Below are 230,686 nucleotides of genomic sequence, written 5' to 3'. Positions count from 1 at the left end.
GGAAAAATAGATCAAAGCACTTTAAATCTTTTAAATGAATTAGTCTTTTATTCTGAAAAACCACCAAAATCTTTAGGCTTAGAGTGGGTGAAATCTCAAATATTCCCAATATTGGAAAGATCTAAACTTTCCGAAGAAAATATTTTAAGGACCTTTATCGAGCACTGTGCCATTCAAATTGCAAACGCTATCCGTTTGGAGGCGAAGGTTTTATTTACAGGAGGAGGAACCTATAATGAATTTTTGCTGGATCGTATTAAGGCACAAAAGAAATTTAATTTAATTGTACCTCAAAATGACATCATAGAATTTAAGGAAGCGCTTATTTTCGGTCTATTAGGTGTGCTTAAATTGAGAGGAGAAGTCAACTGTTTGGCAAGTGTGACAGGAGCAGATTTTGACCATTCCTCAGGAGAAATATATTATCCATAAAAATATCGTAAATTTAATATATACCCGTTTTTTGTTTTTTATATTTGTTACATTAATCAACTAAATTTTTTACAAATGAATCAACTTTAGCTTCGCTCTAAATACTCCCAAAGATTTTTTTAAAAACAAGTTATGAATGATTCAAAGTATATAAATGAAAGATTTACTACAAAAATACGAAGATAAAGAGCCCGAAATAATCTTTAACTGGAAAGACCCAGAAACCGAAGCCGAAGGATGGACAGTCATCAACTCCTTAAGAGGAGGTGCAGCAGGTGGTGGAACCAGAATGCGTAAAGGCCTCGATATGAACGAGGTTTTATCACTTGCCAAAACAATGGAGGTGAAATTTACAGTTTCAGGACCAGCCATTGGAGGCGCAAAATCTGGAATTAATTTTGACCCTAAAGATCCAAGAAAAAAAGGGGTTTTAGAACGTTGGTACAAAGCAGTATCACCATTATTAAAAAGTTATTATGGTACAGGTGGAGATCTTAATGTAGATGAAATTCACGAGGTTATCCCAATTACTGAAGAAAGCGGAGTTTGGCATCCTCAAGAAGGTGTTTTTGAAGGTCACTTTAAGCCTACCCAAGCAGACAAGATCAACCGCATTGGGCAATTGAGACACGGTGTAATTAAGGTGATTGAAAACCCAAAATATTCACCAAGTGTCGCAAGAAAATACACTGTTGCAGATATGATTACAGGTTTTGGTGTGGCAGAAGCAGCAAAACATTTTTATGATATTCAAGGAGACTCTATTATTGGTAAGCGAGCAATCGTTCAAGGTTTTGGTAATGTTGGTGCAGCAGCAGCTTTTTATTTGGCTCAAATGGGAGCGAAAGTTGTAGGTATCATTGATATTGTTGGAGGTTTAATTAAAGAAGAAGGGTTTTCTTTTGAAGAGATTACAAATCTCTATTTAGCAAAGTCGGGAAACACGTTGGTTAATGATCATCTCATTCCTTTTTCAGAAATAAATGAAAAAATATGGTCACTGCAAACAGAGATATTTGCGCCTTGTGCAGCATCAAGATTGGTTACCCAAGGTCAAATTGATCAAATGATCGATACAGGTCTAGAAGTGATTTCGTGCGGTGCTAATGTACCATTTGCAGATAAAGAGATTTTCTTCGGAAGCATTATGGAGCACACAGATAATAAAGTGAGCCTCATACCAGATTTTATCTCAAACTGTGGTATGGCAAGAGTTTTTGCATATTTTATGGAGCGTAAAGTGCAAATGACCGATGAGGCAATTTTTAGCGATACTTCAGAAATTATAAAAAAAGCATTACAAAAAGTTTACGATAAGAATCAAACAAAAACAGGCATAAGTGCAACAGCATTTGAAATTGCCTTAACGCAATTAATATAATCCACCCCTATGGAAACAATTATCATTATAGTATTTATTTTAGGCTACTTAGCCATAACTATTGAGCACACTATTAAAATTGATAAATTAATCCCAGCATTAGTTATGATGGCTATAAGTTGGGCATTAATATCTCTTGGTATTGACTCTTTTTCAGAATGGTTTGATTCTTCAAGTCATGGTTTAGTTGATGGTTTTGCCAGTTTAGGGCACGAAGATAAAATGCATTGGATGGAAGAAACCCTTCTTCATCATCTTGGTAAAACTGCCGAAATTCTTGTATTCCTTTTGGGAGCAATGACCATCGTGGAGATCATTGATTATTTTGATGGTTTCTCAACCATAAAAAGCTTTATAAAAACAAAAAGTAAAAAGAGAATTCTTTGGATTTTCGGGTTTTTAGCGTTTTTCTTATCAGCTATTATTGATAACTTAACAGCAACAATTGTATTGATTTCTATTTTACAAAAATTAGTGTACGATAGAGATGTTCGAATTTGGTATGCAGGTTTAATCATTATAGCAGCAAATGCAGGTGGAGCATGGTCACCAATTGGTGATGTAACAACCACAATGTTATGGATTGGGAAAAAAGTAACCACAGGTCATTTATTTGTATACCTATTTTTACCTTCTCTTATTTGTATGCTTGTACCATTTTTTATTGCTTCGTTTATGCCAGCATTTAAAGGTAAATTAGATCAAAGTACAGATGACCGAGCAGATCAGCCTAAAAGCAAATTTAGCTCTACGATGTTATATCTTGGATTAGGTGGTATTGTTTCAGTGCCTATTTTTAAGACAGTAACACATTTACCTCCATATGTAGGTATGATGTTAGCTTTAGGTATCGTCGCTATCTTTGCGGAAATATATAGTAACTCTAAATTTAGTATGACAGAGGTAGATGATGCCGAAAGTCAAGCTCATGCTCACCATAGTCCTGTTCACCACTCATTATCTAAAATTGAGTTGCCAAGTATCTTATTTTTCCTCGGAATATTAATGGCTGTAGCAGCACTTGAGTCTTTAGGAATACTATTTGGTTTCGCGGGAACTTTACAAGACACCATGCCAATGCTAGGTACAGAATTACATCATGGAGGTGTTTCAGATTTAGTGGTTCTCTTATTAGGTGTAGGATCTGCGGTAATTGATAATGTACCACTGGTAGCAGCTAGTTTAGGGATGTTTTCAGAACCAATTGATAATGAACTTTGGCATTTTATAGCCTATTCTGCAGGAACAGGTGGTAGTATGTTAATTATAGGGTCCGCAGCTGGTGTAGTTGCTATGGGAATGGAAAAAATTGACTTTTTCTGGTACCTTAAAAAAATCTCATGGTTAGCACTCGTAGGCTTTTTGGCTGGAGCAGTCGTATTTATGTTTACAAGAACAATATTTTAACAAACATACTTTAGTCAAAAAACAATCGTTATTACTATAGTAAAAATTAATTTTCAATTTCTATAATATGATATTACAAAGTAATATTCAAGATGGAGCAGAACTTGCTACTGATCCAGAAACAACTGAGAAAACACTTTCAATAATTGAATTAATTAGTAGTGGTGGTACAGCGGGTCAAATCATTATTGCAATGTTATTTGTACTTTTAATTGCTGCCATTTATATTTATTTTGAGCGACTTTTTGCAATAAAGGCTGCGTCACAAATAGATGCAAATTTCATGAATCAAATCAAGGATCACGTTACTAACGGGAAGATTGATTCTGCACAAGTATTATGTGCTCAACAAAATTCTCCAGTATCAAGATTGATCAATAAAGGGATTACAAGAATAGGCAAACCTTTAGATGATATCAATACAGCCATAGAGAATGCTGGGAGATTAGAAATCTATAGTTTGGAAAAAAACGTTAGCATTCTTGCAACCATTTCAGGTGTAGCTCCAATGATTGGATTTTTGGGTACAGTAATTGGGATGATACTTTCCATTTTTGAAATTGCAAATTCAGGTGGGCAAATTGATATCAAACAATTATCCGATGGTTTATATACAGCTATGACAACAACCGTTGCAGGACTTATTGTTGGTATTGTTGCTTATATGGCATATAATCATTTGGTCGTAAAAACCGATAAAGTGGTTTACCAAATGGAAGCCAACTCATTAGAGTTTTTAGATCACTTAAACGAGCCTATTTAATGAATTTAAGAGGACGAAATAAAGTAACACCAGAGTTCAATATGTCGTCAATGACAGATATTGTATTCTTGTTATTGATCTTTTTTATGCTAGCATCTACTTTGGTCACTACCAATGCAATTGACATTTTATTGCCAACCGCCAGTGGAAAAACCGAAAACAAACAATCTGTAGCAGTGAGTATCAAAAAAGATTTAACTTATTATATAGATGAAAAGCGCGTTGGTGAAAGTGTTTTAGAAAGCGAATTAATTTCAATACTATCAAACCAAGACCAGCCAACGGTTGTATTGAGAGCAGAAAAATCGGTACCAGTAGAAAATGTGGTTACCGTAATGGACATCGCTAACCGAAATAAATTCAAGGTTATTTTAGCAGTAAAACCAAATAATTAAAATTTTTTCTTCGGAATGAATCTTGCATACCATAAAAAAATAAGAATATAAAACGACACTATTGAAATATTTAGAGACCAAACACGAACAAAATTCAGCAAAAATTACCGCTTTAATAGTGGTTATTTTGGTATTGCTACTGTTTGTTGTAGGGCCTCCGTATATGGATCCTCCAGAAGAGTACGGTGTTGCTGTTAACTTCGGAAATTCTGAAGTCGGCACAGGTAACATTCAACCTACCGAGCCAATAAAATCGCAGCCTACCGAAGAAGTGGTTAAAGAAGAAAAACAAGCACAGCCTACCGAAACGTCTGCATCCAATACAAAATCAGAAGACGTTTTAACTAACGAGTCTCCAGAAGCTATAGCCATTAAAAAAGCAAAAGCTGCAGAAGCAAAGGCAAAAGCAGAGGCAGATCGTAAAGAGGCCATAAAAAAAGCAGCAGAAGCAAAAAAAGCTAGAGAAGAAAAAGAGGCGAAAGATAAATTAGACGCACTCATTGGTGGTGTCAAAAACAGTGAAGGTACAAAAACAGGTGGCGAAGGACCAGGTGATGGACCAGGAGATAAAGGTCAATTAGATGGAGACCCTTATGCACCTAGTTATTTTGGAGGCTCTGGACCCGGAAAAGGTGGTGTTGGTTCTGGCTTAGGTGGTAGAGGACAAGCTTCAAAACAGATTTTTAAGCAAGATTGCAATGAATATGGTTTGGTAGTTGTAAAAATTATTGTAAACCAACAAGGGAAAGTTATTGAAGCAGAGCCTGGCATAAAAGGTTCAACAAATACTAACCCTTGTCTCTTAGCTCCAGCAAAAAAAATCGCTTTATCCCACAAATGGCCAGCAGATCCTAAAGCGCCATCAAAACAAGTAGGTTTTGTAAGTATCAATTTTGATGTAAGCCAGTAAATGAATTACCAAGATACAGTCAACTGGATGTTTAAGCAGTTACCCATGTATCAAAACCAAGGTAAGTCTGCCTTTAAAAAAGACCTATCCAATACCATACTTTTAGCAAATCATCTTGAAAATCCAGAACATAAATTTAAAAGTATCCATGTTGCTGGTACAAATGGTAAAGGTTCTACAAGCCACATGTTAGCTTCCGTTTTGCAAGAAGCAGGCTATAAGGTTGGATTATATACTTCTCCACATTTAAAAGATTTTAGAGAACGTATAAAGATTAATGGCAAAGAAGTCTCCAAGCAATTTGTTATTGGTTTTATAAAGCGCAATACCTCATTTTTAGAGAACCAGCAACTATCCTTTTTCGAGATGACCGTTGGAATGGCTTTCGATTATTTTGCAAAACAAAAGGTCGATATTGCTGTGATTGAAGTTGGGCTTGGTGGTAGATTGGATTCTACTAATATTATTACTCCAGAAGTTTCGGTAATTACCAATATCGGTTTTGACCATACCCAATTCTTAGGTAATACTTACGAAGCAATCGCTAAAGAAAAAGCAGGAATTATTAAGCCAAAAATCCCAATCGTGATTGGCGAAACTCAAGAAGAAACCAAAACCGTTTTTGAAGAAACAGCAAAAAATAACAACTCCAAAATATATTTTGCAGATCAATTGATAAATGACAATTATTCGAGCGATCTAAAAGGAAGTTACCAAAAGCACAATAAAAAAGCAGTGGTGCAAACTTTAAGGGTTCTACGTGATTTGGATTTTAATATTTCCGAAGAAAATATAATTACTGGATTGCAAAATGTGGTAAAAAATACAGGTTTAAAAGGGCGTTGGCAACTTTTACAAAAAGAGCCTAAAGTAATTTGTGACACAGCGCATAATAAAGAAGGACTTAAGTATGTGTTTGAGCAATTACAAAGAGAGAACTATAGTGCGTTGCATATCGTTTTTGGTGTTGTGAATGATAAGGATGTGAGTACTATATTACCATTGATGCCAAAAGATGCTGCGTATTATTTTTGCAAACCAAATGTACCCAGAGGTCTTGATACTGACATTTTAAAACAACAATTTTTGGACTTTGGTATTAAGGGAGAGTCCTATTCATCGGTAAATATGGCTCTAAATTCAGCAAAAAGTAATGCCTCAAGTGATGATTTGATTTACGTTGGCGGAAGTACATTTGTAGTAGCCGAAATCGTATAGCTTATAAATAGTTGTATATTTAATTTTCAAACAAATTTAGAAATGACAGAAATAATCAATCAGGTTTTTGCGCTCGATTTAAGATTGAAAAAGGATAATAACGACAGTGTTTCCAGATATGTTGACCGTATTTATCACGAATTTGAAAATTTAGGTTTTCAAATTGTGAATCCATTAGGTCAAACCTATAGAAATGAAATGACAGATATCGATGCCAATATTGCTGGAGATTTAAATAAAAACTCAAAAATTACTAAGGTTTTAAAGCCAGTGATTTACCAAGTAAAAAATAATGAGACGCAATTGCTTCAAAAAGGAATTGTAATCGTAGAATAGTCCCAAATGAAAACAATAAACTACGCCATAGATTTAGGAACAACTAATAGCTTAATTGCAAAATATGACGACGGAAATATTAAAATTTACAACAATCCGTTAGGCTTAAAACAAACGTTGCCATCGTGTATCGCTTTTCGTGGAAAGAGAATCGTAATTGGAGATAAAGCACTGGATTACTTGGAAAAAGATGCAGAAAACATTTGTATGCTCTTTAAACGAAAAATGGGAACTCAAGACACTTATTTCGTTCCAGCAATCGACAAAGAAATGTCGCCAATTGAGTTGTCGTCACTAATTTTGAAAGAGCTCAAAAACTTTGTAAACGATGAGGATAGTTTAAATTCTGTAGTGATCACCATCCCAGCATCTTTTGATACGATCCAATCCAATGCTACAAAAAAAGCGGGTTATTTGGCTGGGTTTAAGGAAGTGGTTTTGTTGCAAGAGCCTATTGCTGCTTGTTTGGCTTTTGCAAATACTTCTAATATTGAAGTTGCAGAAAAACAAAATTGGATTGTTTATGATTTTGGAGGTGGAACATTTGACGTTGCTTTAGTAGAGGTTAATGACAGGGAATTAAAGGTTACAGATAATCTTGGTGATAATTATTTGGGAGGAGCAGATTTTGATAATCTTATTGTAGAATTTATCATAGTTCCTTTTTTAGAAGAAAAGCTGAAAATCTCAAACCTATGGAAAGATTTAAAATCAAAAACTACAGCCTTTAAAGGACTTTACTTTGAATTGCTCAAAATAGCTGAAGAGGCAAAAAAAGAATTGTCTCATTACGAAGAAACAGAATTAGAGCTGGATCTCGAAATTAAAGGCGAAGATGTTTTTGAAACGTTCATGATAAAAAGAGAGCAATTTGAGGATTTGATTTCTCCAAAAGTGGAGCAAACAATCGAGTTTATTCAAGATGTAATAAAAAATAATCAATTGCTAAATGCTCAAATTGATCGCGTTATTTTAATTGGAGGTAGTACTTATGTGCCTTTGATTAAAAGACGAATTGCCGAAGCTGTTGGTGTAGAAGTTAATTCTAGCATTGATCCAACATCGGCAGTTGCTGTTGGAGCTGCCTACTATGCAGGATCCAAACCTGCAACAGTTTCCGAAGAAATGGTTGAGGAAGCAAATATTGTTACGGAAACCGAAAGTATTGATTTCAAACTCTTTTACGAGCAAAATACTCGAGATCTGGAAGAATTAATCACGGGAAAAATAAACGGAGATTTGGTGAGTAATTTTAGGATCATGCGAAAGGATGGCGGTTATGACTCTGGAGTTAAAACTTTAGATGACGGGAGTTTTTCTGAGTTTGTGCCATTATTGGAAGGTCGTTTGAATGCTTTTAAAATACAGTTATTAAATACAGATTTTGATGTTTTAAAAGTAATTGACACCGTTGCCATAAACCAAGGGAGTTATAATGTTCAAGGCCAACCTTTGCCCAATGACATTTGTATGGAAGTTGACGATTTGGATGCTTCTGCTACGAGACTCGAGCTGGTTTTTGCGAAAGGGAGTATCCTTCCGTTGAAAAAGAAAATTTACAAAACAGCTTCAAAAACGATTTTAAAACAATCTAAATCCAATTTGATCATCAATATTATTGAAGGTAAATCTAAAGGATTGCCAAGTTCTGGTTTGAGCATTGGTTTTATTGAAATCTTCGGAAAAGATCTTGAGGAAGATCTTATTAAGGGAACAGATATCGAGATTGAAATAGAGGTGACCGAATCGCGAGATTTAAAGACCAATGTGTTTTTGCAATCGTGTGACCAAGAGTTTAAAAATGTGTTTAGCGAGTCTGAAAGGGCTATAAGCATCAACAAGATCAATATGGAACTTAATACGGTTCTTGGAGATGTTGAAGCGTTGATAAGAGCTAATATTTCCGAAGAAAACTTTGAATACTCCCAACAATTGGAAAATATTAGAGTAGGGCTGATTGAAACCCAAATTGCTGCATCATTGATTAATGATGATGATGTATCTGATTCTAAATTTCAGTTAGATGATAAAAAACGAAAGCTCATTCAAACTTTTGATGATTTAACTCGTAATAAGTTGATTGCTCATGAAATTGAGGAATATAATGAAAGCAAGTCTAGTTTGGAATTTCATTTAAATAAGGAAGAAAATGAACGTTTTCAAGAAAAATATGCCCGAATAATTAAAAATGAGAGAGAGGTTATAAATTCTGGAAATAAATATTTAATCCGTTCAAAAATCAAGGAACTTGATGAGTTGTATGATTCCATAATTCAATCTAGTGACGAGAATTTTATCACTTATTTTTTACATATGAAGTTCGTTACAGATTTTTCTAACCAAAGAAAGGCAGATAAGTTAATAAAGCAAGGCGACGAGGCGTTAGACAAACAAGATTATAAATCTTTGAGACATATCGTGTATGGATTGTCTGCCCTTTTGCCAGATTATGAAAAGGAAAAGCAGAAAAAATTCAAGGATGATAGTAGAACTGGTTTAGGTTAATGCGTAAACTTTTTATTGTACCAGGCTGTGTATATTTTATCAATGCTTAGCTGTTGTAATTTGATTTTATCTGTTTTTATGACTTCAGCTCTTACGGTATCTACCAACATTTTGTTTGAAGAACTGCTCTTGACTTTAGAGATTATATTTTCAAAAGGATAAATGGATATTTGCTTTTCTACGGAAGTATCAAAATTTGTGATTTTATACATGTTTGATAAATCGGTGTCGTTTTTAAAATGGGAAAAACGGGTGGAGATAAAATCGGTGCCTGTATAAAAAGTCAGCGAATCATTATTTACAACTTTTATATCAATACTCTCATCTTTTGGAATGTAAATAGATTGATCAATTCCTGAAGTAAATCTAAACACAATCATGTCCTTTTTGCTCTTGTTGTTTATTTTTAAATAAGTATTATCATTTTCTTCTTCAAGATAGGGTAGATCATTAAATGTAGTTTGATAGGGGTTTGTGAATGGCTCTAAAGCAATTGGACTATCACTAGTTTTGGTTTTACGTTCTACATTACGCTTTAAAGTATAAATAAACCTAACATGGTTTTCAAGTTTGTATTTGTCTGTTGATGGTGATGCGTTGTAAGATCTTTCATTAAAAGCGTCTTCAGTAAGATCTTCATCAATGTTAAATGTTCCATTATTTGATTTTGAGCGTTGAATGCTATCAATTAACTTCCGGAATTCATCAGACTGTCCAAAGCTATTATCTCCAGCTCGGATATAATCATAATCTGAACTACTATTACTCTTCCCCACCCAAAAAATAATTCTAATAACGATCATAACAACAACAAAAATACTCCAGCCACCAAAACCAGAACCGGTTTTTTTGGTTGATCTAGAATTGTAGGCATACTCTTTGGCAATTTCTGCATTAGAGACTAATGTTTCCTTTAAAAACACGTTAGAAGTATCTAAAATAGAAAAAGCAACCATTGCTTTAGAACTAAATCTAAACTCTTCATTTCTCGTATTGCGACGGTTTGTGTTGTAGATATCAATGACCTCAGAGTTGAGCTCCTGCATATCTTCATTAAAACAATCTGGATATTCGTTAAGGCAATTGATAAATACTTTATTTGTTATAAAACCAACAGGGAATTCTTTCTGTTTTAATCGACCTTCCCTTAAATATACGGTTGCGTAATTCAATCTCGCTTTAAAGAAGTTGATTATAAGTTGGTTGTTTTCTTCGGAAAAAAGATAATTGTGAGTCAATACTTTAAGCAGTAAGACATATTTGCCTTTAGTTAAAGTTTCAGATAAAAAAACTTTTAGATTCTCTTTTAAAAAAGGCGCAAGAAAATACTTAAGATCTTCAAGATTGTTTATTGAGGTATCATCAACCTTAACTTCACTTTGCTTAATATTTTCATGTTCTCCTGAAATAAGCTGTTTAAGCCAACGATGTTTTTCTACGAAAATATGATGCTGTATTATAGATTCATCTTTAAGTTTCTCAATAAGGTTAGATACTTCCCCAAGATTATTGGCATCACCTAACATGGCTTTAGCTTTTAATTGCTTTTGAAGCTTGATAATACCAGTTGCATCAATCTTTGATAGCTCTTGAATATCAATGCCTAATTGATCTATAAATGAGATGTATTTCAAAGTGTAGATTTATATTGCTTAAAAATATTAAAATAAATATTAAGGTTAATAAATGTTATGCTTTTTTGGCAGTTTTATGATTAATTAAAATAATTTATAATTTTTGTAAAAAAGCTTTTGGTAATTAAAAATCTAGACTATATTTGCAATCCAATATTTAGGGCAATTAGCTCAGTTGGTTCAGAGCACCTCGTTTACACCGAGGGGGTCGGGGGTTCGAATCCCTCATTGCCCACAAAAGTCCACATAATTGTGGACTTTTTTGTTTTATAGATGTAATTAAGGGTCATTAACTCAGTTGGTTCAGAGTGTCACGTCGACAACGTGGAAGTCACTGGTTCGAATCCAGTATGACCCACAAAAAAATCTACAATTTATGTAGATTTTTTTTTGCTTTCAATTTAGATTGATTTGTAGTTATAAAAAATCTAAAACTCTCTCTAAAGCCATACCTCTTGAGCCTTTGATCAAAATCATATGGTTGTTGAATTTGAAATTTCCGAAGTTATTTTTAAAATCCTCAAAGCTTTTAAAATAAGATATTGTATCGTATTTTATGGTAGTGCTGTAAAAGTTTTCACCTATAAGGATTTTACATTCTAAATCTATATTGGATATAAAATCTGCAATTTGCTGATGTTCTATTTTTGCATCTTTGCCAAGTTCAAACATATCACCTAAAATAATTACTTTATTTGAATTTATGAGCTGATCAAAATTTTTCAATGCAGCCATCATACTACTTGGATTGGCATTATAGGCATCTAAAATAATTTGATTTCCGCTTTTTTCAACTATTTGTGAACGATTGTTATTTGGGACATAATTCTCTATGGCATCAATTATGTCTTGTGTTGGGATTTTAAAATATTCTCCAATTGCAATCGCGACAGCTACATTATTGTAATTATATGTTCCTGTGAGATGTGTTTGGAGCTTTTGGTTTTTATAACTTAATGATATGTAAGGTTGTGTTTCTTGGAGCTCAGTTTGTGTTCCAAATAGTATTACATGATTATAATCTCCAACTTGTTTTCTTTGTGTTTCATCATTTTCATTAACGAAAACCACTTTACTATTTGACCTTAGGTGATCATATAATTCTGACTTCCCTTTAATCACTCCCTCTACGCTCCCAAAACCTTCAAGATGTGCTTTTCCGAAATTTGTAATTAATCCATAGTCTGGAAGTGCGATATTACAAAGCATCTCTATTTCTTTTTGATGGTTGGCACCCATTTCTACAATACCAATTTCAGTTTCTTTACTCATTTCTAACAGAGTAATTGGTACACCAATATGGTTGTTTAAATTCCCCTTTGTTGCGGTTGTTTTGTGTTTTTTTGAGAGAACAGCATTGATTAATTCCTTTGTTGTGGTTTTACCATTACTACCAGTAAGAGATATAATTGGTAGATTTAATTGTTTACGATGATAGGTCGCCAGATCCTGCAGTGTTTCTAGTACATTTTCAACGAAAATAAACCTATTATTGATTTTATAGGATTCTTCGTCAATAACAACATATAAAGCTCCTTTTTTTAGGGCTTCTTCTGCAAATTTGTTACCGTTAAAATTATCTCCTTTTAATGCAAAAAACATACAGTTTTTTGATATTTTCCTAGTGTCTGTGCATATCCCTTCAGAATTAAGAAAATGCTTATATAAGTTTTCTGTAGTCATAAAATAAATGTAATAAAAAAGTCCTAATCAAATGATTAGGACCTTTGCATATTTAAAAGAAATATTCTAGTTTCTTTTCTTTTTATCTTGCGATTTAGAGCCAACTCTTGACATTGCGCATCTAAACCCAATGTAATCTGTTGCCATATCTTGTGGGAAGTATCTACGCTGTGCTGGATCAATCCAATAAGCTCTATCTCTCCATGAACCTCCTTTGTACACTCTAACTTCATCATTAATTAGAGATGTTCTTTGGTTAGAAGTATCATATTTCTTAATTAAATTTCCTAAAGAATCTCTCTCAACGTTATGTTTTGGTGAGTTATACATTTTACGTGTCTCGTTGTTGCTATCTCCATCATCTTCATCTTCAAAATTATCTGCATACATACGTGAGGATCTAGCGTCACCATCTCTAAAGTTTCTATTGTCGCTTTTATCAAAGTTAGTCCTTAAGTATGTTTCGTTTTCGTCAACACCAACTTGTAAAATTTCTCCTGGTAAATTTCTTGCTACGATTCTACCGTTACTTAAAGTATCATAAACAATTTCATCTGGAGTAATTACTTTAACAGTACCATCTTCGTTTATTGAGTTTTTATAGTATACGTTTCCTCTTACATAGTTGAAATCATTGAACTCATCATCGACTATTGGTCTATAAACATCATAAACCCATTCTGCAACATTACCAGCCATATCATAAATTCCATAATCGTTAGGCTCGTATGACATAACCTCTGCAGTAATATCTGCTCCGTCGTCAGACCATCCAGCGATACCGCCATAATCTCCTTTACCTTGCTTGAAGTTTGCTAATTGATCACCTCTAGTCTTTCTTTTTCCAGAACGTGTGTATTGCCCGTCCCATGGGTATTTTTTACGACCTCTATATACGTTAAAGCTTCTCAATTCACTCATACCTAAAGCTGCATATTCCCATTCTGCTTCGGTAGGAAGTCTATAATCTGGAGAAATTAAACCAGATTCTCTTTTTGCATATTGGTTGATTGTATCACCTGCTGCTGTAGTTTGTACTCTACGTCTCGATTTGTCTGGATTAATGATTGAGTCATTTCCTCCATAAGTAAGTGTAGGAGCGTTGATATATGTATCTGTATTAAAGTTGCTCTCTGCAGACGCAGATAGTTTTGCATCTCTCTCAATATATCCAGCACCTTCTAAGTTTAATTCATTGTAGCGATCTGTTCTCCAGCTAGCAAATTCAACTGCTTGAATCCAACTAACACCGACAACAGGATATTCACCATAACCTGGATGACGTAAATAATTTTCGGTCATCATCTCTGCATAGCCTAAACGGTTTCTCCATACTAAGGTGTCAGGTAATGCTCCTTCATAAATTAGTCTAAAGTTTTCTTCTTCTGGCGGATAAACGCTTTTTAACCAATCTAAATATTGTAAGTACATAAGATTGGTTACTTCGCTTTCATCAATATAAAATGATTGAATGTGTTGTTGGTTAGGCGAGTTGTTCCAATCATGCATAACATCATCCTGTACTTTACCCATTGTAAAAGTTCCTCCTTCTACAAATACTAACCCTGGAGCAGTTTCTTGCTCTTGGAATTTATCATTATATTGAAAACCACCATTCTTATCGTTGATTTTCCATCCTGTAGCTCTTGATGTGTTTTTAGAAGAGTTTCTACTACAGCTAACAATTGTTAAAGATATCACTAGGGCTAATAGTATCCTTAGATTTAAGACGTTTTTCATATCCATACTTTTAAGTAAGCTAAATTAATTTTAGAGACGCAATATAGTAATTAAAGGTAAACTTACAATACTTTTTAATAAAATCATTCAAAAAAAACTGCATTTCATCCCTTTTTTTATACACCATAACGGACTTTTAGTCGTTTAATCGATGTATTTCGTCTTTAATAACGAATGAATAAATTAATTATTGTTGTAATTTTGAATAAAAAAATTAGACTAAGTAATATCATGACTCATTAGACGTTATTTAACTATGAAAAAATACATACTATTACCATTTTTATTTATTTCATTACTTGTTTATAGTCAACAAAGGCAATTCACCATCAACTGGAATGGCTACACAGTTTTAGAAACAGCTAACTCAACAATTGAAGTACCTAGTTTTGATAAAAGCCATTTTGGTTATAGTTCTAAAAAAGGAATTACTTTTTTTTCACAATGGGAAGTGTCTTCACAAATAGATGAGAATTCAATAGAATTACTACAAGTATCATACGAGACTGTAAGTGTTTCAGAATTAAAAGATTTATCCGTTACAACAATTCCTAATTCACCTCAAATCAAACTAAAGAACGCGATTGAAAGAGAAAATATATCTGCCTATCTAGAGATTACTCCAATAATAAACGATAGGGGAGTTTATAAAAAAATCACTGCATTTACTGTGAATTACCAACTTGGAGGAAACTTCAATAGGTCAGCTCAAGATACTCAAGACATAGTTAACTCTGTTCTGAGTTCTGGGCAATGGCATAAATTTTATGTTGAAAAATCTGGAGTATTCATATTAAATAAAAGTTTTTTGAACTCTTTGGGTGTCAATACAAATGTAGATCCAAGAACTATTAAAGTTTATGGTAATGGAGGCGCAATGCTTCCTTTGTCAAATAGCGAGCCCGCTCCAATAGATTTGCAGCAAAATGCAATAAGGTTTGTGGGAGAAGAAGATGGCGTGTTCAATGATAATGATTATATATTGTTTTATGCTGAAGGACCTACTGAATACAACCAAGAAAGTGACACTAATATAAATTTATACTCTAATAAGTCGTATTACTATATCACTACTCAGGGTAATTTCGGTAAACGCATACAGTTATTAAACCAACCAGAAGACGAACCTAATTTATCAATTGATACATTTCAGGATTATCAATTTCATGAAGTGGATGAAAATAATTTAGGCAAAATTGGGAGACGTTGGTTTGGTGAACGCTTTGATGTAGAAAATGAACAAACTTTTAATTTCAGCTTTCCAAATATAATATCTACAGTGCCTGCTAAGGTAAGAGTACTTGCAGCAGGAGTAAGTGAAACAACATCAAGTAATATGCAAGTTGTTGTTAATGGTAATCTAGAGGGAACAATGAATTTCTCACCAGTTGACGATCCCACTTTAGCATTTGGAAGTTCAGTAGTTAATGACGTCACAATTTCTTCTTCAGAAGTAGCAGTTAAGTTAATTTATAATAATAATGGCAACCCTTCTACTCAAGGTTATTTAGATTACATTTCAATAGAGGCAACAAGACAATTAATATTTGAAGGAAATCAATTTGTATTTAAAAATAAGGATGTCGCGTTAAGTTCAGGCGTTGTTGAATACTCACTTAATAATACATCGAATGTTCAAGAGGTTTGGGATATTACAGATAAGTACAATGTCAAAGCAGTTTTAAATAGCGATCAAAATTCTACAATTAATTACAAAGATATTGCAGGAATAGCAAAAAAGTACGTCACCGTAACTAATCTCGATTTATTTCAACCCTCAAGAGACTCCAATTCAAGTGTTAGTAATCAAAATATAAAGGGAACTATATTTTTAAATGAACAAGGAGAATTCCAGGATCTAGATTACATTATAATAGCAAATAATAATTATGTCAACCAAGCACAAAGATTAGCTCAAATTAATAGGGATCAATATAATCTAAATATAAAAATTGTTACGCTTAATGAAATTTATACAGAGTTTAGTTCTGGTAAACAGGATGTCGCTGCCATAAGAAATATGGTTCAGTATGTATATCGTAATGCAAGTGAGCCTAGTAAGCGTTTAAAGTATTTATGTCTATTTGGTGATGCATCTTATGATTATAAGGACAGGGTTCCAAATAACACCAATATTGTTCCAACATGGAATTCCGCAGAAAGTTTCAGTCTTGTAAATTCATTTATTTCAGATGATTTCTACGGAATGATGGATGAAAATGAAGGAGAAATGGAAGAAGAAGAGCGTCTGGATATTGCAGTTGGTAGAATATTAGCAGGATCTCCACAACAAGCTAAAGAACTAGTTGATAAAATAGAAGGTTATTATGGTGAAGAAGCATTTGGGAGTTGGAGAAATAACGTAGTTATGATTTCTGATGATGTAAATTTAGATTGGGAAATAATCTTAGAATCCACTACCGATGAAATAGCTGATGAGTTAACCCAAGAAAAACCTTTTATTAATGTTACTAAGATTCATTCAGATTCTTATCAACAACAGTCAACTGCGAGTGGTGAGCGATATCCTGCGGTAAATGATGCAATAAAAAATGCAATTGAAGTAGGAGCACTTGTAGTAAATTATTTTGGTCATGGAGGTGAAGATGGGTTGGCAGGAGAACGAATTTTCACCAAAGTAGATGCCCAAGAAATTAGAAACATTTGTAAGTTTAACCTCTTTATTACAGTAACCTGTGAGTTTACAAAGTTTGACAACCCACAGCGCATTACAGCAGGAGAATTCACCTATTGGAATACTGAAGGAGGAGCCATAGCTTTGATAACAACTACAAGACAGATTTTTGTTACCGTTGGTGTGTCTTTTAATAAAAAATTGGATACCTACTTATTTAATTTTGGTTCAAATGATTATCCTTCAATGGCAGAAGCCTTAAGGCTAACAAAAAATGATCCTTCTATTGTTGGGATCAATCAAAAATCTCTAGTATTTTTTATTGGTGATCCAGCAATGAAACTTTCAATCGCAAAACCAGAAGTAAGATTAACCGCAATTAACGATGTGGCATTAGCAGATCAAACTGAGCCACTCAAAGCTTTAGATCGTGTAAAAATGTCTGGAGAAGTTTATGATACCTCAGGAAACTTTCTGTCTAACTATAATGGGATCGTTACCGCAACAGTATTTGATAAAAAAATTGATAGAGAAACGTTGGGCAATGATGGTACAACTAGTAGTGGGGAACTTATATTAATGGATTTTACAACACAAGGAGAAACAATTTTCAAAGGTCAAGCTACAGCAACTAATGGAAAATTCGATTTTCAGTTTGTTGTGCCTCGAGATATTGGTATTCCTGTGGGTGAGGGTAAAGTTGGTTTTTATTCTAAACAAGATAATATTTTAGACGACAAATCGGGTTACAGTTTTAATATTCAAGTAGGAGGAATAAATGAAAATGCAGAAGAAGACAATATTGGACCTGTCATCAATTTATTTTTTAATGACGAAAACTTTGTTTCTGGCGGTATAACAAATGAGCAACCTACACTAATTGCAAACCTTCAAGATGATAATGGAATCAATACCGCAAGCGGAATTGGTCATGATATCACAGCAATCATCGATGGTGATGAAACCAATCCATTTATCTTAAATGATTATTATCAAGCCAATGTTGACGATTTTACTAATGGTAAATTAAGCTTCCCGTTTAGAGATCTTGAACCAGGATTACATACTTTAACTCTAAAAGCTTGGGATGTTTATAATAATGCTTCAACATCTCAAATAGAATTTAATGTAAGGGATAAAGATGAAGAATTAGTGATTACAAACGTTTTAAACTATCCCAATCCATTTATTGATTATACTGAATTTTGGTTCAATCACAATAGTTCAGATGTTTTAGACGTTTCAGTACAAATCTTTACAGTATCAGGTAAATTGGTTCGCACGCTAAATGGTCAAACCAATGGAGGTGGTAAAGTGACAAGTTCCCTGTCGAAAGATATAGTTTGGGATGGAAGAGATGATTTTGGTGATAAAATTGGAAAAGGAGTGTACGTATATAAACTAAAAGTACGATCTAACCGTTTAAATAAACAAGTCGAAAAAATCGAAAAACTTGTCATACTATAATAATAAATTATATTTGCTACATATATTATTAGTAGCAATACCTTAATATGAACTTAAATTCACATATGAAAAATTACATTTTAGCCATAGTTTTTCTTGTTGCAATTCATTATACATACGCGCAAGAAGGAGAAGTAATAACATTTCCTAATCAATCTACAGTTATAACTACAGGAGTTCCGTTTATGCTAATTGCGCCAGATGCTAGGTCTGCAGCAATGGGAGATATGGGAGTTGCTACATCGGTAGATGCCTATTCACAACAATGGAATGCAGCTAAATACACGTTTTCTGAAGCAAAATCAGGTATCGCGGTAAGTTACACACCTTATCTCAGTAAATTGGTAAACGATATTTCAATCGCATATTTAACTTATTTCAATAGAATTGATGATAGAAGTGCGTTTGGGGTGAGTTTCAAATACTTTGGTTTAGGTGAAATTGAAATTCGTCCAGATGAATTTTCAGAACCTTTAATTGAAAAACCTAATGAATTTACCGTAGATGCATCTTATTCACTTCGTTTGGCAGATCAATTTTCTATGGCTGTTGCTTTACGTTACTTACGTTCAGATTTAAGAATTCAGGCAGTAGATGCAAATGCAACTGCAGCAGGATCTTTTGGAGTAGATATTTCTGGTTTTTATCAAAGTGAAGAAGAAGCTTATGATAGCTTTAATGGTAGAACTCGTTTAGGGTTTGCTATTCAAAATCTTGGTCCAAAAATTAAGTACGATGATGGAGGTAGAGAAAACTTTCTTCCAACAAATTTAAGATTAGGTGGTGGTTTTGATTTCATTTTTGATGAATATAATAAACTATCAGTTACTGCAGAGGTGACTAAACTTTTAGTGCCAACACCTCCATTATTCGGTTTTGTTGACACCAATGGAGATGGAGAGCAAACTTCAGATGATGCTTCAACTACAAGTATTGATGAGAGCGAACCAACAATTATCACTGCAGGCCAAGATAATAATGTAGATTTCTTATCTGGAGTGTTCCAATCTTTTGGAGATGCACCGGGAGGATTTAGTGAAGAACTTAAAGAGTTTACTTGGGCATTGGGAGCAGAGTACTTATATCAAGACTCATTTGCCTTTAGAGCAGGATATTTTAATGAAAGTGACGATAAGGGTGCGCGTAAGTTTTTTGCACTTGGAGCTGGTTTTAAATACACAACAATAAATATTGATTTATCATACTTGTTTTCAGCATCTAAAATTCAAAGTCCGTTAGAAAACACATTGCGTTTTTCTCTAACATTTAACTTTGGGGATGGAGAATACGATGAGTATTAGTAAATAAAATATTTCAACTTAAAAAAAAACTATTGTTAAAAAAACAATAGTTTTTTTGTCTAAATACGTTTTTGATGAAAGACATAAAAATAGAATCCTCCTTTACTGTTTATGAAGATTTAAATGAACTTCCTAAAGATGTCGCCAATTTAATGAAAGAGGCTTCAAAAATAAGACTAAAAGCTTATGCTCCATACTCAAAATTCTTGGTTGGAGCTGCAATTTTATTAGATAATGGTGAAGTCATAACCGGTAATAATCAAGAAAACGCATCTTATCCTTCAGGACTTTGTGCAGAACGAACAGCTATCTATTATGCAGGCGCGCAATTTCCAGATGCTAAAATTTTAAAAATGGCATTAACAGCAGGTTCACAATCTCAATCTACTACAACGCCAATTCCACCATGTGGAGCGTGTAGACAATCTATAGCAGAGTATGAGTTCAAACAAGAATCCTCTATAGAGATTTATTTTATGGGCACCTTTGGTAAAGTTATAAAATCAAATTCTCTCGCTAATTTATTACCTTTAGGATTCGATAAAAGTTTTCTATAACGATTTCGTAATAAATTAACGATTTTGGGTTTTTTCATTACTAACTAAAGTGTTACTTTTGTTATTCGTCTGTTTCGATTTTTTCTTCGGAACATGAACTAGTTGCTCACAAACTATGAGGCGAGAAAATTATTTTAGATATAAATAATAGATCAAATGCAAAAAATCACTAAAGAAGTTTACCTTAAATGGTATGAGGACATGTTATTCTGGAGAAAATTTGAAGACAAATTAGCTGCAGTATATATCCAACAAAAGGTAAGAGGATTTCTTCACTTATATAATGGTCAAGAAGCTGTTTTAGCTGGTGCACTCCATGCTATGGACTTGACCAAAGATAAAATGATTACTGCTTATAGAAATCACGTACAGCCCATAGGCATGGGAGTTGATCCCAAACGCGTTATGGCAGAGTTGTACGGTAAAGCAACAGGTACTTCACAAGGTCTTGGTGGTTCCATGCACATTTTCTCTAAAGAACATCGTTTTTATGGAGGTCATGGTATTGTAGGTGGTCAAATCCCGTTAGGAGCAGGAATTGCATTTGGTGATAAATACCACGACAAAGATGCGGTAACAATATGTTGTTTTGGAGATGGAGCAGCACGTCAAGGATCTTTACACGAAACTTTCAACTTAGCTATGCTATGGAATTTACCTGTAGTTTTCGTTTGTGAGAACAATGGTTATGCGATGGGAACGTCTGTAGAACGTACAGCAAATCACACAGATATCTGGAAATTAGGATTGGGTTATGAAATGCCATGCGGACCAGTAGATGGAATGAACCCAGTAAAAGTTGCCGAAGCTTTTGATGAAGCAATCTCAAGAGCAAGACGAGGAGATGGACCAACATTTTTAGAACTTAAAACGTATCGTTATAGAGGCCACTCAATGAGTGATGCTCAACATTACAGAACCAAGGATGAGGTTAAGGAATACAAGAAAATAGATCCTATTACTCAAGTAAGAGATATAATTCTTGAAGAGAAATATGCTACAGAAGATGAGTTAAAAGACATTGATAAGCGTGTTAAAAAACTGGTAAGCGAATGTGAGAAATTTGCAGATGAATCGCCATATCCAGAAAAAAGCGTCATGTACGATGCGGTTTACGAACAAGAAGATTACCCATTTATTCAACACAAAATATAAGCAATGGCAGAGATAATTAATATGCCTCGTTTGAGCGACACCATGGAAGAAGGAACCGTCGCAACGTGGTTGAAAAAAGTAGGAGATAAAATAGAGGAAGGCGACATTCTCGCAGAGATTGAAACCGATAAGGCAACGATGGAGTTTGAGTCCTTTAATGAAGGTACACTGCTTCATATTGGCATCCAGGAAGGAGAAACCGCAAAGGTAGATACACTTTTGGCGATCATTGGTGAAGAAGGAGAGGATATTTCAGAGCATCTTAACGGTAATGCTTCGGAAGCTAAAGCACAAGATGATGATGAGTCATCAGATGATGATAGTGATGAAGAGGACATAGAAGAAACTAAAGATAGCGACGACAGTAAAAAAGAATCTTCTTCCGAAGAAAATAAGAAAGACAAAGAAGATAAAAAAGAAAATAAAAAAGACGATAGAGTAGAAAAGTCTCAAGATTTACCAGATGGTGTAATCGTTGTAACCATGCCACGTTTAAGCGACACTATGGAAGAAGGAACGGTTGCAACATGGTTGAAAAAAGTAGGTGATGAGGTTGAAGAAGGTGATATTCTCGCAGAAATCGAAACCGATAAAGCAACTATGGAGTTTGAATCATTTCAATCTGGAACGCTTTTACATATTGGTTTAGATGAAGGAGAGTCTGCAAAAGTAGATGCACTTTTGGCTATCATTGGCCCAGAAGGAACTGATGTTTCAGGTGTGGCTAATAACTTTAAGGCTGGAGGCTCATCTTCCGAAGAAAAGTCTTCATCAAAGCCTGAAACTAAAGAAACATCGAAAGATTCATCTTCCGAAGAAAAAGAATTAAAAACCAAAGAGAGCGAGGAAAGTTCAAAAACGGAGACTAAAAAAGATACGCCTAAGCAAGAAACTAAAGCTTCAAGTTCAAGTTCAGATTCTGGTAGAATATTCGTGTCGCCTTTAGCCAAAAAAATGGCAGAGGAGAAAGGCATTAAATTATCCCAATTAAAAGGTAGTGGAGAAAATGGACGTATCGTAAAACGCGATATTGAGAATTTCACACCTGGTTCCCAGGCTGCATCTGTTGGTAAGTTTGTACCAACTGGTCAAGAAGATTTTGATGAGATTCCAAATTCAAATATGCGTAAGGCAATTGCTAAAAACTTAGCAAAATCTAAATTTACTGCACCACATTACTATTTAAATGTGGAGTTTGATATGGACAATGCAATGGCTTTTAGAGTACAATATAACTCGCTGCCAGATACAAAAATATCTTTTAACGATATGATCGTTAAGGCTTGTGCGTTGGCTTTAAAGCAGCATCCACAAGTTAACTCGCAGTGGTTTGACGATAGAATGAAATTGAACAACCATGTTCATATTGGAGTTGCAGTTGCGGTTCCTGACGGGTTATTAGTACCTGTTGTGAAATTTGCAAATGAGCAAAGCTTACCACAAATTGGTGCAGCAGTTAAGGAATTTGCTGGTAAGGCAAGAAATAAAAAATTAGCATTGGATGAAATGGAAGGTAGTACATTTACCATTTCTAACTTAGGGATGTTTGGTATTGAAAGTTTCACATCAATTATTAATCAGCCTAATTCTGCAATACTTTCTGTGGGAGCAATAGTTTCTAAGCCAGTGGTTAAAAACGGACAAATAGTACCAGGAAATACAATGAAATTAACTTTGGCTTGTGACCATAGAACTGTAGATGGCGCAACTGGAGCTCAATTTTTACAAACCTTAAAAGGATATATCGAAAATCCTGTAACGATGTTGGTTTAACAAACGACATTATATTCGCTAAGCCTGTAAAGGCGAAGTTTATTCATAACTTATAATTATCCCAATTCAATGTTTTTGAATTGGGATTTTTTTATCTTTAAATTCTAAAATATAAATATGAGACAATTATTTTCATTACTGTTTATCGCAACGATGTGGAGCTGCTCCTCTGGCAAAAAAGGTACAAATTCCAATCCCATTTCTTCGGAAAAAGTTACGATTGAACAATCATCAATTCAAAAAAGTATGGAGTTTCTGGCTTCAGATGATTTAAACGGTAGAGAAACTGGTACACCAGGCATTGAAAAAGCAGCAGTTTTTATAGAGAGCTACTTAAAGGAAAATAATATAACACCTTATTTTGAAACGTATCGGGATGATTTTGAATTTGAAAATTCGAGAGCAGCAAAACCTGGAGAAAAAGCACCGGTCATTAAGGGATTTAATATAGTAGGTGTCATTGAAGGTAATGACCCAAAATTAAAAAACGAGTTTATAATTCTTGGAGGACATTATGACCATATTGGAGAAGGTAAAGAAGTTGATGGCGATATTATTGCCAATGGTGCAAACGATGATGCATCTGGCACTATTGCAGCAATGGAGTTTGGTCGTTATTTTGCAAAAACCAAGACGAATAAAAGAAGTATTTTGATTACTTTATATTCCGCAGAAGAAATGGGACTTAAAGGATCTGCTCATTTAGCTGAAAGATTAAAACAAGAAGGGATTAACGCTTATACTATGATTAATTTTGAAATGATAGGTGTACCAAGAGCCGAAGGGAAGCCAATAGCATACATGAGCGGATATAATCGTTCTAATTTTGCACCAACTTTAAACCGTTATGCAGGTGAGGAAGTCGTCGGTTTTTTTGATAAAGCTCAAGAAATGAACCTTTTCTTTAGGTCAGATAATTATCCGTTTTTTAAGGAATTAAACATACCTGCTCATGCAATTTCAACGTTTGATTTTACAAACTTTGATTACTATCATCATGTAGATGACGAGGCAGATAAAATGGATTATCAACATATGGCTAGTTTTATGAATAAAATGATTCCTGCATTAGAGGGAATGATGAATGCACCAACTAAAGAAGTTCTTTTAAATGAAGAGTAAAAATATTATTATCACAGGAACGAGTAGGGGAATTGGTTTTGAATTGGTGCATTTGTTTGCAAATCAAGGACACAACGTATTGGCCTTATCTAGAAATGCAAAACCGGTAAGTAATCTTAATTTTGATAATATTTCATCATTTGCTTTTGATTTGTGTGAGGTAAACGACTATGAAAAAGTAGAACAGTTTATCAAAGATGAATTTAAACACGTTGATATTTTAATTAATAATGCAGGAATGTTGGTTAATAAACCGTTTGGTGAAACGACTTTTAAGGACTTCGCAAAAATATATGAAACTAATGTTTTTGGTGTAGCTGAAATGACAAGAATTGTACTTCCTTTTATGCAAAAAGATGGACACGTCATCACGATAAGTTCGATGGGAGGAATTCAAGGCAGTATGAAATTTCCTGGACTGGCAGCTTACAGCTCGAGTAAGGGAGCAGTGATCACGCTTACTGAACTTCTTGCAGAGGAGTATAAAGAAACTGGGCCTCAATTTAATGTTTTGGCATTAGGTGCAGTTCAAACTGAAATGCTTAAAGAAGCATTCCCAGATTATCAAGCACCAACAACTGCATTGGAAATGGCAAAGTATATACAGGATTTTGCTCTAAATGGTAATAAGTATTACAACGGGAAGGTGTTACAGGTTTCTAATTCTACGCCTTAATTTGAAATTTATTTTAGAATGGTTTCACTAATTGCTTTTGCGATATTTTTATTCTGACTTGTAATAGTTCCCAAACTCTTTACTTCTAATACGACTTCCGTAATAGTCGTTTTTTCTACATTATTTTTAAAAGTGACGTAAAGATTATAAATTTGATTTCTTTCATCTATATTATTAATAGCCGAAGATTTTATTTCTGAAACAAGGAGATAAATCTCACAAACGATATCAAATTCTATAGGGTCATATTTTTTTGAAGGAACTTTCTTTAGATCATCTCCATAAGACTTTTCAGAACTAAGTTCAAAGTTAAATTCTAAATTATGTTTTTTGGACTTTTTTCTAAAGGTTCTTTTTATATGTTTTTCTAAGTCTAAAAAGTTATTTATGAGATGTGTGTTTCCTTTAAAAATAATTAAAGTAGATGAGTATGGTTTAAACTCATAGGATTTATCAATATTTAAAATTGTTACTCCAAATTCTTTATTTTCATTGTTTTGTGAAAAACCTGGGATTTGAATTCCGAAGATTATAATTAATACAATAATTAATTTATTCATAAACTTTTAAATTTTGAAGTCTTCAAATCTACGCAATCGATTTTTTGCTGTATTCAGCTCCAACTGCAAAGTTTCAATCTTGTTAAGCAAGTTAAACACAGTATCTATACCCTCATAATTCAAATTGAGATCTTTATGTAAACGTACCATTTTTTCAACATTAGCAATGTGATTTTCATGAATGTAATAGGTTTTTTTTATGGTAGTGACTTCAAGTAAACCGTGGTTTTGCAAATCTTGAAAAAAAGTGATTTCCAATTGATAATGTGAGCACAAGTCTTGAAGTGGGATATAATTTTTGTCTTCCATAGCTTTTATAATTTTGCAAGTTCTTCAAAAAGTTCTTTTTCCTTATCGCTGAGTTTGGTTGGGAGCTTTACATTATAAGTTATAAATAAATCTCCAAATGCTCTATCTTTTTTATAAATAGGGAAACCTTTTCCTTTTAATTTAACTTGAGATCCACTTTGGGTAAGTGGTTTGATATTCAATTTTACTTTGCCATCAAAAGTATTAACGGTAAGGTCTCCTCCCAATACTGCTTTATATAGATCTAAATCAATGGTCTTATATAAATGCTCACCATCACGTCTAAATTCTGTATCATTGATGATATCAAACTGAATTAGTAAATCACCATTTGGTCCACCATTGATACCTTCACCACCTTTTCCTTTTATTTTTATAATTTGACCATTGGTTACACCAGCGGGAATGGTTAGTCTAATGTTATTTCCGTTTACGGTTAACACCTGTTTTTGGGAAGTAAAGACATCCTTTAAATTCAATTGTAAAGTGGCATTGAAATCTTGTCCGCGAAATTGTGTTGAAGATCGTCTGTTTGAAAATCCTCCGCCAAACATAGATTCAAAAAAATCTGAATAATCACCATCTCCAAACCCATCAAATTGTGAAGATTGTGAATGTTGTCGTTGTCGAGATGCTCTCTGGTGCTGGGATTGTTGCTCATAAGCTTCACCATGTTTCCAGTTTTCACCGTAAGCATCGTATTTTTTACGATTTTCGGCATTGCTCAAAACTTCGTTAGCCTCATTGATTTGCTTAAACTTCACCTCTGCTTCTTTGTCATTAGGATTTAAATCTGGGTGGTATTTTCGAGCAAGTTTGCGGTAAGCTTTTTTGATATCTGCATTGGAAGCACTTTTATCAATATCTAAAATTTTATAATAGTCAATAAATGCCATAATTTTTTAGAGAAATATCTATTAAGATGTGAATGTTTAACTATAACAATTTAAGGGTTATTTGGGGAATAATCAAAGTGAAGTTGTAAGAATGGCATAAAGTTTAATTTAAAAAATAGCTAAACGGTGTGGAAGTTTTAAAATTTCCGAAGAAAATAAAAGGATTAAACATAAACCCAAGCCCAATATATTAATCCAAACTGTAATGGGATGCGTAATATCAAAATCCATTTTGGGATGCCTGCAGATGCTTTTTTTCCAGTGAGCATATAAAAATGTACCAATAAAAATATCAAGAGCATGGCAATGATACCATACACTGCAAAGGTTCTCAATGATGGTATTAGTAGTGCTAGGCCTAAAACAACTTCCGCAATGCCACTTAAATAGACCAATGCTTTGTGATTTGGTAAATATTTTGGCATGATGCGCATGTACATTTTTGGTTTTACAAAATGTATTAAACCTGCAAAAACGTAAACTGCAGCCATAAGATATAAATGCCAGGCGCTATTCATCTCGATACTCATTATAATTTAGACCAACACCATAATTATAGAGATCAGTTTTTAAAAGACTGGATTCTATTCCATTTCCTTTTTTAAACTGAACCCAATTGTTACCACTAATAAATACACGTTTAATATAGGTATTATGGCTATCTATTTCATTTGTAAAAGGGAGTAATGGTCTAAAGTTAGTTGGTATTTTAACGGTTCCTGACCTGCCTTTAATTTCTTTATACTTTTTGTTAGGTAGTAACTTCCCTTTGTCATCTGTGTAGCCCAAAACTTGTAGCGAGACGAAAAACCCATTATCTGGAATGAACAAATCGTGCTCAGAAACATCGAGTTCAAATTCGTCACCATTTTTTTCGGTAACCCTAAAAACGATATTCGTGTAGGTCATGACTTCTCCAGGTAAGCCATCATTGTTTTTATAAAACTTAACTTTGAATAATGTTGAGAATTTCCGCTTATCTGCATTGGCACGATTACGTTTGTCCCAATCACGGGATTCTAGGGCAAATGGAAATAAAACAGAAGTAACTTTTTTAAGTTTTTCATTTCCGTTAGGAAAAAAGACAGCAATCTCACTTTCAATAGTTGGAAGCCAACATTTATAATAGTCGTCGTCTAAATAAGGCTTAATGGTTTCTTCTTTAAACTTTCTATCAATTTTTGCGGTCACGACAACCTCATCTAATTTATCGTGCTCAATCTGCATTTCAATAATCTTTGGTAAATTAACTGTAGCCAATGCGAGGTCTTTGTAGCCCAAAGAAGATATAAAAATAGAATCTACATCTTTATATAGTTTTTTTGTGAAAATAAACATACCATCATCATCTGCAAAGAGCCCTTGGCCATCACCAAATGAGATGGTTGCGTAAGATACAGGATATGCGGTTTCACTATCAATAATCTTAGTTTGTGAGAAACCAAAATTTATAAACAGAAGTACAGATAAGTAGGAAAAGGTAAATTTCATGTTTAGAATTGAGTTCATTATCGCTAAATATAATCACTTTTATAAAATTATTTAGCACAATTATGAAACCCTTAATATTTTCTGTCGTTATTGTTATTGAAAGCTAACCAAAACTAAATGTCAAAAGACCACAACATTTTAATCGAGCGTTGTAAGAAAGGGGATGAAAAGGCCATGATGCAAATTTATGATTTGTACAGCGGAGCAATGTTTCAAATATCGTGCAGATATTTAAGAACTGAAGAAGCCAAAGATGCCATGCAAGAAAGTTTTATAAAAGCATTTTCTAAAATTGAAAATTACCAACCAGATTTTACTTTTGGCGCATGGTTAAAGCGTATCGTGATCAACCAATGTATTGACGAATTAAAGAAAAAACGATTTGAGTTTATAGAAACAGATGTGGCGAATCTACACATTGAAAATGACGATGACGATTGGATGTTTTCTTCGGAAATTTCCAAGCAACAAATCCTCGACGCTGTAGAAACTTTAGATAAAAAATATCAAATCGTCGTCAAGTTATATCTTATTGAAGGTTACGATCATAAAGAGATTTCAAACATATTGAATATCCCGGTAAAAACATCAAGAACACATTTAAGAAGAGGTAAATTAAAGCTTCAAGAGCTTTTGAAAAAGCATTACAATGAAAAGAGATATTAGAGAATTATTCAAAGAAACTGATCAATTTCCAACTTCTCGAGCGCAATTGCCAGACCATCACAGACAAGAGTTTTACGATAAGCTCAAAGCTTCAAGGCCACGTCGAACATCTATAATAAGTACAGGTTACTTAGTTAAAACTGCAGCGATCATCACGTTGTTTTTAGCATTAACCTTCACATTGTTTAAAACAATTGAGACCACTTCAAGTACAATCGTAGAATCGTCAATGGAAACTCAAATTGAAGCCATAGAAAAAAAGTATTTGGCAAGTATAGATCAAGAGTGGAAGCAGTTTGTAAGGGTTGCTAATGATGAAAAATTGGTAAAACGATACAGAGATAAGTTAGATGATTTAGACAGAGATTATAAAGACATCTCTAAGCAGTTTAAAACAGATAACAACAATATTATGGTCATAGAATCTCTTGTTGAGAACCTTCAAACTAGACTAAAATTATTAAAGGACATTCAAGAGCACATCACTATTTTAAATCAAAAAACCGAACCGCATGAAACCATTAACATTTAAAATAAGTGCATTGATGCTCATCACATCAATCACTGTTTTTGCACAGAAAAAAACGGTGTATTCCGAGAATTTTTCCGCAGATAAAAATACAACTGTCATTTTTAATCTAGAAAACACGACCGTTGGCATCGAAACCTCTACAGATGACAAAATCCATTTTAATTATTCCTTAGAGTTTGATGGCTATTCAAAAAAAGAAATTGAAAAGAAATTGGAAAGCATTAAAGTGTTAGCTACTAAATATGACAACCATATCACGTTAATGGCAAATAGTGTCACCCAGATTTCTAATGTGACGTATGCTTATGATGCTCCCAACGCACTCGTTATAGATTATGACAATTCAAGAAACGCCAATGATACTATCGTAAGAAAATCCAAAGATTCTATTGTTAGGGAAATTCGTAATAATAACTTCGGAAAACTAATGGCTCCCTTTGCCTATTTTAATGATAAGTTCAAAACTAAAGACGACAACGGAAACCTAAAAAGCATTAGAAAAGCAAACGTAAAAATATTGCGAAGTCAATTTGTAATTAAAATTCCGCCATATATAAAGCTTAAAATCAATGGTAAAGATTCTCAAATTACTATGTTAGATGATAGCATGAATGAGTTGTCTGTTGTTTTAAAACGTGGGTTCTTTTATGCAAAACAGTTATTCAATAATTATAACGAGTTCAAAATTGAGAATGCAAATTTTAGGGCAGAAGCTGTCATTGGAGGTAATTATAATTTTAATAATATCTCTAAAGGTTTGATTGGTAGCTTGCAGGATGTTAAACTAATTTCGGAATTTTCTAAACTTGAATTAGGCCAAATAAATCAAAATGTGTCCATAACCGACTTCAATAGTACCTATTTCTTTTACAATTGGGATTCAGATTTTAAACGCTTTGATCTGTTTTCAGAATATTCTAAAATCCATTTATTCTATCCAAAGGACAATGACTATAGCCTAAAAGTCGTTGGTAACAACACCAAAAGTTTTTACGGTAACAAATATGAGGTGAATATGCAGCCAACAAGTAAAGGTGAAAAGTATAATATGATGGAACGAAAAGCGAAGGGAGAAGGCCATTTTTCCGGAGCTATAAATTTTGACATCATCCACGGGATCATCTATAACCATAACGATACATTTACATCTTCTAAAAACTAAAACAATGAAAACTCTAATCTCAATCGCTGTTGCATTCATGTGCTTCAGCACACTAAACGCGCAAACAAACGACGTCGGTTTTAATTCGACTTCAAACCTAAAAATGGAAACAGATTATGGGTCTGATAATTCAGAAATAAGTGATATTCTCAGTTTTGAAGGTATGGATTATATGAAAATCAACTTTACTGGAAAAGGATTAAAAGGGAAAAGTTACCATTTAACCGTGAAGGAAATTTGGAACGGGAAAGTGGTTTTAGATACAACGGTGCTCAATAGTAAAACCTTGGGCATTAAGCAATTTGAAACCTTAACAGACTCTATGCTTAAAATGAGGGTTATTTCTAAAAAAACATCTGATAATAAATTAAAATTGACCTTTAAGTTCCCGAGATTTAGTGTAACTAAAACGTATGATGCAACAGCATCTAACGATTACAGCTTACGCAATCTTGCAGATGAAAGTAAATTAGAGATTAATTACAACGAAAAATTTTATTTTCTAGCCTACATTTTACCTTACGAAAGAGAAGATGGGTCTAAATCTTGGTGCGAAGTTGGGACATCAGGCGATTCCGTAGAAAAATGGGGAGAAAAATTTGGGATAGAACATTATCTAATTTTTGAAATGAAGTTTGAATGAACCATAAAAAAACCATTAGTTAATAATAGTTTTTTTAGTCTAAAAGTCTAAAAGTCTAATAATCTAGACATCAATACCAGCGTTTCTTTTTCTTTTTAGAACCTTCACCTTTGCGACCTTTTTTATATTTGCTACCCTGTTTTTTGTGAACAATAGGTTTTGCTTTTGGATCTAACGGATAAGGATGACCATCCTCAACCGGAATTTGAACATTTATAAGCTGCTGTATGGTTTTTACATATGGTTTCTCATCTGCAGAGCAAAACGAATACGAGTTACCAAATTCCCCAGCACGACCAGTTCTACCAATACGGTGTACGTAGGTTTCTGGTACGTTTGGCAAGTCAAAATTGATCACAGCATCTAATTCTGCAATATCAATTCCACGTGCAGCAACATCTGTAGCGATGAGAATATTTACTTTGCCACGTTTAAAATCTGCAAGTGCATTTTGTCGCTCAACCTGAGTTCGGTCACCATGTAAGCGTTCTATTTTATAACCATTATTTGTGAGTGTCTGTTCTAATTTGTCAACTCCAAATTTAGTACGTCTAAAAATGAGAATACTCCCTTTCACAGTATTTCTAAGCAAATGTAAGCAGAGCTCTATTTTATTTTTCTTCGGAACATAATACAGCACTTGACTCACATTTTGTGCTGCGGAAGATGTAGGTGTCACCTCAATTCGTATCGGGTTTGTTAAGATGCTGCTCGCCAATTGTTCAACCTTATAAGGCATCGTTGCCGAAAACAATAGTGTTTGTTTGGTTTCTGGGCAAAGACGTTCAATTTTTTTAACATCATCAATAAATCCCATATCCAGCATTAAATCTGCTTCGTCCAAAACAAAAACTTCAATGTAATCTAAATTTAATAGGTCCTGTTTGTGTAAGTCCAAAAGTCGTCCAGGCGTAGCGACCAAAATATCAATTCCTTTTTCTAAAATGTCCTTTTGTGGTTCAATAGACGTGCCTCCATAAACAACAGATGATCTTAAATTTGTATGCTTGGCATACGTTTTAAAATTTTTGCCGATTTGGATCGCCAATTCTCGTGTAGGACTCACAATTAAAGCCCTAATTTTCTTACCTTTTTTTGGAGCATCCTGTTTGTCATACAGTAATTGCAAAATAGGAAGCGCAAAAGCAGCAGTTTTTCCTGTGCCTGTTTGCGCTGAGGTAATCACATCCCTTTTTTCTAAAACAGAAGGGATGGTTTTTTCCTGAACCAAAGTTGGGTTATCATAACCAGCTTCAGCAATAGCTCTTAAAATAGGTTTATTGAGTTTTAAGTCTTTAAATGACATGTGTAAAAATTTTGATACAAAGGTAGTTTAATTCACTATAGATTTAGAGCTAAAGTAGAAGTACATTAGTATTCCAATCGTAAGTAAAAGAACTACTATGATTATATTTTTTTTGTTAGTAGAATTAGACTCAATAATATGACTTCCTTTTCTGGATTGTCTCTGTCTGTTTTCAATAGCAGAATCCTCGAATTCTCTTTTGGTAGTTGTAAGCATGCTGTCATCTATTTCAGTTTCTGGATCTATTTCCAGCTTTTCTACAATATCCTTAGCTTCCTTCAATCCAATTTGTGCCTGTTCTCTAACCAATTTTATAGCGAGTAACTTTTTGTCAGCATTTATAAATTTTAAGACCTTCGTTTTGTCGATTGCATTTCCGTTGATGATCAATGTAGATGAATTCATAGGTTTATAAATAAGCTTTTAATTGATCTCTTTTTTTCTGCGGAAGCGCTTCGTTATCTAAAATAGCTTTAATCTGTTCTATGTTTTTTTCTTCGGAAAACAGCAGTTTAAAAAAATCCCAAACTGAAATACGTTCTTCGGCTTTTTCAACAAGTTCAAACGTATCGCCATTTGAAACCTCGCCTTCCTCTAAAACTTTGACATAAGTGCCAGGGAAACCGTGATCAATAAATTGTTTTAAAACCCGGTTAGAATCAAATTTAACAGCAAATTTATAACAAGGCTCTCTCGGTATCGTAATTTGCACGAGAGCCTTACCAACTTTAAAGATGTCACCAATAAAAAGTTCCTTTTCGTTTAAGCCTTTTATGGTGAGGTTTTCACCGAGCATACCGTAAGTCCAATCTAAGTTTGGGTACAGGTTTTGCCAATAGGGATAATGGTCTGCCGAAAATAAATAACACGCCTTAAATTCTCCTCCATGGTGCTTTCTATCTGAAACTTCATCTCCTTTTACGGTTTCATTTCCGAGGAAAATAGGAGCGTCAACTGGTTTTTTGTAAATACCAGTGGTTTCTTTTTTACCGTTCCAGATAAAGGTTGTTGGTTTGGCTATGTTGGTTGATATAATTTGCATATTGTGAAATTACTTAAAAATTTTATTTAGAAAAAAGGGTTTAATGTCACTTGTGAATTTCATATTTTATATTCCTTTTATAGATCAGGTTCTAGCAACAAAAACGTTGTTGCATAAATATAGTTTTTATATGGCATTCCTGAAAGTTCTTATAAGATGCGTTAATTCTGTTGTTTTCCATAGAACTTGACCAATACCTTCCCGAAAATAAAATAGAGTATGAGTACTGTAAGACTGCCAATTAAGAAACCGTTATTAAACAACGCTTTGTAACCATAACTGTAAAAGAATAGACCAAGACAGATGACAAGCTGTAATAATGCATAACTAATATTTCCTTTTGGGCTATATCCAAATAGACCAAGAAAATGAGTTTTGGTGAGTCCAAAAATAAGATGTGGCATTGCATTGACGAGTAATGCACCAATTATAAAGTCTATAAAATTCATTTATAATTTTTTTTAGGCAATTTAGGTGCTATGCAAACACAAATCAATATTAATTTTAAATGTTTTCAAAAGTAGTTGTGACTATAGTTTTCCGAAGTGAAAATATAAATAAAAAAAGCGCAAGTGTTTACTACCTGCGCTTAATTAGCTATTAATTCTAGGGATAACCATAATCTCTTATAGTTACACGCAAAACTAATATTATTAATACTATAAAAACTTGATATATGTTAATAAACACTAGATTTTGAAATTTCTTTTCTAATTCTACTTAGACTTTCTGTCGTGATGCCCAAATACGAGGCAATGTGATAGTTTTTGACCTCTTTTTCAAAATTGGGATGCATCTCTATAAAGTATAGATACCTTTTTTTTGCAGATAATGATAAGTTAGATAGGGTACGTAATTGCAGATCTGAATATGCGTTTTCCAATTTCTCTCTGGTATAAGTGTGAATTTGAGGAATACTATTAATTAAATGTAATCTATTTTTATGGGTTAGTTTAACAACTGTAGCATTTTGAATAACTTCTAAGTTCATAAGTGCTTTTTTAGCTTTAAAGAAAGCTGTAAAGTCTGTAATCCATAAATCTTTTATTGCAAATTGAAACGTATGCTCTTTACCATGGTCATCTATATAAAAGGTTCGTAAACAACCTGAAATTATAAAATACATATGAGGAACCAAATCTCCAGACTTTATGATAAGTGAACCTTTTTTGTAGTGTTCAATTTCTAGTTTTTGTTTTAATAGAGAAATTTCCTCATCTGTAAATTGAAGTCCATCAAAAACGGTCATAATATGTTCTTTTTCTACGGACATTTCTATGATTTTATATATAAAATACAAAAATATAACGACTTAAAAGTGTCTTAATCGTCATATTTTCAATTAATTAGTTAATGGGTCTGTTTTAACAAGAAAAAACCACTTTGAATTTTCAAAGTGGTTTAGTTGTTCGATTTCCGAAGAAATTACCATGTATTTATAAAGATTGAGCTTGTAGAAACTACTTGATCATCTCATAACTTCGTTTGATAAAATTAGTGAGTTCTTCACCTTTTAAAAGACCTTGAGACAATCGCGCCAAGTCTAGACTTTGACTAATCAAACGCTCTTGTTTTTTCTTGGTTTTTGTACTAAGGATCTCACCAACCAGCTCAGAGTTTGTGTTTACAATAAGATTGTACATTTCTGGCATGTTGCCAAACATGTTCATTCCGCCACCACCGGTTTGCTGCATCTCTTTCATACGACGCATAAACTCTGGTTGTGTAATAATAAATGGTGACGCATCACTATCCATAGACTCTAATTGTACCGAGAATTTTTCCTGCGGAATCACCTCTTTCAACAACGTATCTAAAGCTGTTTTTTCCTCTTCACTAAGTTTAGAGATAGATGTATCTTCTTTTTTGATTAAATTATCAATATGATCACCATCTACACGAGCGAAAGAAATGTTTTCTTTAGTCGTTTCTAATTTTTGTATCAAATGCGAAACTATTGGAGAATCCAATAATAACACCTCGTAACCTTTGGCCTTAGCAGACTGTATGTAAGAATGTTGAGCATCTTTGTTAGACGCATATAAAATCACAAGCTTGTCATCCTTATCGGTTTGCTTCGCTTTAATTTTATTGAACAGCTCGTCATAAGTATAATACTCTCCATCAACTGTTGGGTACAATGCAAATGCATCTGCCTTTTCAAAGAATTTTTCTTCGGAAAGCATTCCGTACTCTATCACAATTTTGATATCGTCCCATTTCTTTTCGAAATCCTCACGATTAGAATTAAAAAGTGATTTTAATTTGTCTGCTACCTTACGTGTGATGTAAGAAGAGATTTTCTTCACAGCACCATCAGCCTGCAAGTACGAACGGGATACATTCAACGGAATGTCTGGAGAATCAATCACACCTCTTAACATGGTTAAGAATTCTGGTACAATACCTTCAACATTATCGGTTACATATACTTGATTCTGGTATAATTGAATTTTATCCTTTTGTATGTTGATATCGTTGGTCATCTTCGGGAAGTAAAGAATTCCGGTAAGATTAAAAGGATAATCTACATTTAAGTGAATGTTAAATAATGGCTCTTCAAACTGCATTGGATACAGTTCTCTATAAAAACTCTTATAATCTTCATCCTCTAATTCTGTTGGCTGTTTAGTCCAAGCAGGATCAGGATTATTGATAATATTATCTACTGTGATTTGTTTGTGTGGCTCAGTAGTTTCTTTGCCATCTTTATCCTTGGTTGTTTTTGGAGTAAATTCTGGATCGTTTATTTCCTTGGTTCCAAATTTAATTGGAATAGGCATAAACTTGTTATATTTCAATAACAACTCTCTAATGCGAGCTTCCTCTAAAAACTCGGTAGAATCTTCAGCAATATGAAGAATGATTTCTGTACCTCTGGTTTCTTTATTTGCTTCCTCTAACGTAAACTCAGGTGACCCATCACATACCCAATGTGCAGCTGGTGCACCAGTGTGTGATTTTGTAAGGATCTCAACTTTCTCTGCAACCATAAACGCAGAATAAAACCCAAGACCAAAATGACCGATAATTCCAGAATCTTTTGCCGAATCCTTATATTTATCCAAGAACTCCTCAGCTCCAGAAAAAGCAACTTGGTTGATGTATTTCTCAACTTCTTCCGCAGTCATACCTAAACCTTGGTCAATAATATGGAGTTTTTTACCTTCCTTATCAATTTTAACCTCGATGATAGGATTGCCATATTCACTTTTAGATTCGCCAATACTTGTTAAATGTTTTAACTTAAGTGTCGCATCGGTTGCATTACTAATGAGCTCACGTAAAAATATTTCGTGGTCACTGTACAAGAATTTTTTAATGAGCGGAAAAATATTCTCTACCGATACATTAATGTTTCCTTTTGTCATGTTTTATAGTTTTTGTCATTCCTGCCTGAGCAAGAACCTAATTAATTATTATTTTAATTCCATTTTATTAGTAGTCAAATAAAATACCAATATGAATAAGGTGACAAACTGACACTTTTTTTCTTCGGAAATAGAAGAACTCCAAAATTAATCTGCATAAGTCAAGAACTTTTAAATAATTCCAATTTCCGAAGAAAATAGATTGCTATGCATGCATAACGAATACGTTTGCGTTTGAAAAATCGTACTTCTTAAATCATTAAATTGCACTACTTATTTGACGAATAATGAGTTTTCCATTTTCGTTATAAACAAAAACAAGTTTTTTATGTACAATTCCAAGATAATAGGATTGGGACATTATGTTCCAGACAATGTGGTGACCAATGATAATTTATCCAAAATGATGGATACGAGTGATGAGTGGATCCAAGAACGAACAGGTATAAAAGAACGTCGTTGGGCAATTGAAGGCTCTGAGGACACAACATCTGGAATGGGAGTGAAGGCTGCAAAAATTGCCATCGAACGTGCAGGAATTGATAAAGATGATATTGATTTTATCGTGTTTGCAACCTTAAGCCCAGACATGTATTTTCCTGGTCCTGGTGTGCAGGTACAACATGCGCTGGATATTAAAACGGTTGGTGCTTTGGATGTGCGTAATCAATGTTCTGGTTTTGTATATGCGCTTTCTGTTGCCGATAATTTTATCAAAACCGGTATGTATAAAAATGTACTTGTTATTGGTAGTGAGCTGCATTCCCACGGTTTGGATAAAACCACTCGAGGGAGAGGAGTTACCGTAATTTTTGGTGATGGTGCAGGCGCTGCGGTATTGACGAGAGAAGAAGATACGAGTAAAGGTATTTTATCAACACACCTACATTCTCAAGGTGAACACGCAGAGGAGTTGGTGCTTGTTGCACCAGGTATGGGAAAACGTTGGGTAAATGATATCCTTGCAGATAATGACCCGAATGATGAAAGTTATTTCCCTCACATGAACGGACAGTTTGTATTTAAAAATGCTGTGGTTCGTTTTAGTGAAGTCATTATGGAAGGTTTGCAAAAAAACAAGCTGCAATTTGATGATATTGATATGTTGATTCCGCATCAAGCGAATTTGCGTATCGCGCAGTTTATTCAAAAGAAATTTAAGTTAGAGGACGACCAAGTGTTCAATAACATTCAAAAATACGGTAATACAACTGCTGCATCTATTCCAATTGCATTGACCGAAGCTTGGGAAGAAGGAAAAATTAAAGATGGTGATACGGTGGTATTGGCTGCTTTTGGTAGTGGATTTACTTGGGGAAGTGTGATTATGAAGTGGTAAAGAAATTCCTGCGAATGCAGGAATCTCCTATTAAATAAGCAATTTCATACCATTTGAAAGAAAATCCTGCAAGTTGATTTTTCTTAATTGGTGTGAAACGCCAATTAAGAAAAACGCAAAACCTCATGATAATAATCAATTGAAATTATTTCTTAAAATATTCTTCATACTCCTCATTTTTGAATTCTTATTAGGTTTATGTAATGCCTATTTTTCTTCGGAAAATATTACCTTTTTAGGTGTTAGGCTGGGTTTTGTAACGAGTACACTTATTCAAATTTTTAGTATGCCAATTAGTATTTTTGGAAGAGACTTACCGTTTTATCATCATGAAACCTGGGTAGCTATTGTTTTAACAATTCTTAATATTGCGATACAATCTTTTATAATTATGCAACTTTTAAAAACTTTTAAAGGTTCTAAACCAAAAACTACTTTAGAGTAAATGTCAATTTAGACGCAACCTTTTTTAAATTTTTGTATCTTACTAATAAATCAACAAATTATTTAATTATGAAAATTTTAAATTACATGTTTGTATTCCTATTGTTATTTATATCATGTAGCGAAGAGTCGAATGAAGAACCAAATGAAGTTGCTAATCCCGCATCTGTAGAATTTACTGAGATTTATAAAACCCGTATTGGATCATTAGCTGAAAGCACAGGGAAACAAAATGTAATTATTACAAATGAAACTGAATGGAATCTCATAAAAGAAACTATTGATGTTTACAATCCAAACTCAGATTACTTTTTAGTGGATGATGTTGATTTTTCAACTCATACCGTTTTAGTGTCTATTGATCAATTACAATCAAATACTGGTTATTTCTTGAATATTACTGATGTTATAAATGACCGTACAAAAATCACTGTTAATGTTGAATATAGTATTACTGAAGACGATCTTGTTGGTTATGCTATGACACAGCCTATTCACATCATTATGATTGAAAATACTGACTTGCCTATTGAGTTTAATGAGATTTATCTATATTGAGATTTATAACAACGCTTAAAGCTGTTAAACAAAAAATCCCAAAACTCTCGTTTTGGGATTTTTCTGCTATTAACCAATTTAATTTAACACTAAAACTATAACCATTAAATTTTTGATGAATTAAACTGATTAGCTTTAAAACTTATCACAACCTTAAGACGCTCAATTTTGCTTTTTATTTTATTCGTTAACATTTTTAACTATCAATTAACACATTTAGGATTTTTCAATTTCCGAAGAATAAAAAAAATCCGCAGTTTAAAACTACGGATTTTTCAATTTTCCTTCCTTAAAGGCTTACTCTTAAAAACTAAATATTATGTTGTTGGTTTTGTCGTGATTAAAATCATAACATTACAAGTGATATATCATTTAACACTTGTAAACACGAAAACCCAAAACGTAATGTTCTGGGTTTTCTTATTTAATAACCTAATAGTAACACTAACCATCAACTGTTATTATGGCTATTAAATATTACAAAATGTCTATATTGAACAGTCTAAAATATAGACGATTGTATTTTTTGATTGTTACAGTTTGAATTACGATTAACAAGCATTTAACACTCGTTAGCTAATATTAAAAAAACCGAATGCTATTTTTGTAATAAATAGTCATAATTATGAATAAGAAAACTTTAGTTATTGGAGCATCTTTAAAAACGCAGCGATATTCAAATATCGCAATTAAGAGACTTTTAAGTTATAACCACGACGTTCTAGCTTTTGGATTGCGTGAAGGTGAGGTCAACGGTGTGAGCATAGACACAAATCTAATGCCTTATAAGGATGTCCATACGGTGACATTATATCTTAATCCACAACGTCAAAAGGAATATTATGATTATATAATCGGTTTAAAACCGCAGCGAATCATATTTAACCCTGGGACTGAAAACAGCGAATTTCAGAATAAATTAAAACAAGAGAATATCTTTTTTGAAGAGGCTTGCACGTTAGTCATGTTGTCGACGAATCAATATTAATCCTAAAAAGGTTAGAAATCCGTTTAAAATTAGAATAAAGAAACCAAATTCAAAGCCAAGCCATTTTAAACTGTTCACACTTATCACATAGGATAGAATGGGAGATAATATGGCGATAACAGGAACTAATTTATCCTTGACATTCCATTTGGTGAATAAGCCAAAAGCGTAAAGCCCTAAGAGCGGTCCATAGGTGTAACCCGCAAAAACAAAGAGTTTCTGGATGACACTTTCATCTTGGATAATATATTTAAATGCCACAATGACTAAAATGAGTACAAATGAAATGGCAATATGAATGCGTTTTCTAATGGTTACTTGTTTTTCTTCGGAATATTTTTTCTCAATATCCAAAATGTCAATGCTAAAAGATGTGGTTAGTGACGTCAAAGCACTGTCTGCACTGCTGTAAGCAGCTGCGATTAATCCCAATAAGAAAAACACAAAGACGGTAGTCCCCAAATGATTTTTTGCCAAAATCGGGAATAGTTCATCTTTATGTGCGTCAATTCCGTTTTGTTGTGCATACACAGTTAGCAGCAGACCCAAGCTTAAAAACACAAAATTGACTACTGTGAGTACAATTGTAAACCAAAACATGTTTTTTTGGGCATCTTTAAGTGAACGACAAGTCAGGTTTTTTTGCATCATATCTTGATCCAGTCCTGTCATCACAATCGCAATAAAGGCACCAGAAATAAACTGTTTCCAAAAATAATTGGCAGATTTATAGTCTTCAAAAAAGAAGACTTTTGACAAGTCACTATCCAAAACGAAGTTTAAAACGTTTCCTCCTTCAATATTTAGCGAATCACTTACAAAATAAATGGCAACTCCAACAGCTATAAGCATAAAGAGCGTTTGTAAAGTATCTGTCCAAACAATTGTTTTAATTCCAGATTTAAAAGTGTAGAGCCAAATCAATAAAACGGTTATAGTTACTGTTTGCCAAAAGCTCACGCCTAAATCATCAAATAAAATAATTTGTAATACGTTTGCAACCAAGTACAATCTAAAACTCGCTCCAACCACTCTTGAAATCAAGAAAAAAGATGCACCGGTTTTATAGGCATAATTTCCAAATCTCGTTTCTAAATATGTGTAAATAGAGGTGAGATTAAGTCTGTAATATAACGGTAGGAGAATGGTTCCGATTACCAAATAACCCACAATATAGCCAAGAACAACCTGCATATAGCTAAACTGTGAAGCCTCAATCCATCCAGGAACAGAAATAAATGTCACGCCAGAGAGTGAAGCGCCTATCATCCCAAATGCGACAACATACCATGGCGATTGTTTGTTTGCTTTAAAAAACGCAGCATTTCCTGAAGTTTTCCCAGTAAGAAACGAGATTAGAATCAATACTCCAAAATAAGCTAGAATAAGTAAAATTATGACGTTCGTCGACATATAGGTTGTTTTAACAGATTTTTATTTTAAATGTATTATTTTCGAAAAAAAATTGTAAACAATATTAAGTAATTTATACTGAATTATTCAATTTTCTAATAAACAGAATTATTGATAATTTATCTTATAAATAGCTTTACGATCTAAATTATACTGAAAATGAAAAATTACTACCTACTACTTGTTTTTTTGTTGTCTGTTACGTTATTATCTGCTCAAGATTATAAGCAGATGATTTCCGAGGGCACTCACACCGTTCAAGACATACAGTCTGTTGCCGAAGCACATTTTGCTCAAGTGGGAACCGAGCGTGGAAAAGGATACAAACCTTATAAACGTTGGGAGTACCAAGCTTTAAGACAAATGGATGAAAACGGGATGCTGCCATCACCAGAATTCTATTTCAACGAATTGGAAAATTATAATAATTATTTAAATGAAAACTTTGCTTCTGCTAGAACAACCGTGGGCTCATGGGAGCAGTTAGGTCCTACATCCTGGAATGCAACAAGTGGCTGGAATCCTGGTGTTGGTCGCATAACGTCAATAGCAGTAGAACCCGCAAATCCTAGCCATATTATTGCAGGTGCAGATACAGGAGGGGTTTGGAGATCTATTGATGGTGGTTTAAGTTGGACGGTTTTGACAGATAACCTATCTAATTTAAATGTCTCGGCATTGACAATTCATCCAACAATAAATACAACTTATTTTTGGGGTTCTAATAGTGGAACTATTTTTATCTCAACAGATAGTGGATCGACATGGAATTTTTTAGCTGATATTGGAAATGGAAATGTAAACAAAATTCTTATTGACCCATCAAATACTAATAAAATGTATTGTTCTGTTCAAGGTGGTGGGATTTTTAAATCTATAAATGGAGGTTTAAATTGGACTTTAATTAATCCTGCAGCAACAATAGGATTTGATGTTGAGTTTAAACCAGATGGAACATACAGTACAATTTACGCAACTGGAAATGAGGTCTTTGTTTCAACTAATTCTGGTAATAGCTGGACAAGTATTCCGGGATTTAATAACGGACCAAAAATGATAGGTGTTTCAGCAGAAAATCCAGAAGTAGTTTATGTTTTAGAAGCAAATAATGGTGCCTTCGGAAAATTATATAAGTCGATTAATTCTTTCGTTACATTCTCAACATTGAACCATATTGGGAAAAATTATTTTGGGTATAGTTCAGATCCAGAAGATCCAGATGACGCAAATTTTGGTCAAGCACCAAGGGATATGGATATTGCAGTAAACCCATTAGATGCTAATGATGTGCATATTGCTGGAATTAATTCTTGGAGATCTACAAATGGCGGTACTAATTTTTCAATTACTTCGCAATGGACACCAAATAACGCATCTGGTCAAAATATTGGCTATTGCCATGCAGATATTGATATTTTAAAATTTGTTGGTAATCCAACAGACGGTTATAAATTGTACGTTGGAAGTGATGGAGGAATTTATGTTGCAGATAATCCAACAGTAATAAACAGTTCTTATTACAGGGATCTAACAGCGGGAATGGGAATTCGTCAATTTTACAAAATTGGGATAAGCCAAACAGATCCTGTAATCGTAACTGGAGGTTCTCAAGATAATGGGACTTCTCTAATGGATGCAAATGGTGATTGGACAGATTGGTTGGGAGCTGATGGTATGGAAGGTTTTGTTGATAAAAACAATTCTAGCATTGTTTATGGAACGTCTCAAAATGGAGGTCTTTATAAATCGTTTAATGGTGGATTAAACATAACATATTTAAGTAGTCCAGAAAATAAATCAGGTAATTGGATTACTCCATTTGAGCAGGATCCAATCACACCAAATGTTATTTACACAGGATATGACGAGGTTTACAAATCTACAAATGGAGGTAGTACTTGGGCGAGTATATCTCAGAATTTTGGGGGTAATCTAAATCATCTTAAAATAGCACCATCAAATAGTAATTATCAATATGCAGCAAGAGGTAATAACTTATATAAAAATACTTTTGTTGGAATTGTGAATTCATGGTCTTCATTAAATGGTTTTTCGGGTTCAATAAATTCTATTGCAATACATCCAACAGATCCAAGTCGAGTTGCAATTGCTACCACAGGAAGTCAAAGGGTTTATGTGTCCACAAATGGTGGGAATTCTTGGACGTCTTACAAACTGAATTTACCAAACTTCAGCGCACAAGCATTGGTGTGGCATGATAATGGAGAAAATGGACTTTACTTGGGTATGGATTATGGTATTTACTATATTGATGACACTTATACAGAGTGGCAACCATTTAGCAATGGCCTACCTAATGTGATCATTAGCGAACTTGAAATTAACACAACCAACAATAAGATTTATGCAGGAACTTATGGTCGAGGTTTGTGGGCGTCAGATGTTTTTGATGCTACTTTAAGCCTAGATAATTTTGCATTGGAAACTTTTAATGTGTATCCAAATCCTGCAAAAAATAATGTAACAATTAATTGGAATAAAAGTGATTTAGTATCCGTAAGAATTTTTGATGCTTCAGGTAAACTCACATATTTCACAAAAAATGTAAATATTTACGAACCTAAAACAATTGATGTTTCAAATTATTCAACCGGTTTGTACTTTGTAAAAATTAATAACCTAGAAGGATCTGTTACAAAAAAATTGATGATTCAATAGAAAACGTTTTAAAAATGTAAACCACTATTAAGTTCAATAGTGGTTTTTTTATGTAATGACATTTTTAATTGATTTACATATTGTAATTTCGCATCTATGGAATTTTCTTCAAAATTATTGGAAAATGCAGTGAATGAAATGTCACAATTACCAGGTATTGGTAAACGTACAGCATTACGTTTGGTCTTACATTTACTGCGCCAACCCAAAGAACAAACTTTAAATTTTGCAAATGCATTGAGTACCATGCGTAATGATATAAAATTTTGCAAAAGCTGCCATAATATAAGTGATACAGATTTGTGCGAAATATGCTCGAACCCTAATAGAATTGAAAATATTGTATGTGTAGTTGAAGATATTAGAGACGTTATGGCAATAGAGAATACAAGTTCGTTTAAAGGTTTATATCACGTTTTGGGCGGAAAAATCTCACCAATGGATGGTATAGGTCCAAATGAATTGAATATTCAGTCTTTAGTTGAAAAAGTAAAACAAAATAAAATAACCGAACTCATTTTTGCGTTAGGGTCTACAATGGAAGGTGATACAACAAATTTCTACATATATAAACAAATTCAAGATTACGAGGTGCAAACATCTACTATAGCGCGAGGTATTTCCGTTGGAAATGAGCTCGAATACACAGATGAGGTCACCCTTGGCAGAAGTATTATTAATAGAATTCCTTTTGAAGCTTCTCTAAAATCTTAAATACTATTTGAAACTTTCTATCATTATATTAAATTACAATGTGCGCTATTTTTTGGAGCTCTGCATCAAAAGTGTCGAGGCTGCATTAATACACATTGATGCTGAAATCATCGTCATCGATAATTTGTCTAAAGATGACAGCTGCGAAATGGTGAGAAAAAAATTTCCGAAAGTAAAATTAATAGAGAACACTAAAAATTACGGATTTACAAAAGGAAATAATATCGCGGTAGCAGAAGCAAAAGGCGAATATATTTGTATTCTTAACCCAGATACCGTAGTTGCAGAAGATACGTTTGAGACGCTTTTGAAATTTTCCGAAGAAAAAAATAATATCGGTATTGTTGGTTGTAGACTATTAGATGGTCAAGGTCGTTTTTTGCCAGAGAGCAAGCGTTATTTGCCAACCCCTATGGTAGCAATAAAGAAGATGTTGGGTTTAACAGATTCTTATTACGTTAAAGAACTTAATGAGGTTGAGGTTGGTGAAATTCCAGTTTTGGTTGGCGCGTTTATGTTTTTGAAAAAATCACTCTATAATAAAGTAGGTGGTTTTGATGAAGATTATTTTATGTATGGTGAAGATGTTGACCTGTCATATAAAGTAAGTAGTTCGGGATATCAAAATTGGTACAACGGTTTGACGACAATTTTACATTATAAAGGGGAAAGTACATTAAAAGATAAAGTTTACGCCAAGCGGTTTTATGGGGCAATGCAATTGTTCTATAAAAAACATTTTAAAAAAAATGTTTTATTTAATATTATGGTTTGGTTTGGAGTGCGATTTGCAACTCTTGTCCAAAAAGATTCTCCAGCACTTAAAAGTAGTCCAAAACAATTTGTTTTTATTTCCGAAGAAAAAAATAATGATTTAGAAAGGACTTTAAATAAGCCCTTAGAGATCAAAATGGAGTTTGATGGTTATCAAGATGGGATAGAATATATTTTTGATAATAACTACCTCAATTTTAAGTCAATCATCGAGATCATGTCCAATACACCTAAAAATTGTACCGCTACCTATAAGATTCTACCAAAAAATTCTAACTTTATCATTGGAAGTAACAGTTCCACAAAACGAGGAGAAGTTATTATCTTTGAAAAGAATTAATTGAAATAATCGCAACAATTATATTGTTTTTTAATTAATTTTGCAATCAACTAACAATATATAGTCACTAGATTACAGATATGGCAAAATTTGAACTAAAACTTCCTAAAATGGGAGAGAGTGTTGCAGAGGCAACAATAACATCTTGGTTGAAGAATGTTGGTGATACCATTGAAGCAGACGAGGCAGTTTTTGAAATTGCTACAGATAAAGTAGATAGCGAAGTCCCAAGTGAGGTTGATGGTGTATTGGTAGAAAAACTATTTGATGTTGACGATGTGGTACAAGTAGGTCAAACCATCGCTGTTATTGAGACAGATGGTGATGAGAGCGAACCTGTAAAAACTGAAACTCCTGAGCCAGTTAATGAGGATGCGCAAGAGCCAATATCGGTTGCAGAAGTGTCTAAAACGGTTGCAGTTGCTCAAGACACCGTTGCTCCAATCACAAATTCTGGAGATCGTTTTTATTCTCCTTTGGTTAGAAACATAGCAAAACAAGAAGGTATCTCTCAAACAGAACTAGACCATATATCTGGTTCAGGAAAAGATGGGCGAGTAACCAAAAATGATATCCTATCATATATAGAAAATAGAAGTTCACAACCAGCGACTAAAACAGAGGCGGTAAAAGAAACTCCAAAGACTGTAACTGCTCAAGACAAAAAACCTGAGGTTAAAAAAGAAAAGGCTGCTGTTGTGGCTAGTGGTGAAGATGAAATTATAGAAATGACAAGAATGGGCAAATTAATTGCTCATCACATGGTAGAATCTGTACAAACTGCTGCTCACGTACAAAGTTTTATAGAAGCAGATGTTACTAAAATTTGGAACTGGAGAAAGAAAGTAAAAGACGGATTCTTTAAGAGAGAAGGAGAGAACTTAACATTTACACCAATATTTATGGAAGCTGTCGCAAAAGCATTGCGAGATTTCCCGATGATGAATATTTCATTGCAAGGCGATACTGTTGTCAAGAAAAAACATATCAATTTAGGAATGGCTGCAGCGTTGCCAGATGGTAATTTGATTGTACCGGTAATTAAAGATGCAGATCAACTAAATTTAGTTGGGATGACCAAAAAAGTAAATGATTTGGCTGGTCGTGCCAGAGACAATAAACTAAAACCAGATGATATTTCTGGTGGAACCTATACCGTTACAAATGTGGGCACCTTCGGAAGTATCATGGGAACGCCAATTATAAATCAACCGCAAGTTGGAATTTTAGCATTGGGTGCCATTAGAAAAGTACCTGCAGTTGTTGAAACTCCAGAAGGTGATTTTATTGGGATTAGATATAGAATGTTCTTATCGCACTCTTACGATCATCGTGTGGTCAATGGAGCACTTGGTGGGCAATTTGTAAAAGCTGTAAAAGATTATTTAGAGGCTTGGGATTCTAATAGAGAGATTTAATAAATTCCTGCGCATGCAGGAATCTCATATATAAATGCAAAAAGTACAGTTCTTAAACTGTACTTTTTTTATATGTCTAATTTTTTCTTCGGAAATTTGCTCACTCAAAATGTCGTTTCAGAACATCAATAAATCCTTGTCGAGTTTTAATAGTAGTATAAATCGAATCTTCAATTTTTAAAACAGGAAAATCAATCTCATCTTTAGATTTTGAACTGCCAATTTCAGACTTAAAAATTTTTAGGGATTCAGCATCTGTTTCAATATCATAAACATGATAATTAAAGGCATTCTCCTTAAGAATCGATAATCCTTCAACACATAAATCGCAATCAGGATTTGTAAAGTACAACACCTTTTTTTCTAATTTAGCACCAATAATGTCAGCATCAAAATCCTTGCTTTTTCTTATAGCCAAATTAGTTGTCACTTCATTGACAATAAATGTTGGCTCATAATCTCCAGGTTTGCCTTCCAATAAAATAAGTGTTTTTAAGAGTAACTTTGAATTAGCAGGTACTTCCTTTAAAATGGGACGTTTACTTGTTCTTCTGTAATCTTCAGTAGTAATTCTTAAAAAAACAATATAAGGGATAGAATCTGTGTTTACAGCAAAAAGTTGTAATCGTTTACCTTCTTTTTTCTCTACCAATTTCACATAAGGATTCGCGCTCACTTGAGAAAAAGATGAAAGAGGGAGGATTAAGAAAAATAGTACTAAAATAAAACGCATAATCTTGAGCAATTCTACCCCAAAATTAATAAAATTTAAGGGTATATTTGTAAAACATCAATTTTAAATAATGCAACTCAAACTTACAAAACCTATCTGTTTTTTCGATCTTGAAACGACAGGAATCAATATCACTAGCGACAGAATTGTAGAAATCTCTATCCTAAAAGTTCATCCAGATGGAAAAGAAGAAACCTACACAAAACGCGTCAATCCAACAATCCCAATTCCACCGCAAGTCACATTGGTTCATGGCATATCTGATGCAGATATAGCAGATGCTCCGACATTTAAGGATATTTCAAAAGAAGTGTATCAAATCATAAAAGACTGTGATTTGGGAGGATTCAACTCTAATCGCTTTGATATCCCTGTTTTAGCTGAAGAAATGCTACGTGCAGAAATAGATTTTGATATGAAAAACACACAATCTATTGATGTTCAAACAATTTTTCATAAAATGGAACAACGCACTTTAAGTGCTGCCTACAAATTTTATTGCGATAAAAATCTCGATAATGCACACAGTGCAGAGGCAGATACGTTGGCAACTTACGAGGTTTTAAAAGCACAATTAGATAGATACGACGAGTTGGAAAATGACTCTAAATTTTTGGCAGAATTCAGTTCGCGTAAGAAATTTGCAGATTTCGCAGGATTTATAACCTTCAATAAAGAAGGCGTTGAATGTTTTTCCTTCGGAAAGCATAAAGGCAAACTTGTTACAGAAGTCTTGGATAATGAACCTGGGTACTTTGGTTGGTTGCTTAATGCAGATTTTCCTCTGTACACAAAAAAGGTTTTAACAGCCATTAAATTAAGAGCTTTCAACAATAAGCTGAGCTAATTTCAAAAAGCCAACACCAAAAAGCTAACGCATGAAACTAATCTGCATAGGTCGAAATTATACAGACCACATTAAAGAATTAGAAAACGAGAAACCAACAGATCCCGTTGTGTTTTTAAAACCAGATACTTCTATACTATTAAAGAAGCAACCGTTTTTTATTCCAGATTTTTCTAATGATGTCCACCATGAAGTCGAGATTCTTGTAAAAATCAATAAAGTAGGCAAGCACATTGCCAAGAAATTTGCCCATAAGTATTATGACGACATAGGATTGGGAATAGATTTTACAGCAAGAGATTTACAATCGCAACTAAAAACAAAGGGATTGCCATGGGAAAAAGCAAAAGGGTTTGATGGAGCAGCAGTCATTGGAGATTGGCTTCCGAAGAAAAATTTTGAAGATTTAAACAATCTCAACTTTAGTTTGGAAAAAAATGGATCTATCGTTCAAAACGGAAATACAAGCCTTATGCTCTGGAAAATCGATGAAATTATAGAATATGTCTCAAAATATTTTACTTTAAAGATAGGAGATATTATCTTTACGGGAACTCCATCAGGAGTTGGTAGAGTAATTGCCAACGATAAGTTAAATGGATTCATAGAAGACAGGCAATTGTTTTCAATTACAGTTAAATAAATGGAACAACATTATAAATTAGATAGAGTAAAAGAATTGGCAGACAACGATATGGACTTCGTGAAATCACTTGCAGAAGCGTTTTTGGAAGAAGTACCAGAAGATGCTGATCGACTTAAAAAAGCAGTGGCAGAAAATGATTTCTATAACACTTATCAAGCTGCCCATAAAATGAAGCCTACCATAGATTTGTTTGAACTTGGCGTACTGCCAGACCTTATTGTGGTTCAAGATTGGGGAAAATTCGAAAAAGTAGGAGAAGACTGCTCGAGTGAGCTTAAAAAAGTGTTAGTCGCAGTAGATCAGGCTACAGCAGAACTTAAAGAAGACTTCAACCTATAATGCTAGCAGAAATTATTACCATTGGTGATGAAATTCTAATTGGTCAAATTGTTGATTCAAATTCAGCATTTATTGCAAAACAACTTAATAAAATTGGGGTTTCGGTGTATCAAATCACCTCTGTTCAAGATGATCAAACCCATATTTTAAAAGCACTGGCAGAAGCTGAAGCCAATGCAGATCTTGTTATCATCACTGGTGGTTTAGGACCAACAAAAGATGATATTACCAAAAAAACCATTGCCCATTATTTTGAAGATACCTTAAAGGAAGATATTTCCGTTAGAAAAAATATTGAGCATTTATGGGAGGTTTATGTCAAAAAGCCAGTCATGCAAGTTAATTTAGACCAAGCCTTAGTACCAACAAAGTCAACTATTTTGATGAATAAATACGGTAGTGCTCCAGGGATGTGGCTGGAAAAAAATAATACCGTTTTTATATCATTGCCAGGTGTTCCTTACGAAATGAAGGCGCTTATTGACGATGAGGTGGTCCCAAAATTAAGATCCCGTTTTAAATTTCCATACATACAGCATAAAACATTTTTGACCTATGGTATGGGCGAAAGCACATTGGCAGAACGTATTGAAAAATTTGAAAACGAATTGCCAACCTATATAAAACTTGCCTATTTGCCAAGTTTAGGTCGCGTGAGATTGAGACTTTCTGCAAAAGGAGCTGATAAGGATCTAATTACTGCGGAAATGGATAAGCAAACACAGCTTTTGCTCCCACAAATCAATGACATCTTTGCAGGATATGAAGAAGACTTATCCATAGAAGCCATTATTGGAAAATATCTAACCGAACAACAAAAAACGGTTGCAACTGCCGAAAGTTGTACTGGCGGATTAATTGCGGAGCGCTTCACCGCAAACCCAGGAGCATCAAAATATTTTAAGGGAAGCATTGTAAGCTATACAAGAGAAGCAAAGGTTAAGGTGCTTAAAATTTCCGAAGGTATCATTGATACATATTCCGTAGTTAGTGCAGAGGTGGCAGAAGCCATGGCTAAAAATGTGTTAGAATTATTTGATACCGACTTTGCAATAGCAACTACAGGTAATGCTGGCCCAACCACAGATGATACCGCAGAAGATTTGGGTATTGTTTATATTGCGATAGCTACAAAAAGCGGAGTATATTCTGAAAAATTCAGTTTTGGCAACCATCGTGTCAAAGTCATTAATAAAGCAGCAAATAAAGCCTTTGAAATGTTACAAAAAGAAATTTTAAAAAAGTAACACTTTTAGTTTGCCTGTATTACAAAGATTTATTAAATTTGCACCCTGTTTGAAAAATATCCACGAGTGATATTGAAAGGCAGACAGTATAACATCATATAAAGTTAGAAAGAAATGTCAAGAGTTTGTGAACTTACTGGAAAGAAAGCGATGGTTGGAAACAACGTGTCTCACGCAATGAACAAAACAAAGCGTAAATTCAATGCTAATTTAATTAAGAAGCGTTTCTATATTCCAGAACAAGAAGAGTGGGTAACTTTAAAAGTATCAACTTCAGCATTAAAAACAATTAATAAAATTGGTATTTCTGCTGCAATTAAAGAAGCAAAGTCCAAAGGATTTTTAAAATAATAGCATCACGCGTTAAATTCACGTACAATGGCAAAAAAAGGAAATAGAATACAGGTTATATTAGAATGTACAGAGCACAAAGAGTCTGGGCAACCAGGAACGTCTCGTTACATTACTACCAAAAATAAAAAGAACACGCCAGATAGAATGGAGATTAAGAAATTTAATCCAATCTTAAAGCGTATGACAGTTCACAAAGAAATTAAATAATTAAGAACAATTAGATTTCCACACTTGTGGAAATGATAAATCATTTATCATGGCAAAGAAATCAGTAGCATCATTACAAACAGGATCTAAAAGACTTACAAAAGCGATCAAAATGGTAAAATCACCAAAAACTGGAGCTTATATGTTTGTGGAGTCAGTAATGGCGCCAGAGTTTGTTGATGAATTTTTGAACAAAAAATAAATTAAGCATTTTATGTTTAATGACGAACTGCTTTCATATTTGAAAGCAGTTTTTTTATGTCTATATTTGAGCTATAAGTGACAAAATAGCAGTAAAATTTTTCGGCTCGACATTTGACTAGAACTTGTAAATATGTATGACTAATGAGTTTTTTTAAAAAAATATTTTCTTCGGAAAAAAAAGAGACCCTAGACAAAGGGTTAGAGAAATCAAAAACATCGTTTTTCTCAAAATTAAATAAAGCGGTTGCAGGAAAATCTAAAGTAGATGATGACGTTTTAGATAATCTTGAGGAAATTTTAGTGTCTAGTGATGTTGGAGTCAATACCACTTTAAAGATAATTGAGCGTATTGAAGAGCGTGTTGCGAAAGATAAATATTTAGGAACTTCAGAATTAAATCAAATTTTACGAGAGGAGATTGCAGGCTTATTATCTGAAACCAATTCTGGTGAAGAAACCGAATATGTCATTCCTGATTTGCCAAAACAAGCCGATGGTTCAAAAACACCTTATGTGTTGATGGTCGTTGGCGTTAATGGTGTTGGGAAAACAACAACGATTGGGAAACTGGCCTATCAATTTAAAAAGAAAGGTCTTAAAGTAGTCCTTGGAGCTGCAGATACCTTTAGAGCAGCAGCAATTGATCAACTTCAGGTTTGGGCAGATCGTGTTGATGTGCCTATGATACGTCAGGAAATGGGATCTGATCCAGCAAGTGTTGCTTTTGATGCTTTGCAAAGTGGCGTGAACCAAAACGCAGATGTGATTATTATAGATACTGCGGGACGTTTGCATAATAAGGTCAATTTAATGAATGAGCTCACCAAAGTAAAACGTGTGATGCAAAAAGTGGTTGGAGACGCGCCTCATGATGTATTGTTGGTTTTAGATGGCTCAACGGGCCAAAACGCTTTTGAGCAAGCCAAACAATTTACCGCAGCTACAGAAGTGACTACTTTGGCAGTTACAAAATTGGATGGAACCGCAAAAGGAGGTGTGGTGATTGGTATTAGCGATCAATTTAAGATTCCTGTGAAGTATATTGGAGTGGGAGAAGGGATTGAAGATTTACAAGTCTTTAATAAATATGAGTTTGTAGATAGTTTTTTTAAATAGCAAATTCCTTTGAAAAAAGGAATCTTATAGAAGTGAAAAACATCTCTAAATCCAATCAAGACAGAATATCGAGAAATTTTACTATTGTCAATATAATTATATCATCACTGGTTATCATAGGTAATTTATCTAATATTTGGTCTAATGCATTGTCAGTTTTTGAAAGTCCACTTATTCCTAAAACATTATTTTACTATGCGTCATTCGTACCTTTTATAGTGCTTGTTTTTTTTACAATAATAAATATATATTCTCTCCGATTTTTGAGAAGAAAGCAATATAAACTTCAAAAAGTAACGCTATTATTTGGTTTGATTATACTTTTTTTCCTCTTCACTAGCGATATTCATGATGTTTTGATGTATGTAAATCCGTTTCAGCATTAATTGATTTCGTATTTTTAATAAAAATTTATTATGCGCTATATCCTTTTAAGTTGTTTTGCTTTATTTTTGGTAAGTTGCAAATCTTCCGAAGAAAAACAAACAAATACAGATACTAATCAAAATAGTCAGGCAGAAGATAGAAACGCAGACGATCTTAGCGCCATTTCAACCAAAGACTTCAGGGAATTTAAAGTACTTGATTCTAAATACATCGATAACTCAGAGTTATGGCAACCCTTCAATGACGATTTAAAGGAGTTTACTGAGGCAATGTATAACGATCTCAAACCACTTATATTAGATCAAGACATACCAACTATCCAAGAACGTATCAATAAACGTCGGTTTTCTTACGAGCAGCTCACTAAGTTTTATTTATATCGCATAAGACAATTTGATAGAGAGAATGAATTATCCTTAAATTCAGTAATTGCACTAAACCCAAATGTGATTGCAGAGGCTAAGCAAAAAGACAGGGAATTATTAAACAGAATGGCTAAACAGGCCATTTTTGGGATGCCTATACTTTTAAAAGATAATGTCAATACATCGAGCATGGCAACAACTGCTGGAGCAGTGGCATTACAAAATAATACAACTGAAGACGCTTTTATTGTTGAGCAATTAAAAAATAGTGGTGCTTTAATTTTAGGTAAAGCTAACCTTAGTGAATGGGCTTATTTTTTCTGTGGCGATTGTCCAAGTGGTTATTCTGCGATTGGTGGACAAACCCTAAACCCATACGGTCGTAAAACAATAGATACAGGAGGTTCGAGTTCAGGAAGTGCAGTTGCAGTCGCAGCCAATTTTTGCGCTGCTGCTGTTGGCAGTGAAACCTCAGGTTCTATACTGTCTCCTGCAAGCCAGAATTCTGTAGTAGGTCTAAAACCAACCATAGGTTTGGTGAGTCGTGGTGGGATTGTGCCTATTTCCTCTACCTTGGATACTGCTGGCCCAATAACAAAAAATGTCACAGATAACGCGATTTTATTAGCTGCAATATACGGTTATGATGACACCGATTTTAAATCAAAAAATCCTAAATGGGACAATAGTTACTATTTAAATGCTATCGAAAATAGCACTGTTAAGTCAAAACGTTTTGGTGCAATAAAAAGTTTGATGGAAAATCAATTATACGCCAATGCCATCAACGTTTTAAAAGAAAAAGGTGCAGAGATTATCGAGATTGAAGCTGCAAATATACCACTTCCCGATTTTTTAAGACTTCTCAATCTGGATATGAAAACCGATTTGGTAACCTATCTTAATACCTACGGAAATAAGAATCTCGTTTACACATCTATTGAAGATATTATGGCTTTTAATAAGAAAGATAGTGTCAACGTGATGCCTTATGGTCAAGCGTTATTTCAGGGCATAGCAGATGACTCAGCAACTACAAAAGAGTTTGATAAAATTAAACTGATTTTAAAAACCAACGGATTACGATTCTTCGAAGAACCTATGACAGAACATGATCTCGATGGGATTTTATCCATAAATAATTACCATGCTGGTTTTGCAGCAGTCGCAGAATATCCTGCCATCACAGTACCAATGGGTTATACTGAAAAAGGAGAGCCACAAGGTTTGACATTTATAGCAAAACCATTAAATGAAAAACAACTCTTAGAATGGGCTTACGTGTATGAGCAAGCCTCAAAAAAGCGAGTTGCTCCTAAAAATTATAACTAATTTATAAGCAGGTTTATCTGTTCCCAAAGCTCATTGTCAAAATTGGAGAGTGCAAAGTTTTCATCTTCTGCAGATTCACCCATTCTAATGATTACGAGTTTTTTGCTTGGTACAATGTAGATTTTTTGATCATCGCGACCCAAAGCGCAATACATATCACTTGGTGCATTTGGGATGAGCTCACCTGGAAACTCAAATTGCGATTGAGGTAAATGGTAGCTCGATTTTCCGTTTAGCCACCATAAATACCCGTAAGCTTGATTGATATTTTGTGAGGTGTTGGTTGCCTCAATAATAAAATTTTGTGATACGATTTGGTTGTCCTCCCACATTCCGTTTGCTGAGGTTAGCAGTCCAAAACGAGCCATACTTCTGGTTGTGCTCCAATACACATTCAAGTCTCCAATAGGAATCCACGCACCTGTCATCCCAATTTTATCTTTTAATTTCGTATTAAAATAGGAATTCCAGGTTTGGTTACTTGCGCTTGACACCACATCCTGAAGTTTTAAGAAAACGCCATGATATGCCCAACGATCTCCAGCATCTGCAATATACTGTAAGTTTTCTGCGGAAATATCTTCACCAGTAGTATCGTCTAAACCAGATGTCATTGATAACAAATTTTTATTCGTAATCAAATTTTCTTTTTCCAACGGAATGCTCGTCCATCCAGTCCCAATATAATCGGAAACTTTATCGTTAATATCTAATAATCCTTCGTCTTGCGCAATGCCAGTAACTGCTGTAGTCAACGTTTTGCCTGCACTAGCCCAATACCAAGGTGTTGTTGATGTGTGCTCGTTCATATAAAATTCAATAACTATTTTTCCGTTGTGCAGGATCATGAAACCTTTGGTGTTCTTTTCTTCCAGATAAGTTAAGAGTGGTTGTAAATTAGACTCGTTCCATCCTAATTCAGACAAAGTTTTGGTGTCCCACATTTCCGAAGATATAGGAGGGAAATACATACTTTCCTCTGGAGTTGGATCTTCAATTTGAGGTGAATCATCGTTTGAGGAACAATCGAAAAACAGAATAAATATAAAAAGCAGAACTGATAAACTTGAAAATTTCATGATATTGGTTTTGTAGTAAGACCTTCAAAGTTAAAAAAGGTTTAACGTTTTATCACAAATCATTATGTATCTTTGCATTCTCAAAATCGGGATGTATCCATCTTTGTTTTGAAAAAAGATATTAATAAAAAAGATTCCCGTTTTCACGGGAAATGCTATGAGAACTAAATCACTTAAGAAAAACAAAATCAACGTTATAACATTAGGGTGCAGCAAAAATGTGTACGATAGTGAAGTGTTGATGGGACAATTAAAAGCCAGCGGAAAGGACGTCGTCCACGAAGAGGAAGGTAATGTTGTGGTGATTAATACCTGTGGTTTTATCAATAATGCCAAAGAAGAAAGCGTGAATACCATTTTGGAATACATGCAGAAAAAAGAAGCAGGCGAAGTTGATAAAATTTTTGTAACAGGTTGTTTAAGTGAGCGTTACAAGCCAGATTTACAAAAGGAAATCCCTAATGTTGATCAATATTTTGGAACGACCGAGTTGCCTCAATTATTAAAGGCATTGGGTGCAGATTATAAGCACGAACTTATTGGTGAGCGTTTAACAACAACACCAAAAAATTATGCCTATTTAAAGATTGCTGAAGGCTGCGATAGACCCTGTAGTTTTTGTGCCATCCCGTTGATGCGTGGAAAACATAAAAGTACACCTATCGAAAATCTTGTGACCGAAGCTGAAAAACTAGCAGCTAACGGAGTTAAGGAACTCATTTTAATCGCTCAGGATTTAACCTATTACGGACTCGATTTATACAAAAAACGTAATCTTGCAGAATTACTCGAACACCTCGTAAAGGTTGAAGGGATCGAATGGATTAGATTGCATTATGCATTTCCAACGGGTTTCCCAATGGATGTGCTGGATGTGATGAATCGTGAGCCTAAGGTTTGTAACTATCTGGATATTCCGTTACAGCATATTAGTGATTCTATCTTAAAAAGTATGCGTCGTGGGACCACTCAAGAGAAAACCACTAAATTGCTTAAGGAGTTTAGAGCAACAGTACCAGATATGACCATTAGAACGACGCTAATTGTGGGTTATCCTGGAGAAACCGAAGAAGACTTTCAAACCCTTAAGCAATGGGTCAAAGACATGCGTTTTGAGCGTATGGGTTGTTTTACGTATTCGCACGAGGAAAATACACATGCCTATAATTTAGAGGATGATGTGCCAGAAGAGGTGAAAATCGATAGAGCCAACCAGATTATGGAAATCCAATCCCAGATTTCTTGGGAGTTGAACCAGCAAAAAATCGGACAAACATTCAAAGTCGTCATCGATAGAAAAGAAGGTAATTACTTTATTGGTCGTACCGAATATGATTCGCCAGATGTGGATAACGAAGTGTTGATTGATGCTACGGAAACGTATTTAAAGACTGGAGAGTTTACTACGATTAAAGTTATTGAGGCTGAGGATTTTGATTTGTATGGTGAGGTGGTATTATCCTAATTGCAAATAAAGAGTTGAATTGTATGGCTCTTGAATTTAGGGAGTTCGTTTAACGCATTTGTATGATTTCGTTGCGTGTTTAAATAATAAAGTTAGCAAGTAATCACTGATAGAAATTCCAGTGGAATTTTCGTAATTAAGCTCTAACTAGCAATGAATTATACACATTTGTGTGCTTTCGTTATTTTTTTAAGTTGAGTTGTATATCAATTTTTCGGATAAGCTCATTTGCCCATTTTTCCTCACTTTCAAGTCCTTTTATTCCTATTTTTAACCTAATGGACAGTTGATTTAAATAATTCTCGAGACTTATGTCATCTCTAATATCTTGTGGTTGTAAGATAGGTCGTTTATCATTGTCGTATATACTAAGATGTTCGTCAAGAGCCACTACATTTTTAGAAAACATGTTATAATTATTTATAAGATTATTTTCATTGTATGCGTTGATAAATCTTTTAGTTTCAGTAACATGTTGTTCAAGTCCAATGTTATTGAAATAATTTGATAAATCTTTGGTCAAACTATCATTTGTAATATTATTTAAATAGCCCGTACTTGTAGCTATATCAAATGAAGTTCTGTTAGAACTTGGTACTATAAAATAAACTATTAATTGAAAGTCATTTATGAATTGTAGAGTGTCTTCAAGGGGCTTTGAAGTATCAATTATATACTCCAGAAGCCTTAGTCCAGACTTGTTTTGAGAAATTTTAAATTCTTTTACGTGTCTAAATTCTTGAATATCACTCTCTAAATCTCTTTTTATATTTTTTAAAAGAGTTTTTTCTATTTTACGGTCTTTTTTTTCTATTTGCCAAGTATTAAATTGAAGTGCAATCAAAATTCCGACGACTACTAGTATTATTTCTCCAATTGCATAAATAAGATATTTGCTGAATTTGTTTTCAGAGAGTAATTTTTGTCGGATTTTACGAAAAAATTTTATCATTGGTTATTGTTTGGTCATAATGAAGCACAATGACTTGGATTTCAACTTTTTTTTAATTGTTAATTTCCGCAGTTAAACGAATTTAATTTTTTTAATATTCAAAATCAAATATATAACAGTAAGAATTTCAATATTTTATCATTTAATGTTAACAAAACTTTGACTAATTTCAAATTTACCTTGGTACAATTTATGCACTAAACCTACCATGACTTCAAAGTACATATTAATTCTTTTCCTCCTTCTATTACTAGCTTCCTGCAAACAAGTGCAAAAAGTATCTGATGTGATTACAAAGCCTTCAGCAAGAGAGGTCTTGGAGCGTGATTTTAAGGATAATGACAGTATTTATAACAGTTATTCGGAGAGTTATGAGCAATCAAAGTCAAATATTCTAAAATTAGAATTACCAACAGTCATCACTTCACAAACAGATACTTTGGCGTTTTCCATTCTCGCCTATACCATTGATTTAAAACGAGGCGAGCGTTTTAAAATGCTGTCACCAATAGCTCCAGATAGTTTGCAATTGGCGATAGATGTGTTTGCTTTTGAGAATGATTCCGTAGTCGCTCAAAAACCTATGGTTTCAAACGAACCCAATAGTAACACTTTAGAATTTGATGTGACTAAAAGCGGGTCGTATAAATTGGTGGTTATGCCAAATCGTAAAACTACCACTACCTTTTCTATGCAATTATATACAGAGCCAACGTTTGAATTTCCGGTAAGCGGAAAATCCAACTCGGCGATTCAAAGTTTTTGGGGAGCATCAAGAGGTGGAGGCTCGCGTTCACACAAAGGCATTGACATTTTCGCAAAACGTGGTACACCTGTAGTGGCTGCAGTTGATGGTTATATTTCAAATACGGGTAATCGTGGTTTAGGCGGAAAGCAGGTGTGGTTGCGTGATGGTGTTTTCGGGCAATCGTTGTATTACGCACATTTAGATAGTATTGCGGTGTCTGGAAGTGATCGTGTAAAAGTGGGAGATACGTTGGGCTTTGTTGGCAATACAGGTAATGCGAGAACGACGAGTCCGCATTTGCACTTCGGAATTTACACCAGAAACGGAGCAGTAGATCCACTACCTTTTGTAAAACAAACCGAACCTATGGAAATCAAAGAAACTGCATTGTTCACCAATGCAAAAACACGTTTAAAAACCAACGAGCTTAGAGTTGGAGCAGGTGTAAAGAATGAAAAAATTCTGGATTTGGAACAAGATATTCCCCTAAAAATATTGGGTAAAACCGAACGTTGGTTTCATCTAAGGGTTAATGATAGCATTGAAGGATTTATGCATGACTCACTTTTAAAAGAAGAAAATTAGAATAAATTCAATCCACAAACTCATAATCAATTCCCAACTTGCGTAAAGCTCGTAAGGCAGAGGCAGAATTTTTATCGTCCACTTCAATTTCTACAGGGTCGCCTTCTAAGAGAATCTCGGTAAACTCATTGGCTAGCGCTTGATTACCATTTACCATAATTTCCATAATGCAATTGGCTATAGCTCTTTTATCTGGTCTTTGCTCATCACACGATAATAAATTGATTTTCATAATATTTTGTTTTGATTGCGTATTTTTTATTCGGTTTGGGAACTAGTTTTTTCTTCGGAAGCACTATTCCGAAGTAAAAAAAAGTCAGCCTTTTTTGCTTGTTCAATTAAGTTGTTCAATAACAAACCATAACAAGATATGAAACTCTCCAATGCAATGGGAAAATAATTCTCTAAATATCAAACCCTATTTTATAACGGATCTTGCATAGAATAGATTATGTTTTTAAAAACATATCAATTTATGTGATTTTTTTTAATTAAATTTAAACTTAACTTATTTTAAACAAAGCTATTATGAAAAAACTCTACTCTTTAATCTTTTCTTTATTATGTGTTTCTTTTCTGTTTTCACAAGAACGGATTGCTGTTGCGCAAAGTACCAGAGACGTCGTTATACTTTTAGATCCAACAGATGGATCTGTTATAAACAATGATTTTATAGATTTGACAACCTTAGGGGCATCAACACCAAAAGATATTTTACAAGTTGGTGATGAGCTTTGGATCACAGATCAAATACAAGATAGGATAGATAGATTTGATCTAACGGGAACTTACGTTAGCACTATTGAAAGCACTGTAGGTCTTGATAATTTAAGAGGTTTAGCCTTGGTTAATGGAGAAGTTTGGGTCTGTAATGCAGGATCAAACAATGGTGCACCTGGTAACGCTATAGTAAGATTTGATACAGATGGAAATTTGTTGGGTAATTATCCTACAGCAAATAGTCCATTTGATGTGATTGACACAGGTACTGAAGCGATAATTAGTTTTATTAATGGAGACTCTATAGAGCGTTTTGATTACAGTGGCAATAGTTTGAGTGTGATTACTACAAGTGTAGATTTTCCGCAGCAACTTCAATACGATAGTACGAGTGGATCTCTTTTGGTAGCTGGCTTTAGTCCGCCAAGCGGAATTTATCAGTTTAATGTGTCAACCGGAGCTCAGGAGTATTATCTAGATTTAGGCTCAGGTTTAAGAGGCGTAATAGAATTAGATAATGGCACTTTGTTAGCGTCTTCTAGTTCAGGCCTTTTTACAGTAGATACCACCACTAACACGTTTAATAATTATAATACAGAAAATTCTCAATATTTTAGTAAAGTTGATTTAACACCGTTAAGTGTTGACGACAATACATTTTCAAGTTTTATTATGTATCCAAATCCCGCGACTAATTATTTAGAAATTTCTGCTAGAAATAAGTTTACAACTATAAATGTTTCTAATATTTTGGGACAAAAAGTATTAGAACTTAATACCGATTCTAATACAGAACGTTTAGATGTGTCTGGCTTACAATCTGGTGTGTACTTGATAGTAGTTAGTAATGGTAATGAGAGTGTTGTGAAAAAATTCATCAAGAAATAATTACTTTTTTGCAAACGTTATAATTCATAAGCATTGTTGTTTACAAAGAAAATGGAATTCACAAAAAACAGTTTTCCGTTTTCCCAAAAGCTCCTGAACATCACATTGTCAACCATATAGATTACACTTCCGCTTCCCAGAGGTTGCTCACCAAAAATGAGCGAATTGTGTAATTGTTTTAGCGCATCTTGTCCTGCATATCCCGAAACATTTTTTGGGTTGTCTCCAAGATAAGCGACGTTGTACCCATTTTCTAAAAGGCTGTACGAAGAACTGCCCAATTTTAAGGTAAAATAGTGATTGTCATAACCAAAAGCCATTGGGTGCGTATTATCAACATCGGTTTTAAAAATTGCACCTGTGATTAGGTTTTTGGTGTAATCACGTTCGCGATCTGCATATTTGATGGTAAGATTTTTTTCTTCGGAAGTTGAATCAGCCACATTACGCTTTAATCCAAATCCATCTTTATCAGCAAAACTGTTTAAAGCACCATCGATGGCGATGAGCTTTCCACCAGACTGAACCCAATTTTTAATTTTCTCAGTCAGTTTTTCATCGAGTAAACCTCCATAATACCCATTTGGCATAACCAGCACATTAAATTTTGATAAGTTGCTGCGAGATAAATCATCAGTATTTATAGATGTTAAGGGATATTGTAATTGTTGCTCAAAAAAATGCCACAGCTCACCGTAACTTAAAGAGGACGTATACTCTCCAGAGAGCATTGCAATTTTTGGCGGATTCACTAATTTAATATCTGGCGATCCAAAATCTGGTCCTGAGGAAGAAAACCCGCTTTTTAATGCTGTCAGAGTTCTTTTATGGTCGTGAGCTGTTGCATTTACTTTATCATCAAAATCCTTTATTTTTTTATTATCACCTCTAACAATAATTAATGAACCTCGATCATAAGTTTTGCCTTCCGCAGAAAAAGGTTTTTCTGTAAAGCGAACTTTAATATTTTGTTTTAAAAGCTCTGCTAGAAATTGAGCGTCCATGATGTTGTCCCATTCTAAAGCATATCCAGTTGCAGTAGGGTCTGCAATTGTCATTGGATAACCACTAACAAGTTTATTATTAGTGTCTATTAAAGATTTGCTGGCTAATGCATCCAAACCATATGCATAAGGAACACTCCATGCAGTAATATCATAAGTCAAAGAGTCACTCAATTTGGTATTGGGTTCAAACAACACTTTTACCATTTTTCCTTTTGGCTGATTGGTGCTCACTACTAAATCTTTATTAGACGTATTTAACTGTCCTTGTTTAGAGGACGAATAGTTGTACCCTTTTACATTTCCGCCTTGAGCGAAGCCATAAGTGATTTCATGTTTATCTAATAATTGTTTTAAACGTTCAATTTTATCTGGATGTCCCTGTAAAACATAACTCTTATAGGTGAGCTTAGAATTATCAAAATACTTTTCAAATTCAGTATTTAACTTTTGTGCATTTTTTGATGCAATCTCAATAGTTGATAGACCTGTAGTTGTATGATGCGTCAATCGATCTACCAAAGTTAGCTCATCACCTTCGTCGTTTAAAATTCCCAATCCTGCGCGTCCATGTCCACCTTGCTCGTAAGTCATCCCAATGGCTCCCATATATGTTGGATACGTATCGCCATAACTGGGATACAACAAATCAAAACGCTCACGAGTGAAGTACAACCAACCTTCAGCATCAAAATATTTAGCGTGGTTTTTACCAATTTGCGTTTGGAAATCGCGCTGCCAATCGCTAATGATCTCATGAAAAGGCTCTGCAGCCGGGGCAAAATAATAAGGCTCATTGATACCTTGCTCATGAAAATCGACATGAATATGAGGCATCCATTTATTATACACTTTTAATCGTGCTTGAGACTCTACCTGTGTTGCCCAAGCCCAGTCTCGATTGAGGTCAAAAAGATAATGATTTGGTCGTCCTCCAGGCCAAGGCTCGCTATGTTCACTCGCTTGTTGGTCAATATCGTATGGCACACTCGCAGTTTCGTTGTACCAATTCACATAACGATCACGACCATCGGGATTGATACAAGGGTCAATAATCACAACCGTATTTTTTAGATACTCTTGTTTTTCAGTTAGTAATTTATAAATAGTAAGCATTGACGCCTCAGTACTTGACGCCTCATTGCCATGCACATTATAACTCAACCAAACGATCGCAACATCTTTTGTATTTGACGTGCCATCTAAAATCCCAGCATTTTTGAGGTTACTCTCTCTTATTTGCTCTAAGTTTTTCATGTTTTCTTCGGAAGAAATATAGGCTAGCACCAGCGGTCGTCTTTCATTCGTTTCTCCATATTGCTCCAATTTTACATACTGCGAAAATTGGCGCTCCACATGCTCAAAATAATCAACAACTTGGTGATGTCTTGAAAATTTAGTGCCAATCTCATACCCTAAAAAACTAGAGGGCGACTTAAGATCTTGAGCTAAAACCGAAAAAGAAATAAGCAACGTAAAAATGAGAGAAATTGATTTTTGCATGAAACTTGTATAAAAAGTGAGTTAAGAAGTAAAGATAGGAACTGGTATTGAATTAACTAAAATTTAGGACTCAAAAAAAGCGAAGAATAGTATCTTTATCCCTCAATTGAAGTGAAACTATGCCAACCAAATACATTCCGTTTAAAGAGACCCATTATTTTTCATCGCTTATTTGCGATTATCTTGATGAAAAAGACCATTTAAAATCATTTTATCATCGTTTTCCTTCAATAGAAAATTTTGAAGCGCAAATTCATGAAAAGCAGATTGCTTATCATCCAGATAAAAGAAAGATTTTGGTAAATGCTTTAATGCGACAGTATGGAGGTTTACAAATATCTTCATTGACACTTACCAATCTTGATTTATTAAAAGAAGAAACTACATTTACAATTACTACAGGTCACCAACTCAATATCTTTACAGGCCCATTTTATTTTTTTTATAAGATTATATCCACAATAAATTTATGTAAAGAGCTTAAAGAAAAGTATCCAAACCAAAATTTTGTACCTGTGTATTGGATGGCTACTGAAGATCACGATTTTGAGGAAATCAACTTCTTTAATTTTAAAGGTCAAAAAGTACAATGGAATCGGGAAGCATTTGGTGCGGTTGGCGAATTAGACCTCGACGGATTAGATCAGGTTTATGAAGCTTTTGCCAGCCAATTAAATAAAACGACCAATGCAGAGGAGTTGAAACAATTATTCCGAAGTGCGTATTTAGAGCACGGTAATTTAACCAAAGCCATGCGTTATTTGGTCAATGAACTTTTTGGAGCTCATGGTTTGGTCATCGTAGATGGAAATGATGCCGATTTAAAACGTCCGTTTATTCCTTATATGGAAGACGAGCTGGTTAATCAAACGTCTATTGAAAAGGTTTCCGAAGCGAACAAACATCTAAATGATCTCGACGGAAATTATAAAATCCAAGTGAATCCCAGAGAAATCAATTTGTTTTATATTACTCAAAATGTAAGAGAACGCATCGTTGAAACCGATGGAAACTATCAAGTTCTCAACACAGATATGAATTGGAGCAAGAGTGAGATGCTAAAAGAACTTTCAGAACATCCAGAAAGATTTTCGCCAAATGTAATCATGCGACCATTGTTTCAAGAAGTGATTTTACCAAACCTCTGTTATATTGGAGGAGGAGGAGAATTAGCCTATTGGTTGCAGCTCAAATCTAATTTTGATGCACAAAAAGTTGTCTTCCCGATGTTATTACTTCGGAATTCTGTACTCATCATAACCGATAAGCAAAAAGAAAAACTTGACAAACTGGATGTTGAGGTGAACGATTTATTTTTAAATACTTCAGAGTTACGAACAAAAATCACAAAGCAGGTTTCTAAAATTGATATTGATTTCTCAAAGCAGAAAGATCACCTTAAGCAGCAATTCAAAGATTTGTATAAACTCGCTGAGCAAACCGATAAGTCCTTTGTTGGTGCAGTGTCTGCCCAGGAAACGAAACAAATCAACGGATTGGAAAACTTGGAGCAACGTTTATTAAAAGCCCAAAAACGAAAAATGAGCGATTATTTAGAGCGTGTGACCGAACTTCAAAAAGCGTTGTTCCCAAATGAAAGCTTACAGGAAAGACAAATGAACTTTTCGGAGTTTTATTTAGAAAATGGCGACGCAATCCTTCCGAAGTTATTAGAACATTTAGAACCTCTAAAAGGTGAGTTTCTAGTGTTAACAATTTAGAATAAAATTTACGGTTTACGTGTTTAGTTTTTAGGCGCAATTATTACTTTTGTGCATGCAACACAACAAAGTCCTAATTTTAGATTTCGGTTCGCAATACACACAGCTTATTGCGCGTCGCGTTAGAGAGTTAAATATCTATTGCGAAATTCACCCATTCAACAAAATTCCTGTAGATTCTGAGAGTTTTAAAGCAGTCATTCTTTCTGGTAGCCCAAATTCGGTGCGAGGAGAAGACGTTTTACATCCAGATTTAGAACAAATTCGCGGAAAAAAACCATTGCTCGCAGTCTGTTATGGTGCGCAGTATTTAGCGCATTTCTCGGGAGGTGAAGTGGCAGAATCCAATAGTCGCGAATATGGTAGGGCCAACCTGAGTTTTATTAAGGATCGTGAAGATTTTTTTACGGGAATTACAAAAGGAAGTCAAGTGTGGATGAGCCACAGCGATACCATAAAAAAATTACCTACAAATGGAGTTTTATTAGCCAGTACGCACGATGTTGAAAATGCAGCGTTTAAAATAGAAGGCGAAAAAACATATGCCATCCAGTTTCATCCAGAAGTATATCACTCTACAGATGGTAGGCAACTACTCCAAAACTTTTTGGTTCATATTGCCCAAGTGGAGCAGGACTGGACACCACAATCCTTTGTAGAAGAAACCGTAGAAGCACTCCAAACACAATTAGGTGACGATAAAGTCGTTTTAGGATTATCTGGAGGTGTAGATTCGTCTGTCGCTGCCATATTATTGCATAAGGCCATCGGCAAAAACCTGTACTGTATTTTTGTAAATAACGGTTTACTTCGGAAAGATGAATACACAAGCGTTCTAGAGCAATATGAAGGCATGGGGCTTAATGTAAAAGGTGTGGATGCTTCGGCACGCTTTTTGGATGCTTTAAAAGATGTAAGCGATCCAGAATTGAAACGTAAAGCAATAGGTCGCGTGTTTATTGAGGTTTTTGATGATGAAGCAAATGCCATCAAGGATGTAAAATGGTTGGCTCAAGGGACGATTTATCCAGATGTGATAGAAAGTGTTTCGGCAACCGGAGGACCAAGCGCAACAATTAAAAGTCATCATAATGTTGGCGGATTGCCAGATTTTATGAAACTGAAAGTGGTTGAACCGCTTAAGGCATTGTTTAAGGATGAAGTAAGACGCGTAGGGAAATCAATGGGTATGGATCCAAATATTTTGGGTCGCCATCCATTTCCTGGTCCAGGATTGGCGATTAGAATTTTAGGAGATATCACTCCCGAAAAAGTACGTATATTACAAGAGGTTGATGCTGTTTTTATTAACAACCTGAAATCTTGGAATTTATACGATAAGGTCTGGCAAGCTGGAGCTATTTTGTTACCGGTGAACAGTGTTGGCGTGATGGGAGATGAAAGAACCTATGAAAAATGTGTCGCCTTGAGAGCTGTAGAAAGTACAGATGGAATGACTGCCGATTGGGTGAATCTTCCGTATGAGTTTTTACAAAAAACCTCAAATGAGATTATAAATAAAGTAAAGGGTGTAAATAGAGTAGTTTACGATATTAGTTCAAAACCACCTGCAACTATTGAGTGGGAATAACATTCTTGCGAAAGCGGGAATCTCTTACTAAAGAAAAGAGAATTCTCTGCGTAAGCAAAACCACTTCAACTTAGTTTTGAAGACTTGAGGTGATCTTCCTTTTTTTTAAAGGAAGAGAATTAAAAAATTAAAAGCTTAGTAGTTGATGTTATTCAAAATCCCTGTAATCAAATAAAATTTCCGAAGAAAAAAGAACAAGGAAATACGATATAAATTTTTATAAATGAAAAAACTCTTTTTAATATTAGCAATCTTATTTTGCAGCATATCTATGTCTGCGCAAGATTATAAAACTCATAAAGTAAAACAGGGTGAAACTATTGAAAGTATTGCAAAGCAGTACATGGTGACACCTTTTGATATTTATGCATTAAATCCTGATGCAAAAAAATCTATAAAGCCAAATACAGTTCTCATTATACCTACAGCTGGTATTAAAAATGAAGCTACTCAAGCATCTTTAAAAGAATTGGTTGGTTTTAAAAAGCATAAAGTTAAGCGTAAGGAAACGTTGTATAGTATCTCTAAGGAATATGGTGTAGAAATTGAAGATATTAAGAAAAACAATAAGAGGTTATATTCTGAAAATTTGAGAAAAGGGGATAAAATCCAAATCCCAAAATATAAAACGATAGTCAACAAGGTATCGTTAAACAATACCATTAAAAAATATAAAGTCCAACCTAAGGAAGGTAAATGGCGTGTGGCATATAAATTTGGAATTACCGTGCCACAATTAGAAGCATTAAATCCTAATATGGGTGAGGTGTTACAGCCTGGACAAGAAGTAAATGTGCCAAATATTAGCGGTAACGAAGAGAAAACCGTAGAAGAAAATTATGGCTATTACACCGTTTTAAAAAGCGAAGGTTTTATGGCGCTTAATAGAAAATTAGGTGTAACTCAAGAAGAGTTAGAAGCTTTAAATCCAGAGTTAAAGGAAAGCGGTCTCACATTAGGCATGGTCTTAAAAGTCCCTGCAGATGTTAAGATATCTAACACCGTTAAAGATTTAGAAAACACAAACTTATCGGGTAATCTTAAAAATCTTAGTAAGAAAAGGATTGCTTTGATGTTACCATATCGTACACATAGAATTGATGTAGATTCTATTAATGCAGCAAAAAAGGCGATAAGAAAAGACGCGATGCTATCTATTTCTTTAGATTTTCATGCAGGAGCTCTAATGGCGATTGATTCTGCAAAAAAAATGGGTATTTCAACTTATTTGAAAGTGTTTGATACCAAAAATCAATCTGCAGAAATATCTAAAATTTTAAGCTCCAATGATTTTTCAGATTATGACGCGATTATTGGTCCTTTGGTCCCATCACATTTAGATCGTGTAGCATCTGATGTTAAGGGAGATAATGTGCCAGTGATTTCTCCGTTTTCTATGCCAAATACACTTTATGACAATGTGTTTCAAAGTGTGCCATCAAGTGAATTGTTGGAAGATGCGATTATAAAATTTGTAAAATCAGATTCGTTACCAAAGCATTATGTAATAATTTCAGACTCAAAACATAAGCGTGTAAGCGATAAGCTTAAAGGAGAATTTCCTGGAGCTAAACAGGTCTTTTCAAGAAAAGACAAAAAAGGTGCGGAAGCATATTTTGTCTATCAAACAGATTTATCTAATGTATTCAAAAACGGAAAAAATATTGTATTTCTAGAAACCGATAACGAAGGTTTTGCCTCTAATGTTATAAGCATGATCAATGGACAAATGTCAACAGGTAAGGATATTATTTTGATGACTACAGATAAAAACAGAGCTTTTGAAGGACGAGAGATTTCAAACTATCACCTTTCTAATCTTAAATTTCATTATCCTTCGGTTAATAAAACAGCAGATATTTCTTCGTCTACAAATTCATTTATAAGAGATTATAGAAGAGTTTATAACGTTAGTCCAAATAAATACGCAGTTAGAGGATTTGATTTGACCTTAGATTTATTATTACGATTGTCAAGCGAAGATGACTTGTATAAAGCATCTCCCAGCGATATAGAGACAGAGTACGTTGAAAATAAATTCCGTTATACCAAAAAACAATTTGGAGGCTACTTTAACGAAGCGGTTTATGTAGTAAAATATGATAATCTAATTATAGTAGAGGCAGAATAATGACATCTAAAGTAACGTATTTAGGAGGTTTGAGAACAGAGAATGTTCATATTAAATCCAATAATTCATTTTTAACAGATGCACCATTAGACAATAATGGCAAAGGAGAAGCGTTTTCACCTACAGATACTGTTGCAACAGGATTAGCAAGTTGTATGATTACCGTTATGGGTATCAAAGCGCAGGATATGGGTGTTGATATGACTGGGACAACCGCAGAAGTCACTAAGACAATGGCGAGTGATCCTCGACGGATTTCTAAAATTAAGGTAGTTCTAAACTTCCCTTTTGAAAGCGATGCAAAAACAAGGACAATTTTAGAGCGAACCGCAAATACCTGCCCTGTGCATTACAGTTTACATCCAGATATCGAAAAAGATATTACGTTTAACTGGAAATAATTAAAAAATGTTAGCTCGAGTATTATTTGTTGTTTTATTTTTTCTGAAAGTTGCCCCAAACGATGAGGTTACCATTTCATGGAACGACAGTAAAAAACTCACATGGCAGGATTTTAGGGGACCAGTTGAGAAATATTCAGATGCAGTGGCGGTCACAGCCTCTGGTATTACCTTTTCCTTTTCGGTACAAGAATCCAACAGTAAAATTGTGTCTTTTAATGCAAAAGCACATGCGCATTTCTATCCAGAAAAATCATGGTATCTAAAAGATAAAGGTGATGACCATATTTTAGCCCACGAGCAACTCCATTTTGACATAACAGAACTCCACGTTAGGAAGTTGCGCTACGAAATTTCAAAATTGAAAATTTCACAAAATATCAAAATCAAACTTCGAAACTTACACGAGCAGGCAAATGTAGATTTAGCGAAAATGCAGAATGTTTACGACACACAGAGCAACAATTCAATCAATAAAGAGAAACAACTGGTGTGGTCACAATTTGTAAATGCAGAACTTGATAAATACAAAGCCTTCCGCTCAAAGTAAAAATGATTCAGCCCGATAAAAATTTTCTAATCAAACTCGCGCATACAAAAATGCCTTTCGGTAAATATGAAGGTCGATACTTAATCGATCTCCCAGAATATTATGTAGTGTGGTACCATAATAAAGGGTTTCCGAAGGGAAAATTGGGAGACATGCTTACGCAAGTGTATGAATTGAAATTGAATGGTTTAGAATATTTAATTAGAGATATTAAACAGCGTTATCCTAAATAGAGTCTTCAATTTCCAATTGGATTAACTTACAATTGGATAAAACACCTTTCTTTAAATAAAAAATAAGATTTTCGTGATTATAGATATTTTACAAATCCCTAAAGATCATATCATGAAAACTAAAATTGCTTATACCGTTGGCTCAGAGACCTTGCAAACAATATTAATTGAAAGTTTGAAAAAAGTTTTTGTTTATAAGCAGTTGATTAATAATACTGAAAATCCATACATCCTGGATTGGATTTCAAATAAGGTAAGTGATACCGATAATTTTATATTGGAAGTCCAGGTACAACTTGAGGCTATGGGATTAAAGCCTAACGGGATGTCTAAAATTCATGTATTAATCAATAAGATTGCTTTTGAATGTAATATGATCTTTGCCACTCGAGACGATGAGTTTGTAATAAGTGAGTGTTTAAAAACAGATTTAAATTATCTTAATAGCTTATCGCAAGTAAGAAAATCTTCGTTAATTACAGATGAGCTGTATCAAATTTATTCTCAACAAATAGCATCTATTAAAAGAAAACCTTCTCCAAACTTAAATAGACAAAATATCTTAATTAGTTAATATTACCACATTGTTATTATGGTGTATATGCTTTAAATACTCATTATCAATCCCATAGTTTAAATTATAAACAGTATGTTTAAAGACATATGAGTTAATCTGTTGTTTGATAAAGAACAAATTGAATCGATAATCTGCATAATTTTGTAGTATTAATCCAAATCTCTCATTATGTTCGAAATTTCAATTGGCATTGCTTTAGGCTTAATATGCTTTCAAATAATCAAGCCTGTATTTAAAGATTCTTTAAAATTAGATACACATCATTCAAAATACCTGACTAGCAGTAAATTTGTAAATAAATTTATTAAGAAATAACTATTGTAAGCATTGTAAGCATTGTAAGTATTAATTGCAAATATTGGTCTTTTCAATCCATGGGTTTACAAAATCCTGTTCTTCGCCTAGAATATTTTTTTTATAGGGCTTAGGAAATACCAAATAATAATTGCCTTCTTTTTTTAGGAACCTAAATTTTAATTTTGTGCAATAAGTTCCCTTTCCATGGTTTACGAGCATGGTAATAGTATCTTTTTCTATTTCAATGTTTTTCACAGATTCTACTAAAATAAAATTTTCTTCAATTGTTGGAGAAATTGGCTTGTCACTGTAACGATCCAAATCATTCATTTCTATCATATCATTCACAAAGGATTGAATCCAATTGTCAAGATTAGGTTCTTGATTTGTTTTGATAATAAAGAGAAGTAGAATTATTGTTATTAGTGGTTTCACTTTTGCTTTTTCGGTTAATGTGTATATCTAAGAATAGTGCGGTTTTGTTTGCGAGGATCTTCCGAAGGAAAAAAAATCAGACGTAACAAAAATGCAAGGACTATTGATTAAGCGCTAAACTAAGTATTATTTTTATACGGTGTATTACACCGCTATTTTTTATATAATTTCTCAATCAATGAGTAGTTTCCGTTTACAAAATGCTCCAAATATTTCAAGGATTTCTCGAAACTAATAGACCAAATATCGTCAACAACCATTTTTTCTTTTTCTCCAAATAATCCAAATAGAACTTTTACTCTTTTAGATCTTTTATACCATAAAGAGAATTCTAGGTTTTTGTTGTTATCATAATTAGCAGTCAAGCAGAAACTTTTTCCGTTTTTGATGCAAGTGAAATCTAAAGAAGGATTGTAATGAATGTCTTCTTGTTTTAAAGAATCTAAAAATTTTAGTTTTTCAATCCAAGGGTAATTTTTAGCTATTTCCAAAACTTCATTTGCAGATATTGAATTATTTAGATACTCAATATTTTCTTTTTGGGGATGGCAAATAGAATATTTATATGTCATTTGGTTTAATGGTGTAAAAAGTATCTCAGTTAAAAAATCGTTTCAATGTGTTTTATCAGTCGCTAGACGAAGTTCGACTATTTTTTTTACAAAGTCAAGTCAAAATAGCTAGGCTAAAATCGAGCACATTTCAGTATTAAAAACAAACCTAAAAACAATGCATCAATAACTATTTAAATTTTGTAAATTTGCCTGCGTTTAACAGCGCAACATGACAACTAACACAAAATACATCTTTGTAACAGGAGGTGTTACTTCTTCCCTAGGAAAAGGTATCATCGCAGCATCTTTGGCCAAACTCTTACAGGCTCAAGGTTACAGAACGACCATTCAAAAATTAGACCCTTATATTAATGTTGATCCAGGTACTTTAAACCCGTATGAACATGGTGAATGTTACGTCACAGATGATGGTGCAGAAACCGATTTAGACCTTGGTCATTACGAGCGTTTTTTAAATGTGCCAACAAGCCAGTCTAATAACGTAACAACAGGTCGTATTTATCAAAGTGTCATTGATAAAGAACGTCGTGGCGAGTTTTTGGGTAAGACCGTGCAGGTGATTCCTCATATTACAGACGAGATTAAAAACCGAGTTCAAATTTTGGGCAATTCTGGTGATTATGATATTGTTATTACAGAAATTGGAGGAACTGTTGGTGATATAGAATCCTTGCCTTATGTGGAAGCAGTAAGACAGTTAAAATGGGATTTGGGAGAGCACAACGCCATCGTAATTCATTTAACGCTAATTCCTTATTTATCTGCAGCAGGAGAATTAAAAACCAAACCAACCCAGCACAGTATAAAAACCCTGATGGAAAGTGGCGTCATGGCAGATGTTCTCGTTTGCAGGACAGAGCATGAGCTCCCAGAAGAAATAAGAGATAAGCTAGCAAAATTCTGTAACGTACGTCCAGAGGCAGTCATTCAATCTATTGATGCATCAACAATTTATGATGTACCAAATTTAATGCTCCAGCAAGGCTTGGATACGGTTGTTCTAAAAAAACTGGACTTGAAAAGCAAAGCGCCAGATTTAACACAATGGAATCAGTTTTTGTTACGCCATAAAAATCCAAAAGGTGAAGTCACTATTGGTTTAATTGGTAAGTATGTTGAGCTTCAAGATTCTTACAAATCTATACTTGAGGCATTCATTCACGCAGGTGCAGAGAACGAGGTCAAGGTCAACGTGCAATCCATACATTCTGAATATTTAACTAAAAATAATGCTTCGGAAAAATTAAAACATTTGCATGGTGTCTTGGTGGCTCCAGGTTTTGGCGAACGTGGTATTGAAGGAAAAATCGAAGCAGTACGCTATGTTCGCGAACAGAATATTCCGTTTTTAGGCATTTGTCTAGGCATGCAAATGGCAGTCATTGAATACTCTAGAAACGTATTGGGATTGGAGAAGGCAAACTCTACCGAAATGGATGAACACACCGCATATCCAGTCATCAACCTCATGGAATCCCAAAAATCAATTATAGATAAAGGAGGCACAATGCGATTGGGTGCTTGGGATTGTCAATTGTTAGAGGGCAGTCTAGCAAAACAGATCTACAATAAGGTCGATATTAAAGAAAGACACAGGCATCGTTATGAATTTAATAACGATTACAGGGAGCAAATTGAAGAAGCTGGCATGAAAGCTACAGGTTTAAATCCTGAAACAGGCTTGGTAGAAATCATAGAAATCCCAGCACATAACTGGTTTGTTGGTGTACAGTACCATCCAGAATATAAGAGTACCGTTGCAAACCCACATCCTCTTTTTGTATCGTTTGTAAAAGCAGCTCTAGATTATAAAATAAATACCAAAAGTGTCACTTTGGCACAGAAATAATAATGGATAGCTTTTTGATATCGAGTGAGCATCCTCTCTAACTAACCAGAGAAATTTTTTATAGATAATATGGAAGAAAAAAAATTCGACGTAAAATCGATTATAGGTTTTGTACTTATCTTCGGAATATTACTCTTCATGATGTGGAAAAATCAACCTACACCAGAAGAATTAGCTGAAAAAGAAAAGCAAGAGCAACTTGAAGCTAATAAAAAAGCTGAAGCTCAACAAACCAAGCAAGACACTAAAGTCACTACTGCAGAAGATTTTACAGCACCAAATCCAGGAGACTCGACTAAGCTTGAAGCATTGAAAAGTAAGTTGGGAGCATTTGCGTTTTCATCAACCTTACCATCTGCGACAGATGATTTTACAACAGTTCAAACCGATGTTCTAGATCTTAAGTTTAGTAATAAGGGTGGATTTCTTTCTGAAGTTATTCTGAAAAAATTTGTGGATTATGATTCTGTCCCGATCGCTTTAATCCAAGACGGTAATGAGAGTTTCAATATTACTCTCCCAACAACAGATAATAGAATTCTAGATACCCAAGATAAATATTTTGAGCCTACAGTTACCAAAAATGGTGATAACACTGTGGTCTCTATGAAATTTAAGGCGTCTGCATCTCAATATTTAGAATATAGGTATGAGATCAAGCCAAATGATTACATGATTGATTTTTCAATTGTATCAAAAGGCTTGAGTCAGGTTGTCAATAGTTCGCAACAAATAGATTTAGATTGGAAATTAAAGACCTATCGTCACGATCAAAGTATCACTTATGAGAATCGTTACACGCGATTAACATATATGTACGATGAAGGGAAAATTGATAAATTGGCACAGAATGGCGACGATGAAGAGGTGATTGAAGATTTACGCTGGTTATCATTCAGACAGCATTTTTTTAGTACCATCTTGGTTGCAGACCAACCTTTTAAAAATGCATCGATTTCTTCAAATGATTTAGTTGAGGATGAAGAGGTAGATACTTTGTTCACAAAACAATATAGCTCAAAATTACCTTTGACCTTTACAAATGGAGAGGCTAGCAATAACTATAAATTATATTTTGGTCCAACAGATAGTAAGATTTTAAAGGAATATGATTACCAGTTAGAAGAAAGTATCCCATTTGGTTGGGGAATTTTTGGATGGATCAACAAAGCGTTGTTTATTCCATTGTTTAGTTTTTTAAGTGGCTTTTTACCTTATGGTATCGCAATTATTGTTATGACGATATTGATTAAGCTATTAATGTCATTCGTACAGTACAAGCAGTTTTTGTCTCAAGCAAAAATGAAGGTTTTAAAACCAGAACTAGATGCTATAAGAGAAAAGCATAAAGATAATAAAATGAAGGCGCAGCAGGAAACGATGGCACTTCAAAATAAGGCTGGCGCAAGCCCATTAGCTGGTTGTTTGCCTGGTTTAATACAGTTGCCAGTATTTTATGCACTGTTTATGTTTTTTCCAACAGCCTTTGCACTACGTCAAAAAAGTTTCCTATGGGCAGACGATTTATCATCATATGATGTTATTGCTTATTTACCGTTTAATATTCCATTTTATGGTAGTCACGTGAGTTTGTTCCCAATTTTGGCAGCCATAGCGATTTTCTTTTATATGAAAATGACCACAGGTCAACAAATGGCATCGCAGCCAACGCAAGAAGGTATGCCAGATATGAGTAAAATCATGAAGTATATGATTTATTTTTCTCCTATTTTAATGCTTATTTTCTTCAATAAGTATGCATCTGGATTAAGTTTGTATTATTTTATTTCTAACTTAATTAGTATTGGTATCATGTTGGTGATCAAAAACTATATTTTGGATGAAGATAAAATTCATGCGCAGATACAAGTGAATAAAACAAAGCCTAAAAAACAGAATAAATTTCAGAAGAAAATGGCTGAAATGATGGAACAGGCAGAGCAGCAAAAGCAAACTCAAAATAAGAGAAAGAAATAATAATTTGCTTAATAAATAGTAAAGTGCCTTTAGATTTTTCTAAGGGCTCTTTTTTTGTTTATTAAAGATGGAATAAATGTATCATTACTTCGGAAATATCAACTCATTAAACAGCTTTATACTGGTATATTAAATGATTCTATTTTAAGGGATTGTATGGTTTTTTTAGAAACAGTAATTAACTAAATAGTTGGAATGTTTTAGAGGTATTCTATTTCTATGATGAACTATTCATTTGAGTTCCATTTCCAAAGATACATCCCAATTGATAGCGAGAGATAAGGTCATAGAAAAAGCCTCTAAACAGATTGTTTAAAGGCTTTCAATAATAAGTTCGGTCTAATTTATTTTGCTATTAATCAAATATGAACTTATATTTTTATTAATCTACGGATGGTAACATCACTTTGTTTAATGCGTGGATTACACCATTTGTAGCTTGTACATCGACCACTACAACTCCAATATCTGTATTTCCAGCAGCATCGGTTACATCTGCAATGTTAGATCCGGTTCCCGGAAGATTGATGGTAATATTCTGTCCGTTTAGCATCGTTGGTGAAGCACCGTCTGTTAAATCTCCAGAAGTTATAATCGAACCAGCAATGACGTGATGTGTTAAAACGTTATTTAATAATGCATCGTCAATGTCTGCAGGAGTGTTCCAGTCATCGTTACTGTCTAATAAAGCTGTAAAAGCAGAATCTAAAGGAGCAAATACCGTAAAACTTCCAGCTCCCGATAATGTAGGTATCAACATTGGATTAGCGTCAGAATTATCTGCTTCTGCTAAAGAAGCAACCAATGCACTAAAATTTGGATTTGCAGTTGCAAATGTTGTGATTGTTGGTAATCCTATAACAGCGTCAACAATATGTACTGTCCCGTTTGAGGTTTCAATATCTGCACCTCCAGCTGTTACACTTGATACGTTATTAAATCTCACATCACCATTAGCGGTATTAAAGTAGATGCTCATTTTAAGATTACTAGGGCTATCTGCATTTGTTCTAGTATATCCATCACCTAAGTTGGTTAAATCTGTTGAAGATAAATCTGCAGAAATAACATGGTTAAGTAATACTTGTTCTAAAACATCTGTTGGTACATCTTCTAAAGTATCAAATCCATTCGCATTTAAAAATTGAGTAAATGCTGCATTTGTTGGAGCAAGAACTGTAAATGGACCATTACCACTTAAAAGGTCTACTAGATTTCCATCTGCTGCTTGAAGTGCAGCGACCAAACTAGATAGGTTTGAAGTTGCGCTCGCAGTTTCTACAATATTTAATTGGGTTGGAGTGGTTATTGTATTGTCATCATCGTTACTGCATGATGTTATGACAAGAGCCAGTAAAATTAAAGGCAAGAATTTGAGTTTTTTTGAAATAATTTTCATTTTTTTGAGTTTTTGTTTGTGAATATTCTATTAATAAAAAATTAGTCTGTTCAACAAATTTATTAAAAGAATAAACAAATCTAGATGAAGTACTATTTATTTATATATATTTTAACAATTTTCGTTGTAAATTCTTATTCTCAAGAAGCTATTAATCAATTAGATAGTGCTGGTAAACGCCACGGAGTTTGGAAAAAGTACTTTGATAAAACCAAGCAATTGCGATATCAAGGGCAATTTGATCACGGTAAGGAAATTGATACATTTAATTTTTATAGACTTAATAAAGGCGTTAGTGTCTTAAGTGCAACCAAAGTTTTTAATGACAATAATGATAAAGCTCAAGTTAAATTTTTATCATCCACGGGCAAATTGATTAGCGAAGGTGAAATGGATGGTAAAAATTATATTGGTAAATGGACATATTACCATAATAAAAATAATGCTATAATGTCTACAGAATTTTACAATGATAATGGAAAACTAGAAGGAGAAAAACTAGTATTTTATCCTGACGGAACTACTGCAGAGCAAGCAAACTACAAAGATGGTAAGTTAAACGGTAAATCAATATGGTATTCAAAAGAGGGAAAAATCTTAAAAGAATTCATGTACGAAAACGATGAATTAAATGGAATTTCAAAATACTATAATGTTGATGGAAACATTGAGGCAGAAGGTACTTATAGAAAAGATCTAAAACATGGTTACTGGAAATACTATGAAAACGGAAAACTTGTTAAAACTACAGATCATACCAAACGAAGTAAAAACCCAATTAAACAATAGCTAAAACTAATATAGATTATAGTTAATTATAATAGCAACATCACTCATGTTGCTATTTTTATTTATTAATTTTGCAAAATGGAAAGAGTAATTGTCGGACTTTCGGGAGGTGTAGATTCTAGTGTTGCAGCTTATTTATTAAAAGAGCAAGGCTATGAAGTCATTGGCTTGTTTATGAAAAACTGGCATGATGACTCAGTCACTATTTCAGATGAGTGTCCTTGGTTAGATGATAGTAATGACGCCATGTTAGTGGCAGAGAAATTAGGCATTCCATTTCAAACAGTTGATCTAAGCGAGCAATATAAAGAGCGTATTGTCGACTATATGTTTGATGAATATCAAAAAGGAAGAACTCCAAATCCAGACGTACTTTGCAATAGGGAAATCAAATTTGATGTCTTTATGAAAATTGCGCTAGACCTGGGAGCAGATTATGTTGCAACAGGCCATTATTGCAGAAAAGATGTCTCTTCGGAAATAAATTTGGTAGATGGTACTTCAAAACACACTTACCATTTATTAGGAGGAATTGACAACAATAAAGATCAATCCTACTTTTTATGTCAGTTATCTCAAAAACAACTTGAAAAATCATTGTTTCCAATAGGTGAACTAACAAAACCAGAAGTTAGAGACATAGCAAAAAAACTTGATTTGGTAACTGCAGATAAAAAAGATTCACAAGGACTCTGTTTTATAGGCAAAGTAAGATTACCAGAATTTTTGCAACAAAAGCTTAAACCTAAAGAAGGCGTTATCGTAGAAATTCCTGCTGAACATCATTTTTATGATGCTGAAAGTTTTAAATTTGAAACTAAAGCTGAAGAACTTCAACAGTTAACCAAAAAAATCAAATATTCCATTTCCGACGGAAAAATAGTGGGCAAACACCAAGGTGCACATTATTTTACAAAAGGCCAAAGAAAAGGACTCGCAGTTGGTGGTACGGTAGAACCACTCTTTGTAATTGATACAGATGTTGACGAAAATGTAATTTATACTGGTCAGGGAAAAAACCATCCTGGATTATATAAAAGAGCACTTTTTGTCACTAATGAAGAATTGCATTGGGTGCGTGAAGATTTAGAACTCAAGGTTGGAGCAACAATGCAGGTTAAAGCAAGAATCCGTTATAGACAAGCACTTGAAAACGCAACGCTTCACAAGGTGGAAGATGGACTTTTTGTTGAATTTGAAAATCTACAATCTGCAATAACCGAAGGACAGTTCGTCGCTTGGTATCTTGATGACGAATTAGTAGGTTCGGGAGTAATTTCATAAATTGCAGTAAAGAAATCTTAATCATTATTGCCTGCTCGTCGTAATGATAAAAAACAATTGTTATGAAAAAAATCCTATTCATTGGTATCGTATGCTTTCAATTCGCTGCTTTTGCCCAGCAAGATGCATGGGTTTATTTTAATCAAAAAGAGAATATTGAAGCCTCGATTGCAAACCCCATTTCAATTCTTACACAACAAGCTATCGATCGAAAAACCGCTAATGGTATCGCTATAGACGAACGCGATGTTCCTGTAAATGAAAGTTATATTACAATGCTTAAATCTCCAGAAACGGGTGTTACAGTTTTCGCGAAATCCAAATGGTTCAATTCGGTTTATGTTCGTGGTAGTGAAGAAGATATCAATGCTTTGGTTGATGATTTTGATTTTGTGGATTCTGTAGAATTTGCAGATGAAAGCCTAAATATGTCGAGAGTTGATGTTTCCGAAGATAAATTTGCTATAGAAAATAATGAAGTTGTTTTTAACTACGGAAATACGCTCAACCAGGTAGAGATGATAAATGCAGATGCGTTGCATCTTCAAGATTATACGGGTGAAGGCGTTATTGTTGCAGTATTGGATTCTGGATTTCCAAATGTAGATACAATGGGAGCATTTCAGCGTTTGCGGGATAATGGTGATTTATTGGATGGTTATGATTTTGTGCGTCGTGATGATAATGTCTATGCGTTTTCTGCTAATGATCATGGTACAAAAGTACTCAGTGATATGGCTGGTTTTATACAAGATCAATTTGTTGGTACTGCACCAGACGCATCATATTACTTATTTTTAACTGAGGATGTTGCCAGTGAAACTCCAGTTGAGGAAGCCTATTGGGTGGAGGCTGCAGAACGGAGTGATAGTTTGGGAGTTCACATTATTAATACCTCTTTAGGATATAAAACCTATCAAAACCCTGCATACACGCATACAAATGAAGATTTGGATGGCAATACAACATTTATAACAAGAGGCGCAAATATTGCTAACGAAAAAGGGATTTTGGTGGTGACTTCAGCAGGAAACTCTGGATCAAGTGGAGTTGGAGCTCCAGCAGATGGGACTGGTGTTCTCAGCATTGCAGCAGTAGATGCAAATGGTAATTATGCAGGATTTAGTTCACAAGGGAGCAACTTTCAAGCGACACAGAAACCTGATGTTGCAGCACAAGGTCTAGCGTCTTTTGTGGTTGATAATACTAATACCATCATAAATAATAATGGAACATCCTTTAGTTCTCCAATAATGGCAGGAGGTATTGCCTCACTATGGCAAGCTCTACCAGATGCTACCAATGAAGAGATTAAAGATTATGTGAGAATGTCTGCATCCCAATATACAACACCAGATTTTCTTATAGGCTATGGGATCCCAGATCTTCAATTAGCTTTGGATATTGGATTGTCATTACAAGAAGAAGATTTTTTTGAATTTAAGGTGTATCCTAATCCAGCGGTTGATATTCTAAATATCCAAATCCCGTCAGCAAATGATATTACAACTTTGAAAATCTATGATGTTTTAGGCAAATCTGTTTTAGAATTAAATATTACAGATATGTCTTCCCAATTGGATGTATCATCAATGGCATCTGGAATTTACGTGATGACGTTTCAATCTGGAAATGCTTCAAAAACATTTAAACTTATAAAATCATAAATGAGTAATTCAATTACTAATCTTTTTAAAATCAAATATCCAATCATACAGGCAGGTATGATCTGGAACAGTGGTTGGAAGTTAGCCTCAGCAGCAAGCAATGCAGGTGCTTTAGGACTTATTGGCGCAGGATCTATGTATCCAGATGTGTTGCGAGAACATATTAAGAAATGTAAAAAAGCAACGAGCAAACCTTTTGGAGTGAATGTGCCTATGCTGTATCCCAACATTGAGGAGATCATGAACATCATTGTAGAAGAAGAGGTAAAAATTGTTTTTACTTCCGCAGGAAACCCTAAAACCTGGACTTCTTGGTTAAAGGAAAGAGGGATTACCGTTGTTCATGTGGTGAGTAGCGTAAAATTTGCTTTAAAAGCTCAAGAGGCTGGCGTTGATGCGGTAGTTGCCGAAGGTTTTGAAGCAGGAGGACATAATGGTAGAGAGGAAACGACGACACTAACTCTAATCCCAATGGTGCGCGAACAATTAGAAATCCCATTAATTGCAGCTGGTGGCATTGCAACAGGACAAGCCATCTTGGCTGTAATGATTTTAGGTGCAGATGCAGTTCAAGTTGGAAGTCGGTTTGTAGCCAGTGAAGAATCTTCTGCTCATGAAGCATTCAAAAATGTAGTAGTAGATGCTAAAGAAGGCGATACGCAGTTAACCTTAAAAGAATTGGCTCCAGTGAGATTAGTGAAAAATAAGTTTTTCGACGAGCTTCAAGAATTGTATAAAAAATCTCCAAGTGTCGACGATTTAAAATTACTGTTGGGAAGAGCACGAGCAAAACGAGGCATGTTTGAAGGCGATTTAGAAGATGGCGAATTGGAAATTGGTCAAATTGCAGGTTTAATTCACGATATCAAACCTGCTGCCCAAATTGTTGAGGATCTTATTTCAGAATTTAATTACGCCAAAAAACAATCTCAAAACATTACATTGTAAAAACAGTATATTTGGCTGGTATTAATGTTGACTCTCAGTAATTCATGACTTTAAAGCGTAATGTTTTAATCCCAGATGGCGATAGTACTTGGGCATTATCAGTCATACATTGTTTATCTCAAATTGAGAATTATAATTTATTTGTATTATCCAATACAAAACGAACAGCCTCCAAATATTCAAGATACACATCGTATTATAAATTTCACGAGAGACCAGCAGATGACAGTTGGGTAGAGATTATCAATGCTGAAATTGAATTAAACAAAATTGATGTCATCTTACCAATTGCTGAAAAGGAAATCACTTTTTTTATTAAGCATAAGCAAGATATTTATAAAAACACAAAAATAATTCCTTGGCCAAAATTAAGGGATTATGAGATTGCCATAGATAAATATAGACTGAGCAATTTCGCAAAAGAGCATGAGATCCCACACCCAAGATCTTATTTTATTTCTTCGGAAATTGATCTGGAGAATAAAATTTCAGGAATTAATTTTCCACTCCTTATCAAACCACTTCATCAAAAAGGTGGTGAGGGAATAATAAAGGTAAATTCCGAAGAAAGCCTTATCCAACATTTAAAACGTGCACATAACGGTTTGTTTATCCAAGATTATATTAAGGGTTATGATATTGACTGTAGTGTATTGTGTCAAGATGGTGAGGTGTTGGTATATACCATTCAAAAGGGAAACCTTCAAGGAGATACAACTTTTGCGCCTCAATTAGCTTTTGATTTTTTGCAAAATGAACACCTTCTTGCAACCGTAAAATTGATAATGAACAAGCTCAATTGGTCTGGAATTGCACATCTGGATATGCGTTATGATGAAAAAGCAAATAATTACAAATTAATTGAAATTAATGCTCGATTTTGGGGTAGTATAGAGGCCTCTAAATTTGCAGGAGTGAATTTTCCGCATTTAGTAATTTCTTTAGCAATGGGAGAAGAATTGCCAAAAATTGATTACAAATCTTTTCATTATATGCGATTAAAAGGAGTTATTAAAACAGTTAGGCGAAACCCTTTATTTGTATTTAAAAGAAGCTATTTGTTAAATAATACAGAGACAAAAACATTTATTAAAGATCCTTTGCCAACGTTTCATAGATTTAGAGACTGGTTGGTAAGACGTTTTTAGTAATGAGTATAAAAAGCAAAAAGAGGACAAAGCCTCTTTTTGCAAGAAACGTTTTTTAACAATAATATTTTTAAATCCCTCTAAAATAATAGCTAAAAAAGTTTCTACCCCAAATACCAAACCTACTACAATAAGGTATTTATAACCGTAAAATTAATCGTTTTGTCGGATTACTGTAAGGAAATTTCTTTCAACTTATCAACAATTTAAGTTTATAACTTTTTAGTTTTCAAACAATTGTGTTTTTGTTAATGTAAAATCGCATATAGTTAATCAATGTAATATTCTATTACTATAAATTTGCATTTTTAAAATCCATATCATTGATATTATCACAATACACCAAAGAATTTAATTACAATTTCAAATTAGCAGCTCCAGTTATTTTAGGGATGCTTGGTCATACGTTTGTTAGTTTTGTTGATAATGTAATGGTTGGTCAATTGGGAACTGCAGAATTAGCAGCAGTTTCACTTGGCAATAGCTTTATGTTTATAGCGATGTCTATAGGTATTGGTTTTTCGACAGCGATCACGCCTTTAGTAGCAGAAGCAGATGCTGCGAATAATTTTTCAGAAGGAAAATCCTTTTTTAAACATGGTCTTTTTCTTTGCACCATTTTGGGGATTCTTTTATTTCTCACGGTATTTTTGGCAGAGCCACTACTTTACATGATGAAACAGCCAGTTGAGGTGGTTGATTTGGCAATCCCTTATTTACATTTGGTTGCTTTTTCTTTAATTCCTTTAATTGTTTTTCAGGCTTTTAAACAATTTAGTGATGGGTTGTCCTTAACTAGATATCCCATGTATGCCACCCTTTTGGCTAATATTGTGAATGTGGTTCTCAATTACATTTTAATTTTTGGGAAATTTGGTTCTCCGGAATTTGGCATCGTTGGAGCAGCCTACGGGACATTGATCTCACGTTTTGTGATGGTAGCACACCTTTGGTGGCTTTTAAAAATGAAAGAGAAGTCTAAGGCTTATGTGACAAACATTAAGATTTTTGTTTTAGATTCATTTAAGATGAAAAAATTGATTGGTCTTGGTACTCCAAGCGCTATGCAAATGTTCTTTGAAGTTGCGATTTTTACAGCAGCGATTTGGTTGAGTGGTTTGCTGGGTAAAAACCCACAAGCAGCAAATCAAATCGCACTTAACTTATCATCAATGACCTTTATGGTCGCTATGGGATTAAGCGTTGCATCGATGATTAGGGTTGGTAACCAAAAAGGTTTGAACCAATTTAAAGAGCTTAGAAGAATTGCATTTTCTATATTTTTATTGGCGGTGATATTATCCGTTTTTTTTGGTGGATTCTTTTTTATATTTCATAATGAGTTGCCAAAACTCTATGTAGATTATGATGATACCAAAAACTTGATTGATAATACAGAAGTGGTTTCAATAGCTGCAAAATTGATGATTGCAGCAGCGATTTTTCAAATTAGTGATGGCATTCAAGTTGTGGTTTTAGGTGCCTTGAGAGGATTGCAGGACGTTAAGATTCCTACGATTATTACTTTTTTCTCCTATTGGGTAATCGGTTTTCCTGTAAGTTTTTACTTCGGAAAAGAAGAAGCCTATGGCAGTTTTGGCATTTGGATGGGTTTATTGGCTGGTTTAACCACAGCTGCAATACTATTGTTTATCAGATTTAATTATTTGACCAAACGATTGATACGAGAGTCATAAGATTTTATAACTTTACCGCTTTAAACTAAGATATTTGTAAAACTAACATGGAACTACCTAAATTCATTCTCGGCGATAACACAGATCATCCCAACGCAATCTATGTGATTCATACAGATTTCCCACGATTTATAATCAACCTTGAAGACGATGAGGTAGAATGGTTTGAGGAGTTTGATGAACATGATCAAAAAGAAATTGAAAGCGAAGCTGAAAATTTAATCCAAGCAGCGACCGATTTTTATGACAGGGAAATTTCAAGATACGACGACTAATGATTGAGCAACTTATAGAATACGACCAAGAATTATTTATTTATTTAAATGGAATGGGAAACGTGTTTTGGGACGCTTTTTGGCTGACCTATACAGCTAAACTGCATTGGATCCCATTCTATGCATTATTGGGGTATTTAATGTATAAAAAGCTGGATTCAAAAATGTTTGTACTTACGTTGGTAACAATAGCATTAATGATCACATTTACAGATCAGGTCACAAATTTATTTAAAGATGGTTTTATGAGATTGAGACCATGCTATGAAGATGGTGTGGCAGAGGTAATGCGTCTTGTTAGGAAAACCTGTGGTGGACGATATGGTTATTTCTCTGGTCATGCAAGTAACTCAATGGGACTTGCCTTTTTTGTTGGTTTAATGCTAAGAAGTAAATATAAATACATGCTTCCTATTTTGATAGTATGGGCAGCTTTAATGGGATATAGCAGGATTTACGTAGGGGCTCATTATCCTTTAGACGTATTGAGTGGTATGTTATTTGGAGGTGTATCTGGATTTATGTTTTATAAATTAGATAAGTATATCCAGTCGAGATTTCAGACTAAAAAATTATAAACTACTTTTTTTAATCTTGTAATTTATTGTTCTTTTTTTGATCCATAGATAGGCAAAACAATCTATAAATGGTGTTACTAAACGTTTTCTTAAACCAAATTTTGATTTTCCAGCAACTCTAGGAAAATGACGAACAGAAATTTGTTTTACCGTGCCCTCTTGTAAAAGAATCATCGCAGGAAGAAAACGATGCAAACCTTTAAACATGGGAATGGCTTTAGCATAATTGGTATGCATTACTTTTAATGGACAACCAGTGTCTTGAATGCCATCTTTGGTAAATAACCTGCGAATGTAATTTGCAATTTTGGAGGAGACATTTTTTATTAATCTGTCTTTTCGGTTTGAGCGAATTCCAGTAACCATTGCATGATCGTCAATATGAGCTAAAAGCAGTTCAAAATCTTCGGGAGTGGTTTGTAAATCTGCATCCATATAGCCAACAAGTGGAGTAGTGATATGATCAAACCCAGCTTTAAGAGCAGCACTTAGACCGTAATTTTCAGATAAAAGAATACAATCAAAGTTTGGGTTTCTTCCGCAGATATCCTCAATTATGGTTTGGCTGGAATCTTTAGAGCCATCATTAATAAATAAGACTTTGGTTAGAATAGAAGCGTTTTTTAAATAATTGGTAAGTGCTTTTTCAACAGGAATTAGATTAGCCTCTTCATTATAAACGGGAATAAGAATGGTGAATTTAAAATCCATTTAAATTGGTGGTTCCAAGAATATCTTAATTGATAATTTATTGCAATGTCAACAAATACTCCGCAGCAACAAAAGGTGTTGTTTTTCCTTCCTCAATTAATTGCAATTGTGTTTGGAGCGCTTCTTTAATTTTAGGTTGATTGAAAAAATCAGATTTTAATCGGTCTTCAATAGTCTGTAAAAGCCAGAATTTATTCTGTTCAGTACGATGAGTTTCAAAATAGTTATTGGCTTTTGTGAAATCCATATATTCTGAAATGTGCTGCCATAAATCACTGATTCCTTCTCGATGCAAAGCACTACATAACGTAACTTTCGGCTGCCATTCTGATGCTTTTTGCGGATACAGATGTAATGCTCTATTAAATTCTACCTTAGCCAACTTAGCAGCTTTTAAGTTGTCTCCATCGGCTTTATTGATGGCTATGGCATCTGCCATTTCTATGATCCCTCTTTTAATACCCTGAAGTTCGTCGCCCGCTCCTGCTATTTTAAGCAGTAAAAAGAAATCCACCATACTGTGAACTGCGGTTTCACTTTGGCCCACACCAACGGTTTCAATAATAATTGTATCAAAACCTGCAGCTTCACACAAGATGATGCTTTCACGGGTTTTACGAGCTACTCCACCAAGTGAGGTTCCCGAAGGAGAAGGTCTAATAAAGGCATTATCATTTTTTACCAAATCTTCCATTCTGGTTTTGTCACCCAAAATACTGCCTTTGCTCAAGCTACTACTAGGGTCAACTGCTAAAACAGCAACTTTTTTACCAAGATCAGTGAGGTAGAGTCCCAAGGCTTCAATAAACGTGCTCTTTCCAACGCCAGGAACTCCGGTAATACCTATTCTAATAGATGCATTTGCATTTGGTAAACATGCTTTAATAACCTCATTGGCTTGTGTTAAATGGCTTGGATTAGAACTTTCAACAAGCGTGATGGCTCTGCTTAAAGCGGTAATGCTGCCATTTAAAATTTCGGCAACTAAAGTTTCCGTATCAAGTTTGGCTTTTCTTTTATTTTGAATTTTTTTAATAGAAGATAGATTGGTAATATCAGATTGCGATACACCATCTGTCTCATGTAATGCAGATGATTTTGATTTTTTAGACAAAATGCCTTTATTTTTGGTCTTGAAATACTTTTAAAGGTACTGCAATTTTTGTATTATCCCAAGCCATAGTTAGGTGGAGGTCGTCTATCGAGTTATCAAAAGCTATTGTAAATTGCTCTACGGTCGTGTCTAATTTTTCTACAGGTACGTCAATTTCTAATAAATCGTAATTGGGATCCCACATGGGTTGCATTTCTTCATCAACTCCCCATTCATATTGTTTTTTGTTGAACATTACATTCCAGGTTGAATCTTTGGGAACGGTCCACAACGTATATATTCCTTTCGGCAAATAAATACCCTGAACCATTAAATCTTTGTTGGTCTCAAAAGTCGTTGCTTCGTTTGCTCCTGTTCGCCATACTTTATTAAAAGGTACTAAGGCTCCAAAAATATCACGTCCTTTTTTTGAAGGTCTGTTATAGAACACCTCTAATTTAAGATCATTGAGTTTAAATTCTACTGTATCTTTAGGACTCAGTCGAGGAGAAAAAATATCTTCCACAAAGTATGAATATAAAAATAGGCCTAGAGCCACAATAGACAATAAAATAAGTAGGCGTTTTAAAAACGTGTTCATAGCAATGAAATAATGTAAATAATTGACTTCAAATATAAATTAATTTGATGTGCCAACTCCATTAGTTAACGAGATTTTGTCTGAATTTCTTATAAATTTTAAAAAATCTTATACTTTTTTGCAACACTCCTTTTTTTGACTCGTCTTTATAATGAACCCATATCAAATAGAAGTAATTGATTTATTTGATAAATAACCAAACCAAGAGAGATTTGAATACACTTCAAATTGATATCATTGAACAATGCAAGCAGAATGATCGCACTGCGCAATTACAACTATACAATCAATATTGCGATGGTATGTTGGCAGTTGCAATGCGTTTTGTAAAGGATTCTATGGAAGCTGAAGATATCGTACAAGAAGCCTTTATTAAAGCATTTTCAAAACTCAATCAATACAAAGCCGAAGTCACTTTTGGAGCCTGGTTAAAACGTATCGTGATTAATAAAAGTATCGATTGCCTAAAATCCAAGAAGCAACATTTGCAAGAATTGGAAGAGGTGCACCTCAAGGTCGTTGACGACAATTATGAAAACGAATGGTTAGTTGACGATGCAATAACACTTGATGAGATCAAGTTGGCAATTCAAAACCTACCAGACAAATACCGTTACGTCGTGATGTTGTATTTGGTTGAAGGGTATGATCACCAAGAGATTTCCGAAATTTTAAACATTACAGAAGTCGCCTCAAGAACCCAGCTCTCAAGAGGGAAGTCAAAATTGAAAGAACAGTTAAAACCCATAAAAAATGGCACGAGATATTAGAACATTATTTGAAAAAGAGCAACAACAGTCGCCACAAAAAATGAGCGAAGGTCACGAGGCACGTTTTCTCAAAAAATTAGACGAGGCTCAGCCAGTTGAAACATCAATCAAAAAACGTTTCAGTGTGTTACAAATTGCAGCAAGTATTGTGATCTTAATTGGATTGGGTTTTGGAGCGAACACATTTTTTAATACAGAAAAAGTGATTCCTTCGGAAATCGTCGATACCAAAAACCCGTCTAAAGATGACCAATTAAAATCATTGGGAGACATCTCTCCAGATTTTAAAAAGGTAGAGGATTACTATTTAGCAAACATCAATTTAGAATTGTCCAAAGTAAAACAAACACCAGAAAATAAAGAGTTATTTGATGGTTACGTTATAAGACTTGCAGAGTTAAATCAAGAATACAAACGCCTCTCGGTAGAGCTAACCGAGCATGGGCCAAATGAGTTAACCGTAAGTGCACTGATAGACAATCTTAAGTTAAGACTCAATTTATTGTATCGCTTAAAAGACCAATTAAATGATTTAAATACTTCGGAAGAACAAAAAATCAAAGTATAACCAAATAGTGTGAATGCATACTATTTCAGTATAAAAAAACAATCCAATGAAAACAACATATCAATTAATGTCACTACTATTTTTTTGTGTCGCTATAAGCGTTTCTGCACAAGAAAAGTTGACTAAAGTGTCAAAGAAAATCGATGTCACGAAAAATGTAGAAATCGATTTGAATACCAGCTATGTGCAAATAGAAATTGACACATGGAACAAGAATACCTTAGAAGTTGAAGCCTACGTACAAGGAGAAAAGCTTTCTAAAGAAGAGCTGCAAGAAGCTCTAAATGAATGGGACTTAAAGGTCGAAGGCTCTGGAAGTAATGTTAAGATATCTTCTAATGGTTCCCACGGTTCATGGAACAGATTAGGTTACGACAACATGAATTTTGAAGCATTAAGTGCATTAGAGGCTTTGGGTGATATGGATTTTACAGACATCCCAGAAATGCCAGAAATGCCTGAGTTACCAGAATTACCAGAAATGGCACGATTGGAAGTGCCAGAAGCACCAGAAATGCCAGAATTACCAACCTTACCAAACGGTATAACCAATGTGAGCTTTGATACTGAAGCGTATAAAAAAGAAGGTGAAGCCTATTTGGAAAAATGGAGTAGAGATTATCCGGAAAATTTGAGAGAACCAATGAAAAATTGGGGAAGGCAAATGGCGAAAGTAGATTTTTCCTCTTACGAAAAGCGCATGGAAGCCTGGGGAGAAAAATTTGGAAAGCAGTTTGGCGAGGACTATGGTAAAAAGATGGAAGCTTGGGGAGAAGAATTCGGAAAGCGTTTTGATGGTGAATGGTCTAAAAAAATGGAAGCTTGGGGAGAACGCTACGGTAAGCAAATGGAAGAACGGGCCAAAACTATGGAGAAACGTATGGAAGCTAGTCAAAAAATGATGGAGAAGCGTCGAGAAAAAATGGAAAAAGTTCAAGTAAAACGTTTAGAAGCCAACCAGAAACGTCATGAGCATTTATCAGATTTTTTTGAAAGCAAAGGCGATAATGTAAAACGTATTATCAAAATCAAAATGCCAAAGGATGCAAAATTAAATATGAACGTGAGACATGGTGAACTCAAAATGTCTTCTGTAATTTATAATTTAAAAGCAAATATTTCTCACGCTATTGTATTGGCAAATCATATTGATGGAAGCGCGACTTCCATCAATGTGTCCTATTCTCCAATAGATGTTACGACCTGGAGCGATGGCGAACTCAATTTAAAATATGTTGATGACGCACATCTTGCTATGGTTTCAAGTTTGAGATTAAACAGTAACTCGTCTGATATGCACATTGATAATTTAACCGGAACTGCCATCATAGATGGTAGTTTTGGTGATTTGTCGATCTCAAATATTACAGAAGATTTTACAAATCTTAATATTATTTTAGAAAACAGTGAAGCCATTATAAAATTACCCAACAAAACGGTAGACTACAGTATGTATTTTAAAGGGAACCGCTCGCGATTAAATGATGAGTTGACGTCTCAACAAACAATTAATAATCATCCAAACACCAATAAATCTGGCAAGACAATTGTCATTAATGCTAAGTTTAGTGACGTTGCTTTGAAGGAGTAGTAAAAGTTATGCAATTTTTTTTTAAGTCCTGTCATTCCGCACTTGATGCGGAATCTTATAATTAATCCTTAATTTCTTATCCATAAGAAAACTGTTGAGTCTTCCAGTTTCCGAAGAAAAAGAACACATTTTAAAACTTTTAGTAACAATTCATTAAATCGCTTATCTTTATAAGGTATAATTATAATCAACCAACCTAATTATGACTTCAATCAAACAATTGCTTGTAGTGTGTCTCTTTTCGGCATGCTTTTTTTCATGTAAAGACAATTCTAAAACCGATGTTGCAGAACACACAAAAACTGAGTATGCAAAATTTGTGGATGCCATGAGGGCAGAGGGCATTTCTACAGGAAATATATTGGTCTATGAAGATGGAGAAATTATATTTAAAAGCTCTAACGGTTTACGATCTATCAACCCAACCGATTCTTTAGACTTAGACTCTCAATTCCGTTTGGCATCAGTAAGTAAGCAGTTTACAGGTATGGCAATTATGAAGTTAAAGGAAGCTGGAAAATTGGATTACGACCAAAAAGTGAATACGATTTTAACCGACTTCCCGTATGAGAATATTACGGTTCGTCAATTATTGCACCACACGTCTGGACTTACAGATTATGAACGTTTAATGGCAGAAAATTATGTTGTAGAAGATTCTACGAAGCAATATATTTTGGGCAATGATGAGGTGTTGAAAGAATATTATCGTATAGCACCTGAGTTGGATTTTCAGCCAGGAGAACAATGGGAATACAGCAATACTGGATATCTGTTATTGGCTTCTATTGTTGAGACCATATCAGGTCAACATTTGAGGACATTTTTGAAAGAACAAGTTTTTGATCCTATTGGTATGAAAAACACTGGAGTTTACAACTATCAAATTGAGTCAGATGCAAATATGCCAAATCGTGTTTTTGGCTATAGTAAATCACTCAATCAAAAGGATGTCATATCTAACGATTATCATATGCTCAACGCTGTAAGAGGAGATGGTGGCATTTACTCAACTCTAGATGATCTTTACAAATGGAATATGGCTTTGGCAAATCACACCATCATCCCTAAAGCGTATTTAGATGAAGCTTGGGTAACCGGTAAAACTAATGATGGCGAAAATACAGGTTATGGTTTTGGGTGGTTTTTAGATTATGATCCTGGAGAGCCAAGAGTGGTCAGCCATTCTGGTGGTTGGGTTGGTTTTGCGACATTTTTGCATAATGAAGTTGACGATAAAAACGGTTATATCATTTTAACCAATGACTCTGCAGAACATTTTGGATCAATTTATAATAATATGAAACGATTGAGCGCTGGTGAAACATACCAAATGCCAAGAAAATCTGTTTACAAAGAAATGGCCAAACGTATTTTTGAGAAAGATATTGATGAGGCTATTTCATTTTATAATACCAAAAAAACAGACACGATTAATTATCGAGTGAGTGAAAGCGATATCAACCAATTGGGCTATCTATTGCTCAATGAAGACAAATTAGATGCAGCAACCGAAATCTTTAAATTGAATATGAACGAGCATCCAAAATCTGCAAACGTCTATGATAGTTATGGTGATGCGTTGTTGATGCAAGGCGATTCTATCCAAGCGTTGGCAAACTTTAAAAAATGCTATGAAATGGATAACAGTTTGGATTATGCGAAGGATAAAGCCGAAGCATTAGAAACCGCTTTAAAAAATTAATAATGTCATTATTACAACTTTTAAAATCGGTCAAAGCCAGTCCTGTATTGGAATCGTCAATATCAAAATCAGATTATGTTGCACTCGATTTATCAAAAACCAACGAGGAATTAAATGCGATCGATGTGTCATCTTCGGAAATTTTAGAACAATACATCAATAGCCATAAACAGAAACATAGTGCAAAAGTAGCCTATGGTGGTTATATCGAAACCAGAAACATTTACCAACGAAGCACATATTTTAGGGACACAAACCCAGAAACCGAACGCAATATCCATTTGGGTCTCGATCTTTGGATTGCTGAAGAAACTCCCATATTCACACCTTTGGATGCTGAGGTACACAGTTTTAAAAACAACACTAATCATGGCGATTATGGTCCGACGATTATTCTAAAACACAACATTGAGCATATAGAATTCTACACGCTTTACGGACATCTAAGTTTAGCATCTATAAAAAATCTCAAAGTAGGGCAAACCTTTAAAAAAGGAGAGCAAATTGCCACTTTAGGAGATGCTAGCGTTAATGGCGATTATGCACCACATTTACATTTTCAGATTATTCAGGATTTGCAAGGTATTGCTGGTGATTATCCTGGTGTTTGTTCTAAAAAGGATTTGGAGTTTTATAGAGGGAATTGTTTGGACCCTGAGTTGTTGTTGAATTTAGATTAATTCTAAATCAAACTAAATTCCATTTATTAATTTTTGATTTTTTCAGTAATCCAACAATAAACAATATACTTGTATTATATAATCTACCATATGAAACATACTTACTTGTTTTTATTCGCATTTTTTACAGTCTTTATATCCCAATCTCAAATAATTGATATTCCTGACGAAAACTTTAAATTAGTATTAGCATTAACCCAATGTGTAGATACAGATAATGATGGCATTTTTGATAGCGATGTCGATCTAAATGATGATGGAGAAATTCAAGTTTCAGAAGCCGAAGCAGTACAATCCCTGCGTATAATTTTTAATAATATTCAATCTATTGATGGTATAGATTTTTTTGTAAATCTTCAAAAGCTTGAAAATCAAAATAATCCTATAAATGAAGTAGATTTAAGTCTAAATATAAATTTAAAGGAATTAAAATTTGCCAATGCTAATCTTACTACATTAGACCTAAGTCAAAATATAGAATTAGAATATTTAGATTGTTCTAATAATCAAATAACATCATTATCAGATTTAACAGTAAATCCAGCATTAGAGTATGTTAATTGCTCGAATAATCAGATAAACAGTTTAGCTCTTAATACTCCCAATTCATTACTAAAAGAATTAATATGTTCTATAAATAATATCTCATTATTGACTTTAATTAATTTAAATTTATTAGAAAAATTAAATGTTTCGAGTAATCAACTGTCTGAAATTGATGTGACTCAAAATCAAAATTTAACTGAATTAAGTATAAGCTCTAATTCAATATCTGGTATAGATTTAAGTCAAAATATAAGTTTAGAGATTTTGTCAATTTCATACACTACTATTAATGAGGTTGATTTGACAAATTTCAATAACCTTCAAGAGTTTTTTGCTTATGAATGTCCAATAACACAATTAGATGTATCACAAAATTCAATGCTTAGAGGGCTTAATCTAAACGGTACACAACTAGATGTGTTAGATGTTACTAATAACTTGCTTTTAGAGGAGTTGAGAATATCTAATACCAATATTACCTCGATAGATTTAAGTTTATTAAGTGAATTAACAACAGTAAATGTTGCTGAAACTCCAATGACCAGTCTTAGTGTTAATAATAGTCCGCAAATATTCTCTCTTATTCTGTATGGAAGTCTAATAGAAAATTTATTTATTAAAAATGGATCTAGTATCTCAAATAACGTATTTTTCCCAATAAACGATATGCCTAATTTGACATATATATGTGCTGATGAGTTTGAGTTTTCTAGCGTGCAAAGTAATTTAAATGCCAACGGTTATTCAAATGTGCAACTCAACTCGTTTTGTTCATTTGCCCCAGGAGGCGAATTTTTCACAATCCAAGGAGAAAACAAAATTGATACAAATACAAATGGCTGCGATGTTAATGATCCAGTATTTCCATTTATGAAATTTTCGATTAATAGTAGCTCAGATGGTGGTACAGTAGTGGCAAGTGAATCTGGAAGTTATAATATTCCTCTTCAAGAAGGCGCTCATGAGCTAACACCACAGTTTGAGCACCCTTCTTATTACATGGTATCTCCTGCTAGCGTGATTGTTGATTTTCCGTCAGATTCAAGTCCTTTTACTCAAGATTTTTGTATTACTCCAAATGGAGATTTCAATGATTTAGAGATAGTAATTATTCCTCTACAGCAAGCAAGACCAGGATTTGATACAGATTATAAACTTACCTATAAAAATAAAGGAACTACCATTTTATCTGGAAGTGTCGATTTAGCATTCACAGATGATGTTATGAGTTTTGTGTCATCAAGTCCAGTGGTAGATGATCAAATTCCTAACCAATTGAGTTGGAATTACATTGATTTGCAACCTTTTGAAACAAGAGCAATCAATTTTACAATGAATCTCAATACACCAACAGACGCAAATTTCCCATTAAATGGAGATGATGTGTTAGACTTTGTTACAACTATTTCATCTAGTGATTTAGATGAAACTCCAAACGATAACGTATTCACTTTAAACCAAACCGTAGTCAACTCATTCGATCCAAACGATAAAACCTGCCTAGAAGGTGATTTTATTAGAGAGGAAATGGTTGGAGAATACGTACATTATATGATTCGGTTTGAAAATACAGGCACAGCTAATGCTGTAAATGTTGTTATTAAAGATGAGATTGATACTAGCAAATATGATATAAGTACAATTATTCCTTTAGATGCAAGTCACGATTTTGTAACCAGAATTCAAAATGCAAACAATGTTGAATTCATTTTTGAAAATATCGATTTACCTTTTGATGATGCCAATAATGATGGTTATGTCGTATTTAAAATCAAGACTTTAGAAACTTTAGCAGTTGGAGATACATTTAGTAATGATGCAGAAATCTATTTCGATTTCAACTTTCCTATTATTACTAATGATTATACAACAACTGTTGAAGATAATTTGTCAATAGTAGATCAAGAATTAAGTGCTGGAGTTAAGATGTTTCCTAATCCAGTGAGTGATAAGCTTTTTATAAATTCCGAAGTAAACATAGAAAAAGCTTCAATTTACGATGTTAACGGACGTTTATTAAAAACAATCGTTTTCTACGGAAATGAAATACAAAGATCAGTCGATTTAGAAGCATTGTCAGTAGGTGTCTATGTAATTAAGCTTTCGTCGAATACTAGTGAATCAACGCAAAAGTTTATTAAAGAATAAGTCTCATAATAATTTCAACATAACAAAAACATAGTTGCCATTCTTGATTCACCGAAAATGACAACTATGTTTGAATAAAATTAAGTATCTCTTGAGAAAATTAATCTACTTTTTTTCCAGGAATTTCTTGTCCGCCTTGAAAAAGTGTTAGACTTTCTACATGTCCATTACTGTCTCTATTAAACTGGATATCTGCCACGACAACTTTTAGAAAGAATTTATCTTTTTCTTTAGCATAAAGCTCAACTTCTGCCTGACCAGTTGGGAACGCAAAGAGTTTACCATCTTTTACGCTTATTTTGATGTTGAATCCTGGCTGAAGTTCGTAATCTCCTACATATTCATTTAAGGTTTCTACAGGTAAGTCTATAGATTCACGTTCTGCAGGAGGCATCTTGTCAATACCTTTGCCAATAATGGTTTCTCCGTTAACTTTCATTTTAACCATGCGATTTCCGTTTTCAGTATAAAAATCATAACTCGTATTGCCACCATCAAAGATAAAATTGGTTTCTGTTAAAGGGTAAATCTCCAAATTGGAGCTGCCTTCACGTAGGCTAAATAATTGTTGATCCTTTATCGTGACATGTCTAATAACATTATTGTCAAACTCATATGCGCCAACCCATTTTTTAAGTTGTGTCTCACTTAGCGTTATAGCATCATCTTTGCCTTTAAATGGTTTTCCTATTGCCATTGCAGCGATATTTGTGATTAAAGAGCTCACGTTCCCACAGTCACAATTACTTAGTCCAATGACGTACATATTTTCTTCAGGGAGAAAAATACCGTTTGATGTATATCCAAAAATACCTCCAGAATGCTCAACAGTTGGAGAACCGTTAATGTCTCCTTTGATCCATCCGTAGCCATAAGGAATAGATTCTCCGTCGTTTAGCTTAGAACCATTTATGGCGCGCTCTAGAGTGCTTCTTTTAATAAGTTTGTTGGCGCTAATTGCATTTTGCCATATCAATAAATCTTCGGTCGTAGACATAATTGATCCTGCTGCATAAGGTAATGTCAAACTCAAATAATTGGCGTTTACATAGCCATTATCGTTTTGGGAATAACCACTGGCACGATTTGGAATTAACTCTGTCATGCTTCCGTAGTAAGAATTATCCATCCCTAACTCATCAATAATCTCTGTTTGAATGAAATCCTGATAGCTTTTTCCTGAGACCACTTCAATGATATGGCCAAGTAAAATATAACCAGAGTTATTGTAATTGTACTTAGTGCCAGGATCAAACTCCATAGGCTCATTTTTAAATTTTTCGATTAACTCTGTTGGAGTCATATCTGTGCGTGAAAGGGACATAAAAGTTGGCATATTAGTGTAACTTTTTATGCCAGATGTATGATTGAGTAAATTATGGATCGTTATGGTTTTTCCTTGTGTTGGATAATCTGGAATGTGTTTTGTGATATCGTCATTTACGTTTAGTTTACCTTGCTCTTCAAGCATTAAAATTGCAACTGCGGTAAATTGTTTGGTGATCGATCCAATTTCAAAAACATTATCATCAATAGCTTCAACGCCCAGTTCTAAATTGGCCATTCCGTGAGCTTTTTGATAGATCGTTTTACCATCTTTTGCTATTAATACTGAAACTGCTGGAGTTTCAGTATTGTATTGCTCGCTAATATACGTGTTGATTTTTTCGTCTAAATTTTGAGCAAATGCTGATAAGGAAAATAGTAAACATAAAAAAAGGAGTGTCGATTTTGAAAATACGCTATTGAGGGTCATGTGAAATTGGTGTTTAAGGTTGGTTTTTATATTCGACGACTTATTGGCAGTTATGTTACAAACTGAAAAGTTTCCATATAAAAATAACCTTAAATTCTCGTATTATAAAATTTAAAAGGCTAATATTTAGTGTATTGCGATTTTAAGAATCTCAATCTTTCGCAGCTTCAACATTTGGTAACCTGTAGCTTTTATAGGCTCCTAAAATTCCGAAGAGCGATAATACCAAAATCACATCTTCCGTAGAAATCAACGATACCAAAGCACTCAAGCCACCTGTTACCAAAAGGATCATGCCAATAACGGTATTGCTCACTGCCACGTAATTGGTGCGCTCGTTGCCTTTTGCCATATCGACGACATATGTTTTTCTGCCCAATCGCACGCCACCATGCGCTATTCCGAGGATGAAAAATGCAAGCGGATAAATCCACAATGTACTTTTTAAAGTTTCAGAAAATGAAATAATAAAGTAAGCGATAATACCCAGTGCAGAAGCAATTAATACCGAAACTGCCATTACGTTTTTGCTGGATCGATCTGAAAACCGTCCCCAAAAAGGCGCGCTAATTATCGATGCAATTCCATTGGCAATAATAAACAATCCCAACAAGTAGCTTTCCTTGCCAATATTGGTTTGTGCCAAAACAACATAGTAAGGCGCGGTCAAAGCAGAACATAATAATAGGGATCTGGCAATGACAAAATCACGAAATTGCTTATCGGTTTTTAAAAGCTCCAATTTAGAAACAACATCTTTGTTCTTTGATTCTTTTTCTTCGGAAACCGCCTGCGGAAACTCCTTTATGCGCGAATAAATAATCGCACCAAAAAGCCACATTACAGAAGCAAAAAAAACGACATTGCTGTAAAAATCTATGGTAGCATCACTTTTAGATTTGTAGAGCATATACAAGCCTGCCAGCAATACCAATACTCCGGAAACAGAAACCGTGTACCCTTTTAGCGTACCACGTCTTGTTTTGGGAATGCTCTTGCCCAACACATCCTTTGATGTTACAGAGCACATACTTCGTGATAAGCTAAAGACAACTACAGCTAATAAGATAAGCCAACCAGCAAGAGTACCTTTAAATAACAAAGTGATAAAACCAATAGAGGCAATTGCAACAAACTGTAAGCAAGAGCCAATGACCCAAACCCATTTTCTAATCGGTTTTTTATTGATGTATTTGGTCAACGCTATTTGCGGTATCATAGAACCCGATTCCCTAATGGGAACAACCAAACTAATAAGCGAGACAGGAGCATTAACATAACTCATAAGCCAGGTTAAAACAGTTTTTGGATTACTTAACGTATCCCCTAATTTTGTGAGTGTTGAGCTTAAGAGGATTAGAAAATAATTACGGGTAACGTGATTGCAGGCGTCTTCGGTAATATCTTTGCAAACACGATTTCCGTGTTCGTTATTTAGTTTGTTGTAGAGTTTATCGAGTAGAGAATTTGCCACTAGTTGGATAGGTTTGATAGTGTTGCAAATTACGACCTATTTTCTAATTATGTCGAATTTGGTTTTGAGGATTCTTTTTATGATTGTGAAGGTTTTGCAATTTTCTTCGGAAAAGCGACAAAAACTGGAGTGGTGAAATTTCCGTAGGTATAGTGAGACTAAACTCCATAAAACCAATCCAACTCACTCATGAAATACATACTAATTATATTTTGTCTCATTTTTTCTTCGGAAGTATGTTCTCAGGGACCCATCGACGGATTCTATCGTGGTCAAAAAAATGTCACCACGGTTTTAGGTTTTGGCTATGAGGACAATAAAGATTATCTCATCGGGAAAACCGAATCAGACCTAGAACGAACCTTGGTTTACGGGAACATTTTTGTGGCTTACGGTCTCAGTGAACACTTTGATGTGCAAGTATCCCTTCCTTACATGACCAGTGATGATAACAGTAGTTTACAGGACATCAGTTTTTTTTCAAAATATAAAATTGGTGATTTTAATACATCAAAAGGAAATTTACAACTGAGTCTTGGGTTGGGACTTTCAACACCTTTAGGAAATTATGAGGTTGGGGGATTAAACGATTTAGGGCAGCGTGCCACCATTTTAGATATGCGAGCAATGCTGCATCACAAGTGGAATAGCAATTGGTTTGTGACCTTGCAAAGTGGCTATTCCTTAAAGTTTGAGGAAGTGCCAAATAGTATCCCTTTGGTTATAAAGGCAGGAAAAGCTGCTGGAAACTGGTATTATGATGTGTTTTTTGACTTTCAAAATGCGGTTGACGGAATCGATTATAGAGGGACGCCAAGACCTCAAAATTTTAGAGAACTCGAAGTCGATTACCAAAAATTGGGAGCAACTGTTTATCGTAATATTTCTGGTGGTTTAGGTGTGTATCTCAATTATTCAAATGTAATTGGTGGTAGAAACGTATTTCAAGGTCCAAGATACGGAGTTGGGTTGGTTTATGATTTTAGGAAATAGAGGATATGCCTTAGTTGGCGATAATTAAATTTACATACCCGTGTCCATATTGCTAAATTTTATTAACTTCAGCATTATCACTGTTGCAATTGAGAGAAGAAAGAGAGCAATACTATATTATATTTGAAAACTGGTCCTTGGATCCTAACCAGTGGTCCATGGTCATGGATGGCACTGCGGTGCTATTGACCTTGTTTGGTTTCATCATAGCTTTGCTCCTTTATCGAATGCAGAGAAATGATAAATCTGAAGATGCACGCAGATTTTTTCAGGCTTCTTTGCCAGAATTGAAAGCCTCTATCTTACACGCCATTTCCGATCTGGAAGCGTTTACCAAATCCCTTGAGCTTGACAATGTTGTGGATCCTGTTCTATCAGTTTCCCTTAACGATAATTTTTTGCAAAAAGTCAATCTGGTGGCATTGAATCGGTATTATGTATCTCAAGAAAAGGAAAAACTACCTCACTACATTCAGTTATTAGTAGATTCCAACTTTTTTGGCGATTATCGAGATTATATTACCAACCAAGTGAAGTATTTCAGGACAGCCTATTTAGAGAAGCAGCAATCTTCCCAACCTTTGGAACAGATGAAAGTGAAAATTAAGAGCATTGTTAAAAAGGATATCACAAGGTTCAGGGATATTGTGCAAAACCTCGAAGCCTTGATGGATTAGAACATAATTCCAGTGCCAGTTATTTTTATGACTAAAGCAAATAAAAAATATTGAAATAATTCAACACCAAGATTTGGGAGTTTCGTTTAATGTTTATTTATAAGATTATTGGCGTGTTTAAGCAACTAATTTGGTATATGAATAATTGCTAGAAAAAATTTTAGAGAATTTTCATAGTTAGGATATTAAGAACTAATTATTATAAAAGTAGATTATTGCTTTTGCAGAAATGATTACCTAAATCCTCAACTGTCGCTTAGCCAAAGATTTTCCAAGTAATAATCCTGCAACAGCTAATACGATATCACTAATACTAAACCATAATTCTTTTGGCAACATCGCGATATTGAAAATAGTAGCTGCTAGCATAAATCCGCCAACAATATATGCAGGCACCATACTCGTTTTAGCGATCAACCCTGCTATATACATTCCTGCTGTGATTCCCATAAAATGACCAATAACCACCATGACTTTTGCGCCAGTTGGGATTTGGTGCATGTTATTTTTTATCCACTCCATGTCCATTGGATTAGCACCTTCTGGTAATGGGAATAGGGTATGACCAATTAACGTTTCAAATAGGTAAACGGTTATTGATGCTACGATGAGACCTACTATGGTTGCTAGAATATTTCTCATGCTAATGTGTAATTGGTTTGTTATAATGAAGGTAATAAAAAAACTTGATAGAATTCACTAATAAAATTTGGGAGTTTTGTTTGACGTTGATGTATATGTAAAGTTCCGTGTTTGTGAGCAAGGATTTTTCGAAGCAAAATAAGAAGCCTGCAAAGTTGCAAACTAACTTTGAATTAACTAAAACTACCAATTTTTTATATATGGTCTTAACCACTGGTTTTATTTTTTATTAATCCGCTAACAATATTAATTGTCCTACGACCGCAATCAACGCTGTGGAATAAATTGCTAAAGTCAGATTTTCATTGAAATCATATTCCACTATTGATTCACGGTATAGTTGCGACATACCCCAGATTAGCAAAATTCCGCCAAAAGTTAGCACAATGTGAGTCAAATTCATCCATTTGGATAGCTTTCTGTGGGCTTTTAGCAAAATCCAATATACAAGTCCGATTATTGCAAAAAGTACTGAAATCAGAATATTTAAATCAGCCAGCGAAAAAACATAATAAGTGTCGTGAATATTAATATCCAAACTCTCAATTGAACTTACAAATCCGCTTGACATAATTAAGGGAATCGAAAGCCAAAAAATTAGATATGGTTTATTGATTATTCTGATCATTTTTCAACTTGTTGCCAATGCTTTAAATATCGACTGTTTCAATTATTAATATCCACAGTTAAACGAAGTTCGACTATTTTTTTGATAATATAAATACGTAGTTCCACGTATCTTACAAACAAAAAAAATCCCAAACGTTAATTTGGGATTTTTGAGTTCTCATTATATCAGAATGCTAATTTTTATAGGAGATCCTATACTAAATTAAGGATGACGAATATGCACACCAGAGTAAGGATCGCCAAACGTCGCTTAGCGACCGACTATTCTTCAATTAAAACCCATTCGCCTTTAGCGATTAAAGGTTCTGCTTGTTTGAATTTCACCGTTTTGTTTTCTCCGCTCATCACGTGTTTGATCGTCACACGATCGTTACGACCAATTTTTGGTTTGTCACGTACAATGGTTTCAACAACTTCCTGCTGGCGAGCAGATGCTCCTGCGCCAACCGATCTACTTTGCGCAGCACGTTCATCCATATTAGGGATTTCGTCTTTTTGCGTTTGTAGTTTTTCTTCCTTACGAGCTTTCGCTTCTTGAATGGTGTTTTGTGTTTCCTGAGGCAATTCACCTTTAAACAAAAATGAGATCACATCCTTATTCACTTGGTCAATCATTTCCTTAAATAACTCAAAAGCTTCAAACTTATAAATCAATAATGGGTCTTTTTGCTCGTGAACCGCTAATTGTACAGACTGTTTTAACTCGTCCATTTTACGTAAATGCGTTTTCCACGCATCATCAACGATGGCAAGCGTGATATTCTTTTCAAAATCGTTGATTAATTGTGTACCCTTAGTTTCATAAGCTTTTTCAAGATCTGTAACCACTTGTAAATTCTTCACACCATCGGTAAATGGCACCACAATACGCTTATATTTATCGCGTTGGTTCATGTACACATTCTCAATCACAGGGAATGCCAGTTCTGCATTACGCTCCATTTTTGATCTGTAGTGTTCAAAAGCAGCTTTATACACTTTGCCTGCAATATCCTGTACCGAACCTTTTTTGAATTCTGCTTCGGAAATTGGAGAACTCATAGAGAAGTATCTAATCAATTCAAACTCGAAGTTCTTATAATCTTCTGCAGCTTTGTTGCCTTCCGCAATACCTTCCGAAGTATCATAAATCATATTTGCCAAATCCACACGAAGGCGATCACCTTCTAGTGCATGGCGACGACGTTTGTAAACAACCTCACGTTGTGCATTCATCACATCATCATACTCCAATAAACGCTTACGAACACCAAATTGGTTTTCCTCAACTTTTTTCTGCGCACGCTCAATAGATTTTGAAATCATAGAATGCTGAATCACTTCACCTTCCTGTAATCCCATTTTATCCATCATTTTGGCAATACGCTCACTACCAAACAGACGCATTAAATTATCTTCTAGAGACACATAAAACTGTGAGCTACCAACATCACCTTGACGTCCAGCACGACCACGTAACTGTCTGTCAACACGACGAGAATCATGACGCTCTGTACCGACGATGGCTAAACCTCCTGCTTTTTTCACGTCTTCGGAAAGTTTAATATCCGTACCACGTCCTGCCATATTGGTAGCAATGGTCACTTGTCCTGTTCTACCTGCTTCATCTACAATTTCTGCCTCTTTTTTATGCTGTTTTGCATTTAAGACATTATGCGGAATCTTACGAATACTCAACATTTTACCCAGTAACTCAGATATTTCTACTGAAGTCGTACCAATCAATACGGGACGTCCAGCTTGTGATAATGCGGTCACATCATCAATAACTGCGTTGTATTTTTCACGTTTTGTTTTATAAACCAAATCTTGTTTATCATCACGTGCAATTGGGCGATTGGTTGGAATTTCAACCACATCCAATTTATAGATTTCCCAGAATTCTCCAGCTTCGGTAACTGCTGTACCTGTCATACCAGAGAGTTTACGGTACATTCTAAAGTAATTCTGTAAGGTTACCGTTGCAAACGTTTGGGTTGCATCTTCAATCTTTACATTTTCTTTGGCTTCAATCGCTTGGTGGAGTCCGTCACTATAACGACGACCATCCATGATACGACCGGTTTGCTCATCTACGATCATTACTTTATTGTCCATCACAACGTATTGGATGTCTTTTTCAAATAATGCGTAGGCTTTAAGTAATTGGTTGAGTGTGTGGATACGTTCAGATTTTATTCCGAAGTCTCTAAACAACTCTTCTTTTGCTTCAGCTTCTTCCTCTTTTGAAAGTCCTTTAGACTCAATTTTAGAGATTTCCATCCCTATTTCGGGCATGACGAAGAAATCTGGATTATCTTTTCCGGAGATATACTCAACACCTTTGTCGGTCAACTCCACTTGATTATTTTTTTCTTCGATAACATAGTAGAGCTCTGCGTCAACTTTAGGCATTTCCCTGTTGTTATCCTGCATGTAGAAATTCTCGGTCTTTTGGAGTAAGGTTTTAATGCCTTCCTCGCTCAAGAATTTGATCAATGCTTTATTCTTCGGAATACCTCTGTAAGCTCTCAATAATAGAAAACCACCTTCTTTAGTATCGCCTTCTGCAATTAGTTTTTTTGCTTCTGCTAAAACACCAACCAGTTCTTTTCTTTGAATGCTGGCTAGATCTTCTACTTTAGGTTTTAGCTCTGTAAATTCGTGACGGTCTCCTTGAGGGATTGGTCCAGAAATAATTAATGGTGTTCTCGCATCATCCACCAAAACAGAATCGACCTCATCGACGATCGCATAGTGATGCGGACGTTGTACCAAATCATCTGGCGAATGCGCCATATTATCTCTTAGGTAATCAAACCCGAATTCGTTATTTGTTCCGTAGGTAATATCTGCTTTATAAGCCTTACGACGTGCCTCACTGTTTGGTCTGTGATAATCGATACAATCAACGCTCAACCCGTGAAACTCAAAAATTGGAGCCATCCACGCGCTATCACGTTTTGCCAAATAATCATTAACCGTTACCAAGTGTACACCTTTACCAGCCAACGCATTGAGGTAAACAGGAAGTGTTGCCACTAATGTCTTACCTTCACCCGTTTGCATCTCAGCAATTTTACCTTGGTGCATTGCTGCGCCACCAATCAATTGAACATCATAATGAATCATGTCCCAAGTAATTGGCTTACCTGCTGCATCCCAGGAATTCGACCATACTGCTTGATCATTGTCTAAGGTCACATAATCTTTGGTACCAGAAATCGTACGGTCAAACTCATTGGCTTGAACAGGGATTTCTGTATTATGGACAAAACGCTTTGCGGTTTCTTTAACCACAGCAAAGGCTTCTGGCATGATCTCGTTGAGAACATCTTCGGTTACTGTATAAATCTCGTCGTTGAGCTTATCGATTTCTACATAGATGTCTTCTCTTGCGTCGATATCCTCGGTTGCTTCGGCATCCTTGATTAACTTATCAATGTCGTCTTGAAGCGGTTTGCGGGCATCTGCGATTTTAGATTTGAACTCTGCAGTTTTAGCTCGAAGTGCGTCGTGGGATAATTGCTCAAGCTCATTTTCAAAAGATTTTACTTGATCAATAATAGGAGAAAGTGCTTTAACATCTTGTTTGGACTTATCTCCTACAAATACTTTTAATACTGAATTTAAAAAACTCATTGGTGTTTATTTATGTTAATGACATTATTTAAAATTTAGGTCAACCTGAACTTTTTTTCAGGTTCTCATTAAAAAGGGTTTTAAAAATAATGAGATTCTGAAACAAGTTCAGAATGACAATTCTAAGTTTTAAATAACGTCTTATCTTTAAAATTGTTAGACTTCAAAGATATGATTTGTGTTAGTTATATTTAAAAATTGGGCACAAAAAAAGTCTCGCAATGAGACTTTTTAACTTTTATTTTACGTTTAATGTAACTTGAATTCCAAATTACTTAATATTCGTCTTCGTTCCAGAGGTAATCTTCGTCTGTTGGATAATCAGACCAGATTTCTTCTATAGAGTCGTAAGAGTCGCCTTCATCTTCTATCGCTTGTAGATTTTCAACAACTTCCAAAGGAGCTCCTGTTCTAATCGCGTAGTCAATTAATTCGTCTTTAGTTGCTGGCCAAGGCGCATCACTTAAATACGATGCTAATTCTAATGTCCAATACATGTGTTATGCGTTTTAAATTTCTGCAAAAATAAAATTATAGTTCAGAAAGTCAAGAAAAAAGTGAATTAATTAAATAAAAATTTTAAAGAACTTATATTTTTTATGCTTTTGGCCAATAGAACTATACATTATGTTCGCAAAGTGTTATGTCTAAGATTCTTTCTTCGGAATCCATTTTACTTCATCGGCTTGCAAGTCATAAGACAACTTTCGTGCCAATACAAATAGATAGTCAGAAAGTCGGTTGAGGTACTTCAAACTTTCGGGTTGAAAGGGTTCTAAGTCGTTTAAAGCGGTGGCAAGACGCTCTGCTCTTCTACAAACACAACGTGCAATGTGACAGAATGACACCGTTTGATGTCCGCCAGGTAATACAAAATGTGTCATTTCCGGTAGTGACTCGTTCATTTGATCCATTTCTTTTTCTAATGTCTCGATATCTTCTTCGGAAATTTTAGGGATGTTAAGTCTTTGCTTTCCATTTTTGAGAGTTGCCTTTTCAGGATCTGTAGCTAAAATGGCTCCAACAGTAAATAATCTGTCTTGAATAGCAATCAACACCTCTTTATAATGGTTGTTGATGTCTTGGTCTCTTATTAAGCCTAAATGAGAATTGAGTTCATCGACAGTTCCGTAGCTATCAATTCTAATATGATGTTTAGGGACTCTTGTGCCACCAAATAATGCGGTTGTGCCTTTGTCTCCTGTTTTTGTATATATTTTCATGTTGAGTTTTTCAATGTTACGGAATCAAAGTTACGGGTTTTAAAAACGTCTCACAATTCCGAAATCTTTCTAGCGCAGAGACTGAAATAAAAAGAGATTATCTCTTAAAACGTTTTTTATAAAACATAGAATTTTTATGTTTTAGGTCCCGAGTACGTTCTTTTCTTTTAGAATAGAATTTTAAGAAGGTGAGACCAAACGCTAGAATTAATATTATCCAAAGCATACTTATGTGATCAGAAAATAAATTATGATGATTAAAATGATAAAAGCTGTAAAAGAGATAATAGTATTAAGACGATTATGTGATGTTAGATTGTTCTTGATTTTACCTTTAATTTCCTCTAATTCTTTATCAGTTAATTCTGGAAAACTATATTCTGGTCGTCTATCTTCGGAATTATATGAAAGTGATGTTTTGTCAAATTTCCCATTGTTCCTTACTTTACGAGCTTTTCGCCTTTGTAAAGTTGCCATAAATTGAGATAAACTTCCGTCCATAATTTATTGTTACAATTCTTTAAATCAGTCTGTTTAAGATTATAACTTCAAACTAAAGACTAATTAATAGTATCACTCTCCACCAAGCCATCGCGTAATCTAATCACACGTCTTGCATGTGCAGCAATATCCTCTTCGTGGGTTACCATGATTACTGTGTTTCCAGATTTATGGATCTCATCAAACAGGTTCATAATTTCATGGCCTGTCTTAGAGTCTAAATTTCCGGTAGGTTCATCTGCCAAGATTATAGAAGGTCTGTTTACCAATGCGCGACCCACAGCCACACGTTGACGTTGACCACCAGATAGCTGGTTTGGTCTGTGATCCATACGGTCTGCTAGACCAACTTCAGTCAATACTTCTTCTGCACGTTTGGTGCGTTCTGCTTTAGACTTGCCTGCGTAAACCATTGGCAAAGCCACGTTGTCTAGGGCAGTTGTTCTTGGTAGGAGGTTGAAGGTTTGGAAAACGAAGCCAATTTCGGTATTTCTAATTTCAGCTAAATCATCATCACTCATTTGGCTCACATCTTTACCATTGAGTACATATGTGCCAGCAGTAGGAGTATCTAAGCATCCCAAAAGATTCATAAGCGTTGACTTGCCAGAGCCCGAAGGTCCCATAATGGCAACGTAATCTCCCAGTTCTATATCTAAATTGATGCCCTTTAAAACGTAAACGGTTTCTTGACCTAATTGGAAATCGCGAATGATATTTCTAATTTCAATGACGTTGCTCATACTTAAAATTGACTTTTGATTGTGGTTACTGCAATATACTCAATATGACGCAAAACTGGGAATGATGTTACAGCCTAATGCTGAAATTTTCTTTGACCTGCTCTTTTCTAAAGCATACGAAACCCCAAAAGAAGGTGTCAATCGTTACCGTCACTTTTGGGTGAGATTTGATCTGTTCCCAAGCGTCGAGCATCTCTTTTGACCAATGGATGTCGTCAAAAATAAAGATAGAATCGTTGTGTGTTTTTTCAATGAGTAAGTTGAAATAGTTGAGCGTTGCTTTTTTGTTATGATTTCCGTCGAAAAAAATGAAATCGTACGCATCTTCTTTTAACTGCGGAATTATGGACTCAAACTCACCAGTTTTGATCGTTACATTATTAATGTTTTCTTCGGAAAGTTGCTGTGCAGTAAATTTTGAAACAGTTGGACAGCCTTCAACAGAGGTAATAGTGCTTTCAGGATTTGATAATGCCATGGCTTGAGTAGCAATACCCAGAGAAGTTCCTAATTCTAAAATTTGATTGGGCTTAAAATAATTAACGACGCGATATAAAAGAAGAGCTCTTTTTAAAGATGTACCAGCATTTTTTGCCAGAGCGTTTATTCGTCGCTCATTGGATTTGAAAACTCTTGAACCCGAACCAAAATCGGTAATGGTGATAGAAGATTTATTTTTTAAAAGTGACGCTTTGTAGCTTTTGATTTTTGAATATTCTGGGTACTTGGTTCTGTCATAAAAGCATTTGGTAACCAAATCGTAAACAAAAGGAGAATGAACCCCATGTTGGTTAGTGGATTTGAACAAGAACTTTATGTATTCAAAAATTTGAAACACTTTTAGAAGTTATGTTTTAAGATCAAAGATTAGAGTCCAAGTTTTTCCGCAAGTTCAAACCACCTTGTTTCTTTGGTCTCAATCTCGTCTATTATTTTTTGAAGTTTTTGAGATAACTCGTTGATTTTGTCTTGCGATAAATTGTCATCTAGAAATTTAGCTTCGAATTTTTTCTTGTCTAATTCTAAGGAACGGATCTTACTCTCCAGGTTTTTGTATTCCTTTTGTTCGTTGTAGTTTAGTTTTTCTGCTTTGTTTTGGTCCTGCTGATTTTCCGCAGAAATAGAGGTTGTAGTTTCTTCTTTGTCTTCCACAGGACTCGATGCTTCGTATTCACGATAATCTGTGTAATTTCCAGGAAAATCCTGTACTTCGCCCTCGCCTTTAAATACAAAAAGATGATCTACAATTTTATCCATAAAATACCTGTCGTGTGATACAACCAGCAGGCAACCAGGAAAATCTAATAAGAAATCCTCAAGAATATTTAAAGTAACAATATCGAGATCATTGGTTGGCTCATCGAGAATCAAGAAATTAGGATTCTGAATTAAAACGGTACATAAATAGAGGCGTTTTTGTTCACCACCACTTAGCTTTTCAACATAATCGTGTTGCTTTTTTCCATCGAAAAGAAAACGCTCCAGCAATTGTTTTGCGCTAATTTGACGCCCTTTTGTTAATGGGATGTATTCACCAAATTCTTTGATGACATCGATGACTTTTTGTCCTTCCTTAACTTTGATTCCACCTTGAGTGTAGTAACCAAATTTTACGGTTTCACCAACGATCACCTTACCTGAGTCTGGTTCTAGAGCATCGGTCAACATATTTAAAAAAGTGGATTTACCTGTCCCGTTTTTACCAATGATGCCAATACGCTCTCCACGTTTAAAAGTGTATTCAAACTGGTCAAGAATTATCTTGTCGTCAAATGCTTTTGAAACCTTATGAAATTCTACAATTTTGCTTCCCAAACGTTCCATGTTGATTTCTAGCTCAATCTTGTGGTCGTTTCTGCGTTGGTGCGCACGTTTTTTGATATCGCTAAAATCATCAATACGTGATTTTGATTTTGTGGTTCTTGCTTTGGGTTGGCGACGCATCCATTCCAACTCTTTTTTGAAGAGTTGTTTGGCTTTACCGGTTTCTACCTGTTCTTGTGCGATTCTTGATTCTTTGTTTTCTAAATAGTAACTGTAATTACCTTTGTAGGTATACATTTTACCATGGTCTAGTTCAATAATCTCGTTACATACACGTTCTAAAAAGTAACGGTCGTGAGTTACCATGAACAACGTAAACTGGGCTTTTGCAAAATATTGCTCAAGCCACTCAATCATTTCCAGATCTAAATGGTTGGTTGGCTCATCGAGAACCAATAAGTCTGGATTGCTAATCAATGCTTGGGCCAAAGCGAGACGTTTTATTTGTCCGCCAGACATCGTGCTGATTTTCTGTTCTAGATCATTAAGGTTGAGCTGTGATAATATTTGTTTAAACTGAAGCTCAAATTCCCAAGCGTTATGGATTTCCATTTGCTCGAAAGCTTTTTGGTAAGCTTCTGCATCTTCGGGATTTTGTAATGCTCGCTCGTAGTTCTCTATGATTTTGAGTTGAGGAGATTCCGAAGAAAAAATCGTATCGTTGATGGTTAGTTTTGGATCAAATTTTGGGTCTTGCGAGAGAAAGGAAATTCTTAGCCCGTTTCGCATAACGATCTGCCCAGAGTCTGGAGCATCTGCACCGGAAAGGATGTTTAGGATTGAGGTTTTACCGCTTCCGTTTTTAGCAACAAATGCTATTTTTTCATCTTTATGAATGCTGAAAGAGAGGTCTTTAAAGAGCTCTAATTCGCCATAAGATTTTGATATATTTTCTACTGTTAAGTAATTCAATGCAATTTTTTTTACAAAGAAAGCGATATTACTCAAAAAAACAGCTAATAGTTTTGATATTAATAGTGATAAACTATATTTGTGAAGCAACAAGCAACATTATAATGAATAGACTATTCTTGCTTACGGGATTGTTGATGTGCCTTTTATCTACGTCCTGTATTCCTCATAAAGACACAATATATCTCCAAGAAAAAAATACAGCAATAGACTCTACTCAAATTATGGTAGAGCAACAAAAGCCATATCGCGTTCAAATTAATGATATTTTGAATATAAGGATCAAGGTCTTGGATCAAGAAAATGCTGTGATATTTAATCCTGTTGGAGAAACCAATTTAAATGCATCAAGCTCTGAACGTGCTTATTTTGATGGTTTTACTGTTGATTTACATGGTAATATACGAATTCCTTCACTAGGTAAAATTAATGTTTTAGGTTTTACGGTTGAGGAAATAGAGACTATGTTAACTGAAAAACTTTTGAAAGAACAATTTAAGGAGACTGCAAACATTTTTATTACGGTAAAGTTATCTGGATTACGGTTTACTGCGAATGGAGAGGTTGGTAGTCCTGGAACAATAACACTTTTTCAAGAGCGTGTAAACATTTTTGAAGCGATAGCTAATGTGGGTGAAATACCTGTTACTGGAAATAAAAAGGAAGTTCAAGTTATTAGACAGTATCCTCAAGGGCAAAAAATTCATACTATTGACTTGACAGATAGAGCAGTAATGAATTCGCCATATTATTATATACAGCCTAATGATATTATTTATGTAAAACCTTTACCCCAAAAATCAATAGGTACAGGACAAACTGCTGTACAAACTCTAGGTACGATTGCCACAGTATTATCATTAATTACGACAACAATATTGTTATTTACAAGATTATAGGTTATGGAAGATACTCGCGAAGAATATGACCATGGAGAATCTGGTCGCGTAAGTTTTGATTTTAGGGGTTATTTATTTAAAGTCTTGAACCTTTGGAAGTTTGTTTTACTATCTATTGGTGTAGCTCTTTTAATTGCTTACTACATAAATGTTCGTAAGCAAAATGTGTATAAATTGGATTCATTAATATCCGTAGAAAACGATCAAAACCCTTTTTTTACTGCAAATACCAGTATTTCATTTAATTGGGGAGGTGTATCTGGAAAAGTGGGGAAAATCATAACTGCTATTAAAACAAGAACTCACAATGAAAAGGTTGTGGACTCGCTCCAGTTCTATATGGACTATCTTGTTGAGGGTAAATACAGGAAAGAGGATATTTATAAAAATGCTCCTTTTGAATTTATCATTGATAAGACGAAACCTCAAGTTTTGGGTAGTCCATTAGGGATTCGTTTTTTAAATGCCAATGAGTTTGAAGTTTTTACTCAGTTTGAAAGTAATAGAAGATCTGCTCAGATTTATTCCGATCAATCAACTAAAAAGGTTGATGTGCCTACTGGAATCTTTAAAAAGACGTTTAACAATGGTGAAATTATTGATTTGCCCTTTTTGAATGGTAGATTGGTATTTAAGCCCAATTTGATTGTCAATCCACAATCTGAATATTTTATCAAATTCTCAAATTTTGATGGCGTTGTTAAAAGATATCAGGATCAAATTATTATTGCTCCATCTGCCCAAGCTTCTTCATCTGTTTTGAGATTACAGCTCGCTGGACATAATAAAGATAAAATTGTGGATTATTTAAACGCAACCACAGCTATATTAAGTATTTCTGAATTGGAGCGTAAAAATTTATATGCATCAAACACAATTAAATTTATTGATAGCAGTCTTGCAGCGGTTAATGTTAACCTCAAAGACTTTGGAGATGAAATGAATGAGTTTAGGAAACAGAATAAAGTATTTGATGTTTCCGAAGAGATTACTCAAATATCTGAACAATTAAGAGCTTACGATTTGACCAAGGAACAGGAAAATGCAAAACTTTCCTATTTGGATAACTTAGAAAATTACCTTAATACCAAAACCAATTATACAGAAATTGCTGCACCAACCTCTGTTGGAATTGAAGAAAATAATATCCTCTCCAGTGTTTCTAAAATCATTGCATTAGCTGCCGAACGTCAAAACTTAGAGTATACCACTAAAGAAGGTTCAGATTTGTTTAAGGATATAGACAGACGTATTAATGCTGAAAAAAATGTGCTCTTAGAAACGATAAGTGCAACTAAAAAAACGTTAGGTATTAACTTAAATACTATTAACAGAAGTATAGCGAATTTGGAGGCTAAATTAACTAATTTACCAGAGGACCAACAACAATATCTTAAAATTCAACGAAAGTTAGATGTTAGCCAGGAAGCTTATGATATATATTTAGTTAAGCGAAGTGAAGCAGCTATTGTAAAGGCAGCTAATATTTCTGATATTACAGTGATCGACGAAGCAAAAGACATTGGAGGAGGAAGAATAGGTCCTAATAAATCCCTTAATTACATGATGGCACTCATGATGGGATTTTTTGTGCCAATGTTTTTGATTTTTGGTTTGTTTTTATTGGATAATACAATTCATGGTTCTGACGAAGTGGAGCAGTTATCCAAGATTCCAATCCTGGGATTAATAGGTAAGTATAATTATAAAAATAATTTGATTGTATTCGAAAAACCTAAATCGGCAGTAGCAGAGTCATTTAGATCTATTCGATCTAGCCTTCAGTTTCTTTATAAAAAACAAGGTAAGACTGAAGGGAAGACGCTTATGATTACTTCATCGGTAAGTGGAGAAGGTAAAACGTTTTGCTCAATAAACATGGCAACGGTATATGCGCTATCCGGAAAGAAAACTATTTTACTGGGATTAGATTTACGTAAGCCTAAGATTTTTGGGGATTTCAATATTAATAATGATATGGGCATAGTAAACTACCTTATTGGAGAAAGTACTTTTGAGGATGTGGTTTATAAATCTCATATAGAAAATTTAGATATAATACCTTCTGGTCCAGTACCTCCAAATCCGTCGGAATTATTAATGAGCGATCAAATGAAATTATTAATTGATCAATTGAGAGAAGATTACGATATGATTGTTTTGGATACACCACCTTTAGGTTTGGTTACCGATGCCTTGGAGTTGACCCAATATGCAGATGCAACTATTTTTATGGTTCGCTTAGACTACACTAAAAAAGGAATGTTAGCCTTAATCAATGCGAAGCATAGAGCAGGAGAGGTTAAGAATATCAGTTTTGTATTGAACTTTTATAAGCATAAAACAAACCATAATTATGGCTATGGATATGGCTACGGTTATGGCTATGGATATGGTGTTTATGGAAATGCATATCATGAAAAAGATAATGATACAGTTGTAAAGAAAATAAAACGTTTTTTAAAACGTATTTAAATTGATTACTAAAAAGCAACTTTTTTGGAAGCGAGTATTTGATCTTTCATTATCTCTTATCTTATTTCCATTATTTATTTTACCATTAGCTTTTCTAATTTTAATAGCCACCTTAGATACTAAGCAATATGGAATATTCTCTCAACTTAGAGTAGGGCAGCATGGACAATTTTTCAAAATATATAAACTAAGAACACTAAAAGCGGAAAAACATAATTTAGGACATCTTAACAAAAGTGCTACTCGTTTAGGGAAATTTTTCAGAAATACTAAAATGGATGAACTACCTCAATTGTACAATGTATTTCTTGGAGATATGAGTTTTGTTGGACCAAGACCAGATATTGAGGGTTTTGCAGATCAGCTAAAAGGTGAAGATAGAATTATCTTAAGAGTCAAACCAGGTATAACTGGGCCAGCAACACTAAAATATAAAGATGAAGAATCAATATTAGCTAAACAATTTGACCCTGAAACTTACAATAGGACGATTATTTGGAAAGATAAAGTTGAAATCAATAAAAAATACGTTCAAAATTGGAGTTTTTATTTAGATTTGAACTTTATAATAAAATCGATACGTTACTGAAAATGAATACTGATAAAAAATTAACAATTTTAGGTCTTGGATATGTAGGCTTACCACTAGCTGTAGAGTTCGCCAAGAAATATATGGTCATTGGATTTGACATAAATGAAAAGCGCATTAAAGAACTTAACAGTGGCGTTGACAAAACGCTAGAGGTCGATAATGAGCATTTAAATTCGGTATTAACTAAAGATTCTAATTCTAAAACTGGATTGTTTATTACTAACAGTTTAGAAGAAATAAAAGATTCCAATATTTACATCGTCACTGTACCAACACCAACAGACGAACATAAAAGACCAGTTTTTACACCCTTAGTTAAAGCGAGTGAAAGTGTAGGGAAGGTTTTAAAGAAAGATGATATAGTAATTTATGAATCTACTGTATATCCAGGTGTTACAGAAGAGATTTGTGTGCCAATATTGGAAACTAATTCAGGATTAAAATTCAATAAAGATTTCTTTGCAGGTTATTCTCCAGAACGCATTAATCCAGGAGACAAATTACATACTGTTACTAAAATATTAAAAGTTACATCTGGTTCTACTCCAGAGATTGCTAAAGAAGTTGATGATCTCTATAAATCTATAATTGTTGCGGGCACTCATTGTGCGCCATCAATTAAAGTAGCAGAGGCTGCAAAAGTTATTGAAAACTCTCAAAGAGACATCAATATAGCTTTTGTTAACGAACTTTCAAAAATATTTAGAATACTAGACATTGATACAAAAGCAGTTTTAGAAGCTGCTGGTACGAAATGGAATTTCATTAATTTTTCTCCAGGATTAGTTGGTGGACATTGTATTGGTGTTGACCCTTATTACTTGGCACAAAAAGCAATAGAATCTGGTTATAATCCAGAAATCATACTCGCAGGTCGTAAAATGAATGATAGTATGGGTAGTTATGTTGCCCAAGAAACTGTAAAGATGATGATTAAAAAAGGAGCCAGAATAAAAGATTCTAATGTGCTTGTTCTAGGAATTACCTTTAAAGAAAACTGTCCAGATATAAGAAACTCAAGAGTTATTGATATCATTAAAGAATTTGAAACCTACAATGTAAATGTAGATGTGTTTGATCCATGGGCATCTAAAGAAGAAGTAACTCATGAATACGGTTTGGATTTATTGGATAATGCAGATCAACTAAAAGATGATTACGATGCCATAGTTTTAGCAGTATCACATAACGAGTTTTTACAAATAGATTTACAAAAATTAAAGTCTGATATTGGAGTTATTTTTGATGTAAAATCATTACTTCCGAAGGATTCCGTAGACGCAAGATTATAATGTACGAAAAACAATACCACGATAAAGAATTAAGTGAGTTATCATTTCTTATTACTGGAGGTGGCGGATTTATAGGCTCTAACCTTGTAGAATATCTTCTAAAATACAATGCAAAAAAAGTACGTGTCTTAGATAATTTCTCTAACGGTCATCGTTATAATTTAACAGAGTTTCATTCCAACCCAGCTTTTGAGCTTATTGAAGGAGACATTAGAGATTTGCAAACTTGTAAAGATGCCATGAAAGATATAGATTATGTTTCTCATCAAGCAGCTTTGGGTTCTGTACCACGTTCAATTAATGATCCTGCCACCACTAATGAAGTGAATATTACAGGATTTTTAAACATGATGATTGCGCTTAAAGATTCTTCATCTGTGAAGCGAATGATCTATGCAGCATCCAGTTCTACCTATGGCGATAGTAAAGCATTGCCTAAAGTAGAGGATAACATTGGTAACCCTTTGTCACCTTATGCAGTTACAAAGTATGTAAATGAATTATATGCAGATGTCTTCGGAAAAACATACAATACAGATGTTATAGGTTTAAGATATTTTAATGTCTTTGGACCAAAACAAAGCCCAGATGGCGCTTATGCTGCAGTGATTCCGCTATTTATGCAGTCGTTAAAAGACAATGAGTCTCCAAAAATTAATGGTGATGGAGAGCAGACAAGGGATTTTACCTATATAGATAACGTAGTTCAGGCTAACATCAAAGGATTCTTTGCTTCAGAAAAAGCAAAAAATCAAGTGTTTAATGTTGCTTGTGGAGAGCGTATTACTATCAATTACCTATGGGAATCCCTAAAGATAGCAGCAAATTCTCAAGTAGAGGCTATTCATGGGCCAAATAGGCAAGGTGATGTGAGAGACTCTTTGGCAGATATTTCAAAAGCGAAAAACTTATTAGGTTACCAACCCAATTACACCGTAAGAGAAGGTTTGAAAATTACGTGGGACTTATTTAAATAGAACTGGACTTTTTATAGGCTCAAAAAAGTAATGGTATTACACGTAATTTGTTAATTTAGTATTTCACTTAGTTTATTTTTCAAGATTAAATATTTAGATACTAATATTTTTAATATTATAACTCCATTGTTTATATTCGTCTCAACTAAAAATACAGAACATTTTGAATAGTACTGACGATGATTGGTTATATACCATTTCGTCCAAAAAAAAATTAATCGACTTTAATTTTAAGGAAATTTGGAGATATCGAGATTTGCTTATTTTGTTTGTTAAGCGAGATATAATTACAGTCTATAAGCAAACCATTTTGGGACCTCTTTGGTATTTAATCCAGCCCTTATTTACAGCGCTTACGTTCACCATTATTTTTAATAAGGTAGCCAATATAGAAACGGGTACTGTTCCTCCCTTTTTGTTCAATCTTGCTGGTATCTCCATTTGGAATTATTTTAATGCATGCTTAACTGCAACTAGTGATACCTTTAAGTCCAATGCAGCTATTTTTGGGAAAGTCTATTTCCCTAGACTTATTGTCCCATTATCAATTATTGTCTCCAATTTGATGAAATTCGGTATTCAATTAGTCATATTTATCGCCTTTTATATGTATTACTATTATCAAGGTGCAGGAATTCATATAAGTACAAATGTGATATTATTTCCCTTTTTAGTACTATTAATGGGGCTATTAGGGTTGGGGTTAGGAATGATTATTTCTAGTATGGTCACAAAGTATCGAGATCTAAAATTTCTAGTTGGTTTTGGAGTCCAGCTTCTTATGTATGTCTCTGCAGTCATGTATCCCTTAGCCTTAATGCGCGAGAAGTTACCCAAAATTGCCTGGTTGGTTGAGTATAATCCATTAGCATACATCATAGAAACCGCGCGATACATGCTTTTAGGAACAGGAACTTTAAGTTTGTATGGAATTTTGTACACTATTGCTGTAACCTTAATAATTTTATTTTTAGGGATCATTATTTTTAATAGAACTGAAAAAACATTTATTGATACTGTATAACTATGTCTAATATTATTCTCAAAGCTGAAAATATAAGCAAACAATACCGTCTTGGTTTAGTAGGTACAGGTACTATTAGTCATGATTTGAATCGATGGTGGGCAGGCATTCGAGGTAAAGAAGATCCTTATCTTAGAGTAGGCTCAGTAAACGATAGAAGTACTAAAGCAGATAGTCAATATGTTTGGGCATTAAAGGATATCAATTTTGAAGTGCAACGAGGAGAAGTTCTTGGTATTATAGGTAAAAATGGTGCTGGTAAAAGTACATTGTTGAAAATATTAAGTCGTGTTACCATACCAACTACTGGTGAGATTAAGACCAGAGGGCGTATCGCCTCTTTATTAGAGGTGGGTACAGGATTTCATCCAGAATTGACAGGACGTGAGAATATTTATCTCAATGGTGCTATTTTGGGAATGTCTAAGGCGGAGATTAAGTCTAAAGAAGAAGAAATTATTGCGTTTTCCGGTTGCGAACGGTATGTAGATACGCCGACAAAACGTTATTCATCAGGTATGCGAGTGCGACTTGCGTTTGCTGTAGCAGCTTTTTTAGAGCCTGATATTTTGGTCATAGATGAGGTACTTGCAGTAGGTGATGCCGAGTTTCAGAAAAAGGCAATAGGGAAGATGCAGGACATTAGTAGTGGAGATGGGAGGACCGTTTTGTTTGTGAGTCATAATATGGCAGCTGTAAAGAGTTTGTGCACTCGTGCTATTGTTTTAGAACATGGAACTTCTGTTTTTGAGGGAGATACCGATGCTGCAATTAGTTATTACCTCAACACATCTGAGGGTGATATTAAAATTGCCGATATAAAAAATAGAAAAGGAGATGGTGCTGTAAGGGTAAAAGACGCATTTGTCTACAGTAGTGAGAGAGGCAAAGCTGCACAAACAGGGCAACCCTTTAATTTAGAGTTTTTATTGGAAAATAAGGCTTTAATAAATTCTGATGCCATTCGATTTGATTTGAGGATAGATGATTATATAGGACAGCGAATCGTGTGGATGAGTAATTCAGTGCTTGAACGGAAAATCAGTACTGGGTCAGTTAATAAAATAATTTTTAATTTAGATAAATTGAATTTAAATAAGGGAAAATATTACGTGACCATACATGTTTTAGTCAATAATATTTTGGCAGATTGGATTCAAAATGCATTTTCCTTTGAGGTCTTTGAAGGTGATTTTTATGGACAAGGGAAACTAGTTGCACCCAATCAAAGTAAAGTGTTAATTGATTATGATGTGTTTTATGAATATATTTAATATTCTAAAAGTTATAAATATTATTACAGAATGCTAAAAAAACTAAAGAATAGAGTTGATGTTTATTTTGAGCGTAAAATAAAAAAGCTTTTTAATAAGCAGCAAAAAGTTAATCAAATACAATTTAATCACGCTCAACTAAATCAATTATTTGTAGATACTTCATTTTACTTTCCATTTACAACATGGTCCATGTCTCCTAGTACTATTATTCATGTACTGAATGACATAGTTTTAAATGATAGAAAGAATATAATTGAATTTGGATCTGGAGCTTCTACATTTTACATTGCTAAATTATTAAAAACCAACAGTATTCAAGCCTCATTTTTTTCGGTTGAATCTAATTTCGAATGGGCAAATAAAATCAATAAGCAACTTGATACATTAGGATTAGCAAAATATGTCACAGTTATTTATGCTCCAATACAATCCATAGAAAGGTCATTAGCCCTAGGTGAACAAGAAGTTTGGTATGATACTACAGTATTAAATGAACACTTGAAAATGATGAATGAGGTTGATTTGGTTTTAATAGATGGGCCCTTTGGAGGATTGACTCCAAACGCTAGGTTTTCACCTATACCCTATATTAAAGATAGATTAGCCAAGTCATATTCTATATTTTTAGATGATGTAGACAGAGAGGATGAGAAGCATATTACACAAGAATGGATTGATATGTTAAATTGTTCGGTCAAGAAGATAGAACGATATGTTGTTTTATCTTCCAATACGAAATTTTTTTCAAAACCACTTCAATTGTAGATTAATAAAGTGACAAATTAATCTACAATTCTGTTTAAAATAATCAACTTAGAATATTAGTCTTGTAAACAAATTCCATGCGATTAGAATCTCTCGTTTCTGTTATAATTCCAACCTTCAATAGGGCACATCTCATCAGTGAGACACTAAACTCTTTGTTAGCACAAACCTACACAAATTGGGAATGTATAGTTGTTGATGACGGAAGTATAGATGACACAGAAACACTTATTAGAAATTATATTTCTAGTGATTCTAGATTTCAATATCATAAGCGGTCAGATGAGTATTTGCCAGGTGGCAGTGGTGCAAGAAATTATGGCTTTAAACTAAGTAAAGGTGATTTTATACAATGGTTTGACAGTGATGACCTTATGCATGAAAATAATCTTGAAATTAAGATGAAGACCATTTTAGATTACAAAGCAGATTTTGTAATCAGTCAAACCAGATATTTCAATAAGGTAGAGAAAAAACCTTATACTTATAATTATAAAGAAGATGATGTCAATTTTTTATCTTATGCAACCACTCACATAAATTGGTTTACTCCAGATATGTTTTTGAAAAGATACGTTGTTGAAAATATTACATTTAATGAAGAACTAAAATCAGGGCAAGAATTTAATTTTTCTTGCAAATTGCTCTTGGTTACTGAGAATTTGAAAAAGATAGACAAGGTATTGACCTTTAGAAGGTATTCTAATAATTCAATTGGAAGTAAGCGTAGAGATAGTAAAAATCATTTTTTATATACTCGATTTCAAGCATATTGGTTAAACTATCTTGAGCTATCCAAATTAGTGAAAAATGAAAAATTTGAAAGATTTTCTCTTTTAATGTGTATGTCGTGTTATTTGCGAAGTGGTTCTCAAATACAACAACCAAATGGATTCAGACAAAATATATTTAAAGTTTTTGGTTATAAAGGGGTTTATTTTTATTTAGCTGACCTTAGTAAATTGTTATTTGGTAACTATTATTTTTTTTATAAAAAATTAAAGTAAATAAATTTACAAAATTGAATAGAAGTTATGAGCAATTTGAAACGTTGGTTTTAAAAGCTTCTATTTTTCAGTGAATGTCTAAACCATTATTAGTCTATGAGTATATTAAAGTCTTAGATGAGCAATTACAAAGCGCTATTGAGATACTAAATGTATTATATTTTTGAAATAAAATGTTAAAAACTTTACATATCATATTACTTTTTGGTCATCCAGACCAGCCCTATACCAAAATCACATTGGAGAGCTTAAACGTGGCTGGGTCAAAAGTTAGTCATGAAGTGTTATGTAGTAAAGTAATTGAGTCTTCTCAATCCATAAAAACGCATGTTTTTAATTCTAAAAGAGATTTTTTTAATTTCAAGGTTCTTTATTTTATAGTCAGAAATATTTTTTTTGATAAAAAGTATGGTTCTATTTCAGGACAGACTTCCTTAAAAGCTAAACTTAACTTTTTTCTCAAATGGGAAACTTTATTAAATCATAATTTTGATGTTGTTCACGTGCATCATTTGCATGTTGTACCAGATGTTGTACTTGAATATTTGAGAAACAAGCATGTTAAGTTAGTGACCTCCTTAAGAGGAAAAGATTTAATTAGTGATACGGTGAAAGATGTTAATCGTCTAAACTTTTTACAAAAAATTGAATTCTTTGATATAGTACATGTTATTAGTGATTATATGTATGAACTTGCTATTAAAAAAGGTATAGATAAAAGTAAGTTGAAACGTATTTATCGAGGTTATGATTTTGAGTTATTGCTTCACAAAAATCTTGCTACTAAAAAAAAGTCTCGAGATAAACATCACATAAAAGCAATATCAGTTGGGCGCTTAGTTTGGGCAAAAGGACACTTTTACACGTTAGATAGTATATATAGGTTGAAAAAAAAGGGCGTTTTTGTAAGCTTGGATATTTATGGAGAAGGTAGGGAACGGGAATTTTTAGAATATAGAATACATCAATTAGGTCTCGATGATCTTGTTTTATTAAAAGGACATATTGACCCTATTGTGTTAAAGGAGGAATATAAAGATTATGATATTGCTATTCAGGCTTCAATTTACGAGGCGTTATCTAATGGTTTATTGGATTTGACATTTCATAACATACCATCGGTGATTTCAAGAGTAGGAGGTATGACTGAGATTATTGAAGATGGTGTTAATGGTGTTACTTTTAATATCAAAGAGCCATTTGGGTTAGATAACGCTATTATAAAAGCTTTAGATTTAGATTTCGAAACTTTGAAGGCATATAACGAAAAACTGAGAGAGAAGTTTTTAATTGAGAATGAATTGCTATCACTCAACCTATTGTATACAGAACTTTGATAGATGAAGGTATTCTATATATTAAATCCCGAATAGTAATGTAATCTGTATTGTAAAGTTTGTTTTAAGATTTGTTGCAATTTTAAATTTTTAAGAGAAATAAAATAATATGTTCTGTTCTATTTTGTTTTGTTCCAGAAATAATTATACCAGTCCAGAGATTAGGTTTTTTGGTAAATGGTTTACATTTGAAGTAACTCTAAAGAAATTTTTTCATCATTAATTAGCGTGTCATATATTGAATAGGTGCAGTGGAATATTAAAATAAAATATATTGAAACATAATTTAAAAAGAATTTATCGGTTTATAAAGCGCCAGTATTTTACAAAATTTGGATTAGATAGAGATTTATACTTGGTCTATACCATGAGTAAGGTTGGTTCATCCACAGTTTATAATTCCTTGAAAAAAAAATATCCTTTTAAAGAAATACATCACATTCATTTTTTAGGAGATACTTGGCTGGATTCATTTAAAACAGGGCATCCCACATTTAATAATAATCTGAAAAATGCTTCAAACTTAAATAAACTACTCGCAAAAAAGCGTTGGAATATTAAAATAATTAGTCTTACCAGAGATCCGATAGCTAGGGATGTTTCAGGTATTTTTCAAACATGGAAACATATTTTTAATGTTGAAAATATAACGGACGTTTCCGCAGAAATGATAATTGCGCATCTTAAAGAAATAGATTTTTCATATGCCCAAAATTGGTTTGAAACCGATTTTAAGGAATTTACAGGATTTGATATATTTGAACATGAATTTAATTCAAGTAGAGGTTATGAGATCTATTCCTGTAAAAAAGCAGAACTATTAATTTTTCAGCTAGAACAGTTAAATAGTAATTTTAATTTAGCTATGAATCGTTTTATTGGCAAGGGAGAGTATAAGCTCCACGAAGAAAATATAACAGCATCTAGGGCTTCAGGTGAATTAAATACTAAAGTAAAGCAATTACTAAAACTCTCACATCAACAATTGGAAAACATATATGATTCTCTATATATGTCTACTTTTTACAATACATCTCAAATTGATAAATTTAAGAAGCGATGGCTGGAAGAGTTAAAGGAGTAAGTGTTATAGTTTGTTGTTACAATAGTAGTTTGAGGCTTCCTAAAACCTTGTCTTTTTTAGCGTCTCAAAGTGTGGATTTAGATACGCAATGGGAGATAATAATTGTAAATAATAATTCTAATGATGATACTGGATTGGTTGCAAGACAATTGTGGGAGGCTTTGCATTCTCCTACTCTTTTGTCCATTGTAGATGAGCCAATTGCTGGACTATCTTATGCTAGGGAAAAAGGAATCTCTGAGGCTCAATATGATTTATACTTGTTTTGCGATGATGACAATTGGTTGCGTGCAGACTACATTAAAAATACAATCGCAATATTTAATAAAAATCCTGAGATTGGAGTTTTGGGAGGATGGAGTACTGCTGCTTTTGAGGCTGAAAAACCTGAATGGTTTGATAAATTTAAGGGTAATTTTGCGGTAGGTACACCTGTTAATGAGCCAGGTGTAATACTTGATGCTCAAGGGTTTTTATATGGAGCAGGTATGGTCATTCACGAAAGTACTTTTAGATTATTGAAAGAAAGAGGTTTTAAAAGTATTCTAAAAGACCGAAAGGGTAAGCTGCTATCCAGTGGAGGCGATGTTGAACTTGTCTACGCCATAAAGTTATTAGGTATTCCTGTTATGTTTAGCGAATTATTGTTTTTTAATCATTACATGCCCAAAGAACGAATGCAATGGGACTATTTATTGAGATTACGTGCTTCTATGTATTGGTCTAACTTTGTATTAAACATATATATTGACGCTTTGAATGATAAACCATTATCCTCGAAATGGTTGATCAAAAAAATATTGAAGTCCTTTTTATACATTTATAGACAAAATAAGCGACTACAAAAACTAAGCTACCGCAAACAATTAATGTTAGAAAATCAAATAGCTATAAGACGGTTATTTATTAAACATATTAGATTTTATTATCAAACACGTTTGAATTTAAAAAAACTTATAAATGATTAAAGGGGTCTCCATAGTATTATGTACTTACAATGGTAAGTCTAGATTAGATACAACTTTGAGACATTTGGTTGCTCAAAAGATTAGGATACCTTGTGAACTAATCTTTGTAGATAATGCATCTGATGATGGTTCAAAGCTATACGCTGAAGAGTGGTGGCTTAATTTTGGAGTTTCATCGATTGATTTTCGTTCTTTTAAGCAAATGACACCAGGAAAATCCTATGCTCAAGATCTTGGTTACGCAAAGGCGACTTACGAGTATATATTAGTTTGTGATGACGATAATTGGTTATGCGAAACTTATATTCAAACAGCGTTCGAAATTATGGAGTCTAATGACCATATTGGAGCTTTAGGAGGTTGGTGTGAAGCAGAATTTGAAAATAAAAAGCCATTATGGTTTGATCAATATTCTAAATATTATGCTGTATCGAAGCAAGGAAAACGTAGTGGAGATATAACAAATAAGAAAGGTTGCTTATATGGCGCTGGGATGGTAATACGAAAGTCGCATTGGTTAGAATTGAAGTTACTTGGTTTTGAACATTTATTATCTTGTAGAAAAGGTAATTCATTAAGTTCTGGAGGTGATACAGAGTATAGTTATGCGTTGCGATTGTTGGGATATAGTATTTGGTATGACGAACGTTTATATTTTAAACATTTTATGTCACAGGCTAGATTAAACTTCGATTATTTATCTCGGTTACGACTTGGGATGGTAGACTCTAATTTTATATTATGGCCTTATCTGGATTTTCTTAGAAATAAATATCAATCACGAAATGAATTTTTAAAAGTTGCAGTGAACATGATTCCTGTCTTGATGTTTAAGAAAAGTATAGATTTAATGGTTGGGAATTACGAAAAGCGGGAACGCGCAAAGCACTACTTTAAAGTATGGAAATATCGCCTTCTTCATTACTCTTTATACAAGAAAAATCATGAGACCATAAAATTATGGATAGCACAGAGATAGTTTTGTTGCTATTTGTATTTTCAATAACCTAGACATAAAGATTTTTAAAATGATAAATTTATTTAACATAGTCTCAAATTATGGTATTAAAGGTTTAAAATCCTACGTAAAACTTAAAATTGGAAGAATTGAATTTATGGCTCTTCATGATGATAATGGTATTAAGATATATATCCCTGGTTATAAGAATCCAATTTACTTGAGGTCAGATACATCAGATTTTGCCACATTTAGACAAGTATTTGTTGCTAAAGAATATGATATAGACTTTGATTTTGAGCCTAATGTAATAATCGATGCAGGAGCAAATGTTGGTCTTGCTGCCATATATTTTGCAAATCGATTTCCAAACGCTAACATTTACTCTATTGAACCAGAATTTACAAACATCGAACTTCTTAAAAAGAATGTAAGTCCCTATGAATACGTGCGTTTTTTACCTATGGCCTTACACCATACTTCAAATCTTACTTTGAATATTATTGACGAAGGAATCGGTAAATGGGGATTTGTTACAAAAGCGCATGATGACATAGTGGATGCTAATAATATTGTTGGAAGTGTCAATACTATTTGTTTAAATGAAATAATGGATAATAATAATATTGAGCTCATCGATATTCTAAAAGTGGATATTGAAGGTGCAGAAAAGTTTTTATTTGAGAAAAATTATGAGCGTTGGTTGCCAAAAACGAGGTGTGTTATCGTTGAATTACATGACCGTTGGTATCCTGGTTGTAAAGAAAGCGTTTTTAATGCGATGAATGCCTATAATTTTAAACATTATGAAAAAGGTGAAAATGTAATTTTTTTAAACCTCAATTATGCTATTTAGCTTTATATAAAATATATAAAATATATAAATTATGGAGTTTAAATCAATAGCGGTAATTGTACAATACTTTCCTACAATATCCGAAACTTTTATTGTAAACCAGATTAATAGTTTAATTAATGCTGGTTATAATGTAAAGTTGTATTCATATAATAAGGTCGAGTTAAAATTTGTACATAATGCGATAAATCGTTACAATTTAATTAATGCGGTAACTTATTTTGAAAAACCTCCTGTTTCAAAAATTAGACGTTTAGGTAGTTTTTTTAAATGGACGTTTATGCATTTTAAACATGTTAAATGGAAGTTGTATTTTAAAACTTTAAATATTTTTAAGTACGGTAAAGATGCATTTACGTTAAAGCTATTTTTCGAATCTCAATGGTTTTTAGTAGAAAACGATATCGATTTAATACACGCACATTTTGGTATGGTAGGTAATCGCATCGCCTATTTAAAAACACAGCAAGTTATTTTAGGTTCAGTAAAATTGATTACTACATTTCATGGTTATGATTTGATACCTAGTAAACTTCTCGATTATAAAGCTGGATACAGGCATTTGTTTGCAAAAGCAAATGTATTTACCGTAAATACACCTTACTTAAAAAGTATTCTACAACAAATTAATTCTAATAATATTCCTTGTTATATTTTGCCAGTTGGCTTAGATACAGACTTTTTTAAAAGAGAGGCAACAAAACAAAATCATACGAACTTCAACTTGGTGTTCTGCGGAAAATTAATACCATTGAAAGGACCTGACTTAGCTATTTCTATAGTGAAAAAACTACAAGACTTAGGCTATCGAGATGTTCGATTACATATTCTAGGAGATGGAGCTCTAAGAAAGGATTTAGAATGTCAAATAGAGGATTCGAATTTACAAGAAGTTGTTTACATTCATGGCAAACAAACACAAGTGCAAATAAGAGCGTTTTTCGAAAAAAGTGATTTATTTTTACTACCAGGTCTTTATGAAAAAAAAACCGGACGTGCCGAAACCCAAGGTTTGGTGATACAAGAAGCACAAGCTATGGAGTTGCCAGTTGTGGTATCTGATGCAGGAGGTATGAAATATGGCTTGTTGCCAAATGAAAGTGGTTTTGTTATTAAAGAAAATGATATAAATGCATTTGTTGAAGTAATAGAGCGACTTATTTTAGATCCTAAGCTATGCAAAGATATGGGATCAATCGGTCGACAATTCGTCAAAAAGAATTATGATAATCAAGTTTTATTAAAAAAAATGTTGGAAATTTATCAATCACTTTAAATCTAGACCTCTAACTTGAGATTGTTGAGAGTTTAATAATGATTTTTCCTGTTATGAATATAACTTAAATACTATTAATAATATGAGTGTAAGTATTATAACTCCGCACTACAATGACTTTAAGGGTTTAAAACAAATTTATAAGTATTTAAGGGAGCAAACATATACCGCTTGGGATTGGGTGATTGTCGATGATAAATCAGATAGTCGAGCACAAATAGAAATAGATAATTGGTATAAAAATCTTGAAGATGTCAAAGTCCAACTATATCTAAATACAAAAAAAACTAATGCATCAGTTTGTAGAAATTTAGGGGCAGAATTAGCAAAAAGTGAAACATTAATTTTTTTAGATGCTGATGATAAAATAACACCAAAATTTTTAAGTCATAGAGATATAAAATTTTTAGATTTTGCTGTCTTTAAAAATACAGCGGTTTATGATTCCGAAAAGGGAGAAATACCGTTGTACGACGCTAAAAAGAATTATCTAAATTATTTTTTGTCTGCTAAGTTTATTTGGCCAATAACAGCTATTTTATGGGATAAAAACTTCTTTAAATCTTTAGGTGGTTTTCATCCGGAATTACCACGTCTACAAGATGTAGAATTAGCCATTAGAGCCTTGCTAAAGAGTTCAAATTACTGTATTGTTGATAAACCAATTGATTTTTATTATTGTGTTAATCCAATTCGTGAAAGAAAAAACTTTGTCCAACCCGTGTGCGATGCAGTCTACTTATTTGTTTCAAAATTACTACAAAAAAAAACCTTAACTAAACATCAATTGTCTTTAGTGTCAGGATATTATTTTTTATGTCTCCGTTATTTTGAGAGGTCTGGAAGTAAATCGCATATAGCTTTAGTAAGACGAAATCTCATTTTATTTTATCATAAAAAGCATATTAGTTTTTTTACATATCTTCTTGGTTCTATTACCTTAAAATTTTATAAGATCAATTTTCTTACTGGAAAACAATTTATTAGAATTAGCAGGGTTCTGTTTAAACCGAGTACTATACACTAAGACTTTTTTGAGACAATATCCTGAGTGATTTAGTTTAAAACATATATATAATAAATGTCAAAAAAGGTACATATACTTTACACTATTCCAAATTTTGATACCGCTGGAAGCGGTAAAGTGGTTTTTGATTTAGCTAATCAGTTAGACAAGGATCGGTTTAAAGTATCTATTGCATGTAACCATGAAAGAGGACGTCTATATGAGGAAGTGAAAGCACTGGGTTTGAATGTACACATTATCCAATTTACCGTTCCACTCAGACCTTATTATAGCTTATTGGCTAGATTGCAACCTTTTAAAGTTTTTTTAAGGGAACAACATATAGATATCGTTCATTCCTGGCATTACAGTAGCGATTGGACTGAAGCTTTAGCTTGTAAACTAGTACGAATACCATTTGTTTACACTAAAAAAGCAATGGGTTGGGGCAATAAACATTGGAAGATTAGAAGTTATTTGAGCACTTTTATAATTACTGTAAATGCTCAAATGCGTTCATTTTTTCCAAATAAGAAGCATCAAGAATTAATACCGTTTGGCTTAGATACTTCCTATTATAATCGTAAATCCTTTAATATAGTTAAAGATACTGGTACATTTAAGTTAATTACGGTAGCTAATTTAGTGGCTGTGAAAAATATTGAATACCTGTTAAAGGCCTTATATCCGTTAAAGCATTTACCAATTCATTTAGACATAGTGGGAGATATGCAAAATAATTATGTCGATGAGTTAAAAAGAATAGTAAAAAATTTAGGATTGAATTCGAAAGTTTCTTTCTTGGGTAAGTTTTCAGATGTTAGGCTCTTATTAGCCCAGTCAGATTTGTATATAATTCCTAGTAAAAAAGAGGGTATGCCTTTGGCTTTATTGGAAGCTATGGCTATGCAGTTACCAGTGTTAGGAAGTAATATTCCAGGAATTGCATATGTGCTTCAGGAATTTCCTGATTTACTATTTTCCTTGTCAGACGTTAATGACTTGTCAACAAAGATTGAAGAAATTTATAATTTGTTAGAAAAGGATAAGGAAGCATTAGGTTTTAATTTACGTGAATATTGTATAAAACATTTTTCTATCGAGATTTTTATTAAGAAACATGAAGACCTATATTTGAAACTCGTTAAGCAGTAATTCACTATGAAAGTTAGGACAGATGTCATTCCACAATATCAACAATTTGTTGGAACACCTGAATCTTTAGATTATGAGGCGATTTGTGTATTTGCAGCTACCGGTTTTTTTTTAGATGAAGATACATTTTATAAGGGCTTGAGAGTGTTAAAGCCTTGTCGTGAATATGTTCTAGATGATGAACGAACGTCTATACTTTCTGAAAATCAATATTTTAAATGGCACTATACACCAAAAGAACGTTCTTTTAGTCAAGTGGTATCGGAGTTTGCTTATTTATTCGAAACAATAATAGAGGAACAAACACTAGATAAAACTGTGATTTTACCTTTATCAGGAGGTCTTGACAGTAGGACTCAAGCAGTAGCTTTAAAATATTTGAATAAATCGGTAAAATCTTATAGTTATGCATTTACAAATGGTCACGACGAAACTTGGTATAGTAAGAAAATTGCTGATATTTGCGGATTCTTTTTTCAAGATTTGAAAGTCCCAAGAGGTTATTTATGGGAGGTTATAGAATCTTTAGCTGAAATAAATAATTGTTATTCCGAATTTACTCATCCTAGACAAATGGCTTTTAAGGAGTCTTATGCTTCAATGGGAGACGTTTTTTCTTTGGGACATTGGGGAGATGTTCTGTTTGATGATATGGGAGTCCCTAATAATTTGAGTAACGATGGTCAAGTTGCTGTTATTTTAAAAAAAATAATTAAAAAAGGAGGATTAGAGCTTGCTAACAGTTTGTGGGCAACTTGGGAGTTGAAAGGGGATTTTGAAAGCTATTTAAAAAATAGAATTCAAAATATCTTAAAATCAATACATATTCCAGAGAATGCTAATGCCCAAATTAGAGCATTTAAGAGTCTATATTGGGCCCCTCGCTGGACTAGTGTGAACTTATCTGTTTTTGAATCTGTTCGCCCCATAGAGATGCCTTATTATGATCGTAGAATGTGTGAATTTATATGCTCCGTACCAGAAGAGTTTTTGGCTGGCAGAAAGATACAGATTGCCTACATTAAGATGAGAATGCCTTCGCTAGCTAAGCTTGCATGGGAAGGTCATAGACCTTTTAACTTGTATAATTACCATTATAATAAAGTACCTTGGAACTTGCCATATCGAATATTTAATAGATTGAATCGAATTACTAGTTCAAAAAAGTATGTTCAACGCAATTGGGAATTACAGTTTTTAGGTGCTGGCAATGAACAAAAATTACAGGAGTATATAATAGAAAATATTCATTTAAATAGGTTAATTCCTTCTGACATTTCATCTGATTTTTATAAAAAGTTTAATGAGGTTGATTCTGTTTATTATTCTCACCCGGTAAGTATGTTGTTAACACTATCAATATTTTCAGCAAGAAATAAACTCTAGTTTTTAACACTGTACTTTAAAAAAATATAATAGTTAGTTAACTTTGGTATTCTAAATTATTTATTGAAAAAGTCAATTCAAATAGCAATTTATTCTGGAGAAATTCCAAGTACAACATTTATTGAACGCTTAATTTTAGGAGTGTCAAAATCAAATGAGGAAGTGTTGTTGTTTGGTGTTTTAAGACAGAAGTTGCCATATCACAATAGCATTACTATTCATGGATGTTATAATCATAAATTATCTAAATTTTGGTTTTTACTGAAATACAGTAGTTTATTATTACTCATCAAGCCAAAAGAAAAGAAAAGGTTGGATACCTATTTGAAACAGCAAAACAACTTAAATTTAGGAAGTAAAGTCAAATTTTACCCTGTGCTGTGGCACAAACCAGATATTTTTCACATACAATGGGCAAAAGGGTTAAAGGATTGGATATGGGTCCAAGAATTTGGAATGAAACTGGTTTTAAGTTTGAGAGGTGCGCATATTAATTATTCTCCAATTACTGATTTGGATTTGGCACAACTATATAAAAAACATTTTCCTAATGTAGATGGTTTTCATGCGGTTTCAGACGCTATTGCCAAAGAAGCGACCAAATATGGTGCATCTATAGATAGGGTTAAAGTGATTTATAGCGGTTTGCCTAATTTTGAAATTAATCCCGAAATCTTATTGAAAAATAAAGATTTTAATTCAGAATTAAATTCGAATGAACCGTTACATTTACTTTCTGTAGGTAGGCCACATTGGAAAAAAGGCTATACGTATGCTTTGGATGCTTGCAAGATTTTAAAAACGTCTGGCTTAAATTTTAAATATACAATTATTGGTGGTGCAGATGATGTTGAGTTGCTTTATCAGGTTCATGATCTACATTTACAGGATGACGTTTTTTTAATTGAAAAACAGACATTTGAATCGGTTAAAGATTATATGCTAAAAGCAACTATTCTTCTTTTACCAAGTGTTGAAGAAGGCATTGCAAATGTGGTTTTGGAGTCTATGGCTTTGGGGACTTTGGTTTTGAGCACTGCTTGTGGTGGAATGAATGAGGTGATTACAGACACTGAAAATGGATTTTTAGTTCCTATTCGAGATTCAGAGGCCATAGCAAATGCCATAGTTAACATTGCAGCATTACCAGAAAATCGTAAAAATGAGATTAGAGAACGTGCAAAAAATACTATTTCAAAACAACATAACGAAGATTTAATGACGTCTGGAATGCTACAGTTGTACAAGAGTGTTATAGAATAAGAGCATTTGGAAAAAAAATATAAAACAAAAACAATGCAACGAATAGGGTTGGTATTACTATCTGTACCGGGTTACTCGGAAACGTTTTTCCGAAGCAAGATCAAAGGATTGCAGGCCAATGGTTTTGAGGTTGTTTTGTTTGTCTTCTATCCGCCAAAAAAAGATGAACATTTACCATGTAAAGTCATCGTTTCCCCTCAATTTAACGGAAATTTTTTTTCCAAAAGTATTGCTGTCTTTAAAGCACTATTACAAATTTTGTTTGTTTCGCCTTTCCGCAGTAAAAAGTTGTACCAATTAGATAGTCGAGATGGTAATGGACGCAACGCTTGTTTTAAAAATCTAATTGCTAATCAATTTATAATTTCCGAAGATCTGGATTGGCTCCATTTTGGGTTTGGTACTGTTGCAGTTGGGAGAGAGAATTTAGCAGACGCTATGCATGCTAAGATGGCTGTGAGTTTTAGAGGATTTGATTTGTACTTGTCACCTCTAAAAAGAAATCAATATTATAACACCTTATTTAAAAAAGACGTTAAATACCATGTACTATCCCAAGAGATGAAGGTTGATTTGATTGCCAAGGGTGTGACAGATCATCAAATTAAAGTTATAACACCAGCTATAAATACTTTGTTTTTTAAGCCCAATACATCAAGCTTGGCTAACGACAAATTAAAAATTTTAACTGTTGCGCGCTTACACTGGAAAAAAGGACTGGAGTATACACTAGAGGCTTTGGCTTTATTGGTAAAAAGAGATATTTCTTTTGAGTATACGATTATTGGTACTGGAGATGAATTGGAGCGTTTGGTATTTGCTGCTCATCAATTGGGGATTAGCGAGTATGTTAAATTTATTGGAAAACAATCACCTGAGACTGTAAAGACATACATGTCAAGTAGCGATATTTATCTACAATACAGTATACAAGAAGGGTTTTGTAATGCTGTTATTGAGGCTCAGGCTATGGGATTAATTTGTGTAGTTAGCGATGCGGAAGGTTTGGCAGAGAATGTTTTAAACGAATTAACCGGGTTTGTAATCCCTAAGAGAAAACCAAAAGTCTTGGCAGAGACCATTGAAAAACTAGTATATTTACCAGAACGTCAAAAAAATGAGCTAAAGAAATTAGCCATAGAAAGGGTAAAGAAAGATTTTAATATATCAAAACAGCAAGATGAGTTTCTAGAGTTTTATCAAAATTAATTTGAAACCCCATAGGGTTAGTTGAAAATGAGACCAATGTAAAATACATATGAAGACTTGCTTTTTATCTTTTAATATAATGAATAATTCGACCTCGGATTATTTTATAACGCTAAGCAATAAATTATCTGAGGAGAATAAGGTTGTAGTTATAGCTCAAAAGATACGTGAAACAAATCTTAAGTTAAACGAAAATATAACTGTTTTAAAATGGCCTACAAAGAAACCAACAACATGGAAAGGGTTTAGGTTTTTATACAAAACAGTACGTCATTATAAGCCAGTTATGATGATATCAATGTTTAGTTTTGTGAATTTGTTTCTAATTGTAGGTTGGTTCTTACGTGTTAAAATTAGAGTGGCTTGGATAAGAACTTTAAGTTCTCAATATTCACAGAAAAGATATAAGGTATACAGAAAATCACTTATTTATAGTCTATCTACAGATATCATAACCAATTCCATTGCTACAAAAAATGATGTTGTAAATTTTTTTAGAATACCAGAACGTAAAATAACAGTACTTCCCAACTCTGTAAAAGATTATAGTCAATCATTACAAGACATAACAAACAATACCGAGAATTTGCTATATGTAGGGAGACTTCATCCTAGCAAGGGTGTTGATGTTCTATTACATTCTTTTTCTCAACTTTTAGAGCGTTTTCCTAAACTTCAATTGGTTATTATTGGTCATGGAAATATCTTAAACCAACTTGTAAAACTTGCTGAATCATTAGGTGTTTCTAATCATGTTGTTTTTTTAGGTGAGAAAGATAAAGAATCAGTATTAAAAGCCTATAAAATGTCGTATTGTACAATTATTCCAAGCTATGCTGAAGCTTTTGGTTTTACTGTTATCGAGGCAATGAGTGTGGGTACTTGTGTCATTGGAGCTAATAATACAGGAATTAAGGAAATTATTATACCAAATGAAACCGGACTATTATTTGAAACAGGAGATTATAATGACTTAGCCAAAAAAATAGAAAGCATACTTTTAAATAAGTCATATAGAAACCACTTAGCGAAAAGTGGGTTTGAAAGATTTCTAGAATTTTACGAGAATAATTATGCTGTAAAAAGAGATTTCGATTTTTTTGTAAACAGACAAAAAAGTTTGAGGTAATTGAATATTGTTGATGTAATTTTTAGAATAAAAAAATTGATCAAGATACTTAAATGCACTTTAGTTTTTTTGATTAATAGCTTTTGTGTTTAAAAAGAACGTTAGTATAAATGCCCATTTTTTTTCTATGTACTATTGGATATATTGAAACCAATTCAAAATCTTTATCTAAAGCCCAATTCCAAAGTTCTGTAAATGATGGCATATCATGATGACCTTCAACAAAACGGACCTCAAAAAAAAGCAATCCTATTTTGCTATTTGAAAACATTTTTTCACAGCCTTTAAAAACTTCTAGTTCAAATCCTTCAGTATCAATTTTAAGCACATCAATTTTTTCAATATTATTTTTTTCACAAAAAAAATCGACAGTTGTGATTTCAACTTTTGTTTTCTTTTTAAGATTTGAATTATCATTTTCGTGAATGTCTAAGAAGGAATTTGTATTAGAATGTACATATTCGTTAAGGATTAATTCGCCAATACTAGATCCAACACCTAAATTCCATAGATTTAAATTTTTATAGCTTGACGTATTTTGTTTTAAAATTTCAAAACTCTCAGCACTTGGCTCAAAAGCTTGAATGCTACAAGAATCAAAGACTTCTTTGAAATCTTTTACTGTTTGCCCAATATTCGCGCCAATATCAAATAACACGGGATTATTAGAGTCAACAAATTTGGCCATATCATAAAATGGATAAATGCCCATTTGATCCTGTTTAAATTTAATAATATCAAATCCAAATTTTCTTATTAACGTTCTAATGGCTCTTTTCATATTTCTTATAAAAATAATACTTCTAAATTAAGAATAATACATTTCATATTTTCTTAGGTCAGCTTATATTTAGTAAAATTGTTTTATTATTTAAGGCTTAATATTAGAGTAAATTTGTATCATGCATTTTTATTACTTATAATAATTTGAAAATCTTAATCTTTTATACTTACAACAAAGGTTTACTTTCTGAATTTTTTCAGGAATTATCAGAGCGTTTGGCAAATGATGATTTTGAAGTTTATAATTTTTACCTCAAACATAAAAAAGATTCCTTTTTACAGGGAAATGTGAATATTTATGGAGAAAAGCGATATGGGATTTTTAAAAATTACTACAATGTCTATAAAATCATCAAACGGATAAAGCCAGATGTGATTATATCAAATTTCAGCTACATAAATCCAGCTTTATTATTTGGTAAAATTTTAGGAGCTTCACAAAATGTTGCTTGGTTTCATACCGCTTTCGGTCACACGAAACCTAGTTATTTGAAGATCATTAATAAAACATTTTATTTGAAATTGGCAGATGTTGTAATTGCAAATTCAAAACAGTTGCAAAACGAAATGAATATAATATATGGTGTTCAAAAAGATAAAACACGCGCTATATCATTTTGGACAAATATATCTAATTATGGTGACGATTCTGCACCCCTAAGTTTATCGAAAAATGTTGACACATTTTATATTGGTTGCCCTGGAAGATTAGTGGAGGATAAAAACCATAAGTTGGCTATTAATGCAGTGTATCAATTAAAAAAAATTACAAGTCAACCATTAAAACTTATTATAGCTGGTGACGGTCCTTATAAAAATGAATTAAAAGAGTTGGTCAATAATTTAAATCTTCAGGAGGATGTAGTTTTTCTAGGATTGTTAAATGTTAACGAAATGAGTAATTTTTACAACTCTATGAATGTTATAGTTTTACCGAGTTTTCACGAGGCTTTTGGTTTGGTTTTTATAGAGGCAATTGCATTGGGAACACCTGTATTAGTATCAAAATCATTTGGAGCTTTAGATTTTATTGATGAACAAAAATTTTCTATTGAAGATTTTAGTTTTGATCCATATTCAATGCAAGATCTTTTAGTGAAATTAGAATTATGTCTTGAAAAGAAGAATAAACCTTCAAAATATTTCAAAGTCATGTATGATACAACTTTTGAAAAAGATGTTATATATAATCAAGTTAAGTCCGTAATTTTAAACAAAATTTATTCCTCTTGATTTATAAATTTTAGACAAAATTTTAATGTTATTTAGTTTTTTAAAATATCTCCAGCCTACCCATTATTTTCAATTACAGACGAAAACTAAAACTTCGATATTCCCTAAAGTTGAAACATTACCTCAAACTGTTCTAAACAAATTAATAACAGATAATTCCTACCAATCAGAAATAGCCAAAAATTATGATTTATCATGGCAAGCCATACAAAAGGGATATATAGGAGATGCATCTACTTATAAAGAATTCCAAAAATTATCCATAAAAGACAATTATCATTTTATACGTAAATATTTTAATCCAGCTTGGGTGTTCTATGTCCTTATGTTAAGGTTTTTTTCATTTAAAAATCCTTTAAAAGAACTTAAAGGATGGTATACGACACGACATATTAAGCGAGTTGAAATCAATACAATTTTTTTGTATAATAATGAGTATAAAGATTTTAATTCAACATTAATAAAAACAAACCCAAAAGTAAGTGTTGTTATCCCAACATTAAATAGATATAGCTATTTAAAAGATGTATTAAAAGATTTAGAGCATCAAGATTATTCAAATTTTGAAGTCATCGTAGTTGACCAGTCAAATCCCTTTGATGAGAAATTTTACAACGATTTTAAACTGAATATCAATCTTATAAAACAAGAAGAAAAAGCGCTTTGGTTAGCTAGAAATAATGCGATTAGAGAAGCAACAGGAGAATTTATTGCACTTTCCGAAGATGATGTAAGAATAGAATCCAACTGGATTTCCCAGCATTTAAAATGCCTTGATTTTTTTAAAGCACAAGTGTCTGCAGGTGTATTCTATCCTGAAGGAAAGAAAATCCCAAAAGAACGTTCATTTTTTGCTATCGCATCACAATTTGCAACAGGAAATGCGATGCTCTATAAAGATGTATTTAAAAACGTAAAATTATTTGATAGGCAATTTGAAAAGCAACGCATGGGTGATGGTGAATTTGGTCTGCGATTATATTTGGAAGATATCAAAAGTGTGTCAAACCCAAATGCAGCCTGTATTGATGTTAAAGCTGGAGAGGGAGGTTTAAGAGAAATGGGAAGTTGGGACGCTTTTAGGCCATCTAATTTCTTTGCACCAAGACCCATACCAAGCGTGCTTTATTTTTTTAGGCGCTATTTTGGTAATAAACGCGCGAGATTGGCGATGTTGCGAACAATTCCTATTTCAATTTTTCCGTATCAGTTTAAAAAAAATAAACCTTTACTTTTAATAGGTGTCATTATAAGTGTTTTTATACTTCCTTTGGTGATATTTCAAGTGTATAAATCTTGGAGATTGGCAAGCAAAAAAATTAATGAAGGCCCTTTGATTCAGGAGTTAAAATGAAAAAAACTGAGAAACATATCGTTATTGTGACCTCAGAGTTTCCGCCACAGCCTGGTGGAATTGGAAATCATTCGTATAATTTAGCTCTGTATTTAAGTCGTCGGGATATTTCGGTAAAAGTAATTGCAGATCAACGCTCAACAAATGGTCGTGAAGAAGACGAGTTTGACAAAGCATTGCCATTTTCCGTAGAAAGAATTAAAAGGCACAATTTGCGTTTATTAATGTATTTAAAAAGGATCATTGTCACTTATAAGAGCTTTAAAAACGCATCTACGATAATCGCAACGGGAAAATTTTCTCTTTGGAATGTTGCCTTTTCAAACCTCCTTTATAAAAAACAGAGCATTGCGGTGATTCACGGGACAGAAGTAAATTTTAAATCTTTTTTTCTTCGGAAATCAATAAACATCGCACTAAGTAAGTTTGATACCATTGTTGCAGTTTCAAATTACACAAAACAGCTTGTGTCACATTTAAACCTCAAAGTTGAAGTCATCGCAAACGGAATCAATACTGAACATTGGGATACTTCAAATATCAAAAATATAAACATAAAAGGAAAACCAGTCTTGACAACCGTTGGTAGGGTGAGTTCAAGAAAAGGACAGTTAAACGTGATCAAGCATTTGCCAGAACTTTTAAAAATATATCCAGAACTTCATTACCATTGTGTTGGCATACCTTTGCAAGCAGAGCAGTTTTTAAACATCGCTAAAGAACTTAATGTGGATTCCCACATCACATTTCATGGTAGTTTAAGTGATCTGGAATTAAAACAAATACTCAATCATACCGATATTTTTGTGATGCTAAGTGCAGAAAGTAAAACGGGTGATGTTGAAGGTTTTGGAATTGCTATCTTAGAAGCGAATGCTATTGGTGTACCTGCAATTGGCGCTAAGGGCTGTGGTATTGAAGATGCAATTTCAAATAATAAATCTGGTATTTTGATAGATTTAAATAACACTAAAGAATTTATAAAAGCAATAAAGACTATTTTAGATTCAAAAATAATCTATCAAAAAGAAGCAGAAAATTGGGCTAAAAAGCATGATTGGACTTTTATAATTGAGAAATACATTTCTTTATTAAAATGAGCGTATTAACCATCATATCACATACAGAGCATTACAGAAATGGTAATGGGGAAATTGTGGGTTTGGGTTCTACGGTCACCGAAATCAATAATTTATTAGAAATTTTTGATGAAATTATTCATGTTGCAATGCTCCACGACAGTGAGCCACCTCCTAGTGCAATGCCATATATCTCTAACAAAATTAAGTTTAGAGCTCTACCAGCAGTGGGAGGCTCAAAAATAACCGATAAATTTTCCTTGATTTTAAAAGCACCATTAGTTTTAAAAATAATTAAGAACGCTCTAAAAAATACAGATTACTTTCAATTTAGGGCACCAACGGGAATTGGTGTTTTTGTAATTCCGTATTTGATATTACTCAGTTCAAAAAAAGGATGGTTTAAATATGCTGGGAATTGGAAGCAAGAGCATGCGCCAATTGCCTATAGATTTCAACGTTGGTTATTGAAGAACCAGAGACGAAAAGTGACCATTAACGGTATGTGGGACCATCAACCTAAACAATGCCTCACTTTTGAAAATCCGTGTTTGACTTCCGAAGAACTAAAACTGGGAAAAGAAATTAGTGGTAAAAAATCCATTAAAAACACTGGTGTCAATTTGTGTTTCGTTGGGCGTTTAGAGAAAGAGAAGGGATTGGACTTACTTTTAGACACGTTGTTTTCTTTGGTTGCTTCAGAAAAATCCCAACTTAATACAATCCATATCGTTGGGCATGGTAAGCACATTGAAGATTATAAAAAAAGAACAGTTGATAGCGGATTGAATTTTGTGTTTCACGGTTGGTTGTCAAGAAAGGCAGTTCATAACATCTATTCCCAAAGTCATGCTATTGTGTTGCCATCTGCTTCAGAAGGCTTTCCCAAAGTCATTGCAGAGGCGATGAATTATGCGTGTTTGCCAATTGTATCTCATGTCTCTTCTATTGGGCAGTACGTGAAAGATGAGGTTAATGGATTTACGTTCTATCCCATAACTGATGAAAACTTGGTTGTAAACATTAGAAAGCTGTTAGAATTGACAGAGGTAGATTTCAGCAAAATGAAAAACGCACAAAGCGAAGCGCTCAAAAAGTTTACGTTCTCTTATTATAACAAAAGAATTTTAAATGAAATCATTGAGCTTAGATAACGGTTTTGTTGTTAAATTATTAAAAGCTAATATGATGTTGAAGTTAACTTTTGGCTCATTCTAAGGATTTTTAGGGCTAATTAAAAAAAATAATTTATTTTTAGCACTTTGCTATTAACTTACAGATGATCAATGGTTTTAAATAGGATATCTTGGCTCTTAAAGCGCCATCCACTTTTGTACGTGGCTCGTTTTAAATTGCTGTCTAAGAACTCTAGTGTGGAGGAGATAGAGGATTTTACATATAACCAGATTAATAAATTTCAGGATATTCCAAAAGCATTCTATAAAATCAATGAGATAATCTTTGAACACATTGAGCCAAAGACAGATTTAGATTTGGTAAAGCATCTCAGTCTTTGGTTGCAAAACAATATAAAGGGAGGTCCAGGACTTAGTGAGCCCTCTGAAGCTGCACTTGACATTATGCTCTCTGGTAAGGGAGGTGTATGCAGTGATATGGCTCAAGTATTCAATAATTTTTGCGTTATCAACGATATAAAGGTTAGAGAATGGGGCAATACCAGAGCGCCTTTTGATACTACATATGGTGGACATTCATTTAACGAAGTGTTTTCTAGGGATTTAAATAAATGGATTCTTATAGATGTCTCTAATAGTCTATTTTTTTATGCGGAAAAAGAGGAACTGCCATTATCTGTTGTAGAGCTTTATGAGAACTTTCCGAAGAATAAACAGATCTATTTTAAAACGTTTAATGAAGCAAAAAAAGTAAATCCAAAAAACATAACGAAAAACTATTTGCATCCAGATACTATTCCCTTTCTAATCTGTAATTATTCTAACAGGACTTACGATAACATACTGAAACGTACCCGACCTCATATTCCTGTCTTCGTTACTCACTTTTTACTGTATCTTTGTGGGAAAAGTTATCATTACCGTTTTCCTTACGGTGATTACAAAAGAATTTTTAGTTGAATATTATTTCAATTTTAGTATTGTACAATTTGAAATTTGTGATATTTGAAAATCACATTCAATTTCTAAATCCATCCATTAACTTGTGAAAACCAATATAACATATCTTTCAGCTGTAGGTTTTCATATTGCCATTGGACTTATCATTTATCTAAATGAGAGTTTGGCAAAAGTGTATTTTGCTTCGGCATTATTATATTTTTTGTATCGAATTATTTTAGTTTCAGATAGTCAAAAAACGTTTGAAATTTTAAAAGCATGTGCTTATTTTGTTGGAGCAGAGGTTTTCTTACGCACAACAAAAGGTGCTATTTCGTACGAAGCAGGAAAATATTTAGTAATAGTATTCATTATAATGGGTATGTTCTATAAAGGTATTTCAGGAAGGGGATATCCTTATTTTATATACATCATGCTCTTAATTCCATCTATTTTCGTGGCATCAACGACATTGAGCTTTGATGCTAATTTTAGAACGAATATAGCATTTGTATTAAGTGGGCCTGTTTGTTTAGGATTAGCTGCCTTATTTTGTTATGACAAGAGGGTATCCTATAAGCAAATGTCTCAAATTTTATTATATATGCTACTTCCCATTTTAACACATACTGCATATATATATTTCTACGCACCAGATTTACAAGATGTTTTAACGAGTACAGCGTCTAATAGAGAAGCTGCAGGTGGTTTTGGTTCAAACCAGGTAGCGACTGTTTTGGGTCTTGGAATGTTTATTCTGGGAGTACGTCTATTTATCAATTCGAAAACTATGGGTATTCGCGTTTTCAACATGATATTATTGATATTTATATCTTATCGTGCTGTAGTTACTTTAAGTAGAGGAGGTGTTATAGTAGGGGTGTTTTGTATTTTGATTTTTTTATTCTATTATTTTATTCAGGCTAAATCAAAAGCTAAGAATCAGGTTATTGGAGTATTTGTACTATTTAGTTCAGCTTTAGTTATCGCTTGGTTTGTGAGTTCTAGCCAAAGTAGTGGGCTTACAGATAAACGTTATGCTAATCAAAATGCAAGAGGAGTGCAGAAACAAGATGTTACTACAGGTCGTAAAACTTTATTCTTAGAAGAAATTGATGGTTTTATTACTAATCCTTTTTTAGGTATTGGATCCAGTCGCGCAAAAGACAGACGTATTGAAGAGGAGGGGCAAGGCGTGACTTCTCATAATGAAATTAGTAGAACTTTAGCAGAACATGGACTTTTAGGTGTGATTATTTTAATCATTTTAATATTTAAACCGCTTGATTTAAGAGCAAATAATAAAAAAAACTACTATTTTTTTGCATTCTTGGCCTTCTGGTTTGCCACTATAAATCACTCCTCAATGCGCATAGCAGCACCCGCTTTTATCTATTCTCTAGCTCTTTTAAATGTCGTAAATGAAAAATATCCTTTACATAGGAAACAACTTAAAGAACAGCAAGTCTAATATTTCTGGGATTCAAATTCTTGGACCGTTATTGGAAAGTGAAGGCTATCATGTTCAATATGCATCATCAAAAACTAACAAGGCATTGAGGTTGTTTGATATGATTAAATCTTGTCTTAGTTTTTTTAAAAAAGTCGATGTAGTTATAATAGATACTTATAGTACTCAAAATTTTTATTATGCATTTATTATCAGTCAATTGTGTAGAATTCTAGATCTAAAATATTTTACAATTTTACATGGTGGTAATCTGCCTTCCAGATTACAATCGAATCCTAAAATGAGTGGGATGATCTTTAAAAATGCAAAGTGTAATGTCTCTCCATCAAATTACCTTAAAATTTCATTTAACAATTATGGTCTTCATAATATGGTTTATATCCCAAATACACTAGAGATCAAAAATTATAATCTATTCCAAAAAACATATGAAGTTCCTAAATTATTATGGGTAAGATCATTTTCAGAAATATATAATCCAAAACTTGCAGTAAATGTATTTAAGTCTTTAAGAAAAACATATCCAAATGCGCAATTATGTATGGTTGGTCCTGATAGTGACGGTAGCTTAAAAGAAATTAAAGCATTAGCTCAACAATTAAATGTTGACGTGAAATTTACAGGTAAATTAAGTAAAAAAGAATGGATAAATCTCTCTAAAGACTATAACGTGTTTATCAATACCACTAATTTTGATAATTCACCAGTTAGTGTTGTAGAAGCTATGGCATTAGGTTTACCTGTGGTTTCAACCAATGTTGGAGGAATGCCATATTTAATAGAAACCGGCAGAGACGGTATTCTTGTCAAAAAAGATCATGTAGACGAAATGGTTAATGCCATTGTTGAAATTTTAAAAAATAATATCAAACGAGAAGAAATTATCAAAAATGCAAGGATAAAAGCAGAGACATTTGATTGGGCAAAAATCAAATTAAAATGGTTAGACATCTTAAACTAAGATAATTGTTAAAACTTCTATAACTTGTTATATTTACAAATATTCTAACACAGATAATGAGTCGTAAAAAAGATATACATTTTGAAGTATCCGAACGTAAAATACTACTTCGCATTTTCGATATCTGTGTCATATTTCTAGGTTTATATGCGTTGCCATATGTCGTTAAATATGATTATTTAACAGTAAATTTTCAAAATGTAACATCATTAACCGTACTTGCTGTTTATATAACAGTATTTGGGACAATTTTTGAGATTTACGATCTCCAAAAGTCAAGCAAATTGGATGTCACTTTTAGAAATATTGTACTTACATCATCTACAACAGTACTGTTTTATATGCTTACTCCTGTAGTAACACCTTTTTTGCCAGAACAAAGACTTCATATTCTATATTTTTATTTAACGATAATTATTACCATATTTTTATGGAGATGGGCATATATAGCCTTTATTTCCACCCCAAGATTCTATAAAAAAGTACTATTGGTTGGGGAGATTTCCAATATAGAAAATATAATAAAACCTTTAAATCAGTCAGATCCCAACTATAAAATTGTTGGATTTATTAATTCTGAATCTGAAGCAGATTCGCCAATAAAATTCAAAGGTTTAAAAGAGTTCAAAGCCAAGGATCTACTCAATGTCATAAGAGATCAAAAAATCTCCGAAGTTTTAGTTGCTAGTTATAATTCTGAAACAATAACACCAGAAATCTACCACGATCTTATTTCGCTTTTAGATCAAGGATTTATAATTAGAGAATACACGCAAGTATATGAGGAGATTACCTATCGCGTTCCAGTTCAGTTTGTAGGAAAGGATTTTTACAAATATTTTCCCTTCAGCAGAAGTAATCAAAACACATTATACCTGTTTTTCCATAGAACGTTTGATATTCTATTCTCCATATTGGGATTGTTATTTGGACTTCTTATTTCGCCAATAATTTTCTTCGGAAATTTAATAGCAAACAAAGGCCCTCTATTATATACCCAGGAAAGAGTAGGTAAAAACGGAAAGCCATTTCAAATCGTAAAACTGCGTAGCATGATCGTCAATGCAGAAAACGGAAGAGCGGAATGGGCTCAAAAAGATGATGTGAGAATTACTCAATTTGGTAAATTTCTAAGACGATCTAGAATAGATGAAATTCCTCAATTCATCAATGTGCTTAAAGGTGAGATGAGCATTATTGGTCCACGACCTGAGCGACCGTTTTTTGTCCATGAGCTATCACGTATCATCCCTTTTTATGAGACGCGACACATTGTAAAACCAGGTCTTACAGGTTGGGCACAGGTAAATACACGCTATGGCTCGTCTGTTGATGATAGTTTAACCAAATTACAATATGATTTGTATTACATAAAACGTAGAAGCGTATTTTTAGATATCAATATTATCGTGAAAACCTTAAGTACAATTCTGTATTACAGAGGACAATAAAAATCTATAGTTTTTCTTTTTTTCTACGGAAGAATCCAATCAAGCTCACAAAAACTAGAATAAAAAAAGCAATTCTGGCAATATAATCACCAGCCAAAACATAAAATGTCATTTTATCATTTGTAGTGATTTTACCAGATAATGCGCCTTTTTCCCCATAAGCCAAACTACTTGTAATCTCACCTTTAGCGTTAATTATTGCAGAAATCCCATTATTAGCACTTCTTGCAATGTCACGTCTGGTCTCAATAGCACGTAAGCTCGCATAACTTAAATGTTGCTTATGGCCTTGAGTTTCGTTCCACCAAGCATCATTGGTAATTATAGACAGAAAATTAGCTTCATTTCGTACATATCCTGTTACAAATTCTCCATAAACCGATTCATAACAAATTATGGGTCCAACTTTAAATTTAGAGTTAGAAGATGTAAAAACACCTCTGTAATCTTGAGTTGTTTTCATAGCTACAGTACCTCCCAGGTCAATCATCGCATCACCTATAAGTGGTTTCAAAATATCTTGATATGGGAAATTCTCAATCCCAACCACCAATCTGGATTTATTGTAATATTGAACCTTGTTATTAGAATTTATTAAAATTGCAGAGTTATAATCATCATACCAGAGCGTTTTACTGTATTGATTTGTTTCTTTTTTTATAAGTTGTGGATTGCTGAATGTGTCAATAAAAGACACACCTGTCAATACATTCACATTTGGATGCTCGCCAACATACTGGTCAAATCTATTTTTTAGTAAGGAATTATCAAATTCGGGAAGACGTGTGCTTTCGGCTAGAAACGTTTCTGGAGCTATCACGAAATCGGTTTCATCTGTGATTTTAGAATTGGATAATTCAAAAAACAAATCAGCAAATTTGAGATTCGTCATATTGTATTTTTCCGAATATGGATCAATATTAGGTTGCAAAACAACAACATCAACCGTTTCTCCTTCATGTGAATATGTTTTAAAAATTCCGAAGGAAATAAGAATAGGCACGATTATAAGTCCAGCACATTTCAGCAGTAAAAATTTTAAATCCCGTTTAGATTTTTTGTTTTGATAAGATAGGATACCTTTAAAAATCACGACATTTAAAATCCAAACCCAAAGGGTACCGCCAAAAGTTCCCGTGTATTCGTACCATTGGATCCAAGTGATATATTCAGAAAAACCGTTACCCAAATTTAGCCAAGGCCAAGAGAACTCCCATATGAGATGCAGTTTTTCAAAACTTATCCAAAGTGCAACTAAAAATAATAGCGATCTATTTGTAGATTGTCTTTTAGCATATTTGTGGTAAAGTAAAAACAACAAGGCCATCAATGCGGTATTGACTAAAACAGCAAAGCTTGCACCAAATATGCTGGCGAATCTTAACCAGCTTGTTGTGATAAGATTCCATATAAAAAATGAGAGATATGCTAACCCGAAAACTTTTAATCCTTTTCGTTTTACTTGTGATAATCGTAATTGACGTTCAGCAAGAAGTAGAGGGACAAATGCAAAAAATAACAGGAGCGGAAAGCCATAAGTTGGCCACGCCAATGCTAAAATAATTCCAGATGATAAGGCAAGTAAGATTTTTTTCACTATCTAAAGATACTAAAATCGAGTTTTAAAGAAAATACATTGGAGTATAAAGCAGCGCTTTGGTCTCCAATATCTGTAAAAGCATAATCTATTTGTATGCCTCTGTATTTGAAACCTAACCCCAAACTAGGCTGAAACGTCAAATCTTCGCTATTATCTATTTGAAGTTCATTTTGAAAGTTACCAGCTCCAGCTCTTAAAAAAACGAGATCTGTATAGCCAAACTCAAACCCCAAAGCGGGATTGACACTGGCAAACGAGCTAGATACGATATCATTATTTTGTTCAAATCTTACGTTTAAATCAAACGATGCCAATAAAGAATAATCGTAATGAAAAATAAATTTCTTGGACATTCCCACCTGTAATTTTGGGATGGTAAGTTCTGTTTTTTCTGGTACGGTTTGGTTTTGACCTTCAATAGCGTTTTGGATGTCTGCTAATTTATCATCATCAAAAGACCAGGCATTGAAAGTGGTAGTAATGTCTCGAGCCATGATACCGAATTTCCAGTCATTTTGACCTTCAAATTGAATCCCAGCATCTAAACCAAATCCCCAAGAATTAGCAAAATCCCCAATAATTCTTCTAACGACTTTAGCGTTTACACCATAACTTAGACCGTCAAGTGGAAGTTTTCTGGCATAAGAAAAAGTAAGTGCATAATCTGCAGTAGAAAACAAACTTACACGGTCATAATTGATGTTTCCTTGGTCATCTATAAGCTGTGTAGTATCTAAAATATCGTCCACTCCAAAACGAATCAATGACAGTGCGATAGCACTTCTATCATCAAGTGGTTTTGCAAATGCGATGTAATTATAATTGGCAATATTGGCAAAATAACTAGAATGTAATAAGGCTAATTCATTATCTTCTAAATTAACCAAACCAGCAGGATTCCAATATCCAGAATTCACATCTCCAGTATGGGAAACCACACTATTGCTCATACCAAGAGCAGCTGCGTCAACACCAATATTCAAAAATTCATTAGAATATTTAGTCTGGGCAGTACAAAAAAATGTTATCAAAGTCGAGGCAATGAATAGGTACGTTTTCAACAGCAAAAATTTTTTACAAAGATGCACAATATTTTTCACCTATTAAACTTGAAAAAGTGCTAGATATTGCCTTTGTTTTGTGTTAGTCGTAAATAGTTTGCTATTTTTACATAAATCTTTTATATGTCTGTAAAAAAGTACATTCCCAATTTAATTACGCTGCTTAATTTGTTCTGCGGAAGTATAGCGGTCATCTTTGCTGTACACAATAACTTTGTGGCTGCAGCTGTTTTTGTTTTCCTCGGAATTTTCTTCGATTTCTTTGATGGCTTACTCGCAAGAAAACTTAATGTCCAGAGTCCTTTGGGAATTCAATTGGATTCTCTGGCAGATATGGTCACGAGCGGTTTGGTGCCTGGCATTGTCATGTTCAAACTAATTTCAACAAGAATTAATGCTCCGGAAATTGTTACAAACCAAGAGTGGACTTCAAACATGAATTGGTCAGGGATTAATATCTCAGTAGTTGCGCTAATTGGCTTGTTTGTTACTTTGGCATCTGCATATAGACTGGCAAAATTCAATATTGATGAAGATCAACAAACTTATTTCAAAGGTCTGCCTACACCAGCCAATGCGTTATTGATATTATCATTACCGTTGATTATAGAATTTCAGAATAGCAACTTCGCAACTTCATTGATTTTAAATACTTGGTTTTTGATTGCGTTTACTTTGATAAGCTGTTATTTATTGAATTCAACAATCAAACTGTTTGCCTTAAAGTTTAAGGACTATAGTTTGGCAAATAATAAGTTTAGATATGTATTGATTATCTCTACGGTTATATTGTTGATAACCCTTCATTTTATTGCGATACCTTTAATAATCGCATTATATATTTTGCTTTCTGTAATTCAAAATATAACGACAAAAACAATTTAAAAATACTTTATATACATAGTAATGGCATCAGGATTTTTTGCATTGTTAGATGATATTGGAGCACTCATGGATGATGTTGCTGCAATGAGTAAGATTACAACTAAAAAAACAGCAGGGATTTTAGGTGATGACTTGGCGGTAAATGCTGAGAAAGCTTCAGGGTTTGTAGCATCTAGGGAAATCCCTGTACTTTGGGCCATTACAAAGGGCTCAATGCTCAACAAGTTGATTATTTTACCTGTAGCATTTTTATTAAGTGCGTTTTTACCTTGGGCTGTAACCGTTATTTTAATTATTGGAGGTGTTTATTTGGCTTACGAAGGTGTAGAAAAAATATACGAATATTTCGTGCCTCATGAAAAACATACAACAATTGACCTCAAAGAGAATCTCACAAAGGAAGAATTACTGGAATTAGAGAAATCTAAGATTAAATCTGCGATTTTAACCGATTTTATACTTTCCGTAGAAATTGTAATTATTGCTTTGGGAACTGTTGTAGGACAAGAATTACTATTTCAAATTCTTGTTGTATCCATTGTCGCAATTATAGCAACTGTTGGGGTTTACGGAATTGTAGCCCTTATCGTGAGAATGGATGATTTGGGATTGCGATTGGTTAAATTAAGTGATGGCAAAAAAAATGTGACCTATTATATTGGTAATTTTTTGGTACAGGCTTTACCAAAAATCATCAAAAGTTTATCGGTAATTGGGACCATCGCGCTTCTATTGGTTTCTGGAGGGATATTTGCCCATAACCTTGAATTCTTACATCACTTTTTAGAACAAATCCCATCAATGCTAAGGGATTTTATTTTAGGATTGATAGTAGGAGCAATAGCAGTAATCGTTGTTAAATTATTAAAGTGGTTGTATGGTCGTTTATTCAAGACGAAACATAAAACTGAGCAGCATTAAAAACATAAATCCATCTATAGTAATCATCTATGAAAGACCTCAAATTCCCAATAAATTTCACATTTAACGTCACGACATTATCCAATGATTTTTCTGCAAAGGATGCCACAGGCAAAACTGTTGCTTATGTGAGACAAAAAATGTTTAAACTCAAAGAAGATATAAATATTTACGACCACGAAAATAAGAGCAATTTAATATATAATATCCGGGCAGATAAATGGATAGATTTCTCTGCAGCTTACAGCTTTAAAGACGCTCAAGGCATAGAAATAGGTAAGATTGCCAGGAAAGGTTGGGCTTCCATTTGGAAAGCGCATTATGAAATTATTGATCAAAATCAAAAACTACAGTATCATATTAGAGAAGAAAATGCTTGGGTAAAAGTGATGGATTCTATGCTGGGACAAATCCCAATTGTTGGAGGGTTTTCTGGTTATTTATTCAATCCAACCTATAAAGTGACCGATTTAAAAGGAGAGGATATCTGTCAACTTAAAAAAGAGCCTTCCTTCTTCGGAAGAAAATTTAAACTCTCAAAACTCAAGCCCATTGATAACGATGATGACGAACGTATCGTTTTAAGTTTTATGATGATGGTATTATTAGAGCGTAGAAGAGGATAGTAAATGAGAAAATAATGATTATTTCTCTTGAATCGTTTCAAAATTCAACTTCTTTTTACGAAGTTCAAAGTTTTGGCCTAAATACACTTTACGTACCATTTCGTCACTTGCCAATTCTTCAGGTTCTCCAGCTTTTAAAATGCTACCTTCAAACATTAAATAGGTTCTATCTGTAATTGCCAAGGTTTCCTGCACATTGTGATCTGTAATCAAAATCCCAATATTCTTTTTGGTTAATTGTGCGATGATACGCTGAATATCCTCAACAGCAACGGGATCAACTCCAGCAAAAGGCTCATCCAATAAAATAAAATCGGGATCTGTAGCTAATGCACGAGCAATTTCGGTACGACGACGCTCACCACCAGAAAGCAGATCACCTCGATTTTTGCGAATATGTCCTAAACTAAACTCATCAATTAATGATTCCATTTTAGCCTGTTGCTCTTTCTTGCTCAATTTCGTCATTTGGAGCACACTCAAAATGTTATCCTCAATACTCAACTTTCTAAATACTGAAGCTTCTTGCGCCAAATACCCAATCCCAATTTGAGCACGCTTGTACATTGGGTAATTGGTAATATTATCTCCCTCTAAAAAAATGCTTCCGCCATTTGGTTTAATAAGCCCAACGATCATGTAAAAAGAAGTGGTTTTACCAGCACCATTTGGTCCCAATAATCCAACGATCTCACCTTGATTAACCTCCAGCGATACGTCTTTTACAACTTTTCGTCCGTTGTAGGACTTCATTAAATTCTCGGCTCTAAGCTTTTTCATAATTATGTAATAATCGCTAAAATAGCAATTTCAAAAGGACTTACTTTTTAGTTTATTATAAGTTTAACGGAAGTTAAAACACTTCGGTATTGAATTTATTTTTCTTCGGAATGTTTCTCCAATGCATCCCAATACTCATAAGCTCTTCTCAAGTGCGGAATTACAATTGTACCTCCAACCAAAGTCGCAATGCCCAATGCTTCGACAACTTCCTCTTTTTTTAAACCTATTTTATGGCTTGATTCTAAGTGGTATTTCACACAGTCATCACATCTTAAAACAGTAGAGGCCACTAATCCTAAAAGCTCTTTTGTTTTTTTATCTAGAGCTCCACCTTCAGCAAAAGCATTGGTGTCAAGATTAAAAATACGCTTGATGATTTTATTATTATCCTCAAGGATGGTATCGTTCATTTTAGAACGATAGTCATTAAATTCAGTAACGATATCAGACATTTACTTTTTCTTGTTTTTTGTTTTGGTTTCTAACAACAATTTTTGAAATAAAAATACTTATTTGGTATAAAATTAAGATTGGAATTGCAACAATGACCTGACTAGCTAAGTCTGGAGGTGTAATTATAGCAGAAAGAATAAGAACAATTACTAAGGCAAACTTTCTATATTTTTTCATTAATTGAGGTGTCACCAAGCCTATTTTAGTTAAAAAATAGATAATTATAGGAAGCTCAAAAACAAAACCAGATGCCAAAGAAGACGATCTAATCAAAGCAATGTAAGAGCTAATTTGAAATTGATTATCAATATCTGGACTAATACTGTAATTGGCTAAGAAGTTTATAGATAAAGGTGTCACGATATAATACCCAAAAAGAACACCAATAAAGAAAAGTAGTGATGTTACGATTATAAAACCTCTCGAATGCTTACGCTCATTAGAATGTAACCCTGGACTTATAAAACTCCAAACCTGGTAAATAATATATGGAAATGCTATTATAAATCCAGCATAAATAGAAGTCCAAATATCTGCTGAAAATTGAGAGGACATTTCTAAACTTGTAATTTTAAAAGGAAATTCCGCAGCACAAAACGTGGTATCATTAATCCCTATAAATTCTGAAACTTTACACAACCATTTATAGGTTGGGAAATCCATTTGTTTGGGTGCAAAAATTACATATTTAAATATAGCTCTACTAAATATAAATGCTACAGTTGCACAGATCAGGATCGATAAAGTGATTCTAATTAAATGCCATCTTAAGTCTTCAAGATGGTCTAAAAAAGACATTTCATCAGTTTTGTTTTTCGCCATTATATAATACCTTCTTTAATTAAATCATGAATATGGATGACACCTGCGTATTTGCCCTCTTTTTCAACCAATAGTTGAGAAATCCCATGAGACTCCATCAGTTCCATAGCATCAATAGCCATTGCATCCTCTTCAATTCGTTTTGGATTATCGCTCATAATCTCTTTGGCAGTTAAATGAAGAAATTCATCACTTTTTGTGAGCATTCTCCTTAAATCACCATCTGTTATGATGCCAGTGATCTTATTGTTATCTACGACCGCTGTTACACCAAGCATTTTTTCTGAAATTTCTACGATCACATCTTTTACACTTGTATGAAGTTGTACTTGAGGCTTAAGGTTTAGAGTAGATAAATCACTCACGCGCATATACAATCGTTTACCTAAAGCACCACCTGGATGGTATTTTGCAAAGTCCTTACTTGAAAATTCGCGAATTTCCAATAGACAAACAGCTAGTGCATCACCAATTACTAATTGTGCAGTTGTACTCGTGGTTGGAGCCAAATTATTTGGACAAGCTTCTTGTTCAACATGAGCATTTAAAATATAATCTGCTTGTTGACCTAAAAACGAATTAGTATTTCCCGTAATAGCAATCAACTTGTTTTTTGCATTTTTAATGAAAGGGACTAAAACTTTTATTTCTGGCGTATTTCCGCTTTTAGAAATACAAATCACAATATCATCCTCTAAGATTAATCCTAAATCTCCATGAATGGCATCTGCAGCATGCATAAATACAGATGGTGTACCGGTAGAATTTAATGTAGCTACGATCTTATTAGCTATAATGGCACTTTTGCCAATACCTGTAATAATTACTCGACCTTTAGAATTATAAATTAATGTTACCGCATTAGCAAAATCATCGGTTAATAAATGACTTAAATTAGCTATGGCGTCACGTTCTAAATCTATTGTTTTTCTAGCAGTTTCAAGAATAGATTGGTTGCTTTTCAAAATTAATTTTTTTTGAGTTTGATGGGTATAAAGAAATTGTTATCTTTAGTCTTATGCAAATGTATCAAAAATACTAATAGGGATTAATGAGTACAAAAGAAATTGATATACATTCTGAACTTAAACATTACTTCGGTTTTTCAAAATTTAAAGGACTTCAAGAAAGTGTTATAGAAAGCGTTGTTGCAGGTGAGGATGTATTTGTTATTATGCCAACTGGAGGCGGTAAATCTTTATGTTACCAACTACCAGCATTAATAAAAGAAGGTACTGCAATTATAGTGTCGCCACTAATTGCCTTAATGAAAAATCAAGTTGATGCCATTCGTGGTATTTCAAATGAAGATGGCGTTGCGCATGTTCTAAATTCTTCACTAAATAAAACAGAGGTCAAACAGGTTAAGGAAGACATCGTTAATGGTGTTACAAAATTACTATATGTAGCTCCAGAGTCTCTCACAAAAGAAGAACACGTTGAGTTTCTTCGATCTGTTACCATATCATTTATGGCTGTAGATGAAGCCCATTGTATTAGTGAATGGGGACACGATTTTAGACCAGAGTATCGCAACTTACGTCATATAATAAAACGTATAGGTGATAATATTCCAATTATAGGTTTAACAGCAACTGCAACGCCAAAAGTGCAAGAAGACATTTTAAAAAGTCTAGATATACAGGATGCCACCACCTTTAAGGCATCATTTAATAGACCTAATTTGTATTACGAAATACGCCCTAAAACCAAAAATGTAGATTCAGATATTATTCGTTTTGTTAAAAAGAATGAAGGTAAATCTGGTATTATTTATTGTTTAAGCAGAAAGCGTGTTGAAGAATTAGCTCAAGTTTTACAAGTAAACGGTATAAAAGCTGTGCCATATCATGCAGGTTTAGATCCCAAAACCAGAGTGAAGCACCAAGACATGTTTTTGATGGAAGATTGCGACGTTGTGGTCGCAACAATCGCTTTTGGGATGGGAATCGATAAACCAGACGTGCGTTTTGTGATTCATCATGATATTCCAAAAAGTATAGAAAGCTATTATCAAGAAACTGGTCGTGCAGGACGTGATGGAGGTGAAGGTCATTGTTTAGCTTATTATGCTTATAAGGATATTGAGAAATTAGAAAAATTCATGTCCGGAAAACCGGTGGCAGAGCAAGAAATTGGACAAGCATTGCTTCAAGAAGTTGTTGCTTTTGCAGAAACTTCAGTATCGAGAAGGAAATTTATACTTCATTATTTTGGTGAGGAATTTGACAATGAGACAGGAGAAGGCGGAGATATGGATGATAATGTTCGCTTTCCGAAGAAACAACATGAAGCCAAAGATGAGGTCGTTACCTTACTAGAAACGGTAGAGAAAACCAATGAAAAGTACAAATCCAAAGATTTGGTTCAAGTATTGGTTGGAAAAACAAACGCACTTATATCTTCTCATAAAACGGACACGTTACCTTTCTTCGGAATTGGGAAAGACCGTGACAAACGCTATTGGATGGCATTGATACGTCAGGTTCTTGTAGCTGGTTACCTTAAAAAGGATATCGAAACCTACGGAGTTCTGCGTATACCAGAAGAAGGTAAGGCATTTATTAAATCGCCACAGTCGTTTTTAATGACTGAAGATCACGTCTTTGATGAAGATACAGATGATGGAATAATCACAGCAGCAAAAGGTAGTGGTGGCGTAGTAGATGAAACCTTAATGAAAATGCTTAAAGATTTAAGAAAGCGAAATGCTAAATCCTTAGGAGTACCGCCATTTGTGATTTTTCAAGATCCATCCTTAGAGGATATGGCTCTAAAATATCCAATCACGATTGAAGAATTAAGTAATGTTCATGGTGTAGGTGACGGAAAAGCCAAAAAATATGGAAAAGATTTTGTAGCCTTGATTTCCCAATATGTTGAGGATAATGAAATTGAAAGACCAGATGATTTTATAGTTAAAAGTACAGGCTCAAACTCTGCCATAAAATTATACATCATTCAAAATGTAGATAGGAAATTACCGTTAACGGATATTGCCTCCAGTAAAGGAATGAATATGCAGGATTTTATAAAAGAAATGGAAGCCATTGTTTATTCTGGTACCAAGCTGAACATCAATTACTGGCTGGATGATATTTTAGATGAAGATCAACAAGAAGAAATCCACGATTATTTTATGGATTCTGAAACCGATAAAATAGATGATGCAATCGCAGAATTTGATGGCGATTACGATGATGAAGAGTTAAGACTTTATCGCATTAAATTTATTAGTGAGGTGGCGAATTGATTAATTTTTGAAATTTAATGAAGTTATTGAAAAAATGGAATAGCTCATATTTTTACATTTTATACATTATAATATGTGTTTTATTAGTTTTCTTTACATTGTTTATAGTTAATTTTAAGCAACGAACGCATCCAAATATTTATTTAAGTATTTACATCCAGTTGATTGGTTTAATTTTTTTGTTTAGTTATTTTTTTGAAAAGAATAACTTCATTTTTAAATATGCTATCATCATCTGTAAAAACTCTGCTCCTAAAAGTAGAAAAATGGCATTTTTCTTTTTTTTCTAGCAACTTTTATAGCTTGGATGCGATATTTATTGTAGATATAAATTTTATAAAAGAAATTTACTCCTCTTCATCACTCTCATACATATCAAAAACTACCTTTTGCTTCTTACAAGTGAGCACTAAGTTTTTTAGATTAGGTTTTTCAATTTTGGCAGCATCTGCCTCTTCAATTTGAAAATCTATCTTTGAGATACTTCTATTGGAAACGTTGGAATGGTCAGACTCAAGTTCAACCATATCAGAATTTAAAAGAAGTTCAAAATCATTACCAATAATTTTTAGTTGAGCGCCTTTTTTTGTTTTAGTATGAAAAGAGCCGACAATAACAGTCTGCATAAAATAATAACCACCAAGCTCATTAAGTCCAGCATACAAGACATTATCTTCAGCAATTGCAAAAGGCGTATGCTCAATATCATTGATGATAGCTTCGGTATGGTCATCGACATGCAATTTCTCCATTGCTCTGGGATTTCCGAAGGCAGCCTTTAATTTCGTAATAAAACTCATAAAACTATTCTTTTTTACAAAGCTAAAGTAATTGCTAGTAATTCCAAATTGTGCTTCTAACTTAGTTTCATATCTTTGCAACTCAATTAAAATATAATACAATGCAAGACGGTTTATACGCAAAATTTAATACAACAAAAGGCGAGATTTTAGTCGCTTTAGAATTTGAGAAAACACCAGGAACGGTAGGTAATTTCGTTGCTTTAGCTGAAGGAAATCTAGAAAACGATGTGAAACCTCAAGGGACACCTTATTATGATGGATTGAAATTTCATAGAGTCATTCCAGATTTTATGATCCAAGGAGGTTGCCCTCTTGGGACAGGAACGGGAAATCCAGGTTATAAGTTTGATGATGAGTTTCACCCAGATTTAAAACATGATGCACCAGGTGTGTTGTCTATGGCAAATGCTGGACCAGGAACTAATGGAAGTCAGTTTTTTATCACACATATTGAAACGCCATGGTTGGATAATATGCATACGGTCTTCGGAAAAGTGATTGAGGGACAAGATGTCGTTAATGCTATCGCTCAAGGAGATGAAATCGAAACATTAGAAATATTAAGAGTTGGAGCAGACGCAGAAAGCTTTAATGCTGTAGAAGCATTTAGAACTTTTGAAGGCGCAAGAGAAAAGCGTGTTGAGGCAGAGCGTGAAGCTGCAAGAGCAGAATTAGATAAACTAGCATCTGGCTTTGAGGAAACAAAAAGCGGATTACGTTACCAGATCATCCAAAAAGGAACTGGTAAAGCTGCAGAGAAAGGAAAAATGGTATCTGTACATTATAAAGGACAGTTAGCAGATGGTACTGTATTTGATTCTTCATATAAAAGAAATGCACCTTTAGATTTTCAAGTAGGTGTGGGTCAAGTTATATCGGGATGGGATGAAGGTATCTGTTTATTGAATGTTGGTGATAAAGCTCGTTTGGTTATACCAAGCGATTTAGGTTATGGTTCTGCTGGAGCAGGTGGAGTAATACCGCCAAATGCTACATTGGTTTTTGATGTAGAATTGATGGCTGTTAAATAAAAATATATTTAAAGAATAAAAAAAGCACCAATTAAATTGGTGCTTTTTTATTTTATAAGCTAAAACAGTTGATATAATTGAAATGTAAAGGACTGTTATTCAATTCAATATACTTAAGAACGAAGCTTTGGTTGGGTTTAGTATTAAGGATAAATTTTCCGAAGAAATTTGATAATACATCACTAAAATAGTCTTATCTATAACTAATTCATTTATAATTATATAATAGAAATTTATTTCTTATTTAGAATAAAACACATAAAAAAAATTTAAAAAGGTGTATTAAAATTGTAAATTGCGTCAATGAACAGTATTAAAAGCACCCACTTATACAATAATGTTTTAAAAGAATTAACCTACAGTTTTGGTAATGTTTTTATTTTTAAGGGATATGTCATATCTGAAATCAATGAAGGTATAATATTCACTTGGGAGCATCATGCAAAACAAATTGTAGACGATGTATCGACTTTTTTAAGTACAGATGGTAACGATGTTGTCTATATTTCCCACCGTATCAATTCATATGCAGTTAAACCTAACGATTGGCTTAAGTTTTTTACCCATAGCTATGGTTTAAAGGGTTACGGAGTAGTTGGATATACACAAGGTAGCGTTTTAAACACAGTTATTGAAAACCTGTTTTTCAATAAAAAAATAAAACGATTTAATTCTATTGATGCAGCGATACAGTGGGCAACAGATATAATTTTAGCAGAAGTTGATAATTAAAAAAAGCACTTGATCAAGTGCTTTTCTCTTTTAAACTAAACTTTTATTTATTTCCGTTTTGCTACAAATGTACCATTGGGTTGTATCGCTTTGAGCTCGGTTATCTTCCCGTTTTCATCTTCAATAAATTCAATCTTAAAGCCTTCTAGGGTTTTAAATGAAAACTTATGCTTATCGGTGGCAATTAATTCATATTCTGGTTGCCCTTTAATGAACAGGTGCAGCGCTTCGTTTTTTATGAAAATCTTAAAATCGGTACCAGCAATATCATAATCTCCAGTATAAGTCTCTAATGTTTTGGTATCTACGTCGATGGTATTAGGTGCACGATCAAAAACAATATCATCAACAGTAGGTTCAATCTTAATTTTTGCTTCGGAAATATCGCCACTTTCACCAGTAGTAAAAACCATCTTTATTGATTTACCATATTGAGTAGTGTCCACTTTGTTTTCAGTCATATCAATAAGTTCAAAGACATCATAGTGAAAATGGTGTAAATACAATTTATCACCATTAAGTATGGAAAATAAAGAATCATTTTCCGCAATGATTTCAAAATTACCATATCCCTTATTAGAATATATGCCAGTATAATCAACATTTATATGTGAAGGTTTGGTGTTTTTAACATTTGAGATTTCTGAATCCTTTTCTACTTCTTCCTGTGCTTTTTTTCCCTTTTCGAGGTTTTTCTCGTATCGTCCAACCCAATCAGATTGTTCAACTCCCAACAAACGATCAGAAATTGTATTTCTAACTAAAGATGGTACAGGAGAACCGTTTTGGTTTGCCAGTACTACAATGCCAATATTATCACTAGGGTACAATGCGACATTTGCTGAAAACCCATCTATATTTCCACCATGCTCTACACGATAGTGCCCTTTATAAGATTGTAAGAACCAACCGTAACCGTAATTTGCGAAATGGATATCAGGAAATTCTTCATCTGGAACACCTCCGCCTACAACTATTTGGGAACTCATCGCTTCTGTAATATAGTTTTCAGGGATGATTTGTTCGCCTTTAAATTTTCCGTCATTGATCCAGGTTATCAACCAATTAGACATATCATTGACACTACTGTTTATGCTTCCAGCAGGAGACATTCCCGCAATATCATAATAGTCCATTTTTTTAATATTGTCGTTTTTTACTTCGTAACCAAGCGATGCATTTGAACTGGATTTCATTTCTTCTATAGAGGCATTTGTTCTGGTCATCTCCAATGGTGTGAAAAATTGCTCTTTTAAATTGTCTTCCCAACTTTTTCCCGTGATACGTTCTGTAATTACACCTTGTGCCAAAAATCCAAAATTATTATAATACCATTGTTGTCTAATGCCTGTAAAAGGTTCTTGGTACTTCATACGCATTAGTAGCGAATCTTTACTGTTACTTGGAAAATAATACCAAGATCCATCATGTCTAGGTAAACCAGTACTGTGCCTCATCAAATCTTTTATGATGAGGTTATTATTTAGGTCATTATTGTAAAACTCTAATTCTGGCACATATTGTCTAGGATTATGATCAAATGATAATTTATCATCATCTCTCAATATCCCTAAAAGTGAAGATGTAAATGCTTTTGTGGATGAGCCGATAGCAAATAGTGTATTCGCGTCTACTGCAATTTTATTTTCATAATCACGGTAACCAAATCCTTTGGCATAAATAATTTTGTCGCCCTCAACTACAGCTACAGCGTAACCAGCAGTTTGAGTTACTTCAAGAATTTTATTTAATTCCTTTTCAATTCCTTTTAAGCGTTTATCCTGTGAGGATACCGAAATGGTAAGAATTAAACTTAAAATAAGTAAAGCTAATTTTTTCATTGTGTTGGTTTTTTTAAGAGTTCGTTACTTGTTAGTAGTTGAGTTTTTCAATAAGTTACTTAATTCTTGAACTAATTTTACAATTCATCATTTAAAAATTACAGTTCGGTAATTCGTTTTTTCAAAAAGCTGACTTCTGTTGGATATTTGCCTTATCAATCACGCTGAATTTATTTCAGAAATAAAACAAATTATCATGAGCACAGTAGTTAAATTTTTTATGTTCTTAATGTTTAGTCAATTACTAAACGCACAAACCAATTATGAAAAAGGAATGCAAAAAGCATTTGCACTTTGGCAAGACAACAAAACCGATGAAGCTGAAAATATGTTTGAGCGCATTTCAAATGCTGAAAAAGATGAATGGTTACCACATTACTACATAGCGCAAATCAACAGCTTAAAAAGTTGGAATGAAAAAGATGAAACCGTTTTAAAGGCACAATTAGATAAAGCTCAAAAACATATAGATACTGCTATGGAAATAAGCAAGGAAAATCCAGAAATTATCGTAATGCAAGCGCAGGTATTAACCAATTGGGTAGCTTATGATGGTGCTGTCTACGGAATGAAATATGCAGGAAAAATTACAGAACTTTACAATAAAGCATACAAAATAGCACCTCAAAACCCAAGAGTTGCTTTCAATAAAGCAGATTGGGCAATGGGTAGTGCTCGCTATTTTGGGCAAGACACCAAACCGTTTTGTGCTGAGATAGAAAAATCTCTTGAACTTTTTACTAACTTTAAACCAGAAAGCAATTTACATCCAAACTGGGGAATAGAGCGTGCAGAGCAAGTTTCAAAATCCTGTAAATAATAAAATAGACCATCATGGCAACTAAACCTTTTAAGAATATCATCATCACCTTTATTATTGGCTGTATTGTATATGCTATAGGTAAGTTGTTGTCTGGCGGATTTCATTACAACACTATAAATCAATTTTTAATCGATTTTACATTTTACCAATTGTATGCATTTGTTCTTGGTTATTCTAACACCTTCTTTTTTGGATATATGGAGCGTCGCCAATGGAAAAAACAAGATACCGTAAAACGTGTTTTATACGGTATACTGGGAGCAACTATTATCACATTAATTGGTTTGTTCTTTCTAAGGGTGCTTGTTGAGGTCGTTTATTTTGGGCAACCTTTTGAAGAGTTTATTGCAAATGAAACTTGGCAAGGTTACTCATTTGGCCTTTGGATCACGATGACTATTGTAATTATTTTTCATGTTGTTTATTTCTACAATAGGTATCAAAAAAATAAAATCAAAGAGCAGAAAGTAATAGCTGGTGCTGCAAGTGCAAAATTTGACGCCTTAAAAAACCAACTAGATCCACATTTTTTATTCAATAGCTTAAATGTACTAACAAGTTTAATCGAAGAAAACCCAAAAAACGCCCAAAAGTTCACAACCTCATTATCTAAAGTATATCGTTATGTTTTAGAACAAAAAAACAAGGATTTAATAACTGTTGATGAAGAGCTAAATTTCGCAAGAACCTACATGTCACTTTTAAAAATGCGTTTTGAAGACAGCATCATTTTTGAAATTCCAGATCATTCCACAAATCCGGAAAGTAAAGTAGTCCCATTATCTCTACAGTTATTATTAGAAAATGCGGTAAAACATAATATGGTCACTAGTAGTAAACCTTTGCACATTAAAATTTATGAAGATGGAGGTATGCTCGTTGTAGAAAACAACCTTCAACCTAAGCAAATCGTAAAAAAGAGCAGTGGAGTAGGATTAGAGAATATCAAACAACGCTACAAGTTATTATCAAACAAAACAGTATCAATCAATCAACAAGCAAACAGTTTTGCAGTTGCAATACCAATGCTTACAAAACAAGTATCAATCATGAAAGCAATAGAACCAAAAACAAATTTTGACGACAGATATATAAGAGCACGTAAGAGGGTAGAAGAGATAAAAGAGTTTTATTACAGCCTAATTTCGTATTGTTTAGTAATACCTTTTTTAATATTTATCTGGTTTAGGTACACACCAAACACCATCCAATGGTTTTGGTTCCCAATGTTGGGTTGGGGATTAGGGCTAGCATTTCATGCCTACAAGGTGTATGTGAATGATGGCGTATTGGGAAGTAATTGGGAAAAACGTAAGATTGAAAAATTTATGCGTGAAGAAGAAGAGCAACGATGGAATTAAAAAATAGATCATAAAATGGTAAACAACATAGAACCCTACGGAAATAGAAACTCTCAAAAAGCTTGGGAGAAAGAAGAAGCCTACTTAAGAGCACAGAAAAAAGTAAAAGCAATCATTGGGTTTTACTGGCACTTAGCCTCTTATGTAATCGTAAACATATTCATTATAATAATTATCACCAGTAACGGAGTAAAGCTATTTAGTTTTGGCACGTTCTCAACAGCTTTCTTTTGGGGAATTGGTTTGTTCTTTCACTTTATGGGCGTTTTTGGACCCAATTTTTTCTTCGGAAAAAACTGGGAAGAACGTAAAATTAAGGAGATGATGGAAAAAGATAATAAACATTGGGAATAATGAACAACTCACTAGGAAATAAAGAACGTTATCAAATTGCAGCGAAAAGAGTAAAAAGAATAAAGGGTTTTTATACACATGCCTTAGTTTTTACCATAGTCAATCTTGTTTTTGTGTATATCAACTTTCAAAATTTAGAAGAAGGTGAAAGCTATTTTCAATGGCGTAATTTTATTACATTTTCATTTTGGGGAATAGGTTTATTGGCGCATGCTGGATCTGTATTTTTACCGAGCTTGATTTTTGGCAGAAACTGGGAGGAAAGAAAGATCAAGGAACTTATGGATAAGGATGATTCCCGTTGGGAGTAAAGTATTTAAGATTTTAAAAGATGAACTCAGACAAGCAAAAAGCAAAACAAATTCAAAAGGCAAAAAATCAAGTTAGAAAAATTAAAATTTTCTACTTTCATTTAGCACTATATCTTGTAGTTGTCGCTCTTATTCTATTCAATTTTTATATTATTGAAGAAGGACCATATAAAAATAATGTTACTGCATTAAATGTTTCGGTATTAGTACTGTGGACTTTTGCTATTTTTATTCATGGTTGGAGAATTTTTAAAGGAAGATTCATATTCAAGAAAAGTTGGGAAGATAGAAAGATTGAGCAAATCTTAAATAAAGAGGAAGAAACCACTTTTTGGGAATAGCGATTATTAGAATTATTAAAATTTCAGAATAAAAAATAAGAAATGAATATCATCATCATAGAAGACGAAAAACCATCGGCAAGACGTTTACAGCGTATGTTGACCGCACTAAATATGGAAACGGAGACCATGTTACATTCTGTAGAAGAATCTATAGAATGGTTTCAAAATAATGAACATCCAGATTTGATATTTTTAGATATTCAGCTTAGTGATGGGCTGTCTTTTGAGATTTTTGAAGCTATAGATATAAAATCTGCAGTGATTTTTACAACCGCTTATGATGAGTATGCTTTGCAGGCATTCAAGTTGAATAGCATAGATTATTTGTTAAAACCTATTGATGAGGATGATTTGGAAAAGGCAGTTTCAAAATTTAATGATCGTGCGCCAAAACAAAAAAAGGTTACTTTAGATTTTGACGATATTAAAAAATTATTGGTCAATCCCATAGAACGGGAGTATAAAAAGCGATTTTCAGTAAAAGTCGGTCAGCATTTAAAATTGATCAATATTGATGATATTGAATGTTTTTATAGTGAAAATAAGGGCACTTATGCTTATACTACAGAAGGTAGAAACTATTTACTCGACACATCGCTAGAGCAATTGGAAGATGAACTGGAGCCACACAAATTTTTTAGGATTAGCAGAAAATTCTTCGTGAACGTCAATGCCATAAAAGATATGGTAAGTTATACCAATTCTAGATTACAGATTAAACTAAACACGTTTAACGAACATGAAGTCATTGTGGCAAGAGAGCGTGTTAAGGATTTTAAAGAATGGCTGTCTTGAATAATTTGAAATGATTTTATCTTCGGAAGTTTTTTAAAATAGCTACATCTAACGGTTGTTCAATTCTTATCGACGTTGCGGTCATAAAATTCCGAAGAAAATTAAATTAAAAACTTATTTAGTTTTTTCAATCCTGTTATCATCAAAAGCAGAAGGCAATAAATTAGGAACTAGTTTAGCGAAAATAGGTAATAAAATAGCACCTCCAGGAAGCATGAAAATGGCTAAACTAGGGATGGTTTTTAAAATATCCACCAATTGAGCCTGCAATTGTTTTTGTTCCTCTTTAGTGAGATCTCTATGTGTAGATTTTGTGATAAGCTGCATTAACTCTTTGCTCTGCCTTATTTCTTTTATGAGACGTTTACTGTTTCTCCTCAACAATTTGTTTACAAGCTGCGATGAGTTTTCGTAAAAATTTGAAAACGGATTTGTTTGCTGAAAAAGTAAAACTTCACGTCTATGCTCATTATGAAAATTAGAAACGCACACCAATGAATTTTGAATTTCTGAAGTGTCTAATTGTAATTTTTTGGTTAATAATCTTAAAAATTTGTATTCCGTTCTTTCTAAAATTTCATCATCCCAAATAGAAAGACAAACTAAATCTAAAAGGTACTTTTTTTGGTGAAGACTAATAACACTATAATCAATATCATGAATGAGATCTTCAATTTCAAAATCTTCATTCTCAAAATTTGGTAATGAGGACTGCATGATATCAATAATCTCCTTATCGTGCTCTGTTATATTTTTTTTTGAATTTAGTGACCTATATAATGTACCTATAATAGTACTTTCTAAATTGGCTGCATAAGTTTTTGGTTCTGCATTATTATTGAGATAACTGTCAAAAGTTAAGATATCTACATACAAAAGAGAATTTGTAATAGACTTATTGAAATTTCTGGTCAACAAATCATCGTCAATTTGAATACGATCATGTATAAGCCTTTCCAACATGGAGCTTTGGCTTTTACCAATAACAAGTTTATCCCACCTCGATAAATCTGAAACCTCTAGAGTTTTATAAAAAAATAATAGATCTTTAATAAAGGATGCTACAGTGGCATTAGGGTTTTTAAAAAAATAAATATGGTAAAAACCTGTAAGTAGATTGATCTTAGCTATTTCATCTTCGGAATAGGTATGAAGACTTCCAATATGTTTGGTGTGTTTTACATTGACACCGTAAATAAAACCATAGCTCTTTAAACCGTTATACAACTGCTCGTAGTTGCCAAACGGAATTCCGTTTTGAGAGAACTGATAGCAGAATTTTTCAATCCAGCCACTAGTAGATGGGTTCATTGGTTACTTTTTACAATACAAAGTTAGTTTTTTCTTCGAATAAATGCTGCATTATTCCGATTAACAAAACATTAATAAAACCGTAACTGCGATTTCCTCGTATATAGATTAGAGACAAACAAATAATTAACAAAAATCTCAATTTATTATGAAAAAATCAAAAATTTTAATTGGAGCTGCAGTGTTGACCATTGCTGGCTTTTTCGCAATCGCAGCAGATCATATTGATGCTCCCGCAGTTGCAGGTGGTACTAGTGATATTACCGACATCTATGCCTTTAGGGGACAAGATCAAGACAACATCGTTTTTGTTGCCAACGTACAGGGATTAATTAGTCCTGCAAATACTGGAGCTGCATCGTTTGATGAAAATGTTTTAGTAGAATTTAACATTGATAACAATGCAGATAACGTTGCAGATCTTGTTATCCAAGCAATACCACGTGACGGAAGAATGTATTTCTTTGGACCAATTGCTCCATCTTCACCTGGTTTAAACAGTACTATTTTAGCAGATACTGCACCACAAAATGATGTATTAATATCATCTTATGGAAACAGTGCTATTACAGAAACTAATGGAGATATGAAATTTTTTGCAGGACCAAGAGATGATCCTTTCTTTTTTGACTTTGCAAGGTATTCTCAAATAGTAACTCCTGGTGATGATGATGGTGACGGTGAAGAAGAAGGTGCATTTTTACCAGTTGGTGAAGCGTCTGATACTTTTGCAGGAACTAACGTTTTATCTATAGTAGTAGAATTACCAAAATCTATGGTTGGTAGTGGTGATGCTGTTGGTATGTGGGTAGAAACAAAAAGAAAGCAATAATCAAACAATAAGTAATATAACTTATAACATAAATTTTAAAAATAAAAGACATGAAATTCAATAATATAAAATTAATGGCTGTTGCTTTGCTTGTATCATTTTCAGCATACAACTGTAGCAATGACGATGACAATGGACCAACAGGACCAACAGGACCTAACTTTACTGGAACATATGCTCAAGAAGATCAAATGGCACGTCCAGCAATAAACACGGTATTCGTTAGTATGGGAGATAAAAACTCTTTTAATACAACGTTGCCTACTAATCAAAATGGTGCATTTCAAACAAAGTTTCAAAACAAATTGTTAGCACTTAATCCTGGTTATACAACAAATGCACTAGGGCAAGATGCTGCTACTTTTACAGGTTTGTTAGCTACAGATGTTTTAGGGGTATCTTTAGTTGATCCAACAACATTTTTTGATGGAACAAATCTTTTAACGGGTCGTGCACTAGCAGATGACGTTATTGATGTAGAGCTTACATTGATATTTGGTGGACCAGAGGCTTTAATGGGAAATCCTACAAACCCAGGTTTGATAAGTGATAATGTACCAAGTAACGATAAAAGTTTCTTAACTACATTCCCTTACTTAGCAACACCTCACTAATATTTTATTAATTCTGAAATGGGACAATTTAAGTCCCATTTCAGATTTTATAACAAAAAAACAAATACTCAAACTCAAAACAAAACTAGTATGAACTCTAAATATACTTATCTCATATTCATATTTGCAGTAGTTCTTTTTACTAATTGCAACACATCAACTACTAAAAAAAATATCACAGACAAAAAAGATTATGATACATATCTTGCTGTTTCAGGAAACAAAGCTTTAGAGCAAGCAAAAGAGAATGACATATTCTGGTCTGAAAAATTACAACAAACACCTAATCAATTTCCATATATAGGAAGATTGGCAAGTACATATACAAGTTACTTCTCTGCAACTGGAGATATTGAGTACTTAAAAAAAGCAGAAGAAAAATTGCTTGAGGTTAACGAAAAAACTAATTATAATAATCCTTCGTATTTAAGAAGTTTAGCTCATAATTATATTTCACAACATAGGTTTAAGGAAGCTTTAAATCATCTTGAAAAAGCAGAAGAACTTAAAGGTGACTTACCAGCAACTCAAAAAATGCTATTCGATGTACATTTAGAATTAGGTAATTATGACAAAGCTCAAACATATCTAAATTCAATTGAAAATTACAGTGATTTTGATTATCTCATTCGTTTATCAAAAATGAGCGATCATAAGGGTAATCTAGATGCTGCCATTAAGTATATGGAAAAGGCAATGGCAATTGCAGAATCTTCAAACATAAAAAGTTTAAAGCAATGGTCGTATACTAATATTGCAGACTTTTACGGTCATGCAGGAGATATTGAAAAATCGTACAATCATTTTCTAAAAGCATTAGAGCTTGATCCTAATGATGCGTACTCAAAAAAAGGAATCGCATGGATTGTGTACTCACATGAGAAAAATCCAGATGAAGCATTACGTATATTAAATACAGTAACAAATACATATAATGCTCCAGATTATTACTTATTAAAAGCTGAAATAGCAGATTTTAAAGGGGATAAACAAATGGCTGATCAACAATTAGAATTATACAAATCTGCAATGAAGGATGTCGCTTATGGTGACATGTACAACAAATACAATGTATTGCTTTACACAGATGGAAATTCACAGCTTCAAGATGCCATTGCAATTGCGAAAACAGAAGTAGAAAATAGACCAACACCACAATCATACGATTTACTGGCGTGGTCATATTTTAAAAATGGTAATTTGGATGAAGCTTTAAAAATTGTAGACAATCATATCATTAATAAAACTTATGAGCCAGAAACTTTATATCACGTTGCAGAAATTTACAAAGCTGCAGGTAAAAACGATGAAGTAAAACCGCTCAAAAAAGAATTATTGGCAAGTATTTATGAATTAGGGCCAACAATGGAAGACAAAATCAATCAACTATAACTAGCCCATAAATCATGAAACTTTATCAAATAATAGCGTTGCTTTTAATAGCAGCAGTGTCGAATAATGCCTATTCGCAGCAAATTAAAGGAGAAATTAAAAATGAAATCGATCAACCTTTAGAGTCTGCTTATATATATAACTTAAACTCGAAGAGCCACGCTCACTCCTTAGGAAATGGAGAGTTTATATTAGAAAACAGTAAAGCTGGAGATTCAATTAAAATTGGATTATTAGGCTATAGTAATAAAATTATGGTTTTAAATCCTTCAAATTTCGAGTCTTTACTTACCATTATTTTAGAAGAAAAAACGTTTCAACTTGAAGAAATGACAATTACAGAAGAACTTAACGCTTTAAGCACGATTACCAGACTGGATTTAAATACTAGCCCAGTAAATTCGTCTCAAGAAGTATTGCGTAAAGTTCCCGGTTTAATCATTGGACAGCATGCAGGAGGAGGTAAAGCAGAACAATTGTTTTTACGTGGTTTTGATATAGACCATGGTACAGATGTTTCAATTTCAGTAGATGGAATGCCAGTGAATATGGTATCCCATGCTCACGGTCAAGGATATAGTGACCTGCACTTTTTAATACCAGAGACGGTTAATAAAATTGACTTCGGAAAAGGTCCATATTATGCACAAGAAGGCGATTTCACAACAGCTGGTTATGTTGATTTCTCTACTAAAGATTACTTAAAAGATAGTGAGATTACATTATCGGTTGGAGATTTCAATTCTTTGAGAACATTAGGGATGTTTAATCTATTGAAAAACGTAAAAAATCAAAACGCATATATTGCTACAGAATATATAGAAAACGACGGTCCTTTCGTGTCACCACAAAATTTTAACCGTTTAAATCTCTTCGGAAAATATGTGTTGTACACACCAGAGAATGATAAATTGACTTTAACAGCGTCGCACTTTACAAGTCGTTGGGATGCTTCAGGCCAAATACCCCAAAGAGCGGTTGATAATGGAAGTATTACCCGTTTTGGTGCTATAGATGACACTGAAGGTGGTACAACAGAACGTACAAATTTTAATGTTGCCTTTAGTAAGCGTATTTCAGATAACACAACAGTAATCACAAATGCTTTTTATTCGCATTATGAATTTGAGTTATTCTCTAATTTTACATTCTTTTTAGAAGACCCTATTAATGGTGATCAAATCAAACAAAAAGAGAATCGTAATATTTTTGGAGCAAATACAGCAATTACCTATAATACAAATTTAGGAGCAACAGAATTTACGTTACATACAGGATTATCTTTAAGGCACGATGATGTTAATGATGTGGAGCTTTCAAGAACTTTAAATAGACAAACCACATTGGAGAATGTTCAGTTGGGAGATGTTAATCAAACAAATATGGGTGCTTTCATTAATACTGAATTTGATTTTGGTAAGTTGACAATTGCACCAGCATTGAGATTAGACTACTTCAAATTTTTATACAACGATCAACTCCAACCCGAATACACTTTATTATCTGAAACTAAAGCTATTGCCAGTCCAAAGCTAAATTTCTTTTACAACGCAAAAGAAAATCTGCAGTTATATTTAAAATCAGGAATAGGTTTTCATTCTAATGATGCCAGGGTAGTGGTTTCCAATCAGGGAAGAGATATTTTACCAAAAGCTTACGGGTTAGATGTTGGAGACATTTGGAAGCCAACAAAAAATGTAGTCGTAAATACTGCGTTTTGGTACCTATTTCTTGAACAGGAATTTGTTTATGTTGGAGATGCAGGTATCGTAGAACCAAGCGGAAAGACAGAACGTTACGGTCTTGATTTAGGTATTCGTTATCAATTTAATGATTGGTTATATCTTGATACAGATGCAACATTTACAAAAGCTAGAAGTTTAGAAGCGCCAGACGGAGAAGATTTTATCCCATTAGCACCAGACTTTACGATGGCTGGAGGATTATCGGTTAATAACCTAGATGGCTTTTTTGGAGGAATACGATATAGATATATTGATGATAGACCAGCAAACGAAGACAATAGTATTGTTGCAGAAGGTTATTTCGTCACAGACTTTAATGCCAATTACACGTTTAATAATAATATAACATTAAGCTTAATTGTAGAAAATATTTTTGATGTAGAATGGAATGAAACACAATTTGCTACAGAGTCACGCTTACAAAATGAAGCACAATCTGTAGAAGAGATTCATTTTACCCCTGGAACTCCCTTTTTTATAAAAGGTAGCATCAGCTATAAATTTTGAAATAAAGATTTTCGTATGATTTGAGGGAATCATATGGTTAATGCTAACATAAAATTGGTTAAGAGTTTTTAAGACTTACCATATGGAGATATGGTAATTTAGAGTTTTTTTGTTAGTTGAAAACACCTACTTTTAGTTTGTTAGTAGGTGTTTTCTTTGTTTTTAAGTTTCTTGTTTTTAATAATGATCTTTATAAAAACTTCTTAGATTCGTTGGTTGTTTGATTTTCCATTCTTAAATTTTGCTGAATCTCCAATTCTTATTTTTTAAATTTTCAAAATCAGTTTAGGAATGTATTTAGATTTTGAATTAGAGCTCTTAATTAATCTTCAGTTGGCTTATTCACTTTAAAAACAATAATGAAATTCAAAATTGAAAAAATGATAATTAAAATTGGTGATATTTTTGAGTTTGGAAATTCAAAAAAATCGAATATTTGGTTTAAGCCCAAGATCATCAACCCTATGCTTGATATAAGAACCACTATAAATCCTTTATTGCTTATATGTTTCAACTTAATAGGTTTTACTTTTATAAAATTGATCTTGTAGTTTTGGCAAGGTTTTAATATAATACATTATCAGTAAGGTTTTGATTCAATATTTCCGAAGAGATACTAATTGTAATTTGATTGGTTCTTTTAGAAAGTGTTATAAAGTATATAGTTCAATCTTTTTTAATTCAGTTATATATTTGAATGTTACTATTGGAGATTACATGTTGTATTTACAATTATATAAAAAAAGTGCCAAACTTACGTTTGGCACTTTTCAATATAAATAATAATATAATTATGGTTGCGATACGACACCTAATGTGTGAAGTTGCTCCATTGTAGGTGTTTCACTTCCGCCAGCTGGTTCTAAGGTGATCCCAAAGGCCTGACTTTCGTTAGCGTTTTCTATATTAAAGATTTTATTGTCATCTTCATTAAAGTTATCAATTGTACCTAAACTAGTAGGTGTTAAAGGGTTTAGTGTTAAAGACCATACTTGCCAAACTTTCCCTTCTGGTGCGTTTGGTAAACCTTGTGCATCTAGATAAATAGAATTGTCTTCTTTGTTCCAGTACACTTTTGCATAACTATTAGCAAAATCTCCTTGACCACCCAACGGTACCGAAATGATATCTCGATCTCTAAGTACATTAAGCAAATTTTCCTTAACAGCTAAGTCTGTTTTGGCATCTTCTATTTGCGTTTCTAAATAGGATTTCTCTACTTCAATTTGAGATACCTTATTTTCAAGATCTTGATTTTGGTTCATTGTCCAAAGTAATCCAGCTCCAACTATTAGTGCTGCTGCCCAACCTGTATAAGTTAACCAGTTGTATCTTGATTTCTCAATAGAAACGACCTTAACCTCTTTATTACTGGTAAAGAGCTTTTCTTTAATAAGTCGTAATAAATGGTTATTATTTGTAGGTGACATTGCAGACGATAATTTTATCACTGCCGATTCAATCTCTAAAACTTCTTGTAAAATTTCAGGATGTTTGATCATTAATTCTTGAACTTCTTTGTTTTCTTGATCTGTTAATTGACCTGCTACAAAAAGCTCTAAAATTCCTGAATCTATGTATGCGTTTATATCCATTTTTAATTGTTATTCTAGCACCATGGCCCTGAGGTCATTGATGCATTTTCTATTTCTAGTTTTTACCGTTCCAATTGGTATATCTAATTCTTCTGAGGTTTCCTTTTGAGTGTACCCTTTAAAATAAAGATATTCAACAATTTTTTTACATTTTTCGCCAAGTGCACTCACATATTTACCAATACCTATGGTATCTATTTGGTCATTAAGATTCTCACTTGTTTCTAATATATCTACGAAAAATTCAGCATTTAGGTTTTTGCCAGAGTTTTTAAAAGACTTAGAACGGGTCTTATCTATAGCAGCGTTGCGCGCTATGTTTAAAATCCAGGTAAAGAAACGCCCTTTACTGGAATTGTAAGTTTCAGATTTGTGCCATGCCTTAATAAAGACATCCTGCATCACTTCTTCTGCAATATTATGGTCTCTCACAATATTATAAATGACTCCATGCATACTATCACTGTACATGTTGTAAAGTTCTTCAAAAGCTTTTTCGTCTTTCTTTTGAAAATTGGAAATCAATAAATCTAGATTCATAAACTATTATTATATGGATATAACCATAAATGTATATGGATACGTTAACAAAAATTAACGTAAAGTGGAAAATTTTTAATGATATTTGATTTTATTGATGATTTATTGAATAATTCCACCGCAACTAACGCGACTTCCTGCATCTCCAGACGGTTGTGACTTGTAATCATCAACACCTTGGTGAACAATAATAGCTTTTCCTAAAATATCTTTAGCATCATCTCCACAGCCTATGCACCACTCATCTGTGATTTTTGTGATAGTAGCGTGTCCTTTTTCATTAGCGTTAAAGTTACCTATATCGCCTTTATGGTATCCACCAGCATCGCCCCATTTACCATGTGGTTGTGCAGTAGGATTCCAGTGACCTCCAGCTGATTTCCCATCCTCAGAAGAGCAATCTGCCTTCTCATGAATATGAATAGCATGCTCACCTTGTGATAGACCGCTTAGAACAGCTATCATAGTGACAACGCCTTGGTCTTGTGTGAAAACAACATTACCAGTTACGTTACTACTGCTTTTTGATTCAAGCGCAAGTGTGACCTTTTTCTTGTCTGCATAATAAGCTGGTTCATCGGTTGCGGTAGGACGCTTTTGTGTAGCCTCTTCTTTAACCATTTCTGTATCATTCTCTTCTTCGATAACTTCTTTTTTGTCAGATTTACATGACATACTGAAACATAATGCCAACATTGAAATGTATAAAATTGATTTTTTCATTTGTTTAATTTTTTGTGTTAATTATCTTGAAATATAATCATAATTTGATTGTCTAGAAAATTATTTTTTTCAATCTTTTCTAAACTTTAAATAAGAATATTGTTCCAAAGGTCTTAATATATTTTATAGATTAGATTTAACCTAAAAAGATTAAGCCTTTACTTTTTTTTGATTGTATTAATTAATTTTCTTTTTCGACTTCTATTTCTGTGCTCTTTGTATCTCCATCTACTGGTGGATTTTCTTTTTTAAGATAGGTGTCCAAAAAGGTTAAAATTCTACTGTAAGATTCAATCTGGTTTTCTTTTTTGACAAAACCGTGACCTTCATCTTCAAATAATACATACTCCACCGGCACGCCATTTTTTCTAACACCTTCAACAATCTCATCACTTTCAACTTGTAGAACCCTTGGGTCTTTAGCACCTTGTAAAACAATCAATGGTTTGGTAACTTTATCGGTATGAAATAATGGAGAAATACGTTTTAACCTCACAGAATCTGCGCTGTAAGGATCACCCAATTCCTTATAAAGTGATTCTCTAAACGACTCCCAGTACGGTGGAATACTTTTTAAGGTACGCATCCAATTTGTAACACCAAATAGATTTACGCCAACATCAAATTCTTCGGGAGTGTAGGTGAGTGCAGCCATAGTCATGTATCCACCGTATGATCCGCCAATAATCCCTATTTTATCACCATCAATTTCAGGTTGCGATGCTAACCAGTTTTTGCCCTCTACACAATCTTGAAGATCTTTCTCTCCGTGGTTGAGATCATCCATTTGATAAAATGTCTTTCCGTAGCCACTACTTCCACGATTATTTACCGCTAAAACAGCATAACCATGATTGACCATATATTGAATAAGCGAGCTAAAGCCTTGACGTGTTTGACCACCAGGACCACCATGAACCCAAACCATAGCTGGTACTTTATTTTCTGCGGAAGCTTGATGAGGCAAATAATAGATTGCAGGAATCTCAACACCATCAAAAGATTTATAACGCACCACTTTTGCAGTGACCAAATCATCTGCATTAATGTCGTCATTTAAAACATTGGTGAGTTTGTATTGTTCTTTTGTTTCAAAATTATAGGTGTACAAATCTGAAGGTGCATTTGAACCACCAACATACATACGCATCCATTTTTCATCATCGCTAAATCCTACACTTGTAATACTTTTATCTCCAAAATCTGGCAAATCTATAGGTTTCATAGTATCTGCATTTAAAACCTCGATGGCATTTTTACCGTCTTCGTTGACATAAACTACCATATATTTTCCTTCGGAAGTAAAACCGCTTCCCATGATATCCCAAGGTTTTTCAATAACCTTATTCTTTTCTTTGGTGTCTAAATTGTAGGACATTAAATAAGAGAACTCTCCACCATCATCGGTTGTGTAATAAAATGTGTTGTTGTCTTTAGAGAACGCTTGCGAAGAATTGGCACTATTGTTATCGTTGATTTTAGTCATTTCTTTAGTTTCTGCATTGTAAAGAAATAAATCGCTATCATTAGTATTAACCGTTTTTGACAATGCAAAATAATTCTCGTCATCAGACATACCACTAAAATCCAATCCATCTTTGTTTTGGTAGATCATTTCCGAAGAAAAATCATCAATAGACATTTTGTACACGTCAAAGTAACGTGGATCTCTTTTATTAGAACCAAAATATAAATGTTTGTCATCGTCAGACCATCCGTAAAAATCGGCTTTAGCGCCTTTTTCTGGCGTAATGTCTTTGATGTTGCCATCTAATTCTCGAACAAAAAGATGATCAATTTCGTCACCATTTCCATCTGCACTCAATAACATTCTATCGTCATTTGGGAAATAAGAGTTTGCAGAAATCGATGTACTGTCAGACGATGTAATCGCTGTCATCTCGCCACCTTTCACAGGAATAGTATACACATTATAAATGCCAGACCGATTGCTCGACACTAATAATTTACTGTTATCATGCGAGAAGCTTCCGCCACCAACAGCTTCGTTGTCCATAAACTGTTCAATGGTGTATTGTTTGATCTCGCGCTCTTTCATTGCAGTTTCTTTGGTGTCTTCTTTGCAAGAAAACATCAAGACTGCAATGCACAAGCCTAAAAGTTTTGTTTTCATATGGATTGGTTTTAGTGGTTGTTAATCTAATTTAAATGTTTTTATATCCTTAAAAGGCGTCATTTCTAGAGCTTCCATTTTATTTTGGTAAGGTTTCCATTCGTCATTGAAAAACGTATTGATCTCTTTGAGAACAGTCTCCATAGCCTCTTTTGCATTTTTAATGAGTGTGGTTTCGGTTGAGGTAATCCCATTTTGTCGTGAACCAACATATTGTCTAGCTTGACCTAAACGTTGCATGATAGTAACCTCTGGATTTCTTGTGATACCTTGGCGTTTATCTTCTTTACCCAAAAATTTATCAACTAGACTATCAATATTTTTTACAATATTCTTGGATGCTTCAATATCAGCTTTGTATTTTTTCTTGTCTAATTTGTTGAGAAGCGATTGGTAATCTTTAGCAATCGTTTTACTTTCTATCAATTGCTTCACTGCATCTGCAGCAGTTTGTTGCATACTTTCCAGTTGTTTTGAGGCGTCATATACTTGATTGATATTGTTCATCGAAACATCAACTCTTGGATCTGTTTTAACAGTTATCATTTCTTCGGAAATTTGATCACCATAATGCATAACCACTTTATAATCACCTGGCTTAACCGAAACACCTCCAGGCTCATTATTGCGTTTTCTAATACGCTTTGATGGATAGTCAACACCAGCCTCATCCATATACCAAGTCCATTTGTATACACCTGTTGAATCTGGTGTTTTTTGCTTTAGCGTTCTTATCAAACGGTCGCCATCGTAAATTTTTAAGTGAACAGAATCCCACTTTACTTTAGCTTCTTCTTTTTCACTTTCTGTTAAATCCTCATTCTCATCAGAATTATCCTCACTCATTTCTTCCTCATCCTTATCATTTTCCTTTTTTTCTTCAGAAGTTTTTTTCGTTTCATCTACTTTAATATAATATGAAAGTCTAGCGCCATAACCTCTGTTTTCACCATGATAGATGGCATCTGCTCCAAATCGACTTCCAGTGGGTTGTTGGTAAGCTGCTTGATAAGCTGTTGGAGGCTCAAACAACTCTATTTTTTGATTAATTAATTGTTTGTCTTTTGCCATTTCACGTAACGGACGAATATCATCCAAAATCCAAGCTGCACGACCAAATGTTCCTATAATTAAATCATGTTCTCTTGGGTGAATAACCAAGTCTTTTACTGAAACGGTTGGGAAGCCATTGGTCCATTTTGTCCATTTGTTTCCAGCATGGAAAGAAATGTATAATCCGTCGTCTGTTCCTAAAAACATTAAGCTTTTTTCAATTGGATCTTCAATTATGGATAAGGTGTAGCTTTCTACATCTTCAGCATCTACAATGCGAGTCCAAGATTTACCGTAATTAGTTGTTCGGTAAGCGTAAGGTGTATAGTTGAAACGTCTATAATCGTTAGCAATTAAAAGTGCTTCGCCTTTATCTTTGTTGGACGCTTTTATTTGTGCAATCCAACTTCCGGTAGGTAAATCTTTAATGTTTTTTGTAACGTCGTTCCAGGAATTTCCACCATTTGTGGTATAGTGCACGTTTCCATCATCTGTTCCCACCCAAAGCATATCTTTTTCAAGTGGTGATGGTTCGATGACTAAAATTGTCGTATGATTTTCTGCTCCTGTAGCATCCATGGTAAGACCTCCACTTTCAGATTGTTTTTGTTTTTCGGGATCGTTGGTCGTTAAGTCTGGTGAAATGACCGTCCAAGTATCTCCTTTATCTGTGGATTTGTGCACGAATTGACTTCCGAAGTAAAGTGTACTATTATCAAAAGGATCCATATTAATTGCAGAGTTCCAGTTAAAACGAAGTTCAACATCTGGATCTGGATGGGTTGGTTTTACCGAGTAATTATTACCGGTTTGCCAATCATATCTGCTCACATAACCTTGCTGGCTCATCGACCAACCATAGCGAGAGTCGTCTTTGTCTGGCACGACATCAAAACCATCTCCAAAACTAATTTCCTGCCAATAGCTGTTTCTAATGCCTTGATCTCTCCAAATATAGGCTGGACCTCTCCAAGAGCCATTGTCTTGCATGCCTCCATAGATATTGTACGGGATGTCGTTATCTACATTAATATGATAAAATTGAGCGACTGGCAAATTGCCAATAAATCGCCAAGTTTTACCACCATCCTTTGTGATGTTCATTCCGCCATCATTGCCATCTATCATAAAACTACCGTCGGTTGGGTGAATCCACCAAGCGTGATGATCTGGGTGTACACCATTATCAACGCCATAAGCAGGCATGAGTTGCTCAAAGTTTTTTCCTCCATCTTCGGAAACATTAACATACGTAAAAACGGAATACACACGATTCTCGTTTTGGGGATCTACATAAATTTCCGAGTAATAAAATGGTCTATTGCCAATATCACTTTTATCATTTATTTTTTTCCAGTTAAATCCGCCATCTTCACTTTTGTAAAGTGCATTTTTTTTTGCTTCAACAAGTGCGTAAACGATATTGGGTTTGTTTGGCGCAATGGCAACTCCAATACGACCTAATTCGCCTTTTGGAAATCCTTCTTTTTCGGTAATTTTCTTCCAGGTTTCGCCTCCATCATGAGTGATGTGTAATCCAGAACCTTCACCTCCTGAATTAAAGAACCAAGGTTCACGTTTGTGTTCCCACATGGCAGCGATAAGTTTATTGGGATTTGTAGGATCCATAACTAAATCTGCCACACCTGTTTTGTTATTTGCAAATAAGATTTTATTCCAGGTTTTCCCGCCATCTGTAGTTTTAAAAACACCACGCTCAGGATGTTCTCCCCAAGGAGAGCCAATAGCTCCAGCGTAAACGATATCTGGATTTGTTGGGTCTATTACCACACGATGGATATGTCTTGTTTTTTCCAGTCCCATGGAGATCCAGCTTTTTCCACCATCTAAAGACTTGAAAATTCCGTAACCACCGTTTAAACTATTTCTAGGGTTTCCTTCTCCAGTTCCTACCCAAATCACACTCGGGTTAGATTGCTGTATAGCAACAGCACCAATAGATGCGGTGACTTGATTGTCAAAAACGGGTTTCCAAGTTATGCCACCCGACTGACTTTTCCAGAGCCCACCAGAAGCAGTGCCAACGTACATCACATCTGGATTTTTATGAACAACATCAATTGCAGTGACACGTCCAGACATTCCGCCAGGACCAATGTTACGAGGTTTCATGTTTTTTAAAATGTCAAGAGAAATATCTTGTGCAACAAGAGAGATAGACGCTAGAAATAGCATCAGGAAAAGTGATTTTTTCATTTGTATTGGTTTGATTGCTTTAAAGATAATCAAACTAATCGTACGATTCATAAAATTGATGTTAATGCTCTTTTTCCGAAGTAAAATTGTTGTATTTTTATACAGCTATGAAAAAACAAAAAAATTTAAAAAAAGGCTTTGTATTTAAACCTTACGAAGCACTTAATCAATCTCCCTTTGAGAAGCTTTTTGAGATTTTTAAGGAGTTGATTACTCACACTTCTGGAGATTTTGATGAGGCCATTTCCTGGTTACGTGAACTGGATAAGGAATATGAATTGACGACTTCAGAATATACAATTGATGATTTTATTGAAGACCTCAAAAAGAAAGGCTACATCAAAGAAGAAATCGATCCAGATGGTCAAGGTGGTATGGCAATTACTCCAAAAACAGAACGTGCAATTCGCCAACAAGCTTTAGAGCATATCTTCGGAAAAATAAAACGCAGCGGTCAAGGAAATCACAAAAGTAAAAGTCCGGGAATTGGAGATGAGCACACGGGAGACTTTAAAAACTATCAATTTGGAGATTCACTAGATAAAGTGTCTATGACCGAAAGTCTAAGAAACGCCCAGATTAATCATTGCATTGGCGAGTTTAACATCACCGAAGATGATTTGGTGATTGAGGAAACATTGCATAAATCTCAAATGAGTACCGTGTTGATGATAGATATTAGCCACAGTATGATTTTATACGGTGAAGATCGTATCACGCCAGCCAAAAAAGTAGCGATGGCTTTGGCAGAGTTAATTACAACACGATACCCAAAAGATACGTTGGATATTATTGTCTTCGGAAATGACTCATGGCAAATAGAAATCAAAGATCTACCCTATTTAAAAGTCGGTCCTTATCACACTAATACCGTTGCGGGACTTCAATTAGCGATGGATTTACTCCGAAGAAAACGTAACACCAACAAACAGATTTTTATGATAACCGACGGGAAGCCTAGTTGCCTACGTTTACCAGACGGTCAATATTATAAAGATAGTAATGGTCTCAACCCATACATAACCAATAAATGTTATGCGATGGCAGGTCAAGCTAGAAAATTACATATCCCAATAACCACATTTATGATTGCTCAAGATCGTTATTTGATGCAATTTGTAGAAGAGTTTACAAGGGCTAATCAAGGTAAGGCCTTTTATACAGGGCTAAAAGGTTTGGGTGAAATGATTTTTGAAGATTATGAAACGAATAGAAAAAAAAGAATTAGAGGATAAAAGTTTATGAAAATAGAAAGTATAAAAACTTTAGGAGAGTTAAAGAAAGCAGGCTATCAATCAAAATCCATTAAAGATGAATTACGTGATAACCTGATCGTAAAAATAAAAAATAAAGAAACCGCTTTTGAGGGCGTTCACGGTTATGAGAATACCGTAATACCAGAATTGGAACGTGCGATTTTATCTCGACATAATATTAATCTGTTGGGACTTCGTGGGCAAGCAAAAACACGTTTAGCACGATTAATGCTGAATTTGTTGGATGAGCACATTCCGTTTGTAAGCGGATCTGAGATCAATGACGATCCATTAAGTCCGATTTCACGTTTTGCTACGGAATTAATTGAAGAAAAAGGCGATGATACTCCAATCTCATGGTTGCATAGAAGCGACCGCTTTGCTGAAAAATTAGCAACTCCAGATGTCACGGTTGCCGATTTAATAGGAGATGTAGACCCAATAAAAGCTGCTAACTTAAAGTTGAGTTATGCCGATGACCGTGTAATTCACTACGGAATGATCCCAAGGGCAAACCGTTGCATATTTGTGATTAATGAGTTGCCAGATTTACAGGCGAGAATTCAGGTTGCATTATTTAATATTTTGCAGGAAGGTGATATTCAAATTCGAGGATTTAAATTGAGATTGCCTTTGGATGTTCAGTTTTTGTTTACTGCAAATCCTGAAGATTATACCAATAGGGGAAGTATTGTAACGCCTTTAAAAGATAGAATTGGAAGTCAAATTTTAACACATTATCCAACAGATATTGAGACAGCAAGATTGATTACAGAGCAGGAAGCTAAAGTGGTAGAAAGCCAAAAGAACTCTGTTTCGGTACCTGATTTAGCTAGAGATTTATTGGAGCAAATTGTATTTGAAGCGCGAGAGAGTGAATATATTGATGCAAAAAGTGGCGTAAGTGCTCGTTTAAGCATTACTGCCTTAGAAAATCTTTTGAGCACTGCAGAGCGTCGTGCGTTGCGCGCTGGTGATGATCAAACCATGTTGCGTTTGAGTGATTTTGTAGGGATCATTCCGTCAATTACTGGTAAAGTTGAGTTGGTTTACGAAGGTGAGCAGGAAGGGGCTGCGATGGTAGCTTACAACTTAATTGGCGAAGCTGTTAAGAGTTTGTTTCCCGAGTTTTTTCCGAAGATAGAAAAATTGAAAAAAGACAGTGAAGAATCGCCTTATGACGATATTGTATCTTGGTTTTTTAACCAACAAGACGGTTTTGAAATCCTTGACGATTTGAGAGATAAAGAATATAAAGCATTGCTCGATGCAGTATCACCTTTAGATGATTTATTGGCTAAACACCAACCTAATCTTAAAAAGGAGGAAAGCTATTTTGTGAAGGAATTTGTGCTTTGGGCATTGGTTGAATTTAAACAATTGAGCAAATATAGATTTACAGAAGGAATTCAATTTAAAGATCCTTATGGAAGTTATATAAGTGGGATATAAAAAGATAATAATCTTAAATGTAAAAAGCCTTAATTACTTATAATTAAGGCTTTTTTTATTTTGAAGTTTCTAATTAAGATTTCATATCAATGACGTATCTAAAACGTACTTTTTCTTGATTCACTTTTTTGAATGCCTCATTGATGTTTTCTATATTGATCATTTCGACCTCAGGGAGAATATCATGTTTAGCACAGAAATCCAGTACCTCTTGTGTCTCTTTAATGCCACCAATCAATGATCCTCCTAATTGGCGTGAATACATAGCAACCGTCATGTTATTTGTCGGTTCTTTGTAAGGTGCCAATAGGCCAACGGTAACCAAACTACCTCTAGGCGCAATTAAATCAATATAAGGATTAACATCAAATGGATCTGGAATGGTCACCAATATAAAACTGAATTTCATTTGGTTAGCCTTCATGTCTTCTTCATCTTCTGAAATTAATACCGCATCAGCACCAAGATCTAATGCATCTTGTTTTTTGGATTTAGATGTCGTGATCGCTGTAACTTCTGCTCCCATTGCTTTTGCAATTTGAACCGCCATGTGTCCCAATCCTCCAATTCCTACAATACCAACTTTATCACCTTTTTTTACATTCCAGTGATTTAAAGGGGAATATGTTGTGACTCCTGCACAAAGTATAGGAGCTGCTTTCTTGATATCTAATGATTTTGGTATTTTAAGCAGAAATTCTTCGGTAGAAACAATATGACTTGCGTAACCTCCATACGTATTAAAGTCTGAATCTGGATCACCAAAGTAACCATTATAAGTCATAGTTGGTCCCTTAGGTCCAGTACAAAATTGCTCTTCGTCATTTTTACATTGTGCGCAGGTTTGACAGCTATCGATCATGCACCCAACACCAACAATATCTCCTACTTTGAATTTTGAAGTTTTGGAGCCCGCTTTCACGATTTTTCCAATGACCTCGTGTCCTGGTACGCATGGATAACGGGTGTTATCCCAATCATTTGCAACTTGGTGAATATCACTGTGACAAACACCAGAATAGAGTACATCTATAATAACTTCATTGTCATTTATCATAGGACGTTCAATGTCCATTTCAACTAACTCTTGATTCTTTTCATTTTTTGCTCCGTAAGCTTTTACCGTAAATGTGTCGTCGTTATATTTAATATCTTGTTTCATAAATAGAGTATTTAAGATTTATTTTTTTTGCATATAACCCATGCTCAATCAACTAATTGCCGATATTGTAAAGTTAAAAAAATGAATACCCAAAGTGAATTTTGTTTTTGATACAAATGAATAAAAGATTGACTAATATGGCTACAAACTCTTAGTCTAGTTTTATAATAGTTTAAAATTGGTTGATTGTTATGATTACCAACTGTAATGAATACAGCACAAGTAAAAAAATTGGAATGCTAATGAAGATGTCGTTATAAAACGAGTAGGTTTTAAGGATCCTATTAAAAAACTAATGTTTTAATTATCTGGCATCCCTACTTTTTATATTGGCATTGCAATATTTTATAATCTCAGTAATTCTTTTTTGTTTGGTATCTTCTCTTTTAGCTTGATTAAGCCAATAGAGATAATTCTTTCGATATGATGGAGCAAAATTTTTATAGTTCTCAAAAGCATTTGGGTTTTCATCAAATGCTAATTGGAGTTCCTTAGGTATAGTTCCTTTTTCTACGGAATCTAATGCAGTCCAACTTCCGTTTTGCTTTGCGATTTCTACAGATTTTAGTCCGCTTTCGTGCATTAAATTCTCTTTCAGTAAGGCTTTAATATATGTTTTGTTAAGAGCGCTCCAAACGCTTTTCGATTTCCGAGGAGAAAAATATTGCTTTCTTTTGCCATCGCCTAGACTTCTAACTGTGCTATCTATCCATCCATAGCATAAGGCTACCTTTACAGCCTCTTCCCATCGCATGCTATCTTTTTCGTGGTCAACTTTATAGAATATGAGATAGATGCCATCATCTTGACCATGGTTTTCTTTAAGCCATTGGCGCCATTCAATATCAGATTTAAAATATAGTTCCATAAAGTTTATAATTATCAATGACCCATAATATCCCATTTTTTAATTTCTATACTTTGAATTCCGTTAATTGAAATGGGAATTGAAATAAATTGAAAAGGTTCAACCTTAAATACCGCAAAATGTAAATGAGGCTCAGACGACCATCCTGTATTTCCAGATAAACCAATGACTTCACCCTTTTCTACATAATCATCAACATCTACCAAAGCACCATCTTTTTTAAGATGCACATATTGGCTAAATGTGCCATCATCATGGGCAAGTGTAATAAAATTAGCGAAATCTCGGTAAGATTTGTCACGACCTTGTTTCGTATTGTGCTCGGTTACATGAACAACATAACCATTTCTGGCAGCGCAAATGGTATCTCCAACAGGCATTCTAAAATCTAGGGCATAGCTGGAAAAAAGCCCTTTATGCGTAAAGTTGGTGTTGGTTCCCTGCAATATTTTATAGGATTTTTTCTTCGGAAATGGGAGCGTATAATTATACATCGTATCGTAAGCATTAGATGGGTCTCCCAGGTAAGATTCAAATTTATATTCCTTAAGAAATTTAGTACTATCCATTTCCGAAGAACGAAAACCCATAAGGGTATTTAAACTATCTGGAAAAACCACAGAAATATCGGTTACTGGTATCTCCTCTTTTTTGACTCGAATATGAAAAGGAGATTTAAATTTTCCTTTAGCAATTACGTATAATGAGTCTTCGGTATTTTCAAATAACACATAACTGGGCTTGGATATTTTATTAGCACAAGAGGTCAAAATAAAAATTAATAATATGTAGCAATAACGAACTTTCATTTAACGCATAATCTCATTAGGGAATACAACCACACTTTCAAATCCCTCTTCATCTACTGCAGCAATTCCGAAGTAAAAATTATCAATCACGATACCTTCTAGAGTAAACTCGGTAACGTTTTCAACATACCTACTATGGTCCCAAGTTGGAGATGTTGTATCTCGCCAATATATTTTATAACCTTTTGCACCATCAACTGCATTCCATCTCAATTTGGCAGATGGCTCAACAATCCCACCAATAGCCACTGTAGTTGGAGCAGGAGGAGCAGAGGCTAAACTTGCCATATTGATTGCGTTCACAGCGGTGAGTTTTTTTGCATATCCAAAATTAACGTGCTCAAAAGTATCTCCATAATTGATCCCGTTTTCTGTACGAATATCTTGGTGTTGTTGGGTGTAATTCTCGTGAGCTTCCATGATTCTAATTCCAGGAAAACCTAAATCGTTAAATGGCCTGTGATGTCCACCACGACCAAAACGGTCTAGACGATACACCATCATCGGGTTCATTTCTGGCATATAGGTTTTAACGGTTTTATGGACGTATCTTGCCAACTGACGTGAAACCCCATCAACTTCACCACCATAAAAGCGTCTTGCATTTCTTTGGCGCTCAGTTTCTGTAGGTGGCACAGGTTCAGAAAAAATTCTAAATGTTCTATTATCGATTACGCCATCAACTCCTTCTATATTACCAATCATGTCGTTGTTTAAAATTCCTATGATTTCCCAGCCTTCATCTTTTGCATACTGTGCTAATCCAGCGCCACCAAATAAACCTTGCTCTTCGCCCGAAAGACCGACGTAAATAATGCTGCTTTCAAATTGATATTTTGATAACACGCGTGCAGCTTCAATAGCTCCAGCCATACCAGAGGCGTTGTCGTTTGCTCCAGGAGCATCTGTGGTGAAATCCATCGTATCACTGGCGCGCGAGTCAATGTCTCCACTCATGATGATATATCGATTTGGATATTTTGTACCTTTTTGAACAGCGACAACGTTAACAATCCAAGCATCGTGAGGTACACGACGATTACCTTCTTTAGTTACAAAATCTTTTTGATAAAATACATTTAGGCAGTTGTTGCACTCTTTGGAAATGGCCTCAAATTCACTTTTGATCCATCGTCTTGCAGCTCCAATACCACGCGTATTGCTCACGGTATCACTAAAGGTGTTTCTGGTTCCAAACTCGGTAAGGGTTTTTACGTCTTGTCTTAATCTTTCTTCGGAAACATTTTCGATTATATCATAGATTTTTTGATTGGTTTGAGCAATCGTTAATGAGCTAAAAGTGAATAGCGCGATTGTGAATATATATTTCATAGGTTTTTAATTTCTAAGTTTTAAAGTTCCGAAGATATTGGCATCAATCCATCCTCTGTTTTTATCATCTCCTCTGACTTCTACTGAACCAATAAAGTTTTCTCTTGTTTCACTGGTGTCATTATCACAATAGGCTAAAGCAAAACCTATGACTTGTCCAGGTTGTAATTTTAAAGGTGAATGTTCTCCATTATCGTCATAGTCATCACTAAATAGTGAGATTTTTACTTCCCAAGTTGAGATGTTGTCTTTTGTCACACGTTTAGATTCTATATGGGAATTATAGAGCTTACCCTTTTTATTGGTTGACATATCTACAACGTTTCCATCTAAAGCGATGTGATATGCAAAGGCGTTGTGATTGTATTGATGTTCTCCACCACTATTATCTGCATCAATAAAAATTTCTAAACAATCATCGTCCCACCACGATACTAGGGGATCTTTATGGGTGTCAATTAAAATATCATCTTGTATTTCAGCTAAAAGATACAAAGCATCGTTTGTCCAACTGAGTTTGTATCGTCCTGAAAAATCTTCTTTTGTGTAGGATTCTCCAAGCCATAACTCATCTAGAGGTAACCAATAATGACCAGACCAAATATCCTCATCTGCTTTGCCATCAATTATAGGTTCAGTTTTAGCTTTGTCAACACTTATAAGTTGGTTAATGTGTTTTGTTTTTGCAACCTCTTTTTTATAGTTGAATTTTACGATTTCAATCTTACCTTCATCATTTTCAATATCTACATAAACATTCATTTCTGTATCGCTGACTTTTTCAAAACTCATCCCTTCAAAAATAACTTGGGTTGGAGTGATTTTTTTTAGCGGAAAATCAACCGTTTCATTTTTAGTTTCCCAACCTTTTAAATCATTGTCAAAATGTTTAAGCTGAAGCACCAAAGAGTTTTCAACCTCACGAATAATTTCAATTTCATAAAAAGATACTTCGCCATCATTGATGAGCTTGAACGTAGCCATCATAGAACCACCAGACGGTTCGCTCCAGTTTTCTTCGGTTTGCCCACCAAAAGCTTCGCCTTTCCAGTTGCCCGAAATCCATTTTATGTTTTCAAGTTTTGGAGCGAGAGAATCTATTGTTTTGATATGGTTTTCATTTTGAGCTATACACGATAATGTAGCGATTAAGAACAGAAGGACTATTTTCATGGATTTGTTTTCAAGTTTAGGATTATAGGATTAAAATTTGGATTAGTTCAATATAAAAATAAAATGATATAAAACTGTGGCAAATAAAATAATTAATCCAATTGCCAAAAGACTTATGGCACGTTTTACATTTCTGAATTTCCAATCGGATATTTTTGAAATGATAAAGATCTGTTCACCCAATTGGAGGAACAGGCTATCTTCATCCTTGCTCATGGTCAAAAAGGTTTTTGAGAATTCTTCAACATTTCCAAACTTTGAAATGATATCCTTGAAGAAGAAGATATTTCGAGAAAATTTACCCTCAATTCTCGGAATAAAGCAACGTACACAAAAAAATATGGAACTTGAGGTGCACAGAATCCATAAGCCTAATAAGATATTTAATACCGTATCACTAATTACACTATTGGAGAAATTATCTAAACTTTGATACATTAAATTTAGTAAGATACCATAAAAGGAAAGGATCAAACCAGCTTTAAGTTCTGAAGCTTTTATTAGACTTGTAAGATAATTTATTGTTCCCCAGTAATGATCAATTAAATCATCGGTATGCTTATTTTTTGCGTGTGTGTTTTTCCCCATAATTTTAAAATTATTGCTCTTATTCTATGACTTCATAAATAGTCATTGGATTAGATTTGTTTTTTAAATTGATATTTCCAATTTTTTTGCACTTAAAGGAGTGTTTTATTTTTTTATAGCAATCCTTTGAAATGATAATTTGATTTTCTTTGGCTATATCTTGTAAGCGTGCTGCTGTATTGACCGTATCTCCAATAACCGTATAGTCCAGTCGTTTCAAACTTACAGAGCCAATGTTGCCAGAAACCATCTCACCACTTTTGATACCAATAGATACTTTTGGAGTGAAACTAACCTCTTCACCAATTTTAGTAAGGGCATTTATTCTATTGCAAACAGCTAAAGCAGCATCAATTGCCCTGTCTAAGTGGTAGTCGCCTCTAAAAACAGCCATAATTGCATCACCAATAAACTTATCAATATAGCCTTCTTGCTCTATAATTTCTTTTACCATTTCATCAAAATACGCATTGATCATTTTAACGATGATATCTGCAGATGTCGTTTCGCTAATAGAAGTAAATCCACAGATATCAATAAACATTACTGTGCCTTCAATAGTCTCGTTAGACATTATAGTAGATTCGTATTCTTTGTTGCCCATGAAGTTGAGTACATTCTCGTCAACATACATTTTTAAAATGTTGTTTTCTTTTATAGCTTTTAGAGTGTCTTTTATTTGTTTCGCGTGGTTTAAGGTTTTTTCCATTGTAATGACCAGGTCTTCAAAATTGATCGGTTTGGTGATAAAATCAAATGCTCCTCGATTCATGGCAGTTCTTATATTGTCCATATCACCATAGGCAGAAACGATTACCGATTTTATTAGCGGACTAGATTGGTTAATTTTCGAAAGTAACGTGAGACCATCCATCTCTGGCATATTAATATCGCTCAGCACAATATCGACTTCTGGATTTTCCACAATTTTGTCTAAGGCATCTACACCGTTTACAGCAAATATAAACTCATATTCCTGAGACCTTATTTTTTTTCTGAATTTTTGTCTAATGAGAACTTCCAGATCTGTTTCGTCGTCAACTACTAGTATCTTAGCCATTATCTATGTTGTATTAATTTCTTTTTAAGCATTTTAAAATCAACTGGTTTTGTTAAAAAATCATCGGCACCCAATTGCTTTGCAGTGTTGTAATTTTCTTTGTCTCCATAAGCAGTTACCATCATCACTACGGGTGGAGGTGTTACAAAATCCCGTTTTATTATTTCTAAAAGCTGTAGACCGCTCATCCCAGGCATATTAATATCTGATAAAATCAATACAGCCTCTTGATCCATATTACGAAGTTTCTCTAATGCTTCTTCACCAGAAAAAGCAAATACAAAATTGAGTTCTTCCTTTTTAATTTCTTTTCTAAATCGTTGTTGAAAAAGTATTTGAACATCTTTTTCATCATCTACCACTAAAATTTTCATATACGTTTGGTTTTGATTGGTAATGTTATTTTAAATTCGGTATAAGCACCTTTTTGAGTCGTAACCTCTAATGTGCCATTATGCGCTTTGATGATATCATAGCTCATAGATAAGCCTAAGCCTGTACCTTTTCCGCTGGGTTTTGTAGTAAAAAAAGGTTGATAGATTTTATCTAATATCTTGTTTGGTATACCATTACCGTTATCTTTTACGATTATCATTATCGTGTCATCTGTTCTCATGGTCGTTGCGGTAACGGTTGGTTTATACTCATCATTTAAAACTTTAGAGAAGGACAATTTTTCATTTACTGCATAAAAAGCATTTGTAAATAAATTGAGAATAACTCGTCCTATATCTTGACTTACAATTTTTATTTTACCAAGGTTAGGATCAAATTGGGTTTCTAAATGAGCATTGAAATTTTTGTCCTTAGCACGTAAGCCATGATAGGCCAACCTTAAAAACTCATCGGTAAGTTTGTTGAGATCTGTATATTGTTTTTCTCCAGAATTATTTCTGCTATGCTGTAGCATACCTTTTACAATATCATCTGCGCGTTTACCGTGGTTGTTTATTTTTTTTAGGTTATCCTTTAGATCTTGAGAAATAGCTTTTACCTCTTCATTATTGCCATTCTCTAGCTCTTCAAGCATGTCATCAATTAACTCGCTACTTACTTCAGCAAAATTATTGACAAAATTTAATGGGTTTTGAATCTCGTGAGCAATTCCTGCGGTAAGTTCTCCAAGTGAGGCCATTTTTTCAGATTGTATGAGTTGGGCTTGGGTTGCTTTTAAATCGGTTAGCGATTTCTTAAGTTTCGTATTGGAATCTTCTAGCGCTAATTGGTTGGTTGCCAAATCTTCATTCAGTTTAACCAAAGCCTTTCTTTTCTTATTATTGGTTTTGATCGCGAAGTACATTCCGAAGAGAATAATTGCCAAGAGTACCGCAATACCAATGTATAATAACTGTATTTTGCGTTGACGGTTTATGGTGGCATCTTGCTCAACTATGGTTTCGTCCTTTTTAGCTGTTTCGTATTTTATTTGGAGTTCAGACTCTAATTGTTTGTTGATTTGCTCTAAATTTTTAAAACGTTCTTCGGAATAAAGTCTCTCGTACTTTAGTGCATTTTCATAATCCTTAAGAGCATCATAACTACGAGAGGCATGTAAGTAATTTTCCCATAGATTTTGAGGATTTGAAGTCGATTTCATTATATCGATAGCATCTAAGGTATAAGGTAGTGCTTCATCGTACCTTTCTTGAAGACGGTAAACATGACCAATATTTCCTAAAGCAGGTATTAGCCCTCTTACTTGGTTATGCTCTTTTGCTAATCTATATACTTTTTTATATTCTACTAATGCCTCGTCATAGCGTTCTAAGTACTTGTAAATATTACCACGAGTATTATAATTTGGTGCAATGTCTATGTCTTGGAAACCTGCTTCTTTTAAAACATTGATAGAGTTGTTGATCTCAACGAGCGCTTCGTCATAACGCTCTAAGATGAGTAAGTTATCAGCTTTGTAGCGATGACTAATTGATAAATCCTCTGGTGCATTTAGTGTTTGTTGTATATCAATTGCTTTTTGGCAGTAATCAATGCCTTCTGCATATTTTTCTTGATAGTATAGTAGATCGCATAAACGGGTGTAAGATATGGCAATTCCGTTTAAATTGTCTTCATTTTCATAGATTGCCAAAGCTTTAAAGTCGGCAGCCATGGCTTTTGTATAGTCACCCCTTTGTTTGTACAAGTCTTCTAACTGAAGGTGGGTTTCAGCTTCCAAATTATGGAGAGAGGTATTTTGATAGGTTGTCGTTGCTTTTTTGAGATAATATTCCGAAGAATCTATAGAAACGTTTCCACTATGCCATGTTGACAATTGACGTTGAGCACTTCCTAAATACGTTTTGTTATTTTCTTTTTGAGCTAATTTTAAGGCGCGATGTAAATTTGAATATAGTTGGAGAGAATCTGTTATAGGACCTTTTAATTCTTCTGAGTTTTTAGAAATCAAAACCTCTAATTCATTTACATTTTTTAAAGCTGTCTCTTGAGAGAAACCAATAGTCGTGAAGAAGCAAAGCACTAGAAAACAACAACTCATCTTTAATTGTGGCTGTAAAAAATAACGTGTAATTTTTAGTATTGACTTCATTTATTTTGCGTCTATATTGATAGGTAGTTTTATGGTAAATTCTGTAAACTCGTCTTTTTCAGAAAGTACAGTAATATCTCCGTCATGTGCTTTAATAATATCGTAACTCATGCTTAAACCTAAACCCGTGCCTTTGCCAGTTGGCTTGGTGGTGAAAAATGGCTCAAATATTTTGTCGAGAATATGTTTTGCTATACCATTGCCATTATCTCTAACAACAATCAATATCTCATTATTTATTTTTTTGGTACTTACTGAAACGGTTGGTTTATATGCTTCGGAATCTAATGTCAAACTTTTCTCACTAACTGCGTAAAATGCATTTGTAAAAAGGTTAAGAACAACACGCCCTATATCTTGCGGTACGATGTTTATATTGTTAATGAGCTTGTCATAATCTGTTTTGAGATTTGCGTTAAATGTTTTATCCTTTGCTCGCAGTCCATGATAAGCCAACCTGAAGTATTCGTCGGTTAGGTCGTTAATATCGGTTAGTTCTTTTTGATCTCCACTTGCACGACTGTGCTGTAACATTCCCTTTACAATACCATCTGCACGTTTACCATGGTGGTTTATTTTTTCGAGATTTTGGATGACATCGGTCATGATTCCTTTAACTTCATCCATGTTTCCGTTTGCCATTTCTTCGAGCATTTCATCTAATAATTCTTGACTGACTTCAGCAAAATTATTGACGAAATTCAACGGATTTTGAATTTCATGAGCAATTCCTGCTGTGAGCTCACCAAGCGACGCCATTTTTTCAGATTGTATTAATTGCGCTTGGGTTTGCTGAAGATTTGTCAATGTTTCTTCTAAGCGCATTTTTTCATCTAGAAGCTTTACAGATTGCTCTTCTTTAACTTGAAGATCCTTGAAACGTTGATACGCAAATGTGAACACATTACGAAAACGGTCTAGAATATTCTTTTGATCTTTGCTTAGCATTCCAAAATTAGAGATGCCCACTGCACCGTTACCAAAGGCATATAAAATATACGAAACGCTATCGGTCTTTAATAAGCGTGGATCTTCTCGTTCGCCATTTTTCCTGCGCATGTTGATGAGATCCTGTAGTTGTTGTCCTTCTAAAACCGATTCTGAATACCCATCTGTAGTTGAGGCGATGACGCGAAGTTGTTCTTCTAACGTGGGATCATCGCTATAAGACATTAGGGTAGTGGTGCCACCCATTTCGTGTGAATAGTCATAATCTAAAAATGTTTCTTCATCCTCATTATTGACATCAATGATAGCGTTTCTAATATCGTCAAAACCAAGTTCTACTAATTGCTCATACAGCGCTTTAGCGATGTTCAACAAATCGGTAGACTCTGTCATAGTAAGAGCGACAGATCTTACTTTTTCTAATGACGCTTCAATTTTCGCTTCTCTCGCTTGTGCTTCGGCTTGGGAAAGATCTGTGTATCTTTTGTAGGCAAATGTGAATACATTCCGGAATTCTTTTAAAATTACTTTTTGTTCATCACTTAATATTCCGAAGTTTGAAATGCCAATGGCACCATTTCCGAAGGAATAAAGATTATAAGTAAGATGGTCTATTTCATGTAGCCGAGGATCGTCTTTTTCGCCATTTCGCAGTCGTGTTTCAATAAGTTGTTTTAACTGTTCACCTTTTAATTCAATTTCAAAAAAGGCATCGTTACCCGATTGTACTTTTTTGATTTGCTGTTCAATAACGGGATCTCCATAGAAAGAAAATAAGGTGACAGCGCTTGACATATCATGAGAATAATCATAATCCCAAAACGTTTCGTCATCATTGTGAATATCTATAATGGCATTTCGCATATCGTTAAAGCCCAATTCTAGTAATTGCTCGTAGAGGCATTTGGCGATATCCAGCATGTCTTCAGACTTTGTGAGGCTTAGAGCAACCGTTCTCATTTTTTCAAGAGAGGCCTCAATTTTGGCTTTCTTGGTTTGTGCTTCGGCTTTTTTGAGATCTAAAAAACGTGTATAGGTTTGCTCGAAGACTTTTGCGAACCGTTTAAAGATTTTATGTGCTTTAGGGACATTTTCTCTTGTAATAAAAAGGAGGTAACCATATTTAAAATACACGACATGGTCTATTTGGGATGTTGGGAAACCATTATTTGTTTTTTTTAAGGTTTTTAAAACATCACCTATTACAGGAAGTGTGCTCATGAACTCATAATGAGCAATACATTCTTCTCCAGAAAACTCCTTCACAAATAATGATTCACCTTTTTGACCTCTTTGATAATAATCTTTAAATACACCTTCATGAGGGACTTTATAAGTATGTAAAACGCCTGCTTCATTTCCAAACCATTCTGTGGATTCATTCTCTCCATAAATATTAAAAGCGCAACCCCAGGTTTTAATACCTAAGGCTCTTACTTGTTGATCTAATAAGAAAGATGTTTCTTCTAATTCATCACTATGTTGCATCGCAATGGTACTGCTCCTCACTTTTTCTAGTGCGACTTGGATTTCTAATTCTCGGTTTTTAGATTTGAGTTCATTTTTTTGTTTTTTTATCGTCTCTTGTAATGCTTGGTTTTTAGTAATTACGTCTCCTTTAGTATCTGGTGTAGAAAAGTGCTGATATATAAATTGCCAATCTTCGTCATTTTTCTTTAAAATAGATGAAAATCTATATCTGGTGTAAAAGTTCCGTTCTTTGGCATTTAAGAACCAGGCATCGAAAACATGTGTTATAAAAATGAGTTCACCAAACGACTCAACAGTAATGTTGTCATTTCTTAACTCTGTTTTTCCTGGTAATTGTTGCGCAGTATTTTTGAAAAAGTTAGTGGTATGTTTTCGGTTTAGAAACTCTTCATCATTTGTAGGTCCAATAAAATGGTATTCACTTGCAAAATAACTATCATAGGTGGCAACATCACCATTTAGATAACTATAGAGCCATTTTTGGTATACATTTAAAACAACATCTTTTTTCTCTTTGGTCAATTTCATAATGTTGTTTTTAAAGCAGTTTAATACATATAAACCTATTTGGTGTGAGGGAAAGAAAGCGCAAGTTTAGGTTACAGTTACCTTTATCGACAGTAAAATGATTACTCGATTTTTGAATCGCTTTAATCGTGAATTTTAGAGTCATTTATAGTTGAATAATACATTAGTTTAGAGGTTAAATGCAATTAATCAATTTAGGGAAGTGAACTATAAATTTAGTAAAAATTACGGTGTCATTTCAATTAAAACATAAATAATATGTACTCGTTTTTTATGAGAAATATGATATTTGATGCTTATATTATTCTTTAGTAAAAAAAACAACTATCTTAAAATGAGATTCTATTGAATAAAAGTTACTTTAGTTATTAATCCGTTTTCAATCTCGTATATGGCAACAGCATAAAATATGTCTCCGTTCATTGTTACTCTTTCTTTATCGATAACCATGTTGCCAAGAATAATTCTATTAACGATTTCAGCATTTAAATCTGGTGTGTTTTTAAAAAAGGACTCATAGCTTTTTTTGAGTTCAGACCTTCCATCCGTAGTTAAGATATTTGGAAACGTGTATAGCTTTACATTTTTAGAATAGGTATTGATAAATGCCTTAAGGTCTCTCTCATTGTACTTTTCTAGCTGATCATTAACAATGGTCTCAGGATTTTCGGTAATTGTAGAAGTAGATAAAAAAGTCATGGCATTGATGCCATTTCTATCTGTTTCATAAATAGTAGCCTGTCGTCTGGTTATATTATTTATAATTGCAAGTTCCTCATCAATCACAAAATTTTTAAAGGTAATTCGATTTAATACTTTGATATTGAGCTTTTCGTGTTCCTCAAAAATGTTCTTATATGTCTCCTCAAGTTTGCTTTTGCCTTCATATAACTTTTCATCTGGGAAAAAACTAACCGTGACCCCTTCATTAAATGAATCTACAAATGCATCAAGTTGTTTGGTATTATAAGGTTCAATATGCTTGTCAACAACTAGAGAAGCCTCTTCTTCGCTTATAGGCTGATTGGGATCTATTTTTGGCTCTATTGGCTTTGGGATATATTTAATATCTCCTGCTATTAAAAGTTGAGAACCATCATTATTTTTAGCCAAGCGCGTGATTTTTAAAATACCATCACTGCTTAAGTCGGCAATCAATTTCCAATTATTATCAACTCTCAATTTGAGTTTGTAAAGCTCACTCTCACTGCCAGAGAGAATATTGCTTTTATCTAACCAGCAAATATCCTCAACATTGGCAATTGTATTGGCAATAAGTCTAATTTTTCCCGTGATGGGATTTAATGATTTTATTTGCCATTGTTTTTCATTTTCTTTGGAAATGAAACTTATCAAATTACTTTCGGGAATTTTATGAAAAGACCGACCAACATTTGATGCTATTTTTTTATTAGTTCCCTTTTTTATATTGGACGTATATAGATTAAGCTGCTCACCTTCAATCACTGCAGAAACTACAATATCCTCATTATACCAAGTGTAATAAGCAACAACCAAGTCTTTAATAAGTTCTGTAGATTGTCCAGTTTCAGCATCATAACTATATAAACGCTGCTTTCCATCTGGATCCAGTCTCACTGCTGAAATATTTTTTTTCTGCGGAATTTTTAAAGGTGTGTACTCGCCTCCTTCCGAAGTATTTATAAAGGTGATTTTATTTTCAGGGAGATTATAATTTGCAATATCTGTTTGTCCATTTCTAGTGGTTGCAAAGAGAATATTGTTAGCATCTATAAAGGATGGTTGATTGTCATAGTCAACATTATTGGATATGTTTTTACCATTCTTTACTTCAATTTTTGAAGCATTTATTTCTACATCATACAAGAAAATTTCTGTATTGGTTTGGGCTAATAGTGAAAATGGTAAAAAACAGAAAAGTGTGAGATAATAACGCATAATTATTAGTTTCTTGAAAGATAGAAATTTTATGATTGATTTGCATATTAATTTTTGGGTTTACATTGCAATGAAAGCAGTGATAAATTGGCAAATGGTATTGAAGCTTATTATGATGTAAATGACCAAAATGAGGAATCCAGTCTGCTTTTTTCTGAAATTTTAATTGAACATCAATTGAATCATTTTAAGAGTAGAGGGGTGAAAACTGCTAATCTCTTTCTGCTGAAAAACACGCCTACAGTCCCCGGAATTATATTAGAATTAGGCTTCTTAACTAATGAAGAGGATAGAGCCATACTTACAGATGAAACTAAACAAATTGAAATCGCAAAATCCATTTATGACGCTTTGTTAGAGATAAGAAATTAATTTTTTTTATAATCGTATATATAGAGTTAAAGATATCTCCTATTCTGTTAATAATGGACTTGAAATTAAACTACCTTTGTGGCTCTATAATAGCAAATCCCACAAATATGAAAAGTTTAAATTTAAAAAGTATTACGCTTTGTTTAGTTTCAATATTATTTTTGTCGTTACTATCATGTAACAGTGATGATGATAATAATCAAGTACAACCCATTTCAACAGAATTAGAAGGTGATTATGTAGGTACATGGAATTCTGTAACACCAACTACGTCTTTTACGGATTATGCATTTTCGGCTAGTCTAGAGATTGTTGATACTAATATATTAACAGGTAGCTGGTATGCTATTGATAGTTTTGAAGGTTGCTGTAGCGAAGGCGATGATGATGGTACAATTACAATGTCTATAACTGGTAATACGATCACCTCATTTCTTTTAGAAGATATCATAACTGATTGTTCAGGTACATTCACTGGTGATGGTTTTATTAGAGAATCTGATAATGCACTAGTTGTGAACTTTACTGGTACAGATTGTGATGGTCTTCACGAAGGTCAAATGATATTCGAAAAGCAGTAAAATATTTTAAACATAAAAAAACAGGCAATTCAATTTTTGAGTTGCCTGTTTTTTATTTTAGGTTTTATATGTTTTAAAAACAATATTTACCTTCTTCCTTCACTTTCTCAGCAATCTCAATTCGTAAATCTACGATATCTGGATAGTTAGCATATTTTGTAAAACGTTTAAGTCCCATTAGCATCATTCGTTGCTCATCACCTTCAGCAAAAGAAATTATACTTTCCTTTCCTTTTTCTTCAACGATGTCTACAGCGTGGTATAGGTATAATTTAGCCATAGCTATTTGAGCAGATTGCTCTTTCTCGCTGGTACGCTTCACATTTTTTTCAGTTCTTAAAATTGCAGATTCTGCCATGTAGATTTCAATCAAGATGTCTGCAGCAGCAATCAACAATTGTTGGTGGTCTTCAAGATTTTGTCCATATTTTTGAACCGCACCTCCAGCTACCATTAAGAACGTCTTTTTCAATTTCTTGATCATTTCTTTTTCTTCGGAAAACAACTCAGAATAATCTGGCGTATCAAAAGAAGGTATTCCCATTAACTCATCCTGTACCGCTTGCGCAGGACCTAATAAATCAACATGGCCTTTCATTGCTTTCTTAACCAACATCCCAACAGCCAACATTCTATTGATTTCGTTAGTGCCTTCATAGATTCTGGCAATACGAGCATCTCTCCAAGCAGCTTCCATTGGAGTTTCTTCTGAGAATCCCATACCACCAAAAATTTGGATGCCTTCATCTGCACAATTTTGTACATCTTCAGAAACAGCTACTTTCAGAATAGAACATTCAATCGCATATTCCTCTACACCTTTAAGTTCTGCTTCTTGATGAGAATTACCCGATTCTTGACGTAATGCAATACGATCTTCAATATTTTTAGCAGCTCTGTAAGTTGCAGATTCACCAGCATATGCGCTTGCAGCCATTTCGGCCAACTTGGTTTTGATAGCACCAAAATCTGCAATAGGTGTTTTAAACTGTTTACGCTCGTTGGCATAAGTTACAGCAGTCGTTAGTATTCTACGTTGAGAATCTAAGCAAGCTGCAGCTAATTTAATACGTCCAACATTTAAGGCGTTCATCGCAATTTTAAATCCTTCACCACGACCAGCTAACATATTTTCAACAGGAACAACAGTATCGTTAAAAAATACTTGACGTGTTGAAGAAGCACGAATACCTAATTTGTGCTCTTCTTCTCCCATTGTAATCCCGTTTGGATTTTCTTTGTCATATTCAACAATGAAACCAGTAATATTTTTATCATTTTCAATACGAGCAAAAACAATCATCAAACTACAAAAACCTGCGTTTGAGATCCACATTTTTTGTCCGTTGATTTTGTAAGACTTTCCATCTGCAGAAATTTCTGCAACTGTTTTTCCTGAGTTCGCATCAGATCCTGCTCCAGGTTCTGTTAAGCAATATGCTCCAAACCATTCTCCAGTTGCTAATTTAGGGACGTATTTTTGCTTTTGCTCTTCTGTACCGTAAAGTGTAATAGGCATGGTGCCAATTCCTGTATGTGCACCAAAAGCGGTACTGAAAGAACCTGTGCCTGAAGAAATGTAATCACATGTTAAGCAAGTAGAAACAAAACCCATTCCCAAACCTTCATAATCCTCTGGTACTGCAACACCCAAAAATCCCATTTCACCAGCCTTACGCATTACCTCTTCGGTTAATGCAAAATCTCGAGCTTCAAATCTTGGTTTGTGTGCGATGATTTCTCTTTCGTTGAATTCCATTACAGATGCTTTCATCATCTGTTGCTCTTCTGAAAAATCTTCAGGAGTAAATACATCCTCGCAATTTGTTTCTTTCACTAAGAATTGACCTCCGCGTAGGATATCTTTTTCTAACTCTGCCATTTTATAATTTTGTATTAAGTTCTTTTATTAGTTTAAAAATTCAAATATTCCACATGCACCTTGGCCAGTACCAACACACATGGTAACAGCTCCATATTTACCTTTCATGTCACGCTTGCGCATTTCATCAAATAACTGTACAGATAATTTTGAACCAGTACAGCCCAATGGATGCCCTAATGCAATCGCTCCACCATTTACATTAATGATATCGGGATTTAGATCCAATTCTCTAATTACAGCCAGTGATTGTGAAGCAAAAGCCTCGTTCAATTCAATTAATTCTAAATCTGATTGCTTTAAACCTGCTTGTTTTAATGCCTTCGGAATTGCCTTTACAGGACCAATACCCATAATTCTTGGCTCAACACCTGCTGCAGCATAATTCACTAAACGAGCAATTGGTTTTAGATTTAATTCTTTTACCATCTCTTCGCTCATAATCATTACAAATGCTGCTCCATCACTCATTTGTGATGAGTTACCAGCTGTAACGCTTCCGCCAGCAGCAAAAACAGGTCTCAATTTTCCTAAAACCTCTAGACTTGTTCCTGCACGAGGACCTTCATCTTTAGTTACTGTGTAAGATTTTGTTGCTTTCTTTCCCTTAGAATCCACATACGTCTCATCTACTGTAATTGGTACAATTTGATCTTGAAAACGATTCTCAGCTTGCGCTTTTAAAGCTTTCATGTGAGAGTTGTAAGCGAACTCGTCTTGATCTTCACGAGATACATTGAATTGTTTTGCAACCGCTTCCGCAGTATTTCCCATTCCCCAATAATAATCTTCGTGACCAGATTTTACGGTATCGTAATTTAATTCTGGTTTAAAACCTGTCATTGGAACACTACTCATGCTTTCTGCTCCACCAGCAATAATACAATCTGCCATTCCCGCTTGAATTTTTGCAGCTGCAATACCAATGGTTTCAATACCTGATGCACAAAAACGATTTACTGTTACACCAGGAACATCTACACTATTCAATCCAATAAGTGAAATAAATCGTGCCATGTTTAATCCTTGGGAACCTTCGGGCATTGCATTACCAACGATAACATCGTCAATACGTTTTTTATCAAAATCTGGAAGTTCTTTCATCATGTGCTGAATGGTTTCAGCAGCTAATTCATCTGTTCTTTTAAAACGGAACACGCCTTTTGGTGCTTTACCAACTGCGGTTCTATATGCTTTTACTATATATGCTTGTTTCATCTTTCTTAGTTTCTTAAAGGTTTTCCTTTGGTTAACATGTGCTGGATTCTTTCTAAAGTTTTACGTTCTGTACATAAACTCAAGAATGCTTCACGTTCTAGATCCAATAAGTATTGCTCACTTACTTTGGTTGGTTCAGATAAATCTCCACCAGCCATTACGTAGGCTAATTTGTTGGCAATCTTCATGTCATGCTCAGAAATGTAGTTGCTATCTTCCATAGAATCAGTTCCTACTAGAAACATCCCTAAGGCTTGTTTACCTAAAACTAGAACATCTTTTCTGTGAACTGGTTGCGTATAGCCCATATCTGCCATTAATTTGGCGTGTTGTTTTGCAACTGCGATTTGCATGTCTTTATTGACAACGACAATATCTTTTCCTTTTTGAAGAATCCCTAAATCGAAAGCTTCATATGCAGAAGTTGCTACTTTAGCCATCCCAATAGTCAAGAAATATTCTTGTAGTGTATTGAGTTGCACATCTCCTTTTTTGAATGTATCAGATGCTCTTAAGGCCATTTCTTTAGAACCTCCACCGCCAGGTATTACACCTACACCAAACTCAACGAGTCCAATATAAGTTTCTGCTGCTGCAACTACTTTATCTGCATGCATTGATAATTCACATCCACCACCTAGTGACATACCGTGAGGTGCTGCTACTGTTGGGATTGAGGAATAACGCATACGCATCATCGTATCTTGAAAATATTTAATTGCTGCATTGAGCTCATCATATTCTTGCTCTGCAGCCATCATAAAGATCATACCAATATTGGCTCCAACCGAGAAGTTAGCAGCTTGGTTACCAACAACCAATCCTGCGAAATCTTTTTCAGCTAAATCAATACCTTTATTCAATCCTGCTAAGACATCACCTCCAATCGTATTCATTTTAGATTGAAATTCAACGTTAAGGATACCATCACCTAAATCTTCAATAACAACTCCAGAATTTTTAAATACTTCGGAAGTTTTACGAATATTATCCAATATGATAAAGCTATCTTGACCTGGGATTTTTTCATGTTTTTTCTTCGGAATGTCATACGCATAGGTTGCGCCATCTTTCACAGTATAAAAAGATGAACTCCCTGAAGCGAGCATTTGGTTTACCCACTCATTAGGTTCGAAACCTTCGGCTTTCATCATTTCAATTCCTTTTTCTACACCAATAGCGTCCCAAATCTGGAAAGGTCCATGTTCCCAACCAAAACCAGCTTTCATTGCATCATCAATCTTGTAAAGATCATCTGTGATTTCTGGAATACGATTTGAAACGTATGCAAATAATGAAGAAAAGCTCTTTCTATAAAACTCTCCAGCTTTATCTTTTCCTTTTACTAAAATCTTGAATCGATCTACAACTTTATCAACCGTTTTGGTTAATTCTAAGGTTGCAAATTTTGCACGTTTTGCTTCTCTGTATTCAAGAGAATTTAAGTCTAGAGATAAAATTTCCGAAGAACCATCGTCTTTTCTAACTTTTTTATAGAATCCTTGTCCGGTTTTGCTACCCAACCATTTATTTTCCATCATAGTATTGATGAAGTCTGGCAAGACAAACAATTCGTTGCGTTCATCTTTAGGGCAGTTTTCTTTAATCCCGTTTGCAACGTGAACTAAAGTATCTAAGCCAACAACGTCAACTGTTCTAAAAGTTGCCGATTTTGGACGACCAATAACAGGACCCGATAATTTATCGACCTCTTCTATGGTTAAATCCAAATCTTTAACAGCATGAAATAAACTCATGATACTGAAAATACCGATTCGGTTTCCAATAAATGCAGGTGTGTCTTTAGCAATTACTGAGGTTTTACCTAAGAATTTCTCTCCATATTCATTTAAGAAATCCAAAACCTCTTGGTCTGTTTTTGGACCAGGAATGATTTCAAATAATTTTAAGTATCGTGCAGGATTAAAAAAGTGCGTTCCGCAGAAATGTTTCTGGAAATCGTCACTACGTCCCTCACTCATGAATTTTATAGGAATCCCAGACGTATTGGATGTAATTAATGTACCTGGTGTTCTATGCTTTTCAAGCTTTTCAAACACTTGTTTTTTAATGTCTAATCTTTCAACTACGACTTCCATGATCCAATCCACATCCTTCACTTTTGAGATATCATCTTCGAGATTTCCTGTAGTGATACGATTTGCGAAAGAATCACGGTAGAGTGGTGCAGGTTTAGATTTTATGGATGCAGCAAGTGCATCATTTACCAATCTATTTCTAACCACTTCATCTTCTAAAGTTAGGCCTTTGGCTTTTTCTTTGTCGTTAAGTTCTCTTGGTATGATGTCTAATAATAAAACATCAACACCAATATTGGCGAAATGGCAAGCAATACCGCTTCCCATAATTCCCGATCCAATAATGGCTATTTTTTTTATTCTACGTTTACTCATCTTATTTTAGAATGTGTTCTTTTTGGTTGTATATCTGTTTATTTGAAATCATATTATTAATGACTTCGGAAACTTTATAAAAGTGTTGAAGTTCTTCCGAAGAAACATTTGCTTTAATTGTATCATTAAAGGTCAATACTTTTTCTTTAGAGTAGGCTCTTTTTTCTCGTCCAAAGTCTGTCAAGAAAATCAAAACGCCTCTGCCATCTTCTGGGTTTGGCTTACGAATGATAAGTCCTTTTTCTTCCATGGTTTTTAAGGTTCTTGAGAGGCTTGTTGCTTCCATACCCATTTTTGGGCCTAAAGATGTTGAAGGTGTTCCATTTTCTGGATCAATACTTAGCAGTGCGAATCCCGTAGCCATTGTTGTGCCAAATTGAGATGCTTCTTCGTTGTACATTTTATTGACTGCTAACCATGTGGTTCTAAGTACGTAATCAATGGTCTTATCCTTCATAAATTTAAAATTAGGAATCCAAATATACTAAAAAATACTATGCATGCATAGTATTTAAGAAAAAATTATGCATGCATAGTATTTTTATTTTGATCGAAATTTTATGAATTATGAAATTTCCAAAGAAAAATGAAATATAGGTTTACTCTCTGTAAATCTTATCATATAAATCTTGATAAATCCCTTTGATAATATCACGTTTCATTTTCATGGTAGGAGTGAGGTGGCCACCTTCAATGGACCAAACATCATCTGTCAATTCAAAACGTTTGATTTGTTCCCATTTTCCGAAGTGTTTATTATATTTATCGATCTCTTTCTGGATTCTGGCAATAACTATCTCAGAATTAGCGATATCTGCATTTGAGTCCCCTATCTTTTTTCCTTTTTGTTTTGCCCATTCCCTAATAAAATCAAAGTTTGGCTGTATGATTGCTGCTGGCATCTTTTCGCTTTCTCCAACGACCATGATTTGCTCTATGAAAAGGGATTGTTTCATGTCATTCTCTAAAAGTGGCGGAATTACATATTTACCTCCAGAGGTTTTGAACATCTCTTTTTTACGACCTGTAATTTTTAAGAAACCGTCGCTATCGACTTCTCCTTTGTCTCCTGTGTGAAAGAAATCACCGGTCATTACGCTATCGGTTTTTTCTGGATCTTTATAATAGCCTTTCATGACGTTGGGTCCTTTAATTAGGATTTCACCATCTTCTGCAATTTTGACTTCTACGTTTTTAATAGGTTTGCCAACTGTACCAACTCTAAAATGGTGGTCTTTGTACATTTCTACAGATACTACTGGAGACGTTTCGGTAAGACCATAACCTTGCATGACTTGCATGCCTGCTGCGCAAAATACTCGGGATAATCGCGGTTGTAGTGGTGCGCTACCAGAAACCATTGTTGAGAGTTCACCTCCTAAAGCTTCTCTCCATTTACTAAAGATTAATTTATTGGCGATTTTTAGTTTGAATTCATACCAAGCGCCATTAGCTCCATAAGGCTGCCATTGCTCTCCCAGTCTTACAGCCCAATAGAATAATCCTTTCTTAATACCTGATAGCTCTTCGCCTTTGTGCATGATTTTATCATATACTTTTTCAAGTAATCTTGGTACAACACTCATTAAGTTTGGCTTGATCTCTTTGGCATTATCACCTATTTTATCAATGCACTCTGCAAAATATATGGTAGTTCCTGCGTATTGATATATGTAAATCAACACACGTTCAAAAATATGACAGATAGGTAAAAAGCTTAAGATTCTTGTGCCTTTGCCTGAGATTGGTAATCTATGTGAGGCATCCAATGCATTACTGGTTATATTTTTATGCGATAGCATAACGCCTTTTGGTCTGCCTGTTGTGCCAGACGTGTAGATTATCGTGGCTAAATCATCTGGTAAAACATCGTCTTTTCTAGCTTCAACTTCTGGTTGATTGCTTTTGTCTTTTCCGAGTTCAAATAATTCGGAATAAGGTTTACAGCCTTTAATATCTTCAAAAGAATAGACCTCTTTTACTTTTGTATTGGCCTGCACTTTTTTGACCTTATCATAGACTTCTTTATCAGAAACAAAGCAGTAAATGGATTCACTATGGTTTAAAACGTATTCGTAATCTTCCGCAGAAATTGTTGGATATATTGGAATGTTTTGAGCACCTAATTGTAGGATACCGATGTCCATGATATTCCATTCGGTCCTATTTGTAGTTGAAATAACTGCAATTTTATCATTTTTCTGAATTCCTAATTTTAGCAAAGCCCTACTCATGGCATTGGCTTTGTCTATGTATTCTTGGGTAGATGTTTCTATCCATTTACCATCTTTTTTTGTGACTAAAGCAGCATCAAGATTGTGGTGCTTTAATTGATGGTAAGGAAAATCAAATAGTCTGGTTATTTCTGTCATTAAATGATTTGATAAGATTGTAGTATTGCAAAGTATGAAAATAAAAATGAATTTCAAATTGCAAAAAAAAGGAGTTGCTCTAAACTACTCTTCTATAATTGAATTTATGGTACATCTACCAATTATTGATTTTTAATTTTTAGTTTTTTTAATTTTCAGGATTGTAATTAAAGTTAAAATTATAAATTTTGATCGTAATAATTGTGTAAAAAAACGTAGCTGCCTATTTTTTTAATATAGCTTTAATTAAGGGGTAATCATTTTTAAAGTAAGATTTAGGCGTTTCATTCATAAACAATTTAAAGTCCCTTGCAAAATGAGATCTGTCATAATAATTAAACATAAAAATTAGCTTTTTGAAATCAATTTCTTGACTTTCATATTTGCGCATGAGATTTGAAAATCTATAAAGTTTGATATACTTACCGGGAGTTAAGCCAACGATTTTTTTAAATTGATTTTCTAATGTTTTTTGTGACATTTCAATTTGGTCCAAAATGTCAATTATATTTAATAAGCCTTCTTTTGATTTGATAAGGTTAATAACGTTATCAATTGTTTTTGTATTCTCATTGGTTGTTAATTCTATATTAGAAAAAAAAACATTTAGTGACTCAGCCATTTTCTCTGGCGTTGTATAATCTTCAAAAACTTTATCGATTTTGGTATCGAATTCTGGATGAAACTTTGATAACAAAACATGTTTGTTTTTAATTTTTGAGATATCGGTGTTTAGAATTTTATATAGCGCAGTTGGATGAAAGCTAATACCAAAATAATTTGCTTTTGTTTCGCTGAAAAACTCATATGATCTAACAAATTGACCACTTAGGATTGTACCAGTTACTGGTTTTTGATCAGACTTTAGCATCCCATTATGATTTCCGTAGAAAGCATGTGTAATGTGCGTTAGCCCTATGGGAATAATTGTAGAATTGAAAGGAATGACTTTTTCAGACAGCGTAAATTGATAATACTCCTCTATTAAATGAGGAACATTATTTTCATAATAATTAAGGGTCATGGATAAAAATTAATGTAGTCAAATTAACACATTATTCTTAAAAATCCATTTAAAACGAAGTTTTTTTTATTTCGTTTTATTTTCAACCCATAGTCTTGCATTCACAAAAGCTTCTATCCAGGGAGAGACTTCATCCTTTCTGTTTTCGGGATAATTTGCCCAGTTCCATTGAAAAGTAGAGCGCTCAATATGTGGCATCATCACCAAATGACGACCCGTTTTGTCACATAACATTGCTGTATTAAAGTCAGATCCATTTGGGTTTGCAGGATAGCTTTCATAACCATATTTTGCTACAATGTTGTATTCGTTTTCTTTCTGCGGAAGACTAAACTTACCCTCGCCATGACTGATCCAAACTCCCAAAGTCGCATCCTTCAAAGTAGAAAGCATTACCGAATTATTTTCTTGTATCGTTACAGATGTAAATCCACTCTCGTGTTTGTGAGAATCATTGTGTAACATTTTTCCGTGCGCTTCATGCTCAGGATTTATCAAATCCAATTCCATAAATAATTGGCAACCATTACAGATCCCAACCGAAAGTGTATCCTCTCTTTCAAAGAATTTTTTAATAGCCTTGTTGGCGTTCTTATTATATTTTATTGCTCCAGCCCATCCTTTTGCAGAGCCCAGTACATCACTGTTTGAAAATCCACCAACAGCTCCCAAAAACTGGATATCCTCCAAAGTCTCACGACCCGAAATTAAATCGGTCATATGCACGTCCTTAACATCAAAACCAGCCAAGTACATTGCATTTGCCATCTCACGCTCAGAGTTAGAGCCCTTTTCACGAAGTATTGCAGCCTTAGGTCTAATTCTTGATTCCGACTTGCTCACGCCTTGTAATCTGGACGTTAAGTTTTCGTTCTTGATATCTTCAATTTTTCCAGTAAAATGTTTAGGAAAATGATATTTTAAAGGTTGTTTGGCGTAGTTTTCAAACCGCACTTTAGCCAATCCATTTGCAGTTTGTTTTTGATCTAATAAATATGAAGTTTTGTACCACATATCTCGTAATCTGGAAACCGTCATTGTAAACACCTCATTGCCATTAATGATGCTTAGAACATCACTATTTGTCGGTTTTCCAATATTGTGGAATTCGATATTGTTTTCCTTAAGGATTTTTTCTACGGAAACATCCTTAGCTTGAAAAACGATTCCCGCATTTTCAGAAAATAACAATTTTATGGCATCTTTTTCTTGTAAAGCGGTTAGATCCAATTCAGCACCTAAATTTGTATCTGCAAAACATAATTCCAGTAAAGTAGTAATCAACCCACCAGAAGCAACGTCATGCCCAGCAATTATTTGTTCGTCTTTTATTAAATTTTGAATCGTATCAAATACAGTTTTTACATATGACGCGCTTTGTACATTTGGTACATCATGTCCTATTTTGTTACGTATTTGTGCAAACGAGCTTCCACCCAGTTTGAAAGCATCTTGCGAAAGATTTATGTAATAAATGTCACCTGCATTTCGGTTAAGAACAGGCTCAACGACTTTCTTAACATCATTACAATGCGCTGCTGCAGAAATAATTACCGTACCGGGAGAAATCACTTCTTCGTCCTTGTACTTTTGTTTCATGGATAGAGAATCCTTTCCTGTTGGCACATTGATTCCTAAATCTATAGAAAACTCTGAGATTGCCTTTACAGCCTCATATAAACGAGCATCTTCACCCTCGTTCTTACAAGGCCACATCCAGTTTGCAGATAATGACACGCTTTTTAATCCGTCTTTTAAAGGAGCCCAAATGATATTGGTCAATGCTTCAGTAATACTATTTCTACTTCCAGCTTCGGGATTTATCAAACCCGAAATAGGTGAGTGGCCAATAGAGGTTGCAATACCTTCTTTACCATTGTAATCTAAAGCCATTACGCCAACATTGTTCAATGGTAGTTGTAATGGTCCTGCACATTGTTGTTTTGCTACTTTTCCGCTGACACAACGATCTACTTTATTCGTTAACCAATCTTTACACGCCACAGCTTCTAGCTGTAAAACTTGATCCAGATAATCGTAAACATCATCGGTGTTATAATTGATTTCACTGTAATTTCTAGTTACAGTATGGTCTTTCATGATTTTTTTTGGAGAGCTGCCAAACATGTCTTCAAGCGCCAAATCCATAGGTGTGTTGCCTTTGGTTTTAGATTTAATGCTAAAATGGTTGTCATCGGTTACATTTCCGACGGTATAAATAGGAGAACGTTCTCGCTCTGCAATTTTACTAATATGGTCTAGATGTTCTTCGGAAATGAGCAATCCCATGCGTTCTTGCGATTCATTGCCAATAATCTCTTTGTCAGAAAGTGTTGGGTCACCAATAGGAAGCTTGTCTAAATCAATATGTCCACCTGTATCTTCAATCAATTCACTAAGGCAGTTTAAATGGCCTCCAGCACCATGATCGTGAATGGAAATGATATGATTTTCTTCACTTTCTACCATGCCACGCACCACATTTGCAGCACGTTTTTGCATTTCTGGGTTTGACCGTTGAACAGCATTAAGCTCAATGCCCGAAGAAAATTCTCCGGTATCTGCACTTGAAACCGCAGCTCCACCCATACCAATTCTATAGTTTTCACCTCCAAGCACTACAATTTTATCTCCAGCTTCTGGTACCGCTTTTATGGCTTGATCAAATTTACCATAACCAATTCCGCCAGCTTGCATAATCACTTTATCGTAAGCTAAAGTTCTATCATCTTCTTTATTCTCAAAAGTAAGAACAGAACCGCAAATGAGAGGTTGTCCAAATTTATTTCCAAAATCTGAAGCTCCATTACTTGCTTTTATCAAAATATCCATTGGCGTTTGATATAACCAAGGACGTGCTTTTAATTTTTGTTCCCAAGGACGATTTTCTTCCAATCGAGAATATGAAGTCATATAAACTGCTGTTCCTGCTAGAGGTAACGAACCTTTTCCACCAGCGAGTCTATCGCGAATTTCTCCTCCAGATCCTGTTGCAGCGCCATTAAATGGCTCAACAGTAGTTGGGAAATTATGGGTTTCTGCCTTAAGTGAGATTACAGATTCAAAGTCTTTTTTCTCGTAAAAATCTGGAACATCAGGACGTTTTGGTGCAAATTGCTCAACTCTTGGTCCTTTTACAAATGCAACATTATCTTTATAAGCCGAAACAATATCATTAGGATTTTGTTTTGACGTTTCCTTAATCATTTTAAATAATGAACTTGGCTTTTCCTCGCCATCGATAATAAAGGTGCCATTGAAAATTTTGTGACGACAATGCTCACTGTTTACTTGTGAAAATCCAAAAACTTCGGAGTCGGTGAGTGGTCGTTCGATTTTTTTAGAAACACCTTCTAAATATTCAATCTCCTCATCGTTAAGGGATAGACCTTCCTTTTGGTTATATGCGGAAATATCTTCTATTTCAATAATTGGCTCTGGTTGAATGTTAATTGTAAAAGACTCTTGGTTTAAACCGTTGTATTTTTCTGAAATCATCGGGTCAAAACCTTTGTAATCTTCTTTACAAGCCTGGAATTCTTCAATACGAAGTATGCCCTCAATCCCCATATTTTGGGTTATCTCAACTGCATTGGTACTCCAAGGTGTAATCATTGCTGCTCTGGGACCAACAAAAAAATCCGCTAATGCGGATTGTTCGATTTTAGGTTGGTTACCAAATAACCATATCAATTTTGAGATAGTCTCAGTTGATAATTCTTTTGTTGCTTGAACAGCAAATACCTTGCTGTTTTGGTTTCCGAAGAAATGAATCATTATATCGTATTTAGGTGTATTTTTTTGAAAGTTCAAATTTACGCTTTTTAGATATATTTTAAGTGCTATTTAAAAATGAAAATTTGGAGTTATTCACGTCTTATTAACCAAAAAAAAGAGTTAAAACCACTTAACATTTTAAGTAATTTTAACTCCTAAATTTTTTTAATTGTTAAGGTTATTGCTTGATCAGTTTTTTTGTAATGCTGCCTATGCTTGAATTTAGTTTTACAAGATAAACGCCTTTTGCTAACTCAGAAATTGATAACTTTTTATGCGTTGATGTTATCTTTTGGGTTTTTACTTTTTTTCCTAATATGTTGTAGATTTCTACAACTAAATCTTCGTTAGAATCAATATTTACGAAATTCCCAGATGCTGGATTTGGATACATTTTAACAGCATTTGTAATTTGAAATTCTTCAACAGATAACGAGTTTTGCCAAATTTCAAGAACAAATTGAGGATTGTCTATAAAAGGGTTGCGATTGTTCTGTTGATTGAAAATCGCATTGTTTCGATCTAATTCTCTTTGTGAAACAGGATCGTTAACATGCCAATTGTAAAGAATGTCTAAAAATGGTTGGTCGATTGCTTGATTTGCAGATCCATCAAACATCACATAGTTAAAACCAGTGATTTGAGATTCGTAGCGCGTTACAAAAAAGAAATACATTCTAGCAATATCACCCTTGAATTCATCGATAGGTTCAAAAACATCCCCAGAATATCCAGCAGCAACGCCAGAATTTGTGTTTTCTCCTCGTCTTGTACCATTTGAATATTCATCAAATTGTAAGGTCGTATCTACAAAACCGTATGGTAAATTTCCTCTTTGTGCGTTAACGTATTTGTCTGTTGGTATCACGAAATGAGCATCATTACGCATAGGTGATGCACTGCTAAATGAAGATTGTGGGATGGTATGTTCTCTGTTATAACGTTGACCTTCTGCAGTACCCATAGTACCATCATCTTGGTTTACACCGTATGTATATTCGTAAGCATCTGGTAAGTTGGTACTTGTGTTATCTGGATTTTGAATCACTCTTTCAGAATACATGTCTAGTAATGTACCGTTGTTTTCATAGTATAAATCAACATCTGAGTTTTCATAAGTGTCGTACAATGCCCCATATCCTAAATCTTGAGCAATGAACTCTGTTGAAAGTCCATCGTCGTTATTGTCAATGATTGCTTTAAGCTGGGTTTTTAATGTATAACCGGTGCCTGTTGCAGAGTTATAATAACCAGCAGGAGCTTGTGCAAATAAAGTTGCAGTAAAACATACTGCTATAATAAAGTAAATGTGTTTCATAGTTTTAATTTTTCTTTTCTAAAAGTGCCATGTAAAATCCGTCATAACCGGATTTATGTGATAAAATACTTTTATCTTTTACAAAGGTAAATTCTTTTCCCATTTCTGATGTTAAAAAAGTATCAACTTGTTTCTTATTTTCCGAAGGAAGAATCGAACAGGTTGCGTACACTAATTGCCCACCAGGTTTTACAATACGAGAATATTGCTGTAAAATTTCTTGCTGTGTTTTTTTTATGTTTTCTATGAATTCTGATTGTAATTTCCACTTTGCATCGGGGTTTCGACGTAGCACGCCTAAACCAGAACAAGGTGCATCAATTAGAACGCGATCTGCTTTGTCGTATAATTTCTTAATGACTTTAGTAGATTCTATTGGTCTAGTTTCAATATTGAAAGCACCATTTCTTTTTGCTCTTCTCTTAAGTTCGTGCAATTTGTTTTCGTAAATATCTAAAGCAATAACTTGCCCTTTGTTTTCCATTAAAGTGGCGATATGTAATGCTTTTCCTCCAGCGCCAGCACATGCATCAACGACTCTCATACCAGGTTTTACATCTAAAAATTCTGCAACCAATTGAGATGAGGCATCTTGAACTTCAAAGAAACCGTTTTTAAAAGCTTCGGTTTGAAATACATTAGCGCGCTCTTTTAGTTTTAGGGCATTTGGGTATCCTTTTATGCTTTCGGTTTCAATACCATCGTCAAATAACAAAGCCTGTAATTTTTCTTTTGTGGTGTTGAGTGTGTTGACTCTTAAGATTACATCTGCTTGTTCATTTAAAGCAGCTATTTCTTTTGTCCAAACAGATTCTCCGAGTTCTTTTGCTCCCAGTTGATCTAGCCAATCTGGAATAGATTCCTTGAATTTTCTGGTTTGTGAAAGCTCGTCAAAACGTCCCTTAATTTTACGTTGAGGTGTGTTTTCAAAATATTTCCAGTCTGGTAATTTGATACCTCGAAGTGTCGCCCACACTGCAAAAATACGCCATAGATTTTCTCTATCAAACGGTTCTTTGACTTCTGCGATTTCAGCATATAAACGTTTCCATCTCACAATATCGTAAGTGGTTTCTGCGACAAAAGCACGATCTCGACTTCCCCAACGCTTGTCTCGTCTTAAGAGTTGTTGGATAACTTTATCTGCATACTTGCCTTCGTTGAAGATTAAGGTTAATCCGTCGATGACTGCAAAGCATAAATTTCTGTGTAAACGCATTTTTTTAGTACTCATTATTCAGTCTTCAAAGAGCAGTTAAAAACTACTGTCAAAAATTGAATTTGTTTTAAAATAATTAAGGATGCAAAGGTACATTAAATTGTTTATTTGATTGTGAGTTTATTTGTTTAGCTTTTCTATTTTTATAGAATACTTAAATTTGAATGATATGAGAAGGTTTTCTATGATTTTAGTGATTATATTTTTTAATATAAGTTTTTTAGGTTGTGGCTTGATTTGTCATCCAAGTTATAAATCTAATAATCTAATGTCGACAGGAAATAGATTCTCAAAACTGGATATTGAAATTTTGTTGCAGGACTCTACTTTAAATGTTAGAGCTATTGAACTATCAAAAATTGATGGTAGCGATGTCGTAAATTACGCCTCTTCTAATGGAAGGATTTCTGTGGCAACTGAAGATTTCTTAGGATATTTTGGAAATATGAATGAAATTTTCTATCGAGAGCAGTATTCTGCTATAAATGATTCTGTAGAAATTAATTTTAGATCTTTAGCATTGGTTAATAATAATTTCTATGCTCTAGGCATTGGGTCGCCTGGGAGAATAATCAGTAATGTTAGAGATTCAATTACTATAGTATACCAAGACAATCACCCAAAAGCATTCTACGACTCGATGGAATTTTGGAACGACCAAGAAGGCATCGCCATTGGTGATAGTACAGATGGATGTTTGTCTGTAATCATAACAAGAGATGGTGGTAATACATGGACTAAATTAGGATGCGACCAATTACCAAAAGGTATTGAAGGAGAAGGTGCGTTTGCAGCTAGTGATACTAATATTGCAATAATAGGGAATGAAACTTGGGTGGCAACCAATACAGGACGAATTTATTACTCAGATGATAAAGGACTATCATGGACAATCTACAATACACCAATTGTTGCAGCCAAAGAAACCGAAGGCATTTATTCCATAGATTTTTACGATAATAAAAATGGTTTTGCCATTGGTGGCGATTACACCAAACCAGCAGATAGTACTGCCAATAAAATAAGAACCAAAGATGGTGGTAAAACATGGCAACTCGTTGCGCAAAACCAATCTCCAGGTTACAGGAGCTGTGTGCAATATGTGCCAAACTCAAACGCTCAAGAATTGGTGGCTATTGGTTTTAAGGGTATCGATTATTCCAATGATGCAGGAAATTCATGGACACATTTAAGCGACGAGGGTTTTTATACCATTCGGTTTTTGAATGATAGCACTGCTTATGCTGCAGGAAATAAGAGAATCGCTAAACTTAAGTTTAGAAAATAATTATCCTTTTTGTCTGGATTTTCGTTTTCTAAATTCGTTAAACATTCGTTTGTTGAATTCGTCTTCGGAAATTTTAAGTAAAATGACTTTTTTAGCAGGTATGACTTCCATAAGATCTGCTGCAAATTGCTTTCTCATTTGTAGTTTTTTCTCTTCTAAAATCTGCATTTTTTCTATTAGTGATTTTGCATCTGCATCACTCATCGATTCCAAACTAACATTTTTACGATTTTCACGAGATTGTTTTCTTAACGCCTCATTGTTTGCTTCAAAGGCATTGTAAATTGGCCAGAATTTTTGTGCTTCATTTTCCGTGAGTTCAAGTTTCTCGGTGATGAACGCTATTTTTAAAGCTTTTATACGCTCTCTTTTTTCATTTTCTTGTGAAAAAGAACTCATCGTAATGGCAATGAATATGAGTGTTATTGCTAATTTTTTCATAGTAATTATTGTATTATTAAATCTTCTATATCAGATTGATCTAAAAGGTAATCTTTAATGGTTTCTTCAGAGATTTCAGTATCTGTAAAACTTGTTGTGTTTAATTCTTCCGCAGTTAAAAACTCAGATAATTCATAACTCGTGTAATCTTCTTGCTCTAAATAATTTTCAATTGAAGCAGTTTCCAATGAGTCAAAAGTGACAGGGTTTGACGTATTATAGAAGATATTGAACATTAAAACCAAAGAAGCAGCAATTGCGGTAGCGTACATTACTTTTTTCCAATTAAACAAGGGGAAAACTTTAGCGTTATGCTCTGCTGTTAATTTGTTGGCTATTTCTTGGTCAAGCGTTTCAAAATAATTATCGGGAATTATAAAACCGGTAGTTTCAGCTTTGTTTTTTAAGCTTATTTCATTGAGTATTTCCTCTTCCAATTGAGAAAAGTAATCTTTCGGAATTTTAAATCCTGAAGTTTTTTTTGTATTTAATTTATTGTGTTTCATGTTCACTTTCCGTAGAAATATTAATCATTTATTATAAGACTAATTTTTATTAAATTAGTTTAATCTTGGGTCAAGTGGGCTTCGATTTTTTTTACAGCAATGTGATACGAGGCCTTTAGTGAACCTTCGCTCGTTTCTAAAATCTCTGACATATCCTTGTATTTTATTTCCTCAAAATAGCGCATATTAAAAACGAGTTGCTGCTTCTCTGGCAATGTTGCAATGGCTTGTTGCAATTTTAGCTGTATGTCGTCACCTTCAAAATAGACATCTGCTTTGAGGTTTGTAATGGCTTGTTGCTGATGTTCTTCCGAAGAAAAATTTGCACGCTTTGCATTTTTATTGAGGTGCGTTAGGGATTCATTGGTGGCAATACGGTACATCCATGAATATAATTTACTGTCGCCTTTAAATTTATGGATGTTTTTGTGCACTTTAATAAACGTGTTTTGCAACACGTCGTCTGCATCGTCATGAGATTTCACAATATGCCGAATGTGCCAATATAATCGCTCTTTATAAAGATTTAAGAGTTCTTTAAAGGCAAGTTCTTTTGTGGTTGGATTTGTAAGTTTTTTTATGAAATCCTGTTCGTGATCCAATACATCTGTTTTTTAATTTAGACTTGTGAATTTACAGAAAGTTTAATGAAAAATAATAAATGGCATAATTAATTGATAAACAGTTGATTAAAATTAATTTAATCGATTAAAAGTAAAATAAGACGATGAAATGCATATTTTTCTTGTTTAGGTCGTTTTTTTAAATTATGTTTGTTTCAGCCTAACCTACTTAATATTACCATTTTCCCCAAATGTGGTAATGTAACTGAAAAGGATGCGACTTAACGGAGCATCCTTTTCTATTTTATGTTCTCTTCGTAAAATGTGCTTTTCTTCGGAAATTTGAAAATCTTAACTTTATCTATAATTAATCAAAACTTTGCATATCTACCAATTTTCTATAGACACCGTTTTTAACTAGAAGTTCATCGTGTGAGCCACGCTCTGCTATTTCTCCTTTTTGCATAACAACAATCTCATCTGCATTTTGAATGGTAGATAAGCGATGGGCAATGACAATTGAGGTTCTGTTTTTCATCATATTCTCAAGTGCGTCTTGTACTAACCTTTCACTTTCAGTATCAAGTGCTGAGGTTGCTTCGTCGAGAATCATGATTGGTGGATTCTTTAATACTGCACGCGCAATGCTGAGGCGTTGTTTTTGTCCGCCAGAAAGTTTACCACCAGAATCTCCAATATTTGAATGGATGCCTTTTGGCAGATCCTTTACAAACTCCCAGGCGTTTGCTATTTTTAAGGCGTCAATAATTTCATCTTCCGTAGCATCTGGTCTGCCTAAAAGAATATTGTTTTTTACAGAGTCATTAAACAAAATAGAGTCTTGTGTAACTAAACCAATCAATTGTCTTAACGAGTCTTTTGAAAGGTCTCTAATGTCTTTGCCATCTATAGTGATACTGCCATCATTGATATCGTAAAATCGCATCATGAGATTGGCGATGGTTGATTTTCCGCTACCAGATTGTCCTACCAATGCGACACTTTTTCCTTTGGGTACTTTGATGGAATAGTTTTTTAGAACTAAATCATTTTCATATTTAAAGGAGATGTTGTTGATTCCAATTTCTGAAGAAAATGTATCCTTTTTTATTGCATTTGGTCTGTCTTCTAATGGGTTTACCGTTTCAATGACCTCTAAAACGCGCTCTGCTGCAGCGTTACCTCTCTTTACATTATTGTTTGCTTTACTCAAAGCTTTTATTGGAGTAAGAATATTATATGCTAATCCCATAAAAGCGATAAAGGATGAGGCGAGTAGCGTTTTGTCAACAATTACCATACGACCTCCAAACCAAAGTAAGCATGCTATGGTAACGATGCCCAAAAATTCACTTAAAGGCGTAGCGATATTTTGGCGATTCATCATTTTATTTGAAAAGACGAAAAACCGTTTTGTACTGTCTGTGAATTTTGAGTTGAATTCCCTTTGCGCATTAAATCCTTTTATGATTTTTAATCCGTTGAGGGTTTCTTCTAAAATAGAAAGAAAAGTGCCTTGCTCGATTTGTACATCTGCCGATTGTTGCCTCAATTTTTTTGCAATCATAGAGATAATTAGACCTGCAGTTGGTATAAAAACAAACACGAAAATGGTAAGTTTCGGGCTTATGGTAAGCATAATTACAATAGAGAATATTACGCTTAGTGGCTCTCTTACTATAATTTCTAAAACCGATAAAAATGAATTTTGAACTTCGTTAACATCATTAGATACGCGTGCGATTAAATCTCCTTTTCTCTTTTCTGAAAAGAAGCTCATCGGTAGATCAACGGTTTTTTTATATAATGTATCTCTTAGGTCTTTTAGAATTCCGTTTCTTAAAAATGTCCCGAAATATAAAGCCAGATAGTTAAAGATGTTCTTGAGTAAAAAGACCGCGATCACCAATATAATAACAAAGGTGAGCGCTCTTAATTTATCATCATTTGCATAAGATTGAACGTTATAGGTAAGTGAATCTTTGAGGTACTCTCCAATATTATCAAAACCATTTAAAATGGGTTTTTCTTTGATAACTTCTTGATCTTCGCCAAATAAAATATTAAGCATCGGCATAAGCACCACAAATGACAGTGCGCCAAAAAGAGCGTAAAGGATATTGAAAAATATATTTAAAATTGCGTAGCGTTTATATGGTAACGCAAAAACCATTATTTTTTTTAAGTAATTCATCTAGTTGAGATTCATATCGTTTAAGATATTATCTATTCGTGTATCCAATTTTTGTTCCGTAGCCTTAAAATCTGACGCATTGTCTAATTTGGTATTAACGCTGATGTAAAATTTAATCTTAGGCTCTGTACCACTTGGACGTAATGCGATTTTGCTTCCATCTTCAGTATAATAAATCAATACGTTAGATTTTGGAATATCAATTTTGTTTTCTTTGTTATTGACTACATCTTTCTCGATAGAGAGTTGATAATCTTCCACTTTGACCACTTTAGATCCATTAACTTCTGTCAATGGGTTTTCACGAGCATCAATCATCATCTGTTTGATTTCCTGCGCACCTTCAATTCCTTTTTTGGTGAGCGATATTAAGCGTTCTTTATAGAAACCATGTTCAACATATAAATCAATTAACGCTTCGTACATGGTTTTGCCATTTTCTTTTGCCTGGGCTGCAATTTCGCAAGCTAGAAGGGTTGAGGTTACAGCATCTTTATCTCTTACAAAATCGCCAACCATAAATCCAAAACTTTCTTCACCACCACCAATAAAATCCATGTTTGGAAAATCTTTGATCATTTTTGCAATCCATTTAAAACCGGTCAAACCAATTTTACATTCTACATTGTAAGCATTGGCGAGAACCGTCATCATAGGAGTAGATACAATTGTTGAGCCTACAAACTGGTTGTCATTTATTTTTCCAGATTTTTTCCATTGTTTTAAAAGAAAATCGGTCATCAAAATCATCGTTTGGTTTCCGTTAAGGATTTCCAGATGATTTTCAAGATTTCTCACTGCAACACCTAAACGGTCACAGTCTGGATCTGTACCAATAACGATATCTCCATCAATTTTATCGGCAAGTTCTATGGCCATCTTAAGGGCCTCTGGTTCTTCTGGGTTTGGAGATTCAACAGTTGGAAAATCACCATTTGGCTCACGTTGCTCTTCCACAATGCTTAGGTTGGTATAACCTGCACGCTTTAACGTCTCTGGGATTGCAGTAATTGAGGTGCCATGAAGCGATGTGAATACAATTTTTAAATTTTCTTTTGCTTCGGAAGGTGTATTGAAACTTCCATTTTTGACAGATTCATTAATGAATACGTCATCAATATCTTTTCCTATGTATTGAATATGCTCCTCATTAGCATCAAATTTTATTTCGTCATATGCTAAGCGGTTAATTTCTGCAACGATCTCAGCATCTTGTGGTGGCACCAATTGTCCGCCATCTTGCCAATATACCTTATAACCGTTATATTCTGGTGGATTGTGGGATGCTGTGAGTACAATACCACAGTGACAGTTTAAATATTTTAGTGCGAAGGATAATTCTGGAGTTGCACGAAGGTCTTCAAAAAGATAAACGTGTATTCCGTTTGCTGAAAACACATCGGCAACTACTTTTGCCAGTGACTTACTGTTATGTCTGCAATCGTAGGCAATGGCAACTTTTAAATTTTCCGAAGGAAAATAAGTTTTCATATAATTACTTAAGCCCTGGGTGTTTTTACCGAGTGTATATTTATTGATTCGGTTCGTGCCAACTCCCATAATGCCTCTCATACCACCAGTTCCAAACTCAAGATCCTTATAAAAACTTTCTTCAAGATTTTTTGTGTTGTTGGCGATTAAGTATTTTATTTTGCTTTGAGTCTCTTGATCAAAAGTAGGTGTTAACCAATTGTTGACTCTTTTTAGAAGTTGCGGTTCAATATGTGTCATCTTGAAAAATTTTATGATACAAAAATACGGAATTCAATAATTTTGAATCGTTAAGTGGATATAAATTAGAGTGGCATTTTAAAAATTAAGCTCTTGTTTTATCAAGTATCTATTTTTGTCTTGTTTTGTTCGTAATATAATTTCGCCTAAAAATCCTGCGATAAAAAACTGAGATCCAAGGATCATTGTGGTTAATGCTATATAAAACTGTGGTCTATCTGTAATGAGTCTACCTACTTTATTTAAGAACAATTTATCTATTCCCAAATAGGTTGCGAATATAAAACCTACTGCAAACATGATTACGCCTAAAGCGCCAAAAAGGTGCATTGGTCGTCTACCAAAACGGGATATAAACCAAATGGTGATTAAATCTAAAAAGCCATTTATAAACCGGTCCATTCCAAATTTGGTCTCGCCATATTTTCTAGCTTGGTGCTGCACTACTTTCTCACCAATATTTGTAAATCCTGCATTTTTGGCAAGTACTGGTATGTAGCGATGCATCTCACCATTAACATCTATATTTTTCACAACGTTTTTGTTGTAGGCTTTAAGCCCGCAGTTGAAATCGTTCAATTTAACGCCAGACGTTTTTCTTGCTGCCCAATTAAATAATTTTGATGGCAGATTTTTTGAGATTACAGAATCATACCGTTTCTTTTTCCATCCCGAAACAAGATCGTATTTCTCAACTACGATCATGTTGTATAATTCTGGTATTTCTTCAGGGTTGTCCTGTAGGTCTGCATCCATGGTGATGATGACATCACCTTCTGCTTTTGCAAAGCCTGCGTGGAGTGCTTGTGATTTTCCGAAGTTCTTTAAAAACCGAATCCCTTTAACGCTATCGTCTTTTTGGGATAATGTCATGATTTTTAACCAAGAATCATCTGTACTACCGTCGTCTATAAAGATGATTTCATATGAAAAACGATTGGATTGCATGACTTTTGCAATCCAATCGTGTAATTCTGTTAATGATTCTTGTTCGTTAAGTAGTGGTATGACTACTGATATATTCATTTATATATTTTGAAAATTAAATACCTCAAAAATAGGGATTTTATTTAAGTTTAAAGCTTAGTTACTTTTCATAACTAAACCAGCAATTAAAGACCAGATAAGTCCAAAAAGAGCGCTCATTCCAATCCAAAAAGCACTTATAATACCAGGACTTTGAAACATTTCCATAAACTTTAATGATTGGTCTAATTGATCCTGTGACATATCAGGATTTTGCTCTATCATATTGTCTTGAGCAACTTCCATCATTTGAGTCATAAATTCTGGGTCTATTACATAGTTAAAAACCAAAAAATAAGCAATATATACCAATGCACTTATTACACCAATAATAACACCAAGCTTAATTGAACTTCCAACGGTCAATACATTTGCATTATTTTGCTTGAACTTGCTAATTGCATAGAATATAGTTACTGGGAAAATGATATAATAAATATAATTTGGCCATTGCACGCCCTCTAATGCCATACCGGTAACATAAGTTACTACCGAAATAGCAATCATAACAACTCCTAAAATAACACCGTAATTAATTCCAAATTTTCCTGCTGTAATTGGTTTTGTTTCCATAAATTTAATTTGATTATTAGTTAATATGATTAATTAGTATAGATTTGTTTTTGATTGTTACAGATTTCTTCGGAATAAAAAAAGAAATAATTTATTGGTAATTTACAAAAATTACTTAAATTTGCACCTCCAAAATAGTAAGGAATTTTAAAGCATAAAGAGATGAGAAAAGGAATACATCCAGAAAATTATAGATTAGTAGCATTTAAAGACATGTCTAACGAAGACGTATTTTTAACTAAATCTACTGCTGAAACAAATGAAACAATTGAAGTTGATGGTGTTGAATATCCAGTAGTTAAATTGGAAATTTCTAGAACATCTCACCCATACTACACTGGTAAGTCTAAATTGGTAGATACAGCAGGTCGTATTGATAAATTCAAAAACAAATACGCTAAGTTTAAAAAATAAACTTAGATTTAAAATAGTTATAGAGCCTTCAGGATTTTTTCCGAAGGCTTTTTTGTTTTCTGTATTTAAGCTACTTTTGAGGTATAATTGAAATTGAAAACGTAGTAATACACTTCTAATTTTAAATTCTAATTTTTATGAACTATATTCTTTTTGATGGTCCGTCCCGCAATAATTTGTTACCATTCACATTTACAAGACCTGTTGCAGATATTAGAGTAGGTATACTAACCATTAGAGAAAAATGGGAAAAACATCTAGGGTATAGTACAACCACAGTAACCGAAGATTATTTGTCAAACAAATACCCAATGGTGGAACTTGATGAAAATGTGATGATCAACGCATCATACTTGCCAAATAAAAAATTAGTAGAAACTATTAAAGGTTTAAAAGAGAATCAAGCTATATTTCAAGGAGAAAACGTTATTGCTTTTTTTACAAAAGAGACTCAAGAAGAAGTTGATTTTGAAACATATAACGCTATTGAGTTTAACGAGCCAATTTTAAAAATCGAGAATACTTGGGATATTTTTGCTATAAACGGAGACGCGATCCAAGAAGATTTTGATTTGTTAACCCATGATAGAACCTCACAGCCAATACCAAGTTCAAATAATGTTCTTGGCTCAGAACACATATTTTTAGAAGAAGGTGCCACACTTGAGTTCGCAACTTTAAATGCCAGTAGTGGTCCCATTTATATTGGTAAAGATGCTGAAGTTATGGAAGGTAGTATCATAAGAGGCCCGTTTGCTTTGTGTGAGCATGCTACTTTAAAATTAGGAGCCAAAATTTATGGACCAACAACAGTTGGACCACATAGTAAGGTTGGTGGCGAAGTCAATAACTCGGTGATTTTTGGCTACTCCAACAAAGGTCATGACGGGTTTTTAGGAAATTCTGTATTGGGAGAATGGTGTAATTTAGGAGCAGATACCAACAACTCTAATCTTAAGAACAATTATGCGGAAGTAAGGCTATGGGATTACCAAACGGAAGGTTTTGCGAAAACCGGATTACAATTTTGCGGACTCATGATGGGAGACCATAGCAAATGCGGGATCAACACGATGTTTAACACTGGTACAGTTGTTGGGGTGAGTGCTAATATCTTCGGAAGCGGATTTCCTAGAAATTTCGTTCCAAGTTTTTCTTGGGGAGGAAGTTCTGGTTTTACAACATATTTAACCAACAAGGCGTTTGAAGTTGCAGAAGTTGTAATGAAACGTCGAGGCATTGAATTTTCCGAAGAAGATAAGCAAATATTAGAGCACGTCTTTGAAGAGACAAAAAAATGGAGAAAAAATTAACCCTAAATCAAAAATAACATGAAGTTTATTAGCCCTTTAATTTTAATATTGGCATTAAATTTTGGGTTTGCCCAAACCTACACAATCAAGAACTTAGAGCTTAACGACGATAAAAGTCAATATGGTGTTGTGTTTTATAAAGGAGACAAAGTATACTACACATCGTACATGCTCGATGATAGAAATAGAGCAAGATTAGATAATGACAAGCGTTTGATCTTTACGATGTTTGAGGGAGAAATGACCGACGATGGCGAAATCATCAACCCAAAACAATTCAATAAATCTGAGAAATTTGTATTCAATACATCAAGTGCAGGTTTTAGCAAGGATGGCAAGTACATGTACATTACCACTAATTTTATGAAACGTGGTAAATCGTATAAACGTAAGCAAAAATCGATAAATCTAAATATTCAAAGAGGAGAATATAAAGAAGGTGTTGGTTGGACCAACTTTGAGCCTTTACCTTTTTGTAAACCAAGTTATAATTACGGTCACGCTACTTTAGGACCAGATGGTTCTACTTTGTATTTTACATCAAATGCAGATGGAGCTCATGGGCAAACCGATATTTTTAAAGTAAAAATATTAGGTAATGATGAATATGGTGAGGTGGTTAATCTTGGTAAAAAAATAAATTCACCTAGAAAGGATATGTTTCCATTTATTAGCAATGAGAATGTATTATATTTCTCTTCAGATCGTGCTGGAGGTGTTGGTGGTTTGGACGTGTATAGTTATGACTTAAATGGTGACCCAGATACAACTGAGCCAAAACTGTTGCCAGAACCAATTAATAGTAGAAGCGATGATTTTTGCTATATCGTAAATGAAGATGGTACTAAAGGTTATTTTTCATCAAGACGACCTAAAGGAAAAGGTGATGATGATATTTACTTTTTTACTTTAGAGTAAATCCTTTTAAAAAAAATAGCCAACTAATCTAACCAATCTTGTGTTTAAACGTACATTTTATAACGTTTTAAATGTCTCAATACTATACTTTAGTATATTGATTTTAGACTTATGTTTCATGATTTGGAGCGGATGTGATGCGCTCAGGTTCATCACAAAGCCCTTATTAATGCTCATATTAATATTGTTTTATGTAGTTAACGAAAGGAAATCAAAACGATTAAAATATCTATTTACTCTTTTAGGCTTATTCTGTTTTTTTATAGCGAACTCAATTATGCTTTTCAAGACGGGAATTACAATACTATATGTAGGAAGTTTGTTTTTTATAATAGGTAAAATATTTTACGCATGTAGATTTTCCAATAATAGTGATTTTGACTTGTCCTTTGTATTCCCCTTAGTTGGAATTTACCTTATTTATATGTTTATTATTTTAAATTTAACAATGGAGAATATGGGAGATTTCTTGATACCAATACTCATATTTTTATTCGTAACACTTTTGGCATTTCAATTTGCTCTATTGAGAAAAAAAGCTGTGAACAAACAAAGTTATCTTTTGGTTATCATTGGTATGCTATTATTTTTAATTGCAGATACCTCTTCGGTTTTAAGCTCGTTTTATCATCATTTTACAAATCAGGACATATTTACAATGTTCTTTTACGGAGTTGCCCAGTATTTAATTGTTTTAGGATTGTTAAGAGAAAACAATAATCTGAAAATTTAATTTTTTGAAACACGTTTTAAATCCAATAAATTAATAGGATTAATCCCTAAGCCAGAAACATCTTTTCTAGTAAAACGAACCACTTCATCATAAAATAAAGTAACAATTGGCGTTTTTGACATCACTAAGCTGTCCATTTTAGTATAAAGTGCTTCTCGTTTTTTTGGATTTGTAATGGTAAATGCTTCTTGGTACCAATCATCAAACTGATTACTTTTAAAATGAGTGTAGTTAGGTCCATTTGCTGCAAAGTTTTTGCTGTAGTACAGCGATAAATAATTTTCAGCATCTGGATAATCTGCCACCCAACTAGCTCTAAACATGTCTAATTTACCATTGGCTTTGGCCTCTTTTAAAGTTGCTGCAGGTATGACATCTACATTTACTGTAATCCCAACTTTTTGTAGCTCTCTCTGGATATATTCACAAAAACTCAAATAATTACTGGTTGTGGTAATGGTGATCTCAGGATTTTGGATTCCCGTCTCGGTTTTAAATTCTTGCACCAAATCTTTTGCTTTTTCTGGCTCAAATCTAAAACCTATATTCGCATTGTAACCAGGTAAACCTTTTGGGATAAATCCACCATGAGCAGGAATTCCAATACCGTTTCGTAAATAGGTCATCATTTTTTGTTTATCAAACCCGTAATTTATGGCTTGACGTAAGGTTTGCGATTGCATTTCAGGAATGCTGGAATCCATAAAAAAGGCGAGATACTCAGTATTTAAATATGGACCGCGAATCATGTTAACATCTGCAGCATAAAACTCACGAAGCTTCCCTGTGGCAGTTAAAATCTCATCTTTATATGAGGCATCCAATCCAGAAACAAAATCAATGTTGCCCTGCGCAAACTGTAAAAATTCACTCTGCTTATCTGGTAAAAATGTGATGGCAACTGCTTCGAGATATGGTAATTGTTTACCAGAATTGTCGGTTTCAAAATAATTATTATTTCTTCGGAAAACGAGCTTTAAGTTCTCTTCCCATCGTTTAAACTTGAACGGTCCTGTACCAATTGGGTTTGCTCTAAAATCACTTTTATAGTGCTCCACGATTTCCTTTGGCACTACCGAACAGTATTTCATGGTCAAAAGACCCAAAAAAGCTGGAAACGCTTGTTTTAGTTTGATTTCAAAAAGGGTGTCGTTTATGGCTTTAAAGGAGTCTACTTTATTGAGCGTCCAACTTCCGGGAGATGCTATTTTTTTATCCAGCAATCGGTTGAGACTGTATTCAAAATCTGAAGCGGTTACATGTCGCGTGGAGTCTTTTCCGAAGAGATTATGTTTATGGAATTCTACATCATCACGAAGCGTAAAGGAGTAGGTGAGTGCATCTTCGGAAATCGTCCAATCCTTGGCAATACAAGGCTGGACGTTGAGCTCTTCATCCATTTGCACCAGCCCATTGAACAATTGGTTGATTGCCCAGATATCTGCATTGTCCTTAGCAAAGGCAGGATCTAGCGAGCCAATGTTTTTATGTTCGTTGTACCTAAAAACAAGATGGTCTTTATTGGTTGTTGTTTCATTTCCGCAGGAATATAAAACGAGGCCTAAAATAAGTATTGATATGTTTTTGAGATGTTGTTCCATAAAAATTAACCTTCGGGAAGTGCTTTCCAGTTTTTGATCACTTTTGTGAAGAAGAATATGAAAATAATTCCGGAGAAAAATAATATCCAGCTCCAACCAAATTCAAAAATATCAAATACGGTGTCGCAACTACGATAGGTATCATAATAATTTGGATCTGCACGACAAGCATCACTTTGGTGCATGGTTATAATTCCCAATATAAGTAGTAGATAAAGTGAAAACCCAACTATTGAGATGTTTACACAAATGGATACGATTAATTTTTTTATGCTCTTGTAAAAAAGTATAGGTATCAATAATATGATCGTAGCCAAAGTAAAGATAAAATAGATAATAAAGTACATGACTACATCATCACTGCCTCCCGCTAAATAAAAAATTAAAGCTGTGAACAACGATATGACCAACGTTAGTACTCCAACGATTATGATGCTGAAAAGTAATTCTTTAAGTCCCGAAATTCTAAATATGAAGATGAGGGCAGCAAAAAAGAATGCGATCCAAATAAATATGTGGATGCCTTCGGCTGGATCACTTGCTTTTATGCTTTCAATATTTTCAAAGACATTGCTAAGGGCTCTGTTTTGATAATGGTAATCTGTGAGACGGTTGTAGAAAAATTCTTCGGTTTTAGTTCTATCAACATTAACACGACTGTTATAGTCATGTTTAGCTTTTGGCGTGTCTCTGATAAAGTTTCTGACTTCAAAATTTGTGGGATGATACACTAAATCCAACCACTCATTTGTTGTTAGGTTATGGTTGATTTTATAATTGTCGGAAATCTTTAAAAAGTCAGCCAGCAGTGTTTTGATTTCATTTCTGTCATTGCGCTCTAAAAGTTCGTAATTACGTTGGTTTCTAAACTGGTGCCTTGTAGAGAATGATCGGTTGTAACTATAATCATACTCTTCGTAGTCATTATAATTGTAATCATAAGGCTCTTCTATAATCTTGTCATTTTTAGACTTATAAAAAGTAGATGACATATTATAGTAAGTTGGATAAGGCGTTTTTATATAGGCATTCATGTTAATGACCGAATCCTTGAAAAAGTAAATTCTTAGGGAATCGGTTGTTTTGCTAAATACGTATCCAGTATTTGTTGAGCCATCATAAGACTGTTGCTGAGGTATAATTTGCGTATTGTAAGGCTCTCCTATTTTGGTTTCTACAGTGCGCAGTGAATAATATTGGTAGTCTTCATCCTCAAAAGAAAGATAAGGTTTATCATAATCTATAAATTTTGAGTTATCCTCGCAATACAGTTCGTAAAAGGGTTTTGGAAACCTGCGCTGGTTTAGCGTATAATCTGTTATGTTTTCTGAAAGAAACAAAGCAGCATCGTTAGCAATCTTAATTTCATTGGTAATCTGTTCGTTAGAATACGTAGCCGAAATATAGGTTTTCATCCCATATTGATACGATAAATAAAAAGTTGTACAGCTAAAAATGATGATGAGGTATTGAAAAAACTGACCAAATAATTTTAATCTCGATGATGGATAAAAGTTTTTAACCCCATTGTTTTTAAACATATTAATGAGCCACGCAACGACAAGTAGTATAGATATGACTATAGATAAGAATATAGATCCATTTTCAAAAAAGATATATTCTACATTGCTATCTTGTAACATTTTAGGATTAACCAAAGTAAATAAACCAAACACAAAAAAGATAAGGTGAAGTACTAACGCTATTGAGAGCATCCATACCAATTTGGTGTTCCAAATTGTTGGGTAGCGTTCAAGTAAGTATTGGTTGGTTTTATATATAAATTTTTTCATTGTGAAGTGAGATTAAGAAACGAAGAATCGTCTTGTAGATTTTGTGATATTTCTCGTATAGGTAACATCTATTTTATGTTTACCAAGCGACTCTAAAACCGAAGAAAATGCGGTGCTTTCTTTGAAATAACACACATAAATTCCGCCATTATAAATTAGTTTTTCCAGGTTTAGACTTTCAAAAATAGTCAATAGCTCTTCGCGTTTAGCTTCACAATCAATTTCAACAATGAGGTGATTATCCTCATCGGTGACAACTTGTTTGTTATCTTTATATTGACCATCTTTTAAGTAAATCACCTTATCGGAAATTTTCTCAACCTCATACAATTGCTGCGAACTTAAAATAAGTGCAATTGGGTTATTTATAGAATTGCAGATAGATTTTAAATCCTCTAAGATCACCTGCTGTGCCAATACATCTAAATTTGCCAATGGCTCATCAAGGAGTAATAATTCTGGCTGGCGAAGTAATGTGCGGGCAAGTTCAAAACGCATTTTGTAACCAGACGAGAGTTCACTCCATTTAAGGTGTTTGTAATTCCATAGACCAAAGCGAGCAATCATCATGAGCACTCTGGTTTCATTTTCTTCTGGTGCGATCCCGTAGTTGGACAACACAAATTTGAGGTTATCCTTTAAGCTTCCATACCATTTTTGGGTTCTTTGCGGTATGTAAACCAAATTTGTTCTCAAATCATAATCTGAGTCGTAAGGCGTGTCAAATCTAAAATCTAAATTACCTTCATTATATTTTATTTCTTTAGCTAGAACGCGCAGTAAGGTGGTTTTTCCATTCCCGTTTTCGCCAACCAAACCATAAACTTCACCTTTATGTATTTTTACTGAAATCGGTCCCAATTTAAACCTGTTGTAACCATAACTCTTTATCAAATTGCTGCCCACAACTACAGGGTTATTGGTATTGTATTCTATGATTGGGATTTTCGAGACCCGTTCTAAAATAACCAATGATCGCTCAATGAGTTCTGGTTCTTTTTCTGGGAATTTCTCTTTCCAATCGGTTAAATCAATCACCTCACGGTACAAATCAAGGTCTTGTGTATCAATCACGCAATCCATTAATTTGCGATAGCCAAGAACCAGATCTTTATTTTTAAAAAAAGAAATGACCTCTTGTATTCTTGCTTCTGCTTTAGACATAGGTATGTTGGTTATAGGTTTTAAAAGAAGAAAAAGCCAATAGAATGCAAAATATGTGACTTTTATATGAATTTTCCAACTCTTAATATAAACAAGTAAATATAATTAGATTTCTATGCCTATAGAAGTTTAGATGTAATTATGACTAAAAAAAGTTGTGGTTTAAAATTAGTTTGTAAACTATTCGTACCTGAGGGTTTTAAAAATTAGTAATTTTTTTCTTCGGAAGTTTTAAAATAAATGATTTTGACGTTGAATAAAATGCGTTCAACGTTTTATTTCCGTAGAATAAAAGAAAAGTTTGTACAGTGTTTTTCTTAGATTACATTTACTTGTTTTTAACTGAAATTCAAATATTTAAAATGAGAAAATTACTTATATCAACTTTAATTTTAGTTGTACTTACCTTGTTGATGTCTTAAATAAACAATAGATAAAATTCTGGTTTCTAATTATGATGATGAGAGATTTATATTGAAAACGGAAACACAAAATTCAAACAATGAAGATGTTGTTTGTTATTATACAGAACAATACATATGAGAGTAACCAAAAAAAAACCGAAACTTAAAAGTTTCGGTTTTTTTTTATTCATTTATATTCTAATGCCAACAGGGAGCATTTTTTTATATTTTCTATGTCGCCTAATAAATTTTGCGATTTCTGGGCTAGTAGGGACAACGCTCAAGTTACTCTCTGCGATGTGATCAAAAACCAAGGTTAAAAAATCTTCTTCAAAATTCTCATCTGTTACCGATTCGGGAATAATCAATTTAGTTAAAAAGATCTTTCGATCTTGACTGGAATATTCAATAATTGCAAGTCCATCTTGAACCTTTAACTCAAATTGACGTAAAAAGTCATTATCTGTTAATTCAGCAGCATCAATCATAATAATTTGTATTTAATTCAATGGTCGGTAGGGTAGAACTATACTTTTGCATAGTTTTGTGGTACAAATTTACGAAAAATATAACAGATATTACAAACTGTTTACATAAGCACTTATGCAACAAGAAACTATACATGTATATTTAATGCCAGGAATGGCAGCAAACCCTACGATTTTTGAGCATATAAAACTTCCTGAAAAACAGTTCGAAATCCATTGGCTTGAATGGATAATGCCCAACCAAGGTGAATCTTTAGAGTCTTATGCAAAGCGAATGATCTTGAATATAAAAGAAGAAAACGTCGTTTTGCTTGGTGTTTCGTTTGGCGGAATATTAGTTCAGGAAATGAGTAAGTACATGAACTTAAGAAAATTGTTTGTTGTTTCCAGTATTAAGTCCAAGCACGAGCTGCCAAAAAGATTAAAAGTCATG

At 33.9% G+C, this 230,686-nt stretch carries 204 protein-coding genes and 2 tRNA genes (2 of these 206 cut by a window edge); 123 read left to right on the top strand and 83 right to left on the bottom strand.

The genetic code is table 11. The features are described 5' to 3' along the window. The 9 genes from GQ40_RS10105 to GQ40_RS10065 form a co-directional block, all read left to right on the top strand. A protein-coding gene (locus GQ40_RS10105) for an anhydro-N-acetylmuramic acid kinase (protein ID WP_047547952.1) crosses the window boundary here: on the top strand, positions 1-432 show its end. The gene continues 627 nt to the left of window position 1, outside the view; 432 of the gene's 1,059 nt are visible here — the last part of the coding sequence; the start codon falls outside the window, past its left edge; its stop codon occupies positions 430-432. A 154-nt stretch (positions 433-586) separates the two neighbouring features. Then, positions 587-1,813, top strand: coding sequence for a Glu/Leu/Phe/Val dehydrogenase dimerization domain-containing protein (locus GQ40_RS10100; RefSeq protein ID WP_047547951.1), 1,227 nt, complete (start codon positions 587-589; stop codon positions 1,811-1,813). Positions 1,814-1,822: 9 nt separating this feature from the next. After that, positions 1,823-3,220: a sodium:proton antiporter NhaD gene (gene nhaD / locus GQ40_RS10095; RefSeq protein ID WP_047547950.1), complete on the top strand. Its 1,398-nt coding sequence runs from the start codon at positions 1,823-1,825 to the stop codon at positions 3,218-3,220. A 67-nt stretch (positions 3,221-3,287) separates the two neighbouring features. Next, a complete protein-coding gene (locus GQ40_RS10090; protein WP_047547949.1) occupies positions 3,288-3,983 on the top strand; it encodes a MotA/TolQ/ExbB proton channel family protein in 696 nt (231 codons plus the stop codon). Then, positions 3,983-4,378, top strand: coding sequence for an ExbD/TolR family protein (locus GQ40_RS10085; protein ID WP_047547948.1), 396 nt, complete (start codon positions 3,983-3,985; stop codon positions 4,376-4,378). The genes GQ40_RS10090 and GQ40_RS10085 overlap by 1 nt, the downstream gene beginning before the upstream one ends. Positions 4,379-4,439: 61 nt before the next feature. Beyond that, a complete protein-coding gene (locus GQ40_RS10080) occupies positions 4,440-5,288 on the top strand; it encodes a hypothetical protein (protein WP_047547947.1) in 849 nt (282 codons plus the stop codon). Then, positions 5,289-6,506, top strand: coding sequence for a bifunctional folylpolyglutamate synthase/dihydrofolate synthase (locus GQ40_RS10075; RefSeq protein WP_047547946.1), 1,218 nt, complete (start codon positions 5,289-5,291; stop codon positions 6,504-6,506). A 42-nt stretch (positions 6,507-6,548) separates the two neighbouring features. Beyond that, positions 6,549-6,842 carry a hypothetical protein gene (locus GQ40_RS10070; RefSeq protein WP_047547945.1) on the top strand — a complete coding sequence of 98 codons (294 nt, stop codon included), beginning with the start codon at positions 6,549-6,551 and terminating at the stop codon, positions 6,840-6,842. A gap of 6 nt (positions 6,843-6,848) precedes the next feature. Then, entirely contained in the window at positions 6,849-9,347 is a 2,499-nt protein-coding gene (locus tag GQ40_RS10065) for an Hsp70 family protein (RefSeq protein WP_047547944.1), read from the top strand. Here GQ40_RS10065 and GQ40_RS10060 read toward each other — a convergent pair. Next, positions 9,344-10,981, bottom strand: coding sequence for a hypothetical protein (locus GQ40_RS10060; RefSeq protein ID WP_047547943.1), 1,638 nt, complete (start codon positions 10,979-10,981; stop codon positions 9,344-9,346). The genes GQ40_RS10065 and GQ40_RS10060 overlap by 4 nt on opposite strands. Before the next feature lie 160 nt (positions 10,982-11,141). Between GQ40_RS10060 and GQ40_RS10055 the strand changes: the two genes are divergently transcribed. Both GQ40_RS10055 and GQ40_RS10050 read left to right on the top strand, forming a co-directional pair. Beyond that, positions 11,142-11,216 (top strand) — tRNA-Val (locus GQ40_RS10055). Positions 11,217-11,264: 48 nt separating this feature from the next. Continuing rightward, positions 11,265-11,339 (top strand) — tRNA-Val (locus tag GQ40_RS10050). 59 nt (positions 11,340-11,398) lie between these two features. Here the strand turns inward: GQ40_RS10050 and GQ40_RS10045 are convergent. Both GQ40_RS10045 and gldJ read right to left on the bottom strand, forming a co-directional pair. Continuing rightward, entirely contained in the window at positions 11,399-12,664 is a 1,266-nt protein-coding gene (locus GQ40_RS10045) for a UDP-N-acetylmuramoyl-tripeptide--D-alanyl-D-alanine ligase (RefSeq protein ID WP_047547942.1), read from the bottom strand. Positions 12,665-12,730: 66 nt separating this feature from the next. Then, positions 12,731-14,410 (bottom strand): gliding motility lipoprotein GldJ, encoded by a 1,680-nt coding sequence (gene gldJ, locus GQ40_RS10040; protein WP_047547941.1) that lies wholly within the window; start codon positions 14,408-14,410, stop codon positions 12,731-12,733. A gap of 250 nt (positions 14,411-14,660) precedes the next feature. Here gldJ and porU point away from each other — a divergent pair, with 250 nt between their 5' ends. The 7 genes from porU (at position 14,661) to GQ40_RS10005 (ending at position 25,090) form a co-directional block, all read left to right on the top strand. After that, positions 14,661-18,506, top strand: coding sequence for a type IX secretion system sortase PorU (gene porU, locus GQ40_RS10035; protein WP_047547940.1), 3,846 nt, complete (start codon positions 14,661-14,663; stop codon positions 18,504-18,506). A 65-nt stretch (positions 18,507-18,571) separates the two neighbouring features. Further along, positions 18,572-19,807, top strand: a complete 1,236-nt coding sequence (gene porV / locus GQ40_RS10030; RefSeq protein WP_047551836.1) for a type IX secretion system outer membrane channel protein PorV — start codon at positions 18,572-18,574, stop codon at positions 19,805-19,807. A 74-nt stretch (positions 19,808-19,881) separates the two neighbouring features. Beyond that, the gene (gene cdd / locus GQ40_RS10025) at positions 19,882-20,364 is read left to right on the top strand and encodes a cytidine deaminase (RefSeq protein ID WP_047547939.1); all 483 of its coding nucleotides are present in this window, start codon (positions 19,882-19,884) and stop codon (positions 20,362-20,364) included. 156 nt (positions 20,365-20,520) lie between these two features. Next, the gene (pdhA, locus tag GQ40_RS10020) at positions 20,521-21,519 is read left to right on the top strand and encodes a pyruvate dehydrogenase (acetyl-transferring) E1 component subunit alpha (protein ID WP_047547938.1); all 999 of its coding nucleotides are present in this window, start codon (positions 20,521-20,523) and stop codon (positions 21,517-21,519) included. Positions 21,520-21,522: 3 nt separating this feature from the next. Further along, positions 21,523-23,292 carry a pyruvate dehydrogenase complex dihydrolipoamide acetyltransferase gene (locus tag GQ40_RS10015; RefSeq protein WP_047547937.1) on the top strand — a complete coding sequence of 590 codons (1,770 nt, stop codon included), beginning with the start codon at positions 21,523-21,525 and terminating at the stop codon, positions 23,290-23,292. A 117-nt stretch (positions 23,293-23,409) separates the two neighbouring features. Continuing rightward, a complete protein-coding gene (locus GQ40_RS10010) occupies positions 23,410-24,414 on the top strand; it encodes a M28 family metallopeptidase (protein ID WP_047547936.1) in 1,005 nt (334 codons plus the stop codon). After that, positions 24,404-25,090, top strand: coding sequence for an SDR family NAD(P)-dependent oxidoreductase (locus GQ40_RS10005; RefSeq protein ID WP_047547935.1), 687 nt, complete (start codon positions 24,404-24,406; stop codon positions 25,088-25,090). The genes GQ40_RS10010 and GQ40_RS10005 overlap by 11 nt, the downstream gene beginning before the upstream one ends. An 8-nt stretch (positions 25,091-25,098) precedes the next feature. On the opposite strand, the gene GQ40_RS10000 is transcribed toward GQ40_RS10005, so the two are convergent. The 5 genes from GQ40_RS10000 to GQ40_RS09980 form a co-directional block, all read right to left on the bottom strand. Beyond that, a complete protein-coding gene (locus GQ40_RS10000; RefSeq protein ID WP_047547934.1) occupies positions 25,099-25,650 on the bottom strand; it encodes a hypothetical protein in 552 nt (183 codons plus the stop codon). A 6-nt stretch (positions 25,651-25,656) separates the two neighbouring features. Next, the gene (locus tag GQ40_RS09995) at positions 25,657-25,959 is read right to left on the bottom strand and encodes a chaperone modulator CbpM (RefSeq protein ID WP_047547933.1); all 303 of its coding nucleotides are present in this window, start codon (positions 25,957-25,959) and stop codon (positions 25,657-25,659) included. Between the two features lie 5 nt (positions 25,960-25,964). Then, positions 25,965-26,855 (bottom strand): DnaJ C-terminal domain-containing protein, encoded by an 891-nt coding sequence (locus GQ40_RS09990; protein ID WP_047547932.1) that lies wholly within the window; start codon positions 26,853-26,855, stop codon positions 25,965-25,967. A 164-nt stretch (positions 26,856-27,019) separates the two neighbouring features. Next, positions 27,020-27,373: a MauE/DoxX family redox-associated membrane protein gene (locus GQ40_RS09985; protein WP_047547931.1), complete on the bottom strand. Its 354-nt coding sequence runs from the start codon at positions 27,371-27,373 to the stop codon at positions 27,020-27,022. Beyond that, positions 27,366-28,346, bottom strand: a complete 981-nt coding sequence (locus GQ40_RS09980) for a hypothetical protein (protein ID WP_047551833.1) — start codon at positions 28,344-28,346, stop codon at positions 27,366-27,368. The genes GQ40_RS09985 and GQ40_RS09980 overlap by 8 nt, the downstream gene beginning before the upstream one ends. A 117-nt stretch (positions 28,347-28,463) precedes the next feature. Between GQ40_RS09980 and GQ40_RS09975 the strand changes: the two genes are divergently transcribed. From GQ40_RS09975 to GQ40_RS09960, 4 genes are read left to right on the top strand one after another with little or no spacing between them, the layout of a single operon-like run. After that, positions 28,464-29,012, top strand: coding sequence for an RNA polymerase sigma factor (locus GQ40_RS09975; RefSeq protein ID WP_047547930.1), 549 nt, complete (start codon positions 28,464-28,466; stop codon positions 29,010-29,012). After that, the gene (locus GQ40_RS09970; protein WP_047547929.1) at positions 28,996-29,544 is read left to right on the top strand and encodes a hypothetical protein; all 549 of its coding nucleotides are present in this window, start codon (positions 28,996-28,998) and stop codon (positions 29,542-29,544) included. The genes GQ40_RS09975 and GQ40_RS09970 overlap by 17 nt, the downstream gene beginning before the upstream one ends. Then, positions 29,525-30,706, top strand: coding sequence for a hypothetical protein (locus GQ40_RS09965; protein ID WP_047547928.1), 1,182 nt, complete (start codon positions 29,525-29,527; stop codon positions 30,704-30,706). Before GQ40_RS09970 ends, GQ40_RS09965 begins: the two co-directional genes overlap by 20 nt. A gap of 4 nt (positions 30,707-30,710) precedes the next feature. Next, a complete protein-coding gene (locus GQ40_RS09960; RefSeq protein ID WP_052184224.1) occupies positions 30,711-31,349 on the top strand; it encodes a hypothetical protein in 639 nt (212 codons plus the stop codon). A gap of 70 nt (positions 31,350-31,419) precedes the next feature. On the opposite strand, the gene GQ40_RS09955 is transcribed toward GQ40_RS09960, so the two are convergent. From GQ40_RS09955 to htpG, 6 genes are all read right to left on the bottom strand, one after another. Then, positions 31,420-32,655 carry a DEAD/DEAH box helicase gene (locus GQ40_RS09955; RefSeq protein ID WP_047547927.1) on the bottom strand — a complete coding sequence of 412 codons (1,236 nt, stop codon included), beginning with the start codon at positions 32,653-32,655 and terminating at the stop codon, positions 31,420-31,422. 27 nt (positions 32,656-32,682) lie between these two features. Continuing rightward, positions 32,683-33,060, bottom strand: a complete 378-nt coding sequence (locus GQ40_RS09950) for a ribosomal protein L7/L12 (RefSeq protein WP_047547926.1) — start codon at positions 33,058-33,060, stop codon at positions 32,683-32,685. 4 nt (positions 33,061-33,064) lie between these two features. Then, complete coding sequence (locus GQ40_RS09945) at positions 33,065-33,697, bottom strand: MOSC domain-containing protein (RefSeq protein ID WP_047547925.1); 633 nt, start codon at positions 33,695-33,697, stop codon at positions 33,065-33,067. Positions 33,698-33,858: 161 nt separating this feature from the next. Beyond that, the gene (locus tag GQ40_RS09940; RefSeq protein ID WP_047547924.1) at positions 33,859-34,146 is read right to left on the bottom strand and encodes a hypothetical protein; all 288 of its coding nucleotides are present in this window, start codon (positions 34,144-34,146) and stop codon (positions 33,859-33,861) included. Positions 34,147-34,376: 230 nt separating this feature from the next. Further along, a complete protein-coding gene (locus GQ40_RS09935) occupies positions 34,377-34,970 on the bottom strand; it encodes a Crp/Fnr family transcriptional regulator (RefSeq protein ID WP_047547923.1) in 594 nt (197 codons plus the stop codon). A 187-nt stretch (positions 34,971-35,157) separates the two neighbouring features. After that, positions 35,158-37,068, bottom strand: coding sequence for a molecular chaperone HtpG (htpG, locus tag GQ40_RS09930; RefSeq protein WP_047547922.1), 1,911 nt, complete (start codon positions 37,066-37,068; stop codon positions 35,158-35,160). Positions 37,069-37,396: 328 nt separating this feature from the next. On the opposite strand from htpG, the gene GQ40_RS09925 reads away from it, so the two are divergent. The 4 genes from GQ40_RS09925 to GQ40_RS09910 all read left to right on the top strand — a co-directional run bounded on the left by GQ40_RS09925 (position 37,397) and on the right by GQ40_RS09910 (position 40,397). Beyond that, complete coding sequence (locus GQ40_RS09925; protein WP_047547921.1) at positions 37,397-38,407, top strand: 3-oxoacyl-ACP synthase III family protein; 1,011 nt, start codon at positions 37,397-37,399, stop codon at positions 38,405-38,407. 73 nt (positions 38,408-38,480) lie between these two features. Next, complete coding sequence (locus GQ40_RS09920) at positions 38,481-38,852, top strand: hypothetical protein (protein WP_047547920.1); 372 nt, start codon at positions 38,481-38,483, stop codon at positions 38,850-38,852. A 68-nt stretch (positions 38,853-38,920) separates the two neighbouring features. Beyond that, the gene (locus tag GQ40_RS09915) at positions 38,921-39,409 is read left to right on the top strand and encodes a hypothetical protein (protein WP_047547919.1); all 489 of its coding nucleotides are present in this window, start codon (positions 38,921-38,923) and stop codon (positions 39,407-39,409) included. A 625-nt stretch (positions 39,410-40,034) separates the two neighbouring features. Beyond that, positions 40,035-40,397, top strand: a complete 363-nt coding sequence (locus GQ40_RS09910; RefSeq protein WP_047547918.1) for a CoA-binding protein — start codon at positions 40,035-40,037, stop codon at positions 40,395-40,397. Here the strand turns inward: GQ40_RS09910 and GQ40_RS09905 are convergent. Then, on the bottom strand, positions 40,368-41,810 hold the full coding sequence (locus tag GQ40_RS09905; protein ID WP_047547917.1) for a sodium:solute symporter: 1,443 nt from the start codon (positions 41,808-41,810) through the stop codon (positions 40,368-40,370). The two genes, GQ40_RS09910 and GQ40_RS09905, sit on opposite strands and share 30 nt — an antisense overlap. Positions 41,811-41,969: 159 nt before the next feature. On the opposite strand from GQ40_RS09905, the gene GQ40_RS09900 reads away from it, so the two are divergent. From GQ40_RS09900 to GQ40_RS09885, 4 genes are all read left to right on the top strand, one after another. Beyond that, positions 41,970-44,489 carry a T9SS type A sorting domain-containing protein gene (locus GQ40_RS09900; protein WP_047547916.1) on the top strand — a complete coding sequence of 840 codons (2,520 nt, stop codon included), beginning with the start codon at positions 41,970-41,972 and terminating at the stop codon, positions 44,487-44,489. Positions 44,490-44,585: 96 nt separating this feature from the next. Continuing rightward, on the top strand, positions 44,586-45,203 hold the full coding sequence (gene recR, locus GQ40_RS09895; RefSeq protein WP_047547915.1) for a recombination mediator RecR: 618 nt from the start codon (positions 44,586-44,588) through the stop codon (positions 45,201-45,203). A gap of 7 nt (positions 45,204-45,210) precedes the next feature. Then, a complete protein-coding gene (locus GQ40_RS09890; protein ID WP_047547914.1) occupies positions 45,211-46,317 on the top strand; it encodes a glycosyltransferase family 2 protein in 1,107 nt (368 codons plus the stop codon). Between the two features lie 80 nt (positions 46,318-46,397). After that, complete coding sequence (locus GQ40_RS09885) at positions 46,398-47,735, top strand: dihydrolipoamide acetyltransferase family protein (protein ID WP_047547913.1); 1,338 nt, start codon at positions 46,398-46,400, stop codon at positions 47,733-47,735. Between the two features lie 100 nt (positions 47,736-47,835). Here the strand turns inward: GQ40_RS09885 and GQ40_RS09880 are convergent, their stop codons facing one another. Beyond that, on the bottom strand, positions 47,836-48,468 hold the full coding sequence (locus GQ40_RS09880) for a hypothetical protein (RefSeq protein ID WP_047547912.1): 633 nt from the start codon (positions 48,466-48,468) through the stop codon (positions 47,836-47,838). Positions 48,469-48,538: 70 nt separating this feature from the next. Here GQ40_RS09880 and GQ40_RS09875 point away from each other — a divergent pair, with 70 nt between their 5' ends. The 9 genes from GQ40_RS09875 to GQ40_RS09840 all read left to right on the top strand — a co-directional run bounded on the left by GQ40_RS09875 (position 48,539) and on the right by GQ40_RS09840 (position 55,512). Next, positions 48,539-49,315: a 3'-5' exonuclease gene (locus tag GQ40_RS09875; protein WP_047547911.1), complete on the top strand. Its 777-nt coding sequence runs from the start codon at positions 48,539-48,541 to the stop codon at positions 49,313-49,315. A 31-nt stretch (positions 49,316-49,346) separates the two neighbouring features. Next, a complete protein-coding gene (locus GQ40_RS09870; protein ID WP_047547910.1) occupies positions 49,347-49,958 on the top strand; it encodes a fumarylacetoacetate hydrolase family protein in 612 nt (203 codons plus the stop codon). After that, on the top strand, positions 49,959-50,300 hold the full coding sequence (locus GQ40_RS09865; RefSeq protein ID WP_047547909.1) for an Hpt domain-containing protein: 342 nt from the start codon (positions 49,959-49,961) through the stop codon (positions 50,298-50,300). Then, positions 50,300-51,547 carry a competence/damage-inducible protein A gene (locus GQ40_RS09860; RefSeq protein WP_047547908.1) on the top strand — a complete coding sequence of 416 codons (1,248 nt, stop codon included), beginning with the start codon at positions 50,300-50,302 and terminating at the stop codon, positions 51,545-51,547. The genes GQ40_RS09865 and GQ40_RS09860 overlap by 1 nt, the downstream gene beginning before the upstream one ends. Before the next feature lie 114 nt (positions 51,548-51,661). Continuing rightward, on the top strand, positions 51,662-51,898 hold the full coding sequence (rpmB, locus tag GQ40_RS09855) for a 50S ribosomal protein L28 (protein WP_047547907.1): 237 nt from the start codon (positions 51,662-51,664) through the stop codon (positions 51,896-51,898). 27 nt (positions 51,899-51,925) lie between these two features. After that, complete coding sequence (gene rpmG, locus GQ40_RS09850; protein WP_007648529.1) at positions 51,926-52,108, top strand: 50S ribosomal protein L33; 183 nt, start codon at positions 51,926-51,928, stop codon at positions 52,106-52,108. A gap of 49 nt (positions 52,109-52,157) precedes the next feature. Beyond that, on the top strand, positions 52,158-52,310 hold the full coding sequence (locus tag GQ40_RS17455; RefSeq protein WP_081990199.1) for a DUF4295 domain-containing protein: 153 nt from the start codon (positions 52,158-52,160) through the stop codon (positions 52,308-52,310). A 143-nt stretch (positions 52,311-52,453) separates the two neighbouring features. After that, complete coding sequence (ftsY, locus tag GQ40_RS09845; protein ID WP_047547906.1) at positions 52,454-53,428, top strand: signal recognition particle-docking protein FtsY; 975 nt, start codon at positions 52,454-52,456, stop codon at positions 53,426-53,428. A 416-nt stretch (positions 53,429-53,844) separates the two neighbouring features. Further along, entirely contained in the window at positions 53,845-55,512 is a 1,668-nt protein-coding gene (locus GQ40_RS09840; RefSeq protein ID WP_047547905.1) for an amidase family protein, read from the top strand. Here GQ40_RS09840 and GQ40_RS09835 read toward each other — a convergent pair. Then, complete coding sequence (locus GQ40_RS09835) at positions 55,509-56,591, bottom strand: serine hydrolase domain-containing protein (RefSeq protein ID WP_047547904.1); 1,083 nt, start codon at positions 56,589-56,591, stop codon at positions 55,509-55,511. The two genes, GQ40_RS09840 and GQ40_RS09835, sit on opposite strands and share 4 nt — an antisense overlap. Positions 56,592-56,748: 157 nt before the next feature. Between GQ40_RS09835 and rimO the strand changes: the two genes are divergently transcribed. Next, the gene (gene rimO / locus GQ40_RS09830) at positions 56,749-58,056 is read left to right on the top strand and encodes a 30S ribosomal protein S12 methylthiotransferase RimO (protein ID WP_047547903.1); all 1,308 of its coding nucleotides are present in this window, start codon (positions 56,749-56,751) and stop codon (positions 58,054-58,056) included. A 181-nt stretch (positions 58,057-58,237) separates the two neighbouring features. Here rimO and GQ40_RS17180 read toward each other — a convergent pair whose 3' ends face one another. Then, the gene (locus GQ40_RS17180) at positions 58,238-59,008 is read right to left on the bottom strand and encodes a DUF6090 family protein (RefSeq protein ID WP_052184223.1); all 771 of its coding nucleotides are present in this window, start codon (positions 59,006-59,008) and stop codon (positions 58,238-58,240) included. A 268-nt stretch (positions 59,009-59,276) separates the two neighbouring features. Between GQ40_RS17180 and GQ40_RS09820 the strand changes: the two genes are divergently transcribed. Beyond that, a complete protein-coding gene (locus tag GQ40_RS09820) occupies positions 59,277-60,341 on the top strand; it encodes a M23 family metallopeptidase (RefSeq protein WP_052184222.1) in 1,065 nt (354 codons plus the stop codon). 7 nt (positions 60,342-60,348) lie between these two features. Here GQ40_RS09820 and GQ40_RS09815 read toward each other — a convergent pair whose 3' ends face one another. Next, complete coding sequence (locus tag GQ40_RS09815; protein ID WP_047547901.1) at positions 60,349-60,573, bottom strand: hypothetical protein; 225 nt, start codon at positions 60,571-60,573, stop codon at positions 60,349-60,351. A 296-nt stretch (positions 60,574-60,869) separates the two neighbouring features. On the opposite strand from GQ40_RS09815, the gene GQ40_RS09810 reads away from it, so the two are divergent. Further along, positions 60,870-61,949 carry a T9SS type A sorting domain-containing protein gene (locus tag GQ40_RS09810; RefSeq protein WP_047547900.1) on the top strand — a complete coding sequence of 360 codons (1,080 nt, stop codon included), beginning with the start codon at positions 60,870-60,872 and terminating at the stop codon, positions 61,947-61,949. Between the two features lie 17 nt (positions 61,950-61,966). Here the strand turns inward: GQ40_RS09810 and GQ40_RS09805 are convergent, their stop codons facing one another. Continuing rightward, positions 61,967-64,456, bottom strand: a complete 2,490-nt coding sequence (locus GQ40_RS09805) for a M14 family metallopeptidase (RefSeq protein ID WP_047547899.1) — start codon at positions 64,454-64,456, stop codon at positions 61,967-61,969. Positions 64,457-64,575: 119 nt separating this feature from the next. On the opposite strand from GQ40_RS09805, the gene bshC reads away from it, so the two are divergent. The 7 genes from bshC (at position 64,576) to GQ40_RS09770 (ending at position 71,657) form a co-directional block, all read left to right on the top strand. Beyond that, entirely contained in the window at positions 64,576-66,177 is a 1,602-nt protein-coding gene (gene bshC / locus GQ40_RS09800) for a bacillithiol biosynthesis cysteine-adding enzyme BshC (RefSeq protein WP_047547898.1), read from the top strand. Between the two features lie 55 nt (positions 66,178-66,232). Next, positions 66,233-67,768 (top strand): glutamine-hydrolyzing GMP synthase, encoded by a 1,536-nt coding sequence (gene guaA / locus GQ40_RS09795; RefSeq protein WP_047547897.1) that lies wholly within the window; start codon positions 66,233-66,235, stop codon positions 67,766-67,768. 223 nt (positions 67,769-67,991) lie between these two features. Further along, a complete protein-coding gene (locus GQ40_RS09790; RefSeq protein WP_047547896.1) occupies positions 67,992-69,899 on the top strand; it encodes a LysM peptidoglycan-binding domain-containing protein in 1,908 nt (635 codons plus the stop codon). Then, positions 69,899-70,300 carry an OsmC family protein gene (locus GQ40_RS09785; RefSeq protein WP_047547895.1) on the top strand — a complete coding sequence of 134 codons (402 nt, stop codon included), beginning with the start codon at positions 69,899-69,901 and terminating at the stop codon, positions 70,298-70,300. Before GQ40_RS09790 ends, GQ40_RS09785 begins: the two co-directional genes overlap by 1 nt. Before the next feature lie 7 nt (positions 70,301-70,307). Continuing rightward, complete coding sequence (locus GQ40_RS09780; protein ID WP_047547894.1) at positions 70,308-70,850, top strand: hypothetical protein; 543 nt, start codon at positions 70,308-70,310, stop codon at positions 70,848-70,850. Between the two features lie 2 nt (positions 70,851-70,852). Then, positions 70,853-71,083, top strand: a complete 231-nt coding sequence (locus GQ40_RS09775; protein ID WP_047547893.1) for a DUF3820 family protein — start codon at positions 70,853-70,855, stop codon at positions 71,081-71,083. A gap of 112 nt (positions 71,084-71,195) precedes the next feature. Continuing rightward, complete coding sequence (locus GQ40_RS09770) at positions 71,196-71,657, top strand: hypothetical protein (protein WP_047547892.1); 462 nt, start codon at positions 71,196-71,198, stop codon at positions 71,655-71,657. Positions 71,658-72,005: 348 nt separating this feature from the next. On the opposite strand, the gene GQ40_RS09765 is transcribed toward GQ40_RS09770, so the two are convergent. Further along, positions 72,006-72,392 (bottom strand): hypothetical protein, encoded by a 387-nt coding sequence (locus GQ40_RS09765; protein WP_156115567.1) that lies wholly within the window; start codon positions 72,390-72,392, stop codon positions 72,006-72,008. Positions 72,393-72,544: 152 nt separating this feature from the next. Next, positions 72,545-72,964, bottom strand: coding sequence for a hypothetical protein (locus GQ40_RS09760; protein ID WP_047547890.1), 420 nt, complete (start codon positions 72,962-72,964; stop codon positions 72,545-72,547). 211 nt (positions 72,965-73,175) lie between these two features. Between GQ40_RS09760 and GQ40_RS09755 the strand changes: the two genes are divergently transcribed. Then, positions 73,176-74,816, top strand: coding sequence for a CTP synthase (locus GQ40_RS09755; protein WP_047547889.1), 1,641 nt, complete (start codon positions 73,176-73,178; stop codon positions 74,814-74,816). 69 nt (positions 74,817-74,885) lie between these two features. Then, a complete protein-coding gene (yidC, locus tag GQ40_RS09750) occupies positions 74,886-76,793 on the top strand; it encodes a membrane protein insertase YidC (RefSeq protein ID WP_047547888.1) in 1,908 nt (635 codons plus the stop codon). Positions 76,794-77,175: 382 nt separating this feature from the next. On the opposite strand, the gene GQ40_RS09745 is transcribed toward yidC, so the two are convergent. After that, a complete protein-coding gene (locus GQ40_RS09745) occupies positions 77,176-78,192 on the bottom strand; it encodes a fasciclin domain-containing protein (protein ID WP_047547887.1) in 1,017 nt (338 codons plus the stop codon). A gap of 84 nt (positions 78,193-78,276) precedes the next feature. Between GQ40_RS09745 and GQ40_RS09740 the strand changes: the two genes are divergently transcribed. The 8 genes from GQ40_RS09740 (at position 78,277) to GQ40_RS09705 (ending at position 86,578) form a co-directional block, all read left to right on the top strand. Further along, positions 78,277-78,981, top strand: coding sequence for a toxin-antitoxin system YwqK family antitoxin (locus tag GQ40_RS09740; RefSeq protein ID WP_047547886.1), 705 nt, complete (start codon positions 78,277-78,279; stop codon positions 78,979-78,981). A 78-nt stretch (positions 78,982-79,059) separates the two neighbouring features. After that, positions 79,060-80,265, top strand: a complete 1,206-nt coding sequence (gene mnmA, locus GQ40_RS09735; RefSeq protein ID WP_047547885.1) for a tRNA 2-thiouridine(34) synthase MnmA — start codon at positions 79,060-79,062, stop codon at positions 80,263-80,265. Positions 80,266-80,327: 62 nt separating this feature from the next. Next, positions 80,328-81,932, top strand: coding sequence for a S8 family serine peptidase (locus GQ40_RS09730; protein ID WP_047547884.1), 1,605 nt, complete (start codon positions 80,328-80,330; stop codon positions 81,930-81,932). After that, positions 81,933-82,880, top strand: a complete 948-nt coding sequence (locus tag GQ40_RS09725; RefSeq protein WP_047547883.1) for an NAD(P)H-dependent flavin oxidoreductase — start codon at positions 81,933-81,935, stop codon at positions 82,878-82,880. It begins immediately after the preceding gene. Between the two features lie 44 nt (positions 82,881-82,924). Next, positions 82,925-84,028 (top strand): ATP-grasp domain-containing protein, encoded by a 1,104-nt coding sequence (locus tag GQ40_RS09720; RefSeq protein WP_047547882.1) that lies wholly within the window; start codon positions 82,925-82,927, stop codon positions 84,026-84,028. 323 nt (positions 84,029-84,351) lie between these two features. Further along, positions 84,352-85,725: an MATE family efflux transporter gene (locus tag GQ40_RS09715; protein ID WP_047547881.1), complete on the top strand. Its 1,374-nt coding sequence runs from the start codon at positions 84,352-84,354 to the stop codon at positions 85,723-85,725. A gap of 47 nt (positions 85,726-85,772) precedes the next feature. Beyond that, the gene (locus GQ40_RS09710) at positions 85,773-86,000 is read left to right on the top strand and encodes a hypothetical protein (protein ID WP_047547880.1); all 228 of its coding nucleotides are present in this window, start codon (positions 85,773-85,775) and stop codon (positions 85,998-86,000) included. After that, positions 86,000-86,578 (top strand): phosphatase PAP2 family protein, encoded by a 579-nt coding sequence (locus GQ40_RS09705; RefSeq protein ID WP_047547879.1) that lies wholly within the window; start codon positions 86,000-86,002, stop codon positions 86,576-86,578. Before GQ40_RS09710 ends, GQ40_RS09705 begins: the two co-directional genes overlap by 1 nt. On the opposite strand, the gene GQ40_RS09700 is transcribed toward GQ40_RS09705, so the two are convergent. The 3 genes from GQ40_RS09700 to GQ40_RS09690 are packed head-to-tail and all read right to left on the bottom strand — an operon-like array spanning position 86,573 to position 88,983. After that, positions 86,573-87,289 carry a glycosyltransferase family 2 protein gene (locus GQ40_RS09700; RefSeq protein ID WP_047547878.1) on the bottom strand — a complete coding sequence of 239 codons (717 nt, stop codon included), beginning with the start codon at positions 87,287-87,289 and terminating at the stop codon, positions 86,573-86,575. The genes GQ40_RS09705 and GQ40_RS09700 overlap by 6 nt on opposite strands. A gap of 37 nt (positions 87,290-87,326) precedes the next feature. After that, positions 87,327-88,406, bottom strand: coding sequence for a methylmalonyl Co-A mutase-associated GTPase MeaB (gene meaB, locus GQ40_RS09695; RefSeq protein ID WP_047547877.1), 1,080 nt, complete (start codon positions 88,404-88,406; stop codon positions 87,327-87,329). A 4-nt stretch (positions 88,407-88,410) separates the two neighbouring features. Continuing rightward, positions 88,411-88,983, bottom strand: a complete 573-nt coding sequence (locus GQ40_RS09690) for a DUF2911 domain-containing protein (protein WP_047547876.1) — start codon at positions 88,981-88,983, stop codon at positions 88,411-88,413. A 212-nt stretch (positions 88,984-89,195) separates the two neighbouring features. Between GQ40_RS09690 and GQ40_RS09685 the strand changes: the two genes are divergently transcribed. From GQ40_RS09685 to GQ40_RS09660, 6 genes are all read left to right on the top strand, one after another. Continuing rightward, positions 89,196-89,753 (top strand): RNA polymerase sigma factor, encoded by a 558-nt coding sequence (locus GQ40_RS09685; protein WP_047551823.1) that lies wholly within the window; start codon positions 89,196-89,198, stop codon positions 89,751-89,753. Then, positions 89,737-90,321, top strand: coding sequence for a hypothetical protein (locus GQ40_RS09680; RefSeq protein WP_047547875.1), 585 nt, complete (start codon positions 89,737-89,739; stop codon positions 90,319-90,321). The genes GQ40_RS09685 and GQ40_RS09680 overlap by 17 nt, the downstream gene beginning before the upstream one ends. A gap of 46 nt (positions 90,322-90,367) precedes the next feature. Further along, the gene (locus tag GQ40_RS09675; RefSeq protein WP_047547874.1) at positions 90,368-91,912 is read left to right on the top strand and encodes a hypothetical protein; all 1,545 of its coding nucleotides are present in this window, start codon (positions 90,368-90,370) and stop codon (positions 91,910-91,912) included. A gap of 202 nt (positions 91,913-92,114) precedes the next feature. Continuing rightward, complete coding sequence (locus tag GQ40_RS17175) at positions 92,115-93,617, top strand: serine hydrolase (protein WP_052184220.1); 1,503 nt, start codon at positions 92,115-92,117, stop codon at positions 93,615-93,617. Between the two features lie 2 nt (positions 93,618-93,619). Continuing rightward, positions 93,620-94,297, top strand: a complete 678-nt coding sequence (locus tag GQ40_RS09665; protein WP_047547873.1) for a peptidoglycan DD-metalloendopeptidase family protein — start codon at positions 93,620-93,622, stop codon at positions 94,295-94,297. Between the two features lie 90 nt (positions 94,298-94,387). Continuing rightward, positions 94,388-96,991, top strand: a complete 2,604-nt coding sequence (locus tag GQ40_RS09660) for a leucine-rich repeat domain-containing protein (RefSeq protein ID WP_047547872.1) — start codon at positions 94,388-94,390, stop codon at positions 96,989-96,991. Positions 96,992-97,091: 100 nt separating this feature from the next. Here the strand turns inward: GQ40_RS09660 and GQ40_RS09655 are convergent, their stop codons facing one another. Both GQ40_RS09655 and GQ40_RS09650 read right to left on the bottom strand, forming a co-directional pair. Next, positions 97,092-98,747: a serine hydrolase gene (locus GQ40_RS09655; RefSeq protein WP_047547871.1), complete on the bottom strand. Its 1,656-nt coding sequence runs from the start codon at positions 98,745-98,747 to the stop codon at positions 97,092-97,094. A 151-nt stretch (positions 98,748-98,898) separates the two neighbouring features. Further along, entirely contained in the window at positions 98,899-100,221 is a 1,323-nt protein-coding gene (locus GQ40_RS09650) for an MFS transporter (protein WP_047547870.1), read from the bottom strand. Positions 100,222-100,224: 3 nt separating this feature from the next. On the opposite strand from GQ40_RS09650, the gene GQ40_RS17600 reads away from it, so the two are divergent. The 3 genes from GQ40_RS17600 (at position 100,225) to GQ40_RS09640 (ending at position 101,891) form a co-directional block, all read left to right on the top strand. After that, positions 100,225-100,368, top strand: coding sequence for a hypothetical protein (locus GQ40_RS17600; protein WP_156115566.1), 144 nt, complete (start codon positions 100,225-100,227; stop codon positions 100,366-100,368). A 42-nt stretch (positions 100,369-100,410) separates the two neighbouring features. Further along, entirely contained in the window at positions 100,411-101,214 is an 804-nt protein-coding gene (locus GQ40_RS09645) for a transporter (RefSeq protein ID WP_047547869.1), read from the top strand. Positions 101,215-101,303: 89 nt separating this feature from the next. Then, entirely contained in the window at positions 101,304-101,891 is a 588-nt protein-coding gene (locus GQ40_RS09640) for a hypothetical protein (protein ID WP_047547868.1), read from the top strand. Between the two features lie 237 nt (positions 101,892-102,128). Here GQ40_RS09640 and GQ40_RS09635 read toward each other — a convergent pair whose 3' ends face one another. From GQ40_RS09635 to GQ40_RS09595, 9 genes are all read right to left on the bottom strand, one after another. Then, positions 102,129-102,533 (bottom strand): hypothetical protein, encoded by a 405-nt coding sequence (locus GQ40_RS09635; RefSeq protein WP_047547867.1) that lies wholly within the window; start codon positions 102,531-102,533, stop codon positions 102,129-102,131. A gap of 229 nt (positions 102,534-102,762) precedes the next feature. Next, positions 102,763-103,104 carry a hypothetical protein gene (locus GQ40_RS09630; protein WP_047547866.1) on the bottom strand — a complete coding sequence of 114 codons (342 nt, stop codon included), beginning with the start codon at positions 103,102-103,104 and terminating at the stop codon, positions 102,763-102,765. 320 nt (positions 103,105-103,424) lie between these two features. After that, a complete protein-coding gene (gene secA / locus GQ40_RS09625; protein ID WP_047547865.1) occupies positions 103,425-106,784 on the bottom strand; it encodes a preprotein translocase subunit SecA in 3,360 nt (1,119 codons plus the stop codon). A 275-nt stretch (positions 106,785-107,059) separates the two neighbouring features. Further along, complete coding sequence (locus GQ40_RS09620; protein ID WP_010177336.1) at positions 107,060-107,281, bottom strand: DUF2795 domain-containing protein; 222 nt, start codon at positions 107,279-107,281, stop codon at positions 107,060-107,062. A 150-nt stretch (positions 107,282-107,431) separates the two neighbouring features. Continuing rightward, positions 107,432-108,007 (bottom strand): cob(I)yrinic acid a,c-diamide adenosyltransferase, encoded by a 576-nt coding sequence (locus GQ40_RS09615; RefSeq protein WP_047547864.1) that lies wholly within the window; start codon positions 108,005-108,007, stop codon positions 107,432-107,434. Positions 108,008-108,235: 228 nt separating this feature from the next. Continuing rightward, positions 108,236-108,508: a hypothetical protein gene (locus GQ40_RS09610; protein WP_047547863.1), complete on the bottom strand. Its 273-nt coding sequence runs from the start codon at positions 108,506-108,508 to the stop codon at positions 108,236-108,238. A gap of 59 nt (positions 108,509-108,567) precedes the next feature. Then, positions 108,568-109,251, bottom strand: a complete 684-nt coding sequence (locus GQ40_RS09605) for an ABC transporter ATP-binding protein (protein ID WP_047547862.1) — start codon at positions 109,249-109,251, stop codon at positions 108,568-108,570. Positions 109,252-109,318: 67 nt separating this feature from the next. Next, positions 109,319-110,059 (bottom strand): O-methyltransferase, encoded by a 741-nt coding sequence (locus tag GQ40_RS09600; RefSeq protein ID WP_231565562.1) that lies wholly within the window; start codon positions 110,057-110,059, stop codon positions 109,319-109,321. Between the two features lie 59 nt (positions 110,060-110,118). Beyond that, positions 110,119-111,987: an ABC-F family ATP-binding cassette domain-containing protein gene (locus tag GQ40_RS09595; RefSeq protein ID WP_047551818.1), complete on the bottom strand. Its 1,869-nt coding sequence runs from the start codon at positions 111,985-111,987 to the stop codon at positions 110,119-110,121. 104 nt (positions 111,988-112,091) lie between these two features. Between GQ40_RS09595 and GQ40_RS09590 the strand changes: the two genes are divergently transcribed. The 21 genes from GQ40_RS09590 to GQ40_RS09490 all read left to right on the top strand — a co-directional run bounded on the left by GQ40_RS09590 (position 112,092) and on the right by GQ40_RS09490 (position 135,922). After that, a complete protein-coding gene (locus GQ40_RS09590; RefSeq protein WP_047551815.1) occupies positions 112,092-112,886 on the top strand; it encodes a polysaccharide biosynthesis/export family protein in 795 nt (264 codons plus the stop codon). A 3-nt stretch (positions 112,887-112,889) separates the two neighbouring features. Further along, positions 112,890-115,361: a polysaccharide biosynthesis tyrosine autokinase gene (locus GQ40_RS09585; protein WP_047547860.1), complete on the top strand. Its 2,472-nt coding sequence runs from the start codon at positions 112,890-112,892 to the stop codon at positions 115,359-115,361. A 1-nt stretch (position 115,362) separates the two neighbouring features. Then, positions 115,363-115,950, top strand: coding sequence for a sugar transferase (locus GQ40_RS09580; protein WP_231565561.1), 588 nt, complete (start codon positions 115,363-115,365; stop codon positions 115,948-115,950). A gap of 2 nt (positions 115,951-115,952) precedes the next feature. Further along, positions 115,953-117,245, top strand: a complete 1,293-nt coding sequence (locus tag GQ40_RS09575; protein ID WP_047547859.1) for a nucleotide sugar dehydrogenase — start codon at positions 115,953-115,955, stop codon at positions 117,243-117,245. Further along, positions 117,245-118,222 carry an SDR family oxidoreductase gene (locus tag GQ40_RS09570; protein ID WP_047547858.1) on the top strand — a complete coding sequence of 326 codons (978 nt, stop codon included), beginning with the start codon at positions 117,245-117,247 and terminating at the stop codon, positions 118,220-118,222. Before GQ40_RS09575 ends, GQ40_RS09570 begins: the two co-directional genes overlap by 1 nt. 160 nt (positions 118,223-118,382) lie before the next feature. After that, positions 118,383-119,246 carry an ABC transporter permease gene (locus GQ40_RS09565; protein WP_047547857.1) on the top strand — a complete coding sequence of 288 codons (864 nt, stop codon included), beginning with the start codon at positions 118,383-118,385 and terminating at the stop codon, positions 119,244-119,246. A 2-nt stretch (positions 119,247-119,248) separates the two neighbouring features. Further along, entirely contained in the window at positions 119,249-120,520 is a 1,272-nt protein-coding gene (locus tag GQ40_RS09560) for an ABC transporter ATP-binding protein (RefSeq protein WP_047547856.1), read from the top strand. A gap of 30 nt (positions 120,521-120,550) precedes the next feature. Then, positions 120,551-121,288 (top strand): class I SAM-dependent methyltransferase, encoded by a 738-nt coding sequence (locus GQ40_RS09555; RefSeq protein WP_047547855.1) that lies wholly within the window; start codon positions 120,551-120,553, stop codon positions 121,286-121,288. Between the two features lie 77 nt (positions 121,289-121,365). Beyond that, positions 121,366-122,295: a glycosyltransferase family 2 protein gene (locus tag GQ40_RS09550; RefSeq protein WP_047547854.1), complete on the top strand. Its 930-nt coding sequence runs from the start codon at positions 121,366-121,368 to the stop codon at positions 122,293-122,295. A gap of 173 nt (positions 122,296-122,468) precedes the next feature. Beyond that, the gene (locus tag GQ40_RS09545) at positions 122,469-123,632 is read left to right on the top strand and encodes a glycosyltransferase (RefSeq protein ID WP_047547853.1); all 1,164 of its coding nucleotides are present in this window, start codon (positions 122,469-122,471) and stop codon (positions 123,630-123,632) included. 274 nt (positions 123,633-123,906) lie between these two features. Further along, a complete protein-coding gene (locus GQ40_RS09540; RefSeq protein WP_156115565.1) occupies positions 123,907-124,716 on the top strand; it encodes a putative capsular polysaccharide synthesis family protein in 810 nt (269 codons plus the stop codon). Then, the gene (locus tag GQ40_RS17170) at positions 124,692-125,684 is read left to right on the top strand and encodes a glycosyltransferase (protein WP_052184219.1); all 993 of its coding nucleotides are present in this window, start codon (positions 124,692-124,694) and stop codon (positions 125,682-125,684) included. The genes GQ40_RS09540 and GQ40_RS17170 overlap by 25 nt, the downstream gene beginning before the upstream one ends. Continuing rightward, positions 125,677-126,663, top strand: a complete 987-nt coding sequence (locus GQ40_RS09530; RefSeq protein WP_047547851.1) for a glycosyltransferase — start codon at positions 125,677-125,679, stop codon at positions 126,661-126,663. Before GQ40_RS17170 ends, GQ40_RS09530 begins: the two co-directional genes overlap by 8 nt. Before the next feature lie 49 nt (positions 126,664-126,712). Further along, positions 126,713-127,498, top strand: a complete 786-nt coding sequence (locus GQ40_RS09525) for an FkbM family methyltransferase (protein WP_047547850.1) — start codon at positions 126,713-126,715, stop codon at positions 127,496-127,498. A gap of 31 nt (positions 127,499-127,529) precedes the next feature. Continuing rightward, complete coding sequence (locus GQ40_RS09520) at positions 127,530-128,774, top strand: glycosyltransferase (RefSeq protein ID WP_047547849.1); 1,245 nt, start codon at positions 127,530-127,532, stop codon at positions 128,772-128,774. 82 nt (positions 128,775-128,856) lie between these two features. After that, entirely contained in the window at positions 128,857-129,801 is a 945-nt protein-coding gene (locus GQ40_RS17165) for a glycosyltransferase family A protein (RefSeq protein WP_052184218.1), read from the top strand. A gap of 54 nt (positions 129,802-129,855) precedes the next feature. Continuing rightward, entirely contained in the window at positions 129,856-130,935 is a 1,080-nt protein-coding gene (locus tag GQ40_RS09510) for a glycosyltransferase (protein WP_047547848.1), read from the top strand. Between the two features lie 6 nt (positions 130,936-130,941). Beyond that, positions 130,942-132,321, top strand: a complete 1,380-nt coding sequence (locus tag GQ40_RS09505) for an asparagine synthase (protein WP_047547847.1) — start codon at positions 130,942-130,944, stop codon at positions 132,319-132,321. A 63-nt stretch (positions 132,322-132,384) separates the two neighbouring features. Beyond that, positions 132,385-133,584: a glycosyltransferase family 4 protein gene (locus GQ40_RS09500; RefSeq protein ID WP_047547846.1), complete on the top strand. Its 1,200-nt coding sequence runs from the start codon at positions 132,385-132,387 to the stop codon at positions 133,582-133,584. Between the two features lie 33 nt (positions 133,585-133,617). After that, complete coding sequence (locus GQ40_RS09495) at positions 133,618-134,793, top strand: glycosyltransferase family 4 protein (RefSeq protein WP_156115564.1); 1,176 nt, start codon at positions 133,618-133,620, stop codon at positions 134,791-134,793. A gap of 79 nt (positions 134,794-134,872) precedes the next feature. Beyond that, complete coding sequence (locus GQ40_RS09490; protein WP_047547844.1) at positions 134,873-135,922, top strand: glycosyltransferase family 4 protein; 1,050 nt, start codon at positions 134,873-134,875, stop codon at positions 135,920-135,922. 73 nt (positions 135,923-135,995) lie between these two features. Here GQ40_RS09490 and GQ40_RS09485 read toward each other — a convergent pair whose 3' ends face one another. Then, positions 135,996-136,703, bottom strand: coding sequence for an FkbM family methyltransferase (locus tag GQ40_RS09485; protein WP_047547843.1), 708 nt, complete (start codon positions 136,701-136,703; stop codon positions 135,996-135,998). A 146-nt stretch (positions 136,704-136,849) separates the two neighbouring features. Here GQ40_RS09485 and GQ40_RS09480 point away from each other — a divergent pair, with 146 nt between their 5' ends. The 8 genes from GQ40_RS09480 to GQ40_RS09445 all read left to right on the top strand — a co-directional run bounded on the left by GQ40_RS09480 (position 136,850) and on the right by GQ40_RS09445 (position 146,329). Then, complete coding sequence (locus tag GQ40_RS09480) at positions 136,850-137,938, top strand: glycosyltransferase family 4 protein (RefSeq protein ID WP_047547842.1); 1,089 nt, start codon at positions 136,850-136,852, stop codon at positions 137,936-137,938. Between the two features lie 25 nt (positions 137,939-137,963). Further along, positions 137,964-139,292: a glycosyltransferase family 2 protein gene (locus GQ40_RS09475; protein ID WP_047547841.1), complete on the top strand. Its 1,329-nt coding sequence runs from the start codon at positions 137,964-137,966 to the stop codon at positions 139,290-139,292. Continuing rightward, positions 139,289-140,392 carry a glycosyltransferase family 4 protein gene (locus tag GQ40_RS09470; RefSeq protein WP_047547840.1) on the top strand — a complete coding sequence of 368 codons (1,104 nt, stop codon included), beginning with the start codon at positions 139,289-139,291 and terminating at the stop codon, positions 140,390-140,392. Before GQ40_RS09475 ends, GQ40_RS09470 begins: the two co-directional genes overlap by 4 nt. After that, positions 140,389-141,525, top strand: coding sequence for a glycosyltransferase family 4 protein (locus tag GQ40_RS09465; RefSeq protein ID WP_047547839.1), 1,137 nt, complete (start codon positions 140,389-140,391; stop codon positions 141,523-141,525). The genes GQ40_RS09470 and GQ40_RS09465 overlap by 4 nt, the downstream gene beginning before the upstream one ends. A gap of 219 nt (positions 141,526-141,744) precedes the next feature. Further along, positions 141,745-142,467: a transglutaminase domain-containing protein gene (locus GQ40_RS09460; protein ID WP_197052668.1), complete on the top strand. Its 723-nt coding sequence runs from the start codon at positions 141,745-141,747 to the stop codon at positions 142,465-142,467. An 85-nt stretch (positions 142,468-142,552) separates the two neighbouring features. Next, on the top strand, positions 142,553-143,917 hold the full coding sequence (locus GQ40_RS09455; protein WP_052184216.1) for an O-antigen ligase family protein: 1,365 nt from the start codon (positions 142,553-142,555) through the stop codon (positions 143,915-143,917). After that, positions 143,868-144,878: a glycosyltransferase family 4 protein gene (locus GQ40_RS09450; RefSeq protein WP_047547838.1), complete on the top strand. Its 1,011-nt coding sequence runs from the start codon at positions 143,868-143,870 to the stop codon at positions 144,876-144,878. The genes GQ40_RS09455 and GQ40_RS09450 overlap by 50 nt, the downstream gene beginning before the upstream one ends. A gap of 56 nt (positions 144,879-144,934) precedes the next feature. Then, positions 144,935-146,329 carry an exopolysaccharide biosynthesis polyprenyl glycosylphosphotransferase gene (locus GQ40_RS09445; RefSeq protein WP_047547837.1) on the top strand — a complete coding sequence of 465 codons (1,395 nt, stop codon included), beginning with the start codon at positions 144,935-144,937 and terminating at the stop codon, positions 146,327-146,329. Positions 146,330-146,333: 4 nt separating this feature from the next. Here GQ40_RS09445 and lnt read toward each other — a convergent pair whose 3' ends face one another. Continuing rightward, positions 146,334-147,926, bottom strand: a complete 1,593-nt coding sequence (gene lnt, locus GQ40_RS09440; RefSeq protein ID WP_047547835.1) for an apolipoprotein N-acyltransferase — start codon at positions 147,924-147,926, stop codon at positions 146,334-146,336. Next, positions 147,926-148,990 (bottom strand): PorV/PorQ family protein, encoded by a 1,065-nt coding sequence (locus tag GQ40_RS09435; RefSeq protein ID WP_081990197.1) that lies wholly within the window; start codon positions 148,988-148,990, stop codon positions 147,926-147,928. Before GQ40_RS09435 ends, lnt begins: the two co-directional genes overlap by 1 nt. Positions 148,991-149,113: 123 nt before the next feature. Between GQ40_RS09435 and GQ40_RS09430 the strand changes: the two genes are divergently transcribed. The 3 genes from GQ40_RS09430 to GQ40_RS09420 are packed head-to-tail and all read left to right on the top strand — an operon-like array spanning position 149,114 to position 151,422. Continuing rightward, positions 149,114-149,875 carry a CDP-alcohol phosphatidyltransferase family protein gene (locus GQ40_RS09430; protein WP_047547831.1) on the top strand — a complete coding sequence of 254 codons (762 nt, stop codon included), beginning with the start codon at positions 149,114-149,116 and terminating at the stop codon, positions 149,873-149,875. A gap of 21 nt (positions 149,876-149,896) precedes the next feature. Further along, on the top strand, positions 149,897-150,796 hold the full coding sequence (locus GQ40_RS09425; RefSeq protein WP_047547829.1) for a DUF808 domain-containing protein: 900 nt from the start codon (positions 149,897-149,899) through the stop codon (positions 150,794-150,796). 29 nt (positions 150,797-150,825) lie between these two features. Continuing rightward, entirely contained in the window at positions 150,826-151,422 is a 597-nt protein-coding gene (locus GQ40_RS09420; protein WP_047547827.1) for a hypothetical protein, read from the top strand. Positions 151,423-151,440: 18 nt separating this feature from the next. On the opposite strand, the gene lptB is transcribed toward GQ40_RS09420, so the two are convergent. The 4 genes from lptB to GQ40_RS09400 all read right to left on the bottom strand — a co-directional run bounded on the left by lptB (position 151,441) and on the right by GQ40_RS09400 (position 154,445). Further along, on the bottom strand, positions 151,441-152,202 hold the full coding sequence (lptB, locus tag GQ40_RS09415) for an LPS export ABC transporter ATP-binding protein (RefSeq protein ID WP_047547825.1): 762 nt from the start codon (positions 152,200-152,202) through the stop codon (positions 151,441-151,443). Positions 152,203-152,297: 95 nt separating this feature from the next. After that, complete coding sequence (locus GQ40_RS09410; RefSeq protein ID WP_047547822.1) at positions 152,298-152,657, bottom strand: carboxymuconolactone decarboxylase family protein; 360 nt, start codon at positions 152,655-152,657, stop codon at positions 152,298-152,300. Then, on the bottom strand, positions 152,650-153,480 hold the full coding sequence (gene tatC / locus GQ40_RS09405) for a twin-arginine translocase subunit TatC (protein ID WP_047547820.1): 831 nt from the start codon (positions 153,478-153,480) through the stop codon (positions 152,650-152,652). Before tatC ends, GQ40_RS09410 begins: the two co-directional genes overlap by 8 nt. Continuing rightward, on the bottom strand, positions 153,480-154,445 hold the full coding sequence (locus GQ40_RS09400) for an SIS domain-containing protein (RefSeq protein WP_047547818.1): 966 nt from the start codon (positions 154,443-154,445) through the stop codon (positions 153,480-153,482). Before GQ40_RS09400 ends, tatC begins: the two co-directional genes overlap by 1 nt. Positions 154,446-154,531: 86 nt before the next feature. Here GQ40_RS09400 and recQ point away from each other — a divergent pair, with 86 nt between their 5' ends. Beyond that, a complete protein-coding gene (gene recQ, locus GQ40_RS09395) occupies positions 154,532-156,733 on the top strand; it encodes a DNA helicase RecQ (RefSeq protein ID WP_047547816.1) in 2,202 nt (733 codons plus the stop codon). Between the two features lie 347 nt (positions 156,734-157,080). Here the strand turns inward: recQ and GQ40_RS09390 are convergent, their stop codons facing one another. Beyond that, positions 157,081-157,533, bottom strand: coding sequence for a hypothetical protein (locus tag GQ40_RS09390; RefSeq protein WP_156115563.1), 453 nt, complete (start codon positions 157,531-157,533; stop codon positions 157,081-157,083). Between the two features lie 101 nt (positions 157,534-157,634). Between GQ40_RS09390 and GQ40_RS09385 the strand changes: the two genes are divergently transcribed. Both GQ40_RS09385 and GQ40_RS09380 read left to right on the top strand, forming a co-directional pair. After that, a complete protein-coding gene (locus tag GQ40_RS09385; RefSeq protein ID WP_047547812.1) occupies positions 157,635-158,567 on the top strand; it encodes a peptidylprolyl isomerase in 933 nt (310 codons plus the stop codon). Between the two features lie 303 nt (positions 158,568-158,870). After that, entirely contained in the window at positions 158,871-159,299 is a 429-nt protein-coding gene (locus tag GQ40_RS09380; RefSeq protein ID WP_047547810.1) for a hypothetical protein, read from the top strand. 47 nt (positions 159,300-159,346) lie between these two features. On the opposite strand, the gene GQ40_RS09375 is transcribed toward GQ40_RS09380, so the two are convergent. Then, positions 159,347-161,140, bottom strand: a complete 1,794-nt coding sequence (locus GQ40_RS09375) for a serine hydrolase (protein ID WP_047547808.1) — start codon at positions 161,138-161,140, stop codon at positions 159,347-159,349. A gap of 196 nt (positions 161,141-161,336) precedes the next feature. Here GQ40_RS09375 and GQ40_RS09370 point away from each other — a divergent pair, with 196 nt between their 5' ends. Genes GQ40_RS09370 through GQ40_RS09345 form a run of 6 tightly spaced genes read left to right on the top strand, consistent with a single transcriptional unit; the run spans position 161,337 to position 165,128 of the window. Beyond that, positions 161,337-161,960 carry a tetratricopeptide repeat protein gene (locus tag GQ40_RS09370; RefSeq protein ID WP_047551800.1) on the top strand — a complete coding sequence of 208 codons (624 nt, stop codon included), beginning with the start codon at positions 161,337-161,339 and terminating at the stop codon, positions 161,958-161,960. Positions 161,961-161,974: 14 nt separating this feature from the next. After that, positions 161,975-163,324 (top strand): 2TM domain-containing protein, encoded by a 1,350-nt coding sequence (locus GQ40_RS09365; protein WP_047547805.1) that lies wholly within the window; start codon positions 161,975-161,977, stop codon positions 163,322-163,324. A 15-nt stretch (positions 163,325-163,339) separates the two neighbouring features. Then, on the top strand, positions 163,340-163,678 hold the full coding sequence (locus tag GQ40_RS09360; protein WP_047547802.1) for a 2TM domain-containing protein: 339 nt from the start codon (positions 163,340-163,342) through the stop codon (positions 163,676-163,678). Continuing rightward, positions 163,678-163,989 (top strand): 2TM domain-containing protein, encoded by a 312-nt coding sequence (locus GQ40_RS09355; RefSeq protein WP_047547800.1) that lies wholly within the window; start codon positions 163,678-163,680, stop codon positions 163,987-163,989. The genes GQ40_RS09360 and GQ40_RS09355 overlap by 1 nt, the downstream gene beginning before the upstream one ends. Before the next feature lie 20 nt (positions 163,990-164,009). Then, a complete protein-coding gene (locus tag GQ40_RS09350; protein WP_047547797.1) occupies positions 164,010-164,330 on the top strand; it encodes a 2TM domain-containing protein in 321 nt (106 codons plus the stop codon). A gap of 42 nt (positions 164,331-164,372) precedes the next feature. Next, positions 164,373-165,128 carry a LytR/AlgR family response regulator transcription factor gene (locus GQ40_RS09345; protein WP_047547796.1) on the top strand — a complete coding sequence of 252 codons (756 nt, stop codon included), beginning with the start codon at positions 164,373-164,375 and terminating at the stop codon, positions 165,126-165,128. Positions 165,129-165,242: 114 nt separating this feature from the next. Here the strand turns inward: GQ40_RS09345 and GQ40_RS09340 are convergent, their stop codons facing one another. Continuing rightward, positions 165,243-166,439 (bottom strand): LETM1-related biofilm-associated protein, encoded by a 1,197-nt coding sequence (locus GQ40_RS09340; protein WP_047547793.1) that lies wholly within the window; start codon positions 166,437-166,439, stop codon positions 165,243-165,245. Positions 166,440-166,587: 148 nt separating this feature from the next. Here GQ40_RS09340 and GQ40_RS09335 point away from each other — a divergent pair, with 148 nt between their 5' ends. From GQ40_RS09335 to GQ40_RS09320, 4 genes are all read left to right on the top strand, one after another. Then, entirely contained in the window at positions 166,588-167,271 is a 684-nt protein-coding gene (locus GQ40_RS09335; protein ID WP_047547791.1) for a DUF4331 family protein, read from the top strand. 50 nt (positions 167,272-167,321) lie between these two features. Next, positions 167,322-167,885 carry a DUF4331 family protein gene (locus GQ40_RS09330; protein ID WP_047547789.1) on the top strand — a complete coding sequence of 188 codons (564 nt, stop codon included), beginning with the start codon at positions 167,322-167,324 and terminating at the stop codon, positions 167,883-167,885. 90 nt (positions 167,886-167,975) lie between these two features. Beyond that, complete coding sequence (locus tag GQ40_RS09325; RefSeq protein WP_047551797.1) at positions 167,976-169,277, top strand: tetratricopeptide repeat protein; 1,302 nt, start codon at positions 167,976-167,978, stop codon at positions 169,275-169,277. 14 nt (positions 169,278-169,291) lie between these two features. Beyond that, positions 169,292-171,529 (top strand): TonB-dependent receptor, encoded by a 2,238-nt coding sequence (locus GQ40_RS09320; RefSeq protein ID WP_047547787.1) that lies wholly within the window; start codon positions 169,292-169,294, stop codon positions 171,527-171,529. Between the two features lie 791 nt (positions 171,530-172,320). Here GQ40_RS09320 and GQ40_RS09310 read toward each other — a convergent pair. From GQ40_RS09310 to GQ40_RS09290, 5 genes are all read right to left on the bottom strand, one after another. Then, positions 172,321-173,124 carry an anti-sigma factor domain-containing protein gene (locus GQ40_RS09310; RefSeq protein ID WP_047547783.1) on the bottom strand — a complete coding sequence of 268 codons (804 nt, stop codon included), beginning with the start codon at positions 173,122-173,124 and terminating at the stop codon, positions 172,321-172,323. A gap of 9 nt (positions 173,125-173,133) precedes the next feature. Then, the gene (locus GQ40_RS09305) at positions 173,134-173,664 is read right to left on the bottom strand and encodes an RNA polymerase sigma factor (RefSeq protein WP_047547781.1); all 531 of its coding nucleotides are present in this window, start codon (positions 173,662-173,664) and stop codon (positions 173,134-173,136) included. A gap of 102 nt (positions 173,665-173,766) precedes the next feature. Continuing rightward, complete coding sequence (locus tag GQ40_RS09300) at positions 173,767-174,387, bottom strand: superoxide dismutase family protein (RefSeq protein ID WP_047547779.1); 621 nt, start codon at positions 174,385-174,387, stop codon at positions 173,767-173,769. Positions 174,388-174,568: 181 nt separating this feature from the next. Beyond that, positions 174,569-176,521 carry a S9 family peptidase gene (locus tag GQ40_RS09295; RefSeq protein WP_047547777.1) on the bottom strand — a complete coding sequence of 651 codons (1,953 nt, stop codon included), beginning with the start codon at positions 176,519-176,521 and terminating at the stop codon, positions 174,569-174,571. Positions 176,522-176,542: 21 nt separating this feature from the next. After that, on the bottom strand, positions 176,543-179,791 hold the full coding sequence (locus tag GQ40_RS09290) for a VPS10 domain-containing protein (protein ID WP_047551794.1): 3,249 nt from the start codon (positions 179,789-179,791) through the stop codon (positions 176,543-176,545). A gap of 107 nt (positions 179,792-179,898) precedes the next feature. On the opposite strand from GQ40_RS09290, the gene GQ40_RS09285 reads away from it, so the two are divergent. Together GQ40_RS09285 and GQ40_RS09280 are read left to right on the top strand one after the other, a co-directional pair. Then, the gene (locus GQ40_RS09285; protein WP_047547775.1) at positions 179,899-181,026 is read left to right on the top strand and encodes a vWA domain-containing protein; all 1,128 of its coding nucleotides are present in this window, start codon (positions 179,899-179,901) and stop codon (positions 181,024-181,026) included. A gap of 6 nt (positions 181,027-181,032) precedes the next feature. Further along, positions 181,033-182,499, top strand: coding sequence for a hypothetical protein (locus GQ40_RS09280; RefSeq protein ID WP_047547773.1), 1,467 nt, complete (start codon positions 181,033-181,035; stop codon positions 182,497-182,499). 73 nt (positions 182,500-182,572) lie between these two features. On the opposite strand, the gene GQ40_RS09275 is transcribed toward GQ40_RS09280, so the two are convergent. The 11 genes from GQ40_RS09275 to GQ40_RS09225 all read right to left on the bottom strand — a co-directional run bounded on the left by GQ40_RS09275 (position 182,573) and on the right by GQ40_RS09225 (position 196,926). Continuing rightward, entirely contained in the window at positions 182,573-183,661 is a 1,089-nt protein-coding gene (locus tag GQ40_RS09275) for an NAD(P)-dependent alcohol dehydrogenase (protein ID WP_052184215.1), read from the bottom strand. 304 nt (positions 183,662-183,965) lie between these two features. After that, positions 183,966-184,529, bottom strand: coding sequence for a YdeI/OmpD-associated family protein (locus tag GQ40_RS09270; protein WP_047547771.1), 564 nt, complete (start codon positions 184,527-184,529; stop codon positions 183,966-183,968). Positions 184,530-184,543: 14 nt separating this feature from the next. Next, the gene (locus GQ40_RS09265) at positions 184,544-185,260 is read right to left on the bottom strand and encodes a M23 family metallopeptidase (protein ID WP_197052667.1); all 717 of its coding nucleotides are present in this window, start codon (positions 185,258-185,260) and stop codon (positions 184,544-184,546) included. Positions 185,261-185,338: 78 nt separating this feature from the next. Then, positions 185,339-186,670: a M28 family peptidase gene (locus GQ40_RS09260; protein ID WP_047547767.1), complete on the bottom strand. Its 1,332-nt coding sequence runs from the start codon at positions 186,668-186,670 to the stop codon at positions 185,339-185,341. A gap of 6 nt (positions 186,671-186,676) precedes the next feature. After that, the gene (locus GQ40_RS17825; protein ID WP_081990196.1) at positions 186,677-187,843 is read right to left on the bottom strand and encodes a DUF6265 family protein; all 1,167 of its coding nucleotides are present in this window, start codon (positions 187,841-187,843) and stop codon (positions 186,677-186,679) included. 42 nt (positions 187,844-187,885) lie between these two features. Then, the gene (locus tag GQ40_RS09250) at positions 187,886-188,431 is read right to left on the bottom strand and encodes a Pycsar system effector family protein (RefSeq protein WP_047547765.1); all 546 of its coding nucleotides are present in this window, start codon (positions 188,429-188,431) and stop codon (positions 187,886-187,888) included. 19 nt (positions 188,432-188,450) lie between these two features. Beyond that, on the bottom strand, positions 188,451-189,491 hold the full coding sequence (locus tag GQ40_RS09245; protein WP_197052666.1) for an adenylate/guanylate cyclase domain-containing protein: 1,041 nt from the start codon (positions 189,489-189,491) through the stop codon (positions 188,451-188,453). Beyond that, positions 189,491-189,865: a response regulator gene (locus GQ40_RS09240; protein ID WP_047547761.1), complete on the bottom strand. Its 375-nt coding sequence runs from the start codon at positions 189,863-189,865 to the stop codon at positions 189,491-189,493. Before GQ40_RS09240 ends, GQ40_RS09245 begins: the two co-directional genes overlap by 1 nt. Next, positions 189,862-192,039 carry an ATP-binding protein gene (locus GQ40_RS17160; protein WP_052184214.1) on the bottom strand — a complete coding sequence of 726 codons (2,178 nt, stop codon included), beginning with the start codon at positions 192,037-192,039 and terminating at the stop codon, positions 189,862-189,864. Before GQ40_RS17160 ends, GQ40_RS09240 begins: the two co-directional genes overlap by 4 nt. Beyond that, the gene (locus tag GQ40_RS17155) at positions 192,040-195,006 is read right to left on the bottom strand and encodes an ATP-binding protein (RefSeq protein ID WP_052184213.1); all 2,967 of its coding nucleotides are present in this window, start codon (positions 195,004-195,006) and stop codon (positions 192,040-192,042) included. It abuts the gene before it with no gap. A gap of 342 nt (positions 195,007-195,348) precedes the next feature. Further along, positions 195,349-196,926 carry a nuclear transport factor 2 family protein gene (locus tag GQ40_RS09225; RefSeq protein ID WP_047547760.1) on the bottom strand — a complete coding sequence of 526 codons (1,578 nt, stop codon included), beginning with the start codon at positions 196,924-196,926 and terminating at the stop codon, positions 195,349-195,351. Positions 196,927-196,980: 54 nt separating this feature from the next. Here GQ40_RS09225 and GQ40_RS09220 point away from each other — a divergent pair, with 54 nt between their 5' ends. Together GQ40_RS09220 and GQ40_RS09215 are read left to right on the top strand one after the other, a co-directional pair. Further along, positions 196,981-197,298: an N-acetylmuramoyl-L-alanine amidase gene (locus tag GQ40_RS09220; protein ID WP_052184212.1), complete on the top strand. Its 318-nt coding sequence runs from the start codon at positions 196,981-196,983 to the stop codon at positions 197,296-197,298. A 107-nt stretch (positions 197,299-197,405) separates the two neighbouring features. Then, positions 197,406-197,879, top strand: coding sequence for a hypothetical protein (locus tag GQ40_RS09215; RefSeq protein ID WP_047547756.1), 474 nt, complete (start codon positions 197,406-197,408; stop codon positions 197,877-197,879). Between the two features lie 73 nt (positions 197,880-197,952). On the opposite strand, the gene GQ40_RS09210 is transcribed toward GQ40_RS09215, so the two are convergent. The 9 genes from GQ40_RS09210 to GQ40_RS09170 form a co-directional block, all read right to left on the bottom strand. Further along, positions 197,953-199,761 (bottom strand): acyl-CoA dehydrogenase family protein, encoded by a 1,809-nt coding sequence (locus GQ40_RS09210; RefSeq protein WP_047547753.1) that lies wholly within the window; start codon positions 199,759-199,761, stop codon positions 197,953-197,955. Positions 199,762-199,788: 27 nt separating this feature from the next. After that, positions 199,789-200,979 carry an acetyl-CoA C-acyltransferase gene (locus GQ40_RS09205; RefSeq protein ID WP_047547752.1) on the bottom strand — a complete coding sequence of 397 codons (1,191 nt, stop codon included), beginning with the start codon at positions 200,977-200,979 and terminating at the stop codon, positions 199,789-199,791. Between the two features lie 5 nt (positions 200,980-200,984). Beyond that, positions 200,985-203,393 (bottom strand): 3-hydroxyacyl-CoA dehydrogenase/enoyl-CoA hydratase family protein, encoded by a 2,409-nt coding sequence (locus GQ40_RS09200; protein ID WP_047547750.1) that lies wholly within the window; start codon positions 203,391-203,393, stop codon positions 200,985-200,987. 1 nt (position 203,394) lies between these two features. Further along, positions 203,395-203,850 carry a MarR family winged helix-turn-helix transcriptional regulator gene (locus tag GQ40_RS09195; RefSeq protein ID WP_047547748.1) on the bottom strand — a complete coding sequence of 152 codons (456 nt, stop codon included), beginning with the start codon at positions 203,848-203,850 and terminating at the stop codon, positions 203,395-203,397. Between the two features lie 142 nt (positions 203,851-203,992). Beyond that, a complete protein-coding gene (locus GQ40_RS09190) occupies positions 203,993-205,765 on the bottom strand; it encodes an AMP-dependent synthetase/ligase (RefSeq protein ID WP_047547746.1) in 1,773 nt (590 codons plus the stop codon). A gap of 223 nt (positions 205,766-205,988) precedes the next feature. Beyond that, positions 205,989-206,789 carry a helix-turn-helix domain-containing protein gene (locus GQ40_RS09185; protein WP_047547744.1) on the bottom strand — a complete coding sequence of 267 codons (801 nt, stop codon included), beginning with the start codon at positions 206,787-206,789 and terminating at the stop codon, positions 205,989-205,991. 66 nt (positions 206,790-206,855) lie between these two features. Beyond that, positions 206,856-210,566, bottom strand: coding sequence for a phosphoribosylformylglycinamidine synthase (gene purL, locus GQ40_RS09180; RefSeq protein WP_047547742.1), 3,711 nt, complete (start codon positions 210,564-210,566; stop codon positions 206,856-206,858). Positions 210,567-210,744: 178 nt separating this feature from the next. Further along, positions 210,745-211,884, bottom strand: a complete 1,140-nt coding sequence (locus tag GQ40_RS09175) for an endonuclease (RefSeq protein WP_047547740.1) — start codon at positions 211,882-211,884, stop codon at positions 210,745-210,747. Between the two features lie 4 nt (positions 211,885-211,888). Then, positions 211,889-213,103 (bottom strand): RsmB/NOP family class I SAM-dependent RNA methyltransferase, encoded by a 1,215-nt coding sequence (locus GQ40_RS09170; protein ID WP_047551778.1) that lies wholly within the window; start codon positions 213,101-213,103, stop codon positions 211,889-211,891. A 268-nt stretch (positions 213,104-213,371) separates the two neighbouring features. On the opposite strand from GQ40_RS09170, the gene GQ40_RS09165 reads away from it, so the two are divergent. Then, on the top strand, positions 213,372-214,391 hold the full coding sequence (locus GQ40_RS09165; protein WP_231565560.1) for a WD40/YVTN/BNR-like repeat-containing protein: 1,020 nt from the start codon (positions 213,372-213,374) through the stop codon (positions 214,389-214,391). Here GQ40_RS09165 and GQ40_RS09160 read toward each other — a convergent pair whose 3' ends face one another. The 7 genes from GQ40_RS09160 to GQ40_RS09130 form a co-directional block, all read right to left on the bottom strand. Then, complete coding sequence (locus GQ40_RS09160; protein WP_047547737.1) at positions 214,392-214,832, bottom strand: hypothetical protein; 441 nt, start codon at positions 214,830-214,832, stop codon at positions 214,392-214,394. A gap of 5 nt (positions 214,833-214,837) precedes the next feature. Beyond that, entirely contained in the window at positions 214,838-215,338 is a 501-nt protein-coding gene (locus GQ40_RS09155; protein ID WP_047547735.1) for a hypothetical protein, read from the bottom strand. A gap of 59 nt (positions 215,339-215,397) precedes the next feature. Continuing rightward, the gene (locus GQ40_RS09150; RefSeq protein WP_047547733.1) at positions 215,398-215,940 is read right to left on the bottom strand and encodes an RNA polymerase sigma factor; all 543 of its coding nucleotides are present in this window, start codon (positions 215,938-215,940) and stop codon (positions 215,398-215,400) included. 328 nt (positions 215,941-216,268) lie between these two features. After that, positions 216,269-218,095 carry an ABC transporter ATP-binding protein gene (locus GQ40_RS09145; protein WP_047547730.1) on the bottom strand — a complete coding sequence of 609 codons (1,827 nt, stop codon included), beginning with the start codon at positions 218,093-218,095 and terminating at the stop codon, positions 216,269-216,271. Next, positions 218,096-219,826, bottom strand: coding sequence for a phospho-sugar mutase (locus tag GQ40_RS09140; protein ID WP_047547728.1), 1,731 nt, complete (start codon positions 219,824-219,826; stop codon positions 218,096-218,098). A 78-nt stretch (positions 219,827-219,904) separates the two neighbouring features. Then, complete coding sequence (locus GQ40_RS09135) at positions 219,905-220,852, bottom strand: glycosyltransferase family 2 protein (RefSeq protein ID WP_047547726.1); 948 nt, start codon at positions 220,850-220,852, stop codon at positions 219,905-219,907. Positions 220,853-220,909: 57 nt separating this feature from the next. Beyond that, positions 220,910-221,425, bottom strand: a complete 516-nt coding sequence (locus GQ40_RS09130; RefSeq protein WP_047547724.1) for a DUF4199 domain-containing protein — start codon at positions 221,423-221,425, stop codon at positions 220,910-220,912. A gap of 162 nt (positions 221,426-221,587) precedes the next feature. Between GQ40_RS09130 and GQ40_RS09125 the strand changes: the two genes are divergently transcribed. The 4 genes from GQ40_RS09125 to GQ40_RS17445 all read left to right on the top strand — a co-directional run bounded on the left by GQ40_RS09125 (position 221,588) and on the right by GQ40_RS17445 (position 224,803). Next, positions 221,588-221,839: a type B 50S ribosomal protein L31 gene (locus tag GQ40_RS09125; RefSeq protein ID WP_047547722.1), complete on the top strand. Its 252-nt coding sequence runs from the start codon at positions 221,588-221,590 to the stop codon at positions 221,837-221,839. Positions 221,840-221,976: 137 nt separating this feature from the next. Then, positions 221,977-223,152, top strand: a complete 1,176-nt coding sequence (locus GQ40_RS09120) for a GlmU family protein (RefSeq protein ID WP_047547720.1) — start codon at positions 221,977-221,979, stop codon at positions 223,150-223,152. Positions 223,153-223,170: 18 nt separating this feature from the next. Then, complete coding sequence (locus GQ40_RS09115) at positions 223,171-224,070, top strand: TolB family protein (protein ID WP_081990195.1); 900 nt, start codon at positions 223,171-223,173, stop codon at positions 224,068-224,070. Between the two features lie 169 nt (positions 224,071-224,239). Further along, complete coding sequence (locus tag GQ40_RS17445; RefSeq protein ID WP_197052665.1) at positions 224,240-224,803, top strand: lysoplasmalogenase family protein; 564 nt, start codon at positions 224,240-224,242, stop codon at positions 224,801-224,803. Here the strand turns inward: GQ40_RS17445 and GQ40_RS09105 are convergent. The 4 genes from GQ40_RS09105 to GQ40_RS09090 all read right to left on the bottom strand — a co-directional run bounded on the left by GQ40_RS09105 (position 224,800) and on the right by GQ40_RS09090 (position 230,253). Continuing rightward, positions 224,800-226,404, bottom strand: a complete 1,605-nt coding sequence (locus tag GQ40_RS09105; protein ID WP_047547716.1) for an ABC transporter substrate-binding protein — start codon at positions 226,402-226,404, stop codon at positions 224,800-224,802. The two genes, GQ40_RS17445 and GQ40_RS09105, sit on opposite strands and share 4 nt — an antisense overlap. A gap of 5 nt (positions 226,405-226,409) precedes the next feature. Next, on the bottom strand, positions 226,410-228,197 hold the full coding sequence (locus GQ40_RS17150; protein ID WP_052184210.1) for a hypothetical protein: 1,788 nt from the start codon (positions 228,195-228,197) through the stop codon (positions 226,410-226,412). 12 nt (positions 228,198-228,209) lie between these two features. Further along, a complete protein-coding gene (locus GQ40_RS09095) occupies positions 228,210-229,361 on the bottom strand; it encodes an ATP-binding cassette domain-containing protein (RefSeq protein WP_047547714.1) in 1,152 nt (383 codons plus the stop codon). Between the two features lie 595 nt (positions 229,362-229,956). Beyond that, positions 229,957-230,253: a GNAT family N-acetyltransferase gene (locus tag GQ40_RS09090; RefSeq protein WP_197052664.1), complete on the bottom strand. Its 297-nt coding sequence runs from the start codon at positions 230,251-230,253 to the stop codon at positions 229,957-229,959. Positions 230,254-230,368: 115 nt separating this feature from the next. Here GQ40_RS09090 and GQ40_RS09085 point away from each other — a divergent pair, with 115 nt between their 5' ends. After that, positions 230,369-230,686, top strand: partial view of an alpha/beta hydrolase gene (locus GQ40_RS09085; protein ID WP_047547712.1) — the 5' portion only. 345 nt of this gene lie beyond the right edge of the window; only the first 318 of its 663 coding nucleotides appear in the window; its start codon is at positions 230,369-230,371; the stop codon falls past the right edge of the window.

Source organism: Psychroserpens sp. Hel_I_66, assembly GCF_000799465.1.
GTDB lineage: Bacteria > Bacteroidota > Bacteroidia > Flavobacteriales > Flavobacteriaceae > Psychroserpens.
Note: the sequence above shows the minus strand (reverse complement) of the source record. Positions and strands in the feature narration are given on the sequence as shown.

Excerpts from the sequence above, each read along its gene's own strand:
- GQ40_RS10100 (WP_047547951.1), top strand. The coding sequence starts at position 587 with ATGAAAGATTTACTACAAAAATACGAAGATAAAGAGCCCGAAATAATC.
- nhaD (WP_047547950.1), top strand. The coding sequence starts at position 1,823 with ATGGAAACAATTATCATTATAGTATTTATTTTAGGCTACTTAGCCATA.
- GQ40_RS10090 (WP_047547949.1), top strand. The coding sequence starts at position 3,288 with ATGATATTACAAAGTAATATTCAAGATGGAGCAGAACTTGCTACTGAT.
- GQ40_RS10085 (WP_047547948.1), top strand. The coding sequence starts at position 3,983 with ATGAATTTAAGAGGACGAAATAAAGTAACACCAGAGTTCAATATGTCG.
- GQ40_RS10075 (WP_047547946.1), top strand. The coding sequence starts at position 5,289 with ATGAATTACCAAGATACAGTCAACTGGATGTTTAAGCAGTTACCCATG.
- GQ40_RS10070 (WP_047547945.1), top strand. The coding sequence starts at position 6,549 with ATGACAGAAATAATCAATCAGGTTTTTGCGCTCGATTTAAGATTGAAA.
- GQ40_RS10065 (WP_047547944.1), top strand. The coding sequence starts at position 6,849 with ATGAAAACAATAAACTACGCCATAGATTTAGGAACAACTAATAGCTTA.
- GQ40_RS10045 (WP_047547942.1), bottom strand. The coding sequence starts at position 12,664 with ATGACTACAGAAAACTTATATAAGCATTTTCTTAATTCTGAAGGGATA.
- gldJ (WP_047547941.1), bottom strand. The coding sequence starts at position 14,410 with ATGGATATGAAAAACGTCTTAAATCTAAGGATACTATTAGCCCTAGTG.
- porU (WP_047547940.1), top strand. The coding sequence starts at position 14,661 with ATGAAAAAATACATACTATTACCATTTTTATTTATTTCATTACTTGTT.
- porV (WP_047551836.1), top strand. The coding sequence starts at position 18,572 with ATGAAAAATTACATTTTAGCCATAGTTTTTCTTGTTGCAATTCATTAT.
- cdd (WP_047547939.1), top strand. The coding sequence starts at position 19,882 with ATGAAAGACATAAAAATAGAATCCTCCTTTACTGTTTATGAAGATTTA.
- pdhA (WP_047547938.1), top strand. The coding sequence starts at position 20,521 with ATGCAAAAAATCACTAAAGAAGTTTACCTTAAATGGTATGAGGACATG.
- GQ40_RS10015 (WP_047547937.1), top strand. The coding sequence starts at position 21,523 with ATGGCAGAGATAATTAATATGCCTCGTTTGAGCGACACCATGGAAGAA.
- GQ40_RS10010 (WP_047547936.1), top strand. The coding sequence starts at position 23,410 with ATGAGACAATTATTTTCATTACTGTTTATCGCAACGATGTGGAGCTGC.
- GQ40_RS10005 (WP_047547935.1), top strand. The coding sequence starts at position 24,404 with ATGAAGAGTAAAAATATTATTATCACAGGAACGAGTAGGGGAATTGGT.
- GQ40_RS10000 (WP_047547934.1), bottom strand. The coding sequence starts at position 25,650 with ATGAATAAATTAATTATTGTATTAATTATAATCTTCGGAATTCAAATC.
- GQ40_RS09995 (WP_047547933.1), bottom strand. The coding sequence starts at position 25,959 with ATGGAAGACAAAAATTATATCCCACTTCAAGACTTGTGCTCACATTAT.
- GQ40_RS09990 (WP_047547932.1), bottom strand. The coding sequence starts at position 26,855 with ATGGCATTTATTGACTATTATAAAATTTTAGATATTGATAAAAGTGCT.
- GQ40_RS09985 (WP_047547931.1), bottom strand. The coding sequence starts at position 27,373 with ATGAATAGCGCCTGGCATTTATATCTTATGGCTGCAGTTTACGTTTTT.
- GQ40_RS09980 (WP_047551833.1), bottom strand. The coding sequence starts at position 28,346 with ATGAAATTTACCTTTTCCTACTTATCTGTACTTCTGTTTATAAATTTT.
- GQ40_RS09975 (WP_047547930.1), top strand. The coding sequence starts at position 28,464 with ATGTCAAAAGACCACAACATTTTAATCGAGCGTTGTAAGAAAGGGGAT.
- GQ40_RS09970 (WP_047547929.1), top strand. The coding sequence starts at position 28,996 with ATGAAAAGAGATATTAGAGAATTATTCAAAGAAACTGATCAATTTCCA.
- GQ40_RS09965 (WP_047547928.1), top strand. The coding sequence starts at position 29,525 with ATGAAACCATTAACATTTAAAATAAGTGCATTGATGCTCATCACATCA.
- GQ40_RS09960 (WP_052184224.1), top strand. The coding sequence starts at position 30,711 with ATGAAAACTCTAATCTCAATCGCTGTTGCATTCATGTGCTTCAGCACA.
- GQ40_RS09955 (WP_047547927.1), bottom strand. The coding sequence starts at position 32,655 with ATGTCATTTAAAGACTTAAAACTCAATAAACCTATTTTAAGAGCTATT.
- GQ40_RS09950 (WP_047547926.1), bottom strand. The coding sequence starts at position 33,060 with ATGAATTCATCTACATTGATCATCAACGGAAATGCAATCGACAAAACG.
- GQ40_RS09945 (WP_047547925.1), bottom strand. The coding sequence starts at position 33,697 with ATGCAAATTATATCAACCAACATAGCCAAACCAACAACCTTTATCTGG.
- GQ40_RS09940 (WP_047547924.1), bottom strand. The coding sequence starts at position 34,146 with ATGAATTTTATAGACTTTATAATTGGTGCATTACTCGTCAATGCAATG.
- GQ40_RS09935 (WP_047547923.1), bottom strand. The coding sequence starts at position 34,970 with ATGTCCGTAGAAAAAGAACATATTATGACCGTTTTTGATGGACTTCAA.
- htpG (WP_047547922.1), bottom strand. The coding sequence starts at position 37,068 with ATGACAAAAGGAAACATTAATGTATCGGTAGAGAATATTTTTCCGCTC.
- GQ40_RS09925 (WP_047547921.1), top strand. The coding sequence starts at position 37,397 with ATGTACAATTCCAAGATAATAGGATTGGGACATTATGTTCCAGACAAT.
- GQ40_RS09915 (WP_047547919.1), top strand. The coding sequence starts at position 38,921 with ATGAAAATTTTAAATTACATGTTTGTATTCCTATTGTTATTTATATCA.
- GQ40_RS09910 (WP_047547918.1), top strand. The coding sequence starts at position 40,035 with ATGAATAAGAAAACTTTAGTTATTGGAGCATCTTTAAAAACGCAGCGA.
- GQ40_RS09905 (WP_047547917.1), bottom strand. The coding sequence starts at position 41,810 with ATGTCGACGAACGTCATAATTTTACTTATTCTAGCTTATTTTGGAGTA.
- GQ40_RS09900 (WP_047547916.1), top strand. The coding sequence starts at position 41,970 with ATGAAAAATTACTACCTACTACTTGTTTTTTTGTTGTCTGTTACGTTA.
- recR (WP_047547915.1), top strand. The coding sequence starts at position 44,586 with ATGGAATTTTCTTCAAAATTATTGGAAAATGCAGTGAATGAAATGTCA.
- GQ40_RS09885 (WP_047547913.1), top strand. The coding sequence starts at position 46,398 with ATGGCAAAATTTGAACTAAAACTTCCTAAAATGGGAGAGAGTGTTGCA.
- GQ40_RS09880 (WP_047547912.1), bottom strand. The coding sequence starts at position 48,468 with ATGCGTTTTATTTTAGTACTATTTTTCTTAATCCTCCCTCTTTCATCT.
- GQ40_RS09875 (WP_047547911.1), top strand. The coding sequence starts at position 48,539 with ATGCAACTCAAACTTACAAAACCTATCTGTTTTTTCGATCTTGAAACG.
- GQ40_RS09870 (WP_047547910.1), top strand. The coding sequence starts at position 49,347 with ATGAAACTAATCTGCATAGGTCGAAATTATACAGACCACATTAAAGAA.
- GQ40_RS09865 (WP_047547909.1), top strand. The coding sequence starts at position 49,959 with ATGGAACAACATTATAAATTAGATAGAGTAAAAGAATTGGCAGACAAC.
- GQ40_RS09860 (WP_047547908.1), top strand. The coding sequence starts at position 50,300 with ATGCTAGCAGAAATTATTACCATTGGTGATGAAATTCTAATTGGTCAA.
- rpmB (WP_047547907.1), top strand. The coding sequence starts at position 51,662 with ATGTCAAGAGTTTGTGAACTTACTGGAAAGAAAGCGATGGTTGGAAAC.
- rpmG (WP_007648529.1), top strand. The coding sequence starts at position 51,926 with ATGGCAAAAAAAGGAAATAGAATACAGGTTATATTAGAATGTACAGAG.
- GQ40_RS17455 (WP_081990199.1), top strand. The coding sequence starts at position 52,158 with ATGGCAAAGAAATCAGTAGCATCATTACAAACAGGATCTAAAAGACTT.
- ftsY (WP_047547906.1), top strand. The coding sequence starts at position 52,454 with ATGAGTTTTTTTAAAAAAATATTTTCTTCGGAAAAAAAAGAGACCCTA.
- GQ40_RS09840 (WP_047547905.1), top strand. The coding sequence starts at position 53,845 with ATGCGCTATATCCTTTTAAGTTGTTTTGCTTTATTTTTGGTAAGTTGC.
- GQ40_RS09835 (WP_047547904.1), bottom strand. The coding sequence starts at position 56,591 with ATGAAATTTTCAAGTTTATCAGTTCTGCTTTTTATATTTATTCTGTTT.
- rimO (WP_047547903.1), top strand. The coding sequence starts at position 56,749 with ATGAGAACTAAATCACTTAAGAAAAACAAAATCAACGTTATAACATTA.
- GQ40_RS17180 (WP_052184223.1), bottom strand. The coding sequence starts at position 59,008 with ATGATAAAATTTTTTCGTAAAATCCGACAAAAATTACTCTCTGAAAAC.
- GQ40_RS09815 (WP_047547901.1), bottom strand. The coding sequence starts at position 60,573 with ATGAAAATCAATTTATTATCGTGTGATGAGCAAAGACCAGATAAAAGA.
- GQ40_RS09810 (WP_047547900.1), top strand. The coding sequence starts at position 60,870 with ATGAAAAAACTCTACTCTTTAATCTTTTCTTTATTATGTGTTTCTTTT.
- GQ40_RS09805 (WP_047547899.1), bottom strand. The coding sequence starts at position 64,456 with ATGCAAAAATCAATTTCTCTCATTTTTACGTTGCTTATTTCTTTTTCG.
- bshC (WP_047547898.1), top strand. The coding sequence starts at position 64,576 with ATGCCAACCAAATACATTCCGTTTAAAGAGACCCATTATTTTTCATCG.
- guaA (WP_047547897.1), top strand. The coding sequence starts at position 66,233 with ATGCAACACAACAAAGTCCTAATTTTAGATTTCGGTTCGCAATACACA.
- GQ40_RS09790 (WP_047547896.1), top strand. The coding sequence starts at position 67,992 with ATGAAAAAACTCTTTTTAATATTAGCAATCTTATTTTGCAGCATATCT.
- GQ40_RS09785 (WP_047547895.1), top strand. The coding sequence starts at position 69,899 with ATGACATCTAAAGTAACGTATTTAGGAGGTTTGAGAACAGAGAATGTT.
- GQ40_RS09780 (WP_047547894.1), top strand. The coding sequence starts at position 70,308 with ATGTTAGCTCGAGTATTATTTGTTGTTTTATTTTTTCTGAAAGTTGCC.
- GQ40_RS09775 (WP_047547893.1), top strand. The coding sequence starts at position 70,853 with ATGATTCAGCCCGATAAAAATTTTCTAATCAAACTCGCGCATACAAAA.
- GQ40_RS09770 (WP_047547892.1), top strand. The coding sequence starts at position 71,196 with ATGAAAACTAAAATTGCTTATACCGTTGGCTCAGAGACCTTGCAAACA.
- GQ40_RS09760 (WP_047547890.1), bottom strand. The coding sequence starts at position 72,964 with ATGACATATAAATATTCTATTTGCCATCCCCAAAAAGAAAATATTGAG.
- GQ40_RS09755 (WP_047547889.1), top strand. The coding sequence starts at position 73,176 with ATGACAACTAACACAAAATACATCTTTGTAACAGGAGGTGTTACTTCT.
- yidC (WP_047547888.1), top strand. The coding sequence starts at position 74,886 with ATGGAAGAAAAAAAATTCGACGTAAAATCGATTATAGGTTTTGTACTT.
- GQ40_RS09745 (WP_047547887.1), bottom strand. The coding sequence starts at position 78,192 with ATGAAAATTATTTCAAAAAAACTCAAATTCTTGCCTTTAATTTTACTG.
- GQ40_RS09740 (WP_047547886.1), top strand. The coding sequence starts at position 78,277 with ATGAAGTACTATTTATTTATATATATTTTAACAATTTTCGTTGTAAAT.
- mnmA (WP_047547885.1), top strand. The coding sequence starts at position 79,060 with ATGGAAAGAGTAATTGTCGGACTTTCGGGAGGTGTAGATTCTAGTGTT.
- GQ40_RS09730 (WP_047547884.1), top strand. The coding sequence starts at position 80,328 with ATGAAAAAAATCCTATTCATTGGTATCGTATGCTTTCAATTCGCTGCT.
- GQ40_RS09725 (WP_047547883.1), top strand. The coding sequence starts at position 81,933 with ATGAGTAATTCAATTACTAATCTTTTTAAAATCAAATATCCAATCATA.
- GQ40_RS09720 (WP_047547882.1), top strand. The coding sequence starts at position 82,925 with ATGACTTTAAAGCGTAATGTTTTAATCCCAGATGGCGATAGTACTTGG.
- GQ40_RS09710 (WP_047547880.1), top strand. The coding sequence starts at position 85,773 with ATGGAACTACCTAAATTCATTCTCGGCGATAACACAGATCATCCCAAC.
- GQ40_RS09705 (WP_047547879.1), top strand. The coding sequence starts at position 86,000 with ATGATTGAGCAACTTATAGAATACGACCAAGAATTATTTATTTATTTA.
- GQ40_RS09700 (WP_047547878.1), bottom strand. The coding sequence starts at position 87,289 with ATGGATTTTAAATTCACCATTCTTATTCCCGTTTATAATGAAGAGGCT.
- GQ40_RS09690 (WP_047547876.1), bottom strand. The coding sequence starts at position 88,983 with ATGAACACGTTTTTAAAACGCCTACTTATTTTATTGTCTATTGTGGCT.
- GQ40_RS09680 (WP_047547875.1), top strand. The coding sequence starts at position 89,737 with ATGGCACGAGATATTAGAACATTATTTGAAAAAGAGCAACAACAGTCG.
- GQ40_RS09675 (WP_047547874.1), top strand. The coding sequence starts at position 90,368 with ATGAAAACAACATATCAATTAATGTCACTACTATTTTTTTGTGTCGCT.
- GQ40_RS17175 (WP_052184220.1), top strand. The coding sequence starts at position 92,115 with ATGACTTCAATCAAACAATTGCTTGTAGTGTGTCTCTTTTCGGCATGC.
- GQ40_RS09665 (WP_047547873.1), top strand. The coding sequence starts at position 93,620 with ATGTCATTATTACAACTTTTAAAATCGGTCAAAGCCAGTCCTGTATTG.
- GQ40_RS09660 (WP_047547872.1), top strand. The coding sequence starts at position 94,388 with ATGAAACATACTTACTTGTTTTTATTCGCATTTTTTACAGTCTTTATA.
- GQ40_RS09655 (WP_047547871.1), bottom strand. The coding sequence starts at position 98,747 with ATGACCCTCAATAGCGTATTTTCAAAATCGACACTCCTTTTTTTATGT.
- GQ40_RS09645 (WP_047547869.1), top strand. The coding sequence starts at position 100,411 with ATGAAATACATACTAATTATATTTTGTCTCATTTTTTCTTCGGAAGTA.
- GQ40_RS09635 (WP_047547867.1), bottom strand. The coding sequence starts at position 102,533 with ATGAGAAATATTCTAGCAACCATAGTAGGTCTCATCGTAGCATCAATA.
- GQ40_RS09630 (WP_047547866.1), bottom strand. The coding sequence starts at position 103,104 with ATGTCAAGCGGATTTGTAAGTTCAATTGAGAGTTTGGATATTAATATT.
- secA (WP_047547865.1), bottom strand. The coding sequence starts at position 106,784 with ATGAGTTTTTTAAATTCAGTATTAAAAGTATTTGTAGGAGATAAGTCC.
- GQ40_RS09620 (WP_010177336.1), bottom strand. The coding sequence starts at position 107,281 with ATGTATTGGACATTAGAATTAGCATCGTATTTAAGTGATGCGCCTTGG.
- GQ40_RS09615 (WP_047547864.1), bottom strand. The coding sequence starts at position 108,007 with ATGAAAATATATACAAAAACAGGAGACAAAGGCACAACCGCATTATTT.
- GQ40_RS09610 (WP_047547863.1), bottom strand. The coding sequence starts at position 108,508 with ATGGACGGAAGTTTATCTCAATTTATGGCAACTTTACAAAGGCGAAAA.
- GQ40_RS09605 (WP_047547862.1), bottom strand. The coding sequence starts at position 109,251 with ATGAGCAACGTCATTGAAATTAGAAATATCATTCGCGATTTCCAATTA.
- GQ40_RS09590 (WP_047551815.1), top strand. The coding sequence starts at position 112,092 with ATGAATAGACTATTCTTGCTTACGGGATTGTTGATGTGCCTTTTATCT.
- GQ40_RS09585 (WP_047547860.1), top strand. The coding sequence starts at position 112,890 with ATGGAAGATACTCGCGAAGAATATGACCATGGAGAATCTGGTCGCGTA.
- GQ40_RS09575 (WP_047547859.1), top strand. The coding sequence starts at position 115,953 with ATGAATACTGATAAAAAATTAACAATTTTAGGTCTTGGATATGTAGGC.
- GQ40_RS09570 (WP_047547858.1), top strand. The coding sequence starts at position 117,245 with ATGTACGAAAAACAATACCACGATAAAGAATTAAGTGAGTTATCATTT.
- GQ40_RS09560 (WP_047547856.1), top strand. The coding sequence starts at position 119,249 with ATGTCTAATATTATTCTCAAAGCTGAAAATATAAGCAAACAATACCGT.
- GQ40_RS09555 (WP_047547855.1), top strand. The coding sequence starts at position 120,551 with ATGCTAAAAAAACTAAAGAATAGAGTTGATGTTTATTTTGAGCGTAAA.
- GQ40_RS09550 (WP_047547854.1), top strand. The coding sequence starts at position 121,366 with ATGCGATTAGAATCTCTCGTTTCTGTTATAATTCCAACCTTCAATAGG.
- GQ40_RS09545 (WP_047547853.1), top strand. The coding sequence starts at position 122,469 with ATGTTAAAAACTTTACATATCATATTACTTTTTGGTCATCCAGACCAG.
- GQ40_RS17170 (WP_052184219.1), top strand. The coding sequence starts at position 124,692 with ATGGCTGGAAGAGTTAAAGGAGTAAGTGTTATAGTTTGTTGTTACAAT.
- GQ40_RS09530 (WP_047547851.1), top strand. The coding sequence starts at position 125,677 with ATGATTAAAGGGGTCTCCATAGTATTATGTACTTACAATGGTAAGTCT.
- GQ40_RS09525 (WP_047547850.1), top strand. The coding sequence starts at position 126,713 with ATGATAAATTTATTTAACATAGTCTCAAATTATGGTATTAAAGGTTTA.
- GQ40_RS09520 (WP_047547849.1), top strand. The coding sequence starts at position 127,530 with ATGGAGTTTAAATCAATAGCGGTAATTGTACAATACTTTCCTACAATA.
- GQ40_RS17165 (WP_052184218.1), top strand. The coding sequence starts at position 128,857 with ATGAGTGTAAGTATTATAACTCCGCACTACAATGACTTTAAGGGTTTA.
- GQ40_RS09510 (WP_047547848.1), top strand. The coding sequence starts at position 129,856 with ATGTCAAAAAAGGTACATATACTTTACACTATTCCAAATTTTGATACC.
- GQ40_RS09505 (WP_047547847.1), top strand. The coding sequence starts at position 130,942 with ATGAAAGTTAGGACAGATGTCATTCCACAATATCAACAATTTGTTGGA.
- GQ40_RS09495 (WP_156115564.1), top strand. The coding sequence starts at position 133,618 with ATGCAACGAATAGGGTTGGTATTACTATCTGTACCGGGTTACTCGGAA.
- GQ40_RS09490 (WP_047547844.1), top strand. The coding sequence starts at position 134,873 with ATGAATAATTCGACCTCGGATTATTTTATAACGCTAAGCAATAAATTA.
- GQ40_RS09485 (WP_047547843.1), bottom strand. The coding sequence starts at position 136,703 with ATGAAAAGAGCCATTAGAACGTTAATAAGAAAATTTGGATTTGATATT.
- GQ40_RS09475 (WP_047547841.1), top strand. The coding sequence starts at position 137,964 with ATGTTATTTAGTTTTTTAAAATATCTCCAGCCTACCCATTATTTTCAA.
- GQ40_RS09470 (WP_047547840.1), top strand. The coding sequence starts at position 139,289 with ATGAAAAAAACTGAGAAACATATCGTTATTGTGACCTCAGAGTTTCCG.
- GQ40_RS09465 (WP_047547839.1), top strand. The coding sequence starts at position 140,389 with ATGAGCGTATTAACCATCATATCACATACAGAGCATTACAGAAATGGT.
- GQ40_RS09450 (WP_047547838.1), top strand. The coding sequence starts at position 143,868 with ATGAAAAATATCCTTTACATAGGAAACAACTTAAAGAACAGCAAGTCT.
- GQ40_RS09445 (WP_047547837.1), top strand. The coding sequence starts at position 144,935 with ATGAGTCGTAAAAAAGATATACATTTTGAAGTATCCGAACGTAAAATA.
- GQ40_RS09430 (WP_047547831.1), top strand. The coding sequence starts at position 149,114 with ATGTCTGTAAAAAAGTACATTCCCAATTTAATTACGCTGCTTAATTTG.
- GQ40_RS09425 (WP_047547829.1), top strand. The coding sequence starts at position 149,897 with ATGGCATCAGGATTTTTTGCATTGTTAGATGATATTGGAGCACTCATG.
- GQ40_RS09420 (WP_047547827.1), top strand. The coding sequence starts at position 150,826 with ATGAAAGACCTCAAATTCCCAATAAATTTCACATTTAACGTCACGACA.
- lptB (WP_047547825.1), bottom strand. The coding sequence starts at position 152,202 with ATGAAAAAGCTTAGAGCCGAGAATTTAATGAAGTCCTACAACGGACGA.
- GQ40_RS09410 (WP_047547822.1), bottom strand. The coding sequence starts at position 152,657 with ATGTCTGATATCGTTACTGAATTTAATGACTATCGTTCTAAAATGAAC.
- tatC (WP_047547820.1), bottom strand. The coding sequence starts at position 153,480 with ATGGCGAAAAACAAAACTGATGAAATGTCTTTTTTAGACCATCTTGAA.
- recQ (WP_047547816.1), top strand. The coding sequence starts at position 154,532 with ATGAGTACAAAAGAAATTGATATACATTCTGAACTTAAACATTACTTC.
- GQ40_RS09390 (WP_156115563.1), bottom strand. The coding sequence starts at position 157,533 with ATGAGTTTTATTACGAAATTAAAGGCTGCCTTCGGAAATCCCAGAGCA.
- GQ40_RS09385 (WP_047547812.1), top strand. The coding sequence starts at position 157,635 with ATGCAAGACGGTTTATACGCAAAATTTAATACAACAAAAGGCGAGATT.
- GQ40_RS09380 (WP_047547810.1), top strand. The coding sequence starts at position 158,871 with ATGAACAGTATTAAAAGCACCCACTTATACAATAATGTTTTAAAAGAA.
- GQ40_RS09375 (WP_047547808.1), bottom strand. The coding sequence starts at position 161,140 with ATGAAAAAATTAGCTTTACTTATTTTAAGTTTAATTCTTACCATTTCG.
- GQ40_RS09370 (WP_047551800.1), top strand. The coding sequence starts at position 161,337 with ATGAGCACAGTAGTTAAATTTTTTATGTTCTTAATGTTTAGTCAATTA.
- GQ40_RS09365 (WP_047547805.1), top strand. The coding sequence starts at position 161,975 with ATGGCAACTAAACCTTTTAAGAATATCATCATCACCTTTATTATTGGC.
- GQ40_RS09360 (WP_047547802.1), top strand. The coding sequence starts at position 163,340 with ATGGTAAACAACATAGAACCCTACGGAAATAGAAACTCTCAAAAAGCT.
- GQ40_RS09355 (WP_047547800.1), top strand. The coding sequence starts at position 163,678 with ATGAACAACTCACTAGGAAATAAAGAACGTTATCAAATTGCAGCGAAA.
- GQ40_RS09350 (WP_047547797.1), top strand. The coding sequence starts at position 164,010 with ATGAACTCAGACAAGCAAAAAGCAAAACAAATTCAAAAGGCAAAAAAT.
- GQ40_RS09345 (WP_047547796.1), top strand. The coding sequence starts at position 164,373 with ATGAATATCATCATCATAGAAGACGAAAAACCATCGGCAAGACGTTTA.
- GQ40_RS09340 (WP_047547793.1), bottom strand. The coding sequence starts at position 166,439 with ATGAACCCATCTACTAGTGGCTGGATTGAAAAATTCTGCTATCAGTTC.
- GQ40_RS09335 (WP_047547791.1), top strand. The coding sequence starts at position 166,588 with ATGAAAAAATCAAAAATTTTAATTGGAGCTGCAGTGTTGACCATTGCT.
- GQ40_RS09330 (WP_047547789.1), top strand. The coding sequence starts at position 167,322 with ATGAAATTCAATAATATAAAATTAATGGCTGTTGCTTTGCTTGTATCA.
- GQ40_RS09325 (WP_047551797.1), top strand. The coding sequence starts at position 167,976 with ATGAACTCTAAATATACTTATCTCATATTCATATTTGCAGTAGTTCTT.
- GQ40_RS09320 (WP_047547787.1), top strand. The coding sequence starts at position 169,292 with ATGAAACTTTATCAAATAATAGCGTTGCTTTTAATAGCAGCAGTGTCG.
- GQ40_RS09310 (WP_047547783.1), bottom strand. The coding sequence starts at position 173,124 with ATGGATATAAACGCATACATAGATTCAGGAATTTTAGAGCTTTTTGTA.
- GQ40_RS09305 (WP_047547781.1), bottom strand. The coding sequence starts at position 173,664 with ATGAATCTAGATTTATTGATTTCCAATTTTCAAAAGAAAGACGAAAAA.
- GQ40_RS09300 (WP_047547779.1), bottom strand. The coding sequence starts at position 174,387 with ATGAAAAAATCAATTTTATACATTTCAATGTTGGCATTATGTTTCAGT.
- GQ40_RS09295 (WP_047547777.1), bottom strand. The coding sequence starts at position 176,521 with ATGAAAACAAAACTTTTAGGCTTGTGCATTGCAGTCTTGATGTTTTCT.
- GQ40_RS09290 (WP_047551794.1), bottom strand. The coding sequence starts at position 179,791 with ATGAAAAAATCACTTTTCCTGATGCTATTTCTAGCGTCTATCTCTCTT.
- GQ40_RS09285 (WP_047547775.1), top strand. The coding sequence starts at position 179,899 with ATGAAAAAACAAAAAAATTTAAAAAAAGGCTTTGTATTTAAACCTTAC.
- GQ40_RS09280 (WP_047547773.1), top strand. The coding sequence starts at position 181,033 with ATGAAAATAGAAAGTATAAAAACTTTAGGAGAGTTAAAGAAAGCAGGC.
- GQ40_RS09275 (WP_052184215.1), bottom strand. The coding sequence starts at position 183,661 with ATGAAACAAGATATTAAATATAACGACGACACATTTACGGTAAAAGCT.
- GQ40_RS09270 (WP_047547771.1), bottom strand. The coding sequence starts at position 184,529 with ATGGAACTATATTTTAAATCTGATATTGAATGGCGCCAATGGCTTAAA.
- GQ40_RS09260 (WP_047547767.1), bottom strand. The coding sequence starts at position 186,670 with ATGAAATATATATTCACAATCGCGCTATTCACTTTTAGCTCATTAACG.
- GQ40_RS17825 (WP_081990196.1), bottom strand. The coding sequence starts at position 187,843 with ATGAAAATAGTCCTTCTGTTCTTAATCGCTACATTATCGTGTATAGCT.
- GQ40_RS09250 (WP_047547765.1), bottom strand. The coding sequence starts at position 188,431 with ATGGGGAAAAACACACACGCAAAAAATAAGCATACCGATGATTTAATT.
- GQ40_RS09245 (WP_197052666.1), bottom strand. The coding sequence starts at position 189,491 with ATGGCTAAGATACTAGTAGTTGACGACGAAACAGATCTGGAAGTTCTC.
- GQ40_RS09240 (WP_047547761.1), bottom strand. The coding sequence starts at position 189,865 with ATGAAAATTTTAGTGGTAGATGATGAAAAAGATGTTCAAATACTTTTT.
- GQ40_RS17160 (WP_052184214.1), bottom strand. The coding sequence starts at position 192,039 with ATGAAGTCAATACTAAAAATTACACGTTATTTTTTACAGCCACAATTA.
- GQ40_RS17155 (WP_052184213.1), bottom strand. The coding sequence starts at position 195,006 with ATGAAATTGACCAAAGAGAAAAAAGATGTTGTTTTAAATGTATACCAA.
- GQ40_RS09225 (WP_047547760.1), bottom strand. The coding sequence starts at position 196,926 with ATGCGTTATTATCTCACACTTTTCTGTTTTTTACCATTTTCACTATTA.
- GQ40_RS09215 (WP_047547756.1), top strand. The coding sequence starts at position 197,406 with ATGAAAAGTTTAAATTTAAAAAGTATTACGCTTTGTTTAGTTTCAATA.
- GQ40_RS09210 (WP_047547753.1), bottom strand. The coding sequence starts at position 199,761 with ATGGCAGAGTTAGAAAAAGATATCCTACGCGGAGGTCAATTCTTAGTG.
- GQ40_RS09205 (WP_047547752.1), bottom strand. The coding sequence starts at position 200,979 with ATGAAACAAGCATATATAGTAAAAGCATATAGAACCGCAGTTGGTAAA.
- GQ40_RS09200 (WP_047547750.1), bottom strand. The coding sequence starts at position 203,393 with ATGAGTAAACGTAGAATAAAAAAAATAGCCATTATTGGATCGGGAATT.
- GQ40_RS09195 (WP_047547748.1), bottom strand. The coding sequence starts at position 203,850 with ATGAAGGATAAGACCATTGATTACGTACTTAGAACCACATGGTTAGCA.
- GQ40_RS09190 (WP_047547746.1), bottom strand. The coding sequence starts at position 205,765 with ATGACAGAAATAACCAGACTATTTGATTTTCCTTACCATCAATTAAAG.
- GQ40_RS09185 (WP_047547744.1), bottom strand. The coding sequence starts at position 206,789 with ATGACCCTTAATTATTATGAAAATAATGTTCCTCATTTAATAGAGGAG.
- purL (WP_047547742.1), bottom strand. The coding sequence starts at position 210,566 with ATGATTCATTTCTTCGGAAACCAAAACAGCAAGGTATTTGCTGTTCAA.
- GQ40_RS09175 (WP_047547740.1), bottom strand. The coding sequence starts at position 211,884 with ATGAAACACATTTACTTTATTATAGCAGTATGTTTTACTGCAACTTTA.
- GQ40_RS09170 (WP_047551778.1), bottom strand. The coding sequence starts at position 213,103 with ATGCGTTTACACAGAAATTTATGCTTTGCAGTCATCGACGGATTAACC.
- GQ40_RS09165 (WP_231565560.1), top strand. The coding sequence starts at position 213,372 with ATGTCGACAGGAAATAGATTCTCAAAACTGGATATTGAAATTTTGTTG.
- GQ40_RS09160 (WP_047547737.1), bottom strand. The coding sequence starts at position 214,832 with ATGAAAAAATTAGCAATAACACTCATATTCATTGCCATTACGATGAGT.
- GQ40_RS09155 (WP_047547735.1), bottom strand. The coding sequence starts at position 215,338 with ATGAAACACAATAAATTAAATACAAAAAAAACTTCAGGATTTAAAATT.
- GQ40_RS09145 (WP_047547730.1), bottom strand. The coding sequence starts at position 218,095 with ATGAATTACTTAAAAAAAATAATGGTTTTTGCGTTACCATATAAACGC.
- GQ40_RS09140 (WP_047547728.1), bottom strand. The coding sequence starts at position 219,826 with ATGACACATATTGAACCGCAACTTCTAAAAAGAGTCAACAATTGGTTA.
- GQ40_RS09135 (WP_047547726.1), bottom strand. The coding sequence starts at position 220,852 with ATGAATATATCAGTAGTCATACCACTACTTAACGAACAAGAATCATTA.
- GQ40_RS09130 (WP_047547724.1), bottom strand. The coding sequence starts at position 221,425 with ATGGAAACAAAACCAATTACAGCAGGAAAATTTGGAATTAATTACGGT.
- GQ40_RS09125 (WP_047547722.1), top strand. The coding sequence starts at position 221,588 with ATGAGAAAAGGAATACATCCAGAAAATTATAGATTAGTAGCATTTAAA.
- GQ40_RS09120 (WP_047547720.1), top strand. The coding sequence starts at position 221,977 with ATGAACTATATTCTTTTTGATGGTCCGTCCCGCAATAATTTGTTACCA.
- GQ40_RS09115 (WP_081990195.1), top strand. The coding sequence starts at position 223,171 with ATGAAGTTTATTAGCCCTTTAATTTTAATATTGGCATTAAATTTTGGG.
- GQ40_RS17445 (WP_197052665.1), top strand. The coding sequence starts at position 224,240 with ATGCTCATATTAATATTGTTTTATGTAGTTAACGAAAGGAAATCAAAA.
- GQ40_RS09105 (WP_047547716.1), bottom strand. The coding sequence starts at position 226,404 with ATGGAACAACATCTCAAAAACATATCAATACTTATTTTAGGCCTCGTT.
- GQ40_RS17150 (WP_052184210.1), bottom strand. The coding sequence starts at position 228,197 with ATGAAAAAATTTATATATAAAACCAACCAATACTTACTTGAACGCTAC.
- GQ40_RS09095 (WP_047547714.1), bottom strand. The coding sequence starts at position 229,361 with ATGTCTAAAGCAGAAGCAAGAATACAAGAGGTCATTTCTTTTTTTAAA.
- GQ40_RS09090 (WP_197052664.1), bottom strand. The coding sequence starts at position 230,253 with ATGATTGATGCTGCTGAATTAACAGATAATGACTTTTTACGTCAATTT.